General features: G+C 55.1%; 190 protein-coding genes, 5 tRNA genes and 1 other RNA gene (2 of these 196 only partly in view). 118 read left to right on the forward strand and 78 right to left on the reverse strand.

Features of this window, described 5'->3' with window-relative positions:
- The 5 genes from K0I31_RS01120 to K0I31_RS01140 all read left to right on the forward strand — a co-directional run.
- Positions 1 to 238: the end of a type IV pilus secretin PilQ gene (locus tag K0I31_RS01120; RefSeq protein WP_220080752.1), read on the forward strand. Its footprint begins 1,814 nt before the window's first position; only the last 238 of its 2,052 coding nucleotides appear in the window; its start codon lies beyond the left edge, outside the window; its stop codon occupies positions 236 to 238.
- A 215-nt stretch (positions 239 to 453) separates the two neighbouring features.
- A complete protein-coding gene (gene aroK, locus K0I31_RS01125; RefSeq protein ID WP_144203903.1) occupies positions 454 to 969 on the forward strand; it encodes a shikimate kinase AroK in 516 nt (171 codons plus the stop codon).
- 15 nt (positions 970 to 984) lie between these two features.
- On the forward strand, positions 985 to 2,061 hold the full coding sequence (aroB, locus tag K0I31_RS01130; protein ID WP_220079617.1) for a 3-dehydroquinate synthase: 1,077 nt from the start codon (positions 985 to 987) through the stop codon (positions 2,059 to 2,061).
- Between the two features lie 16 nt (positions 2,062 to 2,077).
- Entirely contained in the window at positions 2,078 to 3,577 is a 1,500-nt protein-coding gene (locus K0I31_RS01135; RefSeq protein WP_220079618.1) for an AAA family ATPase, read from the forward strand.
- A gap of 52 nt (positions 3,578 to 3,629) precedes the next feature.
- Entirely contained in the window at positions 3,630 to 4,469 is an 840-nt protein-coding gene (locus tag K0I31_RS01140; protein WP_220079619.1) for a Dam family site-specific DNA-(adenine-N6)-methyltransferase, read from the forward strand.
- 85 nt (positions 4,470 to 4,554) lie between these two features.
- On the opposite strand, the gene K0I31_RS01145 is transcribed toward K0I31_RS01140, so the two are convergent.
- A complete protein-coding gene (locus K0I31_RS01145) occupies positions 4,555 to 4,728 on the reverse strand; it encodes a DUF2970 domain-containing protein (RefSeq protein WP_011864024.1) in 174 nt (57 codons plus the stop codon).
- Between the two features lie 8 nt (positions 4,729 to 4,736).
- Complete coding sequence (locus K0I31_RS01150; protein ID WP_220079620.1) at positions 4,737 to 5,081, reverse strand: hypothetical protein; 345 nt, start codon at positions 5,079 to 5,081, stop codon at positions 4,737 to 4,739.
- 211 nt (positions 5,082 to 5,292) lie between these two features.
- Between K0I31_RS01150 and rpe the strand changes: the two genes are divergently transcribed.
- The 3 genes from rpe to trpS are packed head-to-tail and all read left to right on the forward strand — an operon-like array spanning position 5,293 to position 7,669.
- Positions 5,293 to 5,967 (forward strand): ribulose-phosphate 3-epimerase, encoded by a 675-nt coding sequence (gene rpe / locus K0I31_RS01155; RefSeq protein WP_220043911.1) that lies wholly within the window; start codon positions 5,293 to 5,295, stop codon positions 5,965 to 5,967.
- A 2-nt stretch (positions 5,968 to 5,969) separates the two neighbouring features.
- Complete coding sequence (locus K0I31_RS01160) at positions 5,970 to 6,665, forward strand: phosphoglycolate phosphatase (RefSeq protein WP_220079621.1); 696 nt, start codon at positions 5,970 to 5,972, stop codon at positions 6,663 to 6,665.
- A gap of 5 nt (positions 6,666 to 6,670) precedes the next feature.
- A complete protein-coding gene (gene trpS / locus K0I31_RS01165; RefSeq protein WP_011864028.1) occupies positions 6,671 to 7,669 on the forward strand; it encodes a tryptophan--tRNA ligase in 999 nt (332 codons plus the stop codon).
- Positions 7,670 to 7,733: 64 nt separating this feature from the next.
- Here the strand turns inward: trpS and K0I31_RS01170 are convergent, their stop codons facing one another.
- Complete coding sequence (locus K0I31_RS01170; RefSeq protein ID WP_220079622.1) at positions 7,734 to 8,609, reverse strand: LysR substrate-binding domain-containing protein; 876 nt, start codon at positions 8,607 to 8,609, stop codon at positions 7,734 to 7,736.
- 125 nt (positions 8,610 to 8,734) lie between these two features.
- On the opposite strand from K0I31_RS01170, the gene K0I31_RS01175 reads away from it, so the two are divergent.
- Positions 8,735 to 9,604 (forward strand): DMT family transporter, encoded by an 870-nt coding sequence (locus K0I31_RS01175; protein WP_220079623.1) that lies wholly within the window; start codon positions 8,735 to 8,737, stop codon positions 9,602 to 9,604.
- A 21-nt stretch (positions 9,605 to 9,625) separates the two neighbouring features.
- Here K0I31_RS01175 and dolP read toward each other — a convergent pair whose 3' ends face one another.
- The 4 genes from dolP to K0I31_RS01195 all read right to left on the reverse strand — a co-directional run bounded on the left by dolP (position 9,626) and on the right by K0I31_RS01195 (position 13,092).
- The gene (gene dolP / locus K0I31_RS01180) at positions 9,626 to 10,195 is read right to left on the reverse strand and encodes a division/outer membrane stress-associated lipid-binding lipoprotein (RefSeq protein ID WP_011864031.1); all 570 of its coding nucleotides are present in this window, start codon (positions 10,193 to 10,195) and stop codon (positions 9,626 to 9,628) included.
- A complete protein-coding gene (locus K0I31_RS01185; RefSeq protein WP_011864032.1) occupies positions 10,192 to 10,785 on the reverse strand; it encodes a phosphoheptose isomerase in 594 nt (197 codons plus the stop codon). Before K0I31_RS01185 ends, dolP begins: the two co-directional genes overlap by 4 nt.
- A 79-nt stretch (positions 10,786 to 10,864) precedes the next feature.
- Positions 10,865 to 11,209 (reverse strand): YraN family protein, encoded by a 345-nt coding sequence (locus K0I31_RS01190; RefSeq protein WP_220043916.1) that lies wholly within the window; start codon positions 11,207 to 11,209, stop codon positions 10,865 to 10,867.
- On the reverse strand, positions 11,206 to 13,092 hold the full coding sequence (locus K0I31_RS01195) for a penicillin-binding protein activator (RefSeq protein WP_220079624.1): 1,887 nt from the start codon (positions 13,090 to 13,092) through the stop codon (positions 11,206 to 11,208). The genes K0I31_RS01190 and K0I31_RS01195 overlap by 4 nt, the downstream gene beginning before the upstream one ends.
- Positions 13,093 to 13,180: 88 nt before the next feature.
- On the opposite strand from K0I31_RS01195, the gene rsmI reads away from it, so the two are divergent.
- Both rsmI and rnpB read left to right on the forward strand, forming a co-directional pair.
- Positions 13,181 to 14,023, forward strand: coding sequence for a 16S rRNA (cytidine(1402)-2'-O)-methyltransferase (gene rsmI, locus K0I31_RS01200; RefSeq protein WP_011864035.1), 843 nt, complete (start codon positions 13,181 to 13,183; stop codon positions 14,021 to 14,023).
- A 61-nt stretch (positions 14,024 to 14,084) separates the two neighbouring features.
- An RNA gene (gene rnpB, locus K0I31_RS01205) (RNase P RNA component class A) lies at positions 14,085 to 14,444 on the forward strand.
- An 80-nt stretch (positions 14,445 to 14,524) separates the two neighbouring features.
- Here rnpB and K0I31_RS01210 read toward each other — a convergent pair.
- The 3 genes from K0I31_RS01210 to K0I31_RS01220 form a co-directional block, all read right to left on the reverse strand.
- Positions 14,525 to 15,334: a substrate-binding periplasmic protein gene (locus K0I31_RS01210; RefSeq protein WP_220079625.1), complete on the reverse strand. Its 810-nt coding sequence runs from the start codon at positions 15,332 to 15,334 to the stop codon at positions 14,525 to 14,527.
- Positions 15,335 to 15,403: 69 nt separating this feature from the next.
- A complete protein-coding gene (locus tag K0I31_RS01215; RefSeq protein ID WP_220079626.1) occupies positions 15,404 to 17,113 on the reverse strand; it encodes a ShlB/FhaC/HecB family hemolysin secretion/activation protein in 1,710 nt (569 codons plus the stop codon).
- Between the two features lie 183 nt (positions 17,114 to 17,296).
- A complete protein-coding gene (locus tag K0I31_RS01220; RefSeq protein WP_041406264.1) occupies positions 17,297 to 18,517 on the reverse strand; it encodes a threonine/serine exporter family protein in 1,221 nt (406 codons plus the stop codon).
- A gap of 243 nt (positions 18,518 to 18,760) precedes the next feature.
- Here K0I31_RS01220 and K0I31_RS01225 point away from each other — a divergent pair, with 243 nt between their 5' ends.
- From K0I31_RS01225 to K0I31_RS01235, 3 genes are all read left to right on the forward strand, one after another.
- The gene (locus K0I31_RS01225; RefSeq protein WP_011864039.1) at positions 18,761 to 19,156 is read left to right on the forward strand and encodes an MAPEG family protein; all 396 of its coding nucleotides are present in this window, start codon (positions 18,761 to 18,763) and stop codon (positions 19,154 to 19,156) included.
- Between the two features lie 140 nt (positions 19,157 to 19,296).
- Positions 19,297 to 21,624, forward strand: coding sequence for a YgiQ family radical SAM protein (locus K0I31_RS01230; RefSeq protein WP_220079627.1), 2,328 nt, complete (start codon positions 19,297 to 19,299; stop codon positions 21,622 to 21,624).
- Between the two features lie 75 nt (positions 21,625 to 21,699).
- Positions 21,700 to 22,059 (forward strand): YkvA family protein, encoded by a 360-nt coding sequence (locus K0I31_RS01235; protein ID WP_220043922.1) that lies wholly within the window; start codon positions 21,700 to 21,702, stop codon positions 22,057 to 22,059.
- Between the two features lie 37 nt (positions 22,060 to 22,096).
- On the opposite strand, the gene K0I31_RS01240 is transcribed toward K0I31_RS01235, so the two are convergent.
- The gene (locus K0I31_RS01240) at positions 22,097 to 23,047 is read right to left on the reverse strand and encodes a cysteine hydrolase family protein (protein ID WP_220079628.1); all 951 of its coding nucleotides are present in this window, start codon (positions 23,045 to 23,047) and stop codon (positions 22,097 to 22,099) included.
- Positions 23,048 to 23,173: 126 nt separating this feature from the next.
- On the opposite strand from K0I31_RS01240, the gene K0I31_RS01245 reads away from it, so the two are divergent.
- The gene (locus K0I31_RS01245) at positions 23,174 to 24,082 is read left to right on the forward strand and encodes a LysR family transcriptional regulator (RefSeq protein WP_258406548.1); all 909 of its coding nucleotides are present in this window, start codon (positions 23,174 to 23,176) and stop codon (positions 24,080 to 24,082) included.
- A 10-nt stretch (positions 24,083 to 24,092) separates the two neighbouring features.
- Here K0I31_RS01245 and K0I31_RS01250 read toward each other — a convergent pair whose 3' ends face one another.
- The 7 genes from K0I31_RS01250 to K0I31_RS01280 all read right to left on the reverse strand — a co-directional run bounded on the left by K0I31_RS01250 (position 24,093) and on the right by K0I31_RS01280 (position 32,878).
- The gene (locus K0I31_RS01250) at positions 24,093 to 25,991 is read right to left on the reverse strand and encodes a methyl-accepting chemotaxis protein (RefSeq protein WP_220079630.1); all 1,899 of its coding nucleotides are present in this window, start codon (positions 25,989 to 25,991) and stop codon (positions 24,093 to 24,095) included.
- Between the two features lie 75 nt (positions 25,992 to 26,066).
- Entirely contained in the window at positions 26,067 to 27,155 is a 1,089-nt protein-coding gene (locus K0I31_RS01255) for a porin (RefSeq protein ID WP_220079631.1), read from the reverse strand.
- Positions 27,156 to 27,294: 139 nt separating this feature from the next.
- Complete coding sequence (locus K0I31_RS01260) at positions 27,295 to 28,275, reverse strand: formate dehydrogenase subunit gamma (RefSeq protein WP_220079632.1); 981 nt, start codon at positions 28,273 to 28,275, stop codon at positions 27,295 to 27,297.
- Between the two features lie 64 nt (positions 28,276 to 28,339).
- Positions 28,340 to 28,954, reverse strand: coding sequence for a TorD/DmsD family molecular chaperone (locus tag K0I31_RS01265; RefSeq protein ID WP_220079633.1), 615 nt, complete (start codon positions 28,952 to 28,954; stop codon positions 28,340 to 28,342).
- Positions 28,954 to 29,499, reverse strand: coding sequence for a 4Fe-4S dicluster domain-containing protein (locus tag K0I31_RS01270; RefSeq protein WP_011864048.1), 546 nt, complete (start codon positions 29,497 to 29,499; stop codon positions 28,954 to 28,956). Before K0I31_RS01270 ends, K0I31_RS01265 begins: the two co-directional genes overlap by 1 nt.
- A 10-nt stretch (positions 29,500 to 29,509) precedes the next feature.
- Positions 29,510 to 31,723: a molybdopterin-dependent oxidoreductase gene (locus K0I31_RS01275; RefSeq protein WP_220079634.1), complete on the reverse strand. Its 2,214-nt coding sequence runs from the start codon at positions 31,721 to 31,723 to the stop codon at positions 29,510 to 29,512.
- A gap of 189 nt (positions 31,724 to 31,912) precedes the next feature.
- Positions 31,913 to 32,878, reverse strand: a complete 966-nt coding sequence (locus tag K0I31_RS01280) for a LysR family transcriptional regulator (RefSeq protein WP_220079635.1) — start codon at positions 32,876 to 32,878, stop codon at positions 31,913 to 31,915.
- A gap of 548 nt (positions 32,879 to 33,426) precedes the next feature.
- Between K0I31_RS01280 and K0I31_RS01285 the strand changes: the two genes are divergently transcribed.
- The 8 genes from K0I31_RS01285 (at position 33,427) to K0I31_RS01320 (ending at position 41,783) form a co-directional block, all read left to right on the forward strand.
- Entirely contained in the window at positions 33,427 to 34,122 is a 696-nt protein-coding gene (locus K0I31_RS01285) for a 4Fe-4S dicluster domain-containing protein (protein ID WP_011864051.1), read from the forward strand.
- Between the two features lie 9 nt (positions 34,123 to 34,131).
- Positions 34,132 to 37,170, forward strand: coding sequence for a molybdopterin-dependent oxidoreductase (locus K0I31_RS01290; RefSeq protein ID WP_220079636.1), 3,039 nt, complete (start codon positions 34,132 to 34,134; stop codon positions 37,168 to 37,170).
- Between the two features lie 249 nt (positions 37,171 to 37,419).
- Positions 37,420 to 37,941 (forward strand): hypothetical protein, encoded by a 522-nt coding sequence (locus K0I31_RS01295; protein ID WP_434086914.1) that lies wholly within the window; start codon positions 37,420 to 37,422, stop codon positions 37,939 to 37,941.
- 610 nt (positions 37,942 to 38,551) lie between these two features.
- Positions 38,552 to 38,878: a hypothetical protein gene (locus K0I31_RS01300; protein WP_258406549.1), complete on the forward strand. Its 327-nt coding sequence runs from the start codon at positions 38,552 to 38,554 to the stop codon at positions 38,876 to 38,878.
- Positions 38,879 to 38,922: 44 nt separating this feature from the next.
- Positions 38,923 to 39,480: a ribosomal protein S5-alanine N-acetyltransferase gene (gene rimJ / locus K0I31_RS01305; RefSeq protein ID WP_220079639.1), complete on the forward strand. Its 558-nt coding sequence runs from the start codon at positions 38,923 to 38,925 to the stop codon at positions 39,478 to 39,480.
- Positions 39,481 to 40,025: 545 nt separating this feature from the next.
- Positions 40,026 to 40,325, forward strand: coding sequence for a hypothetical protein (locus K0I31_RS01310; RefSeq protein ID WP_220079640.1), 300 nt, complete (start codon positions 40,026 to 40,028; stop codon positions 40,323 to 40,325).
- A gap of 471 nt (positions 40,326 to 40,796) precedes the next feature.
- A complete protein-coding gene (locus K0I31_RS01315) occupies positions 40,797 to 41,219 on the forward strand; it encodes a hypothetical protein (protein ID WP_220079641.1) in 423 nt (140 codons plus the stop codon).
- Between the two features lie 114 nt (positions 41,220 to 41,333).
- Positions 41,334 to 41,783 carry a DUF4265 domain-containing protein gene (locus K0I31_RS01320; RefSeq protein ID WP_220079642.1) on the forward strand — a complete coding sequence of 150 codons (450 nt, stop codon included), beginning with the start codon at positions 41,334 to 41,336 and terminating at the stop codon, positions 41,781 to 41,783.
- 528 nt (positions 41,784 to 42,311) lie between these two features.
- Here K0I31_RS01320 and K0I31_RS01325 read toward each other — a convergent pair.
- The 4 genes from K0I31_RS01325 to K0I31_RS01340 form a co-directional block, all read right to left on the reverse strand.
- A complete protein-coding gene (locus K0I31_RS01325; RefSeq protein WP_011864062.1) occupies positions 42,312 to 42,890 on the reverse strand; it encodes a lipid-binding SYLF domain-containing protein in 579 nt (192 codons plus the stop codon).
- A gap of 135 nt (positions 42,891 to 43,025) precedes the next feature.
- On the reverse strand, positions 43,026 to 45,104 hold the full coding sequence (locus tag K0I31_RS01330; RefSeq protein WP_220079643.1) for a S9 family peptidase: 2,079 nt from the start codon (positions 45,102 to 45,104) through the stop codon (positions 43,026 to 43,028).
- A 101-nt stretch (positions 45,105 to 45,205) separates the two neighbouring features.
- The gene (locus tag K0I31_RS01335; RefSeq protein ID WP_220079644.1) at positions 45,206 to 46,093 is read right to left on the reverse strand and encodes a hypothetical protein; all 888 of its coding nucleotides are present in this window, start codon (positions 46,091 to 46,093) and stop codon (positions 45,206 to 45,208) included.
- 171 nt (positions 46,094 to 46,264) lie between these two features.
- Positions 46,265 to 46,666, reverse strand: coding sequence for a nitrous oxide-stimulated promoter family protein (locus tag K0I31_RS01340; RefSeq protein WP_011864065.1), 402 nt, complete (start codon positions 46,664 to 46,666; stop codon positions 46,265 to 46,267).
- Positions 46,667 to 46,988: 322 nt separating this feature from the next.
- Here K0I31_RS01340 and K0I31_RS01345 point away from each other — a divergent pair, with 322 nt between their 5' ends.
- The 7 genes from K0I31_RS01345 (at position 46,989) to K0I31_RS01375 (ending at position 52,480) form a co-directional block, all read left to right on the forward strand.
- Positions 46,989 to 47,801 carry a hypothetical protein gene (locus tag K0I31_RS01345; protein ID WP_220079645.1) on the forward strand — a complete coding sequence of 271 codons (813 nt, stop codon included), beginning with the start codon at positions 46,989 to 46,991 and terminating at the stop codon, positions 47,799 to 47,801.
- A 230-nt stretch (positions 47,802 to 48,031) separates the two neighbouring features.
- Positions 48,032 to 48,343 (forward strand): hypothetical protein, encoded by a 312-nt coding sequence (locus K0I31_RS01350; RefSeq protein WP_220079646.1) that lies wholly within the window; start codon positions 48,032 to 48,034, stop codon positions 48,341 to 48,343.
- Positions 48,344 to 48,360: 17 nt separating this feature from the next.
- Positions 48,361 to 49,815 (forward strand): protein adenylyltransferase SelO, encoded by a 1,455-nt coding sequence (locus K0I31_RS01355; protein WP_220079647.1) that lies wholly within the window; start codon positions 48,361 to 48,363, stop codon positions 49,813 to 49,815.
- A 70-nt stretch (positions 49,816 to 49,885) separates the two neighbouring features.
- Positions 49,886 to 50,191: a DUF3630 family protein gene (locus K0I31_RS01360; RefSeq protein WP_144203871.1), complete on the forward strand. Its 306-nt coding sequence runs from the start codon at positions 49,886 to 49,888 to the stop codon at positions 50,189 to 50,191.
- Positions 50,188 to 51,189, forward strand: coding sequence for a serine/threonine protein kinase (locus tag K0I31_RS01365; protein ID WP_286670328.1), 1,002 nt, complete (start codon positions 50,188 to 50,190; stop codon positions 51,187 to 51,189). Before K0I31_RS01360 ends, K0I31_RS01365 begins: the two co-directional genes overlap by 4 nt.
- A 129-nt stretch (positions 51,190 to 51,318) precedes the next feature.
- Positions 51,319 to 51,930 carry a thiol:disulfide interchange protein DsbA/DsbL gene (locus K0I31_RS01370; protein ID WP_011864071.1) on the forward strand — a complete coding sequence of 204 codons (612 nt, stop codon included), beginning with the start codon at positions 51,319 to 51,321 and terminating at the stop codon, positions 51,928 to 51,930.
- Positions 51,931 to 52,267: 337 nt separating this feature from the next.
- Complete coding sequence (locus K0I31_RS01375; RefSeq protein WP_011864072.1) at positions 52,268 to 52,480, forward strand: DUF1107 domain-containing protein; 213 nt, start codon at positions 52,268 to 52,270, stop codon at positions 52,478 to 52,480.
- Between the two features lie 82 nt (positions 52,481 to 52,562).
- Here the strand turns inward: K0I31_RS01375 and K0I31_RS01380 are convergent, their stop codons facing one another.
- Entirely contained in the window at positions 52,563 to 52,769 is a 207-nt protein-coding gene (locus tag K0I31_RS01380) for a cell division protein ZapB (protein WP_011864073.1), read from the reverse strand.
- A gap of 186 nt (positions 52,770 to 52,955) precedes the next feature.
- Positions 52,956 to 53,237, reverse strand: coding sequence for a Rho-binding antiterminator (locus tag K0I31_RS01385; RefSeq protein WP_220079648.1), 282 nt, complete (start codon positions 53,235 to 53,237; stop codon positions 52,956 to 52,958).
- Between the two features lie 96 nt (positions 53,238 to 53,333).
- On the opposite strand from K0I31_RS01385, the gene K0I31_RS01390 reads away from it, so the two are divergent.
- Complete coding sequence (locus K0I31_RS01390; protein WP_220079649.1) at positions 53,334 to 54,221, forward strand: DUF1223 domain-containing protein; 888 nt, start codon at positions 53,334 to 53,336, stop codon at positions 54,219 to 54,221.
- Between the two features lie 67 nt (positions 54,222 to 54,288).
- Here the strand turns inward: K0I31_RS01390 and K0I31_RS01395 are convergent, their stop codons facing one another.
- Complete coding sequence (locus K0I31_RS01395; RefSeq protein WP_041406277.1) at positions 54,289 to 54,879, reverse strand: outer membrane beta-barrel protein; 591 nt, start codon at positions 54,877 to 54,879, stop codon at positions 54,289 to 54,291.
- A 185-nt stretch (positions 54,880 to 55,064) separates the two neighbouring features.
- Here K0I31_RS01395 and K0I31_RS01400 point away from each other — a divergent pair, with 185 nt between their 5' ends.
- Both K0I31_RS01400 and K0I31_RS01405 read left to right on the forward strand, forming a co-directional pair.
- Complete coding sequence (locus K0I31_RS01400) at positions 55,065 to 56,408, forward strand: esterase/lipase family protein (RefSeq protein WP_220079650.1); 1,344 nt, start codon at positions 55,065 to 55,067, stop codon at positions 56,406 to 56,408.
- Between the two features lie 172 nt (positions 56,409 to 56,580).
- A complete protein-coding gene (locus K0I31_RS01405) occupies positions 56,581 to 57,672 on the forward strand; it encodes a branched-chain amino acid aminotransferase (RefSeq protein WP_220079651.1) in 1,092 nt (363 codons plus the stop codon).
- A 43-nt stretch (positions 57,673 to 57,715) separates the two neighbouring features.
- On the opposite strand, the gene K0I31_RS01410 is transcribed toward K0I31_RS01405, so the two are convergent.
- The 5 genes from K0I31_RS01410 to K0I31_RS01430 all read right to left on the reverse strand — a co-directional run bounded on the left by K0I31_RS01410 (position 57,716) and on the right by K0I31_RS01430 (position 62,739).
- Positions 57,716 to 58,120, reverse strand: coding sequence for a hypothetical protein (locus tag K0I31_RS01410; protein ID WP_220079652.1), 405 nt, complete (start codon positions 58,118 to 58,120; stop codon positions 57,716 to 57,718).
- A gap of 231 nt (positions 58,121 to 58,351) precedes the next feature.
- Positions 58,352 to 59,041, reverse strand: a complete 690-nt coding sequence (locus K0I31_RS01415) for a GntR family transcriptional regulator (protein ID WP_434086906.1) — start codon at positions 59,039 to 59,041, stop codon at positions 58,352 to 58,354.
- A 205-nt stretch (positions 59,042 to 59,246) separates the two neighbouring features.
- A complete protein-coding gene (yihG, locus tag K0I31_RS01420) occupies positions 59,247 to 60,194 on the reverse strand; it encodes a 1-acylglycerol-3-phosphate O-acyltransferase, YihG family (protein WP_220079654.1) in 948 nt (315 codons plus the stop codon).
- Between the two features lie 24 nt (positions 60,195 to 60,218).
- Positions 60,219 to 61,103: a 1-acylglycerol-3-phosphate O-acyltransferase, YihG family gene (gene yihG / locus K0I31_RS01425; protein WP_220072833.1), complete on the reverse strand. Its 885-nt coding sequence runs from the start codon at positions 61,101 to 61,103 to the stop codon at positions 60,219 to 60,221.
- A 115-nt stretch (positions 61,104 to 61,218) separates the two neighbouring features.
- The gene (locus K0I31_RS01430) at positions 61,219 to 62,739 is read right to left on the reverse strand and encodes a YifB family Mg chelatase-like AAA ATPase (RefSeq protein WP_220079655.1); all 1,521 of its coding nucleotides are present in this window, start codon (positions 62,737 to 62,739) and stop codon (positions 61,219 to 61,221) included.
- Between the two features lie 329 nt (positions 62,740 to 63,068).
- On the opposite strand from K0I31_RS01430, the gene paeA reads away from it, so the two are divergent.
- Positions 63,069 to 64,394, forward strand: a complete 1,326-nt coding sequence (gene paeA / locus K0I31_RS01435) for a polyamine export protein PaeA (RefSeq protein WP_011864090.1) — start codon at positions 63,069 to 63,071, stop codon at positions 64,392 to 64,394.
- A 28-nt stretch (positions 64,395 to 64,422) separates the two neighbouring features.
- Here the strand turns inward: paeA and K0I31_RS01440 are convergent, their stop codons facing one another.
- The 3 genes from K0I31_RS01440 to ilvY all read right to left on the reverse strand — a co-directional run bounded on the left by K0I31_RS01440 (position 64,423) and on the right by ilvY (position 67,235).
- On the reverse strand, positions 64,423 to 65,256 hold the full coding sequence (locus tag K0I31_RS01440; protein ID WP_150100002.1) for a GGDEF domain-containing protein: 834 nt from the start codon (positions 65,254 to 65,256) through the stop codon (positions 64,423 to 64,425).
- A 217-nt stretch (positions 65,257 to 65,473) separates the two neighbouring features.
- Positions 65,474 to 66,265 carry a substrate-binding periplasmic protein gene (locus K0I31_RS01445; protein ID WP_258406150.1) on the reverse strand — a complete coding sequence of 264 codons (792 nt, stop codon included), beginning with the start codon at positions 66,263 to 66,265 and terminating at the stop codon, positions 65,474 to 65,476.
- 85 nt (positions 66,266 to 66,350) lie between these two features.
- Positions 66,351 to 67,235 carry an HTH-type transcriptional activator IlvY gene (gene ilvY, locus K0I31_RS01450; protein ID WP_011864093.1) on the reverse strand — a complete coding sequence of 295 codons (885 nt, stop codon included), beginning with the start codon at positions 67,233 to 67,235 and terminating at the stop codon, positions 66,351 to 66,353.
- A 192-nt stretch (positions 67,236 to 67,427) separates the two neighbouring features.
- Between ilvY and ilvC the strand changes: the two genes are divergently transcribed.
- The 7 genes from ilvC (at position 67,428) to K0I31_RS01485 (ending at position 77,358) form a co-directional block, all read left to right on the forward strand.
- Positions 67,428 to 68,909, forward strand: a complete 1,482-nt coding sequence (gene ilvC, locus K0I31_RS01455; RefSeq protein ID WP_220079656.1) for a ketol-acid reductoisomerase — start codon at positions 67,428 to 67,430, stop codon at positions 68,907 to 68,909.
- A 508-nt stretch (positions 68,910 to 69,417) separates the two neighbouring features.
- Complete coding sequence (gene ilvG / locus K0I31_RS01460; RefSeq protein WP_220079657.1) at positions 69,418 to 71,091, forward strand: acetolactate synthase 2 catalytic subunit; 1,674 nt, start codon at positions 69,418 to 69,420, stop codon at positions 71,089 to 71,091.
- The gene (gene ilvM, locus K0I31_RS01465) at positions 71,088 to 71,357 is read left to right on the forward strand and encodes an acetolactate synthase 2 small subunit (protein ID WP_144203851.1); all 270 of its coding nucleotides are present in this window, start codon (positions 71,088 to 71,090) and stop codon (positions 71,355 to 71,357) included. Before ilvG ends, ilvM begins: the two co-directional genes overlap by 4 nt.
- A gap of 26 nt (positions 71,358 to 71,383) precedes the next feature.
- Complete coding sequence (locus K0I31_RS01470; RefSeq protein ID WP_220079658.1) at positions 71,384 to 72,307, forward strand: branched-chain amino acid transaminase; 924 nt, start codon at positions 71,384 to 71,386, stop codon at positions 72,305 to 72,307.
- Between the two features lie 112 nt (positions 72,308 to 72,419).
- Positions 72,420 to 74,270, forward strand: a complete 1,851-nt coding sequence (gene ilvD, locus K0I31_RS01475; protein WP_220079659.1) for a dihydroxy-acid dehydratase — start codon at positions 72,420 to 72,422, stop codon at positions 74,268 to 74,270.
- A gap of 1 nt (position 74,271) precedes the next feature.
- A complete protein-coding gene (ilvA, locus tag K0I31_RS01480; protein ID WP_220079660.1) occupies positions 74,272 to 75,822 on the forward strand; it encodes a threonine ammonia-lyase, biosynthetic in 1,551 nt (516 codons plus the stop codon).
- Positions 75,823 to 76,215: 393 nt separating this feature from the next.
- The gene (locus K0I31_RS01485) at positions 76,216 to 77,358 is read left to right on the forward strand and encodes a pyridoxal-phosphate-dependent aminotransferase family protein (RefSeq protein ID WP_220079661.1); all 1,143 of its coding nucleotides are present in this window, start codon (positions 76,216 to 76,218) and stop codon (positions 77,356 to 77,358) included.
- An 80-nt stretch (positions 77,359 to 77,438) separates the two neighbouring features.
- Here the strand turns inward: K0I31_RS01485 and K0I31_RS01490 are convergent, their stop codons facing one another.
- Positions 77,439 to 77,864 carry a hypothetical protein gene (locus tag K0I31_RS01490; protein WP_220079662.1) on the reverse strand — a complete coding sequence of 142 codons (426 nt, stop codon included), beginning with the start codon at positions 77,862 to 77,864 and terminating at the stop codon, positions 77,439 to 77,441.
- Between the two features lie 378 nt (positions 77,865 to 78,242).
- On the opposite strand from K0I31_RS01490, the gene K0I31_RS01495 reads away from it, so the two are divergent.
- Positions 78,243 to 78,713 carry an Hsp20/alpha crystallin family protein gene (locus K0I31_RS01495; RefSeq protein WP_011864102.1) on the forward strand — a complete coding sequence of 157 codons (471 nt, stop codon included), beginning with the start codon at positions 78,243 to 78,245 and terminating at the stop codon, positions 78,711 to 78,713.
- A gap of 89 nt (positions 78,714 to 78,802) precedes the next feature.
- Here the strand turns inward: K0I31_RS01495 and K0I31_RS01500 are convergent, their stop codons facing one another.
- Both K0I31_RS01500 and K0I31_RS01505 read right to left on the reverse strand, forming a co-directional pair.
- Positions 78,803 to 80,710, reverse strand: coding sequence for a hypothetical protein (locus K0I31_RS01500; RefSeq protein ID WP_220079663.1), 1,908 nt, complete (start codon positions 80,708 to 80,710; stop codon positions 78,803 to 78,805).
- A gap of 125 nt (positions 80,711 to 80,835) precedes the next feature.
- Positions 80,836 to 81,972, reverse strand: a complete 1,137-nt coding sequence (locus K0I31_RS01505; RefSeq protein ID WP_258406550.1) for an MBL fold metallo-hydrolase — start codon at positions 81,970 to 81,972, stop codon at positions 80,836 to 80,838.
- Between the two features lie 116 nt (positions 81,973 to 82,088).
- Here K0I31_RS01505 and K0I31_RS01510 point away from each other — a divergent pair, with 116 nt between their 5' ends.
- A complete protein-coding gene (locus K0I31_RS01510) occupies positions 82,089 to 82,697 on the forward strand; it encodes a TetR/AcrR family transcriptional regulator (RefSeq protein ID WP_220079664.1) in 609 nt (202 codons plus the stop codon).
- Positions 82,698 to 82,827: 130 nt separating this feature from the next.
- On the opposite strand, the gene K0I31_RS01515 is transcribed toward K0I31_RS01510, so the two are convergent.
- The 5 genes from K0I31_RS01515 to ubiK all read right to left on the reverse strand — a co-directional run bounded on the left by K0I31_RS01515 (position 82,828) and on the right by ubiK (position 87,787).
- Positions 82,828 to 84,186 carry a sodium-dependent transporter gene (locus K0I31_RS01515; RefSeq protein ID WP_220079665.1) on the reverse strand — a complete coding sequence of 453 codons (1,359 nt, stop codon included), beginning with the start codon at positions 84,184 to 84,186 and terminating at the stop codon, positions 82,828 to 82,830.
- A 238-nt stretch (positions 84,187 to 84,424) separates the two neighbouring features.
- Positions 84,425 to 84,925 (reverse strand): Lrp/AsnC family transcriptional regulator, encoded by a 501-nt coding sequence (locus K0I31_RS01520; RefSeq protein WP_011864107.1) that lies wholly within the window; start codon positions 84,923 to 84,925, stop codon positions 84,425 to 84,427.
- A 106-nt stretch (positions 84,926 to 85,031) separates the two neighbouring features.
- Positions 85,032 to 85,799: a phosphatase PAP2 family protein gene (locus K0I31_RS01525; RefSeq protein WP_220079666.1), complete on the reverse strand. Its 768-nt coding sequence runs from the start codon at positions 85,797 to 85,799 to the stop codon at positions 85,032 to 85,034.
- A gap of 152 nt (positions 85,800 to 85,951) precedes the next feature.
- Positions 85,952 to 87,304, reverse strand: a complete 1,353-nt coding sequence (creD, locus tag K0I31_RS01530) for a cell envelope integrity protein CreD (RefSeq protein ID WP_220079667.1) — start codon at positions 87,302 to 87,304, stop codon at positions 85,952 to 85,954.
- 222 nt (positions 87,305 to 87,526) lie between these two features.
- The gene (gene ubiK, locus K0I31_RS01535; protein WP_011864110.1) at positions 87,527 to 87,787 is read right to left on the reverse strand and encodes a ubiquinone biosynthesis accessory factor UbiK; all 261 of its coding nucleotides are present in this window, start codon (positions 87,785 to 87,787) and stop codon (positions 87,527 to 87,529) included.
- A 240-nt stretch (positions 87,788 to 88,027) separates the two neighbouring features.
- Between ubiK and rep the strand changes: the two genes are divergently transcribed.
- Complete coding sequence (gene rep, locus K0I31_RS01540) at positions 88,028 to 90,040, forward strand: DNA helicase Rep (protein WP_220079668.1); 2,013 nt, start codon at positions 88,028 to 88,030, stop codon at positions 90,038 to 90,040.
- 29 nt (positions 90,041 to 90,069) lie between these two features.
- Here the strand turns inward: rep and K0I31_RS01545 are convergent, their stop codons facing one another.
- Positions 90,070 to 92,718 (reverse strand): sensor domain-containing diguanylate cyclase, encoded by a 2,649-nt coding sequence (locus K0I31_RS01545; protein ID WP_220079669.1) that lies wholly within the window; start codon positions 92,716 to 92,718, stop codon positions 90,070 to 90,072.
- A gap of 218 nt (positions 92,719 to 92,936) precedes the next feature.
- On the opposite strand from K0I31_RS01545, the gene K0I31_RS01550 reads away from it, so the two are divergent.
- From K0I31_RS01550 to K0I31_RS01565, 4 genes are all read left to right on the forward strand, one after another.
- Positions 92,937 to 93,013 (forward strand) — tRNA-Arg (locus tag K0I31_RS01550).
- Positions 93,014 to 93,056: 43 nt separating this feature from the next.
- Positions 93,057 to 93,132, forward strand: a tRNA-His gene (locus tag K0I31_RS01555).
- Positions 93,133 to 93,216: 84 nt separating this feature from the next.
- Positions 93,217 to 93,293, forward strand: a tRNA-Pro gene (locus K0I31_RS01560).
- 51 nt (positions 93,294 to 93,344) lie between these two features.
- Positions 93,345 to 93,421 (forward strand) — tRNA-Pro (locus K0I31_RS01565).
- Between the two features lie 132 nt (positions 93,422 to 93,553).
- Here K0I31_RS01565 and K0I31_RS01570 read toward each other — a convergent pair.
- From K0I31_RS01570 to hemC, 12 genes are all read right to left on the reverse strand, one after another.
- Positions 93,554 to 95,476 carry a bifunctional diguanylate cyclase/phosphodiesterase gene (locus K0I31_RS01570; RefSeq protein WP_011864113.1) on the reverse strand — a complete coding sequence of 641 codons (1,923 nt, stop codon included), beginning with the start codon at positions 95,474 to 95,476 and terminating at the stop codon, positions 93,554 to 93,556.
- A gap of 8 nt (positions 95,477 to 95,484) precedes the next feature.
- Positions 95,485 to 96,192, reverse strand: a complete 708-nt coding sequence (locus K0I31_RS01575; protein WP_011864114.1) for a transglutaminase-like cysteine peptidase — start codon at positions 96,190 to 96,192, stop codon at positions 95,485 to 95,487.
- 16 nt (positions 96,193 to 96,208) lie between these two features.
- Positions 96,209 to 96,814, reverse strand: coding sequence for an OmpA family protein (locus K0I31_RS01580; protein ID WP_220043971.1), 606 nt, complete (start codon positions 96,812 to 96,814; stop codon positions 96,209 to 96,211).
- The gene (locus tag K0I31_RS01585) at positions 96,814 to 98,226 is read right to left on the reverse strand and encodes a TolC family outer membrane protein (protein ID WP_011864116.1); all 1,413 of its coding nucleotides are present in this window, start codon (positions 98,224 to 98,226) and stop codon (positions 96,814 to 96,816) included. Before K0I31_RS01585 ends, K0I31_RS01580 begins: the two co-directional genes overlap by 1 nt.
- A 31-nt stretch (positions 98,227 to 98,257) precedes the next feature.
- Positions 98,258 to 99,640, reverse strand: coding sequence for an HlyD family type I secretion periplasmic adaptor subunit (locus K0I31_RS01590; protein WP_011864117.1), 1,383 nt, complete (start codon positions 99,638 to 99,640; stop codon positions 98,258 to 98,260).
- Positions 99,633 to 101,813, reverse strand: coding sequence for a type I secretion system permease/ATPase (locus K0I31_RS01595; RefSeq protein ID WP_220072853.1), 2,181 nt, complete (start codon positions 101,811 to 101,813; stop codon positions 99,633 to 99,635). Before K0I31_RS01595 ends, K0I31_RS01590 begins: the two co-directional genes overlap by 8 nt.
- Positions 101,814 to 101,947: 134 nt before the next feature.
- Entirely contained in the window at positions 101,948 to 115,117 is a 13,170-nt protein-coding gene (locus K0I31_RS01600) for a VCBS domain-containing protein (RefSeq protein WP_350354873.1), read from the reverse strand.
- A 240-nt stretch (positions 115,118 to 115,357) separates the two neighbouring features.
- The gene (locus K0I31_RS01605; protein ID WP_220079671.1) at positions 115,358 to 125,413 is read right to left on the reverse strand and encodes a retention module-containing protein; all 10,056 of its coding nucleotides are present in this window, start codon (positions 125,411 to 125,413) and stop codon (positions 115,358 to 115,360) included.
- Positions 125,414 to 125,703: 290 nt separating this feature from the next.
- Positions 125,704 to 126,870 (reverse strand): heme biosynthesis HemY N-terminal domain-containing protein, encoded by a 1,167-nt coding sequence (locus tag K0I31_RS01610; RefSeq protein ID WP_220079672.1) that lies wholly within the window; start codon positions 126,868 to 126,870, stop codon positions 125,704 to 125,706.
- Positions 126,867 to 128,009: a uroporphyrinogen-III C-methyltransferase gene (locus K0I31_RS01615; RefSeq protein WP_220079673.1), complete on the reverse strand. Its 1,143-nt coding sequence runs from the start codon at positions 128,007 to 128,009 to the stop codon at positions 126,867 to 126,869. The genes K0I31_RS01610 and K0I31_RS01615 overlap by 4 nt, the downstream gene beginning before the upstream one ends.
- Before the next feature lie 55 nt (positions 128,010 to 128,064).
- On the reverse strand, positions 128,065 to 128,796 hold the full coding sequence (locus K0I31_RS01620) for a uroporphyrinogen-III synthase (protein WP_220079674.1): 732 nt from the start codon (positions 128,794 to 128,796) through the stop codon (positions 128,065 to 128,067).
- Between the two features lie 2 nt (positions 128,797 to 128,798).
- Positions 128,799 to 129,728 carry a hydroxymethylbilane synthase gene (gene hemC / locus K0I31_RS01625; RefSeq protein WP_144200113.1) on the reverse strand — a complete coding sequence of 310 codons (930 nt, stop codon included), beginning with the start codon at positions 129,726 to 129,728 and terminating at the stop codon, positions 128,799 to 128,801.
- 209 nt (positions 129,729 to 129,937) lie between these two features.
- On the opposite strand from hemC, the gene K0I31_RS01630 reads away from it, so the two are divergent.
- The gene (locus K0I31_RS01630) at positions 129,938 to 132,358 is read left to right on the forward strand and encodes a class I adenylate cyclase (RefSeq protein WP_220079675.1); all 2,421 of its coding nucleotides are present in this window, start codon (positions 129,938 to 129,940) and stop codon (positions 132,356 to 132,358) included.
- A 7-nt stretch (positions 132,359 to 132,365) separates the two neighbouring features.
- Here K0I31_RS01630 and cyaY read toward each other — a convergent pair whose 3' ends face one another.
- Positions 132,366 to 132,698, reverse strand: coding sequence for an iron donor protein CyaY (gene cyaY / locus K0I31_RS01635; protein WP_041406290.1), 333 nt, complete (start codon positions 132,696 to 132,698; stop codon positions 132,366 to 132,368).
- A gap of 531 nt (positions 132,699 to 133,229) precedes the next feature.
- Here cyaY and lptM point away from each other — a divergent pair.
- The 7 genes from lptM (at position 133,230) to K0I31_RS01670 (ending at position 138,452) form a co-directional block, all read left to right on the forward strand.
- Positions 133,230 to 133,397 (forward strand): LPS translocon maturation chaperone LptM, encoded by a 168-nt coding sequence (lptM, locus tag K0I31_RS01640; RefSeq protein ID WP_220043984.1) that lies wholly within the window; start codon positions 133,230 to 133,232, stop codon positions 133,395 to 133,397.
- A 5-nt stretch (positions 133,398 to 133,402) separates the two neighbouring features.
- A complete protein-coding gene (gene lysA, locus K0I31_RS01645; protein ID WP_220079676.1) occupies positions 133,403 to 134,647 on the forward strand; it encodes a diaminopimelate decarboxylase in 1,245 nt (414 codons plus the stop codon).
- A gap of 37 nt (positions 134,648 to 134,684) precedes the next feature.
- Positions 134,685 to 135,524, forward strand: coding sequence for a diaminopimelate epimerase (dapF, locus tag K0I31_RS01650; RefSeq protein WP_220079677.1), 840 nt, complete (start codon positions 134,685 to 134,687; stop codon positions 135,522 to 135,524).
- Positions 135,521 to 136,159 (forward strand): DUF484 family protein, encoded by a 639-nt coding sequence (locus tag K0I31_RS01655; protein WP_041406294.1) that lies wholly within the window; start codon positions 135,521 to 135,523, stop codon positions 136,157 to 136,159. The genes dapF and K0I31_RS01655 overlap by 4 nt, the downstream gene beginning before the upstream one ends.
- Before the next feature lie 7 nt (positions 136,160 to 136,166).
- Complete coding sequence (gene xerC / locus K0I31_RS01660) at positions 136,167 to 137,060, forward strand: tyrosine recombinase XerC (RefSeq protein ID WP_220079678.1); 894 nt, start codon at positions 136,167 to 136,169, stop codon at positions 137,058 to 137,060.
- A complete protein-coding gene (locus K0I31_RS01665) occupies positions 137,053 to 137,775 on the forward strand; it encodes an HAD-IA family hydrolase (protein WP_258406624.1) in 723 nt (240 codons plus the stop codon). The genes xerC and K0I31_RS01665 overlap by 8 nt, the downstream gene beginning before the upstream one ends.
- A gap of 101 nt (positions 137,776 to 137,876) precedes the next feature.
- Positions 137,877 to 138,452 carry a HupE/UreJ family protein gene (locus K0I31_RS01670; RefSeq protein WP_220072863.1) on the forward strand — a complete coding sequence of 192 codons (576 nt, stop codon included), beginning with the start codon at positions 137,877 to 137,879 and terminating at the stop codon, positions 138,450 to 138,452.
- Positions 138,453 to 138,579: 127 nt separating this feature from the next.
- On the opposite strand, the gene ric is transcribed toward K0I31_RS01670, so the two are convergent.
- From ric to prmA, 4 genes are all read right to left on the reverse strand, one after another.
- The gene (ric, locus tag K0I31_RS01675; RefSeq protein ID WP_220079679.1) at positions 138,580 to 139,296 is read right to left on the reverse strand and encodes an iron-sulfur cluster repair di-iron protein; all 717 of its coding nucleotides are present in this window, start codon (positions 139,294 to 139,296) and stop codon (positions 138,580 to 138,582) included.
- Between the two features lie 262 nt (positions 139,297 to 139,558).
- Positions 139,559 to 139,864, reverse strand: a complete 306-nt coding sequence (fis, locus tag K0I31_RS01680; RefSeq protein WP_011864135.1) for a DNA-binding transcriptional regulator Fis — start codon at positions 139,862 to 139,864, stop codon at positions 139,559 to 139,561.
- A gap of 17 nt (positions 139,865 to 139,881) precedes the next feature.
- Positions 139,882 to 140,850, reverse strand: a complete 969-nt coding sequence (dusB, locus tag K0I31_RS01685; RefSeq protein ID WP_144200097.1) for a tRNA dihydrouridine synthase DusB — start codon at positions 140,848 to 140,850, stop codon at positions 139,882 to 139,884.
- 151 nt (positions 140,851 to 141,001) lie between these two features.
- Entirely contained in the window at positions 141,002 to 141,883 is an 882-nt protein-coding gene (gene prmA / locus K0I31_RS01690) for a 50S ribosomal protein L11 methyltransferase (protein ID WP_220079680.1), read from the reverse strand.
- A gap of 357 nt (positions 141,884 to 142,240) precedes the next feature.
- On the opposite strand from prmA, the gene K0I31_RS01695 reads away from it, so the two are divergent.
- The 5 genes from K0I31_RS01695 (at position 142,241) to K0I31_RS01715 (ending at position 147,674) form a co-directional block, all read left to right on the forward strand.
- The gene (locus K0I31_RS01695; RefSeq protein WP_220043991.1) at positions 142,241 to 142,963 is read left to right on the forward strand and encodes a fumarate reductase cytochrome b subunit; all 723 of its coding nucleotides are present in this window, start codon (positions 142,241 to 142,243) and stop codon (positions 142,961 to 142,963) included.
- A gap of 153 nt (positions 142,964 to 143,116) precedes the next feature.
- Positions 143,117 to 143,788: a fumarate reductase cytochrome b subunit gene (locus K0I31_RS01700; RefSeq protein ID WP_144200093.1), complete on the forward strand. Its 672-nt coding sequence runs from the start codon at positions 143,117 to 143,119 to the stop codon at positions 143,786 to 143,788.
- Between the two features lie 46 nt (positions 143,789 to 143,834).
- The gene (locus K0I31_RS01705; RefSeq protein ID WP_220079681.1) at positions 143,835 to 145,841 is read left to right on the forward strand and encodes a fumarate reductase flavoprotein subunit; all 2,007 of its coding nucleotides are present in this window, start codon (positions 143,835 to 143,837) and stop codon (positions 145,839 to 145,841) included.
- Positions 145,838 to 146,569 (forward strand): fumarate reductase iron-sulfur subunit, encoded by a 732-nt coding sequence (locus tag K0I31_RS01710; protein ID WP_144200089.1) that lies wholly within the window; start codon positions 145,838 to 145,840, stop codon positions 146,567 to 146,569. The genes K0I31_RS01705 and K0I31_RS01710 overlap by 4 nt, the downstream gene beginning before the upstream one ends.
- Before the next feature lie 181 nt (positions 146,570 to 146,750).
- The gene (locus K0I31_RS01715; protein ID WP_220079682.1) at positions 146,751 to 147,674 is read left to right on the forward strand and encodes a LysR family transcriptional regulator; all 924 of its coding nucleotides are present in this window, start codon (positions 146,751 to 146,753) and stop codon (positions 147,672 to 147,674) included.
- Between the two features lie 63 nt (positions 147,675 to 147,737).
- Here the strand turns inward: K0I31_RS01715 and rho are convergent, their stop codons facing one another.
- Both rho and trxA read right to left on the reverse strand, forming a co-directional pair.
- Positions 147,738 to 149,003: a transcription termination factor Rho gene (rho, locus tag K0I31_RS01720; RefSeq protein WP_011864143.1), complete on the reverse strand. Its 1,266-nt coding sequence runs from the start codon at positions 149,001 to 149,003 to the stop codon at positions 147,738 to 147,740.
- A gap of 230 nt (positions 149,004 to 149,233) precedes the next feature.
- Positions 149,234 to 149,560, reverse strand: coding sequence for a thioredoxin TrxA (trxA, locus tag K0I31_RS01725; RefSeq protein WP_011864144.1), 327 nt, complete (start codon positions 149,558 to 149,560; stop codon positions 149,234 to 149,236).
- 171 nt (positions 149,561 to 149,731) lie between these two features.
- Here trxA and rhlB point away from each other — a divergent pair, with 171 nt between their 5' ends.
- From rhlB to K0I31_RS01740, 3 genes are all read left to right on the forward strand, one after another.
- Positions 149,732 to 151,039, forward strand: coding sequence for an ATP-dependent RNA helicase RhlB (gene rhlB / locus K0I31_RS01730; RefSeq protein WP_220043993.1), 1,308 nt, complete (start codon positions 149,732 to 149,734; stop codon positions 151,037 to 151,039).
- Complete coding sequence (locus tag K0I31_RS01735; RefSeq protein WP_220079683.1) at positions 151,039 to 151,971, forward strand: Ppx/GppA phosphatase family protein; 933 nt, start codon at positions 151,039 to 151,041, stop codon at positions 151,969 to 151,971. Before rhlB ends, K0I31_RS01735 begins: the two co-directional genes overlap by 1 nt.
- A 328-nt stretch (positions 151,972 to 152,299) precedes the next feature.
- Complete coding sequence (locus K0I31_RS01740) at positions 152,300 to 155,233, forward strand: TonB-dependent receptor (RefSeq protein WP_258406551.1); 2,934 nt, start codon at positions 152,300 to 152,302, stop codon at positions 155,231 to 155,233.
- 54 nt (positions 155,234 to 155,287) lie between these two features.
- Here K0I31_RS01740 and K0I31_RS01745 read toward each other — a convergent pair whose 3' ends face one another.
- Together K0I31_RS01745 and K0I31_RS01750 are read right to left on the reverse strand one after the other, a co-directional pair.
- Positions 155,288 to 155,824 carry a thioredoxin family protein gene (locus K0I31_RS01745; RefSeq protein ID WP_220079685.1) on the reverse strand — a complete coding sequence of 179 codons (537 nt, stop codon included), beginning with the start codon at positions 155,822 to 155,824 and terminating at the stop codon, positions 155,288 to 155,290.
- 229 nt (positions 155,825 to 156,053) lie between these two features.
- Entirely contained in the window at positions 156,054 to 156,632 is a 579-nt protein-coding gene (locus K0I31_RS01750) for a nucleoside triphosphate pyrophosphohydrolase family protein (RefSeq protein WP_220079686.1), read from the reverse strand.
- A 417-nt stretch (positions 156,633 to 157,049) separates the two neighbouring features.
- Here K0I31_RS01750 and nhaC point away from each other — a divergent pair, with 417 nt between their 5' ends.
- Positions 157,050 to 158,570 carry a Na+/H+ antiporter NhaC gene (gene nhaC, locus K0I31_RS01755; RefSeq protein ID WP_220079687.1) on the forward strand — a complete coding sequence of 507 codons (1,521 nt, stop codon included), beginning with the start codon at positions 157,050 to 157,052 and terminating at the stop codon, positions 158,568 to 158,570.
- A 125-nt stretch (positions 158,571 to 158,695) separates the two neighbouring features.
- Here nhaC and K0I31_RS01760 read toward each other — a convergent pair whose 3' ends face one another.
- From K0I31_RS01760 to K0I31_RS01770, 3 genes are read right to left on the reverse strand one after another with little or no spacing between them, the layout of a single operon-like run.
- Complete coding sequence (locus K0I31_RS01760; protein ID WP_220079688.1) at positions 158,696 to 159,316, reverse strand: TlpA family protein disulfide reductase; 621 nt, start codon at positions 159,314 to 159,316, stop codon at positions 158,696 to 158,698.
- Positions 159,313 to 159,765, reverse strand: a complete 453-nt coding sequence (locus tag K0I31_RS01765; RefSeq protein WP_258406552.1) for a cytochrome c-type biogenesis protein — start codon at positions 159,763 to 159,765, stop codon at positions 159,313 to 159,315. The genes K0I31_RS01760 and K0I31_RS01765 overlap by 4 nt, the downstream gene beginning before the upstream one ends.
- The gene (locus tag K0I31_RS01770; protein WP_258406553.1) at positions 159,765 to 161,720 is read right to left on the reverse strand and encodes a heme lyase CcmF/NrfE family subunit; all 1,956 of its coding nucleotides are present in this window, start codon (positions 161,718 to 161,720) and stop codon (positions 159,765 to 159,767) included. The genes K0I31_RS01765 and K0I31_RS01770 overlap by 1 nt, the downstream gene beginning before the upstream one ends.
- Positions 161,721 to 162,193: 473 nt before the next feature.
- On the opposite strand from K0I31_RS01770, the gene K0I31_RS01775 reads away from it, so the two are divergent.
- The 11 genes from K0I31_RS01775 to K0I31_RS01825 all read left to right on the forward strand — a co-directional run bounded on the left by K0I31_RS01775 (position 162,194) and on the right by K0I31_RS01825 (position 173,190).
- Positions 162,194 to 164,233: a cytochrome c3 family protein gene (locus K0I31_RS01775; protein ID WP_220080757.1), complete on the forward strand. Its 2,040-nt coding sequence runs from the start codon at positions 162,194 to 162,196 to the stop codon at positions 164,231 to 164,233.
- Positions 164,234 to 164,314: 81 nt separating this feature from the next.
- Positions 164,315 to 164,740 (forward strand): rhodanese-like domain-containing protein, encoded by a 426-nt coding sequence (locus tag K0I31_RS01780; RefSeq protein WP_011864155.1) that lies wholly within the window; start codon positions 164,315 to 164,317, stop codon positions 164,738 to 164,740.
- A gap of 68 nt (positions 164,741 to 164,808) precedes the next feature.
- Positions 164,809 to 165,594, forward strand: coding sequence for an FKBP-type peptidyl-prolyl cis-trans isomerase (locus K0I31_RS01785; RefSeq protein WP_258406554.1), 786 nt, complete (start codon positions 164,809 to 164,811; stop codon positions 165,592 to 165,594).
- A 28-nt stretch (positions 165,595 to 165,622) separates the two neighbouring features.
- Positions 165,623 to 166,315, forward strand: coding sequence for a tetratricopeptide repeat protein (locus K0I31_RS01790; protein WP_220079691.1), 693 nt, complete (start codon positions 165,623 to 165,625; stop codon positions 166,313 to 166,315).
- A 60-nt stretch (positions 166,316 to 166,375) separates the two neighbouring features.
- Positions 166,376 to 167,080 carry a 4Fe-4S dicluster domain-containing protein gene (locus tag K0I31_RS01795; protein WP_220079692.1) on the forward strand — a complete coding sequence of 235 codons (705 nt, stop codon included), beginning with the start codon at positions 166,376 to 166,378 and terminating at the stop codon, positions 167,078 to 167,080.
- A gap of 2 nt (positions 167,081 to 167,082) precedes the next feature.
- Entirely contained in the window at positions 167,083 to 168,030 is a 948-nt protein-coding gene (gene nrfD, locus K0I31_RS01800) for an NrfD/PsrC family molybdoenzyme membrane anchor subunit (protein WP_220079693.1), read from the forward strand.
- A 55-nt stretch (positions 168,031 to 168,085) separates the two neighbouring features.
- Positions 168,086 to 168,574 (forward strand): nitrous oxide reductase accessory protein NosL, encoded by a 489-nt coding sequence (locus K0I31_RS01805; protein ID WP_220079694.1) that lies wholly within the window; start codon positions 168,086 to 168,088, stop codon positions 168,572 to 168,574.
- 112 nt (positions 168,575 to 168,686) lie between these two features.
- Complete coding sequence (gene nosD, locus K0I31_RS01810) at positions 168,687 to 169,955, forward strand: nitrous oxide reductase family maturation protein NosD (RefSeq protein WP_258406555.1); 1,269 nt, start codon at positions 168,687 to 168,689, stop codon at positions 169,953 to 169,955.
- Positions 169,952 to 170,881, forward strand: coding sequence for an ABC transporter ATP-binding protein (locus K0I31_RS01815; RefSeq protein WP_220079695.1), 930 nt, complete (start codon positions 169,952 to 169,954; stop codon positions 170,879 to 170,881). Before nosD ends, K0I31_RS01815 begins: the two co-directional genes overlap by 4 nt.
- On the forward strand, positions 170,878 to 171,729 hold the full coding sequence (locus K0I31_RS01820) for an ABC transporter permease (protein ID WP_220079696.1): 852 nt from the start codon (positions 170,878 to 170,880) through the stop codon (positions 171,727 to 171,729). The genes K0I31_RS01815 and K0I31_RS01820 overlap by 4 nt, the downstream gene beginning before the upstream one ends.
- Before the next feature lie 180 nt (positions 171,730 to 171,909).
- Positions 171,910 to 173,190: a winged helix-turn-helix domain-containing protein gene (locus K0I31_RS01825; RefSeq protein ID WP_220079697.1), complete on the forward strand. Its 1,281-nt coding sequence runs from the start codon at positions 171,910 to 171,912 to the stop codon at positions 173,188 to 173,190.
- 69 nt (positions 173,191 to 173,259) lie between these two features.
- Here K0I31_RS01825 and fre read toward each other — a convergent pair whose 3' ends face one another.
- Both fre and ubiD read right to left on the reverse strand, forming a co-directional pair.
- The gene (gene fre / locus K0I31_RS01830; RefSeq protein ID WP_220079698.1) at positions 173,260 to 173,958 is read right to left on the reverse strand and encodes an NAD(P)H-flavin reductase; all 699 of its coding nucleotides are present in this window, start codon (positions 173,956 to 173,958) and stop codon (positions 173,260 to 173,262) included.
- 134 nt (positions 173,959 to 174,092) lie between these two features.
- Positions 174,093 to 175,574, reverse strand: coding sequence for a 4-hydroxy-3-polyprenylbenzoate decarboxylase (gene ubiD / locus K0I31_RS01835; protein ID WP_220079699.1), 1,482 nt, complete (start codon positions 175,572 to 175,574; stop codon positions 174,093 to 174,095).
- A 167-nt stretch (positions 175,575 to 175,741) separates the two neighbouring features.
- Between ubiD and K0I31_RS01840 the strand changes: the two genes are divergently transcribed.
- Complete coding sequence (locus K0I31_RS01840) at positions 175,742 to 176,218, forward strand: hypothetical protein (RefSeq protein WP_220079700.1); 477 nt, start codon at positions 175,742 to 175,744, stop codon at positions 176,216 to 176,218.
- A gap of 28 nt (positions 176,219 to 176,246) precedes the next feature.
- On the opposite strand, the gene lepB is transcribed toward K0I31_RS01840, so the two are convergent.
- On the reverse strand, positions 176,247 to 176,957 hold the full coding sequence (lepB, locus tag K0I31_RS01845; protein ID WP_220079701.1) for a signal peptidase I: 711 nt from the start codon (positions 176,955 to 176,957) through the stop codon (positions 176,247 to 176,249).
- Positions 176,958 to 177,119: 162 nt separating this feature from the next.
- On the opposite strand from lepB, the gene yjjG reads away from it, so the two are divergent.
- The gene (gene yjjG / locus K0I31_RS01850; protein ID WP_011864169.1) at positions 177,120 to 177,797 is read left to right on the forward strand and encodes a pyrimidine 5'-nucleotidase; all 678 of its coding nucleotides are present in this window, start codon (positions 177,120 to 177,122) and stop codon (positions 177,795 to 177,797) included.
- A gap of 11 nt (positions 177,798 to 177,808) precedes the next feature.
- Here the strand turns inward: yjjG and K0I31_RS01855 are convergent, their stop codons facing one another.
- Positions 177,809 to 178,300, reverse strand: a complete 492-nt coding sequence (locus K0I31_RS01855) for a type IV pilin protein (RefSeq protein WP_220079702.1) — start codon at positions 178,298 to 178,300, stop codon at positions 177,809 to 177,811.
- A gap of 189 nt (positions 178,301 to 178,489) precedes the next feature.
- Between K0I31_RS01855 and K0I31_RS01860 the strand changes: the two genes are divergently transcribed.
- From K0I31_RS01860 to cyoE, 7 genes are all read left to right on the forward strand, one after another.
- A tRNA-Ser gene (locus K0I31_RS01860) sits at positions 178,490 to 178,580 on the forward strand.
- 752 nt (positions 178,581 to 179,332) lie between these two features.
- The gene (locus K0I31_RS01865) at positions 179,333 to 179,731 is read left to right on the forward strand and encodes a hypothetical protein (protein ID WP_041406303.1); all 399 of its coding nucleotides are present in this window, start codon (positions 179,333 to 179,335) and stop codon (positions 179,729 to 179,731) included.
- 140 nt (positions 179,732 to 179,871) lie between these two features.
- On the forward strand, positions 179,872 to 180,822 hold the full coding sequence (gene cyoA / locus K0I31_RS01870) for a ubiquinol oxidase subunit II (RefSeq protein WP_220079703.1): 951 nt from the start codon (positions 179,872 to 179,874) through the stop codon (positions 180,820 to 180,822).
- Positions 180,822 to 182,810, forward strand: a complete 1,989-nt coding sequence (gene cyoB, locus K0I31_RS01875; protein WP_220044016.1) for a cytochrome o ubiquinol oxidase subunit I — start codon at positions 180,822 to 180,824, stop codon at positions 182,808 to 182,810. The genes cyoA and cyoB overlap by 1 nt, the downstream gene beginning before the upstream one ends.
- Complete coding sequence (cyoC, locus tag K0I31_RS01880) at positions 182,807 to 183,433, forward strand: cytochrome o ubiquinol oxidase subunit III (protein ID WP_220079704.1); 627 nt, start codon at positions 182,807 to 182,809, stop codon at positions 183,431 to 183,433. The genes cyoB and cyoC overlap by 4 nt, the downstream gene beginning before the upstream one ends.
- Positions 183,430 to 183,756, forward strand: a complete 327-nt coding sequence (gene cyoD / locus K0I31_RS01885) for a cytochrome o ubiquinol oxidase subunit IV (RefSeq protein WP_011864175.1) — start codon at positions 183,430 to 183,432, stop codon at positions 183,754 to 183,756. Before cyoC ends, cyoD begins: the two co-directional genes overlap by 4 nt.
- Positions 183,757 to 183,766: 10 nt before the next feature.
- The gene (gene cyoE, locus K0I31_RS01890) at positions 183,767 to 184,693 is read left to right on the forward strand and encodes a heme o synthase (protein WP_220079705.1); all 927 of its coding nucleotides are present in this window, start codon (positions 183,767 to 183,769) and stop codon (positions 184,691 to 184,693) included.
- Positions 184,694 to 184,817: 124 nt separating this feature from the next.
- Here cyoE and K0I31_RS01895 read toward each other — a convergent pair whose 3' ends face one another.
- The 5 genes from K0I31_RS01895 to hslV all read right to left on the reverse strand — a co-directional run bounded on the left by K0I31_RS01895 (position 184,818) and on the right by hslV (position 188,605).
- Positions 184,818 to 185,684: an AraC family transcriptional regulator gene (locus tag K0I31_RS01895; RefSeq protein WP_220079706.1), complete on the reverse strand. Its 867-nt coding sequence runs from the start codon at positions 185,682 to 185,684 to the stop codon at positions 184,818 to 184,820.
- A 95-nt stretch (positions 185,685 to 185,779) separates the two neighbouring features.
- A complete protein-coding gene (locus tag K0I31_RS01900) occupies positions 185,780 to 186,214 on the reverse strand; it encodes a DUF3859 domain-containing protein (protein WP_011864178.1) in 435 nt (144 codons plus the stop codon).
- A 13-nt stretch (positions 186,215 to 186,227) separates the two neighbouring features.
- Positions 186,228 to 186,623, reverse strand: a complete 396-nt coding sequence (locus K0I31_RS01905) for a gamma-butyrobetaine hydroxylase family protein (RefSeq protein ID WP_220079707.1) — start codon at positions 186,621 to 186,623, stop codon at positions 186,228 to 186,230.
- Positions 186,624 to 186,699: 76 nt separating this feature from the next.
- Positions 186,700 to 188,025, reverse strand: a complete 1,326-nt coding sequence (hslU, locus tag K0I31_RS01910) for an ATP-dependent protease ATPase subunit HslU (protein ID WP_011864180.1) — start codon at positions 188,023 to 188,025, stop codon at positions 186,700 to 186,702.
- 55 nt (positions 188,026 to 188,080) lie between these two features.
- On the reverse strand, positions 188,081 to 188,605 hold the full coding sequence (hslV, locus tag K0I31_RS01915) for an ATP-dependent protease subunit HslV (RefSeq protein ID WP_011864181.1): 525 nt from the start codon (positions 188,603 to 188,605) through the stop codon (positions 188,081 to 188,083).
- A 594-nt stretch (positions 188,606 to 189,199) separates the two neighbouring features.
- On the opposite strand from hslV, the gene K0I31_RS01920 reads away from it, so the two are divergent.
- On the forward strand, positions 189,200 to 190,894 hold the full coding sequence (locus tag K0I31_RS01920; RefSeq protein WP_220079708.1) for a beta strand repeat-containing protein: 1,695 nt from the start codon (positions 189,200 to 189,202) through the stop codon (positions 190,892 to 190,894).
- A gap of 95 nt (positions 190,895 to 190,989) precedes the next feature.
- On the opposite strand, the gene K0I31_RS01925 is transcribed toward K0I31_RS01920, so the two are convergent.
- The 3 genes from K0I31_RS01925 to priA all read right to left on the reverse strand — a co-directional run bounded on the left by K0I31_RS01925 (position 190,990) and on the right by priA (position 195,646).
- Positions 190,990 to 191,568, reverse strand: coding sequence for an SPOR domain-containing protein (locus tag K0I31_RS01925; RefSeq protein ID WP_220072891.1), 579 nt, complete (start codon positions 191,566 to 191,568; stop codon positions 190,990 to 190,992).
- A gap of 14 nt (positions 191,569 to 191,582) precedes the next feature.
- A complete protein-coding gene (gene argS, locus K0I31_RS01930) occupies positions 191,583 to 193,328 on the reverse strand; it encodes an arginine--tRNA ligase (protein WP_220079709.1) in 1,746 nt (581 codons plus the stop codon).
- A 122-nt stretch (positions 193,329 to 193,450) separates the two neighbouring features.
- The gene (priA, locus tag K0I31_RS01935) at positions 193,451 to 195,646 is read right to left on the reverse strand and encodes a primosomal protein N' (protein ID WP_220079710.1); all 2,196 of its coding nucleotides are present in this window, start codon (positions 195,644 to 195,646) and stop codon (positions 193,451 to 193,453) included.
- 265 nt (positions 195,647 to 195,911) lie between these two features.
- Here priA and K0I31_RS01940 point away from each other — a divergent pair, with 265 nt between their 5' ends.
- From K0I31_RS01940 to K0I31_RS02095, 32 genes are all read left to right on the forward strand, one after another.
- On the forward strand, positions 195,912 to 196,688 hold the full coding sequence (locus tag K0I31_RS01940) for a FimV/HubP family polar landmark protein (protein ID WP_220079711.1): 777 nt from the start codon (positions 195,912 to 195,914) through the stop codon (positions 196,686 to 196,688).
- 180 nt (positions 196,689 to 196,868) lie between these two features.
- Positions 196,869 to 197,081, forward strand: a complete 213-nt coding sequence (gene rpmE, locus K0I31_RS01945; protein WP_011864187.1) for a 50S ribosomal protein L31 — start codon at positions 196,869 to 196,871, stop codon at positions 197,079 to 197,081.
- A 214-nt stretch (positions 197,082 to 197,295) separates the two neighbouring features.
- Positions 197,296 to 198,066, forward strand: coding sequence for a thermonuclease family protein (locus K0I31_RS01950; RefSeq protein ID WP_220079712.1), 771 nt, complete (start codon positions 197,296 to 197,298; stop codon positions 198,064 to 198,066).
- A 179-nt stretch (positions 198,067 to 198,245) separates the two neighbouring features.
- Positions 198,246 to 199,493: a malic enzyme-like NAD(P)-binding protein gene (locus K0I31_RS01955; RefSeq protein WP_144200046.1), complete on the forward strand. Its 1,248-nt coding sequence runs from the start codon at positions 198,246 to 198,248 to the stop codon at positions 199,491 to 199,493.
- Positions 199,494 to 199,667: 174 nt separating this feature from the next.
- Positions 199,668 to 201,578, forward strand: a complete 1,911-nt coding sequence (gene csrD / locus K0I31_RS01960) for an RNase E specificity factor CsrD (RefSeq protein ID WP_011864190.1) — start codon at positions 199,668 to 199,670, stop codon at positions 201,576 to 201,578.
- 236 nt (positions 201,579 to 201,814) lie between these two features.
- The gene (locus K0I31_RS01965) at positions 201,815 to 202,693 is read left to right on the forward strand and encodes an MSHA biogenesis protein MshI (RefSeq protein ID WP_220044026.1); all 879 of its coding nucleotides are present in this window, start codon (positions 201,815 to 201,817) and stop codon (positions 202,691 to 202,693) included.
- Positions 202,694 to 203,299, forward strand: coding sequence for a PilN domain-containing protein (locus K0I31_RS01970; protein WP_220079713.1), 606 nt, complete (start codon positions 202,694 to 202,696; stop codon positions 203,297 to 203,299). It abuts the gene before it with no gap.
- A complete protein-coding gene (locus K0I31_RS01975) occupies positions 203,296 to 203,952 on the forward strand; it encodes an MSHA biogenesis protein MshJ (protein WP_220079714.1) in 657 nt (218 codons plus the stop codon). The genes K0I31_RS01970 and K0I31_RS01975 overlap by 4 nt, the downstream gene beginning before the upstream one ends.
- Complete coding sequence (locus K0I31_RS01980) at positions 203,933 to 204,259, forward strand: MSHA biogenesis protein MshK (RefSeq protein ID WP_434086907.1); 327 nt, start codon at positions 203,933 to 203,935, stop codon at positions 204,257 to 204,259. The genes K0I31_RS01975 and K0I31_RS01980 overlap by 20 nt, the downstream gene beginning before the upstream one ends.
- Complete coding sequence (gene mshL, locus K0I31_RS01985; protein ID WP_220079716.1) at positions 204,260 to 205,942, forward strand: pilus (MSHA type) biogenesis protein MshL; 1,683 nt, start codon at positions 204,260 to 204,262, stop codon at positions 205,940 to 205,942.
- A 4-nt stretch (positions 205,943 to 205,946) separates the two neighbouring features.
- Positions 205,947 to 206,852: an ExeA family protein gene (locus K0I31_RS01990; protein WP_220079717.1), complete on the forward strand. Its 906-nt coding sequence runs from the start codon at positions 205,947 to 205,949 to the stop codon at positions 206,850 to 206,852.
- Positions 206,849 to 208,009 (forward strand): tetratricopeptide repeat protein, encoded by a 1,161-nt coding sequence (locus tag K0I31_RS01995; protein ID WP_220079718.1) that lies wholly within the window; start codon positions 206,849 to 206,851, stop codon positions 208,007 to 208,009. Before K0I31_RS01990 ends, K0I31_RS01995 begins: the two co-directional genes overlap by 4 nt.
- Complete coding sequence (locus K0I31_RS02000) at positions 208,006 to 209,766, forward strand: GspE/PulE family protein (RefSeq protein WP_220079719.1); 1,761 nt, start codon at positions 208,006 to 208,008, stop codon at positions 209,764 to 209,766. Before K0I31_RS01995 ends, K0I31_RS02000 begins: the two co-directional genes overlap by 4 nt.
- Before the next feature lie 2 nt (positions 209,767 to 209,768).
- Positions 209,769 to 210,986 carry a type II secretion system F family protein gene (locus K0I31_RS02005; RefSeq protein WP_220079720.1) on the forward strand — a complete coding sequence of 406 codons (1,218 nt, stop codon included), beginning with the start codon at positions 209,769 to 209,771 and terminating at the stop codon, positions 210,984 to 210,986.
- 32 nt (positions 210,987 to 211,018) lie between these two features.
- Positions 211,019 to 211,510 carry a hypothetical protein gene (locus K0I31_RS02010; protein ID WP_011864200.1) on the forward strand — a complete coding sequence of 164 codons (492 nt, stop codon included), beginning with the start codon at positions 211,019 to 211,021 and terminating at the stop codon, positions 211,508 to 211,510.
- Between the two features lie 94 nt (positions 211,511 to 211,604).
- Positions 211,605 to 212,219, forward strand: coding sequence for a type IV pilin protein (locus tag K0I31_RS02015; RefSeq protein ID WP_144200151.1), 615 nt, complete (start codon positions 211,605 to 211,607; stop codon positions 212,217 to 212,219).
- Positions 212,220 to 212,303: 84 nt separating this feature from the next.
- Positions 212,304 to 212,813 (forward strand): type II secretion system protein, encoded by a 510-nt coding sequence (locus tag K0I31_RS02020; protein ID WP_011864202.1) that lies wholly within the window; start codon positions 212,304 to 212,306, stop codon positions 212,811 to 212,813.
- Between the two features lie 14 nt (positions 212,814 to 212,827).
- Positions 212,828 to 213,319 carry a type II secretion system protein gene (locus K0I31_RS02025; protein ID WP_220079721.1) on the forward strand — a complete coding sequence of 164 codons (492 nt, stop codon included), beginning with the start codon at positions 212,828 to 212,830 and terminating at the stop codon, positions 213,317 to 213,319.
- 146 nt (positions 213,320 to 213,465) lie between these two features.
- On the forward strand, positions 213,466 to 213,915 hold the full coding sequence (locus K0I31_RS02030; RefSeq protein WP_220079722.1) for a type II secretion system protein: 450 nt from the start codon (positions 213,466 to 213,468) through the stop codon (positions 213,913 to 213,915).
- On the forward strand, positions 213,905 to 214,456 hold the full coding sequence (locus K0I31_RS02035; RefSeq protein WP_220079723.1) for a type II secretion system protein: 552 nt from the start codon (positions 213,905 to 213,907) through the stop codon (positions 214,454 to 214,456). Before K0I31_RS02030 ends, K0I31_RS02035 begins: the two co-directional genes overlap by 11 nt.
- Entirely contained in the window at positions 214,456 to 215,253 is a 798-nt protein-coding gene (locus K0I31_RS02040; RefSeq protein ID WP_220079724.1) for a PilW family protein, read from the forward strand. Before K0I31_RS02035 ends, K0I31_RS02040 begins: the two co-directional genes overlap by 1 nt.
- Positions 215,243 to 215,680 carry an MSHA biogenesis protein MshP gene (locus K0I31_RS02045; RefSeq protein ID WP_220079725.1) on the forward strand — a complete coding sequence of 146 codons (438 nt, stop codon included), beginning with the start codon at positions 215,243 to 215,245 and terminating at the stop codon, positions 215,678 to 215,680. Before K0I31_RS02040 ends, K0I31_RS02045 begins: the two co-directional genes overlap by 11 nt.
- Positions 215,631 to 218,375, forward strand: a complete 2,745-nt coding sequence (locus K0I31_RS02050; protein ID WP_491573762.1) for a DUF8470 domain-containing protein — start codon at positions 215,631 to 215,633, stop codon at positions 218,373 to 218,375. The genes K0I31_RS02045 and K0I31_RS02050 overlap by 50 nt, the downstream gene beginning before the upstream one ends.
- Before the next feature lie 165 nt (positions 218,376 to 218,540).
- A complete protein-coding gene (locus K0I31_RS02055; protein WP_011864209.1) occupies positions 218,541 to 219,590 on the forward strand; it encodes a rod shape-determining protein in 1,050 nt (349 codons plus the stop codon).
- A gap of 134 nt (positions 219,591 to 219,724) precedes the next feature.
- A complete protein-coding gene (gene mreC, locus K0I31_RS02060; RefSeq protein ID WP_144200002.1) occupies positions 219,725 to 220,606 on the forward strand; it encodes a rod shape-determining protein MreC in 882 nt (293 codons plus the stop codon).
- Positions 220,603 to 221,091, forward strand: coding sequence for a rod shape-determining protein MreD (mreD, locus tag K0I31_RS02065; RefSeq protein WP_011864211.1), 489 nt, complete (start codon positions 220,603 to 220,605; stop codon positions 221,089 to 221,091). The genes mreC and mreD overlap by 4 nt, the downstream gene beginning before the upstream one ends.
- 2 nt (positions 221,092 to 221,093) lie before the next feature.
- Positions 221,094 to 221,681, forward strand: a complete 588-nt coding sequence (locus K0I31_RS02070) for a Maf family protein (protein WP_286670330.1) — start codon at positions 221,094 to 221,096, stop codon at positions 221,679 to 221,681.
- A 97-nt stretch (positions 221,682 to 221,778) separates the two neighbouring features.
- Positions 221,779 to 223,281: a ribonuclease G gene (gene rng, locus K0I31_RS02075; RefSeq protein WP_011864213.1), complete on the forward strand. Its 1,503-nt coding sequence runs from the start codon at positions 221,779 to 221,781 to the stop codon at positions 223,279 to 223,281.
- Positions 223,281 to 227,603: a YhdP family protein gene (locus tag K0I31_RS02080; RefSeq protein ID WP_220079728.1), complete on the forward strand. Its 4,323-nt coding sequence runs from the start codon at positions 223,281 to 223,283 to the stop codon at positions 227,601 to 227,603. Before rng ends, K0I31_RS02080 begins: the two co-directional genes overlap by 1 nt.
- On the forward strand, positions 227,527 to 228,360 hold the full coding sequence (locus K0I31_RS02085; protein ID WP_220079729.1) for a carbon-nitrogen hydrolase family protein: 834 nt from the start codon (positions 227,527 to 227,529) through the stop codon (positions 228,358 to 228,360). Before K0I31_RS02080 ends, K0I31_RS02085 begins: the two co-directional genes overlap by 77 nt.
- A gap of 38 nt (positions 228,361 to 228,398) precedes the next feature.
- Positions 228,399 to 229,847, forward strand: coding sequence for a metalloprotease TldD (tldD, locus tag K0I31_RS02090; RefSeq protein ID WP_220079730.1), 1,449 nt, complete (start codon positions 228,399 to 228,401; stop codon positions 229,845 to 229,847).
- Between the two features lie 202 nt (positions 229,848 to 230,049).
- Positions 230,050 to 230,686: the 5' end (the start) of a TolC family protein gene (locus K0I31_RS02095; protein WP_220079731.1), read on the forward strand. Its footprint extends 767 nt past the window's final position; only the first 637 of its 1,404 coding nucleotides appear in the window; it begins with the start codon at positions 230,050 to 230,052; the stop codon falls past the right edge of the window.

Genomic DNA, 230,686 nt, shown 5'->3' on the forward strand with positions numbered 1-230,686 from the left:
CGGTCAGGCGGTTTCTATCGATACTCAGCGTATCGGTACTCAGGTGTTAGTCGATCATGGTGAGACGATTGTGCTCGGTGGCATCTACCAGCAACAATTGATCAATCGTGTCAGTAAGGTACCTGTACTGGGGGATATTCCTTTCTTGGGTTACCTCTTTAGAAACACTACCGACAAGAATGAGCGCCAAGAGCTGTTGATCTTCGTGACACCTAAGATCATCTCCGAGCAACTCTAGTTCTAAGCACCTATCCGATAAAGCCAGCGTATGAACGCTGGCTTTTTTGTGCCTGAGTATAATTTCACAGAATTTACTCACCCTACTTGCCTTTGGGGGGAGATAGCTGAGATAATCCGTGGTCAAGTCTCATTAGAGCAAGGTAACATTTAAGGTCGGCCTGATTTTTTGGCTGGCGTAGGCAAACTTTCCATATAAGATTCAGACGTAAAGCAATGGCTGAAAAACGTAATATTTTCCTAGTAGGTCCTATGGGGGCTGGCAAAAGCACTATAGGCCGTCATCTGGCGCAGATGCTTCATTTAGAGTTCCACGATTCAGATCAAGAGATTGAAAACCGTACCGGTGCTGATATCGCGTGGGTATTTGACGTTGAGGGCGAAGAAGGTTTTCGTCGTCGCGAAACACAAGTTGTTGCCGATTTAACCGAAAAACAAGGCATTGTTTTAGCGACTGGCGGCGGCTCCATTCAGAGTAAAGATATTCGTAACAACTTGTCTGCCCGTGGCATCGTGGTCTATCTGGAAACCACTATCGATAAGCAGGTTGCGCGTACCCAGCGCGACAAGCGTCGTCCACTACTTCAGGTTGACGACCCAAGAGAAGTGTTAGAAAAGCTTGCTGAGATCCGTAATCCACTGTACGAAGAGATTGCCGATGTCATAGTCAAAACTGACGAGCAAAGCGCAAAAGTTGTTGCAAATCAAATTATTGACCAATTAGGCTTCTAAACATTAGGCGGTAGAATGGAACAGATTCAGGTTGAACTTGGCGTACGTAGTTACCCTATCTTTATTGGCCAGAATCTCCTCGAAAATAGCGAACACTTCTCAAGCTATCTTCAAGGCAAAAAAATTCTTATCGTGACTAATGACACAATAGCGCCTCTGTATCTCGCCAAGGTACAGGCGCTATTGGCTTCCTACCAATGTGCCGAACCTGTCATCTTACCCGATGGCGAACAATACAAGACACTGTCGCAGATGGATGCGATTTTTACCTCACTGCTGGCGCAGAACATGGGGCGTGATTCCGTATTGATTGCCCTTGGTGGTGGTGTTATCGGCGACATGACAGGCTTTGCCGCCGCCTGTTATCAACGCGGCGTAGATTTCATTCAGATCCCAACGACCCTGTTATCACAGGTCGACTCCTCCGTGGGGGGCAAGACTGCTGTCAACCATCCCATGGGTAAAAACATGATAGGCGCCTTCTATCAGCCTAAGATGGTGGCGATAGACACAGCATGCCTACATACCTTACCGGCCCGAGAATTTGCCGCTGGCATGGCCGAGGTGATTAAGTATGGCATCATCTGGGATGGCTCATTTTTCAGTTGGTTAGAGCAGAACGTCGAGGCGCTGAAGTCTCTGGACGAGACAGCACTTACCTATGCCATCGCCAAATGCTGTCAAATCAAGGCCGACGTCGTGGCACAAGATGAGACGGAGCAAGGCGTACGCGCCCTGTTGAATCTTGGGCATACCTTTGGCCATGCCATTGAGGCCGAGATGGGCTATGGCGTCTGGCTCCATGGCGAAGCCGTGGCGGCTGGCACAGTACTTGCTGCACAAACTGCATCTAAGATGGGGCTGGTCGATGAGTCAATTGTTTGTCGAATCGAAGCGATATTCGAGGCATTTGACCTACCAACACAGGCTCCAGAGGCGATGAACTTCGAACAGTTCATCAAGCATATGCGGCGTGACAAGAAAGTGCTGAATGGAAAACTCAGACTGGTTCTGCCAAAGGCCATAGGCCAGGCAGAGGTGTATGGCGAGGTTTCCGAGTCCCTTCTGCAAGAGGTCATTAGCCGCGCCTAGTTTGTGTGGTGATTAAGTGACGTTTCAAACCGCTATTCTCTTACCCAGTCAGGAGTCTCTGCTACATAGGCTGCAGCACGTAGTGCTCTATGGTCAGCAGTTGACTGTGTTGACGGGCGACGCCGGTGCCGGCAAGACCACACTCACCACGGCGCTGGTGGACACCTTGGATGATGTCAGTTCTGCCTTGGTGGTGTGTCCTCAGCATGTCGATAGTGCGGAGATCCGCCGTAAGATACTGGTCCAGCTGTTGACCGAGCCGGTTTTCGACGACGAAGTCCCTCTGCCTGAAACCCTGCTGCGCCTCGGTGATACTTTACCCTCACACTGCCATATCGTGCTCGATGATGCCCAATACCTGCCCCTAGAGCTGTGGGCGGAATGTATCGTACTGAGTCAGTTGAGCTTAGCGGGCAGAAAGCTTTCCCTGACAATGACCGCCCCGGCAGACTACTTCAACCAGATCTTGGCCCAGCTGCCCGATACCCAGCGTCCGCTTTTGTTGCCCGTTGCTATTTCGCCATTAACCTTGCCGGAACGTGAGGGGCTGTATTACACCCTGCTGCATCGCAGCGAGGAGACCCCTTTCACGCCGCGGGAGATAGTCAAAGATCAACTTCAGCGTCAGCAGGGGACACCGGCCGAAGTGGTGAATCTGCTCTATCTGGCATTGCATGGCGAGCCAACCACTCCTAATAAAAGGCCATGGCCTGTCTATTTGGCCATAGGAGCCTGCGTGGCGTTTCTGCTCGCAGGTCTCTATTGGTTTTGGACAGAACCAGAAGAGACTATAGCCAAACCTAAGGCGCAGACGGTTGCGGCGGTGCGGGCGGATGCTTTTAATCAAGGCTATGGGCAGATTCTGCTGAGTGGCTATTTTGATCAACGTGGGCGCTTGAGCAAGAGAGCTCAAGAGTCTGCAGATGTCAGGGTCGAAGCCGCAGAAGTAGCTAGGCAGTCAAAGACTCAGCCAGAAGATGAGCTAGAAAGTGAGATAGAAAGTGAGATAGAAGGAGCGTCTTCTCAAGATGAGGCGCTAGCCCATCAGTATGAGCACCAAGCCGAACAAGCGTTTTCATCACAGCAAGATACTCAAGCACAAACGCAGCAGGCACCTCCGAGTCAGGCACCAAGCGATACCACGGCGCTTGATAAGCAAGTGGAAACCTTTGCCGTTGAGCCTGTGAGCGATCCGAATGAATCTCGCAATCTGGGAGCATCGACTGCGTCAATGCCACATCCGAAAGGCTATACGCTGCAGCTGGCGACGGTGAAACGTCTTGAGTCCCTCGATGCCACCATTGCTAAGCTGCCCGATGCTAATCAGGTGCAGATCGCTCGCTATAAAAGCTACTGGGTGCTCCTCTATGGCCAATACACAGACAGGCAGGCGGGTAAGCAGGCAGCGCTCGATTTAGCCCAGACGGCTCAGTTACCGGCACCATGGTTGAGGGCCTGGGTAGATTTATCCGGTTATGAGCTGCAACAAGGGTCTGTGAGCCGTGAAATTCATTAATAAACAGAGTACAATCGACAACTTGTTTTCATTGTGCACTCAATCGATTTAGATGATTAAAAAACAGAGAGCCTTCTTAAAATGGGCCGGCGGAAAATTTAAACTGGTTGATGCGCTCACCCAGCACCTCCCCGAAGGCGACAGATTGGTGGAGCCCTTTGTCGGTGCAGGCTCGGTATTTCTCAATACCCAATACAAGCGTTATCTCTTGTGCGATATCAATCAGGATCTGATCAATCTCTATCAGATAGTGCAATCCACGCCAGAGAAATATATCACCGAGGCGAAGGCGATGTTTGTCGAAGCTAAGAATGATAAAGAAGCCTATTATCAGGTGCGCAGTGAATTCAATCAGACTCAGGATCCCTTCCTGCGCTCTGTCTATTTTCTCTATATGAATCGCCATGGGTTTAACGGTCTGTGTCGTTACAACTCCAAGGGCGGCTTCAATGTGCCTTTCGGGTCATACAAGAAGCCTTATTTTCCCGAAGAGGAGATCAAGGCCTTTGCCGACAAGGCGCAGGTGGCCGAGTTTAAGTGCATAGGTTATGAAGAGGCCTTCTCGCTGACTCAGCCGGGCGATGTGGTCTATTGCGACCCACCTTACGCACCACTGTCAACTACGGCCAGCTTTACCACCTATGTGGGCTCGGGCTTTAGCCTGGATGACCAGGCCTTGCTAGCACGCAAGTCGCGTCATACGGCGATCGACAGAGGCATCCCCGTGCTCATCAGCAACCATGATATTCCCCTGACGCGGGAGCTGTATCATGGCGCCAGATTCGACACCATTCAGGTGCAGCGCAATATCAGCCAAAACGGCAGTAGTCGTAAGAAGGTCGATGAGCTGATGGCGCTGTATGATGACAGCTACCACAGCGAAAACGATTAAGCCCAAGCTAAGGTATTAGTTGAGGCATTAGTTAAGACATTAGCTAAGGTTTAGTTAAGGCGGTTAACTAGGCGGTTAATCGAGGCTAGGCCAGCACAAGTTTCACGATAAAGATGAGTGAAGCGACCAGGGCGATGGCCAATAGAATCCCCATCACTATAAAGGGCACCGGCGAGCGAGACTGAAAGTCGCGAACGCGGTTTTGCTCTGTCTGCACGCCAAAGAAGGCGGCCAGGGTGCTTAGAAAGAGTTGCAGCAAGAGAGGGCCTAGAGGCGCTGTTTGCTGGTGGGGGTCACGTCGTCCATGGGGCTGTCTTGATGACCATGGAGCAGTTCGAGCAGATCGACAAAGTGCAATTGATTAGAGCGGCTTCGACCCGTTAACCAATTACTCCAACTGACATTATCTGCCTGCTGGGCGCAGCGGTTATTTGGGTGACTGGCGGGAAGTGAGGAGTTGTAGCTGGCGTTGCTATCGCACACGCAGGCCAGATTGGCCTCATCTTCACTGAGACTCTGAACGCCAATGGCGGTAAAGCCAATAACAGCGGCGGTGACGGTAAATACCGTTGCCGATTTCATCTTGGCTGAAGCTTTGGCCTTATCTCTCATCTCTACATCCTGTGAACATGGAAACCCCTAATCAGAGCATTATAGCAAAGGCGTTTATATTTTGAACATAATTTTTCGGTGAGGCTATTTGCCGCCAGTGAAATTTACTCAATTCTGAACCAGAACACGTTTAATCCAGCATCGCCTATAGAGGCTAGGCTTGGCTATAAGGTAGAATAGCGTAATTCTTATTCAGATTAGTGAGTTTATCATGCGTCCATTTCTAATTGCTCCCTCTATCTTATCTGCCGACTTTGCCCGTCTCGGGGAAGATGTCGAGGCCGTGCTTAAGGCCGGTGCCGATGTGGTTCACTTCGACGTGATGGATAACCATTATGTGCCTAACCTGACCATAGGCCCTATGGTGTGTAAGGCGCTGCGTGATTATGGCGTGACCGCCGATATCGACGTGCACCTCATGGTGAAGCCTGTGGATCGCATCATTCCCGATTTCGTCGATGCCGGCGCATCTATCATCACCTTCCACCCTGAGGCCTCTGAGCATATCGATCGCACCCTGCAGCTGATCAAGGAATCTGGCTGTAAGGCTGGCCTGGTATTCAACCCGGCGACCTCGCTGCACTATCTGGATCATGTGATGGATAAGCTGGACGTGATTCTACTGATGTCGGTTAACCCTGGTTTCGGTGGCCAATCCTTTATCCCGTCGACACTGGATAAACTGCGTCAGGTGCGTGAGCGTATCGATGCCAGCGGTTTCGACATTCGTCTGGAAGTCGACGGTGGCGTTAAGGTCGACAATATCGCCGAAATCGCGGCGGCGGGTGCCGACATGTTCGTGGCCGGTTCGGCGATTTTCAATAAGCCAGACTACAAGGCGGTGATCGACGAGATGCGCAGCGAGCTGGCTAAGGTCGATGCCTGAGTATGAAAGCCCAATCAATTAAGGCGATCGCCTTCGATCTCGATGGCACGCTTATCGACAGCGTGCCGGATCTTGCCGCCGCCACCCAAGGCATGCTCGCCGAGCTTGCCTTGCCCCTGTGCGACGAGGATCAAGTGCGAAGCTGGGTGGGCAATGGCGCCGCCAAGCTGGTGGAGCGTGCGCTGACCTTCGCCCGCGGTGAGGCGGCAACACAGGCCGATATCGATGCCGCCATGCCGCTGTTTAGCAAGCATTACGAGGCAAACCTGCAGCAGCACAGCCGCCTCTATGATGGTGTTAAGTCTGTACTCGAGCAGCTGGTGTCGCTGGGTTACCAACTGGCGATTGTCACCAATAAGCCCTATCGCTTCACCGTGCCACTGCTGGAGGCCTTTGGCATAGCTCATCTGTTCAATCAGGTGTTGGGGGGCGACTCGCTGGAGAAGATGAAGCCAGATCCTCTGCCACTGACTCATCTCAAACAGGCATGGCAGCTCGAAGATGAGCAGCTTTTGATGGTGGGCGACTCCCGAAACGATATTTTAGCGGCGAAAGCGGCGGGTATTTCCTCGATCGGCTTGACCTACGGGTACAACTACGGTGAAGATATTGGGCTCAGCGGCCCGACGGCCGTTTGTAACACATTTAGCGAAGTATTGGCGCAGATAACAGACAGCCAAATAGTATTGGAGCAATAAATTTTATGACTAAACCTATTGTGCTTAGCGGTGCCCAACCGTCAGGTGAATTGACCATTGGTAACTACATGGGTGCACTACGTCAGTGGGTTGCGATGCAAGATAGTCATGATTGCCTATATTGTGTGGTCGATCTGCATGCCATTACCGTACGTCAAGATCCGCAGAAGCTGCGTGACGCCTGTTTAGATACCTTGGCCTTATACCTAGCCTGTGGTGTCGATCCTAAGAAGAGTACCGTCTTCATTCAGTCGCAGGTACCGCAGCACACTCAGCTGGGTTGGGCGCTGAACTGCTACACCCAGATGGGTGAGCTAAGCCGCATGACACAGTTTAAGGACAAGTCGCAGAAACATGCCAACAATATCAACGTCGGCCTGTTCGGCTATCCGGTATTGATGGCGGCTGATATCCTGCTGTACCAGGCAAATGAGATCCCTGTGGGTCAAGATCAGAAGCAACACCTTGAACTCACTCGTGATATCGCGACTCGTTTCAACAATGCCTATGGCGAGACCTTCACCATTCCCGAGCCTTTCATACCTGAGCTGGGTGCCAAGGTGATGTCGCTGCAGGATCCATTGAAGAAGATGTCTAAGTCTGACGACAACCGCAACAATGTGATCGGTCTGCTGGAAGATCCTAAGGCGGTCATGAAGAAGCTTAAGAAGGCGATGACAGATAGCGACGAGCCGCCAGTAGTGCGTTTCGATGTCGAGAACAAGCCAGGCGTCTCTAACCTGCTGAGCCTGATGTCAGGCGTGACCGGTCAGAGCATTGCGAGTTTGGAAGCTGAGTTCGAAGGTAAGATGTACGGTCATCTTAAAGTGGCGGCCGGTGAAGCGGTTGTCGGCATGCTTGAGCCGCTGCAGGAGCGCTTCAAGGAGTATAGAGCCGATCAGAGCTTCCTCAATCAGGTGATGCACGAAGGTGCCGAGAAGGCTCAGGCCCGCGCCGAGGTGACCCTGAAGAAGGTCTACGAGAAGATAGGTCTACTGCTCTAATCGAGCAAATAAAACAGCCGGCATCAGCCGGCTTTTTTTATGGATAAATATTAAGGAGGACTCGCTAGTGCTGCTGGGTCAGCCAGTGGACGAAGGCGGCGATGGCGGGTTCCTGCAGGCGGCGCTGCTTGCAGAGGAAGTTAAACTCGAAGCCGGTGTCTATGCCGGCAAAGGGCAGGGCCACCAGGCGCTGCTTGGCGATATCATCCAGCACCATGAAGTCTGAGGCCAAGGCCACCCCCTGACCGGCAATCGCTGCCTCGATCGCCATCAACACATGGCTGAAGAGCTGTTGCTGATGCTCCTTGGGGTCTGGTAGCTGGTTATGTTCACACCAACGCTGCCAGTCCAGCCCCAGTGGTCCCTCATCTACGGTGAGCAGTTGCTGGGTGCTGAGCCAGTCGAGATCCAGCTTGTCACCGCTGCTGATAAGCTCCGGGCTGCAGACGGGGATCAGCCGCTCGGCGTGCAGTAGCTGTTGCCAGTAGCCCTTCTGATCTTGCTGGCCCGTGATAAACATGTCGGCGCTGCTGTGGGACAACACAGGATCTTCGGTGATCATATCCAGGCGTACCTGAATGCCTGGGTGTAGGCGGCGAAAGCCGCTGAGCCTGGGGATCAGCCATTTTACCGCGAAGGAGCTGTAGACCGCCAGGCGCAGCGCCTCTGGCTTCTCGCCCAGTAACCTGAGGTTTAGCTCTCCCAGCTCGTTGAAGATCCTGGCCGTCTCCTGAAACAGCTGCTCGCCCTTGTCGGTGAGTTTCAGGCTGCGGCCCTCGCGCCTGAACAGGGGCAGGGCGAAGTGTTCCTCCAGCAGACGAACCTGATGAGACACCGCACTCTGGGTAATGCACAGCTCCTGCGCGGCCCGGGAGAAGTGCTGCAAACGGGCCGCGGCCTCGAACACCTGCAGTGCCCTGAGTGGGGGGATCTTTCTCATCTACTGTCTCCAATACCAGTCTCAATAGATGAATTTAATTCATCTATGATAAGAAATCATCATTTTAGCTACAGTATCTTGCTCGCTATCATGCAGCCAGATGAATCTTGATGATGGAGGCTGTGATGCAGCGCAATCTGATGTTAGGTCTCGGCCTCTTGCTGCTGGGGAATGTGTTTAGCGCCCTCTACGATGTGTCGATCAAGTGGCTGCCAGCGCAGAGCGATGCCACCATGTTCCTGCTGCTGCGTCAGGTGACGGCGATCGTGATGATGCTGCCGCTCTGGTTGTATGCTGGTCGGCCGAGAACCGCCTTCTTGAAGCTCCACATGATTCGGGCCAATAGCGGCGCGGTCGGTGGACTTTTGCTGATCCTCGGCTTGCTTTCCCTGCCTCTGGCGACGGTTAGCTCGCTGTTCTATTCAGCGCCCTTGATGATCATCGTCATGGGTATGCTGTTCCTCAAGGAGCGACTCAGTGGTCAGCAGATACTAGCGACTGTGTTAGGTTTCATCGGCATTCTTATCATACTCAGGCCAAGCGAGATGAACCTGGCAGCCCTGGCAGTATTGGTGTCGGCCATCGTCTTCGCGGCTAATCAGCTGATGCTGAGATGGCTGCCCAGCAGCGAGGCGGCCAGCGTCACGGTCATCTGTTACAACCTCTTGAGCCTGCCGCTAGTGATAGGCTTTGCCGCCTGGAAGGGATTCGCGGGCTTTAGTTGGCCCGTACTGGGTATCGCAGTGCTGAGCAACATTTTCCTACTCGCCTACCAGCTCTTTAGCGTGCTGGCCTATCGTAAGGCCCAGGCGGGCGAGATCGCCGTTGCCGAATACAGCGGTCTGTTGTTCTGTGTGCTGTTTGGCTGGCTCTGGTTCGACGAGTGGTTGGATCCATTAGGCTGGCTGGGCGCTGCCCTGATCGTGTTGCCGACCATACTGTTGCCTGTGCTGACGCAAAGATGGCGTAAGGTGAGGAAAGCCAGGCTCGCCTAGGCGCAGCAAGCGCCCGGCGTGCTAGCTGTTTGGCGTATCGAAGACCTTGATGACCTTGCGTACACCGGCCGTGTTACGGGCGATATCCACCGCCAGATCGGCCTGATCGCGACTCACGACACCGAGGAGGAAGACCTCGCCATTTTCGGTGATCACCTTGATGCGGGTGACATCCAGATCTTTGTCGTTGAGCATACGAGTTTTCACCTTGGTGGTGATCCAGGTGTCGTTGCTGCGGGTGGTAAAGGAGGTCGGGTTACCTATGCGGATCTGATTGTGGATCTTGCCGCCCAGGTTAAGCTTTTGCACTGTGTTGATCGCCTTGTCACGCAGCATTGAGCTTGGCGCCTGGCCTATCATGAGCACGTTGCCATTCATCGCCACACCTGTGATATTGGTTTGGTTCTTAATATCTTCGTGGGCCGCCAGGGCACTGGCGATCTGAAAGTCGGCGTTGGTGTCGTCCAGCTGGGTAGAGAAGCTGCGTTCATCATTGGCCATCATGGCCCCACCCACTGCGCCGACCATCACGGCCCCGGCGCAGCCTTGTAACAGCAAGAGTACGGCTAGGATTGGGAGCAGAGCTCTCATGCCTGATCATCCTGGGGGAAGAGGGTGCGGTCGATGTTGTCGCACAGGCAGTGGATCACTAACAGATGCACTTCCTGAATACGCGCGGTGACGTTTGAAGGTACGCGCACTTCTACGTCGTTTGTGCCCATCAGACCTGCCATGGCGCCGCCATCCTTACCCGTGAGGGCCACGATTGTCATGTCACGGCTTAGCGCCGCTTCCATCGCCTTGATCACGTTACCCGAGTTACCACTGGTCGAGATGGCCAGCAAGATGTCGCCAGGTTGACCCAGTGCCAGGATCTGCTTAGAGAAGATCTCGTCATAGCTGTAGTCGTTACCAATCGCGGTGATGGTCGAGGTGTCGGTTGTCAGGGCTATGGCCGGTAGTGGCGGACGCTCGATCTCGTAGCGGTTTAGCAGCTCGGCAGAGAAATGCTGTGCATCGCCGGCGCTGCCACCGTTACCACAGGCTAAGATCTTGTTGCCGCCAAGCAGACACTGCACCATCATCTCGGCCGCTTTCTCAATAGACTCAGGGAGTGCCTCAGCCGCATCGATCTTGGTCTGGATAGAGTGGGTAAAACTGTCTTTAATACGTTCTAACATGGAATTATCCTTCAAAAATAAAACTGTTTAACAAGCCTTCACTTGCATAGTGGTGGCATAGTGATGGCTGAGTGGAGCACTAAAAGGCGTTGGTGATCCACTGAATGTCATCGCCATCGATGGCCAGGAGATCGAAGCGACACTGCGCATCTATCTGATTGAGCTGCATATAATGGCTTGCCGCTCGATTAAGCCTTGCTATCTTGCCTCGGCTAACTGCCTGTATCGCACCGCCAAACTGTTTCGATTGGCGGTATTTTACCTCAATAAAAATCCATTTGTGACCTTGGCGCATTATGAGGTCAATTTCGCCAAATGGGTAGCGTACGTTTCGTTCGACCAGTTTGAGCCCCTGTTGTTCCAGATAGGCCAGCGCGCGATCTTCCGCCTGCTGGCCCTTGGTGAGGTGCTCGGCACTCGTCATTGGGGTCTCAAATTGCCTCGCTGGTAACGTCCCCAGCTGAGCTGACGGTTAATCGTACCATCGGGCGACACAGAAAGCAGGCCGCTGCGACCCGAGTACTGGTAGCCGGGCAGAGCACGCATCTGCGCCAGTTTGCTCACCAGTTGCAGGGCATCGAAACCCATCACATACAGGCGTTTCTGGCTGTTACCCCAGGTCGGCCAGAGACGGGCGACCTCGGCGGTTTCGGCGTTAGTCTCGATCAACCAGGGAATATCGCTGATGGTCAGGTTATTCAGCTCCTGGGCGGCGGTGCGCGATTGGCTCTCGATACGGCTGCGGCTGGTGGTGTATAGCGGCACCGGCTCGGCAAACACGCTGAAATTCACGTCGATAAAGGGCTTGAGCAGAGGCAGATCTTGGTTGCTGGCGATCATATAGATGGCGTCGATATCGCGGCGGGATCTAAAGTCGGCCTCGATCTTATTGCCCAGCAGCGTCTTGATACGGGCGATACGCTCCTTACTGTCGATCACCCCTAGAGACTTCTGCACAGTGACCTTCATCTCGTCGCCGCGCTTGTAGTAGTGGATCTCGGCCGCTTCATGGGTGAGCTCCTGCCACTTACCGTTAAAGGCCTCGGCCATGCGGCGACCGACTGCGTCGTCGCTGGCGAGCAGCAGTGGCTTCTCTATGCCGTCGTTATAGAGCTTCTGCGCGGCATCTACCGCCTCGTCGGTGGGTGAGAGCGCGTAGAAGAACTGGTCGTTCGATGGCGTGAAGCTGTCCACATGGTTGAGGAACAGCTGGGGCACCTTAGGCTGTATCTGAGCTTGCGCCTGCGGTTGAGCGCCAGGCTGCTGTTGACCATCGGCCTGCTGGCTGGCTTTCGCCTCTGCCTGCATCAGACTCTCCACCTCAGACTGTAACAGCGGGCCTATGATGAAGTCGGCACCGGCGGCAATCGCCTGCTGCTGCGCAAGCTCGGCGCCTTGGGCCGTATCGAAGAAGTTAACCGATACCGAGTCGTCCGGATTGGTCAGGTAGCTGGAGATGATCCCCTGTTTGACCGTGTCGGCGATGGCGGCTCTCGGGCCGGTGAGCGGCAGCAAGACGGCAATCTTCTTCGGCTTGTAAGGCTTGGTATTCAGCGCGCGCTCCAGATCCGTCGGTAGCTTCTTGGCGCCCGGATGGCCTGGGTTGTCCTGCTGCCAGTTACCCAGTTGCTGCACCAATTGCTGAGGGTCTATGGCATAATGCTTGGCGATATAGGCCAGCTGCAGCCAGCCGGCAAAGATGGGGTTGCTGCTATCTTGACTGAATGCCAGCAGTGTCTGCTCGTGCAGGGGCTGCAATATGCCCCAGATCTCGTCGTTGACTTCACTCGCCTCCATGCTCGGCAGGTAATTGGCCAGCAGGGTGAGTTCTTTTGCTTGCTCGATTGGCGATTTGCTCAGCTGAAACAGACGCGCCTTGAGCTGATGGTAGGAGACCATCTGCCAGTTGGCGAGTCGCCACTGGCTGGGGTAATTGAGTTGAGCCAGGGCCTGATCATAGTTGACCGTCTGCTCCAGCACTCTGGCGCTCAGGTATCTGTGTTCGGCCAGGATCTCGGGTTTGTTGACCAGGCTAGGTTTTACGGCCGCTAGCGTCTTGCTGGCATTGCCTGTGTCGCCTTGGTTGATAAAGGCGTGGGCGGCGAGCAGCATCAGACGATTCTTCTGCTCGGCATCGGTGGCCTGCTTGGCATCCGCCAGGTACTCTGCAGGGCTTTGGGTGGCATTCACCAAAGAAACTTGGGTGCTGGTTTCTTTCACTGGGGTTGGCGCCGTGGCACAACCGAATAATACTGTGGCCAACACAGCGGCGGAGATTAATTTAGTTGTATTCAGTCTTTTTAACACAGGACTTCACTCTGGTAAGATGCTGGCTGTAGTTTAACCTTCTCTTACGCCTGACGAAAGTCTTGTGACAATCATTACAGAGGTAGATATGGACCTGTCGGTCGCACTTTACATAGTTCCTACTCCAATCGGTAACCTTGGAGACATCAGCAGCCGCGCCCTTGAGGTATTGAATCAGGTCTCCCTTATCGCCTGTGAGGACACTCGCCATAGCGGTAAATTGCTGAGCCATTTCGGCATAGAGACCCGCAAGACGGCGCTGCATGATCACAACGAACGCGACCGGGCTCAGGGGATCATCCAGAAGCTGGCCAATGGTGAATCTGTGGCGCTGATCTCCGATGCCGGTACGCCGTTGATCTCCGATCCTGGCTATCATCTGGTGTCACAGGTGCGTGAAGCCGGTTTCAAGGTGGTGCCGCTGCCGGGCCCCTGTGCGGCCATCACGGCGCTGAGCGCCTCTGGGCTGCCGTCGGATCGCTTCTCGTTCGAGGGCTTTCTGCCCGCCAAGGAGAAGGGACGTCTCGATAAGCTGACAGAGCTGAAAGAAGATCCCCGCACCCTGATCTTCTACGAGTCGCCACATCGCATCGTTCACAGCCTAACCTCTATCGTGGCGGCGCTTGGGGGCGATCGTCAGGTGGTGATGGCCCGTGAAGTCACCAAGACCTTCGAGACCTTTCTTTCTGGCCCCGCCGCTGAGGTGCTGGCGACAGTGAGTGAGGATCCCAACCAGCAGAAAGGCGAAATCGTGCTCATGTGCCACGGTCATCGCACAGATGAAGATGCCGGCGTGCCTGCCCAGGCGCTGGAGACGCTTAAGCTACTGAGTCAGGAATTGCCGCTGAAGAAGGCATCGGCGCTGGCGGCGCAGATCCATGGGCTGAAGAAGAACGCCCTCTATAAGCTAGGGCTCGAGCTGGATCTCTAGTCGAAAGGCACTACGCTAATATAAGGTGGTGCGCCGCGTCGCATTAGGCTATAATCCGCGCCGAGTTGGCCAGACAGTTGCCGCGCTCAATAGAGCGGGGAGGAAAGTCCGGGCTTCATAGAGCAGGGTACCAGGTAACGCCTGGGCGGTGTGAACCGACGACAAGTGCAGCAGAGAGAAGACCGCCAATCTTCGGATTGGTAAGGGTGAAAGGGTGCGGTAAGAGCGCACCGTGCGGCTGGTAACAGTCCGTAGCAAGGTAAACTCTACCCGAAGCAAGACCAAATAGGGTTCCACTATTCTTAGGAATTAATGCGTGGCTCGCGTTGGAACCGGGTAGGTCGCTTGAGCCTGTGAGCGATTGCAGGCCTAGATGAATAACTGTCCACGACAGGACCCGGCTTATCGGCCAACTCAACACATTAGTAAGGCCCGTTTGTTTATGACAGACGGGCCTTTTCTTTTTTAGAGCCCATTTCCCGTAGCCGCTCTCTCAGAATCTTAATAAGGCATGCTCTTGGGGACAAAATCAGTCTGTGGCAAGCGGATCGGCTGCATCTGATATTTCTGGTAGATCTTATCCAGGCGTCCTTCCTGTAACAGCCTGAGAAACAGGTGGTTAAACTGGCGCACCGTCTCGCTGTCGGTGAAGGCCTTGTTGAAGGCGACACAGTACAGAATTGCCCTTTCGGCGCTGAGATAATGCAGCTGGCTCAAGCCAACCTGTCCGGCGTAGAAACGGCCCACATCCTTGTTGACATAGTAGGCGTCGAACCTGCGTTTCTGCAGCATGCGAACCGGCAAGGCATCGCCCTGGGGATAGATGTCGGTGAGCAGGGGCGGCAGCGACAGGCGTTTAAGTTTCTCTTGTTGGCGCATGAGCGAGGTGTAGGTGTTGGAGGGGCCATAGACGCCAATCACCTTACCCGCCAGCTGACTCAGGTCGGTGATCGGAAAGTCATTTAAGGTGTAGAAGCCGTATTCCGTCTGCACCAGCGGCAGGGAGAACCACATGGACTCGGCCCGCTCCCGGTTCCAGCCGAGAAAGATCCCCTTAGCCTCGCCGCTGGAAAACATGTGCATCGCTCTGCGGTAGGGACGAATCGAGATGTCGCAACGTCCCGGCCACTGCAGGCAGACCGCCTGGGTGAGTTCTACCAAGATACCCTGGGCCCGGCCTCGATTGTCCTCATAACTAAAGGGGGCGAAGTCGTGATAGACGATATTGAGATCGCTTGCCACGGCCCATGAGGAAAGCGGCAGCTGCAAGAGCATGATCAATAACAGTATTCTGAATTTTGGCGAGATCATGATGCGCGTTCTACCTTTATGGCCACGACATCTATCAGTTTAGTCGCTGGGCAGGGATCTGCGCTGGGGCTAAAAATGGGTCTTTACCTGGAAGCGCCATTCCCAGCTGTTTACCTCGGCGCCGCTGGTAAAGGGGAGGGTGAGATCTATGTGGGCCACGTTGCCATAGCTGGAGCGAGAGGAGTAGATGCGGGCACCTATGCCGACGCTGCCGATGGGGCCTGAGGTTTCATTGTCTTGATCCGGGCCGCCGCTGGCCTGGCCGACATCGGTAAAGACCGCCCAGCCGAGTTCGGCCAGTTGATATAGGTTGATGTTGGGGTAGTTTCTAATCTCGGCGCTGAATAACCATTGGTTGTCACCATGCTGGTAGTCGTTGGGGTAGCCGCGCACGCCAGTGTTGTCTCCCATGGCGAAGGGGGCGTCCAAGTAGTTGTTTTTCGAGGTGCTTAGGCGCACCTTGGAGTAGGCGGTCCACTTGGGATTGATCTGATAGAAGTACTCGGCGGTGGCGTTGACCTTAAAGTAGTCGGGCTGGCTGGTGGCGAATACCCCTTCGCCATCCATTCTGAGCAAGATCAGCTGATCGTCGCCCTTATAGCCACGGGAGGAGTACCAGTTGACATGGTAGCCCAGGGGGTTGCTGCCGGCCGTGTCCTGGGTCTCCAGGCCAAGTTTGACATAGTGTTGCCAACCCAGGTTGAAGTCTTCGTTATAGTTGATCAGATAGACGTTGTTGAGCACCTTGTAGTCGTCTTCGATAAACTGATAGGCGACCCAGGGGTAGAGGAAGTCCCTGTCCTGGGGTAGTTCGCTGGTGGGGAACTGTGGGATATTGGCGAAGCTATGCTTGTCCTGGGTTACCCCGACTATGATGCGCGAGCGCCAGTCGTCCACCTTGTTCAGACGCCAGCCATATTGAGCGTTGGCGTACTCTACCTTATGTTCAAACTCGTTCACGTCGAAGCCGTTCTGCCTGATGGTGTCGGTGCGCAGATCATCGATAAAGTGGCCCGAATACATGTCTTTGGTATCCAGACGATAGAAGGGCTTAGTGAAGTCTAAGATGGTCGCCTGGCCGTCGCTGTTGTCGTAAAAGTTGGCGGTGAGGGTCGAGTGCTTCACCAGCCAGTCGGTGGGCACGCGAAAGGCCAGCTGATAGCCGGTGCGATCGGCGGTCGACTTATATTTCAGGCGGGTACGTACCCCAAGCCCCAGCAGGTTATCCTCTTTGATGCCGACGGAAAACTTACTCTCGCCGCCGCTGTGACCGGCGCTGAAGGTGGGTAGCAGCGACCAGTTGTCCCAGGTTTCCACCAATATTGTCTCGCCTTCGCCTGTCTCCTCTGCACCGGCATCTGGATCGCGCTGGGCAAAGTTGATCCTGGCATCGCGAATGTAGGGCTCATATCGCAAGATACGCTGGGCCTCGTCGAGATCCTTCTGCGACACCTTGTCTTTATCGTTGAAGCTGAGCTTGTTGAGTATGGTCGACTCCCGCGTGTTGATATGCAGGTAGTTGGCCCAGCGATGGATAAAGAAGGCGTCGGGATCCGACTCGTCGAAGATGGCGTTGCTGACCACCACTATGTTGTTGATCGACTTCTTCTGATTGAGCTGCGCCTCGTCGGCGGGGCTGCCGTTCGAGTTGAGCTGCTGAGTCGATGCATCTGCGTCTACCGCTTTATCTGATGCGCTTGCTTGCTGCGGCTCGGCCGCGCACAGGCCGCTCGCCAATAGGCAGCCAAACAGCAGAGAGTAGCGCGCACCAGTCAGCATAGCGATCATCCTTATCTTTGCTTTTATCGTTAAGGAGAACTCAGGGGGTTATAAGTTAGACACAATTTAATAACACACCCGCAACGCTAAATAGTCAAGCGGCGAAGATAAAATAAGCTGATGATTTTACTTGCGCAAATCCTGATGCAGGCGTCTAGGCCGCATCAGGACTTGGCTGGTCAATTAGAGGGTACGACGCGGCGGTACGGCGACGTTGGCAAAGATGAGTCCGGCGATGAGCGACATGAAGATCAGGAAGATCTGCGTGCCTATGTGGGACTGGTTGAGCATGGTCTCACCGAGGATAAGAGTGTTGAGGCCGATATAGGTCTTACTGCCGGGCACCAAGATCACTATCCCCTGTAGCAGGGCGATGGAGGCGGGCGACTTCATCCAGCGGGCATAGAGGTTAGAGTAGATCCCCACCGCCAGGGCGCCGAAGAAGATACCGATAGATTCCCCCAGATAGATCCCGGCCAGCATGGCGGAGAAGAAGGCGACGATACCGGCGAATATCCCCCAGGGAGAGTCTTTCAGCCTCGCCTTGAAGATGATCACCAGCGCGGCGGAGAGCAGCGGCACGGCGGACCAGATAGCCCAGCGCGGCAGAGGTTCTGGCTCGAAATAGATCGCCTCGCCAAAGATGGCATTGCCTATCACCATGCCGAAAATGGCGCCGAAATAAAGCTTAAACAGTAACATGGAGGCGTCCATGATACGTGCAGTGCCCGAGATCAGATCCCGCGCCGCCAGCTCGGCCAGCCCCAGTGTCAGTGCCAACCCGGGGATAAAGACTATGATGCCCGAGAGGATCACCACGGGGATATTGATATAAGGGTCGAAGTAGGCGATGCCACAGGCGGCGATGGCGCACAAAATGGCGGCAAGGGGCTCAAGGGTCTCGGCCATACGCTTGGAATGTTCGGCGCGGTAGACAAGGCCATAGACCATGAAGCCGAGCAGCGCCGACCAGAAGACGTCATTCCAGCTGGTGCCCATCAACATGGCAAAGGCACCGGCAGAGGTGCCAAAGGCCAGCAGGGTCAGCAAGGGACCATAGGGATTAGGCTTGTTAGCGATCTCTTCGAGTCGCTCTAGTGCCTCGGTCAGGGTACGCTTGCCAGACAGTACCTCTTCCACCAACTCGTCGGTACGGGCCAGGGAGCCTAGATCCAGCTCGCCAGGCTTAACGCGTGCCATATGGTTGTATTCCTGATCCGTATCGTGTTGCAACACAAAGGTCATGGAGGTTGGCGAGATCAGAAAGTAACCCTCGATACCTAAGACCTTAGAGATCGATTGCAGATGGGCCTCTAGACGGTAGGCAGGGGTACCAAACTTGTGCAGCGCTTTACCTAATTTTATGATAAATCTGCGTTTTTCAAGAAACTCTGCATTATCCAATTGTACAGTCCATGATGGTGAAATCTGGGGGTGGTGCTCAAGCGAGCGCATCTTAACCTATCTTGTACCAAAAAGGTTAATGGCTTGGGAATTTTTTTAAATTCGGGTTAAGTTAGCCAAGGGCAGGATTTCAAGGCACTTTTCGCTGGCCTGTCCAAGCTTTCAGCTAATAGAGCTAAAGGCTGTTATTTGCCAGGGGTGCAGCCTGGCGTGAATTAAATTGGTGTCATTAAGGATAGAGATATGTCGGTAAGCGTTTCGGGATTTTATATTGCTCTCACGGCCATCATGGCGGTGTTTTTTACCTATCGCGTGGTGCGCCTCAGGCGCGGACTCAAGATAGGCCTGGGCTCAGGTGGCAGCGAAGAGCTACGCCTCGCCAACCGGGTACATGCCAACCTTATCGAGAACGCCCCGATGGCGCTGCTATTGTTGCTACTCGCCGAGCTTAACGGCTTGGCACCCGTCTATCTGCATGCGGCAGGCACCGTTTGGCTGGTGGCGCGCATCTTACACGCCATAGGTCTGACCCAGGGACGTGGCGGCTATCACTTCGGCCGTTTCTGGGGCGTGCTGCTCAGCTGGCTGGTGATACTGGCCCTGGCGGTGGTGAATCTGTTTTATTTCATCTTGGCATAGAAAATCGCCATCATTGCTGCTTTTTTGTTCACACTTAAGCAGGTTTCGCTGTTATACTCCGCCTCCTTTTAGTGGTCGTCACGCCGAGCCGCATGGCGACTACACTTACTCTTTGGTTTTAAAGTTAGGCAGTATCATACATGCAGGTCGAATCCACACTCTTTTCCCATCCCAAGTATCTGGGCCGCAATGAGAAACCGGCGCCCTTCTTGCCCATGTCGCGCAAGGAGATGGCCAAGCTGGGCTGGGATAGTTGTGACATCATTATCGTCACGGGTGACGCCTATGTGGATCATCCCAGCTTCGGCATGGCGGTGATTGGCCGCATGCTGGAGGCTCAGGGCTTCAGGGTGGGCATCATCTCTCAGCCAGACTGGTCGAGCAAAGAGGATTTCATGAAGTTGGGTAAGCCCAACCTCTACTTCGGCGTGACCGCGGGTAACATGGATTCGATGATCAACCGTTACACCGCCGAGCGCCGTCTGCGTCATGACGATGCCTATACGGCCGGTAACGTCGGCGGCAAGCGTCCGGATCGCGCCGTGACCGTCTATACCCAGCGCTGTAAAGAAGCCTATAAGCAGGTGCCCGTGGTGATCGGCGGTATTGAGGCCAGCCTGCGCCGTATCGCCCACTATGATTATTGGTCAGATAAGGTGCGCCGCTCGGTGATCTTAGACGCCAAGGCCGATATCTTGGTTTACGGTAACGCCGAGCGCCCGCTGGTGGAGCTGTCCCATCGTCTCGCCGCCGGTGAGAGCGTCGGTGACATCCATGATGTGCGCGGCACCACGGTGATCCGTAAAGAGCCCCTGTATGGCTGGAAGGGGATGGACTCGCGTAAGCTGGATCAGTTGCACAAGATAGACCCTATTCCTAACCCCTATGGCGCCGACGACGTGGGCTGTCAGAATCTCTCTGGCCCAAGCGACGTCAAGGTGTTCGATAACGACGCGCCTAAGCCTATTTCGGTGCAACCGCCACGACCTAAGCCTTGGGAGAAGACCTATGTCTTGCTGCCAAGCTATGAGAAGGTCGCCGGTGACAAGTATCTCTATGCCCACGCCTCGCGCATTTTGCACCAGGAGCAGAACCCGGGCTGTGCCCGCGCCCTGTTCCAGCCCCATGCCGAGCGTGCCATCTGGGTCAATCCACCGGCCTGGCCGCTGAATACCGACGAGATGGACGGGGTGTTCGACTTGGCCTACAAGCGTGTGCCGCATCCCGTTTATGGCAAGGAGAAGATCCCTGCCTATGACATGATCAAGACCTCGATCAACATCATGCGTGGCTGCTTCGGTGGTTGCTCCTTCTGCTCTATTACCGAGCATGAGGGCCGCATCATCCAGAGCCGCTCGCAAGATTCGATCATCAAAGAGATCAAGGACATTCAAGATAAGGTGCCAGGTTTCACCGGGGTGATCTCAGATCTCGGCGGCCCGACCGCCAACATGTATCGCCTGGGCTGTACCTCGGTGAAGGCCGAGAGTACCTGTCGCCGACTCTCCTGTGTGTTCCCCTCAATCTGTGGCCACCTGGATACCAACCATCAGGCGACAATCGATCTCTACCGCGCCGCTCGCGACGTGCCGGGCATCAAAAAGGTGCTTATCGCCTCAGGCGTGCGTTACGACCTGGCCACGGAAGACCCGCGCTATGTGAAGGAGCTGGCCAGTCACCATGTGGGCGGCTATTTGAAGATCGCCCCAGAGCATACCGAAGAAGGCCCACTGAACAAGATGATGAAGCCGGGCATGGGCACCTATGACAAGTTCAAGGAGCTGTTCGACAAGTACTCTGCCGAGGCGGGCAAGAAGCAGTATCTGATCCCTTACTTCATCTCGGCCCACCCGGGCACCACGGATGAGGATATGGTGAATCTGGCGCTCTGGCTCAAGGGCGAGAAGTTTAAGCTGGATCAGGTACAGAACTTCTATCCATCACCCATGGCGAATGCCACGACGATTTATCATACCGAGCTGAACTCGCTGAAAAACGTCAAGCACAGCAGTGAGACTGTTGAGGTACCTAAGGGCGGCCGTCAGCGTAAGCTGCACAAGGCGCTGCTGCGTTATCACGACCCGGCCGGTTGGCCTATGATCCGCGAAGCCCTGATTAAGATGGGTAAGGAACATCTGATCGGCGGCGGGGTGAACTGTCTGGTGTCGGCGGAGACCCGCCAGGAACGTCAGGGCTATCGTGCCAAGACAGCTAACACACCTGCGGGTAAGAAGGCGGTGACCCGTTTCAGCGCCAATCAGTTCGATGAGCGTAAGGGCAACGGTCAAGGTAAGGCTCAAGGTAAGAGCCAAGGCAAGGGCAAGTCTCAGGGACAGGCGGCAGGCAAGGGCGCTTCTGGTAAGGGAAGTGCGGGCAAAGCAAGCGCTGGCAAGGCTGGCTCAAGTGGTAAGCCTGGCAAGCGTCCGGTGAAGAACGCCTGGGGCACCACGCCTAAGCATCAACGCTAAAGCATCGCTGGTCAAAACGATGAAAAAAGGGGAGTATTTAACAACTTCCCTTTTTTTATTGCACAGGAGCTTCCTATGAGTGACTCACATCGCGGCCAAAATGGTGAGGCTGGGGCCGAAGGCTACAGCGACGACGGCTTTTGGCACAAGGTTAAGCAGTTTGCCAAGCAGGCTGGGCACGAGGTGATCGACAATGCCCTGTGCCTCTACTATGCGGCGCAAAGGCCGGACACGCCCAAGTGGGCCAAGACGGTGATCTTCGGCGCCCTGGCTTATTTCATCACGCCGCTGGACGCCATACCGGATCTCACTCCTGTGGTGGGATTCTCCGACGATCTCGGCGCCCTAGCCGCGGCGCTGGCCATGGTCAGCATGTATATCGATGACAGCGTGAAGCGTCAGGCGGCCGAGAAGCGCTCGGCTTGGTTCGACTGACGCCTCGATTGTCAGCTCCACTGACTGTTTAATTGCATTAGCCCGCCAGTCGTTCCCGAATCAGCCAGTCATCTAGTCTGAGTGCCTTGGCGCCGCCAAAGCTCAGGGAGATGAGATTCGCCGCCACTAGCTGCTCGCCGCTCAGATCCTGACTCTCCCAAGAGAGACTCGGGGCGGCAATGGCATCACTTATCACCTCACACTCGAAGCCTGCCTTGACGGCGCTACGACACAGAGTCTGCACACAGGCCTGGGCCATGGCCCCGACAACCACTAGCTTGTCTATGCCTAGCTCAACCAGTGTCTGAGACAGAGCTGTGTCGATGAAGCTGTCCACATGATGTTTGATGATGACAGGCTCATTGCCCTTGGGCGCGACAATGTCGGCGATCTCCACGCCCTGGGTGCCTGCCTGGAAGAAGCTCGCCTCGGGATCCTTGAAGATATGCTGCACATGGATCACCGGCAGTTGATTGCTGCGAAAATGATGAAGCAGCTTGGCCGCGTTGGCCGCCGCGGCCTCACAGTTATCCAGCGCGAAGCGGCCACCCTTAAAATAGTCGTTTTGCAGATCCACCAGCACCAGGGCAGTGCGCTGCTGTGGTGCCGGGGGCTCGCTCAGTTGAGTCAGCACGCTAAAATCATCCTCTTCCAGGTACCACTCCCCGTCGTCGGCCAGGGTCCACAACTCCTTACTGATGAAACCGCTGGCGATGTTCATGCGCCAGTTGGCCGAGAGTATCGCCTGACTGTCGCTGAGCACCTTGATCTCTACATTGCGATAGACCAGCTCACCGGGATTCTGCTGGGCGAAGCCGAGCCAGAACTGGCTGATCGCCTCGATGCCATCGAAACGGCCGAAGGGGGAGACCTGCATCTGCGCCTCGGGCAGGTAGCGGGCGATGCAGTCGGCAAAGGCCTGACGGTTGAAATCGGCAATCCAGGCTTGGCTGGCTTGCATGACGGCTTGACGGATAGATTGACTCATGTTGGCTCCTCGTTAGTTACTCGAATTAGTCGTTGGAACTAGTTGTTAGGACTAGTCGCTTGAATCTGTTGAGGCGCCAGTCTATTGTTATTTTTTATTGCGATATTTAGGTCTTGGTTGATAAGAATGTTCAGAAAAAACGAACAAAAGCGGCTGGCATATCAGATGCTGGTCTTCGATGAGGTAGTCAATCAGGGCTCCTTCACCGCCGCGGCGGAGGCGCTTGGCCATACCAAGTCGGCGGTGAGCCAGTATGTGAGCCAGCTGGAGCAAGATCTCGGTATCAAGCTGCTGACCCGCAGTACCCGCCAGCTGCATCTCACCACTCAAGGGGAGGCGATGGCTCAGCGCAGTCGTCAGCTGTGGCGCCTGCTGACCGAAACCCTGGAGGCGGCCCATGATCAGCAGGCGGTGCCCGGTGGGCGCATGGCGATCACCGCGCCCCTGGCCTTCGAGGCGCCGCTGCTCACCCCCATCATTGCCGAACTCTGCCGCGAGTTTCCGCAGCTGCTGCCAGAGTTGCATTATGACGATGCCCGGCTGGATATCTTGCAGCACAACCTGGACATGGCGATCTCTGTCGGGCCGCAGAAAGACAGCAGCTATCATGCGATTCCTATCGGCCGACTCGACAGCGTCCTGGTGGCCGCCCCCAGCTATATTAACCGCAGTGCCCTCATCACGGCGGAGAGTCTGCGGGGCCATAGCTTAATCGTTCTGCCCTGGCAGCGGCCTCTGGTACTGCAAGGGCAGGGTAGTCTGGTCTTCGAGGCGGCTAAGGAGATCAAGGTCAACACCTCCATCAGTGCCATCAACAGCGCCATTGCAGGTGTCGGCATTGCCCTGGTGCCCTCAATCTTTATCGAGGCTGAGCTGGCTCAGGGCAAGCTACAGCGGGTGCTACCCGAACACAGCGGCCCGTCGCGAGAGGTGTTTGCGATTCACGCCTACCAGCAACAGTTACCCCTGGCGTTGCGTTTAGTAGTGGAGAGGTTGAAAGAGGCCTTCAGGCAGAAGGCCCCGGTGAGTGGTTAGTGCTTGAGACTTAGTCGAGTTTGAACTGTCCCACTATCTGTTCCAGCTGCTGATTGGCGGTGGCCAGGTTAACGGTTTCGTTGCGGCTCGACTCGCCGCTGCGAGCCAGTTCGTTGGCCATGTCGCAGATGGCGCTCATGTTGCGGGTGATCTCGGCCGAGACAGAGCTTTGCTCTTCGGCGGCGGTGGCGATCTGGGTGTTCAGGTCGTTGATCTGATTAACCGAACTGCCGATGGCGTCGAGATCCGTGGCGACCCTCTCAGTGGTGCTGGCGGTTTCCAGACAGGTCTGCTTGGTGACCTCCATCGAGTGGATAGCGCTGTTAGAGGCGTCTCTGAGATTGCTTAGTGTCTCCTCAATTTCCGCCGTGCTGTCCTGGGTGCGCGCGGCTAGGGCCCGCACCTCGTCGGCCACCACGGCAAATCCCCGTCCCTGCTCGCCGGCTCGAGCAGCCTCGATGGCGGCGTTGAGGGCCAGTAGGTTGGTTTGGTCGGCGATGTCACCAATCACCTTGAGCACCTGGGTGATATTGATGGTGTCACGGTCGATCTGGCCTATCTTGTCGGCGGTATGTTCCACCTCCCTAACCAGGCGGTTGACTGTCTCTGTGGCCTGGGCAACTACCTGCTTCGATGCCAGCGCCTGTTCGTTGGTGAGTTGGGTAAAGGAGGCGGTCTCGCTGCCATTTTGGGCGACGTCGTTGGCGGTGGCGCTCATCTCTTCCACTGCGGCGACGATCTGCTCTGTCTCTTTGGTGTGAGCCGACAGGATGTGACGATTGGTCTCTGTCTCCCCATTGAGTCGCTCGACACTGCCTGAGATATGGGCCGAGGCCTGTAGCACCTCGCGCATCATGGCCTGCAGGTTGGCGATAAACTGATTGATCCCCATGGAGATCTGCCCCAGATCGTCCTCGCTATGTATCTCGAGTCGTTTGGTGAGATCGCCGTTGCCCTTAGATAGCTCGGTTACCATAGCCTTGAGCGACAAGATAGGGCGATAGAGGAGGTACAGGACCCCAAGCAAGATGCTGATGGCGCACAGCAACATGATGGCGGAAGAGACGAGGGCGTTGGTGAGAGCCTGGTCGACCACGGCGTAGGCGTTCGACTTGTCCAGGCCGATGAAGAGGAACCACTGCTTGCCATTAACCAGGGGGATGGCTTTAGAGAAGCCCAGCTTATCGACGCCGTCGATGCGATATTCCTGCATCACCTCATCGCTGCCGATGATCTTCTGTTGCACCTGAGGTAGGCCGAAGTCGCTGAAGCGGCTGCCACTGACCAGGGTGGGGGACTCTGACGCCAATACCTTGCCGGTTTGATCTGTGATGAGGGCGACCGCCCCAGGATAATCTATGGCGCTGACAACATCATGAAGATAGGTGAGTTCTATATCACCCAGCACCACGCCGTTACCCAGATTCTTCAGGATGGAGATCACCTTGTGGCCCGTACCGTCGTCTATGTAGATGTCGGTGACGTCCAGCTGAGTTGTGGCCTTACCCTGCTGATACCAGGGGCGGGTTCTGGGATCGTACTTGTCGGGGATCGCCTTGCCGTTGAGCCACTTGTCACCGGTTTCGGTGGAGTAGGCGCTGCCGTCATCGAAGCCGAAATAGATGCGGGCGACCCCGGAGAGATCTGTGGCGAGACGCGCGGTGTTGACATAGTTGTCCTGGTAACTCCCCAAACGATAGTGCTGGGCCAGTTCATCCATGGCCTGGGCCTTGGCGCCAAACCAGGTGGCAACCTTGGCCGACTCGTTACGGGTGACGCCGGTGAGTTTGTCGTTAACCCTGGCGATGGTGGCCTCTTTAATCTGGACGTAGGAGAGCCAGTTCGAGATCAACAGGCAGAGGGCGACTAAGGCGACCATAGAGGCCACGAGTGATTTCTTGAATCCCATCAATTACTAACTCCATGAGGTGTGGAATAGAAGAGGCCAGAGATGGCCTCTTCTGGAGGGAGCCTGGTCGGGAGGTTAGCCTTTCCAGTTTAAGTTGAAGTCATAGCGGAAGCCGACGGTAACGGCGCGATCGTCGTTTAGGTTGTCGTAGTTCTTATCCAGGTACTCAAGGTGTACGCGCACGTTGGCCAGTGGGTTCCATTCCAGGGTGGTGTTGAAGCCGTCATAGTCCATAGAGCTGACATCCTCGATACCGTCTTTAAACTGGAAGTAGCCCAGCTTGATCTTGTACTCGTTGCTCAGTGGATAGGCCAGGGCGGTATCTAAGGTGCTGCCGCTGCGATCGCCATGTTGCACCTGATTATCGAAGTTGTATTGCTTGTCCTGGTAGCTCGCCGCCAGGTAGAGGCCGTTATCGAAGGTATAGGCCACCACACCGCCCAGGGTCTGGTTGTCGCCGTTTACCTGGCCGTTCTCCAAACTGTCTTGAGTGACATAGCCCAGACCCAGATGCAGGGCTCCGACATCGTAACCCACGCCTATGTTGACGAAATCCGCGCCTGTGTCGCCCTTATCGCCGTCAAACTGAGCGCCGGCCATCCAGGTGAAGCCGCCAGTGACCAGCTTGTAGGTCACAAAGTTGTCGACGAAGAATGGACTTTCATGGTCGTAGGCATAGGGGCTGTTGCCGTGGTTGAAAATATCCACGTATTCGGCGATCAGGCTGTATTGGGCCGGACGCTGTTTACCTATGCCCACCTGGCCGTAAGGGGATGCGATGGCCACATAGGCCTGTCTCGCCTTGCCGAAGTTGCCTGAGTTGGCGATATCGACGCTCCATTCCCCCTGGGCGATGGCGCGCCAGCCGTCGGCAAACTCAGTGCTGGCCTTGATGCCGACGCGAGAGAGGGCGTCTCTCACATCCCAGGTTTCATCAGTGCTGTCGTCGAGGTAGCTGAGTGTCGGACGGATAGAGCCGTAGAGGCTGACTTCGCTATTCTTGAACTGTGATGGTGCGGCCTGAGCTTCTAGTTGAGCGATGCGCTGGTTGAGTGCCTCGACCTGTTCACTCAAGGGCTGCTCGGCGGCATAAGCCTGAGTAGAAGCGAGTGCCATTGCGGCGGCGATCATTGAGGTGCGAAAAATAATCTTATGGTTTTTCATGGCTTTCTGCCTTCAATTGGTTTTCTTAGGCATGCGAGTCTCCCTCCTGCCATCAGGTCGATGGAGGATAGGGGCGCCGCAGGCGTTTAAAAAAAGGAAGTTAATAGGCCCATGACATCTGCCATGGGCCGGGTTTCGGTTAAACCTTGCCGGCCTTCTTCAGGTCGGCGAACCAGAGGTTGTGATGCTGTTTGGCCCAGTTTTCGTCACAGTAGCCAGAGGTCATGTTTGACATGCCGCCTTCGGACATCACGGTCGCCATGAAGATATGCACCACAGAGAAGGCGCTGATGATGACGGTTGAGGCAATATGCAATACCAGCATCAGATTGGCCGTGTTCTTGGTGACGCCATAGGTCTCGGGGAACATCATCGCCAGGCCAGAGACCACCATGACACCGCCGAACAGGGCGAATACCCAGAACCACAGCTTCTCACCCGCGTTGGCAAAGCCCGCATCGGGGTGCTGCTTCTTGCCGAAGTTGATGTAGCCGCCCAGTACGGCAAACCATTTCAGGTCATAGCTGGCGGGGAACTGCTTAGGCGCCCACATCAGGACCATCAGCACATAGCCGAGGATGAAGGGGAAGGCCATCAACTCATGTAGGCTACTGGATAGACCCACCAGGGCCGACCAGGAGCCGGCGTTCATGCCAGGCTCGAAGTAGAAGCGGCCGCCGCCTAGTACTAAACCAGTAAGGATCAGCAGGATACAAGGGATGGCACCCAGCCAGTGCACGCTGACGCTCAGACCTGACCAACGCTTGATCAGCTTACCCGAGAAGCCATGGTCCAGTTTAGAGACGCCGTTCACCACCACAAACAGAATAAACAGTGCAATGACGCCAAACAGGCTGGCAAACAGGGCGAAGGCGATGGTGTCGGTCGCGCCCAGGTAGCCCAGCAGCGACTCGTCGGCCTGCTGTGGAATCGACGCCGGCATCAGCAGCTCAGGCTGAGTCGGCAGGCCACGGATCTCAGGAATATCACCAGGGATGGCGTGCTCCTGAATGGTTTGCCACTGCTGCGGCTGCAGGGTGGCGGTCTCTTCGGCCAGTGCATAACTGGATGCAAACAGACCGAGCACAATAAGGCTTAACCATCTTATTGCTTTACTCATTGAAAACTCCTTGCGACATCGCTTGTCGCGTTGGAATCTGCCTGTCGCCAGGCAGACTCGTCGATCATTCGGCGCCGTCTAGGCTGGGCGCCGCTTGAAGTTGTTGATTGATAAACTGCAGTAGCTCCTGAGCAAGCAGCGGCCAGAAAGGTTGTTTCGCATGTTTGGCTATGCCCTCGCAGAAGGGAGTTATCCAGCGCCCGAGATGGGTTTGGAGAAACTCCGCCGCGAGTTCATTGAGCGCCTCGACATGCTCGCTGTTTTCCAGCGTTTGTTGCTCGGCGGCCATGGCGTGCAGGCAATAGAGGAACTCGAGTTCGTTACCAATAAAGTCGGCCGGCTCGTTGAAGCTATCGTCGATGACCAGACCAATTTGTTGATAGAACTCGGCCACCCTGACGGTTTCCTCGGTGAAGATCTGATGATTGCCACTGAGGTAAACCGATTCATAGGGGGCGACTAACAGCTTGTATGGCCCGATACACATGCGATTAAAATCAAACTCCAATTCGGATGCGTCGTCACTGAACTTGCGTGCCTCTATGAGTAGCGGGCTGTCTGGCGACTCCTGCTCCAGGTAGGCGATTAAGCCTGCGAGAGCCTGAGTATCCGAGGGCGCGAACATCATAGATTTGAAGGCATGGTAAGCCATTGCCGTTGGGCCATATTCTGCTGTCATTATGCGCGTTCCTTAATGATCACTAGGTTAGGTTTGGTGATGCAATCGCCATAGCCTATGCCTTGTTTGCTTGCCGATGGACGCTTGAGCACTTCTTGCAGATTGCCGACATCCAGGCACTCTACCGGGCAGCCACTCACACACGCGGGTTTCATGCCGCGATCCAGCAGCTCCACACACATGTTGCACTTGTCTGCCTTGCCGTCGTCCTCGCGGATGCTGACGGCCGCGTAAGGACAGGCGCTGGCACACAGGCCACAACCGGTACACTTCTCACGGTCCAGCACCACGATACCGTCATCGCGCACATGGTAGGCTTTCGCCGGGCAGACCATGAGACAAGCGGGGTTTTCGCAGTGCATGCATGAGTGGGACAACCAGACATCGATAGCGCCATCGTCACGCTTCACTTCATAGCGATCGACTTTACGGAATCTATGGTTCTCGGGCAGTTCATTGTGGATCTGGCAGGCAACGGTACAGGCACCGCAACCGACACAGTTCTCTTGTCTGAACACAAAGCCCACTTTCTTATTTAACGACATCGTTTACTCCTTAGGCTTTGGCAATCGCGACGCGAGTGGAATGATACGCAGAGCATCCACCCATATCGGTCAAGGTGTCGGTGGTGAGGTTGTTGGTACAGCTGTCTTTGCCCTGTGGGTCCATACGACGCCAGTTATTCTTCGGCGCCATAACAGTCCCTCTGACCACCTGGGTAGAGACCTGAGCGATAAAGTGGGCCTCACCACGTTGGTTGCTGAGCCTTACCCTGTCGTTGTTCTGAATGCCCAACTCTTTGGCATCTTCGGCGTTGATCTTGGCGAAGTAGGCCGGGAAGTTCCGAATGTACTTCACGTTGTAGAAAGAGCTGTTGGCACGCTGCGGAATGGCAGGAGACAGCAGACGGAACGGCAGTGTCTTCTCTTCCTGTACCATCTCATCTTCCGGCAGGCCGAAGTCGATCACTGGGTGGTAGCCGGCTTCTTTCATCATCTCTGAGTAGAATTCGATCTTGCCGCTTGGCGTCTTATATTTGCCGTCGCCGAAGTAAGGGCGTTGGTCATAGACGGTGACAAACTTGTCGCGAATGATCTGCTCATAGGTGATGTTGTTGTGTCTGAAGGCGGGCTCTTCCGTGTCGAGGAAGTCACGCAGGATCTGCTCATAGTCCACACGCATCTCAGGGAAGCGGTCTAGCCCCATGCGGGCGCCCAGCTCCTTGAAGAAGATCCAGTTGTCTTTAGACTCGCCGAGTGGCTCGATCACCTTCTCAGAGGTCTGCATGTGATAGCAGTTGTAGTCGGTACCCATGTCTGGGAACTCGAACTGGGTTGCTGCCGGTACGATAATATCGGCCAGCTCGGCGGTATCTGTCATCAGGAAGTCGTGAACCACCAGGAAGAGGTCATCACGCATCGCGCCGCGGCGACAGGCATTCGAGTCCGGAGCAACCGAGACGAAGTTACCGTTGTAGTTGATCACCGCCTTAATCGGTTTGATCGGCTTGCCATAGGCCGTTGGGTTCTCTGGGTCGAGCGCCTTGGCGATCTCCGTCATATTGACGTGGCCAACTGTGTCTGGGTTCGGGTGGATATGATCCGCACGGCCCTTACTGTAGTTGAGGCTGTCATCGGCCTGGGTGTTGTCATAGATGAAGCCGTTACCTATCTTGCCGTACTGGCCGGCAACCGCGTGCATCATGGCGATGGCGCGAGACATACGGGCACCGTTGTAGTTACGCTGCATACCGTAACCCAGACGCAGTACAGACAGCTCTGACTTGCCATAGACGCGGGCGAATTCGAACATCTTGGCCTTAGGCACGCCGGTGACACGCTCGATCTCTTCGTAGCTCATGGTGTTCAGGCGCTCGAGCAGCTGGTCGTAGCCAAGGGTGTTGGCCTTGATGAACTCGAGATCCGCTAGGTCATGCTCTACCAGGTATTTCATGATACCTGTCGCTAGGTGGGTGTCGGTACTCGGTTTTGGCTGCAACCAGATATCGGCCTGAGAGGCGATAGGGGTGCGCACTGGGTTAACCACCAACAGCTTGGCACCTCGGTCACGGGCCTGGTTGATGAACTTGATGCCGTGTACGTTGGTGGCCGTCTCGTTCTGGCCCCAGGAGATGTAGCAGTTGGTGTAGATGTTGTCGTACGGGTCCGGGCCCTGGTAGGTACCTGTCACCGACTTCAAGCCTTCATAGGCGGCGAACACACACACCTTACGGTCGAGCTTGCGGGCACCGACGGCGTTGAAGAAGCGGCTAGGTCCGCCGTATTTACCGATAACCCCTTCGTGGCCCGAGTAGCTGTAGGGCAGGATAGAGTCGGCACCATGCTCTTTGATGATCTGCTGCAGACGGCTGGCTATTTTGTCATAGGCCTCATCCCAGGAGATGCGGCGCCATTTGCCTTCGCCTTTCTTGCCTGCGCGCTCCATCGGGTGCAGGATACGGTCGGCGGCATAGGTGTATTGTACATAGGCATGGCCCTTGACGCAGGGAGAGGTGCCCATCTTCTTCAGTTCTGAAGCGCCTTCCACATAGGTCATGCGACCATTTTGTACCGTGAACTTCAACAGACAGCGGTCGGCGCAGTTACGTTGGCAGGTGTGGTACTTAATTTCTCCTTGGCGTTTCAAGAGTTTGTCGGGCGCGCCGCCTTTTTCGCCTGCACTGGCTATGCCGGGCATAAGACCGGATAGCGAGCCGACGACGGAGCTGGCTCCGACACCTTGCAAGAAGGTGCGTCTGTTCATTTTCATAAGTGTTCCCCATCTTGATGCGTCTTAAGACGCTTTTTACAGACATTGCTCAAATGTTTGTGAGTCCAGGACTCGCTGCATACCTGTTTTGTTATCGTTTTTCGATTTAAAAAGATGGCAAGACCAGCTGCGAAAGGGGTATGCAAGAGTGCCTCTGGTAGCTTGTCGGTCTCGCCATCAAAACCTTTGTCAGCGTTCCGCCGCCCTGCGCCAGGCGCTTTCCAGGCCGCAGATGAGCTTGGACTTCACCCAGTTAAAGGCGGCCGACTGATTCACGTTGCCATACAGGAGGTAATTGCCTATCTCGCGGTTTTCCCGGCGACGAATGCGGCAACGCTTGGCCAGCTCTTCGGGCAGCTTGACCCACTGCACAGCGGGCAACATGTCGACGAACTGGCGGGTAAATTCGTTGCAAACTAAGGTGATGGCGTCAGACTCGCTCAGCAGGCGCATGGCGGTGGCCACGCTGTCGGTATAACCGTCGACCTCCATGCACAGCTCCTCTTCGCGGCAGAGGTTCACCAGCAGCGGGCAACTCAGGTCGTCATAGTTGTCTATCTCTAGGCAGGCATATTGGGTGATGTTGTCTAGGGTGAGTTCCTGCTTGAGGATCGGATGGCCGCTGCGCGCCAGGATGTAAAGATTGTCGGTTGCCGAAAACATCTCGGCGTTGAGGTTCTTACCATTGAAACCTTCATAGACCACCACGAAGTCGACATCGCCATTAGCGAGATCGCTGCTACAGTCATGGGTCAGCACCCTGACATCAAACTTCATGTTGGGCGCCTCGGTGAGGATCTCGTTGCGGATCACCTGTTGTACTGGGTAGATGAACTCATCGTAGGCGTGAATCACATATTGACCGCCCGATTCAGCCGGGGTAAATACCGAGTGCTGCATCTCGAGTTTCTGATAATGGGCCACCAACTCTCTGGCCATAGGGATCAGCTGGTGGGTCTTCTCCGTCGCGACGAAACCGGAACAGCGACGAATAAAGAGCGAGTCTTTAAATATGTCTCTTAAGATCTTTAGGGTGCGGCTCACACCTGAAGGCGTGATTCCCAGTTCATTGGCAGCCTGATGACTCTGCCCGTGTTCATAGACGGCGATGAACACTTTTAATTGATTGTAATTAAGTTGGTCAATCTTATTCATGGTTGTGAACTGGGTAAATATATTGAGTTATTATCATCTATATATATCTACACACGTTCAGTGTTGAAAGTCACACTTTTAATATGGCCATTATTTAAAGTTTGCATTACTTCTCATGTTTTAATATCTGCATTTTGCAAAATGCGATATTTAAAATTTGCAGGCTTTATATATCTTCCAGGCTAACTGGTACGAACGAACAACTTGTAGGCGGGCTATAGGCTAGGCCTTGCTATCTCTAAGGTGTGCCTAAGCTCCTGCTTAGGCGGGATAACTGTTCGATTTGTGAACTTTCGATTTTATTTCATCAAATTTAAATTTATTTTTAATATGAGATGTTCGTCTTTTTATCACTTCTATTATACCCGCTCTCTATAAATAATTTCATCGAATTTATATTTTTATTTGAATCGTGATCTCTATTTAGTTTTCAATTTATAGCTTTATTGTCTGTTGCAAGTTTTATTATTGCGTGTGTATTTTAAATAATAAGAAACCTTCCAGAAGTCATGTTTTTATTTTAGAAAAACATAGTTAAGGATCTCGTTATGTTAGATCGGCGCTCGATATTAAAAATGGCGGCAGGTGGAGCTCTGCTTTCATTGGTGCCCGCCAGCACGCTACAAGCGAAAACCCTTGGAAAACGCTATGCCATGGTGTTTGACGTCAGACGTTGTACCGGCTGTCTCTCTTGTACCGTTTCATGTTCCGTTGAAAATCAAACTGATGCGGGTCGATGTCGTACCCGCGTCAATCAGGCTAGCCTGAGCTTGGGTGAGCGCATCGCTACCCTTGCGGTGCCGAACCAATGTAACCAGTGTGATAATCCTGTCTGCACTCAGGTCTGTCCGGTAGAGGCAACCTACAAGCGTAAGGAAGATGGCATAGTGGTGATCGACCACGAAGAGTGCATCCACTGCCAGCTGTGTGTCGACGCCTGTCCTTATGGCGCGCGCCGCAAAGATGAGAGCCTGGATAACCCGCCCGAGAAGTGCAACTTCTGTATTCATCGCGTCACCCAAGGGCTGTTGCCTGCCTGCGTCGAGACCTGTATCGGCGGCGCCCGTACCTTTGGTGATCTCAACGATCCCGACAGCCAGGTCTCTAAGCTGGTGCGGGACAACAAGGTCTACGCCATGCTGTCCGAGGCCGGCACCTCGCCTAATATCTTCTACATTGGCTTGCCGACATCCACCGATGATCAAGCCATTTTGAATCTCAATTACCTCGATTGGCAGCGCTAGGAGTCAAAGATGGATAGACGTAAGTTTTTAACTCAAGCCGGTCTGGTATCTGCCGCGACCATCACAGGTGCCGCCTGCAGTCGAGTCGATGCCGAGTCTGAGCCTAAGAAGACCCAGGACATTTCACGCTTTGGTCATCCCGTGGCGGCCGAGGGGGGCTTCGATGCCCAGGGTAAATGGCAAAAGACAGAGGGGGTGCGCACCGCCTATTCCCGCTGCTTTAGCTGTTACAACATCTGCGGCCTCAGGGTGCGTGTGGATGAGAAGACAGACAGAGTCTTGAAGGTGGGGGGCAACCCCTATTGTGAGAACAACTCTGGCTCGCCACTGCCGCTGAGCACCGAAGTGAAGCAGAGCTTTATCGCCCTGGCGGGTGAGGCTGGGCTGAAGAATCGCGCCACCACCTGTGCCAAGGGAGCGAGCTGCGTCGACTCGGTTGACGATGAGCGCCGGGTGACTCGGGTGCTCAAACGTGCGGGCAAGCGCGGCGGTGGCGAGTGGGTCACCATCAGCTATGAACAGGCACTTGCCGAGATCATCGAGGGGGGCGATCTCTTTGGCGAAGGTCATGTCGATGGCCTGCGCGCCATTCGCCAGCTGGATCAAGAGGTGAAGCCGGGCCACAGTGAATTTGGCAGTAAAGCGAATCAGCTGTTTGCCACCTTCTGCGCGGAAGACTATTTGCGCGGAAGCTTCTATTCTCGCTTCATGATGCAGTCATGGGGCACGGTTAACCTGGGGACTAAACACGCCTACTGCGGCGCCGCCCAGGCAACGGGTTATAGCCTGGGGATGGCGGCCGGATTCGAAGAGTGGCTCAACGATGTCGACTGGGAAAACGTCGAGTATGGCCTGTTTATGGGCACCAGCCCAGGCTCCTCGGGTGTCAGCCTGAACCGCGTCGGTCGAGGTCTTGCCAACAGCCGTGTGGATCGCGGCTTTAAATATGTGTGTGTCGACCCTCTGCTGCGTACCACGGTCGCCGCCGATACCAATGCCACCTGGCTACCGGTCAAACCCGGTCAGGATGCGGCATTCTCCTTTGGGGTGATCCGCACCATGCTCGAGGAGCAGTGGTTTAACAAGGCGCACCTGGAAAATCCGAGCCAGAAGGCGGCCGAGGCCGCGGGTGAACTTAACTACACCAACTCAGGTCACCTGGTGGTGATGGATCCTAAGCATCCAGAGTATCGCAAGTTTGCCAAGGCAAAAGATTTTGGTCTGGGTGGCGACGAGGCGTTGATCATCAAGGCGGGCACTCAGACCTTAGCGTCGGCGGAGTCAGGCGACAAGGCCGAGCTGTTTGTCAGCAAACGTGTCACCGACAGCCGTGGCCGTAAGGTGACCCTGATGTCGTCTCTCTATCTGCTGCGGGCCGAGGCCCAGCGCACCAGCATGGAGGAGTATGCCAAGCGCAGCGGCATCGCGATCAAAGAGATGCGTCAGGTGGCGAAAGATCTGGCGCACTATGGCCGCAAGGCCTGTGTGGCAGGCAACGGCGGCACCAACTCATCCGACGGTTTCGTGATGGGCTGGATCTGGGCGACGCTTAATACCCTGGCGGGTTCCCACGATGCCAAGGGCGGCGCGATCTATGGCAATGGCCCTATCGGCGGCATGGAAGGGTTGTACGATCTGGCCAACATCGAAGGCGGCGTGTCACTGGACGGTATCGTCAACGCCTGTCGTGATGGCGCCTACGAGGCCTCGACCGAATATCGTCTTAAGGTGGAGCAGGGCAAGAACCCTTATCCCGCCAGTACCCCTTGGCACGAGGTGCTGCCCGCCATGAATGCGGCCGAGCAGTGGACCAGCCATGCCAACGGCGACCCCTACAGCGCTAAGGTGTTGTTCAACTGGCGCAACAACTTCCTCTACAGCGCGGCGTCTATCAGTCAGGAGGTGGTGGCCAGCATCGCCGATCCTAAGCGCTTACCGCTGGTGGTGGGGATCGACTGCCACATGAACGAGACCAACCGCTATGCCGACTACCTGATCCCGGACCGTTCCATGCTTGAAGAGTATGCGGCGGATCGCATGTGGGGCGCCCATAAACTGGGCGTGGTGGCGGCATCGCCTGTGGTGACTCCGAGAACCGAGAAAAATGAGGCGGGTGAGCATATTTGCATGGAGCAGTTGCTGATCGATATCGCCCTCAAACTCGATTTGCCTGGTTTCGGTAAAGATGCCCTGGCCACCGGCGATGGCCGCAAGGTGGACCTGTTAACCTTCGAGGATTGGCACGCCAGATACCTGGCCAACGTGGCGGCGCAGTGTGAACAGCTACCTAAGGTGACCGAGGAAGATCGCCTGTGGGCCGGGCTGGATTATGCCATGAAGCCGCTCAAGCCAAGGCTTACCGCCGACGAGGCCGCCAAGGTCGAGGCCCTGCTGTCACGCGGTGGCTACTACCAAGAGGATGATCGTTATGAAGGCGACTTTATCAAGGGCGCCGGACCTAAGTGCCTGCAGATCTATCATCAGGAGGTGGCGCAGCTGCGTCATGCCTACTCGGGTGAATTCTACCCGGGCACGCCGACCCTGCAGGAACATAAGTTCTGGAACGGCGATACCTGGGAGAGCCATTGGCCCCAGAGCGAGTACCCACTGCTGTTCTCTAGCTACAAGGCGACGGTACGCTCTAACTATGCGGTGGCCTTCAAGCGGATCGGTGAGATCAGTCCCACCAACTTCGTCTATATGCACATAGATACCGCCAAGGCCCAGGGGCTGAAGGATGGCGATAGCGTGCGCATAGTAACCGCCAACGGCAAGCCCTGTGTCGGCACCCTGCAGACGGATATGGGGGTCACCAAGGGGGCTGTCTGTGTCTCCCACGGCTTTGGTCATAGCGAGGGCTTTGGCGGTGATGATCGCATCATCAACGGTGAGAAGTTAGCGGGGATCGCCAGTCGCGCCGGCGGCACGGCGGTGAACCAGATGATCCCGGCGGATCCGACCCGCAACGGCGCCGCCAGTATGCTCAACGATTACTGGACTGGAGCCAACTGTCGTCACGGCATTCCGGTGCGGGTGGAGAAAGCCTAATCCTTGAATCGAATCATTAACCAAGCATAGTTTTAACCATAGCTTTTCTAAACATAGTTATCCTGTAAACCTTTCCCCCGTTGCCTCGGCTTCGGGGGCTTTTTTTATTCAGCTTCAATTTATCTCTTCGTGCTAGTGTGAAGGCTCAATTTGATGGAGCATAAAAACAAGATGACTAAATCCTTATCACTATCTCTTGGCGCCAAATCACTTGGTGTTAGCGCCGCCCTATTGTTAGCCGCCCCTGCAATGGCGACCACGACCGATCAGAGTCAATTTTTCGATGCGATAGCCGCCCATTGCGGCCAGGCCTTTGAGGGCAAGGTGACGACGGGCAACAGCGCCGACTCGGCCTTCTCTGGCAAGCGTCTGGTGATGCATGTGCGCGCGTGCAGCGACAGCGAGCTCAAGGTGCCGTTTCATGTGGGTGAGGATCACTCTCGCACCTGGGTGATCACCAAGACAGACACAGGACTGCGTCTCAAACATGACCACAGACATCAAGATGGTAGCGAAGACAAGGTCACCATGTATGGCGGCGACACCCAAGATGGCGGCAGCGCCGAGCTGCAATCCTTCCCGGTCGATGCCTACTCTATCGACAACTTCAAACAAAATGGACTGACCCAATCGGTCACCAATGTGTGGCACATGGGGATCACCGAAAGCCAGTTTATCTATCGCCTCACCCGGGAGAATCGCGACTTTAAGGTGACGTTTGATCTGACCAAGCCGGTTGCCTTGCCGCCTGCTCCATGGGGCCACGAGTAGCCTTACAATGAAGGCTGGGCATTTTGTTTTGGTGCCTGGCCGAGTTGGTATTTGATAGGGTTTTGAAGGTTTAACCTTCATTGTTCTTCAATGTTATCTAGCGCCTGCCCGGTGGGTGCTGTATATGGATGTGCGAATATTGTGATCACAGGGATGTTGTTACTTGTGAAGGAAAATTGAACCTCATACCTTCACCTTCATCAATTGCCTGCGGCAGGCTTATGTGCAAGCACGCTTTAGGCACGGTGAGTGAAGCAAAGCTTCGAGTTTACGAACGAGAGGCATGGATGCCGAACTGGCAGTTAAACAGGGACGTTGTTGGAGTGGGTCCTTATACGCTTCACGGCGGTACTGACCTACATGGATGTTGGGAATGCCAAAAAATGTATGGAACATTTTTGGCCATGCCGCCGAGAGCCAAAAGCGTGCTTACACCTGTATCTAAACGTCTCTTCGATTTGGCGTTTTGCGCGATGTTAGCGGTTTGTGGGTGTTGTGCTTGCAAAGGGGGGGGAGAGGAGTAAGCTGGTGGGCCATCTGCATGGGGTTGGGTGATAACCCTTATCTCATCTTGCTAAGGATTGCTTCCATTGTTTCGCATAAGGACATCATGAATACGCTGTTTACCTACATCAAGGCTATCCATCATCAAGCGAGTGATGTGGCCATCATAGATAAGCTCACTAAAACAAACCGTTATTGTGATGATGGTGTGAAGGTTGATGAAGAAGAGACGAGTTATCGTTTCGATAATGACGTGGTGATACGCCACCGGGTCGAGCGTGACAATGCGCCGAGCGAGCAGTTGTGCGAAGAGTGCTGGATAAGCTATGAGGTGATCGATAGCGCGCAGTATTCGATAACCCCCTGTAGAAAGACTTTCCACAACGCCTGCCAGGAAAGCTTCTGGCTAAAGATGCAGGCGAGCATCGCCTAACCACACTAGGCTTTAATGTTTCCCTCTTTGAGTAAGACTCTCCCATGACGACAGAATTGACTACCGAGCGCACCCGCATCCGCCTCTTGGAAGGTCACGAAGCTCAGATGCTGCTGCGATACTATCTTGAAAACCGTGAGTATCTGGCCCCCTGGGAGCCTGAACGACGCGACGATTTCTTCACGCTTGCCCATGCCCAATCTGTCGTGGCCGAGAATACCCGCCTGTATAAAGCGGGACTTGCATTCAGATTCGCCATTCTTAACCCAGAGCAGACAGAGATCATAGGGCTGTGCAATATCACCAACCTGGTGATGGGGATTTTCAAGGCGGCAAACCTCGGCTATTCGGTCGCCGAGCGCTACCAGGGACAGGGTTACATGTGCGAGGCGCTGCGGGCGTTACTCGACTTCGTTTTCGACGAGGTTGGACTGAATCGCGTGATGGCCAACTATATGCCGCACAATGTAAGCAGCGCCCGCTTGCTTGAGAGGTTGGGATTTGAGCGTGAAGGTTATGCCAAGTCATATCTCAAGATTTCCGGAGAATGGCAGGATCATGTGTTGACCGCCAAGTTGAATCCCAATCGGGGTAAAGTTTAGGAGGTTTTGTCTCTGCGCTAGCATCCGCTGGAATTCTTGTTGGGGGGATTTCTGAAGGCTGAACCTTCATTGTTATCTATCGCCTGCCCGGCGGGGGATGTGCAAGCACTCTTTTGGCACGCTGTGAATATGTCCCTATACGCTTCACGGCGGCGTCCATGCCGCCGAGAGCCAAAAGCGTGCTTACACCTGTATCTAAACGTCTCTTCGATTTGACTGTGTTTAGTGCGATGAGGGAACAAAAAGCTTGCCATCGACTATTACTCTGTAGCAGTCAATACGATTAGTTTTATATAACTCTAACGTGTGCGTGGTAGTTACACCATTGTCGTAATCTGTAATTTCGATAACCCTACGAAGCTCAGGAGTGCGTTGAACCGATACATCACCCTGTTCGCATTGTGCTGAGGTAGTATTTACTTTACTGTATGATTTACGATAATTTTTTGAGTCTTACTAGTGCGGCTATACATGCTTGGCCTCCTACCAGACAAGGTAGCGTACCTTGCAAGGTCTCGCTAAAAAGTTGTTATGCGTGATCGAGTATGAAGAAGAAATTAAGCGCAAAGGAAAAAGTGCTCTGGAAGAGGATTTCTGAAATCCTATGGAAGAACTGGGACCCTATCGGAGTATATGAAGAAGATAGCAAGTGGGATGATGAATATGACAGCTATGTCCCACACATTTTTCGTTTGGCTATAGATGGCTGCGATCACATAAGAATTGCAGCATCATTAACATCTACAATACGTCAAAATATCGGGTTGTGCGCAAAAGACAATAACAAACACGATATTAATGTGGCGAAGTTAATAGTTGCTGCTAAACAAGAGATATTAGGTTAGTGGAAAAATCGCATAACAAGGGCTGGCAACAGACCTCCGGCAATTGCTACCGGCGTTATGCATCTACAGGGAGGTAGCACATGAAGTGCCCACATTGCTCCGAATCAGTGAGCGTATTCTCAAAAGAAATGAACAAATTTGGTAAATCTAAAGCCTGCCCGAAATGCAGCAATCCTATTCAGCTATATGTAAGTCCTAAATGGGTAGCAATCTTAATTATTCCGGGTATAGCCAGCGCTCTTTTGCTCAAACCACTTTTCATAAATGCCGGTCTAAGCGGTTCTTTGTCTACTGGTCTAATGTGCGGAGTAATGATTCTATTGTGCATGCGGCTTAAGGTGCCAAAGGTTAAAGAAAATGCATAACAAGGCGGTCAAGTTCACTCCGCCACTTCGTGGCTGCGCGGGACGCCAAAAGCTTCGCTTTTCGCGCCCCTTACCTTGGCGTAATACTCCATGGAGTTTTTAGCTTTTGCAATTTGAGCAGATACATTCCCGAATCAACATCGATTCGGCCATTTTCACATTTGGCGTTCCGAAGGAATCACCAAACTCATTTTGTTATAAGATCTTTTGCGCCGGAGAAAGCTCTTATTCGGTAGAACAGTTTGATCCTAGTAGTTTTGACCAACTGAAAGTCATCGTCAATAAATTAAGCCAGCTAAGCCCCGACAAGCCTCGAGCAAGAATAAAAATAAAAGTTAATAGATTTATGTCGGTTCGGCTAAGTTTTAAAAAATATGATGAAGAAAAAGGCTTTAAGGTTAAAGCTTACATACTTGGCTTTCTCTACTTTAGTAGTGCAGGCTTTTTAGGAAGCTACGTGAAAGTTCAGCAGCTTAAGAACTTAATTACCTATCTTAATAAGTGTATCGAGTCAAAAAGTGGCGTATAACAAAAAATTATGTCGCCCGCAGGCAGGCTGGGACACAAACACGCAGGCGGCTTCGACATTCTAGTCTGCCTGTTTGTGTCCCATATTTAAGTGTTAGGCTTCTAGGTGTTAACTGTGAGCAAATTAGTAAAAATTAGAATTGAGTTACCATCTGAAAATGTTCTCAATGCATCTGCCGAAACCCTTTGGGCTGAGCCACTTGGGAAGGGACTGTTTAAACTCCAAAATTCACCATTTGGTGCATATGGCTTTAGCTTTGAAGATGTTGTTATAGCCGATGATAGTGAAATACCTAATGTGTTAGGTGTTCATGAAAACTCGGGGCGTTCTACTTACCGCATATTGTTAAAGGACTGGGCTCTAAACACTGATGAGTTTGCCCAAGCTTGGAAAAAATTAGAAAGTATTGGTTGTACCTATGAGGGCTCAGAATCAAAATTATTGGCTATTGATGTTCCTGCCAATACAGATATTTTCCAAGCTTATAAAATACTTGAGGCAGGTGAAGAAGCCGATTTGTGGGAATTTGAAGAAGCTAAATGTGCTCATAATATCGAAGCCTAACAAAGCCATTATGGAAGGGACGCAAAACGCTTGGCTTGCGCTCCTACGTCACTAAATATAGTCAAGCATTTTCCGCCACATATGGCGGTGTTAGCCGCTATAAACCTTCACTCGATAGCCATTAATTAGAACTAAAAAAACTAACTCGGAAATGTCCAAAAGTGATTTTGCTTTTGACTTTCCTGTCAGGTTCAAAAGCGGCTAAATCGAAGAGACAGATAACTAGGTGTAAACACATTTGTGACCTTCCGAGGCATGGATGCCGAGGTAGAGCTCACATGGAGGTGCTCGTGGCGTGTCACAAATGTGTTTGCACATAAGCCTGCCGCAGGCAATTGATACACCATGCCGCCATGGTTCAAAGCTAACCTTTCCAATACCAAAGTCGGTTTGATGCGCAATAACAAGTCATGGCAATCGCTTGGCGAAGCCGACCGTTATTCAACATGAAATTGACGACCAACCTCAAGGATAATGGGGAAGAATCAAAGAAAGGAGGGAGCCATCTGACTCCCTCACAGATGCCCGTTATTTGGGTTCAAAGGTAAAAGACTGCCCGGCCAGTGCGGCCTCATACATCAGGCCACCTTTGGCGGCGGTGAAGATCGCCATGCCGTTGATGTAGGCGGCGCTGGCGGCCTTGTTGGCACCCGAGTGGCCTGCGCCTGCGGAGTTACCCGTGGTGCCCACCTGGGCATTGGCGCCGACATTGATGGCGACGGCCGAGGCGGTGGCGCCGAATTCGAAGCTGCCGCTGGTAAACTCTTGATAAGCTTTGGCATCTTTGAAGAAGATGATCTCGCTGTAGGCCTGTCCGCCGAGCTGGAAGCCAATGGAGAGTTGGGTCAGGCTGGAGTCGCCGGTATGGGCACCGCCCTTGTAGACACGGCCCTTACCGTAGGCGGCGCCTATGCCTATGCCGCCCTTGCCGACGGTGGGAAAGATGGCGTAGCCATAGGCGGAGTTAAAGAACTTCTGGGTGTCCGGGGCTTTCTTGAAGTTGGCAATCGCCTCGCTGTAGCTGTCGGCGGCGAGCGTCATGGGGGACGTCAATAATCCCAATGCCACACAACAGCTTAGAATTAGGGTAGACAGATACTTATGCATGATGACCTCCATCGATTTGGATGGTTTTAGCATAGTTCGACTGATTAAGAATGAAAACGGCTGTTGATGAAAAAAGCGCCAAAATTGGCGCTTTTTCGATTGATGTCAGCTCGGGTTCAGCTAACAAATAGGCTTTTACTTAGCTTCGTCCATCTGCTTGCCCAGCACATAGTGCTCGAACCACTGCTTGTCCCAGTCCATCTTGGCCTGTCTGTGCTGGTACTTGCTCAGACCATGGCCTTCTCCCGGATACACCACCAACTCGACCGGCACGTTCAGGTAGTGCTTCAGGGCGCGGTAGAGACCCTGGGCATGACCCAGTGGCACGCGCTGATCATTTTCGCCTATGTGGATCAGGGTAGGTGTCTTGATCTTGTCGGCATGGGTCAGCGACGAGCCGTGGGTATAGGCTTCAGGTTTCTCCCAGGGCAGGCCCTGCATGAAGTTGATCACATGGCCAGGGGTGTCCTCCAGCATCCACTGCAGACGCTGGTCGAATACGCCGGCACCCGAGCTGGCTGCCTTGAAGCGGTTGGTGGTGCTGATGAGGGCGTTGGTGAGGTAGCCGCCGTTACTCCAGCCCATTACCGCCATCTTGTCACCGTCGGCTATGCCCTGTTTGATCAGATGATCGACACCTGCCATGATGTCGGCCACCTCGATCTCATGCTCCTGGCCCACCAGGTCCGTGAGGAACTTGTCGCCATAGCCGGTAGAACCGCGGTAGTTAGGCGAGAGTAGCGCCCAGCCGTTGGCGGTAAAGGTGGCGCGGCCGTAGGATCTGTGTTGCAGCGCGTATGGCGTGGCCGAGGTCGGGCCGCCGTGGATCTGCACGATCAGCGGTAGCGGGCCGTCACTCTTCTTGTAGCCTGCGGGCAGATCCAGGATCCCCTCCACCTGGCTGCCGTCCGGCGCCGTCCATTTCACTACCGAGATCTCTGGTAGGATCCAGCTGTCGACCTGAGGGTTGATGTTGGTCAGGCGCTTGTACTTGGCCTTCTTGCTGGCGGCATCGGCGATGAAGAGGTCGCTGAAATGATCCAGGCCGTTGTGGCTGAAGGCCAGTTTCTTGCCATTGTGGGTGAAGCTATAGCTGCCCATCACCAGATCGCCTGCCAGTACGGTACGGGTGTCCCCTTGCCCCTGGTTATCTACCTCGCTACAGAAGAGTTTTACCCTGGCGTGGTCGTAGCCGCGATAGCAGAGCTCGTCGCTGCCTGGTCGCCAATGGATGTCGCCGGAGTTGAAGGTGACATCACCCTCTGTCTTCACCTGAATTAGCTTGGCCTTGTCGTCCTGTGGCTTGGCCACAAACAGCTTGCCCGGGTGGCCGTCGAAGTCGATACGAAACGCCAGGCGTTGGTTGTCTTCATGCCAAGCCAGGCCCAGTAGCCAGCCGTAAGGCGAGGGCGCCTGCTCGCGCCAGGCGCTGTCTTCCAGCACCTTGTTCTGCTGTGACTGGGTGTTGAATACCTCTATGTTTGACCAGCCTTCCAGGTTAACCAGTTCGTTGTCCTGGGTGGTGATACGGGCGATCTGGCTGGCGTCCTGGTTGACGCTGAAGTTCCACACCACCTTGTCATCGTCCAGCACCAGGCTCTGTTGGTAGTGGTCGAGATCTAGCTTGTAGAGAGGGTTGGTGGTGACCTTGCCGTGACCATACTTAGGTGCGCCGTGTTTGGCTCTTACCTTGGCCCAGATATCTTTGTCTGTAGTGCTCTTGTTGGTGAGGAAGTAGAGGCTCTTGCCATCTTGGCTGAGCTGGAACTGTTTTACTCCCTCGGCTTCCTTGGTGACTGGGACGGCCTCTGTGCTGCCCATGTTGATTCTGAACACCTGAGCCTTGCCGTTGTAGGGGGCCTTGTTGTCTTCGCGGTTCTGCTTGACCAGATAGTAGATGGCGCTGCCGTCCGGGCTCCACTGAGGGCTGGATTCGCTCTCGTTGGTGAAGGTGAGGCGGTTGGTCTTGCGTGACTTGGTATCGATAAGCCAGAGATCTTTCTGCGCCTTGTCCAGCTCCTTGTCCCAGCGGGATTCTAGCCAGAGTGCATGTTTGCCATCTGGACTGAGCTGGACATTGCCCATGTTGCCTATGGTGAAAAAGTCATCCGTGGTGATCTGGTGAGTACGCTCGACGGCCAATACGCCGTTGCTCAGTCCCATGGCGCCCGCACAGATCGCCGCCAACGCGGTGAGTTGATATCCCCTTCCCATCTTGATCCCTTCTCTAGTGATTGCTTGAGTAATTCTTGTTAATTGAGGTGGTTAAGCCCGGATACATTAACGCAAAACCGCTTAGGTATAAATTGAGTTAATTATTTTTTGTCGGATTGCAGCAGTTGTTGCAGATAATTGAGTTCTTCGGCGCTCAGCAGCTGACGGCTGCTGTTTGGACGCGCCTGAGCTTGTAGGTCTGGAGAGAGGCGGCCCCTGAGATAGGCGGACATGGTGATCTGCTTGAGGCCATAGAGGGCGAGCAGGTAGAGGCTGAGGAGCAGAAACAGCCGGGTGCTCGCCTGAGCCGCCAGGCTGACCTTATCCCCCAGCAGGTAGGGCAGTATGACTAATCCCATGCGCACCAGCCAGTTGGTCAACATGGCCAGCGTCAGCGCCAGCAGCCATCTGAACTTGATATCCTTGAGACTGTCTTGATGGGCGCGGTGAGCCCGTCCCTTGAAGCGGCGCAGCAGGCGCCAGATGGCGTAGAAATAGAGAACGGTCTGCAGCACCAGCAGCAGGGGTAGCACAGTACCCAGCAGGGTGACATGGTTAAACTGGGTCACTCTGCTGGTCGAGACCAGCTGGCGCATCTCACCGCTTAGCAGCGCGCTGAGGCCTATCACCAGCACCAGGGCGATGGCGGGGATGAAGTGGCGCGACAGGCCGATAGAACCCTTGATGTCGTGCAGGCTGCGATAGCAATAGAGATACAGCATGGGCATCAGCAGGAAATAGGCCGGGATCAGCAGGATAAATAGCTGTTGCAGCGGCAGGGGCGAGTTGTCTCTGTTGAGCAGGCCGGTGAGAAAGTAGAGGGCCAGTAGGCTGAAGATGGCGCCTAGCAGCTTGTGGTTGTCGTTGCGATCACGGTAGAGATACCTGAGGTAGAGTCCCAGGCCGATACAGTGCAAGCCGCCCAGCAAAGAGAGCCACCAGTATCCTTCGAATAACAAGCCGTGAGAGTGCGTATCCATAGTGCTCATTGTTGACGCAAAATGGCCGGCGAGGCAAGCGTGAGGTGGGATTTCGCCTCGAAATGCCATCAAGGGTTAAGGCGCTGATCTCAGCTTGGAAATAACGGGTTAACCCAAGGTGAATTTTGGGCGTTATTGGCGCGGCTAATCGCAGGGGTAACTGCTGGAACCAACCCAGATCTAAGAGGAGGGTTTCTGCTCCTTGGCCAGACGCAGGTGGCGGTTAGATGCCGCCGCGGGCGGCTTGCCCGGCACAGGGCCGCGTTCGGCCCACAGGTGACGTATCGCCATGATGGGGTGGGGCAGCAGCATGCGCGGGCCGGAATAGATCATTATCTCTCTCGCCTTGGCCTTCGGCTCAGGCTTGTAGCAATGCACTGGGCACTTGTTGCAGGTAGGTTTGTCCTGACCGTAGGGGCAGCGGTCCAGCCTGGTGTGGGCATACTCGAGAAACTCGCTGCACTCTGGGCAGTTGGCCACATCGCCCTTGGCCTGGCAGTGGTCTTTGCAATAGATATGTACCATGGCGGCGATCGTCTTAAACTCTCGCAGCAGCTTACCACTTAGGATCTCTTGGCTCATGATATATCCGACTTCTTTACTGGGTTATAGCTAGCCTAGCCCGAGGCGAACGGGAACACAAAAGCAAGCGGCGAAATTATGAAGATGCGCACAAAATGGCACTTTTAGTCGGTGCCGTCCGCCGCTGAAAATCACGGCAGAAAAGGCCATTTTTACCCCCTAAGCATGATTTTCACGGCTGTTTTTGATACCCGAGCGAAAAAGAGGTATAAATATTTGATTTATAGCAAGAGAATCGACTAATAATATCGGTTAATATCTAGACATATTTGCGATATGAAAATGCCTGATACTGGGCGCGATTAATCAACGGTGGATGATAATGAAATATATAGCCATTATTTTGCTGGTAGCGGTGGGCGTTTACCTGTACAAACGAGCGCAGCGACTGGCACAGGAAGAGCAACAAGCAACCCAGAAACCGGTTGAAAAGGTGGTATCAGGCGAGGCCGTGAATGTGCCTAGCCAAGAAGCGGATCAGGAAGCGGAAAAGGTGGTCTCGACCCCAGCCGATGAGGGCGTGACCTTCGAACCAGTCGAGCCCGCTGAGGCAAAGGCTGTTGAGACGGCGGCTGTTGAAGAGACTGTCTTAGAAGTGGCCGAAGAGAAGAAACCGACCGAGGCAGTACTTGAGGTTGAACAAGCTCCCGAGCAGGTTGCTGAAGAGCCAGAGCCAGAGCCAGAGCCAGAGCCAGAGCCAGAGCCAGAGCCAGAGCCAGAGCCAGAGCCCGCCTTCAAGATGCTGGCGGTGACCGATGAATCATGGGCGAACGACAAGCTGAGCGCGTCTTTAGCCCAATATCGCGCCGAACCAGAGGCCGAAGGCAAGCATGTGGCGCTGCTACAGGCAATCGCTGAGTGTTACAAGCAGCGTAAGCAGGAAGAGTACCGCGAATATGGCGCGGCGCTATCACCATACTATCAATCGCTGTTTGCCGCTCTGCCAGCCCCAACCAAGGAGAAGGGCGTCGGTTTCATGCACCTGGCCACCCTGCTTAACGACTGTGGTGACTTCGATGGTGCCATCGCAATCTGTCAGGCGGCCATAGGTTATGGCCTCTCAGACGGTACGGTTACCGGTTTCGAGGGGCGTATCACTCGCATCGAGAAGGCCAAGGCGAAGGCGCAGGCCTGATCTTAGCCCCGGCAGTAATCTACTGCATCTCGGCGAATAGCCGTGTAAACTAGTCAAGCAATACTAAAGAGGCGATCTGAGTGTCGCCTTTTTTATGTCCGGAACATTTATGCCATTTGCCCAAGGATGGAGAGGAGATGGCGTTATGTCCGGAACATTTATGTCTCTGGTCGCAGGGCCATATTGGCCTTGGTTTAGATTGGACAATCTGTGGTGAACAGGAGATCAAAATGCGCAGCATGATGGCTTTCGCGGCGTTACTATTAACTATGACGGCGTGTACCCAGGTGCCACAATGGACCCTCTTCTATTATCCCGACGCGGCGCAGGGGGCATCCGCCGAGGCGCTGGCGAGCCAAGGTGAGCTAGACCAGCACATAAGCGGCTACTATCAGCAGCTGGAGCAGTGCCTGGCAAAGGGCGCCGGTATGGTGAAGCTGAGTCAGACGGGTAGCGGCAGTTATCTGTGCGGTGAACTATGTCAGCGCAATGAGGCGGGTGAGCTTAAGTGCCAACGCCTGGAAACTCTGGCAAGCCAGTGAAGCATAAGGGTTAGCCAATGAAGTTTAAGCAAGATTATTTCGACCAGCTAAGCGGGTTTTATTCCCAGGTGACCCCTCAGGGGCTGCCGCGCCCTCAGTGGCTGGCATGGAGTGAAGATGCCGCCGCGCTAATTGGGCTTAAGCAGCCCGATGATGAGTTGCTGCAGGGGCTGGCAGGCAATCAGGCGATCCCGGGTGCCAGCTATTATGCTCAGGTCTATAGCGGTCATCAGTTTGGTGGCTACTCGCCTCAGCTTGGCGACGGCCGCTCCATCATTCTTGGCGAGGCCGAGGGCCCACAGGGCTACTGGGATGTGGCGCTTAAAGGCGCAGGCATGACTCCCTATTCCCGCCATGGCGACGGCCGCGCCGTATTGCGCAGCGCGGTGCGCGAGTTTCTGGTTTCCGAGGCGCTGCATTATCTCAATATCCCCACGACACGGGCCCTGGCGGTGATCGGCTCTGACTTGCCCGTGTGGCGTGAGACTCAGGAGACGGCGGCCATTACCGTGCGTCTGGCCAAGAGCCATATCCGCTTCGGTCATTTCGAGTTTTTCTGCCACAGCGAGCAGGGCAGCAAGGATAAGCTCAAGCAGCTGATCGACTTTACCCTGAGCCAGCACTATCCCGAGTTGAGCAGTGACCAGGCCGGCTACATCGCCTGGTTTAACCGTGTGGTGGCCGATACCGCCAAGTTGATCGCCCACTGGCAGGCCGTCGGCTTCGCCCATGGGGTGATGAACACAGACAACATGTCGATCCTCGGCGACAGCTTTGATTTCGGCCCCTTCGCCTTCCTCGATACCTTCGAGGAGGACTTTATCTGTAACCATTCGGATCCCAATGGTCGCTATGCCTTCGGTCAGCAGCCGGGCGTCGGCCTGTGGAACCTGCAGCGTCTGGCCCAGGCCTTAGTGCCGATTATCGCCTCGGACGATCTAATCGCCGCCCTCAATACCTACCAGCATCATCTGGTGCAGGCCTATCTGGTCTTGATGCGCGATAAGTTGGGCATCAAGTTGGTTGAGCCGGCAGGCAGCGAGCAAGATGAAGCGGACCTACAGCTGATCGGCGGCTTTACTCAGCTGATGGAGGCTAACCGTTTGGATCACACCAACACCTGGCGCCGCTTTGCGCAGCTGGATCCGAATAGCCAACACTCCTCTCTCAGAGATGACTTTATCGATCTCGCCGGTTTCGATACCTGGTATCAGGCCTATCAAGAGCGTCTGGGGCAGGTGAGTGATGTGGCCGGCTGGCAGGCGGCGCGGGCACAGGTGAACCCTAAATATGTGCTGCGCAACTATCTGGCCCAGGAGGCGATTATCGCCTGTGAAGAGGGCAATACCCAGCCGCTGGCCGATCTGCACCAGCTGCTGACACGCCCCTTCGACGAGCAGCCGGAGAATGAAGCCTACGCCAAGCGTCCACCCGAGTGGGGACAGGGACTTATCATGTCCTGTAGTAGTTAGTCTTATTAGACAAACAATAATGGTTGAGCAGAATTTAGTTTGAAGAGGCAGGGAACACCCTGAGTAAGTTATGAATCAAGAGTTGAAGATCAGCGCCATTAAGGTCGAGCCTCAGGCCAAGAGCCTGTCGATTCTGGCCGATGTGGATTTTGACCGCTTCGATCCTTTTGCCGAGGCGCTCGTTAAGGCGCTGGATTGCCGGGTGATCGAGCGTCACTGGGGCGCGGATAGGCATCAGTGGCTGCTGGAGTTCGAGGGCAGCCTGTTGCAGCTAAATTATGAGTTTTATGGCGATGTCTGCTGGCTGTCGGTGGAGCGAGACGATGAGGTCGAGGTGCTCGTCTATCTGGCCAGCCTATTGGAGTCACAGCTATGACAGAGTCGATGCAAGGGGCGGGGTTTCATTTTCAGGCCTTGACGCCGGATCTCATCCTGGATGCCATAGAGTCTGTGGGTATCTATCCCGAGACAGGGCTGCTGGCGCTGAACAGCTATGAGAACCGCGTCTATCAGTTTCGCTGCGATCTGGGGCGACGCTATGTGGTGAAGTTCTATCGCCCCGAGCGCTGGAGTAACGAGCAGATTCAAGAGGAGCACGACTTCTGCGCCGAGCTGGTGGAGGAGGAGATCCCTGTGGCGGCACCGGTGATCATCGAGGGGCGCTCACTGCAGGAATATCAGGGTTATCGCTTCGCGCTGTTTCCCTCTATGGGTGGGCGCGCCTTCGAGGTGGATAACCTGGAGCAGCTCGAGGAGGTGGGACATTTCATCGGCCGTATTCATCAGATGGCCAAGCGTCGTCCCTTTGTGCATCGTCAGACCCTGACGCCTAAGCTGCTGGGCGATGAGTCTCTGGCGTGGCTCAAGGGCTCAGATCATGTGCCGCCCAGCCTTGAGACCGCCTATTTCACCATAGTGGAGCAGGTGCTGGAGAAGGCGAAAGCCATCTGGCATCAATATCCCACCGAGGCGATTCGCCTGCATGGGGATCTGCATCCCAGTAACATCTTGTGGACCCCGGACGGCCCCGGTTTCGTGGACTTGGATGATGCCAAGATGGGGCCAGCGGTGCAGGATATCTGGATGATGCTCTCGGGCGAGCGCTCGCACCAGACCCTGCAGCTTGAGGTGTTGCTCGAGGCCTATGAGGAGTTTTGCGATTTCGATAATCGCCAGCTGCATCTTATCGAGTCGCTGCGGGCGATGCGCATGCTGCATTACAACGCCTGGTTGAGCCGCCGCTGGCAGGACCCCGCCTTTCCGATGCATTTCCCCTGGTATGGCGAGGAGAAATATTGGGAGCAGCAGATCCTGTCCTTCAAGGAGCAGCTGGCTAAGTTAGATGAGCCGCCGATCACCCTGATCCCTTATTAGTCGGGGCTAATTTGGCTGTAATTTGTAACAGAAAAATGAACTTATCCGCTTGAGGTGGACTCCAAACCACTTTAAGGTATGGTCAATCTTTTTGTCATAGTGGTGCTGAGGCACTGTTAAGGAAGCATAATGAAGAAAGCGTTATTGGTAGCACTGGCACTCTTAGTTGCCCCTATGGCGGCACTGGCCGCCGACTACAAAGAGGGAGTTCATTACACAGTGATCAACGATGGCCCAGCTACGGCTAAGCCTGAGATCGCCGAGTTTTTCTCTTTCTACTGCCCACATTGCTACAACTTTGCCAAGACTCAGGTGCCTAAGATCAAGGCTAACCTGCCAGAAGGCGTGGTGTTTAAGCAGAACCATGTTGAATTTATCGGTCGTGAAATGGGCCCAGAGATGTCTCGTGCCTTCGCCGTAGCGAATCAGCTGAAGGTTGAAGACAAGATGGAACACGCGCTGTTTGCCGCTATCCACGACAAGAAGCAACGTTTCGTTAGCCGCGACGATATCCGTCAGCTGTTCATCGCCAATGGTGTAGATGGCAAAGATTTCGATGCCGCCGCTAACTCTTTCATGGTGAGTGCGCAGATGGCGCAGATGAAGCGTGCAACCGAGAATGCCAAGCTCTCTGGCGTACCTGCCCTGGTCGTTAACGGCAAGTACCGTGTCGAGACTGGTGCGATTAAGTCTTACGACGAGCTGCTACAGATCGCTTACTACCTGACTAGCTTGAAGTAATCGGCAGTCGGTTATCGAAAGGGGCTTAGGCCCCTTTTTTGTTGCCCAGAATAAAAAAAACCGTATTTCCGGTCGCTGTGGAAATACGGTTATTGAGCTAAAAAGCTCTATTTACCCTGAGTAACTGCTCCAATCTACCAGTGTGTCAAAAATTTGGCAAGCGCCAATTTTTATTTCACCTAGTCTATTAGTCTGATAGACAAGGTAAATTTTTAGCACTATGGCGCGCGGGTCAAATTTTGCGAAAAAAATGCTCATAAAATTGAAACTAACATGGTAAAAGACCTGTCGAATCTAAGTATAAAAATAAGAACGCAGAGTCTTGCTTGGAGGTCTCATGAGAGTTTTTCCTGTCTACGCGCCGAAATTGATTGTCAAACATGCCCGCATCTTTGTTTCTGGGGTGATCTGGGTGAAAGACCTGGGACGATTAGAGTTCGAGAAAGGAAAATTTTTGCTGCCGCGTCAGAGCCTGCCTCAGGTAAAACGCGCCATCATGGAATTGAATGAAATGATTGAGCACCAACATAACGAGGCGAAGACGGCTTAGGTCTTCGCGCATCGAACGCGCTTATCAATAGAGCCTCAGGCTCCTTGTATAAGCGCCTCTATTCTGAAGTTAGTCGCTAAGGTTATTCGCTAACTTCGTCGTTCAGCAGACCCACAAGCCCGGTAACTTTCTCGTTCCAAGAGGTGAGATCTTGGCTCAGCTGTTGGTTTTGTTCGTTCAGGGTATGGTTCTTCTGCTTCTCTTCTTCAAGCTCCATTTTCAGTAGCTCAATGGTTTCGAGTGCCGCTTGGATTTTTGTCTCCAGCTTGGACAGTAGTTCAAGGCTCATGGGGAGGTCCTAATAGTTTCTGGATGGTGCTTCGATTCTATCAGTGCGGCTATCTGAGTGAATAGCTAATTCGTGCTAAATGTCTAAAAATCCATCTATATATGGATTAAACATTGTTTATTTCGTCGGCGCGGCGAGCATCCTACCTTAAAGGGCCAGTAGCCGACCCGTCGGCGAGCTCTGCCGTTAATCTTCTCGTGACCTGTCTGCCGGTGCGATCACCACACGATCGAACGCCGCGCCCTGGGTTAAGGGGGTGATGGCCTGAATATTATCCAGGCGGATCGCCTGCTCGCCCGCCTCGTTTCTCACGGTCAGGTACTCGCTCTTATCCGCCTGGGTGGTGAGTGTGATGGCGGTGGCCCTCATCTCCCCGGCCGAGGTCTCGATAAGCAGCTGATAACCCCTGATGCAGGCCAGCTCCAGGTGGTCGTGAACATGACAGTCTATGATGCGATAGGGTTGCATAGGATTTCCTTAAGTTAACGCGTGCGTCCTTGAACGTAAATGGCGCGGCGCCGGGTCTATTGAGTAGACATATATCCTCTTGGAGGAGAAGCCGCCTTGAGTAAAGTCGCCCTCTTGTTCATGTTGAGCCTGTTGGCTCATCCCACTTTTGCGGCTCAGACGCTGACGCAGTTTCATAAGCGCAGTGGTGAGCAGCAACCTCTGGTGGTCGAGCTGTTTACCTCCCAAGGCTGTAGCAGCTGTCCGCCCATGGAGCGATGGCTCTCGGGATTCAAACAAGAGACCGGCCTCTGGCACTATTATTTCCCGCTGGCGTTTCATGTGACCTACTGGAACTACCTCGGCTGGAAAGATCCCTTCGCTAAACGCGCCTTCAGTCAACGCCAGTATGATTACCTCAATCACAAGGGGATTTCCCAGGTCTATACGCCGCAGCTGGTGATCAATGGCCGCGAGTGGCGCCCTGGCGGGCAGGCGCTGCTGCCCGATGAGTCCGATAAGCGAGCGATAGTGGGCAGATTAAGTCTGACCATAACGGGGCAAGAGTTTACGGCCAGCTTCGACAGCCGGTTGCCGAGCAATCAAGGGCTCACCCTGCACCTTGCCCTGCTGGGCAGCGGGCTGACGACTCGGGTGGGTCGGGGAGAGAACAGAGGTAAACATCTAGTGGAAGACTTCGTGGTCTTGAGCCACGGGCGTTATTCGGCGTTAGCTAGCCAGGCCCTAAATGACCAGGTCTTGCTTGATCAGGCATCAGTTGAACAGGGCTCGGCTAAACAGGCTTTGGTTGGACAGGCTTTGGCTGGACAGGCTTTGACTGGAAAGAGTTGGGATAAACAGACCGTCACCTTTAGCGGGCGCATTGAGCCGCTCGTTAAGGCGGATAATGCGCCTAAGCGTTTGGCCTGGGTGGCCTGGATCGAACAAGAGCATATCCCCTTGCAGGCCGTGGGTGATTGGCTGCTGGTCGAGGAAGCTGATTGAGTGGCAGAATTAGCGAACATCACCCAATAAAAAAGCCCCTTGCGGGGCTTTCTCGTAAAGACTCGGTTTAGAAGCGGTAGTCTACAGACAGGTAAACCTGTTGGCTGTCATCCAGTGAGAATGATGCCTTGTCGCCAGCGTCTGACGCGAAGCTTCTCTCATAGTCTTGCTTCAGGTAACGGTAGCCGATCTCTGTGCTCAGGCTGTCGTTGATCTTGTACATGAACCCTGTTTGACCACCCCATACGAAGCGGTTCTTAGATTCCAGTACGTCTGTGTCTGGGCTCACATGGTTCACACCGGCTGTCGCACCGATAAACCAGTTGAACTTGTTGTTTGCATCCAGGCCAACCAGGTAGTCGTAAGACATCAAGAAGCTCTGCTGCTTAGCGAAGTCATCTGAGTTGTAAGAGTAAGTACCGTATACGCGGTTGTTGTCATTGAGGTAAACACCGCCACGTAGCTCATAGATCATGTCGCTATCTGAATCTTTGAAGGTGCCCTTGCTGAAGCCAGGATCGACCGCTTCGGTGATCTCTGCCTTGTAGTTGTTCTCTTGTGAACCGATACCGCCACCGATGAACCAATCTGCGGCCATAGTTGGCGCTGACAATGCTGCGGTGATGACTGCGGCTACTGCTAATGTCTTCTTAGTCATAATATGCTCTCTTTTAAAAGGTGGTGTTGTTTTCGTTGAGGGCATAGTAAGTTAGCCTTGCTGAACCAAAACTGAATGAGATCTGCAAGTTAGTTTCTATTTGTCTTGCCGATAGGTGGATTACTTGTGTGACGAAATGAGCGGACTACTCCTGTGAGTGGGCCGTTTGATAAAGGAGTGAAACCATGAAATTGGTGTTTGTACATGGATGGAGTGTCACCACTACCCAGACCTATGGCGAGTTGCCCCAGGCGCTGCTTAAGCTGGCCCCCGAGGCCTTGGCCCTGGATATTCAGCACATCTATTTAGGGCGCTATATCAGCTTCAACGACGCGGTGACGCTTGAGGATCTCAGCATCGCCTTCGAGGCCGCCCGCCGCGCCGAGCTGGGGGATGAGCCCTTCTCTGTGATAACGCACTCCACAGGTGGCCCCCTGATGCGCCACTGGTTGTGTCGCTACTTTAAGAATGCCGAGTCGGCGCCGCTGCAGCACCTGATCATGCTGGCGCCTGCCAATCATGGCTCGGCATTGGCACAGCTGGGTAAATCCAGGGTGAGCCGGCTCAAAGCCTGGTTCGATGGTGTTGAGCCGGGTCAGCGGGTGCTGGACTGGTTGGAGCTGGGCAGCGACGGACAGCACGAACTCAACCTGAGCTGGCAGCAAAAGGACTGGTTAGGCGCCGGTGTCTATCCCTTCGTGCTCACCGGAGAGGCCATAGACGGTGCGCTTTACGACTATATGAACAGTTACACCGGCGAGGTTGGCTCCGACGGTGTGGTGCGGGTGTGCGCCGCCAACATGAACTTTGTCTACGCCAAGTTGGAGCAGCAAGCTGGGCTTCAGTGCGAGAGTTTCGATGGTGAGTGCACTGAAACTCTGGCGCTAACGGAGCTCACCCAGGCCGTTGAGCCTTGCGTCCTAGGGATTGTGCCTAAGGCGAGTCATAGCAATCGCAAGATGGGGATCATGAACTCAGTGACCCAGCGAAATGCCGCCAATAAGCCCGTGGTTGGCGACATCCTGGACTGCCTGGCGGTTACTGATCGCGAGAACTACCGTCAACTCAGGGAGCAGATGACGGTGGCGTCGGAGGCGAGCCGGAAATCGCCGCGCTTCTGCATGCTGGTAGTGCGGGTGTTCGATAATCTGGGTCACAGGGTGACCGATTTTGACTGCTATCTGCTGGCGGGTGATGAGTATCACGCCTCGAAGTTACCCCGCGCCATGGTGCTGGATAAGCAGCGCAACAGCGTCAACGGTAACGTGATCACCTTCTACCTGGATGCCAACAAGCTCTCCAAGATACGCGCTGGCAAGCTGGGGCTTAAGCTAACCCCAAGGCCCGCAGAGGGTTTTTGCCATTACAAGAGCGCCGAGTTTCGCTGCGAGCCCGAGCAGTTATCCCAGCTTTTTGGCGCCGACCAGACCCTGATGCTGGATATTCAGCTCGAGCGCTATATCGCCCCCAATACCTTTAGTTTTGCTAAGATTGGCGAGAAAGAGAGTTTTAAGGATATCGTGCCCTAGGGCTTCTCGAAAGCGACTCGGGTACCCGGTGACTTGTCTGCTCGACTTGCCTTTTGCTGTCTTAAAATCTGTACTCTGACTAGGATGAAGAATTTCGTGCCAGACCGCTTATGGCTTGACTTTAAAGCAGGGCGTCCATAGTCTGCTAGATCAGTATTCAAGGTGGTATGCAATGCAAATAAATTATAATTTAAAACCTGCGTCTGAACGCCGAACACAGCAGTTTAAGCCCGAGACCAATGTTGGCTTTGGCAATCTTAGAACTGACCATATGTTTTTGATGGATTACCGCGATGGGGAGTGGCGGGATCCTAGGGTAGTCCCTTACGGACCATTCGAGATGGCACCGGGTGCCATGGCACTGCACTATGGTCAGTCCATCTTCGAGGGGGCTAAGGCCTTCATGCATGATGATGGTGAGATCTATACCTTCCGATTAAACAAGAATGCCGAGCGTCTCAACCTGAGTGGCGAGGTGGTCTGTATTCCTCCTGTCCCCGAGGCGATGCAGCTGGCGGGTATCAATGCCCTGATCGATGTCGACAGGCTGTGGTTTCCGATGCAGGATGGGGCCTGTCTCTATATTCGTCCCTTCGTGTTTGCCACCGAAGACAGACTCTCGGTGAGCCCGAGCCAGCAATACACCTTCTGTGTCATGTTGAGCCCGAGTGGCGCCTATTATGCCGATGGCTTCGATAAGGCGATTCGCCTGCTGATCACCGAGCGATTCCACCGCGCGGTATCGGGTGGTACCGGCGCCTCAAAGGCGGCGGGTAACTATGCTGCCTCGCTCAGGGCGGGTAAGGCCGCAGCGGAATATGGTGCGGCCCAGGTATTGTATCTCGATGCCAACAACAAGCAGATCGAAGAGGTGGGTGCTATGAACCACTTCCATGTGCTTAAAGATGGCACCATCATCATACCTAAATTTACCGACACCATTTTGAAGTCGATTACCTCGCAATCCATCATGGAGCTGGGGGAAGCGCTCGGCTGTGAGGTGCGCCAAGAGACGGTCATGCTGGACCAGTTTATTGCCGATATCGAATCTGGCGAGATCGTCGAGGCCGGTGGCTTTGGTACCGCGGCCGTGGTGTCGCCTGTGGGCTCCTATATTTTCGAAGACCATAGAGTATTGACGGTTGGCGATGGTCAGGTGGGCGAGCATACCCGCCGCATCTATCAGGTGCTGACGGATATCCAGAAGGGTAAGCGTCAGGGCCCTGAAGGCTGGATGCAAAAGGTTGAGCGCGTTGCGCTTTAACTCTTGAATCTGATATGAAAAAGGCGCCTACGAGGCGCCTTTTTTAATTGAACATCACGGTGGCGGAGACCCGCACCGGCTGGGCAGACTTATTGTCGACTGTGGCGTTAAATCTCTGCTCGCTAAATCTGGCTAGCAGAGCTTCTTTTTGCTCGGGTGAGATGGATAGATCGTCGAGTTCGAGATCCACTAACTGCCCCGAAGGATTGATGCCAAAGCTGATATTGAGTTTCTGTTTTTGTTCGATCAATCCCTGCCAATTCAGGGTGTTGTTTTGGATAACCCAATACTTGCTTAGCTGCGCTGGAGTGACCTCTAGATAGTCTCTCTCTGGCTGAGCGATGAGATTGCTCTGACAGGCTGAGACAAATAGGGGGAAGGTGATTAGCGCAAGTAAGCGGAAAAGCGATGACGGTTTTTGTCTAGCGATAAAATGGACTGGATTCACAGCGACTACTCTCTGCCAATGCATATCTATGCATTTAGTTTGGTCATTCAGGCAGGCAAGTATATTAACATTTAGTTAAAATTTGTAGTCAAATTTATGACATTTACAATAATTTGGCGTGAAGATTGAGTGACATCTGATTTTAAAGAGAAAAGGCCTTGCCGGAAGGGAGGGGCAAGGCCTTTTCAAGTCGATGCCAACGCGTGTTCGCTGGCATGAACCCGGTTAGCGCTACTCTGCCTGTAGCGCCTTAAGTCGTTTCTCTGTGTTGATTCGCCCCTGTTCGATATGACGGCGCATCAAGAGGCTGGCCAATTCGCCATCGCCAGCGGCAATGGCTTCGACTATGCGTCTGTGTTCGGCGATCGCCCTGGTCGGCCGGCTCTCGCTGGTGCATTGATAACGATACATGCGCAGCAGGTGGTAGAGGTTACCGATCAGCGTTTCCTGCAGGTGGCGACTGCCGCTGGCGCGTATGATGCGGTAGTGGAAATCCACATCACCATCTTGTTGAAAATAGGTGTCGCCCTTGGCCAGTGCCGCTTCCTGGTTATCCATCAGGCGTTGCAGCTGCATCAGTGCCGTCGGCGTAATATGTTTCGCGGCCAGCTCGCAGGCCATGCCTTCCAACACGCTGCGCAGACGGTAGAGGTCGTTGAGTTCATCTATCGACAGCTGTGCGACGCGGGCGCCGACATGGGGAATTCTGACGACGAGGCGGCGACGCTCCAGGGTTAGCAGGGCTTCCCGGGTGGGGCCGCGGCTGATACCGTAGCGTTGGGCAAGCATCTGCTCGTTGATCTTACTGCCGGGGGGCAGCTCTCCCTTGATGATACTGGTCTGGATCGCCTGTAAGGCCTTATCCGCCAGGGTGAGTGCGGGCGTCTCTGTGTCTAATGTGGATAAGGCATCTAACGCCATGGGCTTGCTCATTAAGGGATTGGATGAGTCATGAAATTAGTGCGGCAAGCATAGATTGTCAACAATCTATGGCTAAAACTTAAGTCTAACGCAAGTTTTTAACCGTTATTTCTGTGGGTTACTGAGGCTTGGCAGGTTTGGTTAGTTGATTTTGTTGACAACTTGAGGCATTCGCCGCTTGGGAGGGCGGCGAATGGGGCTAAGGCTAGCGGCTCTCGGCCAGGGAGCGGGTCTCTTCGCTAACCAGCTGATCTGAGTTGTAGCGGGTCAAGATCTGGTGAATTTGCTCATCTTTCTGCTGCCAGACGCCGTTGAGCCAACGCTGGAACTGGGCACGACACTCGGCGTCGTTGAAATATTGCTGATCGTCCACCTCAGGCACCGGCATAGATTCGATGCGCACCACGATACGTTTCACCTTGCCGTGCATCACTTCAGATAGTGTGTTGTCGGCCGAGTCGGGATAGACCAGGGTGACGTTAAGCAGGCTGGTAAACTGTTCGCCCATGGCCGAGATGGTAAAGGCGATACCGCCCGCCTTGGGGCGCAGCAGGTAGCGGTATGGAGAGCGCTGACGTGCTTTCTTCTCTAGGGTGAAGCGACTACCTTCCACATAGTTGATGATAGAGGTAGGGACAGTCTTAAACTTCTCGCAGGAGCGGCGGGTGGTCTCTAAGTCCTTGCCCTTGAGCTTCGGATTCTTACGCAGTTGCTTGGCGCTGGTGCGATTCATGAAAGGCATATCCAGTGCCCAGCAGCCGAGGCCGAGGAAAGGCACATAGAGCAGCTCTTTCTTCAGGAAGAACTTGAGCATGGGGATGTTGTTGCGCAGCACATAGGTGAGGGCTGCGATGTCGAATCCGCTGAGGTGGTTGCTGATCAACAGGTACCAGCCATCTTTCTTCAGTCCTTCCAGGCCTTCGATGTCCCACTCTATCTTGGCGATCAAGAACAATATGCCACCGTTAATGCAGGCCCAGCTCCACATGCAGCGATTCATCAGGTGCGAAAGGCCGGTTCTCAGAGGCGCGATCGGCAACAGCAGCTTAATCAAACCGCCGATGCAGATGATGCTGCTCCAAATGACGGTGTTGATGATCAACAGCGTCAGGCTGAGCACGAATAATAGCGGGCCGGGTAAAAAATTTAGCATCTTTCTAAAACACCTTCTCTGCGGTTATTGCTCAGCCATTTGGGTTAACATGGCATCCTTCTCTTGCCAGATGCGATTGAGCTGTTCCTGGAAACTGATCTTGTAGGCACGATCGTTGAGGTAGTCGCCGCGCATCTCTGGAGCGATATCGCTGACCTTGATGTGTACCCGGATCTGTTTGACCTGCCCCGAGATGAAGTCCCAGAAGCTGGGGGTCTTGTCCGGATAATAGATGGTGACATCGACTAGCTTGTGGATCTGATCGCCCATCGCCGACAGGGCGAAGGCCATGCCGCCCGCCTTAGGCTTGAGCAGATGGTTAAACTCTGAATTTTGCTTCTTGTGTTTCTCGGGTCTAAAGCGGGTGCCCTCGACAAAGTTCATCACACTGACCGGCTTAGTCTTAAACTTGGCGCAGGCCTTACGGGTGATCTCGATATCTTTGCCCCTGAGCTTTGGATTCTTGCGTAGCTGGGCGCTGCTGTAGCGGCGCATGAAGGGGAAGTCCAGCGCCCACCAGGCGAGGCCTAGCACAGGCACGTAGAGCAGCTCCTGCTTCAGGAAGAACTTCAGGAAAGGGATCTTATGATTGAAGATACGCTGCAGGACTAAGATATCGACCCAGGATTGGTGGTTGGCGATCACCATGTACCACTCCTTGGGGGAGAGGTCGCTGTCGCCTTCAACCTGAACATCTACCCGATGGAACAGACGTTCGATTAAGGTGTTAACGCTGATCCAAGCGGTCGCGCAGTGATCCAACAGGTAGCTACACAGGGTACGTAGCGGCGTGATAGGGATAAGTTTTATTATACTTACCAATAAGATAGGTATTACCCAGAAAAGGGTGTTGATGACATAACAGCTAAATGCCAAGCTGCCTCTTATTAGTGATAGCGCCGCGCCCATTAAAGCCCCCATAAAAAATTCGGAGACCTATGTTACTCGCCTGAGCCCATTAGCTCAATCTTATCCTGTTCATCTTGCCGAGATAACCCTGTTTTACCTAAGGGTATAATTGGCCTCAATAAGGCGTTTTCAGACTATTGAGCAGGCGATCCATGGCGCGATAGCCAAGCGCCTGGGCGATGTGGTGGCGAGCGACATCTCTGCTCTGATCAAGATCCGCTATGGTACGGGCGACCCTCTGCAGCCTGTGATAGCTGCGCACCGAGAGCCCGAGCTGGTTGACACTCTGCTCGAGAAACTCGAGATCCTGCTGGCTGAAGCCTGCGGTTTGCGTGAGCAGTTTGCCGCTCAGCTCGGCGTTAAGCACCCCGGCGCGGCTCAGCTGGCGCTCCCTGGCCTGATGCACTCGCTGAGCAACATCTCGGCTGGTTTCACCACGCTGACTGCTGGTGAGTGTGCCTTGGGGAAGACGGGGGACCTCTATGGTGAGATCGAAGCGATCTATGAAGGGCCCCGAAAGTCTGGCGAGATAGCGCTGGATCTGATCCGGGGTGGCCCTGGCGTTGGCACTGTCGCCGCAGGGGCTGGGGTTCATGGCGGCGATCAACTGAAAGCGGCTGGCAAAGGTGAGCTTGGCGGCGGCGCGGGAGATCACCACCTCGCCTGTCTCCATCGGCTCTCGCAGGCAGTCGAGTACCTTGCGGGGAAACTCGGCCACCTCGTCGAGGAAGAGCACACCCCGATGGGCCAGGGAGATCTCGCCCGGCTTGGGATGGCTGCCACCGCCCACCAGAGAGATGGCCGAGCTGGTGTGGTGAGGGCTGCGAAAGGGGCGCCGATAAAAGGCCTGCATGGGAATGCTGAGCCCCGCCACCGAGTGAATGGCGGCAACCTCTAACGCCTCGTCATAGTCCAGTGGCGGCAGCAGCTGCATCATGCGGCTGGCCAGCATCGTCTTACCCGTCCCAGGAGGGCCGAGAAACAACAGGTTATGATTGCCTGCGGCGGCGATCTCCAGGGCGCGTTTGGCCTGGTACTGGCCTATCACATCGCTGAGGCACTTGTGGTCGGTATCAGCCTGAGTATCCAGCCACTGCAGATCTTGGGTCAGGCCGGGCAGCGAAGTCTGACCGTGCAGGTACTGGGCTAAGCCTTGCAGATGGGCGGCGAAGAAGCACTTTCGATAACCGACCAGCTCGGCATCACCTCGATTCTCCAGGGGGAGGACTAAGGTCTTGTCCTGTTTACGGGCATCTATGATCACCGGCAAGATGCCGCTGCAGGGCCTTATCTGCCCGGAGAGGGCCAACTCGCCGATGAACTCATGATCCGCCAAATGGGTATCGGGCACCTGCTTGGAGGCGGCCAGTATGCCGATGGCGATGGGGAGATCGTAACGGCCCCCCTGTTTGGGCAGATCGGCGGGAGCAAGATTGACGGTTATTCTGCGCTGAGGAAATTCAAACCCGGCGTTGATCAGGGCGCTGCGCACCCGCTCCTTGGCTTCCTTGACCGAGGTTTCAGGGAGTCCCACCAGGTTGAAGGCGGGCAAGCCATTGCTGAGATGCACTTCGACCGTGACTTCGGGAGCTGCCACGCCCAGGCTGGCGCGCGTGGTGACGCAGGCGATGGCCATAAACAAATCCTTTTGTTTTTGTTATTAAACCTGAAAGAAAGTGTAGCAGGAATACATTTTTTAGGCGTTTTGTACAAAATTTAGTTGCCTATTGGCCAATTTCTGATAAAAGGTGCTCCATATTCTCTGCCGTCTCTTATTGCGGCACTGTTCCCGCCAATTCGGCATCTTGAGGTGGTATCTCAATCACGTCTTATGAAGGCGTAAGTCACTATAATGGTCGGCGTCTTCACACTGCATACATCATTTAGGGTTAATGTCTCTTAGTCCCCATCCCTGGGGAGCGCTTGGCCGTTGCCGGCCTGTCTGAGCTTTAGGTTAGGTTTAAAATGAGTCTACTAGATAACATGTTGATTATTTTGCTGTTAATCGGCACCAGTTGTTTCTTTTCCATGTCGGAGATCGCCCTGGCGGCGGCACGTAAGATCCGTCTGCGTCAGCTGGCCGACGAGGGAGATCCCCGCGCGGAAAGGGTGTTGCAGCTGCAGGCCCATCCCGGCAGCTTCTTTACCGTGGTGCAGATAGGGCTAAACGCGGTGGCGATCATGGGTGGTATCGTCGGTGAGTCGGCCTTTACCCCTTATATCAGGGCGGGGCTAGAGTCCTGGGTGGCCGATCCTTGGCTCAGCCAGCTCAGCTTTGTGTTGTCATTCATCATAGTGACCAGCCTGTTTATTCTGATCGCCGACCTGATGCCTAAGCGAGCGGCTATGGCGATGCCCGAGCGGGTGGCGCTGGTGCTGGTGGGGCCCATGACCTTCTGTATCCGCCTGTTGACACCCCTGGTTTGGGTGTTCAACGGTCTGGCCAATGCCATCTTTCGTCTGCTGCAGATCCCCACGGCCCGTAACGATCAGGTGACCTCTGACGACATCTATGCGGTGATGGATGCCGGCGCCGAGGCGGGCGTGCTGGATAAGGATGAGCAGCAGATGATCGAAAACGTGTTCGAGATGCAGACGGTTCCTGTCACCGCGGCCATGACGGCGCGGGAGAGCCTGGTTTACTTCCTGCTGCAGGACGATGAGGAGGTGATCAAACGCAAGATAGCCGAAGATCCCCATACCAAGTTTCTGGTGTGCGATGGTCAGCTGGACACCATCAAGGGGGTTGTCGACGCCAAGGAGTTGTTGATTCGGGTGATCAATGGCCAGAGCATCACCCTTAAGGACAGCACCTTGGTACACAACTGTTTGATCATCCCTGATAGCCTGAGCCTGTCGGAGTCGATGGAATATTTTAAGAATCACAGGGCCGATTTTGCCGTGGTGATGAACGAATATGCCCTGGTGGTCGGCATAGTCACCACCAATGATCTACAGAGCGCCGTGATGGGCGCCTGGTCACTCCATGAGAGCGAGGAGCAGATTATCGCCCGGGATAAAGATTCCTGGCTGGTGGATGGTGTGACGCCCATTACCGATGTGATGCGCGCCTTCGGTATCGAGGCCTTCCCCCAGAGTCAGAACTACGAGACCATTGCCGGCTTCATGATGTTCATGCTGCGTAAGATCCCCAAGCGCACCGATTTTGTGAATTTCGGTGGCTACAAGTTTGAGGTGGTGGACATCGATGCCTATAAGGTGGATCAGCTGTTGGTCACGCGCATCCCCGCCGAGGCGACGCCGCCCCTAGTGGCGGCAGTCGAGCAGTAATAAGCCGTGTGACAGCTGCTAGACAATCTCAGGGGCTGAACTGCCCCAGAGGCGCTGGCATGTCGGTCACCTGTGAGAAGGTCTCATAGTCACTGTTATTCTGTTTACTGCGATACATGGCGATGTCGGCATGCTTCATCAGGGTCTTCCTGTCATCGCCATCTTGGGGGTAGAGGGCGATGCCTATGCTGATGCCGACGGCGAGCAGATGGCCCTCGCAGTGGATATCCTCTATCACCGCCTTTTGGATCTGCTTAGCCAGACGCTGCGCCTGGCCAAGCTCGCTCTTGGGCAAGAGCACGGCAAACTCATCGCCGCCCAATCGCACGGGTAGTGCCTGGGGCGGCATGATGCGCTCGATACGGTAGGCGATGATCTCCAGCACCTTGTCACCGGCATCGTGGCCCAGGTTGTCGTTGATCATCTTGAAGTCGTTGAGATCCATCATGATGAAGCCGAAGGGAGAACCATTCTCCTTGATCAGCCGCTCCATGGTTTCATACAGCATGTGGCGGTTGGGCAGATCGGTCAACGAATCGTGATAGGCCTGATAGTGTTTATCTTCCAGCGTGTCTTGCAGCTTGACTATGGTCTTCATGCTCATCTTGACCACCAACCAGACGAAGGCGCCGCCGGCGGAAAACACCAGAGACACCACGGTTTCCAGCGGGCCGGTTTCCCGATTGAGTAGCATCCACAGAAATCCCAGGTAGCCGAAAATAAACATGCCAATCATAAATAGCAGCAGGTGCCAGCCTTGGGTCTGTGGCGGTTTCAGCTGGCAGATCTGATAGGTAGGAATGAGTGATGCGAGCAGTCCCATCAAACCGATCAATACGATAAAAATGGCAAAGGCGGTCATGTCTCCCCCTTTCGGCGCATTGGCGTTGAGTGTGTCATTCCTTGGCATGGACGTGTCGACTTAGTTTTGGAGTAAAGGTCACGTCGGGTTCGCCAACTGCTTGAAAGTCTTGTGGCTGAGATGTCGGTATTAAGTATAGGCTAAGTTGGCTACAAGGTAGGTGGCCGCTCGGCTTATCTCATCGCCCACGCAATAATTTTAGTGCAATAGGTTTGACTCAATAGGTTTGACTCAGTAGCTGCAGGTGATGCTCGAGTAGGGGGCGTAACTTGCCCTGTTTGTTGAGGCTGTCGACCTTGGCATCGAACAGCTGCTTGATGGTCTCTTTGTGGGGCGAGTTCTTCGAGATCAGCATATAGAAGGGTTCGGGCTTGGCGTTGGGGGCTGTGATGCCGGCAAGCCGGGTGTAGAAGTCTTCCATCTTGTTGATGGCCAAGGTGCCGCTGAGTGTCTCCTTGCGGGCGAGGAAGAACTGGCAGCGCTTCTTGGTGAGCATCTCGGGCAGGTGAGCCAGACTGCGGATCTGAAACAGGTGAAAGTCGGGCTTGAGGCCGAAGTTTTCATAGTTGAAGTTCTTGATACCGCACACGCTGCCGTAGTGGTTGAGCTCTTCGAGGCGCTGCACTTCTACCCCCTTGGGAAAGTCTGACTTGAGGTAGTAGTAGCTGGGGGTCAGATAATAGTAGGGGGCGGAGATCAGATAGTCACGGCGACGCTCGCTGTTAAGCGACGCGCTCATGGCCGCATCGACCGTGCCCTGTTTGACCTCCTTGAGGCAACGATTCCAGGGCAGGGCGATCACCTTATGGCTCAGCACGCTCTGACCGAAGGTAAGGTTGAGTATGTCGATGTCGTAGCCAATGCTGCGGGGCTCCACGCTCTGGTTACGGTCGAAATAGTTGAAGGGAGGAAACTCGGTGTTTTCGACGCATATGGTGACAGAGGCCGTGGCCAGGGCGGGAAGGGCCGAGAATAACAAGGCGAAGCCACAGCATAAGCGAGTGGCCAAGCGTCCCCATGACACCATAGCTAACCTCTTGAAAATTCTTCGATGAAATCAGTATAGCAGAGGCCTGCTTTAAGCAAGTTTTTTGCTAGTTGACCGCATTGAGTTCTTTGACGAAGGCGGCGATCACCGGCTCATCTTCACGGCTTTTCTTGCTGCAACAGCCCAGCTCGAAGGGGGGGATGGCGACCGGCGAGCTAAGCTGCTGGATCCTGTCTTTCACCGGGCTGTTTTGAATCACCACCTCGGGGGTGATGCTCACCCCACAGCCCAGCGCCACCATGGAGGCGATAGCCTCCTGCCCCGAGACCTGGGCATAGACATTGGCACTTAGCCCTAACTGCTTGAACCAATTCTCGATTCTTAGTCGTCCCGGGCCATGTTCCGGCAGGATGAAGGGCAGGCGATCCCAGGGAATATAGGGCTCGGTCAGCAGCTCCTGCACCGCGCATTTGAAGGTAGGGGCGATGATCACCAGGGGTACATTGTCTATCTTGATGAAGTGCAAGGATTCGGGCAGGGACTCGGGCTTGGCGGCGATGCTGATGTCGGCGCGGTTCTGCCGCACCATCTCTACCGCGTTGGCGGCGTCCCCCGTGGTGAGGGCGATCTCCACCAGGGGATGTTCGTTACGAAAGCGATCCAGCAGTGCCGGCAGATGACTATAGGCGGCAGTGACCGAACAGTAGATGTTGAGGCGGCCGCGCAGCAGATCTTGTTTGGGATCTAGCCTGTGTTTCAACTTGCTCCAGTTATCCAGAGTCTGCTCGGCAAAGTGGCGATACTCCACTCCGGCATTGGTGAGGGTCACGCTGCGATTGTCGCGCTCGAACAGCTTGGCACCTACCTCTTCCTCCAGGCGCTGCATGGCGCGGCTCAGGGTAGAGGGGCTGACATGCATCTGCTGGGCGGTGCGGGCAAAGTGCAGGCTGTTGCTCAGGTGCAGATAGAGTTTGATGGTACGAATATCCATGGTGACGCCTTACCTTTTCAGCTTGATTCGAGAGTGAAATCGGCCCTTGTTGTATTGCAAAAAGTGCAACGTGATGTTTCGAATATATCATTTTAAGCAATAAAAGACATGAGCTATAGTTGATCTCATTCACAGCTTGGCCAAGGCGGTTGAGCCCATTTTCAACGGTTTCGTTTAAAGGTAGGGAATCTGATGGCTAATTACTTTAACTCTCTGAATTTACGCCAACAATTAGAGCAGCTTGGCCAGTGTCGTTTTATGGACCGCAGCGAATTTAGTCAAGGCTGTGACTATATCAAGGGCTGGAATATCGTCATCCTTGGCTGTGGCGCCCAAGGCCTTAACCAGGGCCTCAACATGCGCGATTCTGGCCTGAATATCTCCTTTGCCCTGCGCGAGCAGGCGATTGCCGAGCAGCGTCCTTCCTACCAGAAAGCTACCGGCAACGGTTTCCGTGTCGGCACCTTCGAAGAGCTGATCCCTGATGCGGATCTGGTGCTTAACCTGACCCCAGATAAGCAACACACGGATGCGGTTAATGCCGTGATGCCACTGATGAAGCAGGGCGCGGTACTCTCTTATTCTCACGGTTTCAACATAGTGGAAGAGGGAATGCAGGTGCGTCCCGACATCACAGTTATCATGGTGGCACCTAAGTGTCCGGGTACCGAGGTGCGCGAAGAGTACAAGCGTGGTTTCGGTGTACCTACCCTGATCGCCGTGCACCCAGAAAACGATCCTAAGGGCGATGGCCTCGAAGTGGCCAAGGCCTATGCCAGCGCTACCGGTGGCGATCGCGCCGGCGTGCTGCACTCCTCTTTCATCGCCGAGGTGAAGTCAGACTTAATGGGCGAGCAGACCATCTTGTGTGGCATGCTGCAAACCGGTGCCATCCTGGGTTATGAGAAGATGGTGGCCGATGGTATCGAGCCTGGCTATGCCGCCAAGCTTATCCAGCAAGGTTGGGAGACCACTACCGAAGCGCTTAAGCATGGTGGTATCACTCACATGATGGATCGCCTCTCAAACCCTGCCAAGATAAAGGCATTCGAGATGGCCGAGGAGCTCAAGGCTATTCTGCAGCCACTGTTTGAGAAGCATATGGACGACATCATCAGCGGTGAGTTCTCTAAGACCATGATGGAAGACTGGGCCAACGACGATGCCAACTTGCTGAAATGGCGCGCCGAGACCAATGAAACTGGCTTCGAGAATGCCCCAGCATGTGATGAGGCGATCGATGAGCAGACCTACTTCGATAAGGGGATCTTCCTGGTCGCCATGATCAAGGCGGGTGTGGAACTGGCCTTCGATACCATGGTGTCAGCCGGTATCGTCGAAGAGTCGGCCTACTATGAGTCGCTGCACGAGACACCGCTGATCGCCAACACCATCGCCCGTAAGCGTCTGTACGAGATGAACGTGGTGATCTCAGATACCGCCGAATATGGCTGTTACCTGTTTAACCACGCAGCCGTACCATTGCTGCGTGACTATGTGAATCAGATGTCTCCCGAGTACCTGGGCGGCGGCCTGAAAGAAAGCGGCAACGGCGTCGACAACCTGCGTCTGATCGAGGTGAACGATGCTATCCGTCACACTGCGGTTGAGTACATAGGCGCCGAGCTTCGCGGTTACATGACCGAGATGAAGCGCATCGTAGAAGAAGCTTAATTATCAATACATTAATCTACGAATTTGTAGTGGTTGGGCCGTGTTTTCTCAGTTTCGAATTGTCGGACTTGGGCCGGCCCAAGAGTCAAACCCAAGAGTCACATGAGTAGGGAAATATCTGGTCTTGATTGGCTTGCTAGCGCTGCCCAAGACGCCTGTGAACAGGCTTTTTACAGATAGTCGCAGGTTTTGGTTGTGTTATTCGTTGGCTTTGTGGTATTGATTAAAAGGTCGGCTAAATTGAGTCGACCGAGATACAGAATTTAAGCAAACAAAGATTAGGAAACTGAAAGACACCATGTTTAACCAAGCTGCCCTCCTCATTATTGAGATTATTACCGTAGTGATTATTAAATCACAGCGGGGGCATCGCATGGCGCGTCGACACACCTAATCAGGTCAAGATTGCAACGAGAACCCCCGCTCCGAAAGGACCGGGGGTTTTTTGTTTTTAGCACTCATGACTTGCTTAACCCAGAAAAACACTTAATTACGCAGGATAGGGCAGATGGAACAAGGGCAGAAGATCAGAGGCGCAGACGCCGTCATCAAGGCATTGGCCGCGCACGGCGTGACCACGGTATTTGGTTATCCAGGTGGCGCCATCATGCCCATCTACGATGCCCTGGTTGGTGCGCCGGTTGAACATCTGCTCAGTCGTCATGAACAAGGTGCAGCCTTCGCCGCCGTGGGTTATGCCAGAGCCAGCGGTAAGACGGGTGTCTGCTTCGCCACCTCGGGCCCAGGGGCGACCAACCTGGTGACCGCCCTGGCCGATGCCCTGCTCGATTCTGTGCCCCTGGTCGCCATCACGGGTCAGGTGTCTACCGCGGTGATCGGTACAGACGCGTTTCAGGAGATCGACGTGCTGGGCATGTCGCTCTCCTGCACCAAACACAGCTTCATGGTGACAGATGTCGAGGAGCTAGTGCCTACACTGTATCGCGCCTTCGAAATCGCCGCCTCTGGCCGCCCCGGCCCTGTGCTGGTGGACATACCCAAAGATATCCAGATCGCCCTGCTGGACTACAAGGCGCCGCTCCAAGCGATACAGCCCGAACCCCAAGTCGACCCTAGCCTGATCGAGTCTGCTAAGAATTTGATCGCCCAGGCCCAGCGCCCCATGCTCTACGTGGGCGGTGGTGTCGGCATGGCGGGCGCGGTCGAGCAGCTGCGGGACTTCATCAAACAGAGCGGCATGCCCTCGGTCGCGACCCTCAAGGGACTCGGCAGTATAGCCCATGACCACCCAGGTTATCTGGGCATGTTGGGCATGCACGGCGGTAAGGCGGCCAACCTGGCGGTGCAGGAGTGCGATCTGCTGCTGGTGGTCGGCGCCCGTTTCGACGACAGGGTCACCGGTCGTCTGGCTAGCTTTGCCGAGCATGCCAAGGTGGTGCACCTGGATATCGATATCGCCGAGCTGGGTAAGCTTAGACGCCCCGATGTGGCCATCGCCGGGGATCTGCGTGAGATCTTGCCTGCGTTGGCGCAGCCGCTGGAGATAGCGCCTTGGCTGGCCGAGGTGGCCAGATTGAAAGCCCTGCATGCCTGGAGCTACGACAGACCCGGTGAACTGATCTTCGCGCCTAAGTTGCTCAACCGTCTGGCGGCTAAATTGCCTGAGGACAGCGTGGTGGCCTGCGACGTCGGCCAGCATCAGATGTGGGTTGCCCAGCATATGTGGTTCAGACGCCCCGAAGATCACCTCTCCAGCGCAGGCCTGGGCACCATGGGGTTTGGTTTGCCGGCGGCGATCGGCGCCAAGGTCGCCAGACCGGACGCCTGTGTGGTGGCGGTCTCAGGCGATGGTTCTTTCATGATGAATGTGCAGGAGCTGACCACCATCAAGCGACGTCAGATCCCGCTCAAGATCCTGCTGATCGATAACCAGAAACTGGGGATGGTGAAGCAGTGGCAACAGCTATTTTTTGAAGAACGTTTCAGCGAGACAGACCTTTCCGACAACCCGGACTTTGTCACCATGGCCTCGGCCTTCGACATCCCGGGTCGCACCATCACCCAGGCGGGTGAGGTGGAGTCGGCGCTCGATGAGATGCTCGATGCAAAGGGGCCTTTCTTATTGCACGTAAGAATCGACGAGGCCCACAACGTTTGGCCTTTGGTGCCGCCCGGCGCCAGTAACCGCGACATGATGGATGAGATGGAGAAGCAGACATGATCTATAACCTAGCCTTAACCTTAGCCCAGCAACCCGAGGTGGTAGAACGTGTCCTGCGAGTCACACGCCACCGTGGATTTAAGGTCACCGAGATGGATATGCACCTGGGTGACAATGGTACCACCCGGCTCGGCATGGTGGTGGAGAGCGAGCGCGCGCTCGAGCTTCTGAGCCATCAGCTGAACAAACTGATCGATGTCACCGAGTGCGAGGTCCTTTCGGCCAAGCCCGCCGCGACAAGATACCCCCAACACGCAAGCGCCTAAGACGCGAAACAGACAGGTGAGAGAAGATGGCCGCAAAAACAGCAGAGTTGATTTGGTTTAATGGAGAGATCATGCCTTGGGGGGATGCCAAGGTACACGTGATGTCGCACGCCTTGCATTACGGCACCTCGGTGTTCGAGGGGATCCGCGTCTACGACACGCCACAGGGACCGGCGGGATTTCGCCTAACCGACCATGTGCAGCGCCTGTATGACTCGGCCAAGATCTATCGCATGCCTGTGCCCTATTGTTTCGATGAGACCATGCAGGCCTGTCGAGACATAGTAAAGAGCAACAAACTCGACGCCGCCTACATTCGTCCCCTGGTGTTTTTCGGCGACGTCGGCATGGGGATCACCCCGCCTAAGGATGCGAAGTGCGATCTCATGGTGGCCGCCTTCCCTTGGGGCGCTTACCTGGGGGAGGGCAGCATGGAACGCGGCGTCGATGTGGCCGTGACCTCCTGGAATCGTCTGGCGCCGAATACCATACCTACCGGTGCCAAGGCGGGTGGTAACTATCTATCTTCCTTACAGATCTCCACCGAGGCCAAGCGTAACGGCTTCGATGAGGGGATCGCCTTGGACGTCAACGGCCTGGTGAGCGAAGGCGCCGGTGCCAACCTGTTTGTAGTGAAGAAGAACAAGCTCTATACCCCGCCAGCCACCGCGGCCATCCTGCTAGGGATCACCCGTGACTCCATCATTACCATGGCGAGAGACCTGGGGTATGAGGTGGTTGAAGAGCCTATGTCGCGTGAGTTTCTCTACCTGGCAGATGAGATCTTTATGACAGGAACCGCCGCCGAGATAGTGCCGGTGCGCAGCGTCGATCGCATCGAGGTGGGCGCCGGTGGCCGCGGCCCAGTGACCCAGGCCTTGCAGGCGAGCTTCTTCGGCCTGTTTAATGGTGAGACCCAGGATAAGTGGGGCTGGTTAGAGCCGCTTTAAGGCGCAAACCACAGCAATTAAGATAAGATTAAAACCTCGACGGTGGATTTGTCGTCGAGGCTCCAATTTAGCTCAGGTGGCTCGGCCGCCAACGCAACAGAAGGAAAGTGTCATGGCAAAACTACGTTCAGCTACCAGTACTCAAGGGCGCAACATGGCCGGAGCTCGCGCCCTCTGGCGGGCGACCGGGGTAAAAGACAGTGATTTTGGTAAGCCGATTGTCGCCATTGCCAACTCCTTTACCCAGTTTGTGCCGGGGCACGTGCACCTCAAGGATATGGGCTCGCTGGTGGCAGGTGCCATCGAAGAGGCGGGCGGTATCGCCAAAGAATTCAATACTATCGCCGTGGATGATGGCATCGCCATGGGCCACGGCGGCATGCTCTACTCCCTGCCATCGCGTGAGCTGATCGCCGATAGCGTCGAGTATATGGTCAATGCCCACTGCGCCGACGCCCTGGTGTGTATCTCCAACTGTGACAAGATCACCCCAGGCATGCTGATGGCGGCGCTCAGACTCAACATCCCCGTGGTGTTTGTCTCCGGCGGCCCCATGGAGGCGGGTAAGACCAAGCTATCGGACAAGCTGATAAAACTGGATCTGGTGGATGCCATGGTGGCCGCGGCTGACGATCGCGTCTCGGACGAAGACAGCGAGAAGATAGAGCGTAGCGCCTGCCCAACTTGTGGCTCCTGCTCGGGCATGTTTACCGCCAACTCGATGAACTGCCTGACCGAGGCCTTAGGCTTGTCGCTGCCGGGCAATGGCTCGTTGCTGGCGACCCACAGCGATCGCCGCGAACTCTTCCTTGAGGCCGGTCGCCGGGTGATGGCGCTGGCCAACCGTTACTACCTCGATGATGACGATTCGGCGCTGCCACGCAATATCGCCAGCTTCAAGGCGTTTGAGAATGCCATGGCACTGGATATCGCCATGGGCGGCTCATCCAATACCGTATTGCACCTTCTGGCCGCGGCCCAAGAGGCCAAGGTGGACTTCACCATGGCCGATATCGACCGCCTGTCCCGCCAGGTGCCGCACCTGTGTAAGGTGGCGCCGTCGACCCCTAAATATCATATGGAAGATGTGCACCGCGCCGGTGGTGTGATGGGCATCTTAGGTGAGCTGGACAGAGCCGGCCTGCTGCATACGGATGTCAGCCATGTGGCGGGTGTGAACCTCAAGGCGGTGCTGGCCCAGTATGACCTGGTCCAGACCCAGGATGAGGCGGTTCAGCAGTTTTATGCCGCCGGCCCTGCCGGCATCCCCACCACTAAGGCCTTCAGCCAGAGCTGTCGTTGGCCGAGCCTGGATGTGGATCGCCAAGAGGGCTGTATCCGCACCCGCGAATTTGCCTTCAGCCAGGAGGGCGGCCTGGCGGTACTGTCCGGCAACATCGCGGCCGATGGCTGTATCGTGAAGACTGCCGGGGTCGATGAGGCTAACCATACCTTCGTCGGCCATGCCCGCGTGTATGAGAGCCAGGACGACGCCGTGGCCGGCATCTTAGGCGGCGAGGTGGTTGCCGGTGATGTGGTAGTGATCCGTTACGAAGGCCCTAAAGGCGGTCCCGGCATGCAGGAGATGCTCTATCCCACCAGTTACCTGAAATCTAAAGGGCTGGGCACCTCTTGTGCCCTGATCACCGATGGGCGCTTCTCAGGTGGTACCTCAGGTTTGTCCATCGGCCATGTATCGCCTGAGGCCGCGGCCGGAGGCACTATCGCATTGGTGGAAACCGGCGATCGTATCGAGATCGATATCCCTGCACGCTCTATCACCCTGGCGGTGAGCGACGAGGTGCTCGAGACTCGTCGCCAAGCCATGCAGGCCCGTGGCAAGCAGGCCTGGAAGCCGGTTAATCGTGAGCGCAGCGTGTCGCTGGCGCTGAAAGCCTATGCCATGCTCGCCACCAGTGCCGATAAGGGCGCGGTGCGCGACGTCAGTAAGCTGGAGGATTAGTATGTTGGCCCTTGCCTCTCAGTCTCAGCTGGATCTCGCTCACTATTATCTGCAGAAGATCTTGCTGTCGTCGGTTTATGATGTCGCCAAGGTGACGCCGCTTTCCAGCCTCAATAAGCTGTCGGCACGCCTCGGCTGTCAGGTATTTCTCAAGCGTGAAGATATGCAGCCGGTACACTCCTTTAAGCTGCGCGGCGCCTACAACCGTATCGCCGAGCTGAGTCAGGAGGAGTGTCAGCGGGGCGTGGTGTGCGCCTCGGCGGGAAACCATGCCCAGGGGGTCGCCATGTCGGCCTCGGCGCGCGGGGTGAGCGCGGTGATCGTCATGCCCCAGACTACGCCGGATATCAAGGTGGATGCGGTGCGTCGCCTCGGTGGCACTGTGGTGCTGCACGGCCAGTCCTTCGACATGGCCAACGAGCATGCCCAGCAGCTCGCCCGCGATGAGGGGCGCATCTATGTGGCGCCATTCGACGATGAGGCGGTGATCGCCGGGCAAGGCACAGTCGCCCAGGAGATGCTGCAACAGCAGCGGGATCTCGAGGTGGTGTTCGTGCCCGTGGGCGGTGGCGGCCTGATCGCCGGGATCGCGGCCTACTATAAGGCGGTGATGCCCCAGGTGAAGATCATAGGCGTCGAGCCAGAAGACTCGGCCTGCCTCAAGGCGGCCCTGGAGGCCGACGAGCGGGTGGTGCTGTCTCAGGTGGGCTTGTTTGCCGACGGTGTGGCGGTGAAGCAGATCGGCGCCGAGCCCTTCAGGTTGGCCCGCGAGTATGTGGATCAGGTGGTGATCGTCACTTCCGATGAGATCTGCGCCGCGGTGAAGGATATCTTCGAGGATACCCGCGCCATTGCCGAACCGGCGGGGGCGCTGTCTCTGGCTGGGCTAAAGAAATATATCGGCGACGAGGGAAAGGGGCAGAAGGTGGCGGCCATTCTCAGCGGCGCCAACGTTAACTTCCATAGCCTGCGTTATGTGTCCGAGCGTTGCGAGCTAGGTGAACAGAAGGAGGCGATTCTGGCGGTGAAGGTGCCGGAGCGTCCGGGGATCTTCTTGCGCTTCTGTGAGCTGCTTGAAAAGCGCGCCATGACAGAGTTTAACTATCGCTTTTCCAGCCGCGAGAAGGCGGTGGTGTTTGCCGGTATTCGCCTGTCTCACGGTCAGGCGGAGCTGGATGAGATAGTGGCGCGGCTCGAGGGCGACGGCTTCGAGGTGCAGGACTTGTCTCACGACGAGACGGCCAAGCTGCACGTGCGCTACATGGTCGGCGGCCTGCCGCCCGAGCCGCTGCAGGAGCGTCTGTTCAGCTTCGAGTTTCCCGAGCATCCCGGCGCCCTGTTTAAGTTTCTCACCACCCTGCGCAGCAAGTGGAACATCAGCCTGTTTCACTACCGCAACCATGGCGCGGCCTACGGGCGGGTGCTGGCCGGTTTCGAGGTGCCCGAGAGCGATAGCGTCGCCTTCCAGCAGTTTCTTACCGAGCTGGGCTTCGTCTATCAAGAAGAGACCCAAAGCCCGGCCTATAAGCTGTTTCTGGATAATCGCGACTAATGTTTTTTGCTGTCGCGAGCAGAGACAAACTTTAACGTTAAAGGGGCGCGATGGCGCCTTTTTTTATGTTATCTTGCAACAGATTCAAAGCAATAAGATGCCAGTTATACCAATCACGGTAAGTAAGTGATCAGAAATAGCACAGGAAAAACGGTCGAGAACAAGGCAGAATTTTTCGATAAGTAGTTATTCTACAATCAAAAATAGTAACGCCGTTATCGGACGTTTTAACAAGCTAGCATGATCAGTTATTTACTACGATTGGTATTATGGCACGAAAGTAACTGTTCATCCGTAGGGTGATGATGGGGCGTAAAGCCTTCGTCATCAAATCAAAACGACAGTTAGCCTTAACCCTAACTTCTCAAGCTAAGGCTTGATAGAGGACATGAGATGTTAGCAGCACCCAAAGTTACCCCTTTTAATCCCCCACGCCGAGTCTTGATGGGCCCGGGCCCGTCGGATGTCTATCCCGAGGTTCTGGCGGCGCAGGCAAGACCGACCATAGGCCACCTGGATCCCCTGTTTGTCGGCATGATGGATGAGCTTAAATCACTGATCCAATATGCGTTTCAGACCGAAAATGCCATGACGTTAGCAGTTTCAGCCCCTGGCAGCGCCGGCATGGAAACCTGTTTCGTTAACCTGGTGGAGCCGGGCGAGAAGGTGATCGTCTGTCGTAACGGCGTATTTGGCGAGCGTATGCGTCAGAATGTTGAGCGCGTCGGTGCCACCGCTGTGGTGGTGGATAACGAATGGGGCACGCCGGTATCACTGAGCGATGTCGAGGCGGCGCTCAAGGCCCATCCCGATGCCAAGTTCCTCGCCTTCGTGCATGCCGAGACCTCAACCGGGGCGCTGTCGGACGCTAAGGGACTGTGTCAGTTGGCCAAGGCCCACGATTGTCTGTCGATCGGCGATGCGGTAACTTCCCTCGGCGGCGTGGAGCTCAGGGTCGACGAGTGGGGCATAGATGCCATCTATTCGGGCAGCCAGAAGTGCCTCTCCTGTGTGCCGGGGCTGTCGCCTGTCTCTTTCTCGCCTGCGGCGGTAGAGAAGCTCAAGGCGCGTAAGACGCCGGTGCAGAGTTGGTTCCTGGATCAGAGCCTGGTCATGGGTTACTGGAGTGGCGATCAGGGGGCGGGCGGTAAGCGCAGCTATCACCATACGGCGCCGGTCAATGCCCTGTATGCCCTGCATGAGTCGCTACGCCTGCTGGCCGAAGAGGGGCTGGAAAATGCCTGGGCCCGCCATCAGTCTATGCACGCATTACTGCGTGACGGACTGGAAAATCTGGGGCTTAAGTTTGTGGTCGAGGAGGGCTCGCGTCTGCCACAGCTCAACGCGGTTTATATTCCCGAGGGAGTTGATGATGGCGCCGTGCGTAAGCAATTGCTCGAAAACTATAACCTGGAGATAGGTGCCGGTCTGGGCGCTTTGGCTGGTAAGGCCTGGCGTATCGGCCTGATGGGCTTCGGCGCGCGGCGCGAGAATGTCGCCCTCTGCCTAAGAGCGTTAGAGGAAGTGCTGCGTTAAACCAACTGCAAATTTAAAAAAGGGGCTTAGGCCCCTTTTTTGTTGTTAGCGCCTCCCTGTTTAGAGGGAAAACCTTTGATTTAGTCTATCGTGGTGCCATAAGCGATGAGTGCCAGGGTGGCCAGAATAGCGACCGAGGAGAAAATGGTGCCCAGTATGGCGAAGATCTTCTTGCGTTGTTTCTGCACCAGGCCGCCAATTCCCAGCCCCAGGGCTACCAAGGCCAGGCCGATGAAGGCAAAGATCAGCATGCCAACGACGATTGCTTCGGGCGATGTCTCATCTATGCCACCGGGTGTGGTGGCCTCCATGACGCCAGCCACTGTGACTATGCCAAAGATTAACAGGGTTGCGATGATACTCAGGGTAAAGGCGGCGATGCCCAGGCCCGAGTGTTTAAACTCTGGCTGGATAGCGGGTTGCGTGGGCACCTGTGGGCTAGCTTGGGCAGGCGCCTGTGTTGTGGGTGTCGGCGCTGGTGCGCTGTCGATGGATGCAGTGTCCATGAACGATTCCTTTCGATAAATAGTGTCATTCAGAGCATACCTAAGTCTCTCCCCGCTGTCTTTAAAAATGTGGCTGACTTCGGCGTGGTTAAAACGGCTATAACCTCATAATAATATTGCCTTTGTTTTGCATTGAACTGAAGGAGTTCTTACATGGAGGTAAGGGCATATTCTGTGCCTGAACACTGCCGAGATAAGTGATTTTTCGCCTCGATTTGATCTGGATTAACCTAGCGCTAGATAGCCCCTTGCGGTCCGTAAAAAGCAGGACTAAGGGACTAAAATTAAAGTAAGGAGCCCGGAGGGCTTGCGCTTTGGGCTGTTCGTAAATCCTCTGAATCTTGCCTTATGGAGATTCAACCAACAAAGGAGTTTGTTATGCGATCTTTCTTCCCCTCAATCTTTCATAAAGATGATCCGCGAACCGCACTGCATTCGCGGCTAGACAATGTATTCGATGATTTTGCTAAAGACTGGCTAACCACTTGGCCTAACACGCGCGCCGAGCTGGGCGTGATGCCTGCCATTGATGTCAAAGAATGTGCCGAATATGTCGAGATCAAGGCTGAATTGCCTGATATGGAAGAGAAGGACATCGACGTCGACATCCGCGGTAATTATCTCACCATCAGCGGTGAGAAGCGTCATGAGCAGGAGAAAGATGAGAAAGGCTATCACCTGAGAGAGCGCTCATTCGGCTCGTTCCAGCGGCAGATCCCTTTAGGCTTCAACATCGACGCCGACCAGATCACTGCCAAGTACAAGAAGGGCGTGCTCGCCATTCATGTGCCAAAACCCGCCGAGTTGCAGCAAGATGCTAAGAAGGTGAAAGTCGACTTTCATGAGTAGCAAGTGAGGTGTGTTAACAGCTATAGCAAGTCAATCGAATGTGAATCAAAGGCGCCCAGTTGGGCGCCTTTTCACTGATTTACGCAGGGTTAATAATATAAGCAGATTGCCGGTGGTAGTTGCGTGTCTTCCGGTGCGATTAATTGGGGGTATAGCTCGGTCATGTCAGCATATAATTTTGTGTATTTTAACCGTAAAAGCGCCATTAACCTGATATGTGCTGGCTGAATTGGCGGTTCGAGTGACATGATAAGCGGTAAATAGGTCATGAGTTGATCCGGATTGAACCTATGATCACTCGTGTCTAACAAGAGATATAAAGGATCCCGTCCAACCACTCTTTCGGGGTAGAGAATGTGCTGTGAGATGAGATAATTAAGCAGTTGAAGATCTTCTTTTGTAATCGCTATGTCGAGCAGGCTCTTACCAGAATAGTCGAGCTCGTCGATATCTATACCCTGGGCAATAACGTCGACCATTCTACTCTTGGTGGCGTCGTATAACAGCGAATAAGAGAGCCTATCCTGGTGCAGGCGACTGGTCTGTAAAGGTACAAAATAAGTGGGGTCGTAACCTAGCAGTTGATAGAAGAAATGGCGATATTCCGCTTCATTAAGCTGCGCCTCTTCTAACACGCTTATGGCTTCAGAGATCTTATTCTCACGAGCGAACCCGTAGACCTTATCTTCCAACTCTCTATCGTGAAGGTAACTTACCCCAAATGTATTTGGTGCAACCTTTGAAGAACAGTCCGCCAGAATAGGATCGATTTCATTGAGGGTTTCTCTGGTGACATTTTTCCCCTCTTCAGTGAGCTTAGCGGTGAAAAAGTTGAGATCTCGAGGTTGCCACTCTTGATCGACTCGAGCCACAATTATCTTGCATTGGTTGCGCTCGGACTCTGAAGCAATAGTTGTTAACTGCTCTGCGAGCTCTTTCTCGAGAGCTTGCATTAAGGCGCTCTGTTTATCGAACCTTAGGCCCTGCTTGGGGAGGATTTGAGCCAAGGCTAAATCGTGAGTTTGCTGTAGAAATGCGATTTGCTGGGCGTCGAAACTGTAAAAGTGTCTTGGGAAGAATCCTTTAACACTCTGTTCTGTGTTTGAGATGAAGTTTGCCGGGCTCCCCTGTGACTGCAGGAGTCTGATGATCTCTATCTGGCGTCCAAAGGCTTCATCATCGCTGAGTTTGTTCATACGGAACCGATAATCGAGGCCTGCAAGGGCATATTCCATCGTCGTGCCCAGATAGGGATCATTCGTCAGTTGGCTACCTTTGTTTAGTAGGGTTGAGACAACTTGATTGCGACCATGAAAGGCTGCGGTATCGATAAGATGTAAGGTTTCATTCTGTGTAATACCGTAGCCGAGTAAAGCGTTGACATCCTCTATTTGATTGAGTGCTTGTAGCAAGAGGGTCTGAGGTAAGCTCTCTTGTTTCAGTAGCCAATTTAGATCATCGATTGAAATCTCTGTGGATTCAAGCAGGGCTAGAGCCTCTTCTTGTTTTAACTCTGTTATGTTTGCGAGTTGTGGCTGCGGAACAGCTTTTTCTACGCGAACGAAACTCGGCAAGTCGGGTATCAGCGCCTTTACCTGCTCGCCTAGGTTGCGATTAACCTGGCTTAGCTGAGAATTATGTTTGAGCTGTTTGGCTCGCCAGCTGCCTACAAAGTTTGCATTGAGATAATGACCCATAGCCAGGGTAATGTCGTCTATGGAGTAGCCTTGCTCGAGTCGTTGATCCCAATCTTGCTCTCCGGCCCATTTTTGCTTGAGATCCTTGGCAGATTGAAGCGTATTACGGCAATCGGCGTAATTTAGCCCATTGAGTGCTTGCGAATGGCTTGCAGTGTCAGGCGCCACATTAGCAGATTTATCGGTAGGGGCATTGGGTGTATCGGCTGCTTGAGTAGGGACGATGATCGAACTGTCACGCGTCTGCCAATAGAGGATAAAGGCCACAAATAGAATGATGGCGACAAAAAATTTTTTCACTATGTTTCAATCCCTAAAACAATTTTGATGGTTAAATTTTTATTGTCGCCATTCTAGCATCTCGAATCGCAGAGGAAAAACCGGTCCTTGATGCCAAGCCAGTGGTGAGCCTCAAGGGCAGAAGATTATTCGTTTAGTGCTAAGTTGAGCTGTTCCTCCCGCCACCAGGCGATGCTTTCGGGCGCGTTGTGAATATCCAGTACCTGTCCCACGATTGGCGTGATGAGCTGTGTGTTTGCATCGGCGGCCAGGGCGGCGATGCGTTCCAGTGGCTCGTACCAGCTGTGAAAGGCCAGATCGAAGGTGCCGTTGTGGATCGGCATCATCTGACGTCCTCCCAGATCCAGGTGGGCCTGCAGGCTCTGCTCCGGCGTCATATGGATGCTGGGCCAGTCTTTGTCATAGGCGCCCGTCTCTATCATGGTGAGGTCGAAGGGGCCGAACCGCTCGCCTATGGCCTTGAAGCCGTCGAAGTAGCCCGAGTCGCCGCTGAAGTACAGCTTGCTCTTGTCAGATTGAATGACATAGCTGGCCCAGAGGGTCTGGTTCTTGTCCCAAAGTCCCCGGCCGGAAAAGTGCTGGGTCGGCGTTGCCGTGATGTTGAGTTCGCCAAGCGTCACGCTCTGCCACCAATCCAGCGGCTGCACCTTATCATTGGCGACGCCCCAGCGAAGTAGATGTTGCTCGACACCCAGAGGGACGATGAAACGCTTCACCTTGTGGTGGAGTCGCTTGATGCTCTCTTCGTCCAGGTGATCGTAATGGTCGTGGCTGATCAACACGCCATCGATCTCGGGAAGCTGCTCGAGGGCGATCGGTGGTTGATGGAAGCGTTTAGGGCCGATAAAGCTAAAGGGCGAGGCCCGGTCGCTAAAAACGGGATCGATCAACCAGGTTTGGCCCGCTATCTTGAGTAAGATGCTCGAGTGGCCCAAGCGGATCACGCTGTCCTGAGTGTCAGGCAGCGCGGCGATGCCATCGTGGGTCAGGGACATCAAAGGGATTGCCTTGGAAGGGCTGGCATCGACTCGCGTCTCGGTCAGGTAACGCATCAGGATGGCGCCCATGCCGCTGTTCTCGGTGAGATTGGCGGCGGTATTTTGAAAGCCGCCATCTGCTCTGTGGTGTGCGGCAGGCTCTCTGCTGGCAAGTTGATCACCTGAGGCCAGGGCTTGCGGCGCCAAAGAGGAGTTGATTAGGTTAGATGTCAGCATGCCGCCTCCGAGTATGATGCCAAGTGAGATGAGATATTTGCGTTTCATTGCAACCACCAAATGTAAACTAGTCGGTGTAGTTTATATAATCTTAGTTTAAAAAGTAAACTAATAAGTGTAAAATAATTGCAATTCGCCAAGGTAAACCTAATAAGTTATTTAAAATGATAGAGAAAAAATTAACTCGCTCGGAGCTGAAACGCGCGGCCATCGTCGAGGCAGCCAGTGTGGAGTTTCAAAATAAGGGATTTAGCCTGGCGAGTATGGATGACATTGCCAAACGTGCCGATGTGTCCAAGCGCACCGTGTATAACCATTTCCCCAGCAAAGAGGCGTTGTTTAGTGCCATCATGCTCGAGATGATGGAGATGCTGTGTGCCTTCGAATCTTTACCCTTCAGCGCCGAGGAGAGCCTGGCTTCACAGTTGACCCAATTGGTGCAGCACGAGATTAAGCTGTTAAGTGCTAGGGGGTTTATAGACACGGCCAGGGTGATTATCGCCGAGGCGATTCACAAGCCGGAGCTAATTCAAGATGCCATGTCGGAGTTTAGTAAGCAGGAATCGCCACTGGCGAACTGGTTCAATCAGGCGATCGCCGCCGGTGCGTTGAAGGCGAAGGATAGCGAGATCCTAGTGGTTCAGTTTACCGCTGTGATCAAGGCCTACTGCTTCTGGCCTCAGTTGATCCAGGGTGAGCCTCTCCCTAGCCAGGCCAAGCTCGATGAGATCACCCAAACTGTGGTCGAGATGATCATCAAGCAATATACCTAGGGCTGGCTCTTCAGCCATTGGTGGTTGCCCAAATAGAAAGCCTAGTCATATCCCAATGACTAGGCTTTTGTGTATCTGAGCTTTAGACCGACCTTTTATGCTCATCTCAGGTCGACTTACTCGCTAAGCCTCAGGCGGTCAGCAGCTGCAATATGATGGCGAGGATCAGCACTGGGCAAACATATTTCACGTACACAGGCCAGATGCGCCAGAAGAGGCCGTCGAGCTTGGCGCCTTCCTGGGCGGCGATCGCCTTGAGCAGGCTGTTTCTATGCCATACCCAGCCGGTGTAAAGGGCGATACCTAAGGCGATAAAGGGCTGGGCACGCTCCGTGGTCAGGGTAATAACTAACCCGAATAGGGCATCGAAATTAAACACCATGATAGTCGCCAGTAGGGCGATGCCACCGCCTACCAGATAGGTGGCGCTGTGACGCTGAATCTCTGTCTTCTCTACCATATAGCTGGTGGGTACCTCGACAATCGAGATGGCCGATGTCAGTCCGGCTATGGTCATCAGGATGAAGAAGACGATGGCGATCAGCTGCCCAGCTAAGCCGCCCAAGCTGTCGAACAGCGCCGGCAGTACGGTGAACACCAAGGTATCGGCATTGAGCAGGCTACCATCGGCGGCGAAGATCTGAACGCCGTTATGCTGGGCCACATACATGGCGGGTATGATCATCAAGGCGGCGAGGAAGGCGACGCTGGTGTCGGTCAGGGTGACGTAGGCAGTCAGCTTGGCTAGGTTTTCCTGCCGATTCAGGTAGGCGCCGTAGACCATCATGGCGCCTGTACCCACGGTGAGTGAGAAGAAGGTCTGGCCCAAGGCGCCGATAAGCACCTGAGGTTCCCAAATGCGGCTGAAATCCGGCACCAGCAGGGCGTTTAGCCCCTGGCTTGCACCGGGTTGAGTCAGAATATAGGCTACGCCCAGTATCAAGATTGCCAACAGCAGCGGCATGAGTCGCTTGGACCAAGCCTCGATCCCCTGCTGTACCCCCTGGCGGATCACTAAGACCACCATGAGGATAAAGATTAGGGTAAAGAGTAGATTACGCTCCAGCGAGAAGCTGGTTAACCAGAGGGCAATCTCTTGCATTCCCGCCAGCCTGGCGATTGGCGCCAGGGTGAAGCTGACAAACCAGCCAGATAGGATGCTGTAGAAGGTGCAGATTAGAGTGGCGGTAATGATGGAGGCGAAACCTATGGTCTTGCCCAGGTTGCGACTCAGCTTGCTGCTGCCCAGCTTGGCCATGGCATCGGCAGGGTTGGTCTGGCCGTGGCGGCCAATCATGAGTTCGGCGACCAGCATGGGGTAGCCCAGCAGGAAGATGAGCACCAGATACACCAAGAGGAAGGCGCCGCCACCATGGGTTGCCGCCTGAGTGGGAAATCCCCAGATGTTACCGACACCGACGGCCGAGCCAGCAGCCGCCATGATAAAGCCTATGCGTGAGCTGAAATGCCCTAAATCTTTTGCGCTCATCTATTCCTTACCTCAGTGTTAAAGAGGGCGCATCATAGTCCTTTATTATAGTCGGTCAAGGGTGGTAAATGGCGTGGATTAAGGTTAAGCCTTTGTTGTTATCGCGTCATGCTGCTATTTTTTGAAAACTAATTTCGCTTTCTGGCTTCATTGGCGAAATTATTGCGATGGCCCCGTTGAGACAGGCGTCGACGCGATAGGATTGCGCGGCTGAAAAAATGAGAATTTGTGTGATTTATCAAGCTTTATCGTCTTGAGTGCCGAGTTCCGGCAGGGGAATGGCGGTGCGGCTCTTGACCTGTTTGAGCACGAAGCTTGAGCGTATGCCAGCGATATGTGGATTGCTGGTGAGCTTCTCCAACAGGAAGTGTTTGAAGGCATCCATGTCTCTGACCAAGACCTTGAGCTGGTAATCGGCGTCGCTACCTGTCAGCAGGGCGCATTCGAGTACCTCGTCATAGCCGTCGATGGCCTGCTCGAACGCATCGAGTATCGCTTGGGTGTGTTTTTCCAGCCGCACCTGCACGTAGGCGGTCAGGGTTAACTGAAAGTAGGGCGCATCGACTAAGGCGGCGTAACCGGCGATGATGCCCGCCTCCTCCATCGCCTTGACTCGGCGCGAGCAGGGCGAGGGCGACAGGCCGACGCTTGCAGCCAGATCTTGGTTGGCCATGCGTCCCTGGGCTTGGAGTAACTTGAGGATCTGAATGTCGGTCTTGTCGAGTTGTAGTCTTGTCATGTCTATCGCCGGGGAAGAGTGAACCCTTGTGGAAGTAAAATCTTATTTCAGTAAAACATTAGCTCAGTAAAACATTATCTCAGTCAAACATTAGCCCAGTTAGGCACTAGCCTTGGCCGATGGCGCGCCATTTTTCGGTGATCAGCAAGGCGAGCAGGGCGATAAGGCCGCCGAGCAAGGATGCTGCCAAGACATCCTGAGGCCAGTGCATGCCCAGTAACATGCGGCTAAACCCCATGGCCAGCGCCCATAAGCATAACAGAGCGGCGAATAAAAACCTTTGCGCCGCCAACAAAAAATAGCTGACGACTAGGGCGAGCGTCACCGCAAACAAAGTGTGACCCGAGGGAAACGAGTAGCCCACCTCATCTTGCCAGTGCTGGGCTATCTTGGGGGAGAGGGATAGCTTGGTCTCCTGTGATAGCTTGATCTTCTTTGATAGCTTGGCAACCTCCTGTGCCATCAATATCCGCCGCGTCGGCTGACTGGCCTGATAAAAACCGCTAAGCGACAGCCCTTGGTTCTCCGCCAAGAATTGCACATTGGGTCTGGGGTGGCCGAAGTAAGGCTTGAGAAAGTGATTTAGCCCCAGGCTGAGTCCCATGGCGAGGCAGACGCTAAACAGTAGAGGCACTAGCTGTTTGCGTGGCAGCAACAGATAACAGACAAGCAGCAGGGCAAGCACGGTGAGCACACCATAGGGCGCCGTGCCCGAGCTGGTTAGGCCGTAGAGCAACTCCGCCTTGAGGGAACTGAGCTCGAGCCAGGGAAACAGGCTTAGTCCGCCTAAGTAGATTGCGGCGGGGATCAGCGTCAGGCCGCTCCAGAGTAGCACCACGGAAAAATAGAGATTGGCGGGAGGATTCGATCTCATAGAATTTCTCTTAAACCATCCAGTTTGAAAAAAGAGTCTTTGAAAAACTAGTCTTTGAAAAAACCGGGCTTTGAAAAATGCGTTTTTTGAAAAGCGCTAGGCTAACCCGCTTAGGCGGCGCTGGCTAGTCTGGCCAGCGCCTGAGGTGTTATTTACTCTTGCTGAGGGGTTAAAGGCGCTTCGATCTGGTGGCGAGTCAGGTACATGAGGATCAGCAGTACCATCATCAGCAGGCCTGAGCCCATCAGCAGCGCATAGTCTTCCAACTTCAGGATGGAGTAGAGCACGCTGTAGAGCGCCAGTAACATGATGGCCATGAAGGCGCCGCGCCTGCGACTGGCGGTCACGCTGGCAATATAGGCCGAGACAGACAGTAGTGGCACAGATGCCGCCAGCAGGTAGGCGTAACCGAAGCTGATATGCTCCGACAGGGAGAGTAACAGCAGATAGAAGAGTGCCATGGCGCTGGCGACCAGCAGATACTGAATCGAGCTTAAGACCTGTTGTTGCCCAAGCTCGAAGATCAGCAGCATGATGCTGGTGAGCATGATAAACAGCAGGCCATATTTGACCGCACGCTCTATCTTGCCGTAGTGGGTTACGGGTTCAAACAGGGTAGCCTGAGCCGCGATCTCCTGCAGATTGACCTCCTGGGTCTTGGTAAAGACCTGAGGATAGTTGCGGGTCAGGTGGCTCACGTCCCATTGGGCGCTGAAGCCCTGGGCGGTGATCTGTCGCTCGGTCGGTAGCAGACCGTGAAAGCTTGGATGCGGCCAGTCTGCCGACAGGGTAACCTCTGTCTGCTGTCCTATGGGCAACACAGAGATCCCTTGAGAGCCCCGTAGGCTGATATCGAAGTTGACCGTGAGTTGCTCACTATCGGGAGTCAGGGCGATCGGCTGATGAAAGCCGCGGTCGAGCCCCCTGAGTTGCTCCAGCCCAGTGCCGGGCATGAGTCGTTGCGGCGCGGCCGCTTGCTGGTCGGCCTTGGCTGTGAAGCGGTTGATCTTGTCGATGGCCTGGTTGGCGGAGATGCCAAACACCAGCCTGGCCTGGTCGGGATGCAGGCTGACTAGGTTGGGTAAGGTGTAGGCTTCGAGGCGAAACTGCGCCGAGCCGGTGACCTGAGACTGATAGACCAGAGAGCGGAAGATGCCGCGGGAGAGAAAGCTATGTTTGAGCGCGACGGCGAGGTTGAGCTGCTCCGGCAGCACAATGAGTTCGCTGTCGTAGGTGTGCCTCGCCTTGGTCATCTTGCCCGTGTCGCTGATGCTCTCCTGCACCACCTCATAGGTGTAGGGGATCACCAGCGCAGGTCCGGCAATGGTCTGCTGCTCGCCCCAAGAGCGGCCTATCTCGTTGACCACGCCGTGGTACAGATGCTGCCTGTCTGAGGTGAGGCTCTCGATGAGGCCTAAGGGGATCATCGCTACCAAGGTAAGAATGGCGATGAAGATCAGTTTCTTGCTCAGTGGGCTGTTGGCCAGGGGTAACCGACTTAACATAAATATCCCTCTCAATGACGGTCTGGGTGTATTGCGCCATTACACCATAAGTCGCGCCAAACAGGCGGGCATAGCGATGACCAATTGTGGCAAAACGGGGGCAATTGCCGATGTTGTAAGAGGTGATAGGCGAGTGATAAGAAGAGAATAAAACAGCCAACAAAAAAGAGCGCCGGGCGCTCTTTTTCATGGATGGAGGTCGCTTACGCGGCTTAGTGCGATTTAAGCCTCGTCTTGCTGTCTGAGTTTGGCTTCCAGGGCATCGACCTGAGCCTGTAGGGCTTCGAGTTTCTCGCGGGTCTTCAACAGCACGTGTTGCTGCACATCGAACTCTTCGCGCGAGACAAGATCTAGCTTCATCAGCTGGTTTTGCAGAACCTGTTTGCTCTTCTCTTCAAACTCACCGGCAAACTGCTTAAGCCCGCTGGGGAGGTTATCGCTTAGCTGCTTAGCTACTTCTTCGATCTTTTTGGGGTTAATCATCTTTTCTGTCCGCCATTGGCCATTTAATGCTATGCCCGAATTGTACCTAAGCCTACTGGGATGACAACTAAAAACCGGTCGCCTGACACCAGGTTGAGGGCAGGCTCACGTCGGTAGCTTATCGGTCGCGTACGTTTAAGCTTAGGTGAGAGCTTGGATATTTTTGTCTGAGCTATGGCGAAGATTCTGGTATGATCCCTGGCCGATCTCACGAATTCTCTAGTTGGTAGCCGTTAGTCAATGAAGCTCAATCCCGGTCAAAATGATGCTGTACACTATGTCTCTGGTCCCTGTCTGGTGCTTGCCGGCGCGGGCAGTGGTAAGACGCGTGTGATCATCAATAAGATTGCCTATCTGGTACAGAAGTGTGGTTATCAGGCGCGCAACATCGCCGCTGTGACCTTTACCAATAAGGCGGCGCGGGAGATGAAGGAGCGTGTGGCCCAGTCGATGGGACGCAAAGAAGCCAGAGGACTGTGGATCTCGACCTTCCACACCCTGGGGCTTGAGATCATCAAGCGTGAATATAAAGTTGTGGGCCTTAAGCCCGGCTTCTCCCTGTTTGACGACCAGGATACCCTGGCGCTGCTGAAAGAGCTGACCGAGAAGGAGTTTGACGGCGATAAAGATCTGCTGCGCATGCTGATGACGGCCATCTCCAACTGGAAGGGGGATCTGATGACGCCGGATGGTGCCATCAAAACCGCCAAAGACGAGCAGTCACAGTTATTTGCCTTGCTCTACCAGCGATATGCTCAGCATATGAAGGCTTATAACGCGCTGGATTTCGACGATCTTATCCTGCTGCCCACCCTGCTGCTGCGGCACAAGCAGGAGGTACGCGAGCGCTGGCAGAAACGCATTCAATACCTGCTGGTGGATGAGTATCAGGATACCAACACCAGCCAGTATGAGTTGGTTAAGTTGCTGGTGGGCGAGCGCGCCCGCTTTACCGTGGTAGGGGACGACGATCAATCTATCTACTCTTGGCGTGGGGCCAAGCCGCAGAACCTGGTGCTTTTGGGGAAGGACTTTCGCAATCTTAAGTTGATTAAACTCGAACAGAACTACCGCTCCAGTCAGCGGATCCTGCGGGCGGCTAACATATTGATCGCCAACAACCCCCACGTCTACGACAAGTCGCTGTTCAGCGAGCTGGCCTATGGTGAGCCGCTGCGGGTGCTGATCGCCGCCAACGAGGAGCAGGAGGCCGAGCGTGTGGTGGCTGAGATGATCCGCCACAAGTTTGTGGGCAAGACCCAGTTTGGCGATTATGCCATCCTCTATCGGGGCAACCATCAGTCGCGCCTGCTGGAGCGTGCGCTGATGACCAACCGCATCCCCTATAAGCTCAGCGGCGGCACCTCTTTCTTCGGCCGCGCCGAGATCAAAGATATTATGGCCTACCTGCGTCTGGTGGTGAACCCCGACGACGATAACGCCTTTCTGCGGGTGGTTAACCTGCCCAAACGCGGCATCGGCCCTGCAACCCTTGAGCGTCTGGGTAACTATGCCAACGAGCAGCATATCTCCATGTTCGAGGCGATATTCCAGAGCGAGTTGAACCACCATTTGCCGCCGGCAGCCATGTCGGCCCTGTATCAGTTTGGCAAGTTTATCGTCGATACCGGCGAGGCGGCCACCCGCGGCGAACCGGTTGAGGCGGTGAAGCAGCTGATCCGCCACATCAACTACGAAGACTATCTGTACGAGACCAGTACCAGTGCCAAGGCCGCCGAGATGCGGATGAAGAACATCTCCGAGCTCTATCGCTGGGTGACCGAGATGTTAGAGGGTGATGAGCTGGACGAAGGGATGACGTTGCCGGAAGTAGTGACCCGTCTGACCCTGAGGGACATGATGGAGCGTAACAGCGAAGACGAGGCCGGGGATCAGGTGCAACTGATGACGCTGCACGCCTCCAAGGGCCTCGAGTTCCCCTATGTCTTCATGGTGGGGGTGGAGGAGCGTATCTTGCCCCACCAGACCAGCATAGATGAAGACAACGTCGAGGAGGAGCGCCGCCTAGCCTATGTGGGGATCACCCGGGCGCAGAGGGAGCTGTGGTTCATGATCTGCCGTGAGCGGCGCCAGTTTGGCGAGGTGATGCGCTGTGAGCCCAGCCGCTTCCTGATGGAGCTGCCCCAGGACGATCTTATCTGGGAAAACCGTAAGCCGCCTCAGTCTGAGCAGCAAAGAGTGCAGTCGGGCCGGGCCAACATCGCCAACATACGGGATATGCTGAAGAAGTAAATTGCTAAGGCGGCGCTCACCTATGGTGATTAGGCGGAGATGCAGCCGCTCGGCCGCTTTTTGGGCTCGGGCAGCTTACTGGGATCGATAGACTCACCCAGGGCTTGGCCCTGACCCTGATCGAAGCCTAGGCTGACCAGCTGCTGCCTATGCAGATCTGTCTTAACCCCTTCCACAAATAGCGTCAGCTCGAGCGCCGAGGCGGTCAGCTGATGCGCCTTAAGCAGGCGTTTCTGCTGCGGATTATTCAGATGACTGATATAGCTAGGGTCTAGCTTCAGGCCGATTAAGGGCAGGAAGCTGAGGCTGCTCAGCGCCGTGTGGGCGCTACCGTAGGCGCACAGGCCTAAGTTGATGGCCTGTTTAGCCAAGAGGTCGAACGCCTGAATATGGCTGTCGCTGTCGGCGACAAAGGCCTTCTCGTTGAAGAATACCCAGATATCGGCAGCTTTATAGTAGCTCTGCTTGATGCGATTCTTCAGCTTGCGCACCGCATGTTTATGTTTGAGGTGCTGACTGGCGAGTTTGATGTGCAGCTGCACCTTGCCATCGACCTGCTGCATCACCTTGTCATAGTCGCTGTTGAGCTGATCGAAGAGATAGAGATCCAGCTCCTTGGTCAGGTTGCAGTGCTCGGCGATATTGCTGAGCTGATCCTGTTTGATCTTGCCCAGCTGTTCATGCTGCCAGTAGAGCCTAGGTTCGAGGGCGAGAACCTCTTGGGTCGCCAATGCCATCACAGGGAAATATTGCAGCGCCAACTCTTGTTTGGCGATCGCCTCTCTGAGCTCTATCTCCAGGGTGATGTCATGGCTTTGCTGATGGCTGGTGTTGTGATCGAAGATGACGAAGCAGCCCTTACCGTTGGACTTGGCCTGATACATGGCGGCGTCGGCGTCCTTCAACAGCGACTCGCTGGTGTCGCCGCTACTGTGGCCGCTGAAGGCGATGCCAATACTGGCGCCCGAGGTGAAGCTCTGATTCGATAGCTGATAGGGCTCGCTCAGCTCGCCTAAGATACGCTCGGCCACCTCGATGGCGTCGCTGCTGGTGTTGATGCTGTCTAGCAGGATCACAAACTCATCGCCGCCGATACGCCCTAAGGTGTCGTTGCTCCTGATGCAGAGATTGAGGCGACGGGCGGTTTCGATCAGGAAGCGGTCGCCCTGCAGATGGCCTAGGGTATCGTTGATCAGCTTAAAGCGGTCGAGGTCGATAAACAGCAGGGCAAACCTGTCTCTGGCGTGGCGCCTGACATGCTTGACCGCCTGGGCCAGGCGCTCCATGAACATGGCTCGATTGGGCAGGCCGGTCAGTGTGTCGTGGCTGGCATCGTGCACCAGCTGCTGCTCGACCTTACGGCGCTGGGCGATCTCCTTCTCGAGATCCTGGTTGAGCATCGCCAGGGCACGGGTGCGTTGGGCAACTTTCTCCTCCAGCTGTTCATAGCTCTGTTTCAGGGACTCCGCCGACAGCTTACGCTCGATCGCCGCGGCGATATGCTGCGAGACGAAGGTGAGCAGATCCAGATCTTTCTCCTGATAGGTCTGCGACGGGGTGAAGCTGTAGATGGTGAGCGCGCCCTTGACTATGCCTTGGATAAACAGGGGCACGCCTATCCACTGATGTATGGTCTCGGCGTAGTTGAGCTGCGGTGCCTTTGCGTAGAGCTGCTGCGCCTTGATCAGCGCCTTGATGTCGCTGCCATCGAGCAGCAAAGGGCGCTTATGCTTGAGAATAAACTCTGTCAGACCATCGGCCAGAGGGCGCCTTTGCGGCGCGCCTACGTTGAGCTGAGAGACATAAAAGGGAAAATGCAGCTCACGGCCATTGTCTTCCAGCAGGGCGATATAACAGTTGTTGGCCGGTAGCAGGTGGCTGATCACCCTGTGTAGCTCGCGGTAGAAGCTCTGGTGGTCTATGGTCGCATTGGATAGCTCGGCTATCTCAAACAGCGACTTCTGCAGGTTTTCCGCCCGTCGCCGCTCGGTGACCTCCTGCTTGAGCTTATCGTAGGCGACGCTCAGCTCTTTGGTTCTGTGCTCAATTGCGGCCTCGAGATTGTGTTGGTACTGCACCCGCTCGATAACGCCCGAGATATGTTGGCTGATGAAGGTCATCAGCTCGACCTCTATCTCGCCATAGGTGATATTGGCATCGTAGCTCTGCACGGCGATCACCCCTATGGTCTGATCGCTGCTGAAAATCGGGACCCCTAGCCACTGGTGGCAGCTGGATCCCCGACTGACGATCTCGCCGCTGGCGAGCAGCTGCTCAAACTTGTCGTCATCACACAGCAGGGGTTGCTGGCTGCGCAGCACATAGCCGGTGAGGCCGCTGTTGAGCGTGGTAGATAACTCTTCGCTGGGGTAAAGCTGGCTTGGGTGCTGGTCCTTCTCATCGACGAAGAAAGGCACGCCTAACTTGTTGGTTTCTCTGTTGAGGATGGCGATGAAGAAGTTGTCTGCGGGGAGCAGGCGATTGAGATTGGTTTGGATACCAGCGTAGAACTCTTCGGCGCGCTCGACCCGAGCGGCAAGATTGGAGATATCCAATAGCGTATTTTGGACGATCTCAGAACGCTTGTACTTCCGAGCCAGGCTCTTTAAGCGAGATATCCTTTTATATAAACGCCCAACTTCACGGGGTGAATGTTGGTCTGTTTTATCCCTAAACATGGTTCCGCCAATCACAAGTAGTTATATTTTTTCGCTAGGATTTGGGGTAATGGTTATTGATAGCATAAAAAAGCAGCACCACCAAGTCATTATTTTGACGTTGTCATCTTAATATCACCTTAAATATGCTAAAACTTGAGCAAACGCGTAAAAAAATACGTGTTTGCTATAGACGCGCAGTAAAATAATCCATACTATATGCGGCGCTAACAAGGCAGGCACCCATAGCTCAGCTGGATAGAGCGCACCCCTCCGGAGGGTGAGGCCGAGGGTTCGAATCCTTCTGGGTGCACCAGTTGGATGAGGGTCAAGTTAGCGTTAAGAAGTCAATATCAGTGGTGATTGTAGCTCAGTTGGTAGAGCCCCGGATTGTGATTCCGGTTGTCGTGGGTTCAAGTCCCATCAGTCACCCCACTTCTTCTTGCAATAGACTTCACGAGTCATTTTTTTCCTTGATATAGTGAAGCGAGGCGGCACCTCGTAAAATATCCCTTGTTTCGGTGATTAGCGCAGTCCGGTAGCGCATCTGGTTTGGGACCAGAGGGTCAGAGGTTCGAATCCTCTATCACCGACCAGTTTCCAAGTGAGTGATACATCAAGCATCGCTGACTGATAAAAAAGATTTTCGGTGATTAGCGCAGTCCGGTAGCGCATCTGGTTTGGGACCAGAGGGTCAGAGGTTCGAATCCTCTATCACCGACCAATCCTAGATAAGCCCCTCGAGTCATCGAGGGGCTTTTTCTTTGCCCGTTTGTTATTTCCTAATGTTTGTCTTTACCGAATAAAACGCGCCATCAAGGTAAAAAAAAGCTGCCCAAGTGGGCAGCTTTGTCGTTTATAGCTCGACGCGGGTGGGCGGGTAGATATAGCCCATGTAGGCGTTGGCCTTGAGCGGCTCGAAGCGTGCTAGTTGCGGCTGCTCCTGAATACCGGTGACGATGATCTGGATATCCAGGCCTCTGGCGACGTTCACCAGGGCGCGGCACAGCTCGCTGTTGTGCTCGTTCTCGTCATAGTAGGCGAAGGACTGATCCAGCTTGACGTAGCTAGGTCTTAGGTTTTGCAGGTAAGACATAGAGCCAAACTGACGACCGAAGTGGTCGATACCGAAGTGAGCGCCATTGTCGCGAATGATGTTGCACAGCGCCTGGCAGGCATCGGGATCGCTATAGACGCCGGCCTCTGGGATGTCGAACACGATTCGTTGGGCGAGCGGCGTATTGCGCAGGAACTTGTTGAGCCACTGATGGAAGGTCGTATCGCTCAGACTGTTGAAGGTCAGATTGATGGCGATAGGCTCATAGTTACGCTCCAGCAGGCCGTTATCGACTATGGTCTCGATCAGGCATCTGTCCAGCATAGAGCCTAGTGAGAGCAGCTCCACATAGGGCATGAACTGGCCCGCGTGGATCTCTTTATCGCCAATGGTGAGCTGACAGTAGAGCTCGCGCTGCACCACCTCATCCTTATTGGTGTGGTAGACAGGCTGCCATTTGAACTGGAACTGCTTGCTGCTGATGGCAGCGCTCAAATGCTCTCGCCACTGCTCACGGGTGTAGAGCTGCTTCTCGTTGCTCTCGAACCAGTGGAACACCTTGTTGTCGGCGATCGCCTTCTGCAATGCATTATCTGTCTGCGCCAGGATGTCCGATACCGTCATGTTGTCGGTGCGCTGGGCGATACCTATGGCAAACTGCTCGTTAGGCTTACAGCCCGCCTTAGAGATCTCCTGGTTCACGGTTCTGATCAGGGTATGCAGATACTTGCTGCTCTGCTCCTGTTCGGCGCTGGTGATCAGGAAGGCAAATTCGTAGGCGGCGATACGGGCGATGACAGACGGGGCGATCTCGTCCAGTTGCTCCTGCATCTTCTCGGACAACAGGCGTATGGTCTCATCACGTACCTGATAACCATACTTGCTGTGTACCTCTTCGAGCCAGTCGAACTTGGCCATCATCAGCGAGCCATTGTTGGGTTCGCTCAACCAGCTGTTGAGGCGGCCCATCATATATTGTCTGTTCGGCAGCTTAGAGACCTGATCTACCAGGTTCTTCTTACGCAGCTCAGTCACCTCTTCGTCCAGTGAGCTGAAGATCTGCTTGAGCTGATGAGACATGCTGTTAAAGGCCTCGACCACGGATTTGAGTTCTGAGGTCTTAGGGATCGCCATGTCAGGGCCAAACTTGCGCTGGGCGATCTCGGCCGCGTGCTCGGCAATCTCATGCAGTGGTCTCAGGATCCAGGTTAGCCCGAAGCGCGCCAGCATGATGGCGAGTAAAAACAGGATAGAGATGACTATGATGGCGTTGGTTAGCGTGCGCCACAGCTCGTTGTAACCAAAGCCTGGGTGGGCGGTGATCTCCAGGTTGGCCAGCTGGATCCAACCCGAGGTAATGGTACTTTCACGTTTAATGGTTTCGAAGAATCCCAGGTCGATAAACCATTGGGGAACGCCCTCGATCTTAACGTCGTTTTCCCACACCTGTTGTTTGCCGTCGACCAGCCAGGTGAGCTTCACCTGTTGGTAATAGCCGCCTTCGAAGATGACGTTGATCAGCGTCTCGGCGCCGACAATGTCACCCGCTTCCAGATCGGGAACCAGCATGATCCCCAGGCTGTGGCTGGTGTTATTGAGATCGGACTCCATCTGCTTGGTTAGAAAGCTTTGGGTCTCGGTAAATTGGACATAAGCCAGGCTGATGACAACGACCAAGAACAGGCCAAAAAGCAGTGAGTATATCTGTCGAAACAGTGTCATTGTTTTCGCTACTCCAATCTTAACTTAGGCATTTTGAGTCGCTCAACACCTAATCTATTTTTGAGATCATTCCATTTTTCAAGGCGTTCCGATGAGCCTGCCAGCACACCGCGACCTTTTTCTTTGTTTAGCCACAACTGACGACCGTTAAAGCTGTATACGGGGATCAGATCTTGTCTCTGGGTGGCTGGTTTAATCTGTCTGTCCAGGTTATCCAATACCAAGGGGATGGAGCCGGGTGTGTCATAGTAGGCCAACACCATGTGGTACTGATTGACCGAGGTGGCCTTAACCATAGTGATCCGCAGCTTGTCATCGGGCACCCCCAGCTGGAGCAGGGTGAAATATTTGGCGATGGAGAAATCTTCGCAATCGCCACCATTTACCCCGATAAACTCCATTGGTGTGGCCCAGTAGTTACTGACACCCCACAACTTGATGTCGTCGACAAACCTAAACAGATTGAAAAAGTTATTTACCTTGGTGATCTTCTCTTGTTCACTCAGGCCCTGCGATTCATCCAGTACCTTAAACCAGGCGGCGACGCGCATACCTGCGCGCTCACCGTATCGGGCTTCCAGGGTGGACTTAATGTAGTTGGCGTCGAGTGTTTGCGTCGGAGAAGCGTATAGGCAAGAAAACCCCAGGGCCGTTGCCACAACGCAAAGTTGGCAGACCCTTTGAAAGCGTTTTTGCCTGCCAATTTTGGCCTTCATCTTCTCCGACTATTTTTTATTTTACTTGTTCATCAACTGTGTAGATGGTCCACTTCATATCGGCCTTGGTATCTTCACCCGTCACCTCTGCGATCACGCGGCGGTTACGTGTGTGTGCCATCTTGGTATGAGTTGGATCTACCGGTCTGTCGTAGCTGTAGCCTATGGCGGTCAGACGATCGCTGGCGATACCGAATCGCTCAGACAACAGCGAGGTCACGGCGTCGGCGCGGTTTTGCGACAGCGTTAGGTTGTGCTCATAGCTACCCGTCTTACTACAGTGACCTTCGATGGTTACCTTAGTGTTTGGGTACTGTCTCATGAAAGTCGCAACCACTTCTACCTGATCATAGTACTGAGGATCTATGTAGTAAGAATCGTTGGCAAACAATATCTTAAGTTCTTGACGCTCATTGATAGGCTTAATCTTACCACAGCCGTAGTTGTCTATGGTGGCACCTAGCACTGTGTCGTTACAGCGTTCACGGGCGACGATGACGCCATCTTTATCTTTGTCGTTAAGATCGAATACCTGATTGGTCGGGGTATCCATGGTTACTATGTCGCGCGAAGCGCAGCCGCCCAGTAAGGCGACACTTAGAATAATCAGTAAGGCTTTCATTATTTTACTCCCCCTTCGTATTCGCGCTCACCCTTCCAAACCTCTGGGCGAGTCACACGAAGCGATTCTAGTAGTCTACCCGTAGCGTTAAGGATGCGATATTCGGAGATGATCTCGTCGTATTCGGCATCTAGGTAATCCTTACGCGCTTCAAACAGTTCGTTTTCGGTATCCAGCAAATCCAATAGGGTGCGCTGTCCCAGGTTGAACTGTTGGCTATAGGCGACTTGCGTATCCTTGGCGGCGATGACGTGATCGCGGATATACAGCTTCTGCGGCTCAAGCATCTCGTAGGCGTTCCAGGCCAGGTTGACCCCTTCGACGACCTGACGGTAAGCACGTTGACGAATCTCTTTCGCCTCGCCAATCTTGTAGGCCGCTTCCTTCTCGCGGGCTAAGTCTTTACCACCGGCGAACAGGTTGTACTTCACTCGTACCATAGCGATAAGGTCATTGTTATGACCACCGACATTTTGTGAGGCGAAGGCTGAGTAGCCATCTTCGCCATCCAGGTTATCGTTCCAGTTACCACCCAGCTCTAGCGACAGCTTAGGATAGTAGTTGGACTGGGCAGATGAACGCTCGTTCTCTGCCGCCGAGATATCACTCGCGGCCGATTTCAGAATAGGATGGTTTTCCTGGGCAACCTTGAGACCGTCGGTGAGGTTGGTTGGCAGCATATCGTCATCGGGTACCGGGACGATCAGGTTTTCCGGCTCTTTCTCGACGATACGGATAAACTGCGCCTTGGCATCGAAGAAGTTATTCTTTGCCGCGATCACGTTGGCGTTGGCACGTGCCAGACGACCTGTGATCTGAGACAGGTCGGCGACTGAGCCCAGGCCTGAATCGGTACGCTGCTTAATCTGATCATAGATGTCTTTGTGACTCTGCAGGTTTTTCTCTGCCAAAGTCAGCACCTGCTCACTACGGATATAGTTAACATAGACCTTGGCCACATCCAGCGCGATATCTTCGGCCGCGGCAAACAGAGCCCATTGGTCGGCGCTGGCTTCGAAGCTGAAGCGATCCACTTCGCTCGAGGTGTAGAAACCGTCGAATAGCATCTGCTTGATGCTAAAACCGACTTCACCACGCATCAATTCGATGACGCCATCCTTGTCAACATCGCCCTGGCCTGCACGGCGTCGGGTAGATGGACTGTTTGTCTGTTCCCAGCCATAGCCACCACTGATATCAACAGTAGGCATGTAACCGGCGATTGCCTGATTGACCTGCTCTTCACGCGCCTTGAAGCGATTAAATGCGATGCGAATATCTGGATTGGTATCCAGCGTATGGGCCACAGCCTGTTCTAGCGTTTGGCTAGAGGCTGCCCCCGGTATCAACATCGCACTAATGGCGAGTGCCATGGCACTGCGCTTTAGTTGATGCATGGTTTGCTTACTCATTTGGTTAACCCCCCTGGTTATTGTTGTGAACTTAACGTTCACGCAGAGCAGTGTCTCTTGCTCTCAAAATTGGATTAAGTATGTACTCCAGAACGGATCTTTGCCCAGTGATGACATCTACCGTGGTTAACATGCCAGGTATGATGGGCATCAGAGTGCCGTCGTCTTTCGTCAAACTTGATAGTTCAGTTCTAACCCTTACAAGATAGAAACTGTTTCCCTCTTCGTCCTGTGTTGTATCGGCACTGATGTGCTCCACAACGCCATTGAGGCCACCGTAACGCGTGAAATCGTAGGCGGTAACTTTAACAACGGCGGGTAAGCCAGGATGTAAAAATGCGATATCTTTCGGAATGATCTTGGTTTCGATCAGCAGCTGATCTTCCGATGGCACTATCTCTATGATGTCGATGCCAGGCTGTACAACACCACCTAAGGTGTTGATATGAACTGTCTTAATGGTGCCATTTACCGGCGACACTATCTCGGCCTTGCTCACCTTATCGCGCGCGCCCACCTGGGCCTCGTTGATGCGCGACAGACGTGTCTGCATCTCGTTGAGCTGGGTGCGGGCCTCGGCGGCGTAGACGAACACGGCCTCGCGGCGCTTCAGGATGGCTTCATCCTGTGATGCCTTGAGCTTAGGCCTGAGTAGCCTGAGTGAACTCAGCTCGCCGCGAATGTCGTTAACGTTACGTTCAAGCTTGAGCAGTTCGACCTCGGGCACAATCCCCTTGTCGGCCAGCGGGCGGGTCAGCTCGAGCTCACGGGTCACCAGCTGGAAGCTGGTTGTCAGGGTGTTGATCTTAGAGGCCAGCTCTTCGGTTTCCTGCTGTTTCTGTTGGATCTGGCGCGCCAGGATCTCCAGCTGGTTGCTCAGGTTGTCCAGTCTGCCCGAGTACTCGTCGCGCTGACGCTCGATTAAGTCGTGTTCACTCTCGGTCAGTTCAGGCGGGAACTGTAGCGGCTGCTTGGCGATCTTCACCTGTTCGCGCCAGTCGGCGGCGACATCTGAGATGGTGATGCTGTTAAGCTCGGCGCGCAGACGAATAACGTTGGCCTGCAGGCTGTAGACCTCCTGCTCCTGCTGAGCGAAGTCTGAGCGGAAACGGGTGTCATCTATGCGAACCAAGGGTTGGCCCTTGGTGACCGTCATGCCTTCGCGGACATAGAGTTCTTTCATGATGCCGCCATCCAGACTCTGAATCACCTGCACCTGAGACGAGGGGATCACCTTACCTGTGCCTGTGGTCACCCGGTCGAGTTCGGCAAAGTAGGCCCACACCAGGAAGCTGAAGGCGAGGGCGGCCAGGGCCCAGATGATCAGCCTGTGACTGGTGGGCGCATCTGTCATCATGGCGCCATAGACGTCATCGACCATCTCGAGGTCTTGAGTAGTTAAGTGCTTACTCACTCTTCGGCCCTCCAGATAACAGCCCCTTGGCGAGCTGGTTGAGTACCTGCTCCTTCGGACCGTCGGCCACCAGATGGCCACGATCTAATACCAGGATGCGGTCCACCAAGTTGAGCAGGTGCATCTTATGGGTGATCAGCAGCAGGGTTCGCTCCTTAGAGACATTTCTCATGGCGCGGATAAATTGCTTCTCGGCGCGCGCATCCAGGCTGGCGGTCGGCTCATCCATCAGGAGTACCGGTGGGTCATTCAAGGTGGCCCGCGCTAGCGCGATAGTTTGGCGTTGACCGCGGGAGAGGGATTGCCCCCCCTCGCCGACCTGTTGATCTAAGCCTTCGGTCTCGATATCGGTAAACTGGTTGACGCCAGAGAGCTGCACCGCACGGATCAGCTGATGCTCGGTGACCTGACGGGTACCGAACAATATGTTGTCGCGAATCGTGCCGTGGAACAGTGTGATGTCCTGTGGCAGGTAACCGAAGTTTCTACGCAGATCCGTCGGGTGGATCTGCGCCGAATCCAGTCCGTCATAGCGTAGGCTACCCTTGGTCGGTTGGTAGAGGCCTACCAATAGCTTGGCCAGGGTACTCTTGCCCGAACCGTTGCGGCCTATGATGGCGATGCGCTCACCCGGGGCGATCGACAGCGACATGGGGTGCAGCACGGGTCGCTCTGAGCCTGGATAATTAAAGCTGACGTGATCGGCGTTGATCTGCCCTTTAAGGCGATGTTTGCTGACCAGATGACCTTTATTTTCAAACTCATCCTCTTGGGTCATGATCTGATCCAGCTGCCTTAGGGCGCTGGCGGTATGGTTGCCTCGGGTCATCAGGCCTGCCAACTGCGCCATGGGTGAGATGGCCCGGCTCGACAGGATAACCGCGGCGATAATGCCACCCATTGAGATGTCGTTATCGGCGACACGATAGACCCCTAAGATCACCACGCAGACCACAGAAAGCTGCACGGTAAAATTGGCCACGTTGGTGACCGAGGTGGAGATCTTCTTTACCTTCAGCTGCCAGTTGGCGGTATGGCCAATCATCTGCTGCCAGCTTTTCTGCACTAAGCCTTCGGCGCCACTAGATTTTATCGATTCGATGGAGGCCAGGGACTCGATAAGATGGCCGTGTTTCAGGCTGGAGAACTTGTTGCTCTCTTCGATAGCCGCCTTAAGCCTGGGTTGCATCAATAGGGTATAGCCGATAATGATACAGCCGCCGATCACAGGAATGATGGCCAGGTCGCCGGCCACGATATAGATGATCAACATGAAAAACAGCGCGAACGGCAGATCGACCAGGGTGGTGATGGTTGCCGAGGTTAAGATCTCGCGTATGCTGTCGAACTCGCCCAGTTGCCGCGCCATGCCGCCTATGCTGGGGGAACGCTTCTCTAGCGGAATGCCGATAGCCTTAGCGAATAGCCGCGATGACACTATGATATCGACCTTCTTGCCGGCGACGTCGATCAGGTAGGCCCTGAGTTGCCGCATGACTAGATCGAAGATGTAGGCGATACCTGCGCCAATGGCGAGCACCCATAGGGACTCGAAGGCGAGGTTAGGCACCACCTTGTCATACACGTTCATGATAAACAGCGGTGATACCAGGGCAAACAGGTTAACCAGCACTGAGGCGATTAGGGCGTCGCGGTAGATAGGCGCCGAATCTTTCAGGGTCTGAATAAGCCAGTGAGTGCGACTGTCGTGTAGATGCAGATCTAAGCCCATGTCGCCACGGTATTGCTGCTTCACGAGGAACAGATAGCCGACATACATGGCTTCGAGCGCTTCTATGCTGAGCTCTTCCTCACCACCGGTTTCAGGTAGCTGAATGACGGCCCTGTCTTTGTCAATGTCGATCTCTCTTAAGAGACAAGCATTCTTATCTTTGAGTAGCAAGATACAAGGCAGGAGAATAGGCGAGATCTGATCCAGTCCCTTACGGGTGAGCTTGGCTGCTAAGCCTGCTCGACCGGCAGCCTGAGGCACAAGTTCTGGTGTCAAAATGCTCCCCGACAGCGGTAGGCCAGCGGCTAATGACTCGCTGGAGCAGGGGCTGCCGAAGTATTCTGTCAATAACACTAAACTGTCTAACAAGGGATCGACAGTCACTCTTTGGGAGGCTGAAACTGTCCATTGTTCAGTTTTGGGAGACGCTGAAGCTTGCACCTTAAAAGCTTATCCTTAAGATTTTATTATAAAATTATCGTAGAACAATTATAGAAGTAATACCAAAACATCACCAAAGTAAAAATGACACCAATTAGCCGAAACTAGTTGGTGTCATTTGTTACTGACCTTGTTTAAGGTACTAGATGCTGGATCTGACCATCATCGTCTTGGGTTGTCGGTACTGCAAAGCTCGAAGCCGCCTGGTTCACGTTGGCATTATCTACGATCAATGCACCGTTCCCCTCTGAGCCCAACAAACCGTTAATGATTTGACCATCGGTTGTGCCAAGATGGCTCAGGTCGACGCCGTCGAGGACGATCGTCTGATCCACATGACCGTCGTTATTAGCATCAATCTCGATGGTGGTTGAACCATTATCAACGGTGAAGTGCAGGTAGTCTTCCAAGTTACCGCCATTCTCTCCCTGGAGCAGATCGCTCAGATCCAGTTTGTCCTGGTTGATATCGAAATCGGTAATGTGGTCGGTACCCGTATCACCTTGCTGCCAAACGAAGGTATCAGCTTCGCCATCGGCCTTACCAGTGCCACCGGTTAGGGTGTCATCGCCCAGGCCGCCGATGAGGATATCTTCGCCGGCGCCGCCGATCAGCATGTCGCTGCCGTGACCGCCAAGCAGCATATCATCGCCGCTACCGCCATGAAGCTCATCATCACCGCCTTGGCCGAAGAGGATATCATTTCCTTGGTTGCCGGCAAGAATGTCGTCGCCGTCATGGTCGCGTGAGGTGTCGAATAGCGCAGGGTTGGCTGCTACGAACTCGTGAACATCTTGGATTGTAACGGTTGAAGCATCTTCACCCAGTTGCAATGCCACATATTTTTGCAGCGCTGCGTAGCCCTGGCCGTCGATGCCGTCAAACTGTACGAGATCGCCAAAGACGATGTCATTACCTTCACCAGCGTTAACAGTGTCATCACCCTGAAGTAGCATCTCCTTAGAACCTAAGATAATGCTCGCCAGGTCACTCACATTGATATTGGTGGCTACGTTACCATCTGAATCATAAGGGGTAAGCTTGTTTAGACTAATACCGCTGCCTATGCCAATAGCTTCCACGTTAGACAGGGTATTTAGCACTTGGAAGGCAGCCAATGCTTCAGACTCTGCCGTGACGTCTGTACCATTACCATTACTGTATCCAGAGGCGATTTTCGCGACATAGTAGTCGCCATTTTCGTCTACTCTTATGCTACCGGTTTGATAATGCTTCCATGAACCATCGTCTCTGTACCAGTAGTTAATGTTACCGTATTCATCGACAATAACCTTGCCATTGTGTTTAAGCTCTTCGCCAGGAACATACTGATCTAATAGATCTCCCAGTGTTCTGTCCCAGTCATTGCCGTAAGTATTATAAACCCACACATCTTCAGGAGCGGCATCAACGTTGTAGTTGTTGGTTTCACCGTCTGTGATGAAGTAGGTGAGGTTTGTGCCTGTGTTCGATGCGGCCGAGCCATGGCTAAACCAATCGATAACCGTCTCAAATGCCGCCTCATAGTTGGTTCTGCCATTGTCACTGCTGATTTCCTTCAATACGCTCTCTAACTTAGAAATAGCATCTGAATCGGCTAGATTAACGGCCACATGTGCCTTAGTGCCGCTATTGAAGTCGACAAGTAATACGTTCACTGTACCGGAAGTCGCACCGCCAACGCTGGCCTTCAGGGTATTGAAGACCTGCAGTAGTTGGTCTTTAGCCGACTCAATTCGGTTCGAGCCCATACTTCCTGACGAATCCAGGATAAACGCAACATTGTAGTTTTCGCCTTGTACTACCTGTATGCCAGTTGTGTCACTGACGATGACATCATTATCTTCGCCACCATTGATCACGTTGTCGCCATCGGTGCCGTTGTCATAGTGGTAGTTTCTCAGCGAAACATCCAGAGTAGTCTGGCTAGACGCGCTATCAGAGTTGCTTTGTTCAACTGAGCTCGCCTTAATGGCCAAGGTGAATTCCAGATCGCCATTGTAGCTATCGTCCGCCTTGATGCTGAGGTTGCCCAGTTGGTTAACTGCGACTGTCCAGCTGCCATCAGCATTTAGTGTGCCGGCGGATAGCGAGACGCCACTTGGAACGCCTTGAATGGTTACGTCTGTCAGTGACTCACTACCATCTCTGTCGACGAGTGCCACGTTTATATCCAGGGCGACTTCGCCTTGGACTACGTCACCAGTACTTGCGCTCAGTATAGGTGCATCGGCGACGGCTACGACATTCAGATCGAGAATAGCCGTGTCACCCGTATTGGTGAGATATTCAATCTGTGGCAGCGTGCCACTCCAATGCAGGTTTGGTTCGAACGTAAAGCGACCATCTGCGTGGATACTCAGTTTGCCTTCAGCAAGGTTAATGGTGCTGCCATCTGCCTGATATGTATTTCCTGATAGCTTAAAGCTAACGATAGATAACTCGTCATCAGGATCGATATCATTGGTGAGCAGGTTACCAGATAGGTCATGATCTTCTGTTCCGCGAACACTATCATTTACCGCTTCTGCATAGTCACTGACAGAGACGGTGATAGTGGAAACAGCCTTCTGTCCCAGAGCATCGACGCCGACAATGTTGATGCCGCTAATCACTAGATTCTCGGTCGACACATTATGTGGGAAAGAGGCCAACAGTTCGGCAGTTACGCTAACGCTTCCCTCTTCACCACTTTCGATACGGTCACCATTGAGAGTAAGACGGATAGCCTCTTTACCCATGAAGGTGCCGATGAGCTGTCCTTCATCGTTAAATGACCAGCTAATCTTCGCATTGACGCCAGAAACATGAATGTTATCCGTATCGCCAAACTGGAATGCCGTAATCGACTCACTGCCAGACTTGAAGCGCAGCGACTGTGAGTCTGACTCGGTGCCATCTTTGTAAAGATCGGCTTCGCTCAGCATAGATACAGCATTTGAAGTCAGCGCCGTTGGAGCCGTAGTCGTGCTGCCTGGTGCATCAAGATCGACATGGATAGAACCTGTTGAGGTATCACCGTCGCTGTCGGTTACATCGACCACAAAGTCGAGATCTACATCCACGGTTGAGCTGACGATGTTTTCCGCCGAAGTACCAGTAAACTGGAAGTTGGAATGATTGTCCAACGAGCTGGTAGAGATCTCGATATAACTGATTTCACCAAGGTTTCCAATTGTCTGCCCGTTGGTTATATCGCCTTCACCAAGCAGATTGCCATCGGCATCATAGGCCTTGAAATGAATATAGGTGGCGCCGTCAAAGCTGACGGAAGCCGAAGCCACATCATTGGCATAGTCAATAATTAGATTTTCACCCTGATCGACGAAGGCATTCGCTACACCGAATCCGTTGGTGTTGCCGTTTACCGTACTGGAGATATTGCCCACAGTCGATGTTAGCGAGAACACCATAGCGTTATTTGGATCTACGTCATTGATGTCGTTGTCGATGATGTAGTTAGTACCGTCGAAGGTGACATACACTGCAGGCGTGTTACCGCCCTTACCGCCACTCATGTTGGCAACGGTAACTGTGCTGAGTTCATCGATGGCATGTTTCAGGTCTAGCTGATAGGTACCGCCATTAGGATCGATAGAGAGAGTAAAGATCACCGATTGTGCGCTATTGCCCGAATCATATGCCGAAGGAGTACCACTGGTATCCGAATAGGCAATGAGCATGCTTGGGTTGGCCGGATCTACATAGTAGAACACGGTTAATCCACCTGCCGTAATGCCTGAGTCAGAGAAGGTGCCTGCCCCCGAAATGTTGCCTGAGAGATCTGCGCTAAAGCCTTGATCTGCGCCGTCTACATTTATCACACCATCATAGATACCTGCGGCGTTATCGCCGGCAAGGTCTAGTGGATTGACCGTGACGCCATCATCGATAACCTTCACTGATACTGTGCCTGTAGCTGTGTCATTGGCGGCATCAGTCGCAACGACTGTAATGCCGTTAATCACAAGTTCATCGACACTGGTTCCATGCGGTAAGTTGTCTAGCAGAGTCACTGAGACGGTAACAGTACCTGTTGCGCCTGCGCTGATGTTACTACCCGATAGGCTAAGTTGAAGTACTGCATTGCCATCGATTTTGCCGATCAGGTTACCCGAGCTATCTAGGCTCCAGCTAATGTTTGCATCAAGGCCGCTGACATTGATATCGCCAATGTTTCCAAAAGCAAAACCTGTTACATCATAAGCACCTGCAGTGAAGCTCAAACCTGCGCTGTCGCTGTCGGTTGCGGTGCCTTGGGTGTTGGCATCATCGACTATAAGGTCAACATTGCTGCCGCCAGAGATTTCATCAGTTCCATGGATAGTAATAGTTACTGTTGTCCACGTAACACCGTCAGCATTATAGACTTTAAATTCTTCCGTTAAGGACTCACCGCTATTTAGATTTTGGATCGCACTCTGGCTGTTGTCGGCGGTGTAGACCCAGTTGCCGTCGGCATCCAGGGTTAGGGTGCCGTACTGACCGTTGAAGGTATCAGCTGTGAACTTATCTTCACCGGCATCGCCACCGGTACCCGCTTCAAGCGTGCCAGAAGTGGTGAGGTTGCCATCGACAGTGACATTGGTGTCTTCGGTGACGCTGCCAGTGTCGGCAACCAGCGTTGGTATATCGTTGGTGCCGGTAATGGTGATAGTGACCACTTGATCCACATAGGCACCAAAGTCATCGGTTACGCGCACGGTGAAGGTGAGCTCTTCGCTCTGACCTTCCGCCAGGGCCTGAGTGGCCGCGGCATTGTTGTTGAGGGTGAAGGTCCATTGACCGTTGGCATCCACACTGAAAGTGCCGAAGTCATTGCTGCTGTCTAGCACGCTCCAGGTTTGGTGATCGCCGCTGTCGACATCAGTGGCACTCAACTGGCCACTGACGGACGGCGTGCCGGCTACTGCGGTGCCATCATCCAGGTTACCCGCTTCCACCACAGTACCACTGAGGGCGCTGCTGTCATTGGTAATGATCGGGCTGTCATTGGTGCCGGTAATTGTGACGGTGACAACTTGATCCACATAGGCACCAAAGTTATCGGTGACGCGCACGGTGAAGGTGAGCTCTTCGCTCTGACCTTCCGCCAGGGCCTGAGTGGCCGCGGCATTGTTGTTGAGGGTGAAGGTCCATTGACCGTTGGCATCCACACTGAAAGTGCCGAAGTCATTGCTGCTGTCTAGCACGCTCCAAGTTTGGTGATCGCCGCTGTCGACATCGGTGGCACTCAACTGGCCACTGACGGACGGCGTGCCGGCCACTGCGGTGCCATCATCCAGGTTACCCGCTTCCACCACAGTACCACTGAGGGCGCTGCTGTCATTGGTGATGACCGGGCTGTCGTTGGTGCCGGTAATGGTGATGGTGATGGTGTGTTCGGTGCCATCGGCACTCAATACCACGAAGGTTTCGACCTTGGTCTCGCCTTCACCCAGGTATTGCACGTCGGCGTTGGCGACGTTGTAAGTCCAGTTGCCGTTGGTATCAATGGTCAGGCTACCCAGGGCGCCTTGGCTTGGGACGCCATTACCCGCCTGGAACACTGATTCGCCGGCATCGGCATCATCAATGGTGAGGGTACCGGTGTCAGTCAGGGTTGGGTTGCTGGCGTCTTCGGTGACGGCGCCGCTGTCATCACCGGCGATCACAGGCACATCGTTGGTGCCGGTAATGGTGATGGTGATGGTGTGTTCGGTGCCATCGGCACTCAATACCACGAAGGTCTCGACCTTGGTCTCGCCTTCACCCAGGTATTGCACGTCGGCGTTGGCGACGTTGTAAGTCCAGTTGCCGTTGGTATCGATGGTCAGGCTACCCAGGGCGCCTTGGCTTGGGACGCCATTACCCGCCTGGAACACTGATTCGCCGGCATCAGCATCATCAATGGTGAGGGTACCGGTGTCAGTCAGGGTTGGGTTGCTGGCGTCTTCGGTGACGGCGCCGCTGTCATCACCGGCGATCACAGGCACATCGTTGGTGCCGGTAATGGTGATGGTGATGGTGTGTTCGGTGCCATCGGCACTCAATACCACGAAGGTCTCGACCTTGGTCTCGCCTTCACCCAGGTATTGCACGTCGGCGTTGGCGACGTTGTAAGTCCAGTTGCCGTTGGTATCGATGGTCAGGCTACCCAGGGCGCCTTGGCTTGGGACGCCATTACCCGCCTGGAACACTGATTCGCCGGCATCAGCATCATCAATGGTGAGGGTACCGGTGTCAGTCAGGGTTGGGTTGCTGGCGTCTTCGGTGACGGCGCCGCTGTCATCACCGGCGATCACAGGCACATCGTTGGTGCCGGTAATGGTGATGGTGATGGTGTGTTCGGTGCCATCGGCACTCAATACCACGAAGGTTTCGACCTTGGTCTCGCCTTCACCCAGGTATTGCACGTCGGCGTTGGCGACGTTGTAAGTCCAGTTGCCGTTGGTATCGATGGTCAGGCTACCCAGGGCGCCTTGGCTTGGGACGCCATTACCCGCCTGGAACACTGATTCGCCGGCATCAGCATCATCAATGGTGAGGGTACCGGTGTCAGTCAGGGTTGGGTTGCTGGCGTCTTCGGTGACGGCGCCGCTGTCATCACCGGCGATCACAGGCACATCGTTGGTGCCGGTAATGGTGATGGTGATGGTGTGTTCGGTGCCATCGGCACTCAATACCACGAAGGTCTCGACCTTGGTCTCGCCTTCACCCAGGTATTGCACGTCGGCGTTGGCGACGTTGTAAGTCCAGTTGCCGTTGGTATCGATGGTCAGGCTACCCAGGGCGCCTTGGCTTGGGACGCCATTACCCGCCTGGAACACTGATTCGCCGGCATCAGCATCATCAATGGTGAGGGTACCGGTGTCAGTCAGGGTTGGGTTGCTGGCGTCTTCGGTGACGGCGCCGCTGTCATCACCGGCGATCACAGGCACATCGTTGGTGCCGGTAATGGTGATGGTGATGGTGTGTTCGGTGCCATCGGCACTCAATACCACGAAGGTCTCGACCTTGGTCTCGCCTTCACCCAGGTATTGCACGTCGGCGTTGGCGACGTTGTAAGTCCAGTTGCCGTTGGTATCGATGGTCAGGCTACCCAGGGCGCCTTGGCTTGGGACGCCATTACCCGCCTGGAACACTGATTCGCCGGCATCAGCATCATCAATGGTGAGGGTACCGGTGTCAGTCAGGGTTGGGTTGCTGGCGTCTTCGGTGACGGCGCCGCTGTCATCACCGGCGATCACAGGCACATCGTTGGTGCCGGTAATGGTGATGGTGATGGTGTGTTCGGTGCCATCGGCACTCAATACCACGAAGGTTTCGACCTTGGTCTCGCCTTCACCCAGGTATTGCACGTCGGCGTTGGCGACGTTGTAAGTCCAGTTGCCGTTGGTATCGATGGTCAGGCTACCCAGGGCGCCTTGGCTTGGGACGCCATTACCCGCCTGGAACACTGATTCGCCGGCATCAGCATCATCAATGGTGAGGGTACCGGTGTCAGTCAGGGTTGGGTTGCTGGCGTCTTCGGTGACGGCGCCGCTGTCATCACCGGCGATCACAGGCACATCGTTGGTGCCGGTAATGGTGATGGTGATGGTGTGTTCGGTGCCATCGGCACTCAATACCACGAAGGTCTCGACCTTGGTCTCGCCTTCACCCAGGTATTGCACGTCGGCGTTGGCGACGTTGTAAGTCCAGTTGCCGTTGGTATCGATGGTCAGGCTACCCAGGGCGCCTTGGCTTGGGACGCCATTACCCGCCTGGAACACTGATTCGCCGGCATCAGCATCATCAATGGTGAGGGTACCGGTGTCAGTCAGGGTTGGGTTGCTGGCGTCTTCGGTGACGGCGCCGCTGTCATCACCGGCGATCACAGGCACATCGTTGGTGCCGGTAATGGTGATGGTGATGGTGTGTTCGGTGCCATCGGCACTCAATACCACGAAGGTCTCGACCTTGGTCTCGCCTTCACCCAGGTATTGCACGTCGGCGTTGGCGACGTTGTAAGTCCAGTTGCCGTTGGTATCGATGGTCAGGCTACCCAGGGCGCCTTGGCTTGGGACGCCATTACCCGCCTGGAACACTGATTCGCCGGCATCAGCATCATCAATGGTGAGGGTACCGGTGTCAGTCAGGGTTGGGTTGCTGGCGTCTTCGGTGACGGCGCCGCTGTCATCACCGGCGATCACAGGCACATCGTTGGTGCCGGTAATGGTGATGGTGATGGTGTGTTCGGTGCCATCGGCACTCAATACCACGAAGGTTTCGACCTTGGTCTCGCCTTCACCCAGGTATTGCACGTCGGCGTTGGCGACGTTGTAAGTCCAGTTGCCGTTGGTATCGATGGTCAGGCTACCCAGGGCGCCTTGGCTTGGGACGCCATTACCCGCCTGGAACACTGATTCGCCGGCATCAGCATCATCAATGGTGAGGGTACCGGTGTCAGTCAGGGTTGGGTTGCTGGCGTCTTCGGTGACGGCGCCGCTGTCATCACCGGCGATCACAGGCACATCGTTGGTGCCGGTAATGGTGATGGTGATGGTGTGTTCGGTGCCATCGGCACTCAATACCACGAAGGTTTCGACCTTGGTCTCGCCTTCACCCAGGTATTGCACGTCGGCGTTGGCGACGTTGTAAGTCCAGTTGCCGTTGGTATCGATGGTCAGGCTACCCAGGGCGCCTTGGCTTGGGACGCCATTACCCGCCTGGAACACTGATTCGCCGGCATCAGCATCATCAATGGTGAGGGTACCGGTGTCAGTCAGGGTTGGGTTGCTGGCGTCTTCGGTGACGGCGCCGCTGTCATCACCGGCGATCACAGGCACATCGTTGGTGCCGGTAATGGTGATGGTGATGGTGTGTTCGGTGCCATCGGCACTCAATACCACGAAGGTCTCGACCTTGGTCTCGCCTTCACCCAGGTATTGCACGTCGGCGTTGGCGACGTTGTAAGTCCAGTTGCCGTTGGTATCGATGGTCAGGCTACCCAGGGCGCCTTGGCTTGGGACGCCATTACCCGCCTGGAACACTGATTCGCCGGCATCAGCATCATCAATGGTGAGGGTACCGGTGTCAGTCAGGGTTGGGTTGCTGGCGTCTTCGGTGACGGCGCCGCTGTCATCACCGGCGATCACAGGCACATCGTTGGTGCCGGTAATGGTGATGGTGATGGTGTGTTCGGTGCCATCGGCACTCAATACCACGAAGGTCTCGACCTTGGTCTCGCCTTCACCCAGGTATTGCACGTCGGCGTTGGCGACGTTGTAAGTCCAGTTGCCGTTGGTATCGATGGTCAGGCTACCCAGGGCGCCTTGGCTTGGGACGCCATTACCCGCCTGGAACACTGATTCGCCGGCATCAGCATCATCAATGGTGAGGGTACCGGTGTCAGTCAGGGTTGGGTTGCTGGCGTCTTCGGTGACGGCGCCGCTGTCATCACCGGCGATCACAGGCACATCGTTGGTGCCGGTAATGGTGATGGTGATGGTGTGTTCGGTGCCATCGGCACTCAATACCACGAAGGTCTCGACCTTGGTCTCGCCTTCACCCAGGTATTGCACGTCGGCGTTGGCGACGTTGTAAGTCCAGTTGCCGTTGGTATCGATGGTCAGGCTACCCAGGGCGCCTTGGCTTGGGACGCCATTACCCGCCTGGAACACTGATTCGCCGGCATCAGCATCATCAATGGTGAGGGTACCGGTGTCAGTCAGGGTTGGGTTGCTGGCGTCTTCGGTGACGGCGCCGCTGTCATCACCGGCGATCACAGGCACATCGTTGGTGCCGGTAATGGTGATGGTGATGGTGTGTTCGGTGCCATCGGCACTCAATACCACGAAGGTTTCGACCTTGGTCTCGCCTTCACCCAGGTATTGCACGTCGGCGTTGGCGACGTTGTAAGTCCAGTTGCCGTTGGTATCGATGGTCAGGCTACCCAGGGCGCCTTGGCTTGGGACGCCATTACCCGCCTGGAACACTGATTCGCCGGCATCAGCATCATCAATGGTGAGGGTACCGGTGTCAGTCAGGGTTGGGTTGCTGGCGTCTTCGGTGACGGCGCCGCTGTCATCACCGGCGATCACAGGCACATCGTTGGTGCCGGTAATGGTGATGGTGATGGTGTGTTCGGTGCCATCGGCACTCAATACCACGAAGGTTTCGACCTTGGTCTCGCCTTCACCCAGGTATTGCACGTCGGCGTTGGCGACGTTGTAAGTCCAGTTGCCGTTGGTATCGATGGTCAGGCTACCCAGGGCGCCTTGGCTTGGGACGCCATTACCCGCCTGGAACACTGATTCGCCGGCATCAGCATCATCAATGGTGAGGGTACCGGTGTCAGTCAGGGTTGGGTTGCTGGCGTCTTCGGTGACGGCGCCGCTGTCATCACCGGCGATCACAGGCACATCGTTGGTGCCGGTAATGGTGATGGTGATGGTGTGTTCGGTGCCATCGGCACTCAATACCACGAAGGTCTCGACCTTGGTCTCGCCTTCACCCAGGTATTGCACGTCGGCGTTGGCGACGTTGTAAGTCCAGTTGCCGTTGGTATCGATGGTCAGGCTACCCAGGGCGCCTTGGCTTGGGACGCCATTACCCGCCTGGAACACTGATTCGCCGGCATCAGCATCATCAATGGTGAGGGTACCGGTGTCAGTCAGGGTTGGGTTGCTGGCGTCTTCGGTGACGGCGCCGCTGTCATCACCGGCGATCACAGGCACATCGTTGGTGCCGGTAATGGTGATGGTGATGGTGTGTTCGGTGCCATCGGCACTCAATACCACGAAGGTCTCGACCTTGGTCTCGCCTTCACCCAGGTATTGCACGTCGGCGTTGGCGACGTTGTAAGTCCAGTTGCCGTTGGTATCGATGGTCAGGCTACCCAGGGCGCCTTGGCTTGGGACGCCATTACCCGCCTGGAACACTGATTCGCCGGCATCAGCATCATCAATGGTGAGGGTACCGGTGTCAGTCAGGGTTGGGTTGCTGGCGTCTTCGGTGACGGCGCCGCTGTCATCACCGGCGATCACAGGCACATCGTTGGTGCCGGTAATGGTGATGGTGATGGTGTGTTCGGTGCCATCGGCACTCAATACCACGAAGGTTTCGACCTTGGTCTCGCCTTCACCCAGGTATTGCACGTCGGCGTTGGCGACGTTGTAAGTCCAGTTGCCGTTGGTATCGATGGTCAGGCTACCCAGGGCGCCTTGGCTTGGGACGCCATTACCCGCCTGGAACACTGATTCGCCGGCATCAGCATCATCAATGGTGAGGGTACCGGTGTCAGTCAGGGTTGGGTTGCTGGCGTCTTCGGTGACGCTACCGAGATCATCTCCGCTCAGTATAGGAGCGTCTCCGTCAGGAGTTACTGTAATAGATAGGGTAGCGCTCTCACCTGTATTGGTGGTGTAGGTGATAACCGGTACGCTGCCGTTCCAGTTGTCGTTAGGCGTAAATGTGTAAGAGCCGTCGGCGTTGATCACCAGGCTGCCGCCTTCCACTTCGACTGTGGTGCCCGCGGTGACGGTTTGACCGTCGACGCTGAAGCTCACGACTGATAGTTCGCTGTCGATATCGCTGTCGTTGTCGTTGTCGAGTACGTTACCGCTTGCCACCGTGTCCTCTGCAACCGTGTTGCTGTCATTGGCCAGTATAGATGGGTCATCTACTGGGGTGACGTTGATGGTCAGGGTCGCGCTCTCACCAGTATTGGTGGTGTAGGTGATAACAGGTACGCTGCCGTTCCAGTTGTCGTTTGGTGTAAAGGTGTAAGAGCCATCGGCGTTGATCACCAGGCTGCCGCCTTCCACTTCGACTGCGGTGCCAGCAGTGACGGTTTGACCGTCGACACTGAAGCTCACGACTGATAGCTCACTGTCGATATCGCTGTCGTTATCTAATACGTTGCCGGTAGCGACGGTGTCCTCTGCAACCGTGTTGCTGTCATTGGCCAGTATAGATGGGTCATCTACTGGGGTGACGTTGATGGTCAGGGTCGCACTCTCACCTGTATTGGTGGTGTAGGTGATAACCGGTACGCTGCCGTTCCAGTTGTCGTTTGGCGTAAAGGTGTAGCTGCCGTCTGCGTTTATCACCAGGCTGCCGCCTTCCACTTCGACTGTGGTGCCCGCGGTGACGGTTTGACCGTCGACGCTGAAGCTCACGACTGATAGCTCACTGTCGATGTCGCTGTCGTTGTCGAGTACGTTACCGCTTGCCACCGTGTCCTCTGCAACAGTGTTGCTGTCGTTGGCCAGCACTGATGGGTCATCTACCGGGGTGACGTTAATGGTTAGCGTCGCACTCTCACCTGTATTGGTGGTGTAGGTGATAACCGGTACGCTGCCGTTCCAGTTGTCGTTTGGCGTAAAGGTGTAGCTGCCGTCTGCGTTTATCACCAGGCTGCCGCCTTCCACTTCGACTGTGGTGCCCGCGGTGACGGTTTGACCGTCGACACTGAAGCTCACGACTGATAGCTCGCTGTCGATATCGCTGTCGTTATCTAATACGTTGCCGCTTGCCACCGTGTCCTCTGCAACCGTGTTGCTGTCGTTGGCCAGCACTGATGGGTCATCTACCGGGGTGACGTTAATGGTCAGAGTCGCACTCTCACCTGTATTGGTGGTGTAGGTGATAACCGGTACGCTGCCGTTCCAGTTGTCGTTTGGTGTAAAGGTGTAAGAGCCATCGGCGTTGATCACCAGGCTGCCGCCTTCCACTTCGACTGCGGTGCCAGCAGTGACGGTTTGACCGTCGACAGTAAAGGTAACGACTGACAATTCGGTATCGAAATCAACATCATTGTCTAAAACGTTGCCAGTTGCCACGCCATCTTCTGCGATGGTATTTGTGTCATTAGCGGTAATGGTAGGGGCGTCATCACTGCTAACGGTAAACGCTTGGACGGTTGGCTGTTCGACAGAAAATCCAGATGTAGCATATCCGGCGCCAGCGAGTGTTTGGGCGCCAGTTCTGCTTACCGATATAAAGCCAGAGTCGCCTTCACTGGCGGCAGTGTTGCCGGCTGCGGTTTCTGGTAATTCAGCTGTTGGATCTTCTCCAGAGGCGATGAGCGCTTGAAGTTGTTCTATTTCATTTAATGCATCAGCTTCAGCGGCCGAAGTTTCATTGAGACTTTGGCTTGTAAATGAGGTGCCATCGGCAAACGCTAGTTCTAAATCAGCTTGTTCAGCAATGAGAATAGTGCTTCCTTCGGGAATCATTTCACCGATAGTTACTTCTTTTTGCTCGGTTTCTGTGACTAAAGAAACCTTTCCTTTCACATCTATTACTTGTCCATTTTTGGTTGTAACTAACGATTTCATACCTGCCCCCGCAGAATTAAATGACACAACTTGATTTTTTATGTTGCAACTGTTAGCGCGTTTTTTCGCCAAGTATCGAATGTTATCAATAGTCTGTACAGTGGTCAATTTTTTGACGCACAAATAATGCTAAAGCTAAGGCATACTCTCAGTTTGTAATGCTTAAGATTGACAAATAAAAAGGCCAAACCACTAATTGTTAGGGCTTGGCCTTACAGGGTGTCGCGATAATGTCAGCTGTTATGGAATTGTATCAATTACCAAGTTTTCGTTACCGAGTAGGTTGTTGATGATCTGAGCATCACTTAAGGTGTTGTTATTGGTTAAGTCAACATTGTTCAATACTATAGTGAGATCCACCACTCCATCATGGTTGGCATCAACAGAGATCTCAGTGTTACCACCACTGAAATTGAACGCTAAGTATTGATCTAAAGCATATACACCACTCTCTTCATCAACCAATATGGCAGACAAATCTAGCTTATCCATACTGATATCGAAGTTGAGCACAGTATCTATGCTGTTGTCATCGGACCCAACATCCCAAACAAAGGTATCTATATCGCTATCTATACCTGCATCTATGGTGTCGCTGCCCGCACCACCAATGAGTATATCGGCGCCTATGCCGCCATCGATAGTGTCGTTTCCTAGGCCTCCTAAGATGATGTCATTACCACTTCCGCCTTCGATCAGATCGTCACCAGAGCCACCGATGAGTTGATCGTCGCCTTCCAATCCGAATATGGAGTCGTTACCTTCTCGACCATAAATTTCGTCATCAAGGTTTGCCCCAGTTAATGAGTCTCCTTCTGTAGTACCGAAAATGAGATTATCTACATTATCAGTTCCTGTGACCGTTACTGCGGTATCAGGGAGCAATTCATGGGTAAAGGTTGCCTGAACAAAGCGTGCCTGATAAGAGCCACCATCATTATCCAAGTAAGTAATGGTCCAAATATCACCTGGATCGACAGGATTGGCACCGAGATAATCGGCCAGGGTGATGCTATTGTCAGATTCCATTAGAATGTTTGTATAAGAGATATGAGCACTCATCAAACCGGAGTTAGCGTCATAAAACCAATCTGTTACGCCATTCGCTGCTGCTATCACAATAAAGGTGATACCGTTAATGGTCAGCCTTACAGATACTTCTTCCTCCCTTTCAATGCCAGTCTGTCCACCAATCTCGCCGTTAGGAATTGGGATGTCGAAAGGTGATTTTTGGAAATCGGTAAATAGATCTAATGCACCGCTGCTTGGATCTAAGTTTATGGCGCTGGCAAATGCACTGCTGACAGTCAGATAAGCGTCTTGGTCATTACCTGACGTCAATGGTGATGAGCCATCACCGATTAGTACGGTATTTCCGCCCAGGCTATTTGCTGGAACCGTATGTATGACAAAGTTGCCATCGACGCTATCGGAACCTGAGTTGACCGTGAAGGTTAGGTTGATATCCAGTTGATCTTCAATACCTGCATTATCTCCTGGGACATACACCAGGCTACCTAGCTCTGAAGCCGAAAGCACGACTGGATTATCGAAGTCATACAGGGTTAATACGCCCGTATCGTCATCGACGTACCAGATCTCACCTATGTCGGCTGTTTCGTCGGGATCAACGAAGGATAGACTTAATCCAGTAATGGTAATGACATCGTTATAGTCCTGATCCGTTGGCACATCGATACCAAGCGGATAACCATCTAGATAAGGTATGGCTATTTCTGCAAGTGAGGCGGGTACCCAGATCTCTTTAGCAAACTCACCCTCAATCGGATCATTATTACCATTAATGGTGATTGTGACCGTTTGGGTATCGTAAGCCCCATGCTTGTCCGTCACAGTGACATCGAAGCTAAGAGTAATGGTTTCATTGGCCGCTAGGAACTGTACAAGTGAGTTGAGAATTGAGTAATCCCAATGATCTTGATAAACGCTAAATCCGTCGATGAGCGCTTGAATTTGATCGGCGCTCAGGACGTCTGTTATATCGCCTCCACTCCACATTAAGCTGTTAGCGACATAACTAGCAGACAGATCGTGGCCTACATATTCTGGTAAATACTCATCGTCTACATCTGTAAAACTTAACGTTCCTGTATCGGTCAACATTGGGTCTGAGTCATCTTCGGTGACCAAGCCACTTGTCTTATCAATCGTAAGCACCGGAATATCGTTGGTACCGGTAACGGTGACCGTGACCAGCTGGGTGCTGTAGGCACCGTGCTCGTCGGTGACGGTGACCAGGAAGGTCTCCTCATGGGTCTCGCCTTGGGCGAGGGCATCGACCAGGGCGTTATCGGCCAGGGTGTAGCTCCACTCCCCGGTGCTGGCGTTGATGCTAAAGGTACCGTAATCGCTGACCTGAGGCACACCGCTCCAGGTCCAGCTGGCGCCGTTATCCACATCTGCTGCGGTTAAGGTGCCGCCGGTGACCAGGCTGCCAGGCTCAGGCACGTTACCACCATCCATGACGCCGGCTTCCAGTACGCTACCGGTGGCGGCTTCAATGTTCGAGGTGATGACCGGAATATCGTTGGTACCGGTAACGGTGACCGTGACCAGCTGGGTGCTGTAGGCACCGTGCTCGTCGGTGACGGTGACCAGGAAGGTCTCCTCATGGGTCTCGCCTTGGGCGAGGGCATCGACCAGGGCGTTATCGGCCAGGGTGTAGCTCCACTCCCCGGTGCTGGCGTTGATGCTAAAGGTACCGTAATCGCTGACCTGAGGCACACCGCTCCAGGTCCAGCTGGCGCCGTTGTCCACATCTGCTGCGGTTAAGGTGCCGCCGGTGACCAGGCTGCCAGGCTCAGGCACGTTACCACCATCCATGACGCCGGCTTCCAGTACGCTACCGGTGGCGGCTTCAATGTTCGAGGTGATGACCGGAATATCGTTGGTACCGGTAACGGTGACCGTGACCAGCTGGGTGCTGTAGGCACCGTGCTCGTCGGTGACGGTGACCAGGAAGGTCTCCTCATGGGTCTCGCCTTGGGCGAGGGCATCGACCAGGGCGTTATCGGCCAGGGTGTAGCTCCACTCCCCGGTGCTGGCGTTGATGCTAAAGGTACCGTAATCGCTGACCTGAGGCACACCGCTCCAGGTCCAGCTAGCGCCGTTATCCACATCTGCTGCGGTTAAGGTGCCGCCGGTGACTAGGCTGCCAGGCTCAGGCACGTTACCACCATCCATGACGCCGGCTTCCAGTACGCTACCGGTGGCGGCTTCAATGTTCGAGGTGATGACCGGAATATCGTTGGTACCGGTAACGGTGACCGTGACCAGCTGGGTGCTGTAGGCACCGTGCTCGTCGGTGACGGTGACCAGGAAGGTCTCCTCATGGGTCTCGCCTTGGGCGAGGGCATCGACCAGGGCGTTATCGGCCAGGGTGTAGCTCCACTCCCCGGTGCTGGCGTTGATGCTAAAGGTACCGTAATCGCTGACCTGAGGCACACCGCTCCAGGTCCAGCTGGCGCCGTTGTCCACATCTGCTGCGGTTAAGGTGCCGCCGGTGACTAGGCTGCCAGGCTCAGGCACGTTACCACCATCCATGACGCCGGCTTCCAGTACGCTACCGGTGGCGGCTTCAATGTTCGAGGTGATGACCGGAATATCGTTGGTACCGGTAACGGTGACCGTGACCAGCTGGGTGCTGTAGGCACCGTGCTCGTCGGTGACGGTGACCAGGAAGGTCTCCTCATGGGTCTCGCCTTGGGCGAGGGCATCGACCAGGGCGTTATCGGCCAGGGTGTAGCTCCACTCCCCGGTGCTGGCGTTGATGCTAAAGGTACCGTAATCGCTGACCTGAGGCACACCGCTCCAGGTCCAGCTGGCGCCGTTGTCCACATCTGCTGCGGTTAAGGTGCCGCCGGTGACTAGGCTGCCAGGCTCAGGCACGTTACCACCATCCATGACGCCGGCTTCCAGTACGCTACCGGTGGCGGCTTCAATGTTCGAGGTGATGACCGGAATATCGTTGGTACCGGTAACGGTGACCGTGACCAGCTGGGTGCTGTAGGCACCGTGCTCGTCGGTGACGGTGACCAGGAAGGTCTCCTCATGGGTCTCGCCTTGGGCGAGGGCATCGACCAGGGCGTTATCGGCCAGGGTGTAGCTCCACTCCCCGGTGCTGGCGTTGATGCTAAAGGTACCGTAATCGCTGACCTGAGGCACACCGCTCCAGGTCCAGCTAGCGCCGTTATCCACATCTGCTGCGGTTAAGGTGCCGCCGGTGACTAGGCTGCCAGGCTCAGGCACGTTACCACCATCCATGACGCCGGCTTCCAGTACGCTACCGGTGGCGGCTTCAATGTTCGAGGTGATGACCGGAATATCGTTGGTACCGGTAACGGTGACCGTGACCAGCTGGGTGCTGTAGGCACCGTGCTCGTCGGTGACGGTGACCAGGAAGGTCTCCTCATGGGTCTCGCCTTGGGCGAGGGCATCGACCAGGGCGTTATCGGCCAGGGTGTAGCTCCACTCCCCGGTGCTGGCGTTGATGCTAAAGGTACCGTAATCGCTGACCTGAGGCACACCGCTCCAGGTCCAGCTGGCGCCGTTGTCCACATCTGCTGCGGTTAAGGTGCCGCCGGTGACTAGGCTGCCAGGCTCAGGCACGTTACCACCATCCATGACGCCCGCTTCCAGTACGCTACCGGTGGCGGCTTCAATGTTCGAGGTGATGACCGGAATATCGTTGGTACCGGTAACGGTGACCGTGACCAGCTGGGTGCTGTAGGCACCGTGCTCGTCGGTGACGGTGACCAGGAAGGTCTCCTCATGGGTCTCGCCTTGGGCGAGGGCATCGACCAGGGCGTTATCGGCCAGGGTGTAGCTCCACTCCCCGGTGCTGGCGTTGATGCTAAAGGTACCGTAATCGCTGACCTGAGGCACACCGCTCCAGGTCCAGCTGGCGCCGTTGTCCACATCTGCTGCGGTTAAGGTGCCGCCGGTGACCAGGCTGCCAGGCTCAGGCACGTTACCACCATCCATGACGCCGGCTTCCAGTACGCTACCGGTGGCGGCTTCAATGTTCGAGGTGATGACCGGAATATCGTTGGTACCGGTAACGGTGACCGTGACCAGCTGGGTGCTGTAGGCACCGTGCTCGTCGGTGACGGTGACCAGGAAGGTCTCCTCATGGGTCTCGCCTTGGGCGAGGGCATCGACCAGGGCGTTATCGGCCAGGGTGTAGCTCCACTCCCCGGTGCTGGCGTTGATGCTAAAGGTACCGTAATCGCTGACCTGAGGCACACCGCTCCAGGTCCAGCTGGCGCCGTTGTCCACATCTGCTGCGGTTAAGGTGCCGCCGGTGACCAGGCTGCCAGGCTCAGGCACGTTACCACCATCCATGACGCCGGCTTCCAGTACGCTACCGGTGGCGGCTTCAATGTTCGAGGTGATGACCGGAATATCGTTGGTACCGGTAACGGTGACCGTGACCAGCTGGGTGCTGTAGGCACCGTGCTCGTCGGTGACGGTGACCAGGAAGGTCTCCTCATGGGTCTCGCCTTGGGCGAGGGCATCGACCAGGGCGTTATCGGCCAGGGTGTAGCTCCACTCCCCGGTGCTGGCGTTGATGCTAAAGGTACCGTAATCGCTGACCTGAGGCACACCGCTCCAGGTCCAGCTAGCGCCGTTATCCACATCTGCTGCGGTTAAGGTGCCGCCGGTGACTAGGCTGCCAGGCTCAGGCACGTTACCACCATCCATGACGCCCGCTTCCAGTACGCTACCGGTGGCGGCTTCAATGTTCGAGGTGATGACCGGAATATCGTTGGTACCGGTAACGGTGACCGTGACCAGCTGGGTGCTGTAGGCACCGTGCTCGTCGGTGACGGTGACCAGGAAGGTCTCCTCATGGGTCTCGCCTTGGGCGAGGGCATCGACCAGGGCGTTATCGGCCAGGGTGTAGCTCCACTCCCCGGTGCTGGCGTTGATGCTAAAGGTACCGTAATCGCTGACCTGAGGCACACCGCTCCAGGTCCAGCTGGCGCCGTTGTCCACATCTGCTGCGGTTAAGGTGCCGCCGGTGACCAGGCTGCCAGGCTCAGGCACGTTACCACCATCCATGACGCCGGCTTCCAGTACGCTACCGGTGGCGGCTTCAATGTTCGAGGTGATGACCGGAATATCGTTGGTACCGGTAACGGTGACCGTGACCAGCTGGGTGCTGTAGGCACCGTGCTCGTCGGTGACGGTGACCAGGAAGGTCTCCTCATGGGTCTCGCCTTGGGCGAGGGCATCGACCAGGGCGTTATCGGCCAGGGTGTAGCTCCACTCCCCGGTGCTGGCGTTGATGCTAAAGGTACCGTAATCGCTGACCTGAGGCACACCGCTCCAGGTCCAGCTGGCGCCGTTGTCCACATCTGCTGCGGTTAAGGTGCCGCCGGTGACTAGGCTGCCAGGCTCAGGCACGTTACCACCATCCATGACGCCCGCTTCCAGTACGCTACCGGTGGCGGCTTCAATGTTCGAGGTGATGACCGGAATATCGTTGGTACCGGTAACGGTGACCGTGACCAGCTGGGTGCTGTAGGCACCGTGCTCGTCGGTGACGGTGACCAGGAAGGTCTCCTCATGGGTCTCGCCTTGGGCGAGGGCATCGACCAGGGCGTTATCGGCCAGGGTGTAGCTCCACTCCCCGGTGCTGGCGTTGATGCTAAAGGTACCGTAATCGCTGACCTGAGGCACACCGCTCCAGGTCCAGCTAGCGCCGTTATCCACATCTGCTGCGGTTAAGGTGCCGCCGGTGACTAGGCTGCCAGGCTCAGGCACGTTACCACCATCCATGACGCCGGCTTCCAGTACGCTACCGGTGGCGGCTTCAATGTTCGAGGTGATGACCGGAATATCGTTGGTACCGGTAACGGTGACCGTGACCAGCTGGGTGCTGTAGGCACCGTGCTCGTCGGTGACGGTGACCAGGAAGGTCTCCTCATGGGTCTCGCCTTGGGCGAGGGCATCGACCAGGGCGTTATCGGCCAGGGTGTAGCTCCACTCCCCGGTGCTGGCGTTGATGCTAAAGGTACCGTAATCGCTGACCTGAGGCACACCGCTCCAGGTCCAGCTGGCGCCGTTGTCCACATCTGCTGCGGTTAAGGTGCCGCCGGTGACTAGGCTGCCAGGCTCAGGCACGTTACCACCATCCATGACGCCGGCTTCCAGTACGCTACCGGTGGCGGCTTCAATGTTCGAGGTGATGACCGGAATATCGTTGGTACCGGTAACGGTGACCGTGACCAGCTGGGTGCTGTAGGCACCGTGCTCGTCGGTGACGGTGACCAGGAAGGTCTCCTCATGGGTCTCGCCTTGGGCGAGGGCATCGACCAGGGCGTTATCGGCCAGGGTGTAGCTCCACTCCCCGGTGCTGGCGTTGATGCTAAAGGTACCGTAATCGCTGACCTGAGGCACACCGCTCCAGGTCCAGCTGGCGCCGTTGTCCACATCTGCTGCGGTTAAGGTGCCGCCGGTGACTAGGCTGCCAGGCTCAGGCACGTTACCACCATCCATGACGCCGGCTTCCAGTACGCTACCGGTGGCGGCTTCAATGTTCGAGGTGATGACCGGAATATCGTTGGTACCGGTAACGGTGACCGTGACCAGCTGGGTGCTGTAGGCACCGTGCTCGTCGGTGACGGTGACCAGGAAGGTCTCCTCATGGGTCTCGCCTTGGGCGAGGGCATCGACCAGGGCGTTATCGGCCAGGGTGTAGCTCCACTCCCCGGTGCTGGCGTTGATGCTAAAGGTACCGTAATCGCTGACCTGAGGCACACCGCTCCAGGTCCAGCTAGCGCCGTTATCCACATCTGCTGCGGTTAAGGTGCCGCCGGTGACTAGGCTGCCAGGCTCAGGCACGTTACCACCATCCATGACGCCGGCTTCCAGTACGCTACCGGTGGCGGCTTCAATGTTCGAGGTGATGACCGGAATATCGTTGGTACCGGTAACGGTGACCGTGACCAGCTGGGTGCTGTAGGCACCGTGCTCGTCGGTGACGGTGACCAGGAAGGTCTCCTCATGGGTCTCGCCTTGGGCGAGGGCATCGACCAGGGCGTTATCGGCCAGGGTGTAGCTCCACTCCCCGGTGCTGGCGTTGATGCTAAAGGTACCGTAATCGCTGACCTGAGGCACACCGCTCCAGGTCCAGCTGGCGCCGTTGTCCACATCTGCTGCGGTTAAGGTGCCGCCGGTGACTAGGCTGCCAGGCTCAGGCACGTTACCACCATCCATGACGCCCGCTTCCAGTACGCTACCGGTGGCGGCTTCAATGTTCGAGGTGATGACCGGAATATCGTTGGTACCGGTAACGGTGACCGTGACCAGCTGGGTGCTGTAGGCACCGTGCTCGTCGGTGACGGTGACCAGGAAGGTCTCCTCATGGGTCTCGCCTTGGGCGAGGGCATCGACCAGGGCGTTATCGGCCAGGGTGTAGCTCCACTCCCCGGTGCTGGCGTTGATGCTAAAGGTACCGTAATCGCTGACCTGAGGCACACCGCTCCAGGTCCAGCTGGCGCCGTTGTCCACATCTGCTGCGGTTAAGGTGCCGCCGGTGACCAGGCTGCCAGGCTCAGGCACGTTACCACCATCCATGACGCCGGCTTCCAGTACGCTACCGGTGGCGGCTTCAATGTTCGAGGTGATGACCGGAATATCGTTGGTACCGGTAACGGTGACCGTGACCAGCTGGGTGCTGTAGGCACCGTGCTCGTCGGTGACGGTGACCAGGAAGGTCTCCTCATGGGTCTCGCCTTGGGCGAGGGAATTGACCAGGGCGTTATCGGCTAGGGTGTAGCTCCACTCCCCGGTGCTGGCGTTGATGCTAAAGGTACCGTAATCGCTGACCTGAGGCACACCGCTCCAGGTCCAGCTGGCGCCGTTGTCCACATCTGCTGCGGTTAAGGTGCCGCCGGTGACCAGGCTGCCAGGCTCAGGCACGTTACCACCATCCATGACGCCGGCTTCCAGTACGCTACCGGTGGCGGCTTCAATGTTCGAGGTGATGATGGGAGTGTCATTAGTACCTGTAATGGTAATGGTTAGCGGGACGAGTACCGAGTCGCCATCGCTATCGGTTAGCAGGTAGTTAAAGGTTTCGGTTATCTGCTGGCCTAGTGCGAGTGATTGTACTGCGCTGGCTCCATTGTTGAGTTGATAGCTATAGCTACCATCGGCAAACAGGGTGAGTACTCCGAACTGACCTTGGATGCTATTGGTTTCACCAAGGCTAATTGAGGTGCCTTGGCTGTTAGTGACAGCGGTAACCTCTGCTGAGTCTGCACCTTGTATGTCGTTGCCGAGTACGTTGCCTGTTGCCACTATAGCCGTATCTTCGGTGACGGCGTTGCTGTCGGCGAACCCTTCTGGCTGATCGTCGATAATATTGACGGTAATGGTACCTGTGGCGATATCGCCTTGATTATCGACCAATTCTATATTGAACAGGAATTGCAGCTGATCGCCAGTGCTGTGATCGGCTGAGCTATTGAAAGCGTAGTCGTAGGTAAATTGACCCGACGCGCTGTCAAAGCCGGTGATGGTGAGGACACCATTGGGCGTGTTGATTACTATGGGGCCAGCAAATTGGCCGCCACTAATGATATTGATACCGTTAATGGTCAGGCTGCTAATACCTGCGTCTGCTGCTGTTTGAATGCTGTTGGCAAAATTGGTGAGTAGTGCAGAAGGTGAACTACCCTGGGCCAGGTTGGCCTCAAATAGCGAGAAGGTCGCAGAGGAGACAGTGGGCGCACTGGGTTGAAGCTCGGGAATGATCACCTCTTCAACCGTGGTGTCTGGCGTCAGTGGGAAACCTGCTGTGTCCCAACCAGCATCGGCGAGGGTTTCATCACCGGTTCTGCCGACGGAGACGAAGTAAGCGTCGCCCTGGTTAGTCGGTGTGCCGGCTCCTGCGGCTGTTTCGGGCAGTCCTTGGGTCGGATCTTCACCGGCCAATATCTGCGCCTGCAGCGCGGCGATTTCGGGATCCAGGGCTACTGGCGTGTCGGTTTGCGGCGCGGCGTCGCTCTGTTGTCCCTGACCGGTGTCCTGGCTCACCGTTGTATCTTGATTAAGCGTGTCTTGCATCAAGTTGGCTTGGGTCGTTGATGAGCCATCTTCATATTCAAGATTAAACTTAGCATTGGGTGAAAATATAAGTTGCTCCCCGGCATGGATCAGGTCGCCTATTTTTACCTCTCTGATATTTCCTTGTTCATCTTTAACCTTGAGTTCGCCTACAAGGTTAACAACTACTGCATCCTGTGTTGTGATTGAAGCACCCATAATCATGTCTCGCTCTACAAAGAGTAAAATCAAGAGCAAAAGAGTTCTGTTTTGCGCTTGCTATTGGTATATCCACGTGGTTTAGCTCTTTAAGTGTGGTTGGCATTGGATAGCTGTCAAATAGCGGTAATTAAGGGAAAAATAGGGTGAAATAGTGTGTTTTTATAAAAATACAACTAATTAATTGTTTTAATGCGGGTTATATGTAAGGAAGCTGGTTGGGGGCATTTTTATAAATAAAAAACCACCAGTAAAGGTGGTTTCTTAGTTGAAAACAGTATAAAAAAGCGTCAAAAAATTGCCGCTTTTCGGTAATTCTGCAGTGCCTGGTTCTGTTCACCCAAGTGTTCGCAGGCCTCGGCAAGCGCCAGCCAGCGCTGTTTGGTGGGGGATTGCTGGCAGACTTTAGCCCACCACTTCTGAGACTCTCTGAACTCCTTGCTTTGATCGTACAGCGCGGCGATACAGGCCTGGTATTCGGTTTGCTCGCCTAGTTTCTTTTCAAGTTCAAAAAGTTGCTTTCTCGCGTCCAGATCCGCTGGGGTCAGCACCTTGGGCAGGGCGTCGAAGATCGCCTGCGTGGGCTGCTGTTTCGCCTGTTTCATCAACAGCTTTATCGCCTCATCTCTGCGCTCGAATTTGGCGAGGCCCAGGGCATATTGTGCAATAAACTCGGTTTGCTTACGTTCTGCGCGGGAAAGCCAGTGCCAGGCTTTTTCTAATGCCTGTTCGTTCTGCCCCGCAGCTTGCTTGAGCAGCTCCAGGTTAACCTCGGCGTTTAGCGTTTGATGCTCTGTTTCGTCTATGATGCCGCGCTTCTTAACGATGGGAAGCAGCAGTTTGAGGGCCGACCAATCTTGCTGGGCGCGATAGAGATCGAGTGCCAAGCCCAATACGGGTGGCTTGCTCTTGCTGGTCGGGTTGAGCTCATCCAGCAGGGCGCGCGCCCGGGTGAGTTCACCCTGTTGTAGCAGATACCTTACTCGTGTCGTGAGTACCGCCTTATAGGCCGCAGGATCTTTGGCCGCCTCGTTGAGGTAATGGTCACGGGCGTCATGATCGTTTCTGTGCTGGGCGGCGCGGGCGGCAGCTAATAGATTCAACGCCGGGATCTCGCCCTTATCGGCGCCACGGGCCATTGCCTTTTCGGCGGTCGACCAATCTTCTTCGGCCAGGGCTAAGGCGCCTGTGAGAGTATGTTTTCTGGCCGCCTTACGACGCCACTTTTCCGGTAGAAGGCGGCTGTTTAGAACCAAGTTTATGCTCCAGACGACCAGCATCTCCAGCAATACCAGCCCCACGTAAAACATGACGGCGGCAAAAATGGCAAATACCAGACTGGTTTCCAGTTCATAGTCGCCAATGGCGATATAGATATAGCCTTTTAGCCAGGAGAGATAGGGGCTGGCGATTAGGCCTATGATGACGATCACCAGGTAGATCAAGGCTCTTATCATAGCGATGTCTCCCGATCCTTAATCAGGCTGCCGTTGGTCACCAGCTGCTGTAGCAGCGGCGTGGCAGCAAATTGCTCTATGGTGGGCGACTGAATTTCCAGGGTGGCCAGCGCATCCAGTGCGGCCAGGGTCTGCTCGGTCTTGTTATCGTCGAGATCGAAATACTGGAAGATCCATTTTCTGGCCAGCGTCACCGACTGACGGTAATTCACCTGATCCTGTCGGAACAGCGCCAGTTGCGCCTGCAGGAGCTTGTTGCGAATGTTTTCAACAAGATACCACTGTTGATCGGGCGCCAGTAGCGGTGCCGGGTCTGTGGTGCGTTTGCGTATGATGACAAACTCTTCGATGAGTGCTTGCCAGGACTTGGCCAGATTACTCTGCCAGTCGTCGATAGATTCGGTGACTTGCAGCGAGTCGTCTTTGGCGTTGATCTTGGACTCGCTACGATTGACCTTGAGTTTCGGCAGACGCTCTATGATGGTGTCCAGGCTGAGTACAGTGCCGGCGACGTCGGTACTCTTGATGGCGGCGACATCGTTCATGTCTCGGGCCAAGGCCTTACGGATCGGCGTCAGCGACGGATCTTTCATGGTTTCGATGCGATCGTCCGCGGCCTCCAGCAGGCTAAGTGCCGTCTGGGGATCTTTCTCTAGCCACAGCTTATTGCCCGCCATTCTGACCAGGTATTTGGCTTCCTCGGCCATCCAATGGTTGGGGTTGCGCTGTGCCAACTTGTTAACCTGATCCTGCACCTCACCCTGCTTGACTTGTAGCTGGGCAAGCTTTTGACCGAATTGATTTTCTGCTGTGCGTTGCTGCTGCTCTAGATGGGTAATGCGGATGCGCGGATCGTCTAGCCCCTGTTGCAGCTGTTTGGCCAGCGCGGCCGTCTTTTCTTTCTGCTGGGTCAGCTCCTGATACAGGTAGAAGCCACCGGTTGCCGTGGCAAACAGGAGTAATAGGATAAATACCAGATTAAAGAGAAATCCCCATGAAACCCCGCCGCCAGACTGAGCGGGCTTGGTCTCCTGGGATGCTGTCGATTTGGCCTGTGGCGTGTCGGTAAAGGTCGCATCGATAGACTCATCGTGCTCTGTGGTGGCGACCGCTTTACTCTCTTGGGTATTTTTGTCCATTTAGGCAGATCCTTGAAGACGAGGGCGACATCGGCGAGCAGCGGTGTAAGAAGGCTTAATCCTGTAAACCTAAGGCTGTGAGTACTGCGTCGCGGTTTGCTGCTTTTGCATTGGTGACCCGTGTGAAACCTGCCGCAATGGCTTGGTCATAGACACGTGCGCTGGGCACTATAATATGACATGCGTGCAGCCAAGCAAATAATTCTTTAGGTACAAGTGTAATTAGATTGGCCAGAATTTCACCACTGGTAATCACTATGGTGTCAATTGCTTGCTCTCGCCATTCATAGGGAATGTGGGAATCTAGCTGAGGGCAGGCGCGGCGATAGACCTCCCAGTAGTCGACTTTGGCGCCTCTATCTGCCAGTTCGCTGGCCAGAGTTTCCCGGCCGCCGACTCCCCGGACTATGGTGATCTGTTGTCCTGTGATGGCTTGTAGCTGAGCTAAAGTAAGCAGGCCTTCGGTTTGCTGGCAAGACTCGGGGGCCTCAAAGGCCACAATGCCTTTGTCCTTAAGGGCGCAATAGGTTGCCTGACCGACCGCAAAATATTGCTTATCCTTAGGCCAAGCCGACGCCAGGGCAATATCGGCATATTCTACCGCATTGGTGCTGATAAAGATGATGATATCAGACTGATAGAAAAGCTTTTTCTTGTGCTCATGGTCAGCGGCATCATTCGCGACCACCGCTAGCAGCGGCGCTATGGTGAAAGGCACGTCACGTTGTGACAGTGCCTCGGCCATAGACTGATTGCGCCCTTCAGGGCGCGTCAGGAGTAGCTTCATTTTTACTTGGCGTATACCGCATCTAAAATGGCTTTGGCGCCTTTAGATAGCAGTTCATCGGCCAGTGCAATACCCAGCTGCTCAGCATCTTGCTTAGCGCCACTGGTTGCGCCGCGAATCACCTGGCTACCGTCTGGGTTACCTACCAGGCCGCGCAGCGACAGGGTGTCGCCATCGATTTCGGCGTAGGCACCGATTGGCACCTGACAGCCACCCTCTAGGCGAGTGTTCATGGCGCGCTCGGCGATCACGCGGTAGCGGGTTTCGATATGTTCTAGCGGTGCCAACAGGGCCTTGACGCGTTCATCGTCGGTGCGGCATTCGATACCCACGGCGCCTTGACCGTTAGCGGGTAGCGAGTCTTCCGCCGAGATGAAGCTGGCGATACGGTCTTCGAGTTTGAGGCGTTTCAGGCCTGCGGCCGCCAGAATGATAGCGTCATAGTTGCCTGCATCTAGCTTGGCCAGGCGAGTGCCCACGTTGCCACGCAGATCGCGGATCTCAAGATCTGGGCGCGCTGCACGGATCTGGCATTGGCGTCTCAGGCTTGAGGTACCGACGATGGCGCCCTGTGGTAACTCTTCGATATTCTTATAGGTATTTGAGACGAAGGCATCGCGTGGATCTTCACGCTCGCAGATCACCTGCAGGCCCAAACCTTCGGGGAAGTCGACCGGCACATCTTTCATCGAGTGCACGGCGATATCTGCCTTGCCTTCTAGCATGGCAACTTCCAACTCTTTAACGAACAAGCCTTTACCACCTACCTTTGCCAATGGCGTGTCCAGGATGACATCTCCCTTGGTGCTCATCGGCAGGAGTTCGACGACTAATCCCTCATGGGCTTTTTCTAGTTCGGCTTTAACAAATTCAGCTTGCCACATTGCCAGTGGACTTTTACGTGTAGCGATACGAATGACGTTTTGAGACATGCTCGATATTCCATCAGAGGCCATAGTTGCGCTAATGCTAACATTGCTAATTGCTAGATGTAAGAAATGGCTGTCGATTCTTTGAAGTTCACCCGCTTACGGTTTGTGCAGCTTGAGGATAAAGTGTGATCTAGCTCTCAAATACTTGCTGTTTCCGCCTAAGCTGTTAGCATGCTATAGGTGAGCTAAATGGACTAGGTTGCTTAAAATTGAAAGAGCAAGAGCATTTTATCGCAACGGCGGAGCGCTTAAACAAAGTGCGTTTAGCGCGTGCGCTTGCCATGTTGACGCCTCTGCAGCGTCATCTTATGCAACTGATCCCTGTGCTGTTTCACTATCATCGTAATGACTTCCCCGGTTACAACGGCCCCATGACGCCAAGCGGCGTGTTCGAATATTTTCCCAGTGACGATGCCCTCGAGGCCTGCCGTACCCTGGGGCTCAGCGAGCCCCAAGTGATCCATCAGCAGCAGAGCGCCCTGTATGGCGTCTATACCATGGGCAGTACCGCCAGTTTTGGGCAAAATCCTAAGAGTGATATCGACGTCTGGTTGGTGTATGACCCAACCCTGGCCGACGATGAAATCGCTTCCTTACAGGATAAGTCGCAGCTACTGACGGCCTGGTTTGGGAAGCACGATCTCGAAGTGAACATCTATCTGGTTCATCCAAAACAGTTTATTTCCAGCAGTAGTGACGGCGTGGTTCAGACCGCCAGCCTGGGGTGCGAAAACAGCGGCAGCGTGCAACACTGGTTGCTGCTGGAAGAATTTTACCGCAGCCAGATCTGTCTCGGCGGTAAGCGGGTCGCCTGGTGGCCAGGGGCCGAGGCGATCGAGAGCCATCTCTTTCTGGGGGACGTGAGTAACCTGCCCGCCAGCGAGTATTTCGGCGCCTCCCTGTGGCAGCTCTATAAAGGGTTGGACAAGCCCCACAAGGCCCTGCTCAAGGTAATGCTGCTGGAGGCCTATGCCAGCGATAATCCCAATAGCAATCTGGTGACCACTCAGGTATGGCAACGCACCCTGGCGGGGGATTTTTCGGCCTTCAACGATGCCTATTTTCTCCTGTATCAGTCGATAGAACACTATCTGGAATACAAGAACGATAAACGGCGCCTCGAGATTGTCCGTCGCTGTTTCTATTTGAAGTGTGGTATTAGGCTGACGGTGGCGGAGCACCCTAAAGATTGGCGTTACTATAAGTTGCAATCCTTGGTGACACGCTGGGGGTGGTCCGATAACCTACTGCGCACCTTAGATCAATGCGCCAGCTGGCACTGTGGCCAATTGCAGTGGTTCAACGAACAGCTCAATGAGTTGATGCTGGGCTGCTATCAGACCCTCCTACAATTTGCCTCGGCCAACAAGCTGAGCGACAGCCTGAAGATCTCCGAGTTGGGGCTGTTGACCCGCAAGCTACACACCTACTTTAGTGAAGATGACAAGCAGATCATCAGCCTCAACCGGCTCTGGACCCGCTCGGTAGCCGAGGCGCACCTGACGGTGATCTACAGCCATAATACTAAGGAGTATTACCTCTACCGCTGCACCCCAGAATCGAAAAATTTCATGGGGAATCGTGCGGTATTTCACTCCCATAGCAAGGCTAAGTTATTGATTTGGGCCAGCCTGAATGGCGTATCCACCGCCCAGACTCAGTGGTACGCCTATCGCGAAGGCAAAGGCCAGGATAAAGCGCTCACCAAGGCGGCCAAGCGTCTGCCCACTATCATGGCGGAGCGTCGCTGGCGGGCATCTAAGCTGGATCTGTGCCAGCCGTGGCATTTTCGTCAGCTGCTGTTTCTCATCAATTTCAATCGTGATGAGACCCAGCTGTGGCGGGGGCAGGAGATCATCTTCGACTACATGAACGCCAACATCTTCTCCATGGGGCGTCATCACAGGAATATGGTGCAGTCGCTGGATGTTATCTGCCAAAACAGCTGGGGAGAGTGGCACTGTCACCATTTCGAGGGTAACGAAGCCATCTTAGACGCCCTGGTTTATATCACGCCAGGCATGCAGCGGGCACCCCAGCAGGTGAAGGTGGATGTGGTAAGCTGCTCAAGCCGCCTCAGTACCCAGATAGAGCGCAGCATCAGCCAGCTGGTTCACCGAGCGAATCGCATGTGTACTAAGGCGAAAACCTCGTCGACCATGGTGCATCCCTTGCAGGTGGGCGGGATAAAATATGGCCTGTTCTTCAACTCCAAGGGCATGGTGTATCAGGACTTGAGTGAGTCCACGGCCTTCTATCAACGCCTCTCCAAGCAGCGAATGCTCGAGCTGCCGCGGCCGGATCTCGGCAACGAGCCTTTCAGCAAGATCCCTGAGGTGATCCAGGATTTTGCCGCCATCGGCGCGATTCAATACTTCTTGCGCCCGGGCAAGGAGGGGATAGATGTGTTTGTGCTGGATGAAAAAAATGAGCTGAATCATTATGTTCAGCCGGGAAACAACCTAGAGGAGCTGGTGAGTCAGGTGAGTCATCATCATGCCTTTGCGGATTCCTACCTGGATAACGAACGCTTTAATCTGCCGCAGTTTTTCCGTTTGGTCAGAGTCGATGGCCGCCTGCAGGCGCAGCCCTTTGGGGTCAACGTCGACGAGGCAGCCATCGAATTTTAACGCCGGCTTACAGGCTCAGCGCTATGCCGCCCTGACGCAGGATAGAGGCGAGCACGAAGGGCATAAATTCGCCCGCATCGCTGCGCTCATCCAGCCATTTACCCTCGACGTAAGAGAAGTGGTATCCACCAAACTGTGTCGCTACCCAGATCTGATGCAGGGGTTCTTGCTTATTGATGACTATCTTAGATTTGTCCTGGAACTCGAGTTGCAAAACATTGCCTGAGGCATCGATGTCGATATCGGCATCTTGTTCATCGATTGCGTTCTCTATGGCATCTTCAAGTGCGGTAAACATTTCGTCGGCGAGTTGGTGATACTCTGAATCTGTCATTGCCATCTGGGCATCCTTCAGTGGAGTGGGTTGTTGCAGAGCCCACATAGTAATACCAAATTTACCAAATATCTAACTTTGGCCGGGCCCTTGTGAGGTGAAGTTTGTCGCCAGCCGCCTGCATCTCTCTCTGCTTTGTAGAAACTAAGGAGGTCGCCTCGGCTTGCCAATGAATAAAAATATTCACATTCGGGGTTTTTAGTCTGGGTTAAGCTTGACGTTTTGGCCCTATCTCTGCAAACATCAGACAGACTCGATATTGGTTGTGCGCGGGCGAGTCAGGCGAAGGGCAAGGGCCCTGTTTGAAGGCGATAAAGCGATATTTTGCCGAGCAGGGAATTCGTTTGTCAGGTCGATGCCTGAGTTATGAAAAGTGGATTTTTATGGGGTTTAGCGGGGATTTATCCTGTTTGGGGTAAAAATCATCTTTTTCTCCCCCGCGAGCCGAGATAGTGCGTACAATCATGAGAAACATGATGAAAAAGGTACGGAGCCCTTTGGCTACCGTGTGTGATCCCCTCGAAACTGGAATGTCTGATGTTGAATAAGATGAAACCGATTTTACTTATGGTGTTGGCGAGCGCAGTGCTGAGCGGCTGCGGGCAGAAGGGGCCTCTGTATAAATCGCCAGCACAAGAAGACAATCAGAAGCCGCAGGTGGAACAGCCCACACCAGCAACCGAGCAGAATAACAATAAGGATTAAGCCCAGTGGATCACTTTCTCTATCAACAAGATGAACTCTATGCCGAGCAATGTACCGTTGCTTCGCTCGCAGAAACCTATGGCACGCCACTCTATGTCTATTCGCGCGCGACCCTAGAGCGTCACTGGCATGCCTTCGACAATGCGGTCGCCGACCATCCCCATATGATCTGCTACGCGGTAAAGGCCAACTCTAACCTGGCAGTGCTGAATGTGTTAGCGCGTCTGGGCAGTGGCTTCGATATCGTCTCCGGAGGCGAGTTGGCAAGAGTATTAGAAGCCGGTGGTGAGGCGAGTAAGGTGGTCTTCTCTGGCGTCGGCAAGACAGTTGCCGAGATGGAGATGGCCCTGGAGGCGGGGATTTACTGCTTCAATGTCGAGTCGGCCGCCGAGCTCGAGCAGCTTAACCTGGTCGCACTGAGGCTGGGCAAAGTCGCGCCAGTGTCACTGAGGGTGAACCCAGATGTAGATGCCGGCACACACCCTTATATCTCGACCGGCTTGAAAGAGAACAAGTTTGGTATCGCCATGGAAGAGGCCGAGGCAATCTTCCTGCGGGCAAATGAGTTGCCGGGCCTAGCGGTGAAGGGCGCAGATTGCCATATCGGCTCGCAGCTCACCGAGTTACAGCCTTTCCTTGATGCCATGGATCGCATGTTGGCCCTCATCGACCGTCTGGCCGAGCAGGGGGTGAAGATTGCGCACCTGGATGTGGGCGGCGGTCTGGGGGTCACCTATGATGGCGAGCAGCCGCCTGAGCCGAGTGCCTACGCCAGTGCCCTGCTTGGTAAACTCGCGGGACGCGACCTCAAGCTCATCTTCGAGCCGGGCCGTGCCATTGCCGCCAATGCCGGTATCTTCGTGACTCAGGTGCTCTACCTGAAAGAGAACGCCGAGAAGAATTTCGCCCTGGTCGACGGCGCCATGAACGACCTTATTCGTCCTTCGCTGTACAGCGCCTGGCAGAAGATCATCCCTGTGGTTCCACGCTCTGGTGAGACTCGCCAATATGACGTGGTGGGCCCAGTGTGTGAGACGGGGGACTTCTTAGGCAAAGACAGGGCGCTCAACATCGAGGCCAATGATCTGTTGGCGGTGCGCTCGTCGGGCGCCTATGGCTTTACCATGGCATCAAATTATAACTCTCGTCCCCGCGCCGCCGAGGTGATGGTGGATGGCGATCGTCATTATTTGGTGAGAGAGCGAGAAAAAGTCGCGCAATTGTGGCAAGGTGAACAACTCCTCCCTTAAGCAGGGCAGGCCGGTTACTTTTTGAAGGAAAACACATTTGATCCATTTCACCAAGATGCACGGTTTAGGCAATGACTTTATGGTGGTCGATGGCGTGACGCAGAACGTCTATTTCTCGCCCGAGCAGATAAAGCGCTTAGCGGATCGCAACTTCGGCATCGGTTTCGATCAGCTCCTGTTGGTGGAGCCGCCCTATGATCCTGATCTGGATTTTCACTATCGCATCTTTAATGCCGATGGCAGCGAAGTCGAGCAGTGTGGCAATGGCGCCCGCTGTTTCGCGCGCTTCGTAAAGAGCAAGGGATTGATCAACAAGCAGAAAATAAAGGTCAGTACCTCTTCTGGCAAGATGACCTTGCGCCTTGAGCGTGACGGCAGCATCACGGTCAACATGGGGATCCCTGTGCTGGAGCCGAGCCGCATCCCCTTCAATGCCAAGAAGGCGGAGAAGACCTACTTGCTGCAGGCCGATATGCCTGAGGGCATGCAGACCTTCCTCTGCGGTGCCGTGTCTATGGGTAATCCCCACTGCGTGCTCGAGGTCGACGACGTAGCCAACGCCGATGTCGAGCGGATAGGTTCACTGCTGACCAAGCATGAACGCTTCCCCAAGGGGGTGAACGTAGGTTTCATGCAGGTGGTCGATGCAAACCATATTAAACTTAGAGTGTATGAGCGCGGCGCGGCCGAAACCTTGGCCTGTGGCAGCGGCGCCTGTGCGGCCGTGGCCGTGGGCCAACTGCAAGGCAAGCTTGCCAGACGCGTGCGGGTCGATCTTCCCGGTGGTAGCTTAACCATTAACTGGGAAGGCGAGGGTAAGCCCCTATGGATGACGGGGCCTGCTGAACATGTATACGATGGACAGATACAGCAATGAATGATGCGATGAACAAAAAAGCCGAGTTGCCCTTCGATGAAGTCTTAATTCGCGAGTACCTGCTCGACAATCCCGACTTCTTCGCCCGCTATCCCGAGCTGTTGTTGGCGATGCGGATCCCCCATGAGCAGCGCGGCGCAGTATCCTTGGTGGAGCGTCGTCAGGAGATGCTCAGATCCAGGGTGACTCAGCTAGAGGAGGAGATCACCTCCTTGCTGGCCATGGCTTCGCGTAACGAACAGATCTATATGTTCAATACCGCCTTGTCGCTCAAGCTGTTGCAGGCCGAAGATCTCGGCGACTTGCGGCAGATACTGTCGAGCGAGTTGCAGAAGCAATTTCAGTTTACCCATGTTCGTTTGATCACTGTCCATGATATCGACAGTGAACTGTCGAACATCTGGAGCGAACGCCTGAAGCAGGGCTACTACTTCGGCCGTCTTACCCAGAATGAATCTAAGCGCCTGTTTGGCTGCGAGGTGGGCTCAGTGGCGCTGTCCCGCCTGTCACAGCAGTGTGGCCAGGTGATCTTTGCCATCGCCAGCCAAGACCCTATGCATTTCCATCCTGAAATGGATAACCTCTTGCTGGATCAGCTCAAACAGTTACTCGACCACCTGCTGCCTAAGTTGTGAGGCCGTGATGTCTGACGACTGGGTGCAGGAATTTGTCTCATATCTGGTCAGTGAGCGGCAGCTCTCTCCCCATACGGTCAGAAACTATCGCTTCGAGCTCGAGCGGGTCGGCGAACTCCTCCCTGAGAATTTTATCTGGGCAGAGGTCAGCGACGAACAGCTGCAAGCCGTACTCAATAAGCTGCACCGCAAGGGGCTGGGGCCTCGCTCCATCGCCCTGACGCTGTCGGCCCTCAAGCAGTTTTGTCATTATCTGCTGCAAGAGGGCTATATCAAAAAAGATCCCTGCCTGAACCTCAGCGCCCCGAAACAGCAAAAGCCCCTGCCCAAGAATATGGATCTCGATTCCGTGACCCACCTTCTGTCTATCGAGGGAGACGACCCGCTGGCGTTGCGGGATAAGGCTATCATGGAGCTGTTCTACTCTTCGGGCCTGCGTCTGGCTGAGTTGGCGGCCCTGGATACCCGAGATATCGCCAGCGGCGAGCATCAGGTCAAGGTCATGGGTAAGGGCAGCAAGGAGCGTATAGTGCCCGTTGGCCGAATGGCACTGAGTGCCATCGACGACTGGCTCAAGGTGCGCTCGCTTTTGCCCTGTGAAGACGACGCCCTGTTTGTCACCGCCAAGGGCAAACGCCTCGCCCACAGGAGCATACAGGCCAGGCTAAACAAGTGGGGTCAGCAGCAGGGGTTAAATGCCCGGGTGCATCCCCATAAGCTGCGCCACTCCTTCGCAACCCATATGCTGGAATCCAGCGCGGATCTCAGGGCAGTGCAGGAACTGCTGGGGCATGCCAACCTGTCCACCACTCAGGTCTACACCAGCCTGGACTTTCAACATCTAGCCAAGGTCTACGACGGCGCCCATCCCAGGGCGAAGAAACGAGGTGGTAATGGTTAGTGTGGCGATAGGTCTGCGACCCTTTAAGGCGATCAGTTTCGATCTGGACGATACCCTGTATGATAACCGGCCCATCATCATGGCCGCCGAGCAGCGCCTACTAAGCTATCTGGCACAAAGGCATCCACTGACCCAAGCTTGGGGCCTGGATGATTGGCAGGCATTGAAGCGCAGTCTGATAAGACAATCCCCAAGCCTGGCCCACGACACCTCGGCGGCGCGCCTGGTGACCCTGGAGCAGGGGCTGATAACCTTAGGTTACGCTAAGACGCAGGCCGGCGAGGCGGCACAGCAGGCCCTGGCCTACTTTGTCGAGCAGCGTTCCGACTTTAGCGTCGCGCCCGAGGTGATGGCCAAGCTCGCTCGTCTGGCGCGGCGCTATCCTTTGGTTGGCATCACCAATGGCAATGTCGATGCCCAGCGGATTGGGCTGGGTGAGGTGCTGGAGTTCGTCCTGCATCCCGGCAATGGTACTCGCATGAAGCCCTATCCCGATATGTTCTATCAGGCTTGTCAAAGGCTGGATATCGGCTGTCAGCAGCTCTTGCACCTGGGCGATAGCTTTAAGGCCGATGTTCAGGGGGCTCGCCGCGCGGGTTGCCAGGCTGCCTGGTTGAATCCGGCGGTTGGAAGGAAGCCTCAGCTAATTTCTGAGGGGCAACTACCCCATATTACCTGCACTGATCTTGACGATCTGCTGGCCCTTATCGACTAGGCTTGTCGGTCACTTATTTGTACTTTTCGGCTAACCATCACAGTCAGTTAACCTTAATTCCTCTATTGTCGGTGCTCATATTTCAAGGATAGAGAGGATTTATGCGTACAAGGTTACTTCCCCTTTTGCTGCTGGCGTGGACGACGCCCGTATTCGCCCATGGGATCACCCATGGTGCGGGCTTCATGACCGGCTTTAATCATCCGGTGCTCGGTTTCGATCACCTGCTGGCCATGCTGAGTGTGGGCCTGTTGAGTACTCAGTTAGGTGGGCGGGCGATCTGGACGGTACCGCTGGCCTTCATGGCCTTCATGTTGGTCGGGGGCATCCTTGGCCTCTATGGCGTGGCATTGCCCTGGGTTGAGCTGGGGATCGCCCTGTCTGTGTTACTGCTTGGTCTGGCTATCGCCTTGGGTAGGCACATTCCGTTGCTGCTCGCCATGGGATTTGTGGGACTGTTTGCCATCTTTCACGGCCACGCCCACGGCGCCGAGATGCCGGCCTTAGCCAGCCCGGTGCTCTATGCGCTTGGCTTCCTCACGGGAACCGCGGTGATCCATCTGCTCGGGGTGGCGCTTGGCATCATAATGCAGCAGCTGAGCCGTAAGCTGCCGCTGCTGCGTCTCAGTGGCGGTGTGATCGCCTTGGTCGGTGGTTATCTGATTGTCGGCGTCTAGCTCATCGACTGGATAGGGGCGCCGATTGCTGCGCCCCTTCTCTTGCTAAGTGATAGATAACTAAGCTTTAAATAGCTAATTGTTGAATGGCTATGTTTTAAATAGCTATGTTTTAAATCGCTATGTTTTAAATCGCCAGGGTCTTAGGGAAGAGGATGTTGTTCTCGATGTGTATGTGCTGCTGCAGATCGGCGACAAACTCCTTCAGGGTGGCATAGCAGATGCGCCAGGTGGTGCAGGCGTGGGGCGGCGGCGTGAAGTCGTTGGTGAGGGCTCTCAGGCGCTCGACAATCTCGCTGGCCTCATCGTGCTCATGCTCCATGGCGTTGATGGGGTTGCCTATGTGACCGAAACAGCCACTCACCTGCTCGCCTGCTGCCATGGCGCGGATGGCAGGGAAGAGGATCTGCTCCTCCTTCATCAGGTGGGGCATGAGATCTTCTATCAGGGCACGCACCCAGCCGGCAAAGGGTTTTATCTCGTCATAATGCTCGCCGTGGGCGCGCACCATCTTCTGGCTATATTCGATAAGCAGTGGCGCCTTCTCACGCACATAGTCGTGGTGTGTCGCCTCGATATAGTCGATCAGTTGACCTAAGGGTAACTGATTCAGGCTATCCTCTTGCATCCCTTCGGCCTTCACGGCCTGGAGCGCCGCCTCTACCTCCACCAGGGCGATGCCTGCCCGATCACAGGCCTTTGCCAGGGTGCGCTTGCCGCCGCAGCAGAAATCGATACCAAATTGGCTGAAGACGTGGGCACGTCGAAAGTCGCCGGCCACTAGGCTGCCAACCGTCTCTTCGGCAAATTCTGAGGCCAACGGGGACTGTGTAGATAAAGACATGGTGACTCCAATTTAAAAGCTGTATTTTATAAGTGTGTTTAAATGGTAGAGAGGTTGATGGGTAAATTCAACGTAAACTTGAGTGTTTTACTCGGGATTATTGGTTTAGTTGAGGCAGATCATGATTTACACGTTAAGCCGTGGGCCTAAGATGAGGGATTGATTGCAGAGTTGTGTGGCTGAGAGGGGAATGAAGCGGCTTAAAGCAAAACGGGCCCACCATCGCTGGCGAGCCCGTTCAATACAGCTGACTAAGAAAGTCTTAGTTCATGCCATACTTCTTTAATTTCTTACGCAGAGTACCACGGTTGATGCCTAGCATGTTGGCCGCGCGAGTCTGGTTACCACGAGTGTGTTGCATGATGATATCTAGTAGAGGTGCTTCAACTTCACATAACACCATTTCATAAACTTCTTCGGCTTCCTGGCCGTCCATTTGAGCGAAAAAGTTAGTTACTGCGCGCTTCACTGCGTCACGAAGTAACTGAGGCTTGATAGTGCCGTTAGCGGTTTCGATTTTGCCTACGGTAAGCTGATGAGCTTCTGGTTGAGTTGTCTGATCAAACATTCGTATTCTGCTCTTTATTAATTCTTTACTAATTCATCAAAATAACGCTCCAACATGGAACGTTGTTCTTCAACAGTTTCCAGCCGATTGAAGTCGGCTCTGAAAGATCTCTGCGCTTCTTGGTCCAGATACCATCCAACATGCTTTCTGGCGATACGTAACCCTTTGTATTCGCCATATAATGCATATAAATTCTTGAGGTGTTCCAGCATCACTTGACGCTTTTCGTCCACTTCAATGGGCGCTAGCTTATTACCTGTTTCCAAGTAATGTTGGATCTCTCTGAATAGCCAAGGCCGTCCTTGAGCGCCTCTTCCTATCATCACGGCATCTGCGCCCGTATAGTCCAGCACGTAGCGTGCCTTCTCCGGGGTACAGATATCGCCATTTGCGACAACTGGAATAGAGACATTCTGTTTAATCGCACGAATCGTGTCGTACTCGGCGTCGCCTTTGTACATGCATTGTCGCGTACGGCCATGGACCGCGAGCGAGGCAATGCCACAATCTTGCGCAATTTGGGCTATGTGAACCCCATTTCGGTGTTCGGGTGCCCATCCGGTGCGAATCTTCAGGGTGACAGGTACATCCACAGCGGCAACGACAGCCTGTAAAATCGCTTTTACCAGCTCTGGTTGCTGCAGTAGTGCCGAACCTGCCAACTTCTTATTCACTTTTTTTGCAGGACACCCCATGTTGATATCGATGATCTGTGCGCCCTGTTGTACGTTGACAAGGGCGGCATGGGCCATCATATCGGGGTCGGCACCTGCAATTTGTACTGAGCGAATCCCATCTTCACCAGCGTGTGCCATGCGCTGTCGGCTCTTGTCCGTGTCCCAGACCTCGGGATTGGACGAAAGCATCTCAGATACAGCCAGGGCGGCGCCGTAGCGTAAACAGAGATTTCGGAAGGGTTGGTCGGTGACTCCTGCCATAGGAGCCACGATCAGCTGATTCTTCAGTTGATAGGGTCCAATCTGCATTAATCATCACACCTTGCGCTTCAAAGGGGCGCTATAGTACGCCTTTTTCAAGCCTGTGAAAAGGTCAATAAATGACCTGAGAGCAACTTTTTTGCTTGACTTTTGCGAGGTGAGAAGTCTGTGGCGGCCTTGCGGCCGCTGGCTTTTACCCCTATTTGCGTCTGCCTGTCAAGCGGCTCCAATCCTCTTTGTGAACTGGTGCGTCCATGTCAAACCACTGGGCATAATGCTGGCTGATCTCGTGGGCCTGTTCCTTTAATAGGCCTGAGAGTGCCAGCAGGCCACCGGGCTGAACTTTCTCGGCGATCAGCGGCGCCAGTTCGCGCAGCGGTCCGGCAAGAATGTTGGCCACCAGAACCTCTGCCTTAAGATCGGCAGGCTGGTCTTCTGGCAGATAGAGGTCGAGCTTATCGGCCACCTGGTTGCGCTCGGCGTTAGCCTTAGAGGCATCGATCGCCTGATAGTCGATGTCGATACCTGTGACCTTGGCGGCGCCCAGCTTGAGCGCGGCGACCGCGAGAATGCCTGAGCCGCAGCCAAAATCGATTGCTTCTTTACCTTGTAAGTCCAGGCCATCTAACCACTCCAGGCACAGGGCGGTAGTAGGGTGGGTGCCGGTGCCAAAGGCCAGGCCTGGATCCAGCATGACGTTGACCGCTTCAGGGTCGGGCACTTCGCGCCAGCTTGGGCAGATCCATAGGCGACGACCAAATTGGATAGGGTGGAAGTTGTCCATCCACTCTCTTTCCCAGTCCTTGTCTTCGACCTGCTCTATCTTATGGCTAAAGTCGGCGCCTAAATAAGGTTGCAGCTTAAGCATCTCCACCACGGGCGCCAGATCATAGTCGGCCTCGAACAGGGCGGTGATCACTGTGTGGCTCCACAGCGGGGTCTCACCCAGGTTAGGCTCGTAGATTGGGGTGTCTTTACCATCTTCATAGGTGATCGACAGGGAACCCAGCTCCATCAGCATATCGCTGAGCTGCTCGGCGTGTTGGTTATCTGTGTCTATCTTTAACTGGATCCAGGCCATGGGATCTTCTCTCTAAGGTCAATATAAGGTCAATAATGGCCCTATTGTAAACCAAGCCTAAGGCAAAGGCCGAGGAATCTGTGCCGAAACTGAGATTTGGGGGATTTAGCATCTAAATTCAATCGGTTATTTTGACTTGTTTGTGGTTGGTTGTATTGTTTGAAATAAGTGTTTAAATTACTGATTACTATTGGTTAATTGGTTTTACCTTTGTTTCGTTGTGGGCGGATTGTTTGTGATCGACGTCAAATGTTCCACCTTGGCAGGGTGAGGTGTCTCACGCTTTTCAGCTGTCCGTATAGGCAGCTAAAAACTTGTTGGTATGGTGTAGATCCCGACACTAGGCGCAGAAAGATCATGAAGGTTAACAGCTTGCAGTACCAACACACACATTACGCTGCTTTGGGCAGTCCCTGGTCCGCCAAGGCTGACAGAATACAGAGTGCCACCGGCATCTTATTGGGATGTTTTTTGCTGGCGCATCTGCACTTCGAGTCGAGCATTCTCTTCGGAAAAGAGACCTTCTATCACGTGGTGCAGTTCCTCGAAGGTGGCATGTTTAGTGATGATGGTCACGGCATGCCGATAGTGACCAAGGTGTTTTCTATCTTCATCATGCTGGTTGTGATGCTGCATGCGGCGGTGGCGCTGCGTCGCTTCCCGGCCCAGCTGGGGCAATGGCGCGCGCTGCGTAATCACATGCAGGGGATCAAGCATAAAGACAGCCATGCCTGGTTCTGGCAGTTGGTGACAGGCTTCATCCTGTTCTTCCTGGCACCGGTGCACATCTTTACCATGATAACCAACCCGGAGATCGGCCCCCATCTGTCGGCCGAGCGCGTCTATCACGCCAATGCTTGGTTGCTCTACGCTCTGTTGCTGCCCGCCGTGGTGGTGCACGCCATGATAGGACTCTACCGCGTCGCGGTGAAGTGGGGGCTTATCCGTCACCGTAAGGGGCTGAGAAAGGCGATCAAGGTGTTGATCATCTATCTGATGACCCTGGGCATCTTGAGCCTCATCTCTTACATCATGATAGGCCGATCACTCGTCTTGCCAATTACGCCATTTGTGCCATAACTGTGTAGGCGCGGGGTAGATTAGCAAATTATAAAATATCGGATTGTGTTTTGATCTATCTCACGGTTTCAGTTGGGTTTGTGAGCGACATTAAGGCTAGCTGTTTTTAAATCTGTTTGTCTCGCACTTTTCCCACTTTTCACAGGAGTGCCTATGTCGCTGGCGAAGAAAAATAATAATGTAAGCGGTTGGCTCGATATGAGCCAGAGTGTTTCTGGCGTCATCTTAGCCTTGTTCCTCTGGACACACCTGGTGTTGGTCTCCTCCATCCTGTTGGGGGCCGATGCCATGACATTTGTGGCACGTACCATGGAGCTGAGCTTCCTCAGCGCCGATGGCCATGGTTATCCCTGGGTGGTGTCGGGCATCGCCATCATAGTGGCGCTACTGGCGTTGATCCATGTGTTGGTTGCCGTGCATAAGATGCCGCTGAACCTGCAACAGCAGCGGGCACTGCGCCAGCAGATGAGCGTGATCCACCATGACGACACTAAGCTGTGGGTGTGGCAGGCGATCACCGGCGTGGGGATCTTCCTGTTGCTGCCCGTGCATCTTTGGTTGATCGGCAGCGCGCCGGAAACCATAGGCCCTGTGGGCAGCGCAGACCGTATCTGGAACCAAGGGGTCTGGATGGTCTATCTGCCCTTGCTCTTGTGCGTCGAGTTACATGCCGCCATCGGCATCTATCGCGTGGCCATCAAGTGGGGCGCCAAGCGCGCCATCGACGCCCGCGCCCGAATTAAAAAAATAAAAACCATAGTGAGTGTGGTGTTTGTGGTGATAGGTCTGGCCTCTCTGCTCGCCTTCCTGCCCTACGCCAGCTAACCCATTAGACGCTAATTTGATCTCTTATCCCTCGTAAGGAGCAAGTGTGAAACTGATATATACCGATTCTTTAGTCGTGGGCGCCGGACTGGCGGGACTAAGGGTCGCCATCGCCTCGAAGGAACGCGGCCTGGATACCCTGGTGCTGTCACTGATCCCCGCCAAGCGTTCCCATTCGGCAGCTGCCCAGGGCGGCATGCAGGCCAGTCTGGGCAATACCGTCAAAGGCATGGGAGACGATGAAGACGTACATTTCCAAGATACGGTAAAGGGATCGGACTGGGGCTGTGATCAGGAAGTGGCGCGCATGTTTGCTCACTGCGCCCCCAAGGCGGTGCGTGAACTGGCGAACTGGGGCGTGCCCTGGACGCGGGTCACCAAGGGGCCACGTCAGGTGGTGGTAAACGCCGAGAAGGTCACCATCGAAGAGGCCGAGGAGGCCCATGGCCTGATCAACGCCCGCGACTTCGGTGGTACCAAGAAGTGGCGCACCTGCTATACCGCAGACGGCACCGGCCACTCACTGCTCTATGCCGTAGATAACAAGGCGATCTCCCTGGATATTCCGGTACACGAAAGGGTCGAGGCGTTGGCGCTTATTCACGATGGCAAGCGTTGCCATGGGGTGGTGGCCAGATGCCTGATCACGGGTGAGCTGCGCGCCTATGTGGCCAAGTCCACCACGATCGCAACCGGCGGCTATGGCCGTATCTATGAGGTCTCCACCAATGCGATCATCTGCGAGGGGATAGGCCAGGCGTTGGCGCTGGAAACCGGCGTGGCGACCCTAGGTAACATGGAGGCGGTGCAGTTCCACCCGACGGCCATCGTGCCTGTGGGGATTCTGACTACCGAAGGTTGCCGCGGTGATGGCGGCCTGCTCAGAGACAAAGATGGCCATCGTTTCATGCCCGATTATGAGCCGGAGAAGAAAGAGCTGGCCTCGCGGGACGTAGTGTCGCGCCGCATGACAGAACATATGCGCAAGGGTAAGGGGGTCGACAGCCCCTACGGGCCGCACCTCTGGCTCGACATCACCCTGCTTGGCCGCAAGCATGTGGAGACCAACCTGCGTGAGGTGAAGGAGATCTGCGAGAACTTCCTCGGCATAGATCCCGCCGAAGATTGGATCCCAGTGCGTCCGACCCAGCACTACTCCATGGGCGGTATACGTACCGATGCCAAGGGGCAGAGTCCCCAGCTAAAAGGGCTGTTCAGTGTGGGTGAGGCGGCCTGTTGGGACATGCATGGCTTTAACCGCCTGGGGGGCAACTCGCTGGCGGAAACCGTGGTGGGTGGCATGATAATCGGCAAGTATGTGGCCGACTTCTGTGAAGAGAACACCCTGGAAATCGACACCTCGCTGGCCGAACGCTTCGTGGCTCAGGTGCGAGATGAGATAGATGGCTTGGTCGAGGGGCAGGGCAGTGAGTCTGCCTATGAGCTTAAGCGCGAGATGCAGCGCATCATGATGGACTATGTGGGCATCTTCCGTAATGGCCCTGAGCTGACCAAGGCGGTCGAGGAGTTAGAGGCTCTGCTGATCCGCTCGCGTAATTTGGGCCTTAAGTGCAAGAAGCGCCATGCCAATCCAGAGCTGGTAGAGGCGTTGAGAGTCAAGCGCATGCTCAAGGTAGCATTAACGGTTGCCTGCGGCGCTGAGGCGCGCACCGAGAGCCGCGGTGCCCACGCCCGTGAAGATTATCCGCAGCGTAACGATAAAGAGTGGCTCAACCGCACGCTCTCCTCCTGGCCGAGCAGTGACGCCACCCGTCCTCAGTTGGACTACGAACAGCTCGACGTGATGAAGATGGAGCTGCCACCTGGCTATCGTGGTTATGGCATCAATAACGCCATCGCCCATCCGGACACAGAGAAGCGAGAGAAACAGATAGTCGAGATCTTGAGTAACCTGGGCGAAGATGCCGATCGCCATGAGCGTCAGCACGCGCTGATGCCGTTCGAGGTGCCGGAATCCCTTAGAGAGAAGAATGAGCGTTTGCATGATAAGCCGCTCGGAAACAGTCAGCAGCTTGGAGAAGAAAGCAAATGAGTCAGGGTCGTACACTAACCTTTAATATCTTCCGTTATGATCCTCAGATGCCGGACGATAAGCCCAAGATGGTCAAGTATCAGCTGGAAGAGGCACCGGGCATGACGGTGTTTATCGCGCTGAACATGCTGCGTGAGCAGCAGGATCCGTCACTGCAGTTTGATTTCGTCTGTCGCGCCGGGATCTGCGGTAGCTGCGCCATGGTGATCAACGGTTATCCCACCTTGGCCTGTCGCACCCTGACCAGTAAGTATCCTAAAGGGGAGATCACCCTGATGCCGCTGCCGGGTTTCGAGCTGATCGGTGACCTGTCGGTCAACACAGGTAAGTTTATGCGTGAGCTGGCAGAGCGTCTCAAGTTGTGGCTGCATCCGAGAAACGACGAGGCGGACATTCACCGCATCGAGGCGCCCATGGATCCCGAGGAGGCCGCCAAGCTCTATGAGCTGGAGCGCTGCGTCGAATGTGGTGTGTGTGTCTCGGCCTGTGCCACCAAGCAGATGCGCGACACCTTCGTCGGCGCCGTGGGCATGATGAAGATCGCTCGTTTCGAGCTCGACAGTCGCGATGCCCGCAGCGTGGAAGACTTCTATCACGTGATAGGTAATCAGGATGGGGTATTCGGTTGCATGACCCTGCTGGGCTGTCAGGACAACTGTCCTAAAGATCTGCCGCATATGCAGCAGATCGCCTATCTCAGACGTAAGATGGCAACCGCTTTGGTATAAGCCCTAAGCTGTTTGTGCACACCTTTGAAAGCCTGCCTGAGCAGGCTTTTTTATTGGCACTCAATCCACCACTTGGCTTACTTTTATCAAAAATATTTTGATAAAAGTAAGGTTTTTAGTCAGTCTATGCTTAATAGAATTCCACTCAAAGAGAGTGCCGAACGCGGCGGGGAAACAGGCGATGCAGGTCAATGATCTATTGTTATTTGTAAGGGTCGCCGACTGCGGCAGCCTGAGCGGCGCGGCGGTCGAGCTGGAGATCTCCGCGGCGGTGGCCAGCGCCAGCCTGAAGCGGCTGGAGAAGGAGCTGGATACCGTGCTCTTCATTCGCAGCACCCGCAGCCTGAGGCTGACTGACGCCGGCGAGCGTTACCTCAGCTATTGTCGTCGGGCGCTGGAGGACCTGCGTCTCGGTGAGCAGGCGCTGGCCTGCGCCAAGTCGCAGATTGCCGGCAAACTGAGTGTAGCCCTGCCATCCGATGCCGGGCGCAACTATATTCTGCCCTGGCTGGATCATCTGATGGACGAATATCCCAGGTTACAGCTGAGGCTGCATCTCGCCGACAGCCTGACCAACTTCTATCACGACAAGATAGATGTGGCCCTGCGTAGCGGCACCCCCAAGGATTCTAGCCTAGTGGCCTTTAAGATCTGCTCGGCACAGCGCATCCTGTGTGCCTCGCCTGAGTATATTGCTGTCCATGGCCGCCCCGAGACCCTAAGCGATCTGGAGAAGCATAACTGCTTGTTTTTCATGTTAGATGAGAAGACCCACGACCAATGGTGTTTCTATCGTGACGGTCAGAGTCACAGGGTGAGGGTGTCGGGCAATCGCACCTGTAACGACGCCGAAGTCGCCCGCAAGTGGGCGTTGGCGGGCAAGGGGATCGTCTACAAGTCATCCCTAGATCTGGCTGACGACCTGGCCTGCGGCGCCCTGGTGCCGCTGCTGACCCAGTACAGCGGCGAGAGCGCCGACCTCTATCTTGTGTGTCCCGGGAGGCAACATGTGACACCTCTGGTGCTGACCCTCAGGGAGCATCTGCGCCAGCGCTGCCAGCAGCGCGCCAAGCGCCTTGCCCCGGCTTTTACTCAGCAGGCATAAAAAAAGCCGCATCTTTGCGGCTTTTTTATCGATAACATTTTAAGACTAATATTAGGACTTTTATTAAGACTTGGCGCGTTTCATCGCGGTGAAGAACTCTTCGTTGGTCTTGGTCATGGCCAGCTTGTCGATGAGGAACTCCATACCGCTGACTTCGTCCATCGGATTGAGGATCTTACGTAGGATCCACATCTTCTGTAGCTCGTCCGGTGTGGTCAGCTTCTCTTCGCGACGGGTACCCGAGCGGTTGAAGTCGATAGCTGGGAAGACACGCTTCTCGGCGGCCTTACGAGACAGGTGTAGTTCCTGGTTACCCGTACCCTTAAATTCTTCGTAGATCACTTCATCCATCTTAGAACCGGTATCGACCAGCGCAGTGGCGATAATGGTCAGGCTGCCGCCATGTTCGATGTTACGTGCTGCGCCGAAGAAGCGCTTAGGACGGTGCAATGCGTTGGCGTCCACACCACCGGTAAGAACCTTACCAGATGAAGGGATCACTGTGTTGTAGGCGCGTGCCAGACGGGTGATAGAGTCGAGCAGGATCACTACGTCTTTCTTGTGTTCTACCAAACGCTTAGCCTTCTCGATAACCATCTCGGCTACCTGTACGTGACGGCTGGCTGGTTCGTCGAAGGTAGAGGCGACCACTTCACCTTTTACCAGGCGTTGCATCTCGGTTACTTCTTCTGGACGCTCGTCGATCAGCAGCACCATGAGCACAACTTCTGGGTTGTTGTAGGTGATGCTCTGGGCAATGTTTTGCAGCAGCAGGGTCTTACCAGCCTTTGGCGGCGCCACGATCAGGCCACGTTGGCCCTTACCGATTGGCGAGCAGAGGTCGAGAATACGGGCGGTAATATCTTCGGTTGAACCGTTACCACGTTCCATTCGGATACGTTCTTCTGCATGAAGTGGGGTTAAGTTTTCGAAGAGGATCTTGCTGCGGGAGTTTTCGGGTTTGTCGAAGTTGACTTCACTGACTTTCAGTAGCGCGAAATAACGTTCGCCTTCTTTCGGGGGACGGATTTTACCAAAAATGGTATCACCGGTGCGCATGTTGAAGCGGCGAATTTGACTCGGTGAAACATAGATATCGTCTGGACCTGCCAGGTAAGAACCGTCTGCGCTACGAAGGAAACCAAAACCATCTTGCAGGATTTCTAGTACCCCGCCACCGAAAATATCTTCACCGCTTTTGGCGTGGGCTTTAAGGATTGCGAAAATAATGTCCTGTTTGCGGGCTCGGGCCATGTTCTCGATTTTCATATCCTGAGCCAGAATGACTAGGTCTGAAATCGACTTCTCTTTTAATTCTGATAAATTCATCGTGGTGGGTCTTGTATATTGCGAGACAAAGCTATTTTGGGACTAATAGCATAAAGTTGTTTGGATATTAATCGAAATAGCGAGGTGTGGTTAATGAGAAAGTTTCTGGTTATTAAAGTAGCACTATAGGAGCAGGGCGTCTAGAAATTTAGCGACCCTCGACACAATTACTTGACCAAGCTGTGTCGAGAATCACTTTCTATGACAAAAATGTCATAGGGATCGAAGCATTATAGTTGTGCGTCGATGAACTCTTTAAGTTGAGTCTTAGAAAGGGCGCCTACTTTAGTGTCGGCTAGCTCACCATTCTTGAATAGAAGCAGTGTTGGAATGCCACGTACGCCGTACTTCGCCGGAGAGGCGTTGTTTTGGTCTACGTTTAGCTTAGCGATAGTTACCTTACCGGCATATTCGTCTGCAACGTCATCCAGGATTGGGGCGATCATTTTACAAGGGCCGCACCATTCTGCCCAGAAATCAACGAGGACTGGCAGGTCTGATTTTAAAACGTCGTTTTCAAAGCTGTCGTCGCTTAGGGTAATAATTTTATCGCTCATGATGTTCTCCAGTTAGGGTGCCATTGCTGGTTTGTTAATGGCTTAACCTGTATATTGGGTCTGAAATTCGCTTTTCAAGAGTTATTCGCGGCTTTCAACGGTCTTTTTTTATTAGCCGTTATTTCAAACGATCGAGTTCCTTATTGCAACCCTAACTGGTATGCTTGCGCTATGAGCGAAACACATTTAACTAATCAAAAGTTTGCCGACTTTTCTCTTCATCCAGAGATACAACAGGCACTAGTCGAAAGCGGCTTTGAATATTGCACGCCTATCCAGGCATTATCATTACCGATTTTACTCGAACATAAAGATATCGCAGGCCAAGCGCAGACGGGTACAGGTAAAACCCTGGCTTTTCTGGTCGCCACCTTCAATCATCTGCTAACCACCCCCATCCCCGACGGACGTCAACTCAATCAGCCCAGAGCCATAGTGATGGCACCGACCCGCGAACTGGCTATTCAGATCGCCAAGGACGGGGAGCTGCTGGCGAAACATACCGGCCTTAAGGTGGGTATTGTCTACGGCGGAGAGAGCTACGAAGTGCAGCGCAAGGTGTTGGATAAGGGCGTCGATATCCTGATCGGTACCACTGGTCGCATCATAGATTATGTGCGTCAGGGGGTGATCAACCTCAGCGCCATTCAGGCGGTGGTGTTGGACGAAGCCGACCGCATGTTCGATCTCGGTTTCATCAAAGATATCCGCTTCCTCTTCAGACGTATGCCAGACGCCAACGAGCGTTTGAACATGCTCTTCTCGGCAACTCTGTCGATGAAGGTGCAGGAGCTGGCCTACGATCACATGAATGATCCCGAGAAGGTCGAGATCGCGCCAAGCGAGAAGACGTCTAAGAACATCACCGAAGAGATCTTCTATCCGTCGATGGAAGATAAGATGCGTCTGCTGCTAACCCTGATCGAAGAAGATTGGCCAGAGAAGGCGATCGTGTTCTCTAACACTAAGCACAGCTGTGAAAACCTCTGGGCTCACCTGGAGGGTGACGGTCACCGTGTTGGTTTGCTTACCGGTGATGTACCGCAGAAGAAGCGTATCCGCATTCTTGAGCAGTTCACCGAGGGTCAGCTGGATATCCTGGTCGCTACAGACGTTGCGGCGCGCGGTCTGCATATCTCAGACGTGTCCCACGTCTATAACTATGATCTGCCCGATGACTGTGAAGACTATGTACACCGTATCGGTCGTACCGGTCGTGCGGGTCAGAAAGGGGTCTCTGTCAGTTTCGCTTGTGAAGAGTACGCCCTGAACCTGCCGGCTATCGAGCACTATATTCAACATAGTATTCCTGTGACTAACTACGACAGCGAAGCGCTGCTCGATGATATTCCGCCACCAGTGCGCATTCATCGTAAGCATTCGCCACGTCCTACAGGCCGTTCCGGTGGTGGTAAGCCACAGGGTGGTCGTCCGGGTGCACGTCCAAGACGCCACGATAGGACCCGTAGACACAGTTAATGAAGCACTCTGGCGTCAGTCCCTTGTATGCGGCCATTACCTTAGGCTCGAATAGTTTCAATATGCTGGTGGCGCAAACCCGCGCCGGCAAGCCGACCGTAGTGGCCAAGTATAAGCGCAAGGTACGCCTTGCCGAGGGGATAGGCGCAGATGGTGTGCTCTGCCCCGAGGTGTTCGACCGTGGCCTGGATTGTCTGCAGATGTTTTCGCAGATGCTGGACCGTGAAGGGGTGAGTCGTGACAATATCGCTGTCATCGCTACGGCGACCCTGCGCAGTATCAGCAACGCAGACGCCTTCTGCGAGGCAGCATTACCTATCCTGGGGCAACCCATAGAGATCATCTCCGGACTGCGTGAGGCGGAGCTTATCTATCAGGGCATGGTCGCCACCACTCAAGGTGAGGGGCGACGCCTGGTGATCGATATCGGCGGCGCCAGCACCGAGTTCATCATAGGCGATGGCAATAAGGTGCTGCTTAAGACCAGCCTTCCCATGGGCTGTGTCACCTTCAAGGATAAGTTCTTCAACAGCTTCCCATTTCAACAACTGGATTTCGATGCGGCCCAGAGCCAGGTCGAGACCGCCCTGGGTGACTATCGCAGGCAGCTGACCGATTATGGCTGGCACTGTGTGGTTGGCGCCTCGGGTACGGTACAGTCCGTGGTGGAGCTACTCAACGATCGCGGCGTCTCCGCGACCATTACCCCGGCAGTGCTAGCCGATCTCAGGGGCGAGGTGTTGGCACAGACAGATGTGAGCCTGCGAGACATTCGCGGCCTGCATAGCGAGCGCGCGCCCACCTTCGCCGCTGGCTTAGCCATACTATCTGCCCTGTTTAATCTGCTCGACATTCAGTCCCTCAATCTCTCCGGCGGCGCCCTGAGAGAAGGCGTGCTGCATCAACTTGCCCAGCGAGTCTTGGCCGCCTAATTCTGCCTTTTATCGGCGATAGCCAACATTTAGATGACACCCTTCAATTTCGTAATCTCTCCCTTCTCGATAAGCAATATTTAAATATTTTCAGATGCTTATCTAATTTCTCTAGCCATTTTCTTCTCAGCATCTCTACATGAAGATCTTTTGTATATTGAAGATTGTATAAAATATGTCTTTTGTGTTATGTTTTTGTTGCGTTCAGGGGCCGTACCCATAAAACACCACATTCATCGCCCTGAATGTCAGCAAAATAATAAAGAGAAGGGAGATAAAACTTATGTCAGGAAGTAACGCTACTAGGCGTTTTGTCCCGAGGAAGACCTTGGCGGCAATCGCAGTCGGCTCGGCGCTCATGCTGTCTGCGCCCGCCGCGATGGCGGCCGATGGTCTGGGCACAATTAAAGGGCACATTACGAGTTCTGTCGGCGCAGATGTTAATAACGCCAAGGTGATCATTCGCCACGAGAGCAAGGGTATAGTCAAAGAGACCACCACAGGTGCCAACGGCAGCTTTTCACTGAAGGGCCTGCCCATAGGTAACTACACCATCACTATCGTCAAGGATGGTTTCTACCAGGTGCAAGAGCAGCATGTGGCCGTGACTGTGGGTAATGCCTTGACCTTCGATGTGGCGCTGGACGCCCAGAACAACGAAGTTGAGCGTATCGCGGTGACAGGCGCCCGTATCAGCCGAGTCGATACCTCCAGCACCACTAACTCTCAGGTGATCTCTATCGAAGAGCTTAATCAGCTGCCGGTAGAGTTGGACTCCACCTCAATCGCACTGCTGAGCCCTGGTGCGGTCGCCGGCGATAACGGTTTCGGCGGTGTTGCCATCGCCGGTTCTTCGGTGGCCGAGAACGGCTACTATCTAAATGGCCTGAACATTACCGATCTGCGTAAGGGGATGGGCGATATCGATTTGCCTTGGGAAGCGATCTCGCAGACAGAGGTACAGACTGGCGGCGTGTCGGCGGAATATGGTCGTTTCATCGGTGGTGTGGTCAACCTGGTGTCCAAGTCGGGTGACAACGAGTGGAAGTTCGGCGCCAAGGCCGAAGTCGCCCCGGATGCCCTGGCCGAACCTGTGCCGCGCATGAAAGATGACGGCAGCATAGAAACCGTATCCGATGCCTATTGGCAAGAAACCGAATATAACCTCTGGGCGTCTGGCGCCCTGATCGAAGACAAGCTCTTCTTCTACGGCCTGTGGAACCCCTATGGCGAGGAGTCGACCGCCTATGGGGAGACTACGCTGCGCGATAAAGAGTGGGATACCAACCGTTGGTTTACTAAGGTGGACTGGTTTATCCATGAGGATCACTCTGTCGGCGTGATGGCCTTCAGCAACGAAGGGGATTATGCCAGCACCCAGTATCGTCGCAATGACGACGGTAGTCGTGGCGACGCCATCGGCCTTACCGAAAGCACCTACGGCGGCATCGGCTGGAACGCCCAGTACACGGGTTATCTGACCGACGACATTACCCTGTCGGCCATGTATGGTGAGATCACTCAGTCGACCAAGGATAACTCGGGCACCCTAGATCAGTCCACCTATGAAGATTACCGCTCAGGCAGCTATCAGCGTCTGGGTGACTGGGTCGGCTATGGTTCGTCTGAGACAGAAGATAAGCGTATCACCTATCGTATCGATCTGGACTGGGTGATTGGCGACCACACGCTGCGCGCCGGTTATGATTATGAGCGTCTCGAGATCGCCGACTTCTATACTCCGCACGGTGATGGCTGGTATGAGTATTACACCGCCGGTGCCGACAACGCCTACGGCCTGGCCGAAGGCACAGAATATGCGGATTTGCGTATCTGGGGTAAGGCGAGTGAGACTGAAAACGTGCACACAGCCCTGTATGTGTCCGACACCTGGATGGTGACAGATACGGTAACTGTGAACGCCGGCGTGCGTTATAGCGAATTCAGTAACACCACCGGTTCTGGCGACAAGTATGTTGACCTCGACGGTCAGTTTGCGCCGCGTCTGGGCGTGACCTGGGATGTGATTGGCGATGGCTCGAGCAAGGTTTACGCCTCTTATGGCCGTTACTTCCAGCCGGTATCGCCAAACACCAACCTGCGTATGGCCTCTGCCGCCTACGATTCGCATATCGTCAGCCATCTTAATGGCGTGAACGCCGACGGCTCGCCTATTCTGGGCGATGAGATCTCTCGCCGCGTGGTGGCCGACGGCACTGTGCCCGATGCCGACCAGCTGTTTAACAACAAGGCTGGGTCTATGTACTCGGATGAGTTTGCCCTGGGCTTCCAACAGCAGCTTAACGATGACTGGGCCGTGGGCATTCGCGGTGTCTATCGCGACCTGAAGCAATCGATTGAAGACGTCTCCTTCAACTACGGGATGAACCAGTGGATCAAGGAAAACTATGATTCCTCCTGGTATGCCGGTAATGGCGAGACCAGCGCCGAAGATTACTTCGTCGGTGGCTGGTTCCCGACGCTGACCAACCCAGGCATAGGCACAGAGATCAACTATGATGTCGACGGCGATGGCGTGAAAGAAACGGTTAACGTGACCGCAGATCAGATGGGCTTCCCTAAGGCGACTCGTACCTATAAGGCTGTTGAGCTGAGCTTTAGCGGTAACGTGACCGAAGACTTTACCCTCAACGGTTCCTATACCTGGTCTAAGAGTGAAGGTAACACAGAAGGTTTGGTGCGTTCGGACAACGAGCAGGCCGATCCGGGTTGGACCACCTCGTTCGACTATCCTGAGTTGATGGATAACGGCGAGGGCTACCTGCCTAACGACAGACGCCACAACTTCAAGCTCTATGGTGTGTATCACATCACGGATGACTTGAGCGTCGGTTTCAACTCTTACCTGCAATCGGGTCGTCCGATCAATGCCTTCGGCTTACATCCGGCGGATCAGGGCTACTGTGTGAAGGCTATCGCCATCGATGGTACCTGTTACGGTCGTGATTGGTACGGCGCTTCCTCTTTCTACGCCAATGGCGAGGCGGCACCGCGTGGCAGCATGGGACGTACAGACTGGGTCTACAACATAGATCTTAACCTGTCTTACACCATGGATTTCGACACGGCGGGACGCCTGAATTTCAAGTTGAACGTGTACAACCTGTTTAACTTCGACGGTATCACGGGGGTGGATGAGCAGTATGAGCTAGACAGTGGCGATAAGAACATCCGCTACGGCTATGCCGACAGCTTCCAGACGCCAAGATATGTACGTGCGTCGGTACGCTACGACTTTTAATCTTTAGTCAGATCAAAAAAGGCCGCAATTGCGGCCTTTTTTATTGGTGCGGGTTTAGTCGAGGATCTTCGCCAGATCCACCTCGAGAGAGGTTTCTGGGCGTTCGACGATACGACCTATCTCCTTGCCATCCTGCTTCACGATGAAGGTTGGGATGCGGGTAAAGTCATACTTGGCCGCCAGGCCTTCTGGGTCGAGTTTCTTACGATCCACCCCTATGTAGGTCACCTTAATGTTCGGGTTGTTGGCCGCTTCCATGATACGGATGAAGCGCGGCGTCTCACGGTGACAATCTGGGCACCAGGTACCTATGATGACGACAATCTCGGTCGGTGTCTGCAGCTTCTTGATTGGCTCGATGGCGGCCTCATCGACCTGGTAGCTCTTATAGCCCTGGGTGAAATCATCAAGCTCTGTGACTAAGGTTTGGGCTTGTACTTCGCCGGTCAGTATCACTTCCTGTTTCTCCTCACTGCAAGTGGCGATAAAGCCTTCCTGCTTTTCATCGAATGCACAGCCATTATTTGCCAGTGCCTGAGTGCTAAAGAACAGCGCTGTGGTGGCAAGTAATGCTTTTATATTATTGGTCATAAATAGTACCTCAGGCCCGTAGACAAAAACCAGAATTGAGAATTCATTTCATTCTGATGCTATTCAATCATCTAAGTTGCACCGAGAGTAGCGCGAATGCGGCGAGCTGTTAACTGGATCACGCCATGACGCTTCGCTTGGCGCAGGGCTTCACACATTTGTCGCTAAATTGCAGAAATTTTCTGCGCTCGGCAACAAGGTGTTAACCCTGCGAGCCACCTACAGTAAGTTAGGCGGCGACCAGCTTGGCCAGATCGGCCGGACGATAGTAGACAGACTTGAGCACCTTGCCCTGGCGTACCACCTTGCCGGCCATCTCCACATCCTTGGCGCACTTGGCGATGATGAAGTCGCCCTTGCGGCTGCCGACGATCTCCACGCCCTGCTTGGCATAGTGGGCTATGGTCTCTTCCAGCTCCTGCTCGTTACGGCAGACCTTGCTCATGTTGCTCGAATGCACCTCGTCCCAGCAACGGACGAAGTCGATGTCGCGGTTCTTGGCGACATGCAGCAGCAGATCGATCACATAGCTGATCTCCAGGCGATCATTCATCTGTGTGGCGCCGAGATGCACCAGGCGGCCCATGAGTACATAGACAGAATCGACGATGGCATCGGCCTGTTCGACACGGTTATCGGCCTCGGCCAGCTCGGTCAACTCCTCGATGGCGAGCGAGGTGTGCAGAGTATCGGCCTGCTCATCCAGGCTGGATTCATCTTCGATAGGCAGATCGAAGGTGGAGCGGAACTGGTGGATGTCGCGGTAGAGGTGGTCGTAAAGGGGCTGATCGAGTGCGGTCAGTTTCATCTGTGTGCCTTATGGGTCTTGAATGTCTATATGCGTGGCGGCAATTTTAATTTAACCGGTCGCTAATTGAAAGTTAGCTCCCTTATACGGGCTGGGTTAGAGGCGCAGGACCGCGAGAATAGTGGATTGCGCGTTATCTGGGTGACTTTTTTCCCAAGAGGAAAGCCAGGGATATATGTGGATATCCTGCATAATCAGTCTCTGAAAGCCGCTATTGGTGAATTTGTACGCTTTATGGGACATAAGCCCTATGGCCCCATGGCGTCGATATGCCCGCCCGGTCTGGACTGGATTGTTAAAAATGTGTAACTATGTTTGACCCGTCTGGCGATGAAACGGCCCGTTCATAGTTCAAATGGCTGGTTTGATCGCCGGGGAGAAGAATAGGAAACCCCATAATTATAATAAGGATTACCCATGACCTCTCATCAGCAGTCGCCAGAACAGCCTGGCAGAGATTCGAGTCCCGCGTCCGCTAAACGCCACAAGCAGCCGACGCTACTAGATGCCCTGATCCCCATTATCGCCCTGGTCTGTATGTTAACGGCCTCTGTGTATCTCTTCTCGTCCGACAGCTCTTATGGCGCCAACCAGATCGCCTTGATCATGGCGGCCTGTATTACTCTGGTTATCGGGGTGAAAAACGGCTATAGCTGGAAGGAGATGGAGGCGGGTATCGTCAAGAGTGTCTCCCTGGCCACAGGTGCTCTGTTGATCCTGTTTTCGGTCGGCTCCCTGATCGGCACCTGGATCCTGGCCGGAACCGTACCCACTATGATCTTCTATGGTATGAAGATCTTAAACCCAGATTATTTCTACGCCGCCTCCTGCCTACTGTGCGCCGTGGTGGCCCTGAGTATCGGTAGCTCCTGGACGGTCGCCGGCACCTTAGGTATAGCCCTAATAGGTGTCGCCGGTGCCATGGGGCTGAGCGTCGAGATCACCGCTGGCGCCATCATCAGCGGCGCCTACTTTGGTGACAAGATGTCGCCCATGTCCGACACCACTAACCTGGCGCCCGCGGTCGCCGGCAGCGAGCTGTTTGGCCATATTCGCCACATGGTGTGGACCACGACTCCGAGCATATTACTTGCTCTGATAGGCTTCCTGTTTATCGGCCTTAACAGCGATAGCAGCGGCGTGTCGACGGATCTGGCTGCGACCATGGCACGCATCGAGACCCAGTATCATCCCGGCCTGCATCTGCTACTGCCCCTGCTGGTGGTGTTAGTGCTGGCCTACAAGAAGTTACCCGCCTTCCCGACCGTGATTCTGGGTACCCTGGCCGGCGCCATCTGCGCGGCACTGTTTCAGTTCGATGGGGTGATCAAGTTCGTCAACGACGACAGCCTGCCGACTATGGTCGCCCTGGTGAAGGGGATCTGGGTTGCCATGTTCGATGGCTATACCGCCAACACCGGTGATAAGACGCTCGACAGCCTACTTAGTCGCGGCGGCATGAGCAGCATGGTCAATACCGTTTGGTTGATCCTCTGCGCCATGGCCTTCGGCGGCGTGATGGAAAAGACAGGTCTGCTACAGCGTCTGCTGCAAGGGGTGCTGCGTCTGGTGAAATCCAGCGGCAGCCTGATCATCACCACCCTGGCGAGCTGCATCGGCGCCAACTTGATCACGGGCGATCAGTTTATTGCCATCTTGCTGCCGGGTCGTATGCTCAAGGTCGAGTATGAGAAGCATGGTCTGGCGCCGGTTAACCTGAGCCGCGCCCTGGAAGATTCGGCCACCATCACCAGCCCATTAGTGCCCTGGAACACCTGTGGCGCCTACATGGCCAGCACCTTAGGCGTGGCGACCATCGCCTATCTGCCTTTCGCCTTCTTTAACCTCATCTGTCCTTTCGTCAGTGCGGCTTATGCCTACTATGACTTTAAGATTGAGCGGCTCGATGAGAGTGAAGGTGTGGAGGCCATGGCTTAGGTTTTTCGCCTGAGCCGCTTGGCTTGGCGTTGGAAGCGTAAAAAAATCCGCCCGGCGAAATCACTGGCGCAGTGCCGGGCGGGAGCAATAAAGTGATGGTGGGTGGCGCCTAAGGGCGCCTTTGCTTAATGAAGCTTTGGTGCTATGTTCGGCTTGGCATATTTGGCGGCGAGTTGTTCCAGATAGGGCTGTACCGCCTTATCGCCCCAGTCTAGATAACCTCTTAGAAATCCAATTAAATTACCTTCGCCGTCGAAGGCGTAGGTGGCCGGTACTATGTTGGCCGGCAGCATCTTTTCCACCTGCCGCTGAGGATCGATCAGCGTGGGGTATCCCGCCAACTTGTGGCGAGCGAGAAAGGCACCCACCTCGTCATGGGCCTCGTCAATGGACAGGGGCAAGACCACAAGATCTTTGTCGAGATTGTCCCGTCTTATTTTGTCCATCATGGGGATCTCCTTGATGCAGGGGGCGCACCAGGTGGCCCAAAGATTGATTAAGACCAGCTTGCCCCGGTAGTCGCTCAGCCTGACCTGGTCACCACTCAGACTCTCGAAGGTGGCCTCATCGACCTTCCGGGCGCTGGTCATCTCCACGAAGCGCGACATGATCATCGGCTTAGGCAGGTTCTCTCCCGTGTCATACACCTTGGCGCTCGGCATCACGGCCAGGGCGTTGCCCGTCGGTGTCATTAAAGTTAGCGCGGACAGTGCTAGGCTTAGCAGGGCAAGTCGTGGTTTTCTCATGATCTATCTTCCTGAGAGGTATTAAAGGATGCGGCGCCAGCTGTCTGCCTGAGATACCAGAATATCGTTAGAGCCAGCAGGCCAAGTGGCGCGAAAAACAGCAGGGCGGTACCGGCACTTAGGCTGGGCATATAGCGGATCCGCTCGCCGTAGCGGGCCACTATGAAGTCGACTATCTCATCGCTCGTCTTGCCCTGCTCCAACTGCAGATAGATCTCTGCCTTGAGCTCGTTGGCTATTGGGCTCTGGGAGTCCTGCAGGCTCTGATTGGTGGACATGGGGCAGCGCAGGCCAGAGGCGATCGCTATCGCCTGATGCTTAAGTTGAGCGGGCGTGCGCCACTGTGGGTTCCCATGAGTTTCTGCTAGCGCCTGGGCTTGGGATACAGTCGATCCAAGGAGAATTGCAAGGGCGACCAGCAGTATCAAGATCCATTTTCCTTTCATCATCAGGCTCCCTTTACTGCCAGTTGTGGCGAGGGCGCCCGAGACAGTTGTTGTACCTTGCGCGGCAGCAGCAGGCTCAACCCTGCAAATATCATGATGAGGCCGCCTATCCAGATCCAGCCTATCAGGGGTTTGTAGCTGATACGGATCAGAAACTCCTCCTCGCTCAGCCTATTGCCCATGGAGATATAGAGATCGGCAAACAGGCTGCGATGGATCCCGGCGGCGGAGATCTGCATGGCGTTGCTGTTAAAGGTCTGGCGCTGGGGATAGAGGTAGGCCAGATGCTGCTCGCGTCTGTCTCTCACCTCTATCTTAGCTTGGAGCGCACTGTAGCTGGTATGGGAAACGGTTTCGGTCGCCCGGTAGATAAAGGTATAGCCCGCCACCTCCTTGCCTTGACCCGGCCCCATCCTGAGTAGCTCCTCCTGTTGAAAATAGCTGGAGCAGGTGGCCCCCAATATGCTCAGGGCCACACCCAGGTGAGCAAAGCACATGGCGTAGCAGCGCCTGTTATCCCCCGCGCCTGTGAACGTCGCAAGCCGCTTATGCAAGTAGAGCCCGGTACAGCTGAGCAGCCAGAGGCAGGAAAAGCTGCCAAGCAGGAAGTGGGCGGCAAACTCTTTCAGCAGCAGAGTATTAAGAGTGAGGCTGATAAACAGGCAGATAGCTGCCAGCGCCGTTAGCTGTCTTAGTATGCCAGGGTTTGATACTTGCCAGCGCATCAGGGGCGCGGCGCCCATGACCAGACAGATAAGCCAGGTCAGCGGGATGAAGAGGCTATTAAAGTAGGGGGCGCCGACCGAGATGCTCTGACCGCTTGCTACTTCATATAGCAGCGGATAGCAGCTGCCCAGTAAGATGGAGATGGCGGCGACCAGCAATAAGAGGTTGCCCAGCTGCATCAGACTTTCCCGGCTCAGCATATTGCCATCTATCTGTCTGTGCAGCCTGGGGAGGCGGTGAAGCAGCAGGGTAAAGCCGCAGATAGAGACTAGGGCAAACAGGGTCAACATGGCGCCACCGCGCAGGGGATCGGCGGCGAAGGCGTGCACCGACTGCACCACACCTGAGCGCACCAGGAAGGTGCCCAGCAGGCAGAGGCTGAAGCCCAAGATCGCCAGAAACAGGCTAGTGCCATGAAACCTGTCTCGACGCTCGCCCAAGATTAATGAGTGCATCAGCGCCGTGGCAACCAGCCAGGGAATAAAGGAGGCATTTTCCACCGGGTCCCAGAACCACCATCCGCCCCAGCCTAGCTCGTTGTAAGCCCACCAGGAGCCGAAGGCGTTGCCGCCTGTTAACATGGCCCAGGCCAGTATTGCCCAGGGGCGCATCTGTCTGCAGTGGTGCTTCAAGGGCTGACTGTCATCCAGTAGGGCGGCGACGGCCGCGGCGAAACAGACTGCGAGCCCGACATAGCCGATAAAGAGTAGCGGCGGATGCAGAATCAAGCCTATGTCCTGCAGTATGGGATTGAGGTCTCGCCCTTCCACCGGGATGCCGGGTAGGAGCCTGGCGAAGGGATTCGATCCTATGAGCAAGAAGGCGATTAGGCCGGCCTGAATGGCGCCCAGCACGGCGTGGAGGTAGTGAAAAAATGGGCCTTTGTGGTTGGGATTGAGGCTGAGCACGCAGCTCCAGATCCCCATGGCGGCGATCCAGAACAGCATGGAGCCTTCGTGACCCCCCCAGACTGCAGCTACCTTATAGAGGCTGGCCAGCTGGGTGTTGGAGTTGTTGGCCACATAGGCCACGGAAAAATCGTTGCTGAGAAACAGATAGGCTAGGATAAACAGGCTTGTCATCTGCGCCAGACTATTAAGGCGAACAAAGAGGGGCTGGTAAGGCTTAAGCCTGAGTTTGACCCCGCAGGCAGGCATGACAGGGCTCATGGCCGTGAGTAAACACAGGGTCAAGGAGATAATAAGAAGTAGTAAGCCAATTTCCGCTGCCATGGTCTCGCCTTCAGCCAAGGGGACCAAGCTATTCATCTATTCGCTGGTGATGGATAAGCCTGGTCTGTCTCTGTTTTGGCCTCACCTTAGGCGAACTCCCAAGCGGATTCTGTGAGCTAAAGCAGGGTCCGTTTTACCCGTTTTCCCGCTCAATATTTTTCATAACTCAAAAAGCCACTTGAGCTTTTTTGAGATCTAAAAATGTCGCTTTTAAAACTAAAAAATCACACGTGAATACGTCTTAAGCCTCTGTTTAAATTGGTTTTATATCTGTTCACGACTCACGAAAAATTCCGTGTGCGCCAGCTCAACTTTTTTCTTCTTTGTCTGTGAAAAATACTGAAATTGCTCAGTTGTATAAGTCGTTCGGTTAACGATTAGGTTTATTCCAATTAATTCCCGCCAGCGAAAAGGATGAGCTGATTTGGAATTAAACATAAACAGATAAAACTAAAAATATTTAGGAGTGAATGATGAGACGATGGAAACACAAGGTAGCCTTAAGTGCGCTATTTTGTTTCGGTGCCATTGCCAATGTGAATGCCGCTGGTGGTAAATACAACAGCGTGCCCGAGATGGGCAAGACCGCCAAAGAGGCGATAGCAAACTATCAGGGCACGGAACAGGTTAATGGTGTTAAAACCCTGCAAGACTATATTGTTCAAGAAGCCGAGCTGTTTGATTTCCTGTTTGAAAACCACCCTATGTTCAAATATCAGGAAGCGGGCAATCTGGTCGGCGACTATCACATCAGTGACCGGGGGGAGGAGTATCTGGACACCGGCCACAGCCCCGAATACAGCAAGAAGGCGGGCAAACCCAGAGCGGTACAGTACCGTCTTGGTGCCAAGTCGATTCTGGATTATCCCAACAACTTCGTCGGCCCGGAAAAGTGCGCCGAGTGTCACGCGACTCAATATGAGAAGTGGAGCCGTTCACGCCATGCCAAGACGATTCGATTCCCCGGGGATCACCCCGAGGTGGATAACGATCTCAACAAGACGATGTACGGCACTAAGGACACCTCTATTCTACCCGACGGCATCACGCCGGATGTGATCTATGCGACCGTGGGTACGCCCAGAACCAAGTATGGCTTCATCGATGCCTGGCTGGTGCGTGGTTCATACCATATCGAGGGTGGTTTGCTGAAGGATAGCACGGGCAAGATGGTGGCTGGTGCTAACCAGTTCTCACGTGGCTGGGCCGAGTGGCTGACTCCCGAGATGGCCAAGAAGATCAATGCGGTGATCCCTGAGTTCCCAACGACCCTGGAAGCCTATGGTGGGTCAGGCTCTCATCAGTGGGGCATGAGCTCCTATGGCGCCAAGTATCGTAAAGAGATGCTGTTCCAACCCGCCAGCTCCTACTGTGAGGTATGCCATACCTTCAAGTTCGACTTTAAGACCAAGCAGGAGTACTTCGACGCCCTGGGTGATCCGAAGAAGCTGCAGGAACACACCATCAGTAAAGGGATCGCCTGTGAAGAGTGTCACGGCGCTGGCGGCCACTTAGATGGTGGTACCGGCGGCATGCAGTCTAACTGCGAACGCTGTCACCAACGCTTCCAGTACGACCCTGCTATGGCCGAAACCCCTGCTGCTCAGGAGAAGCCTGAGCTGGCCTTCGGCGTGAAGATGAAGTCGCTCTGTCCTTCTTGTGGTACCGAGGGCTCGCAGATGTATGGCTCGGCGCACTACGAGAAAGGGATGCGTTGTACCACCTGTCACGATCCTCACGAGGTTACAGACGGTACCTGGATGTCAGGCATCACTAAGCCTAAGTTGAAGACAGACTGTAAGGACTGCCACGAGGCGCAGACTGTGATTGCCAGCAACACAGACACCCACGCTAACCAGACCTGTCAGAGTTGTCACATGCCTAACATGGGTAGCTGTGAAAACTTCAAGGCGATGCAGTTCCCCGATCAGGCCGGCTTCGATGCGGTGCGTAAGTCGCACATGTGGAAGATCGATGTCGACCCTGAGCGTAAGACACTCAATCCGCCAGAAGGTCAGCCAAGGATCCAGGGACCTAAGGGTGCCAAGGGCTGGACCGTGGCCAAGAACGAAGAGGGTCGTACCTATCTGGATCTCATGTGGTCTTGTGCCCGCACCTCTATCTCAGATCACGACGTAGTGGAAAACAAAGGTTGTCATAGCCAGTTCCAGTCTGAACTCGAGACAGGCCTGCACTACAAGGATCAGCTGGAGATCTACGGTGAAGTGATGAAGTGGCAGAAGCCTATTAAAGAGGTCTTCGGTCAGGTTGAGCAGGCGCTGGTGCGTATCGATCAGCTGCTCGAGGTCACTAAGTTGTCTACCGAAGACAAGACTCAGGTGCTGATGCTGGCCGAGAAGGCCCAGGCCACAGTGGATCTGATCAAGCAAGATGGCTCTTGGGGTGTCCATGGCTTCCGTTACAGCCAGAAACGTCTCGATGCAGCCCTCACCTATGTGACTCAGGCGCAGAAGATCTTAGATGGCAGCGGCTATTCGGCCAAGGCCCACTAAGTCTCTGACACCTAGAGGCATCTAGGTCAATCACTAACCACCCGACGCCTTTCCGGCGCCGGGTATTAGAGGAGAGAGAAGATGAAATCCAAACTAGGGCTATCACTGGCACTGCTGCTGGGACTAACCCCGCTGTGCAGCCTGGCGGGCGGCGGCGCCGAGATGGCACCGGCGCACAGATACGAGCATAGCCTGCATACCATCAGCCTGGCCGAGGCCGAGGCCCTGCTGGCTCAGAAAGATGTCTACTTCTTCGACGTCAACACCTTAGAGCTGTGGGCCGAGGGCTATATCCCTGGGGCCGTCTACTTCAATGTCGATAACTGGAAAACCCTGCTGCCTGAGGATAAGGCGGCGCGCATGGTGTTTTACTGTGCCAATCGCCTCTGCAATGCCAGCGAGATAGCGGCCCATCAGGTAATGAAGCTGGGCTACACCAATGTGATGCAGATGCACGATGGCATCTATGGCTGGCGCCTGTCGGGTAGAAGTATTGAAAAACCATAACAAACAAAGTCTTGCCTGATCTTTTGAACAATAGGCATTTTGAGCAATAGATGATTGAGAGTGTGAATATGAAAGCGAATCTACTGAAATCTTGTCGTGTCACCACCTTAGCCCTGGCCTGCACCTGGTCATTCTTTGCCGCGGCAAGCGAGTCGCCCCAGGAGGTCGAAGATGCCTCCTATGCATTGGGTGCCTCTGTCGGTCATTACATCTCGGGCAAGATCTATAACCAGGTCGACCTAGGCGCCCAGGTCAAGGTCGATACCGTGATCCAGGGTGTGCTCGACGCCCTCAAGGGGGAGGGCAAGATGTCCAACGAAGAGATACTGACTCATCTCAACGCCCGCGCCGAGTGGCTCAACAACGCCAAGGCCGCCAAGCTTGAAGCCTTAGCCAGCAAGCATCAGGCCGAGGGCCAGGCCTACCTAGCGGCCAACCAGGCCAAACCTGGGGTTAAGGTGACTGAGTCAGGTCTGCAATATGAGGTGATCAAGCAGGGCGACGGTCCTAAGCCAGTCGAGTCCGACGTGGTCACTGTGCACTACGTGGGTAAGCTGCTGGACGGCACCGAATTTGATAACTCTTATGAGCGCGACGAGCCCAACCGTTTCGCCCTGCTGTCGGTGATCGACGGCTGGAAAGAGGGGATCGCCTTGATGAATGTGGGCTCGACATATCGCCTGACCATTCCTGCCGAGCTGGCCTATGGCAAGGAGGTGGTGGGCGTGATCCCGCCTGGCTCGACCCTGATCTTCGATGTCGAGCTGCTCAAGATGGAGGCACCCGGAGAGAATGCCCACGGCATGGGCCTTAGCGGTATGGGCATGGGCGGCATGATGGGCATGGGCCACTAGTTTAGGTTATCGGCAGTAGGTGCTTGTTATGAATAGTTTAGTGTTCGCCATGGCGGTAACCTTGGTCTGTTTTATTGCGCCCATCTGGCGCCACTATTTCATCCAAGAGGCAAACGCCCTGGCTGGCGATGCGACCATCCCTGCTAGGAAGCAGACCCTGACACCTATTGTGGTGACAGGCATGCTACTGCTGATACCGCTTACCCTCTATGGCCTGCTGGGCCGCTTCAACGACTGGCATACCGGCCAGATCGACGAGAACATCGATTATTTGATCGCCGCCGACATCAACAAGAATGCGCGCATCTTGGATGACACACCCTTAGACAGGCTGGCCTTGCTGAACCTGGCCAATGCCTACGCCGAAGGGGGACGCTACGGCGAGGCGGTAGATACCTTAGACAAATTACTGGCAATAGCGCCCGACGCCGAGCTGTATGGCATGAAGGCGACGGCGCTCTATTACCGTGATAACCGCGCCATGAGCCTGGAGGTCTCGCTTGCGATATCTCAGGCTCTGGCGCTCAACCCCGAGGAAGTGCAGTCACTGCTGCTGATGGCGACCCACGCTTATCTGAACAAGGATTTTCAGCAAGCGATCGTCCATTGGCGGCAGTTACTGGGCAGCGATAACCCCAACATAAACCGAGCATCGATTAACAGTGCGATTGTCAACGCTGAGCAGAAGATGGCTAACCGTACCGTGACTGCATCTGAGTAAAAGTCACCTAAATGAAAGATTCAATGAGGTCGGCATGCGTGCCGACGGATGGAGGATGCTGTGAGTGAAAATATAGAGAGACGGAGGTTCCTGAAATGCTTAGGAGCCGGCTCTTTGATGTTGGCGCCCTTGGGGTGCAGCGTTAAGGAGCAGACAGCGCAAGATGCTGCGCCGCACTATGTGATGGTGTTCGATCAAAACAAATGTGTGGGGTGTGGCGGCTGTAAGGAGGCCTGTAACAAGGCCAATAATCTGCCCGAGGGACGTTCGCGGGTGATACTGGAGCAGCAGTCATCTGCCGTTGCCGGGCAGGCTTGTCCGCACTGCGGCAAGACTGACTGTGACTGTCAGCGTAAGTATGTGCGGGTCTCCTGTCAGCAATGTCAGAACGCCCCCTGTGTGTCTGTGTGTCCCACAGGCGCGGCCCATAGGGATCCTAAGACGGGCATAGTCACCATGGACGCCAGCAAATGCGCCGGCTGCAAATACTGTATCGCCGCCTGTCCTTACAACGCCCGCTATATCAACAGCGAGAGCGATGTGGCCGACAACTGCGACTTCTGTCTGCAGAGCAAGTTGGCCAAGGGAGAGCTACCGGCCTGTGTGCAGGAGTGTCGCTACGACGCCCTGATCTTTGGTGACGCCAACGACCCCAACTCCTATGTGAGTCGCCTGCTGGCGGTGAAGGATTCGGTGCGGGTCAAGGCCCATCTGGGCACGGAGCCGAGCCTGCGTTACATACCTATCGTTAAGTTGGGGGTATAGAGATGGACGGAACACTCGAATTTACCATAGGTCTTTCGGAAGGGGTCGCCTGGCCCTGGCCCATCGCCGTTTACCTGTTCTTCGCCGGTATCTCGGGCGGTGCGCTGTCGGTCGCCCTGTTTATCCGCTTCTATAAGCAGCAGAGCGCCAATACCCCCTTCCTCAAGGCATCGGCGCTGATCGCCTTCGTCACCATCGCCCTGGGCATGCTCTGTCTGGTGCTGGACCTGACCAATCCGCTGTTCTTCTGGCGCATCTTGGTCTACTACAACCTCAACTCAGTGATGTCGGTCGGGGTGATCGCCCTGTCAGCCTATATTCCGCTGGTGGCCTTGATCGCCCTGTTTGCGCTTGAGGAGGAGATACGTCGCCAGCCTATGCTGGCGCCGCTGCTACCCTTGATCGACAAGCTCAGACCCTGGCGTCGTAGCTGCGAGGCCCTGGTGCTGGTGCTGGCGCTGGCGGTATGTGCCTACACGGGCTTCTTGATCTCGGCGCTCATCCGCTTCCCCATCATCAACACCTCAGTGTTGCCGGCCCTGTTCGTGGCCTCTGGCCTGTCGGCCGGCGCGGCGGCGGCCAAGATGCTGGCGGTGGGGCTGTTTAAGGAAGACAGACACAGCAGTGACATGCAGATTCTGCATGGCGCCGAGTGGCCCATCATGTTTGCCGAAGCCCTATTCCTCTTCATGATCATCATGTCGCTGGTGACAGGTAACGCCGGTGCCCAGAGCGCCTTCGAGGCCTTCCATACCGGCAGTTGGTCCATGGTGTTCTGGCTGGGTGTCGTGGGTGTGGGTTTTGGCGGCCCCTTGCTGCTGAACTTCGCCACCGGCGAGCGCTTTAGTCATTCCTCTCAGGCCTTCTACCTCTCTGGCCTGTGCGCCGTGAGCGGCATGATGTGCCTGCGGATGTTTATCCTCTATGCCGGTCAGAACTTTGCCATCTGACCATCTTGCTCAGCCCCTGGGTGACAGGGGCTGATTACCAGCTATAGGAGTCATAATGAGAGCCTTTATCTTCATCTTTATCAGCGCCTTGTTTATCTCGGGTTGTGGCGCCGCCGAGAGCGATACCCATAACCACGACGGCTTAGTGATAGGAAACCACGAGCGCTGCCATATGTGCGGCATGATGGTGAAGCAATACCCAGGTCCTAAGGGCAGCCTGGATCTTAAGGGTAACGAGATGCAGCCCAAGTTCTGCTCTACCCGGGATATGTTTATGTTTGCCCTGCAACCCGAGAATCGCCGTCAGGTCGAGGCCCTCTGGGTGCACGACATAGCAGCGACCGATTGGCAGCATCCGGAGGATGAGCATTTTATCGATGCCACCAAAGCCTGGTATGTCTATGGCTCAAACCGCAAGGCGGTGATGGGCGTCGCCGTAGCGCCTTTCTCTACCCTGGCTGCGGCCGAGGCCTTCGCCCAGCAGTATGGCGGTGCGGTATTCGAATATGACGAGATCACCCTTGAGCTGCTGTCGGCAAAATAGGCGAAGCCTGTCATTCAGGCCGTCGCTTCGTCTGTTACTCAGGTTATCGCACAACCTTTGGCGACGACAAGGGCAGTGCCTGGCGCTGGTCTTGAGTCTAGGCCTCTGCTTAGTGCCTCATTTGGCCCTAGGGGCCGATCAGTCTCAGATCATAGAGGTAGGCGATAGCGAGTCGCTGCGCACGGCGCTGGCATCTGCACCAAATGACGCCGAGATACGACTGCTGCCTGGGCGATATCTTGGGCGATTCGAGGTCAATCAGCCGCTGATGCTGCGAGGTGAATCCGGCGCCGTCTTGGATGCCCAAGGTGCAGGCTCGGCGCTAGTAATAGCCGCATCCGGCGTGACCCTTACTCGGTTGACGATACGCAACTGGGGGCGGGATCTCTATGAGAAAGATGCCGCCATTCGCCTGCTGCCTGGTGCCAACGGGGTAACCATTGTTGCCAATGAGCTCAGTGGCCCGGGCTTTGGTATCTATGCCAGCGAGGTGAGTGACCTTAAGCTAAAGGAGAATCAGATTGAGGGGGAGGACGAGGCCTTCTTGTTGGATCGCGGCGATGGCATTCATCTGCTTAAGGTGAACTATCCCCATGTCAGTGGTAATCGCATCAAAACGGTGCGCGATGGCATCTACCTGGAGTCTGGCGTCGGTAGCCGTGTCTATGGCAATCATCTCTCTGAGCTGCAGTACGGCCTGCACTATATGTATACCAAGCAGGATGAGGCCATGGATAACCTGGCCTGCCGGGTCAGTGGTGGCTATGCCCTGATGAACTCAGAGGGAATACGCTTGGTGTTTAATCGCGTGCGCGAGGCCAAAGAGTTTGGCGTGCTGCTTAACCTTACCCATGACGCCGAGATCCAGGCTAATCAGATCGAGGCCACCCAGATGCCCAATAGTGTCGCCGGGGATCTCTTTAGCGAGGGCAAGGGGCTGTTTGTCTATGGCGCCAAACGCAATCAGATCAGCGGTAACTATATCGCTGGGAATCAGATAGGCATCGCCATGGCGCTCGGCGGCGAGGACAACCTTGTCTATCAAAACCAGTTTCTGGCCAATGCCACCCAGGTGCGTTATGTGGGAGAGACGCGAGTGGAGTGGAGTCTTCAGGGGCGGGGAAATTATTGGAGCGATTATCGGGGGTGGGATCTCGATGGCGATGGTATCGGCGATGGTCAACATCTGCCCAATGACAGTTTAGATCGCCTGTTTTGGCTGTACCCGGAGGCGAAGTTCTTGATGGAGAGTCCCTTAGTGAAATTATTGAAGTGGCTGGATAACCAGCTGCAAGGCGAACATTCGGTCGGCGTGGTCGACAGTCACCCCGTGATGGCGCCGCCACCTCATCTTGGCCCCGCCGCCTGGGAGGCATTATGAGTCAGATGGCGGTGAGCTTTAAGCAGGTGAGTCACTATTTCGATGAGCTGCGCGCCTTGAACGATCTCAGCTTCTCCCTGCCCGGGGGCAAGTTGATGGCGCTGCTGGGTCATAACGGCGCAGGTAAGTCGACCCTGATCAAGATGATCTTAGGCTTGCTGCATCCCAGCCAGGGGGAGGTGAGTGTGCTGGGGCTGACCCAGAGTCAGGCATCGAAGGTCGCCTCGACCGACATCGGTTACCTGCCGGAGAACATCAGTTTCTACGATAAGTTGACCGGCCATGAGGTGCTGAGTTACTTCGCTGCGCTTAAAGGGGTCTCAGCCCGGGCGGTCACCCCTCTGCTGGAAGAGTTTGGCCTGGGTTATGCCCAGCACAAGGCGGTGAAGGGCTACTCCAAGGGGATGAAACAGCGCCTTGGGTTTGCCCAGGCAATACTAGCGCAGCCCAGACTGCTCTTGCTGGATGAGCCGACCGTGGGGCTGGATCCCCAGGCGTCTCAGTTTATCTATCACAAGCTTAAGCAGCTGACCGCCCAGGGCTGCACGGCCATTGTCTGTACCCACGAGTTACAGCTGGTGGAACCGCAGCTGGACTTGGGCTTAGTGCTGGGACGGGGTCGGAGGCTCGCCTTCGGCACCCTGGATGAGCTGGTGCTAAGTTGCGACCTGGGTGTGCGTATGGCCCATCCGGCTCTGGCTCGCCTGGTCGAGATCCATCCCCTATTACAATCTTTTTATCGAGACGGTGACCTGATTTGCCCCGTCTCACAACGCGAGGTGTTGATGAAGTACCTGACCCTAGAATGCCAGCTGTTTGATGTGAAGGTGACACTTCCTGATCTGGCCCAGGTGTACCATGCCAAGATGGCGCAGATGCAGGTGATGAGCGAGCTGGGGCTCAGCCTTACCTCGGGAGAGCTATGATGTCGACCACAGTAAAACGGCCAAGTCTCCAGCTTATTCGGGTGATCGCCACCAAGGAGATGAAGGATAGCGTGCGTAATCGCTGGGTCATGGTGGTGTTTGCCATCTTCTGGCTGCTGGCCCTTTGTATGACCTTTGCCGGTAGTGCCGTGAGCGGCACACTGTCGCTGCCGAGCCTGAGCAGTGTGGTGGCCTCCTTGACCACCATCTCGGTATTTATCATTCCGCTGGCGGCCATCTTGCTTAGTTACGATGCCTTCGTGGGTGAGGAGGAGGCGGGCACCCTGCAGCTGTTGCTCACCTATCCCGTGAGCAAGTCGCAGATCCTCGTCGGCAAGTTACTGGCCCATGGCGGGGTGATCTTTACCGCCATCGCCAGTAGCTATGCTAGCAGCGCCGCCATGCTGATCCTCTTTGGCCGAGGTGAGCCTTGGGGCGAGATTCTATCGTCATTCGCGCTGCTGATCGCCAGCAGCTGCCTGCTGGCGGTGATCTTCATCCTCATTAGCTATCTAGTCAGCCTGAAGTCGGCGGAGAAGGCCAGGGCCGTCGGCAGTCTGTTAGCCCTCTGGTTCGCCCTGGTGCTTATCTATGATCTGCTGCTGTTGCTGTTCCTAGTGGCGGATCTTGGCTATGCCAGTCAATGGTTGGTGAACCTGCTTATTCTATTGAATCCGACCGATCTCTACCGCGCCATCAATATGCTCGGTGCGAGTGCCCCGCTGGGCAGTTTAGGCCTGCTGGCCCAGTATGAGTGGAGCCTGCCGCTGCTGCTAAGTGCCGGCGTTGCCTGGCTCTTGTCGCTGCTCTATTGGACGCGACGCGTGTTTATTCACAAGCTGGTATAGCCCTTGGCATTTTCTAGAGAGCCGGGATTTGGGCGCTAGTTCACACTCTGAGTCGCGGCCTGAAATCCTGGCCTGGGATTTGAGTGAGTAGTCACGGTAATTTTTGGCGAATGTTAATAAAATGCCAAAGATAACAATAAGATATTTCTAATTAACGGTTAGGAATTATTGAGGTGTCAGGTGTTAAAAATTACGCCATATCTTGAGTTCGATGATGAGGCGCACCAACTACACGATCGTACCTGTGGCGCCACGATAGGGCTGAGCTTTTCCGAGTCGGCGGTGTTGGCTCACCTGCTTTCGCAGCCCGATGCCATCTGCGACAAGGAGGCCTTGATTGCAGTGGGTTGGCCCGATCGTGTGGTGGCGGCAACCTCGCTGACTCAATGCATCAGCACCCTGCGCAAGAAGCTGGAACCCTTTCCCGAGATACAGTTAAAGACCATAGCAAGGCGTGGTTATCAGCTCCATGTCTCGCCTAAATCCCATGTGACCATGTTGGCGGTAAGCGATGCGGGCTCGATCAAAGATGCGCTCATCGATGTCTCCCTTATGGTCAAGGTTAGTGGCATTCTGATCCTGCTGGGGATAGTGGCGACCCTCTGGTATCAGAGTGATTATCACCAGGTGATGAAGCATGCGGCCAGATGGGCCTCGGATCATGAGATCAATCTTAATATCGGAGGTACCACGCGGCCCGTGACGTTGATAAACCCCAAGGGGGTCGATAGCCTGCACCCTTCCATGTGGCAGAAGCATATCGCACCTGAGAGCAACAGCATCCAAGGGTTTAATAATTTTGGCGGCTTTGCCTTTACCGATGGGAACCACTATTCAATGGCGCTTTGCGATCTGGATGAGCGCGGCGAGTGTCGCCGGGACAAGATAGTCAACCTGACGGCGATCGATCTTACCCCGGCGGGGCTTAACATGGTGGAATTTGTCGAGCTGAGTAAGCGGATGGAGGAGCGGATTCGCTATAACCGTATCCTTATCCCGCCCGGTGAGGCTGGCGGTGACCTGGTGGAACACCACTACAATGGTGATGTCTATTTTCCCGTGGCCGACGAGTTGTTGGTGCGCGCCGACATAGGGATCTCTCTGGTATATGAGCAGCCCCTCGGCGGCAAGTTTTACTCCCGCGCCTGTATCACGGATCAGGACTGTCTGACCACGCCGATTAAGTATCAGATCCGCGGCGAGTTCGAGCAGTATCGCCAGAAGCTGGGGCAACTGGATGTGGACGTGTTTCATGTGAAGGTGAGGCAGAAAGATCTCATCATGCCCGATGTGGTGAGCGCCTCGGCGATGCATTTCTATCGCGAGATCCGCAAGCACAACATTCGCGATGAGGAGCTGTTTTACATGCGGGTGCATGCCGACAACGGCACGGCGGTGTGGGTGGTGCCTCTGCTGGGCAGCCTGGTGGCCTGGACCAAATATGAGAAGGTGGCGCTTTAGCCGAATCGCAATAGGGTTTGAATCAAGTTAGCCCCGGCCTCACGGACCAGGGCTAAGCGCAGATGAGATTTACTTGATGAAGGCGAAGGCGTCGCCGTAGAGGTGTTCCTCTTCGACGCCTATCTCGCGGAAGACTTCGCGGGCGGCGCCGACCATGTCGAAACGACCGGCGATATAGATGTCGTAGCCGTTGAGGCTGACATAGTCTTGCTTGATCTGGGCCAACAGGTTGGCCGTCTTACCCTGCCAATCTGGCGTCGACTCTTCTACCACAGGCACGAAATGTAGCCAGGGGTGATCCTGGTGCCACTGGCGCGCCAGCGACTCATAGTACATGGCGTCTTGATTACGACAGCCCCAGTAGAGGGTGGTTTCGACCTTCTGATCCAGGGCGATCGCCTGCTCGACGATACTCTTGATGTAGGAGAAGCCTGTGCCGCCGGCGATCAGCAGTCGTGGTCTGTGGCTGTCGCTGCGCAGGAAGGCTTCGCCGCCCGGCGCCTCAATGTCGATATATTCGCTCTGCTGCAGGCGCTCGACCACCTGCATGGGGTAGCTCTCGCTGACGGCCGCGCCAATGTGCAGCTCGATCTGCTCGCTATCCGGCGCCGAGGCGATAGAGAAGGGACGTTTATCTTTTTCACCCATTACGACGCAAAGGTACTGACCAGCCTGAAATTCGAAGCTGGTTTCTGGGGTTAATGCTACCTGATAGACGGCATCATTAAAGGCGGTAACATGTTCAACTTTACAGCGTATGGTGTTCATTCGTTTTCCTTTCAGACCCTCTCTGTGGAGGTTTAGCACCTCTGAATACCCGATTAAATTGTTCAGGTATTCAAAGGGTTAACTTCTTTGATTTATTTTTAAAATTCAGGCGATTAGTTTACGCCTGATATTGATTATAGTGTCGGGGCATCGTCTATGCCCAGGTCATCCCAGATCGCATCGATTCTCTGTTTGACCGCTTCGTCCATGACGATAGGGGTGCCCCACTCGCGGTTGGTTTCCCCTTCCCACTTGTTGGTGGCATCCATACCCATCTTGGAGCCGAGTCCGGCCACAGGAGAGGCAAAATCCAGGTAGTCGATAGGGGTGTTGTCTATCATGACGGTATCGCGTTTTGGATCCATCCGGGTGGTGATTGCCCAGATAACATCGTTCCAGTCGCGGCAGTTCACATCCTCATCCACTATGATGATGAACTTGGTGTACATAAACTGGCGCAGGAAGGACCAGGCGCCCATCATCACCCGCTTGGCGTGCCCTGGATATTGCTTGCGGATAGAGATCACCGCCATGCGATAGGAGCAGCCTTCGGGCGGCAGATAGAAGTCGACGATCTCAGGGTATTGCTTACGCAAGATAGGCACGAACACCTCGTTCAGTGCCACCCCAAGCATGGCGGGCTCATCGGGTGGCCTGCCGGTATAGGTGCTGTGGTAGATGGCGTCGCGTCTATGGCTGACATGGGTCACGGTGAACACGGGGAACTCGTCGGTTTCGTTGTAGTAACCTGTGTGATCCCCGTAGGGGCCCTCTTCGGCCATCTCGCCCGGTTCGATATAACCTTCGAGGATGATCTCGCTGGTGGCGGGCACCTCGAGATCGCAGCTCAGCGCCTTACATACTTCGGTGCGCTCGCCCCGCAGCAGGCCGGCAAAGGCGTACTCGCTCATGGCGTCGGGCACAGGCGTCACCGCGCCTAAGATGGTCACTGGGTCGGCGCCCAGCGCCACCACAACCGGGTAACGTTCGCCCGGATGCTGCTCTTTAAAGTCTTTGAAGTCCAGCGCGCCGCCGCGATGATCCAGCCAGCGCATGATCAGCTTGTTTTTGCCCAGTAGTTGCTGGCGATAGATACCTAAGTTTTGTCGCTTCTGTCTAGGGCCCTTGGTGATGGTCAGTCCCCAGGTCACCAGCGGAGCCACGTCGCCAGGCCAGCAGTGCTGAATAGGCAGCTTGGTGAGATCCACCTCATCGCCGCTGACCACCACCTCCTGGCAGGGGGCGTTGCGTACCGTCTTGGGTGGCATGTTCAGCGCCTGCTTGAACATAGGGATCTTGGAGATGGCATCTTTAAAGCCGCGTGGCGGCTCAGGTTCCTTGAGGAAGGCCAGCAGCTCGCCCACATCGCGCAGGGCGAGGGGATCTTCCTTGCCCAGGGCCATGGCAACGCGTTTGGGGGTGCCAAACAAGTTGGCCAGCACAGGCATTGTCTTGCCGACAGGATTTTCAAACAGCAGCGCCGGGCCCTTGGCTCTCAGCACACGATCGGCGATCTCCGTCATCTCCAGATGGGGATCGACAGGGTGGGTGATACGCTTAAGTTCGCCATTGGCTTCGAGGTGATCGATAAAACTGCGTAAATCCTTAAAACTCATTTGGAAATACTCGCGTTGAGAAAAATGTGATATGGCGCGCACTATACCATTTATGGGCGCTATTCCCAAATAGCTTGCGTCGGCTTTGCGACCCCGGGATGGCAAGATTTTCAGGGGGTATAATTAAGGGTAAGATGCGGTAAACCCCTTGAGAGTGAGGTGGCAAGATGAAGCCCGATTTGAAATCTTTATTGCTCCTGGCTGGCGTGCTTTGGCTCGGGGCCTTGCCGCCCGTGTCTAACTCTGCCTGGGCGCTCAAGATAGACGATGAATTCGAGGTAGATCCTGACTTTGGCGTGGACCCAGATTGGGAGTATCGCCCCGACTGGGACAGGGACTTCTATGATCCCTGGCGCTGGCGTATCGGGATAGGCACAGGTTTTCCCTACTGGCGCCATGGCAGCTATGGCTATTGGCGTGATGGCTGGCGTTACCCCTACCGTTACCAGCCGCGCAAATACCGCAAGCCTAAACCGCTCGCACCGCCGCAGCAAGTCACCACGAGTTTTGCTCAGAGCGATGCCATTAAGAGCCTACCCGCAAACGCCAGGGTGAGGGTGAAAGAGGGCAGGACGGTATATGAATGGCAAGGGGTGGAGTATATCTACGACTGGAATAGCGACAGCTACATCAAGCTTAAGTAGCTGTCACCCTGCTGCTTCTATTTATCTATTAGATGGGCAGTAGCCAGCGCTCGCTTCTAAACCAATAGTAGTGCTCGGGATCGTTGGAGAAGGCGACCCTGTGGGCCTTGCCGGTGATCTCTTCGCGTGGAATGAAGCCGATGACGCGTGAGTCGGCGCTGGCGTCGCGATTATCCCCAAGCGCCAGGTAGTGCCCTTCGGGGACAATTACCGGGCCGAAATTGGCCAGCCTCGAGGGCTGGTCATTCACCCTGATGGCGTGGGGCTTGCCGGGCAGGGTCTCTTGCCAAACGCTAAAGGCTCTTTGTCCATCGCTAAGGGCTTCTTTCCCTTGGCTAAAGGCTTTTTCGGTATTCTCTGTAAGTGCCAGTGGCTCGGCGCGATAGTTGAGGGCCACGCCGTTAAGATAGAGGCGGTTGTTGCGCATCGCCAGAGTGTCGCCGGGCAGGCCTATGATGCGTTTGACCAGCTTCTTGTCGGCCTTGGCCGAGTCGAAGGTGATGATGTCGCCACGCTCCGGGTCGGCCAGCTTCATCAGGCTGATATGGGTGAAGGGCAGGCGCAGATCGTAGGCCATCTTGTTCACCAGTATGCGGTCGCCCTGCACTATGGTGGGCAGCATGGAGCCGCTGGGCACATGGTTCCAGTCGGCCACCGCGCTACGAAAGACCAGCATCAGGCCAATAAACAGAATGAACTGGCAGTGGTGTTTCACTTGTCGCATCACTTTTTTTAGCATACCAACTCCTTGGAAAGTAAAGTGTCTTAGCATCAGACGCCGCATCGCCCAAGTGGTTCCTGCTGTGTTATCCCAGAAGCGTAAGCAAATATTTTTGCTCTGCCGAGCTCGGCATTGATATAGTGCTGCCTGTTGTCCTAAGGCCATACCCATGGAGAGAGAATGAAGTACCAGTGGATATTATTTGACGCCGATGAAACCCTGTTTCATTTCGACGCCTTTAAAGGATTACAGTTGATGTTTTCGCGCTTCGGTGTGGATTTCACCCTAGCCGATTTCGAAGAGTATCAAACGGTTAATCTGCCTTTGTGGGTGGATTATCAAGACGGTAAGATCAGCGCCCGTCACCTGCAGGTGACCCGTTTCGAGCGTTGGGCCGAGAAGCTTTCTGTCACCGCCGAGCACCTTAATTCGGCGTTTCTCACGGCCATGGCCGATATCTGTACCCTGCTGCCTGGCGCCGCCGAGCTGGTGGATGCTCTCTATGGTAAGGTGAAGATGGGGATCATCACCAATGGCTTTACCGACCTGCAGACGGTGCGTCTGGAGCGTACCGGCTTGCTGCATGCCTTCTCGCCCGTGGTGATCTCGGAAGAGGTGGGGGTCGCTAAACCCGACGTGGCGATCTTCGAACACGCCCTGTCGCAGATGGCGCATCCGCCCAGAGAGCATGTGTTGATGGTGGGAGATAATCCCCATTCGGATATTCAAGGCGGGCTTAACGCCGGCTTCGATACCTGTTGGCTCAACCGCGCCAGTCAGCCCGTCCCCGAGGGGATCACGCCCCACTATCAGGTGGCATCACTCACCGAGCTGCAACACCTGCTGCTCAAGGGCTAATGCCAATAGGGTTAGCAGCCCGAATCCACAATCTCGAAACTTGGGCCCTGGGTAGTACTCAGGGCCTGTGTGTATTTGAGGTAGCAGTTCTGGCTACTGGACTTCTTGCTTGGGTGCATGAAGCGGATAAAGGGCTCGGCCTTGTTATTATGAAAGTACCAGTCGGCCGGGTCGTCGGCGTTGAACACAGCATCGGCAAAGGTGGCCTCGAGCAAGAGAGCCCAGGCGTGGGCTGAGTCGGCAGCTGGGTAGCCATAGGCGAGCTCTACCTGATCGCCGTTGAGGCTTATGTTTGTACTGGCCTGTGTCTGCAGGTTTTCCAGACTCGCCTTGGTAAACACCAGGGGCAGGGTGCCGCTCATCTCACTCTTGAGTCCCTGCAGGGCGGCGATGCGGGCATCGGACTGGATATTGATGAAACGTGGCAGGGCAATGGTGGCCAGAATGCCGAGTATGATGACAGTGATGACAAGTTCAATCAGGGTAAATCCGTTACGTTTCATCTTGCTACCTGGGGTTGGCTTTGTGCCTATAGTACACCTTGAGCAGGCATTTGATCCCTAAATTAGGTATGAAAAGGTTGTTTTTAACGCATTTGTCATCGAAAAATGCCTTAATGGATTATTTGTTGCTCAGTTAGTGAAATTTAGGCTTTACATTTAAAGTCCATTTCCTTACTATTCTCGGCGTTCGGAGAGATGGCAGAGTGGTCGAATGCACCGGTCTTGAAAACCGGCACGGGTTTATAGCCCGTCTAGGGTTCAAATCCCTATCTCTCCGCCACATTAAGAAAAAGGGCTTCCAGAAATGGAAGCCCTTTTTCGTTCTAGCGCTAGCTAAGTTCTATCTAAGCGACTAAGCAAACAAAAGCATTTTGAACCCAGGGTTCCTAATATTTAGATCTGGCTATCCCTCTGCCACATTAGCAAAGCCCGCTTTATAGCGGGCTTTGTGCTATCTAGCATATAGCATTTGAGTCATAGCCGGGTTCCTAACGCTAATGCCTTTCAACAGAGTGTCCGACTATCTCTCCGCAATATATAGGAAAAAAGGCATCCAGAAATGGAAGCCCTTTTTCGTTTTGGCTTCCTATCTATTCCATTTTGCTAGCCCATCGTCATCTGTGCCTAGGGGTTAACCCTAGCTCTCCTTTCCTTGCTTTAATTCCGTCTAACCCAACCTCAGTTGCATATACCCTGCATAATTATTCGTCAACGTGAATAGGCAAGTGGCTGTCAATCGGGGAAAATCGGGCCGGTTTTACTGGGAGTTTGCGAGTAGATGAGTAGGTGCTAATAGGCTCATGGCTCACAAAAATGCTGGCTTTTGTGATCGGTTTTGGTGTTTTTAAGGTTTAAAAATTGTTAAATGTGGCGTTTTTATCGCTAATTTGAATAAATTTTAAACATCGGGCTGGATTCCCGCTTTCTTTTACCGAGCGCTTTTTGCTATGCTCCCGCGGCATAAAAATACAGTGTAAATGATTCGCATTTTTTCAATTGCTGTCGATCGCATTCCAATTTTGGACTGATCTATTGAAACCTACTCCTAGTCATTTTCTGGCCGACGCACAGCGTGACCTCGCCCGGCTGGCAATTAGTCATCAGAAACAGTTGGCCTATCTGTTAAGCCTGCTGTTGCTCTGCTATTGCCTCTCGGTAGTGATCTCCAGCTATTTAGATAGCCGTGAGCTGATGCAGCTGTTGTCAGACTGGCTGCTTTGGGAGTCCTTCGATCTCTCCATGATGGGGCCTGTGTTCATCAGCCCGCTATTCATCTATCCATATCTCTGTCTCTGTTTCATCGCTTATCAGCTGTTTTGCCTCCTGGCTTCCCAAGGGCCAGGCTACCCACTGCTGACATGCGATCTTAAGAGCGTCGAACATGACGCTCACGGCTGTCGCGCCCCTCCAAGCCTAACACTCTGTTTATAAAATACTTTAAGTATCCTTAGCCGCTTAATTTTCGCAGCTTGAGCCCTATTTTGCGCTCTATGCTTGCCCCTTGCTGGCCCGGATACCCTTGCCAAGCCCATTTGGCAATCTCATAAACTAGGGTTAGAGGAATATTCCTTGTGTTAATTCGAAACTTTGCCAAAGCAAGTTGTGCCATGGCGGCGCTGATGTTGGCAGGCTGTGAAGGTGGCGTACTCGATCCAAAGGGACAGGTGGGGATCGATGAGAAGCAGTTGATCGTGATTGCCACCTTGTTGATGTTGATCGTGGTGATCCCTGTGATCGTCATGACCTTGTACTTCGCCTGGAAGTATCGCGACGGTCGCGATCATGAAATCTATGCACCTAAGTGGGCGCACTCTAAGACGATCGAATTGGTGGTCTGGTGCGTGCCTATCGTCATTGTCGGCATTCTGGGTGTGATCACCTGGCATTCGACCCATAAGCTGGACCCTTATCAACCGCTGGACCATGAGGCCGAGCCGATCACCGTCGAGGTGGTGTCACTCAACTGGAAGTGGTTGTTTATCTATCCTGAGCAGGGGATCGCCTCGGTCAACGAGCTGGCGTTTCCTGCCAATGTGCCGGTGAACTTTAAGATAAGTTCCGATACGGCCATGAACTCCTTCTTCATTCCCCAACTGGGTAGTCAGATCTACTCCATGGCGGGCATGACCACTAAGCTGCATCTGATCGCCAACGAGCCTGGTACCTACAAGGGGATCTCGGCCAACTACAGTGGTGCGGGCTTTACCGGCATGAAGTTCAACGCCATCGCCACACCAACCCGCGGCGATTTCAACGCCTGGGTTGCCAAGGTGAAGCGCGAAGGCGCGGCGCTCGGCCCAGAGAGTTATCGCGAACTGGCGAAAGAGAGCAGTAATAATCCCGTGAGCTACTACGCCTCGGTCAGTGACGGCCTGTTTGAGCAGATCGTTATGCAGTACATGCATCACCACCAGATGCCTGCCCATGAGGGCATGGCGATGCCGGCCGCCACTTTACACGGGCAGTCACACGAGCAGGTGCATGCATCTGAGTCATCTAACACGACGGGAGGCGAACACTAATGTCGTCTTTTCTTGGAAAATTAACACTGGATGCGGTTCCCTTCCACGAACCCATTATCATGGTGACCCTAGCTGCGGTCGCCGTGATAGGCCTTGTTATCGCGGCCTTGATCACCAAGCATAAGAAATGGGGCCCTCTGTGGCGCGACTGGCTGACCTCGGTCGACCATAAACGCCTGGGGATCATGTATATCTTGCTGGCCTTCGTCATGCTGATCCGTGGTTTCTCCGATGCCATCATGATGCGCACTCAACAGGCCATGGCCACCAATGGCGCCGCCGGCTACCTGCCGCCCGAGCACTATGACCAGATCTTCACCGCCCATGGCGTCATCATGATCATCTTCATGGCGATGCCTTTCATGATAGGCCTGATGAACCTGGTGTTGCCGCTGCAGATAGGCGCGCGCGACGTTGCCTTTCCGTTTCTGAATAACCTCAGCTTCTGGTTGACCGCCTCCGGCGCCGTGCTGATCAACATCTCTCTGGGGGTGGGTGAGTTTGCCAAGACAGGTTGGGTAGCCTATCCGCCGCTGTCTGAGCTGGCCTACAGTCCAGGGGTTGGTGTCGATTACTATATCTGGGCGCTACAGATCTCCGGCATAGGGACCACCCTCACCGGGGTCAACTTCCTGGTGACTGTGCTTAAGATGCGCGCGCCGGGCATGAAGTTGATGCAGATGCCGATCTTCACCTGGACCTGCACCTGGGCCAACATACTGATCGTCGCCTCATTCCCGATCCTGACGGCCGTGCTGGCCATGCTGACCCTGGACAGATACATGGATTTCCACTTCTTCACCAACGAAGGCGGTGGTAATGCCATGATGTATATCAACCTGTTCTGGGCCTGGGGACACCCAGAGGTGTATATCCTGATTCTGCCAGCTTTCGGTATCTTCTCCGAGGTGATCTCAACCTTTACCGCCAAGCGTCTGTTTGGTTACAAGTCTATGGTATGGGCCAGCGGCGCCATCTCGATTCTGGGCTTCATCGTCTGGTTGCATCACTTCTTTACCATGGGCTCGAGTGCCAACGTCAACGCCTTCTTCGGGGTGATGACCATGGTGATTGCCGTGCCGACCGGGGTGAAGCTGTTTAACTGGCTGTTTACCATCTACCGTGGACGCCTGAAGCTGACGGTGCCCGTGCTCTGGACCCTGGGCTTCATGGTGACCTTCACCATAGGCGGCATGACAGGCGTGTTGCTGGCGGTGCCTGGCGCCGACTATGTGCTACACAACAGCCTGTTTTTGATTGCGCATTTCCATAACACCATCATAGGCGGCGCCGTGTTTGGCTACCTGGCGGGCTTTGCCTTCTGGTTCCCTAAGGCGACCGGTTTCCACCTCAACGAACGTCTGGGTAAGGCGGCATTCTGGTGCTGGCAGGTGGGCTTCTATGTCGCCTTCATGCCGCTGTATGTGCTGGGCTTCCTCGGCATGACACGTCGTCTCAATCAGACAGATAACCCGGACTGGAACTTCTGGATCTATCTGGCGGCGGTTGGTGCCTGCATCATCTTCGTCGGCATAGTGCTGCAGTTCGTTCAGCTGTACGTGAGTATCCGCGATCGTGAGCAGAACCGCGACACCACCGGCGACCCTTGGAATGGTCACACCCTGGAGTGGTCGACCGCTTCGCCACCTCAGTTCTATAACTTTGCCCGTCTGCCTCAGGTCGTCGATATCGACGCCTTCACCCATGCCAAGGAGCAGGGCCAGGCCTATCAGATGCAGGAGAGCTACCAGCCGATCCACATGCCGAAGAATACCGGCCATGGAGTCTGGATGGCCCTTGGGATCACCGCCGCCGGCTTTGCCGCCATCTGGCACATCCTCTGGCTAGCCATCGCAGGTTTCCTGGGCGCCTTCATCGTCTTCCTGATGCGAGCGTACGACACAGACACCGATTACTACGTGCAGGGCGATGAGGTTAAGCGTATCGAAACCGCGCACCTGAACAACCTATCTAAGGGGCAGATATGAGTATTGCTATCCCAGCTGACCTGAGTGTTACCCAGGTCGAGACCCTACATGAGGAGCATCATGATACCGGCGAGAACACCTTGCTGGGCTTCTGGATCTACCTGATGACCGACTGCATCCTGTTTGCCTCGGCCTTCGCCACCTATGCTGTGCTCTACATGAATACAGACGGCGGCGTGTCGGGCAAGGATATCTTCGAGCTGGACTTCGTCCTGATTGAAACCGCGGCGCTGCTGCTCAGTAGTATCACCTATGGTCTGGCGTTGATCTTTGCCAAGCGTCATCACAAGGGGGCGACCCTGGCTTGGTTGGCGGTGACCTTCGCCTTAGGTTGTGTGTTCATCGGCATGGAGGTGAACGAGTTTCATCACCTGATCCTCGAGGGCAACGGCCCGCAGCGTAGTGCCTTCCTCTCCGCCTTCTTTGCCCTAGTGGGCATGCATGGTCTGCACGTGAGTGCTGGCCTGGTGTGGATGGCGATCATGATGCTTGAGGTGGTTAAGCGCGGCACGGGCGGACGCCCCCTGACTCGCCTGAACTGCCTCAGCCTGTTCTGGCATTTCCTGGATATCGTCTGGATCTGCGTGTTCACCGTGGTTTATCTGATGGGGGTCTTATTATGAGCCAAGCCACTACCCATGGTCAGGACGATCTGGCCGCCAGCATCAAGTCCTATCTTACCGGCTTCCTGCTCTCTGTGGTGTTGACCGGCATTCCCTTCTGGGCGGTGATGACCCACAGCCTGGAGACCTCGACCACCCTGGCCATAGTGCTGGTGTTGGCCGTGGTGCAGATTCTGGTGCATCTTAAGTATTTCTTGCACCTGGATTTTTCCAAGGAAGGCAAGGTGAATACCCTGTCGTTTATGTTTACCGCCCTGGTGATTGTCATGGTGGTTGGCCTGTCGGTGTGGATCATCTACGCCGCCAACGACCTCATGATGTAGGAGAGGCAGCATGATTAGGCATTCGACCTCAACTCAGGTGGCCGCGCCCTTGGGGGCTTATCTTCAGGTGACCAAACCCGGGATTATCATGGGAAACCTCATCGCCGTGGTGGGCGGGTTTCTCCTGGCCGCCAGGGGGGAGGTCGATGCCGTCTTGATGCTGGCGACGCTGGTGGGGCTCTCTCTGGTGGTGGCCTCAGGCTGCGCCATCAACAACTATATCGACCGGGATATCGACGCCAAGATGCAGCGCACCTGCCGTAGGGCGACGGTGACCGGCGCGATCCCACTTAAGCAGGTGCTTGGCTTAGGCATTGCCCTGGGCGCACTCGGCTTTGGCCTGCTGGCCTGGTTTACCAACCTAGCGGCCTTGCTGTTTGCCGTCTTCGGCTACTTGGTTTACGTGGGGCTCTACAGCCTCTATATGAAGCGTAACTCCGTCTATGGCACCCTGGTTGGTAGCCTCTCGGGCGCCGTGCCGCCCGTAGTGGGTTACTGCGCCGTGACCGGCAGGATAGATGGCGCGGCGTTGATCCTGCTGGCCATGTTCAGCCTGTGGCAGATGCCGCACTCCTATGCCATCGCCATCTTTCGCTTTAAGGACTATGAGGCGGCCAATATTCCTGTGCTGCCCGTGGCCCAAGGCGTAGAGAAGGCCAAGCTGCATATCGTCTTCTACATTGCCCTGTTCGCCTTGGTATCGACCCTGCTACCCCTGGCGGGTTATACCGGGGTGGGCTTTATGGCGGTGAGTTGCGTGACCAGCTTCTGGTGGCTACTGATGGCGCTGAAAGGCTATCGCAGCGATGTGAACCTGCTGCGTTGGTCGCGCCAGGTGTTCGGTTTCTCGATACTGACCATAGCCATCCTGAGCCTCACCATGGCGCTGGACTTTCAGGTGGCCGGCCAGGCGCCGCTGCTGGCCATGTTGGGCTAGAAGTTGCGCTAGTAGTTGTGCTATCTGTAGCGTTAGTAGCGCTTTAAGAAGAAAGCAAAAGGCGACCCATCTGGGTCGCCTTTTTTATTGCCTGGCATCTTGTATGGTTCTGTTTCACCGACAGCTATTTCAGTGAAAAATAGATGTCGGTTACCAGCTCATGCTCCGCCACTTCGGGGAAGAAGTTGTGGTACTCGAAGTAGAGAGGAAAGTCCCTCAGCTCCTCGCCGCTCTGGGGCAGCCAGTCGCGGTAGAACTGATAGATCTTATCGTCCATCTGATCGTGCGGCCCCTGGTGGCGGATCACGGCGCAGCGATCGCCGGGGATCGTCTTAGTGATCACCCCAAAGTCGTTGGCCTTGACCTCAGATGCTACCGAGCCGCAGATGTCGAAGCGAAACGCCTCGGGCGCTACCGTGTTGGGGTCGTTAAAAGGCACGCCCAGGGTCAGGCTGCTGGCCACAGGGGATTCGCCGCTCTGTTTACGCCAGTTGATAAATTGTTGAATCGAGTCGTTCAGTGCGGCCGGGCTGCCTTGGTGTTCCAGCACGGCGACCTTGATGTCGTCTCTTTGTGTGAGTTTGATCTGCACAGTTTCTCTCCTTGTATAGTTCACCTTGGCATATTGTTGACTCCATTGCTCCCACTTAGGGGTTAACCTGAACTGGGTCGGGGTCTGGGCAAATACCTGCTTAAAGGCTCGCGAGAAGGATTCGCCGTTCTCAAACCCGGCATCGAGGGCGATGTCGGTGATCTTGAGTTCGGGATGAAACACCAATCGGTATGAGGCCCGCTTCAGCCTGAGCAGGCTGATGTATTTACCTAAGGTTATGCCGGTATACACCTGAAACTGGCGATGAAAATGATACTTGGAGAAGTGCGCCTTCTGGCTCAGTTGTTCCAGCGTCAGGGGCTGGTCCAGATGTTTCGCGATATAGTCACAAACCGTCTGGATTCGTTGACTATAGGCTTGGTGCGCTGCTCGGTTCATATGCATCCCTTTTCAAGTGAGCGGCCATTGTGCGACGAGAGGGCTTGCTTTGCCTGACTCATATTGCTCAATGGCGATTGGCCGAGCAGTTGTGCTTAAAAGCCCCTGCGTTTCCAGAAGTTGGCCACCTGACTCTCCTCATCGTTAAGATGCACATGAAAGGTCTTCTCGGCAACCACCTTGTCACCCAGGGAGAGTGTCATGCGCCACCTGCCCACCTTGTCATGTTCGGGGGCCCAGATGGTGTCACCCAGATAGAACTTCCAGTCGTTGGACTCGACAAACAGCTCACCCTCGAAGGGCGGGCGAACATTGCCCTGCTGGTCTGGAATATGGGGATGATAGATGCAGTAGCTAAGCCTTTGATTCTTGGCCTTGCGGATACGGGCGATGAAGCCAAATTCTATGTCTATCTCTGCCGGCACATGGACCGTGGCCTTGAGAAACTTGGGCAGATCCGGGCTCTCTTCATCCCAACGGCTGAAGAGTCCGGCTTGCAGTATGGTGACATCGGCTTTGAGCTTAGACAAAGGAGGCAAGGCGTTAGGTGTGATACTTCACGGCCATGTCGATCAGCGGCTCACGGCTGGCCTTGGCGGCGCGTAGTCTGGCCAGATAGTTCTCCCACAGCTCTACCTGATTGGTAGCCAGATCATAGAGCACCTTCCAGGAGTAGAGGCCTGTGTCGTGGCCGTCGTCGAACACCAGCTTGACCGCATAGTTGCCTACAGGGGTGATGGCGTTGATATTGACGTTCTTCTTGTGGGTGACCAGCACGGGATTGCCGTGACCATGGACCTCGGCCGAGGGGGAGTAGACCCTTAGGAGTTCGCAGCTCAAGGTATATTGCTGACCGTTGTCGAAACTTATCTCCAGCTGGCGCGACTTGCGTTTGAGTTTGAGCCCTGTGACCTTGGGCGTATCGCTTTGGGGGGTCATATGCTTCGCCTATTCATGGGAGGGTATCCCTGGTTAAAAAAGAGGGCCCGCAGGGGAACTGACGGGCCCTTTAAGTTTACAGGATGAAGCGGCTGAGATCTTCGTCCTGCACCAAGTTCTCCAGGTGAGCGTTGACATAGTCGGCATCGATCACTGTCGTGCTGCCTGACTTGTCCGAGGCCTCGAAGGAGAGGTCTTCCATCAGACGCTCCATCACTGTGTGCAGGCGGCGGGCACCGATATTTTCGGTGCGCTCGTTCACCTGCCAGGCAGCTTGAGCGATGCGCTCGATACCCGACTCGCTAAACTCTACCTTAACGCCTTCGGTGGCCATCAATGCCACATACTGCTCGGTGAGCGAGGCATGGGGCTCGGTGAGGATGCGCTTAAAGTCGTTGGCAGACAAGGCTTCCAGCTCGACGCGGATCGGCAGACGACCCTGTAGCTCGGGGATGAGATCAGATGGCTTAGACATCTGGAAAGCGCCCGAGGCGATAAACAGGATATGGTCTGTCTTGACCATGCCGTGCTTGGTGTTCACCGTGCAGCCTTCTACCAGAGGCAGCAGGTCGCGCTGAACCCCTTCGCGAGAGACGTCTGGGCCCGAGGTGTCGCCACGCTTACAGATCTTGTCGATCTCATCTAGGAAGACGATGCCGTGCTGCTCGACCAGTTCGATCGCCTGCTCTTTAAGATCGTCAGGGTTCACCAGCTTGGCGGCTTCCTCTTCGATCAACAGCTTATAGGCTTCCTTGATGGTCATCTTGCGACGCTTGCTGGCGCCAGGGCCCATGTTTTGGAACATGCTCTGGAGCTGGCTGGTCATCTCTTCCATGCCGGGTGGCGACATGATCTCTATGCCTACCTGAGGCGCGGCGATATCGATCTCGATCTCTTTGTCGTCCAGCTGGCCTTCGCGTAGCTTCTTGCGGAACACCTGACGGGTGCCGGTGTCATCTTTCTTCTCGGTGTCCCAGTCTTCCTTGGGTTTAGGTAGCAGGGCATCGAGAATGCGTTCTTCGGCCGCTTCTTCGGCTCTGAACTTACACTTGGCCATCTGCTCTTCGCGGGTCAGCTTGACGGCGGCGTCGGTGAGGTCACGGATGATCTGCTCGACCTCCTTACCCACGTAACCGACTTCGGTAAACTTAGTGGCTTCGACCTTGATGAAAGGCGCCTTGGCCAGCTTGGCCAGACGGCGGGCGATCTCTGTCTTACCTACACCCGTGGGGCCTATCATCAGAATGTTTTTTGGGGTGACTTCTTGGCGCAGCGCAGCATCTAGCTGCATACGACGCCAGCGGTTACGCAGGGCGATAGCGACCGAACGCTTGGCGTTTTGCTGGCCTATGATGTGGCTGTCCAGCTCGTGAACAATCTCGCGTGGAGTCATCTCAGACATAAGTATCCCTTAATGCTTGGGTGCATACGTTTGGTAACAGTGAGCGGGCTCAGTGTTAGTAATTCAGTTCTTCTATCGTCTTGAATTGGTTGGTGAATACACAGATGTCACCGGCAATGGTCAAAGACTTTTCGGCGATCTCCTTGGCGCTGAGATCGGTATTTTCCAGCAGTGCCGTGGCCGCGGCCTGGGCAAAGTTGCCGCCTGAGCCTATGGCGATCAGGTCGTTTTCTGGCTGCACCACATCGCCGTTACCTGTGATGATCAGGCTGCACTCGGTATCGGCTACCGCCAAGAGTGCCTCGAGCTTGCGCAGCACCCTGTCTGAGCGCCAATCTTTGGCCATCTCGACCGCGGCGCGCATCAGATGGCCCTGGTGCATCTCTAACTTAGATTCGAAGCGTTCGAATAGGGTAAAAGCATCGGCGGTGCCGCCGGCAAAGCCCGCGAGGACCTTGTTGTGATACAGGCGTCGAACCTTTCTGGCGTTTCCTTTCATCACTGTATTTCCCAGTGATACCTGGCCGTCTCCGGCAATGACAACCTGATTGTTGCGACGTACTGAAACGATTGTGGTCACGGTATTTCCTCTTCTCAAGCCGACGAGTAGGAAACTCATCGGTGGACAATAGCTTAGATATGGGGGTGGCATTTTGTTTTTCAAGGGAGATCAACCATAGGTTTACCCACGCCAGAGGAGAAAAGCCGAGTTTTGTGCCTCTGCGACCTAAAAGCCGTTTATTTTTATCGCCTTACTCATTCAAGTATGACGTCGGGGCTAATACTAAAGAGGGGGCCTGTCTGGGCAAAACTAGCCGCTTGGTGGTGGGCTTTCATACCTTAGCCGGATGAAGGGGGAGAGGCTTGCCCGCATACTTTTGCCTGCCAGCACAGGCTGGCGCTTGTTTCTAAGCCGCTTGTTTCAAACATGGGGATGAAAGGAAAACGGTTCGCGGTGTAGGGGTCGACAGGCCGGAGGTTGCACGGTGACGCTTGTCGGGATCTTCGCAGGATGCGCCAACATCGAGTGATGGGCGAAGAAGATTCGGCATCTGGTAATCGCAGTTTCATGTTACTGCTGAGACTTGCACAGGATTGCACCACCTAGGTGGTGTGCACAGGGGTTGCCTCAGGCGAGCGCCCCGACAGATAAATTTAGTAAAGGATATTACTCATGACAAAGCTACTTCCACTGGCCGCCGCCATTGCGATGACAATAGGTACCGCCCACGCTGCCGACAGCACGGCGACCACTTCACAAAATGGTTCGGGTAACATTGCCTCGACGGTGCAGACTGGTACTAATCATACAGCGACCATCAACACCGCCCTGGGTTTCGACAGCTCGGCGACTATCGACCAAGCCGGTGACGCGCAAACGGCCACCATCAACCAGATCGGCGGCGTCGCGAACTCTAGCGCCATGGTGACTCAGTCTGTGTCGTCAAATAACGCTACCGTTAACCAGGAGCACATGGACAACACCCATGCGACGGTTACCCAGGCCGGTGAGAGCAACAACGCCGATGTGAACCAGCTGCATGTTAACGACTCACAGGCGATCGTTGTGCAACAGGGTAACACCAACAACGCCAACATCAGACAGTATGGTTTCGGCATCCATAACCCAGCCGGTTCAACCATATTGCAGACTGGCAACAACAACAGCGCTAATACAGATCAAGATACCTCTACCGACGCCCTGTCGACCGTAGTACAGACCGGCGCCGAGAACATTGCCAACGTTAACCAGATGAACAACGCCGAACGTTCGGTTGTTGCGATTAATCAGATCACTAATAGCTCTGTGGCAACGGCGACTCAGGATGGCTCTGCCGACTCGAGCATCACCATCAACCAGATCAACGGCTCTATCGGCACCGCCGATGTGACCCAAAGCAACGGCAGCGAAAACCTGGCGAGCGTGACTCAGGATGATAACAGCCTGAATGCCACTGCGAGCGTGTCGCAAACTGGCAGCTTCAACCAGGTGAATACACTGCAACAGCATGCCATCAACACCAGCCTGAGTGTGATGCAAAACGGTGAGTCTAACATCGCCTCAGTTAATCAAGAGCATGTGAACGACAGCGTCGCGACCGTGAATGTGACCGGTGACACCAACACCACCACAGTGCGTCAGTATGGCTTCGGTTACCATGAGCCAGCGTCGGCGACCGTAACGACTGTGGGTAACTTCAACAACGTGAACATCAACCAGGATACTTCATTCATGGCTGAGGCCAGCGTAAACCAGGTGGGTAACGGTAACATCGCCCTGGTGAGCCAGCTTAACGAGTCTGATAATTCCAAGGTGTTCATCGACCAGATCGATGCCAGCGAAAACGGTAATGTTGTCGTGGCGCAGGATCAGGCTGCCGACTCTACGGCGACTGTGATGCAGTCAGGTGTTAATGGTTCGGCGGTATTTGTGGCCCAGGGCCCAGGTAGCCAGCTAAATGCCAACGTGAATCAAACTGCTAGCGTGGGCGGTATCGTAAACATCAATCAAGATGGCCTAGATCAAGGCGCCATGGTGAGCCAGAGCGGCACAGATAACATGGCCGACATCGACCAGACTGCCTCGCTGAACCGCGTGACTGTTGCTCAGATGGGCGATTTCGGTGCCGCCGATATCGATCAGACTGGCAACAACAACGAAGGTTGGGTTAACCAGACCGGCGGCGAATACAATGACGCCGTGTTGCTGCAACAGGGCGATGACAACTACGCCATGATCGAGCAATCTGGCCTGGGTCTTGATGGCGCACACAACCTGGCGACCATCAACCAGCTGGGCATGAATGATAGCGCTTCTATCATGCAGGCCGGTGGTTTCGGTAACACGGCGACCATCACCCAGAACTAAGCGATTAACGCAGACAACAAAAAGCCAGCATCAAGCTGGCTTTTTTATTAACTCAAAGAAAAAACGGGCCAGGGCCCGCTTTTTGGTCGATAAGATTAACCGCCTTCCCAGAACCAGATCTGACAGCCGTTGAGGCCACCACGTTGTAGTATGTGGCGATGTTTCTCGGCAAGGCGTTTACGCTCGTAAGGGCCAAGCACCACCTTATACCAGGTGCCGTTGCTGCCGCTGACCTTACGTACCTGCGCCTCCAGGCCTTGGAAGGCGATCACCGCCTTCATCTCATTGGCCTGAGACTCCTGTCTGAAGGAGCCACATTGCATCTGGTAGGGGCGGGTCGGCGCGGTGTTTTCCGGAATATCCACCTCGACCTGCTTATTCTCCAGCTCCTCCTGGTAGGTCCACTCCTCCTTGGGCTTAGGCGGCAGCGCATTGGGGTCCTTCTTGACTACCTTAGGCTTCACCGCTTGCACCTCGGGTTGAGTCTCTACCTTGTCGGCGCTGTCGTTGATACTCCAGAGGAAGTAGCCGAAACCGCCCACTAACCCCAGTGTCACCAGAGAGAGCACGAAGGGGAAGCGTCTCGGCGCTGGTGCCGGCTGACGTCGGCCACCCGTGCTCTTCTTACGTCCTTTCGAGGCTGGTCTTCTGTTGGCGTAATCGCGATTGCTCATCCTGGCGCCCTATACTACATGCGTTCTAAGGTTTCGATACCCAGTAGATCCAGACCCTGCTTAAGCGTCTTAGCGGTCAGCTGTGCCAGCAATAGACGGCTCTTCTTCTCATCTTCTGAGTCGGCCGCCAGCACTGGGCAGGCCTCGTAGAAGCTTGAGAAGGCGCCCGCCAGTTCAAACAGGTAGCCACACAGGGCGTGAGGCTGACCCTTGGCCACCATGCGACCTAACACCTCGGCAAACTGGGCCAGCTTGTTGCCAAGCTCCTTCTCCTTGTCGTGTTCCAGCTTGATGCTGGCACCGGTTAGGTCGATGTCGGCCGCACGCTTGAAGATGCCCGCCACACGCGTGTAGGCGTAAAGCAGGTAAGGCGCCGTGTTGCCCTCGAAGCTTAGCATCTGCTCGAAGCTGAAGATGTAGTCGCTGGCGCGGTTTTTCGACAGGTCGGCATATTTCACCGAGGCGATACCCACCACCTTGGCGATCTTGGCTAGCTCCTCTTCATCCATATCTGGATTCTTGCTGCGAACCAGTTCCAGTGCACGGGTCTCGGCCTCGCTCAGCAGGTCAACCAGCTTGACCACGCCACCAGAGCGGGTCTTGAATGGGCGACCATCTTCTCCGTTCATGGTGCCAAAGCCCATGTGTTCCAGACTCATCTCTGGACGGACGAAGTTAGCGGTGCGGGCCAGACTGAATACCTGCTGGAAGTGCAGCGCCTGACGCAGGTCGACGAAGTACAGGGCGCGGTCGGCCTTGAGTACGTTTGAGCGGTAGCGCATCGCCGCCAGATCGCTGGTGGCATACAGGAAGCCGCCGTCGGCCTTCTGGATGATCACAGGCAGTGGCTCACCCTCTTTGGTTTGGAACTCATCCTGGAAGACCACCTTGGCGCCGTTACTTTCAGACAATAGGCCCTGGGCATCCAGATCCCGTACCACCTGCTCCAGGTCATCGTTGTAGGCGCTCTCGCCGCGCACGTCGGCGCGGGTCAGGCTCACGCCCAGACGCTCATAAACCTCGTGACAGTGACTTAGGGAGATATCGTTGAATTCACGCCATAGCTTGTTGCAGTACTCGTCGCCCGATTGCAGTTCAACCACGAGCTGGCGAGCGCGGGTAGCAAACTCTTCCGACTCGTCGAAACGTACCTTGGCGGCGCGGTAGAAGCTTTCGAGATCTGCCAGTTCAACCTGGGCTTGCTCGCCTTGCTGGGCGCGCAGCTCTTCCATGTAGGCCAGCAGCATGCCGAACTGGGTGCCCCAGTCGCCGACATGGTTCTGACGGATCACCTTGTGACCCTGGAACTCCAGCGCGCGTACCACGGCGTCACCGATAATGGTTGAACGTAGGTGACCTACGTGCATCTCTTTGGCCAGGTTTGGCGAAGAGTAGTCGACCACCACTGTCTGCGGCGTTGGCAGGACCACACCCAAGTGATCGTCGCTCAGGGCGGCCATCAGCTGGTTGGTCAGGGCGTTCTCATCGATAAAGAAGTTGATGAAACCTGGGCCGGCGATCTCAACTTTAGCCACCTGGCTGTCTTGTGGCAGGCTATCGATTATCAGCTGTGCGACCTCACGAGGATTCTTGCGAGCCACCTTGGTCAGCATCATGGCTAGGTTGGTGGCAAAATCACCGTGGGTTTTGTCTTTGGTTCGGTCTACCTGAATACGAGCCTCAAAATCCGCAGGGATGATCGCCTGCTGTTTTAGGGTTTGAATGGCTTGTTCGAGCAAAGATTGAATATGTGATTTCATTGGCGTTTAATCGACAGTTGCTAAATAAAAAGATTCAGGGATAACCGCGTATTTTAGCCGCTTGTGGTGGCCAATTGCTATCCTCTGGCGGGATTTTTATGAGCTATTTTTGCATTTTTTGATCACAGGAGATCCTGCGGGTCGCGATCTAGGCTCCAGCGGCATCGCTTGGCCAGGGGCAGGGCTTCGATCTGTGGCAATGCCTGCTCGAAGGCCTGCTGCAACAGGCCGCGGGTCTTGGTCTGGAACATCAGCTGACGGCGGAACTTACCGGCTTTTCTGTCCATGGGCGCGGGCATGGGGCCTATGATCTCACACTGCTCGTCTTGCGGCAGTAATTGGGCAACCTGGGCGAGGAAGGCGTCGGCATCTTCGGCCTTGTGGGCCTCGGCACGCAACAGCAACATGTGCCAGGCAGGCGGCAACAGGGCCTGTTTACGCTCCTCCAGCTGGCCGCGGGCGAACTCGCCATAACCCTTGTGCATCAACTCTCTCAGTATGGGGTTGTCACATTGGTGGGTCTGCAGCAGCACAGTGCCCGGCTTGCGCGCCCGTCCGGCGCGGCCCGATACCTGGGTATAGAGCTGGCCGAAACGCTCGGGGGCACGAAAGTCGGCGCTGAACAGGGCGCCATCCACATCTAACAGGCCCACCAGGGTGACGTCGGGGAAATGGTGGCCCTTGGCGAGCATCTGGGTGCCCACCAAGATCTTATATTCTCCCTTATGGATGGCGTTAAGGTGGGTTTCGAGCGCCCCCTTGCGGCTGGTGGTGTCGCGGTCGATCCGCACCACAGGGTAGTTGGGAAACTCCTTGGCCAGGGCGTCAGCCAACTGCTCGGTTCCCACCCCTTGGCCCATCAACATGGTGCTGCCGCACTGATGACACTGCTTGGGGATGGCATACTGATTGCCGCAGTGGTGGCAGCGGATCTCGCCGAGGGATTGATGCACAGTGAAGAAGGCGTCGCAGCGGTCGCACTCGTGCAGGTGGCCGCATTCGTGACACAGCAGCGCCGGGGCGAAGCCGCGGCGGTTGAGAAACAGCAGCACCTGATTGCCCGCATCCAAATGGATACGCATCTCGTTGAGCAGGCCGTGGGAGAGGCCATTCTTCAGCGGCTGATTGCGGATGTCGATGATCCCCTGGCGCACCTTCTCGGCGGCGCCGGCGCGGCTGCCCAGACTTAGGTGTTGGTAGCGCCCGGAGAGGGCATTCTGTAGCGTCTCCAGGGAGGGGGTGGCGCTGCCAAGTAGCACGGGGACTGATTCGAGATGGCCACGCATCACGGCTAAGTCCCGGGCGTGGTAGCCGATCCCCTCTTGCTGTTTGAAGCTGGCGTCGTGCTCCTCATCTAATATGATGATGCCGGGATAGCGCATGGGGGTGAACAGCGCCGAGCGGGTGCCGATTATGATGGCGGCCTCGCCGCTTCTGGCTAGGCGCCAGGCGCTCAGGCGTTGATTGTCGGTGAGCCCAGAGTGGATCACCGCCACCTGCACCTTGAAGCGACGCTTGAAGCGGCTGATGGTCTGGGGTGTCAGGCCAATCTCGGGCACCAGGATCAGTGCCTGTTTGCCCTGTTTAAGCACAGTTTCCAGCAGTGCCAGATAGACCTCTGTCTTGCCCGAGCCCGTGATCCCCTCGAGTAGGGTGCAGTGGTAGCCCTGTTGTTGGTTGAGGGTGGCGACGGCGATGGCCTGTTCGGGATTGAGCTGATGGGGTGTCTCATCGAGTTCGAGCCCGTCACGCCAGCTGAGATTTGATTCGATACGCCGCTCGATACACTCTATCCAGCCCCGTTCAACAAGAGCCTTTAGCGCCGTCTTGCTCAGCTCCAGGGCATTGAGTTCATCCTGGCTGAGCTCTGTTTCTAACAGGGCAAGCAGCAGCTTGCGCTGGGCGGGTGCACGCTTTAGCAGATCGATATCCGCTTCCTGTCCGGCAGCGGTCACGCGCCAGCTCTGCAGCTGCTGGGCCTCTACCTCGGCACCCTTACGCAGGGCGACGGGTAGGGCCTGAGACAACATCTGCCCCAGGCTGCAAAAATAGTAGCGGGCAGCCCATTGGGTCAGCTTATAGAGCGAGGGGGGTAATACTGCTTCGTGGTCGAGGAAGGCAATAACCGATTTGATCTGGTTCGGCGCCAGATCGCAGCTCTGGCTGAGGCCTGTCACTAGGCCGATCAGCTGCTGCCTGCCAAAGGGTACCCTGACCCTGACACCTACCTGAGCCTTGTCGAGATCGGCCTCTTTGACGCGATAGCTAAAGGCCTGGCGCATGGGGACGGGGAGGGCGACTTCGACAAACAGAGACATAGATTCGGCTGGTAGCAATAATAGTAGAGCAAGTGTAACCAGACAGTCTGACGAGGGCTACCAGAATCTGTCACAAGTCGGTGGAAAGCTTAGGCTATTCAGATCTAAGACTTGTGACAAAATTGTTGAAACATCAATGAGCTTGTTGCTTAATAGCTAGGTGAGACTCGGGGTTGTCGGCTGACCGGATGGCGGATGCGTGTGACCCTGAGGTGAGCGTCTGAGAGTCGAATCGATCCACCCAAACAGGGATAAGAAGGTTGCGATGAAGAGAGTGCAATATCTGGTCATGCTGTGTCTAGTGCTGCTGGGACAAGCCGGGTTAATGAGCCTGCCCGCCTGGGCTAAGCTTACCCATGTCAGTATCAATCAAAGGCTGTCAGATCTGGGGCAGCGCCCGACGCTCAGGGTCAATATCGTCGCCCAATCGGTCAACCTGGATAAGGTGCAGTTTATCGTCGAGCAGCGCTCCGGCAGCGAGCGATTGATGGTCAAGCCGATGAACACCTATATGTTGCTGCTCAGTGGCGTCGAAGAGGTGGAAGATGGCGAGGCGCAGCTGGTGGTCAAGGAGTATCTGGTCAACAACTGGCAGGAGGTGAAGCGCATGCCGCTGTTTGATGCCGCCACGGCTTATCAGCCGAGCAAGTCGGTTAAGCCAAAGCCAGTCAAATCAAATACGCCGGTTAAAACAGCTAAGACCGACAAGCTGCCGTCGCAATCCCTTGCAGTGGCTCAGCAGTCACTGGCAAGTTTACCGCCTGTCGATGCCGGCGATCGGGTGCAGCAGGGGTGTCAGCTGGATTATGCCCCGCCTCAGACTTTGTGGCGTCTCGGCAGCAGCTACGCCAAGCAGTGGCAGCTGAGCACCTACGGCGCCATGCTGGCCATCTTCGAGGCGAACCCCAATGCCTTTAATGGCGGCAAGATCAATGGCCTGCGTGCAGATGTGACCCTTAAGTGTCCATCGACGGCCCTCAAGCAGAGATACCAGAGCGCCGATGCGGCACGAGCGGCCTTCGAGGCGCTGGCGGCAGAATAAGCATGGCGGCCGATCGCCGCTGGAAGGAAAATCAGATAATGCAGGAGAATAGTTGCAGGCTATGCTTGTAACTATTGATGGTATCCTGTACTATCTCGCGCCTAAATATTCTATTAACTGCATGTGGTGTCCGACTTCGGGTTGGAAGTGCGACATGGCCTTAAACTTGAGGTAATCCCAATGAAACCAGGCATTCATCCTGAATATGCTGAAATCACTGCAACTTGTACTTGTGGTAACGTTATCAAAGTAAACTCAACTGCAGGTAAGCCACTGCACTTGGACGTATGTGGTGCATGTCACCCATTCTACACTGGTACTCAGAAAGTTATGGATACCGGTGGACGTATCGACAAGTTCAACAAGCGTTTCGGTATGCTTGGCAAGAAGTAATACTTCTGCAAAGAACTCTGAAAAAGGCGCCTATATGGCGCCTTTTTTGTTGCCCGTTTTTGCTGGTCAGTGCCTTTGGGCTCAGCCTGCCACTTATCCCGTCACCGAGTTTGCAAGTGGGCCAGCTTGAACAGAGTTGGCGATCAGCCTAACATGCTTGTAAGGTTATGATATTACTGATGACTGAGCGTTTAATTTAGGGAAGTGATTCATTATGGACAAGATTCTGGCCCTCTCTCTTTCTCTCTGCTCCTTTCTGGCGACCGCCGCTGGCAGCCTGTGTGCGCCAACCCATTATGATGAGACTGTCACCTTCGCCTCGGTGATCGATGGCGATACCTTGATGCTGGAAGATGGTCGTCAGCTCAGGCTGATCGGCATCGACTCGCCCGAGATAGACAGGCACTACCCTGAGCTGTCTGAACCCTTCGCCAATCGGGCGCGCAATTTTCTCGCCTCGCGTCTGCTGCCCGGGCAGAAACTCAAACTGGCCTTCGACCGTAAACGTCTGGATCCCCAAGGGAAAACCTTAGCCTATGCCTATACCGCGGAGGGAGAGCACCTGCAGGAGATGATGCTGAGTCAGGGCTATGCCAAGGCGAGGGTCTATCAAAACGATTATTTCTGGCAGTGTTTGGCCAATATCGAGCTTCAGGCCCGCCAGGAGCGACGTGGATTATGGAGCCATAAAAGCTATCAGGCCAAGTCGCCGGATGAGCTAAATCGTGACGATCGCAATCGCTGGCGAGAGGTCAGAGGAGTGGTGACGGGTTTTGAAAGAAAAGGTCAGCAATTGTGGCTGATTATCGATGAAATCTTTTATGTGGGTATACCTAGAGAAGAATCTGGTAAATTTAGCAACATTTTAACCCTAAACCTGCTTGAAAGTCCGGTAATTGTGCGTGGTGAGTTGTATTATTCCTACAAAAAATGGCAGATGATTGCCCATCATCCTTCGCAGATAAGTTTGCAAAATAAGCCTTAGACCGTTTGGCTTCATAATAAACTGAAATTTTCTAATATCTTGTTTAAAAATCGCCTAATTTCGAGTATCTTAGCGCTCTAATGACCTGCGTCGATTCTTGCCAAATCTGGGGGAGCGAGGCGGGGCAAATAAGACCTTACTCTGAATACACTTGTCGCATTTTTTGCAGGATTACTAAAATGGCCGATTTCCGTCAGCAAGCCCTTGACTACCATGAGTTCCCCGTACCAGGCAAAACCGCCGTTAGCCTGACCAAGCCCGCAGAGACCAGCATGGATCTGGCGCTGGCCTATAGTCCGGGTGTGGCCGAGCCGGTGCGTGAAATTGCTGCCAATCCTGACGACGCATACCGTTACACCGCCAAGGGCAACACGGTTGCTGTGATCTCTAACGGTACCGCCATCTTAGGTCTGGGTAACCTGGGCCCACTGGCCTCTAAGCCTGTGATGGAAGGTAAGGCGCTGCTGTTCAAACATTTCGCCAATATCGATGCCACAGACATCGAGGTGAAGCACCGCACCGCCGAAGAGTTTATCAACACGGTCGAGGCGATTGCCGATACCTTCGGTGGCATCAACCTGGAAGATATCAAGGCGCCCGAGTGTTTCGAGATCGAGAAGGCGCTTATCGAGCGTTGTAACGTTCCTGTATTCCACGACGATCAGCACGGCACGGCCATCGTGACTGCAGCCGGCATGATCAACGCCCTGGAGATTCAGGGTAAGAAGCTGGAAGAGGCTGTCTTTGTCTGTATGGGCGCAGGTGCGGCGGCTATCGCCTGTATGACCATGCTGGTGAAGTGTGGCGTGCAGCGTGAGAATGTCTACATGCTGGACCGTAAGGGCGTTATCCACACTCGTCGTGAAGATATCAACGAATACAAGGCGCTGTTTGCCAACAACACAGACAAGCGCACCCTGCAGGATGTGATCAAGGGCGCCGACGCCTTCCTGGGTCTGTCTGGCCCAGACGTGCTGAGTGCTGAAGACGTTGCCCTGATGGCCGAGAAGCCGGTGATCTTCGCCTGTTCAAACCCAGATCCAGAGATCAAGCCTGAGCTGGCCCACGATGTGCGCAAAGATCTGATCATGGGTACCGGCCGCAGCGATTACCCTAACCAGGTAAATAACGTGCTCTGCTTCCCCTTCATCTTCCGTGGTGCCCTGGATGTACGCGCCGCCAAGATCAACGACGAGATGAAGATTGCCGCGGTACATGCCATCGCTGCCCTGGCGAAAGAGCCTGTGCCTGCCGAGGTATTGGCTGCTTATCCAGACGTGACCGAGCTGAAGTTTGGCCCAGATTACGTGATCCCTAAGCCGATGGATCCACGCCTGCTGTCAAACGTGGCCAAGGCCGTTGCCCAGGCGGCTATCGATTCGGGTGTTGCGGCCTTGCCAACACTGCCTGAGCACTACATGGCCTAATCGGCGATGGTGATGATAAGAAAAGGGCCTCAGGGCCCTTTTTTATTGTGCCTTTACGGCTTTATTTGTATGGTAAGTGGTGTTGCTCAGCCTAGGTGATAAAGCCTTTCGGGATCCTAGATGATAAAGCGGTCTCAGACGTAAAAAATAATAATAATCCTGCAGGAAGCGGAAATGAAATTGACACAACTCCTCACCAAGAAGTTAACCGGCTTTTGGCTGCTTTCCCTCGCTGCGGTCGCCTTCATCTTTCTGCTAACCGCCCTGGTCAGTTTCATTCAGCTCACCTATAAGTTTCAACAGCAACAGATGACAGAGCTGGAGGAGATGCTGCTGCAGCATCAGGTGAGGCACGAGCTGCAGCATCTGGATATCTGGCTGCCGCAGATCCTAGCCGCCTACGACGCACAAAAATTTACCCTGATCCGGGGTGATGAGACGCTGTACCGCTTCGACCGGGGTAATCATGATCAGAGTGTGGTCAACTACGACAGGGTACTCAACGAGACCTTAGACCTGCATTTTCATATCAGCCTGCCTCAGCCCTTCTTGCTGCATAACATCAGCTGGCACGGCGGTCTGGTGTTCCTGGTTGGATGCATAGCGGTAGGCCTGCTGGTGCGCCGCGGCTACCTCTGGCTGGCGTTGCAGCTGCAGGGTATAGAAGATCTGGCTAAGCGCAGTCATCTGATCCTCTCGGGAGATTATGACAAGGCGCTGGCCGAGACGGGCCATGGCCGTCCAAGGCTTATCAACCGCGCCTTGACCCAGATGTTGCTTGAGCTCGATGATGCCCAGAAGCAGCGCGCCAGGTTCGACCAGTTTATTCGCTCTAACACCTTCCTCGACCCCGAGTCGGGTATCGGCAATCGCCTGTTCCTCAAGAATCGCCTGGACGCCCTGAGCAACAAGGATGGCATGATGGCCCCCGGGGTACTGCTACTGCTGGAGATGGAAGATCTGGATCTCTTACAGCAGGAGGCTGACGAGTTCAGCATTCAGGAGCTGCTCACCCAGACCATAGGCGGCATCAGTCACCTGCTGGACAGCCAGGCTAATAGCATCTTCTCCCGTCGCTCCTACAATCAGTTTGCCATAGTCGTGCCGCAGATCTCCCTGGCCGATGCCGAGAAGCTGGCCGCCAGGCTGCTCAAGGTCTGCCTGAGTCAGCCACTGGAAGGGGTGAACAATCGCGATGACTTCTTTCATATTGGCGTCGCCTACTTCAAAGTGGGCGAGAGCAAGGAGCAGCTGATCGAAGAGGCCGAGATGGCGCTGCGGGCGGCCCAGTTTCAAGGCAACAGCGGCTGGTTCATGTATGACAAGGGCGCGGTGGACGAGGAGTTTGCCAGAGGCTCGGTGCGCTGGCGCAGCTTTCTCGAGTATGCCCTGGTCAACAAGCGCGTGGTGCCCTTCACCCAGGCGATACTCGATAGCGATGGCAAGGAGCATCACAGCGAGGTCTCCTGCCGTCTGCGCGACAGCAGCGACAATCTGGTGCGCGCCACCCTGTTCTTGCCCATGGCGATCAAGTGCGGCCTGATCCCCCAGATCGAGCGTCAGGTGATCGAGGCCGTGTTGTTCGATCTGTTACCCAAGTCACCCAAGGACCAGCGGAAATACAGTATTAATCTCTCTCTGGATACACTGACCAGCCGCGCCTTTATCCGTTGGCTACAGACGACCCTGCTGGAGTATCGTCACCTGACGCCGCGGCTGATCTTCGAGATCAACGAAGATATCCTGGTGAATAACCTGGCGAAACTGAAGGCGCCGCTGGATATGATCGCCAAGATGGGCGCCAGCCTGTGTGTCGACCGGGTAGGGCAGCAGGTGGTGAGTACCCAGTATCTTCAATCTTGCCGTGTGGATCTGATTAAGTTGCACAGATCTATTGTGCGGCAGATACATTTACGCCAAGAGAATCAATTGTTTGTCAGAAGCCTTATCGGTGGACTCTATCGCACCGAGGTGCAGGTCTTTGCCGAAGGGGTCGAGTCGCTGGAGGAGTGGCAGACGTTGAAGATTTTAGGGGTGAGTGCAGGACAGGGCAGTTTCTTTAGCGACCCCCTAGAGGCCGCGTGATTTTGTTATCTCCCTGTTGGGCCTGATAAGGGCTTGTTAGGGCAGGGTTACTGTTCTATGTTTATCTGAGTGTATCTGATTGATGTTAGATTTTTTCTATAAAATTAGGCGATTAGTCGCTACAATAACGCTATTATTTTGACGCTTTCCTCGAGGCAATATCCATCCGGCATTTGAGGTAGAGCGATTTGGGACACTCATGGCGCGTGAGTATCAAATTGGTGGATATGCCTTAAATGGAAAATAGTCTTTTGAGTAAATTTGCCTTCTGGCAAACCAAGCACGATAGAGTCGATTTAGGCGTATATCTCAACGCCGCCGCAGTGACCTTCTTTAAGCGCGACAGCGACACTTCATTTTCACTGCCCCTGTCGGGCGATGACTGGTCTGGCGTATTTGAGGCGCTGACCGACAAAATCCCCGCCCCTCATCTGCAACTCGTGCTCAGCGAGGACTTCTACCAGCTGCTGGTGGTCGACAAGCCCATGGTGCAGCCAGAAGAGATGCATCAAGCGCTCGTCTGGTCCATCAAGGATATGGTGTCAGAGCCCGTCGAGTCCCTGCATCTGGATTATTTTGAGTCACCAGAGTCCACCAACAACAAGGTGACTGTGGTCGCGGTTAATAAGGCCATGCTGCAGGCGCTGGTTAAGGCAGCGGATAAGCACCAGGTGACCATTGCCGGGATCAGCATCGAAGAGATGGCCATCAGCAACTATGGCGCCGAAGATAAGCTGGCGCACATGGTGCTTTGTCACAAGCCGGGGAGCGAGCTGCTGCTGACCGTGGTGAAACAGGGGCAGCTCTATATGCAGCGCCGTATCCGCGGATTCAGTCAGTTAGATAGAGTCTCCAGCGAAGATCTGCAGCTAAACGTCGCCGATAACCTCAGCCTGGAGCTGCAGCGTTCGATGGACTATTTCGAGAGCCAGCTGCGCCAGGCGCCGGTAGCCTCTATCGCCCTGCTGATGGGCGGCGAGCGTCAGATGCTGGCTCAGCTATTGAGTCGAAACTTCGATCAGGCCGTCGAGGTGATCGCCTGTGATCAGGTGCAGGATAAGTTAGCCCAATGGGCATTGGCCGAGCTTGAACGTCAAACGGAGGAGCCTGCCTAGATGAATTCAAAACTGCGGGTCAATCTCTTTACTGCCAGCCTGTTACCGCCCAGGTTGCGCCTCTCCTTTACGCGCCTGCTACAACTTGGCTTCGGCCTCTTTGTCTTGCTGCTGGTCGCCAACCTACTGGCCTATCTGCATCTGGGAAGCCTGGAGGCCGACAAGCATCAGCTACTCAGCGACAAGGCCGCCTTCGACCAACAGAAGGCGCAGCTCGAGCAGGCCATCGCCAAGCGCAGCGCCTCTCAGGCACTGGTGCAGCAGGTGGATCTCCTATCGCAGCAGGTGGAACTCAAGCGTCTGCTGCTCGGCGAACTCTCCCATGTGGAGACCCTCACCAGCAAGGGCTATTCTCCCCTGCTGACCGGCCTTGCGCGGGTGACCGACGATCAGCTCTGGCTGAGCCGCATCCAGGTGCAGGAAGATCAGTTTGTCTTCGAGGGCTTTAGCGCCTCGCCGAATGCTGTCCCCCTCTGGCTGGCACGCCTGCAAGGGGTCGAGCCGCTCAAGGGCCAGGCTTTTAGCACGCTCACCATGAACCGGGGCGACAAGCAGCCGCTGGGATTTGTGCTGCGCAGCAAGCGTGATGAGGAGCAGGCGAAATGAAACAGCAGATAGCCCGTTGGGGCGAAGCCTTCGATCAGCTGAGTCAGCGCGAGCGGGTGATGATCGCCGTGGCGGTCGTGGTGGTGATCGGCATGTTGCTCTATCTGCCGCTCGAGTCTCTGCTGACCCAGAGCAGCCGAGTGCAGAGTAATATCAAGGCCTTAACCGCCGAGAACAGAATCTCAGAGCAACAGATTGCCCTGTATCAGCAGACCCTGGCGACCGACCCCGATCAGGAATATCGTCAGCGTCTGGCGGGGCTACAACAACAAGCCAAGGATCTCGACCAGCAGCTGTCGTTTCAGATGGTCGATATGGTACCCGCGGACAAGATGCCGGCCATGCTCGGCGAGTTGCTGGGTCGGGTGAAAGGGATACGCCTGCAAAGTTTCGAGTCTCTGGCGCCTAAGCCACTGTTGGCATTAGGGGATGAGAACAAGCTCAATCTCTATAGCCACGGCATCAAGCTGGCGTTCGAGGGAGATTACTTTGCCACCCTCAAGTTTATCGAGGCGGTTGAGGCGATGCCCAATAAGCTCTATTGGCGCCAACTGGATTATGTGGTGGGCGATTATCCTAAGGCCGAGGTGACGTTAGAGGTCTACACACTCAGTATTAACAAGGACTTTATCAGTGTTGCGAATCAAGATTAGTGTTTGCCTGCTGGCGCTGTTTTGCCTTGGGCTGACTCAGGCCTCGGCGCAGACCCTGAGGGATCCGACCCGTCCAGGTGCTGGGGCAATAGGCTCGGCGCAGCATCAAGGTGGACAGAAGCTGGTGCTCAACAGCCTGATGATCACCGACAATTCGGCGACGGCCATTATCAATAACAAGACATTCACCAAGGGTGACAGGGTACAAGGTGTGAGGATCACTCGCATCACGGCACAGGGAGTCTGGCTCGCCGATGGCCGCCAGCTCAAGCTCTACCCAGAAGTAACTGCGACAAAGGGACAATAAATGACTGCGATGAAAACCATAACACCTCTGCTCGTGCTGATGTTAGCCGCCTGTCAGACAACGGGTCGTCCCCAGCCTGTCGAGTCGAAATCGGCGATCGATACATCGATTGCTGCGGCGCAGAACAAGCCACAAACGCCACCACTGGCGGCCGTGATGCCAGATTCGGTGCAGCGTGAGCTGCAGTCATCAACCCTGCTCGGCTCCTTGACCCCAAGCCAGCCGAGCGAGCGACGCTTCGATGTGTCGGCCAAGGATGTCGATGCCAAGGTCTTCTTCCCTAGCCTGGTACAGGGCACGCCCCTGAGCGTGGCCGTGCACCCTAATGTGACAGGTACAGTCTCCCTGTCCCTCAAGGGGGTGACCCTGAGCGAGGCGCTGCAGGTGGTCGAAGATATCTATGGTTACGAGGTGAGCCGAGAAGGACGTATCCTGCGTGTATTCCCTGCTGGCATGCGCACCGAGACCTTCCCGCTCAACTATCTCTACATGGAGCGTCAGGGCCTGTCGCTGACCTCGGTGAACTCTGGGCGGATCTCGGATAACAATAACAACCGTAATAACAACGGCAACAACAGCAATAATTACAACAACAATAACTCGAACAACAACGGTGGCGACAGCAATAGCAACAATAGCAACGAGACCACCAACGGCACCTTTATCCGCTCCAAGACCAAGACAGACTTCTGGGGTGAGCTGAAAGAGACGCTGGAATCTATCATAGGCAACACGGGTGACGGCCGTCAGGTGGTGGTCAGCCCGCAGGCGGGCCTGGTGACTATCAGGGCCTATCCCAACGAGCTGCGTCAGGTGAAGACCTTCCTTAAGACCGCAGAGAGTCATCTGCAGCGTCAGGTGATCCTCGAGGCCAAGGTGCTCGAGGTGACCCTGTCTGACGGTTATCAGCAGGGGATCCATTGGGAAAGCGTGCTGGGCCAAAGCGGCAACAACAGCGTCGAGTTTGGTACCTCGCAGGCGCCCGATGGTCTGGGGGATGTGATCACTTCGGCCATTGGTGGCATCACCTCCTTACAGATCAAGGGCAAAGACTTCAGCACCATGATTAACCTGCTCGATACCCAGGGTGATGTGGATGTGCTGTCCAGCCCAAGGGTGACGGCCTCGAACAACCAGAAGGCGGTGATCAAGGTTGGTCGAGATGAGTATTTCGTGACAGATGTGTCTTCGACCACGGTAGCGGGCACCACGCCGGTCACCACACCCGAAGTGGAGCTGACGCCGTTTTTCTCTGGCATCGCGCTAGACGTGACGCCGCAGATCGACGAGGAGGGCAATGTGCTGCTGCACATCCACCCATCGGTTATCGATATCAAGGAGCAGAACAAGTCGATCAAGGTATCAGACAGCACACTCGAGCTGCCGCTGGCCCAGAGCGAGATCCGCGAGTCGGACACTGTGATCAAGGCCAATACCGGCGATGTGGTGGTGATCGGCGGCCTGATGAAGAGCGAAAATATCGAGCTGGTCTCTAAGGTGCCGCTGCTGGGGGATATTCCGTTTCTGGGCGAAGCCTTTACCAACCGTTCCAACTCGCTACGCAAGACTGAGCTGGTGATCCTGCTCAAGCCGACCGTGGTGGGCGCCGAGACCTGGCAGACCGAGCTGCAACGCTCTAAGGCACTGCTGGATCGCTGGTACCCAGAAGAGAAACAGGAGTAGGCGCTTGTATCTGCAGCACTTTCATTTGGCGCAGGCTCCGTTTTCGCTGACGCCAAATACCGGCTTCTTTTTCGGCTTGGCGCCCCATGTCGAGGCGCTGCAAGTGCTGCAAACTGCCCTGCAGACGGGGGAAGGTTTTATCAAGGTCACCGGCGAGGTCGGGACGGGTAAAACCTTGATCTGTCGTAAACTGCTCAACGATATTCCCGAGCGTTTTCACTGCGCCTATCTGCCCAATCCTTATCTGAGTCCCAGCGAGCTGCGTTGGGCGCTGGCGCTGGAGCTGGGGCTAAAATACAGTGCCGATCTGGATCAGCAGCGTCTCACCAGCCTTATTCAACAGCAGCTGATCGCGCTGAGCGCCCATGGACATTCCATCGTCCTGGTGCTGGATGAGGCTCAGACCCTGCCGGACGAGAGCCTGGAGGCACTGAGGCTGTTCACCAATCTGGAGACAGAGAGTCGCAAGCTGCTGCAGGTTGTCTTGTTTGGCCAGCCTGAGCTGGATACCCGGCTGCAACAGGCGCAGTTTCGTCAGCTCAGACAGCGAATCACCTTCAGTTATCAACTGCGGCCCATGACCGCCAACGAGACCCGAGCCTACCAGGCCCACAGACTCGAGGTGGCGGGTTATCGCGGCGAGGGGCTATTTGGCGCCCGAGAGAGTAAGCGCATCGCCCGTGCAGCAAGAGGAATTCCGAGACTCATCAATATCTTGTCCCATAAGGCGCTGTTGCTGGCCTATGGCGAAGGCGCAGACAAGGTGAGCCTGCGCCACGTGAAGGGGGCGATTATCGACACTCAGGATGCCGACAAGGGGCTGTTGCCCAGGTGGTGGCTGGGCACGGCTGGTGCCGTGTCGCTGTTCGCCGGCGCGCTATGGTTTTGGCTCACCCGGGGGCTGGCATGAGCGTCATCAATACCATGCTAAAAGATCTGGATAAGCGCCAGCAGTCCCATGGGCTGGATGAGCTGCCCGTGCCGCCACTGCAATATCGTCAGGCGCCCCAGTCGCTTCTGCCCTGGTTGCTGCTCGCACTGCTTGCTCTGCTGCTGTTGGCCATGGGCTATCTGGCGTGGGATCGCTACGCGGCTCTTGAGCGCACCAACCTGGCACTGCAACAGGATAATCAGATTCTGGCCCAGGAGATCGCCAGCGGCGACCTCAAACAGCCGAGCGTAGAGAAAATCGCTTCGAATGAAACGGCACTGGCAGCAGATGAAGCGCCTGCAGAGGAATCAAGGGCTGAGGCTTCACTGGCAGCAGATGCTCAGGTTGCAGTCAAAATCGAGTCTACTACCGACGCTAGTGCTGAACTCATGGCTACACCCCAAAAAGCCTCCGTTGCTGAGCCTAAGGGCGAGAGCAAGCCTGCTGCTGAGAGTAAGCCTGTTCCTAAGCCTCAGAGGGTTCGGGTCGAGCAGGCATCAGACGCCAAGACAGCCAAAGCGACCGGCTCCATGGCGGTGACCGAGGTGAAGCTGTCACCCGAGGCGCTGGCCGAGAAACGCTTCAGTCAGGGCAAGTCGGCCCAGGAGGGCGGGCAGCTCTCCCAGGCGGTGGATGATTTTAGCGAGGCGATAAGACTCGATCCCGCCTTGCACGGCGCACGTCAATATCTGGCGGCCCTCTATTACGGTCAGGGACAGTTGGGCGAGGCTAAGACAGTGCTGCAACAGGGGCTCGCCCGCTATCCTCAGGAATTTGATTACGCCCTCATGCTGGCCAAAGTGTTGGAGGCACAGGGGGATAGCCAGGGGGCCTTGGCGGCGCTTCGCACGATCCCAGATGATCACCTGCTCGCCAAGCAGAAGTGGGTGCTGCAGAGTCATCTTGCCCAGCAGGCATCGCAATTTGCCTTGGCCGAAGAGAGTTATCGCCGTCTGGCCAGGGTCGAACCCACGCAGGCCAAGTGGTGGATGGGGCTGGCCTACGCCTTAGATTCCCAGCAAAAATACACCAGCGCCAAGCAGGCCTACGCTCAGGCCCTAGGCTTATCTGGCTTGTCGCAGCAGGCCAGCGATTTTATTCAGCAGCGACTGGCCCAGTTAGGAGATATCGAGTGAAACCCAAGTTAAAGATGCGCCTCGGCGACTTATTGGTACAGGAAGCGATCATCAGCGAGGCGCAGCTGGGCCAGGCCCTGGCCGAGCAGAGAAATACCGGCAAGAAGCTGGGTCGCACCCTGATCGATCTCTCCTGCATAACAGAAGAGCAGCTGCTTAAGTTTCTGTCGCAGCAGCTCAATATTCCCTTTTTGGATATCAGCCGCCGGGCTATTCCGCCTCAAGTCGTGAATCTTCTACCCGAGGTGCAGGCCCGTCGTTATCGCGCCCTGGCGGTGGAAGATAATGGCGACCATGTGCTGGTGGCCATGAGCGACCCTGCCGATCTACAGGCGATGGACAATATTGAGGTCTTGCTGGCGCCCAAGGCAATTAAGATCGCCGTGGTCACAGAGACCCAGCTGCTGGAGGCTTTCGACAACCTGTATCGCCGCACCGGGGAGATCGCCCAGATCGCCGGTAAGCTGGAGGAGGAATATGCCGCCGACGATCAGTTCGATCTCGCCAGCCTGACCGATGCCGACAGCGATAACGAGACAACTGTGGTTAAGCTGCTGCAGTCGATCTTCGAAGATGCGGTGCAGATGCGCGCCTCAGATATTCATATCGAGCCCGGTGACAAGGTGCTGAGGATCCGCCAGCGTATCGACGGCCAGCTGCAAGAGAACACCCTGCAAGAGGTGAACATCGCCTCGGCGCTGGTGCTGCGCCTCAAGTTGATGGCGGGCTTGGATATCTCAGAGAAGCGTCTGCCCCAGGATGGCCGTTTCCACATGGAGATCAAGGGGCATAAGATAGACGTGCGTATGTCGACCATGCCTATCTATCACGGCGAGTCAGTGGTGATGCGTCTGCTGGATCAGTCTGCGGGCTTGCTGACTTTAGATGAGACCGGCATGCCGGCCGAGATGCTGGCGCGGGTGCGCAGACAGATCAAACGTCCCCACGGCATGCTGCTGGTGACCGGGCCTACGGGTAGCGGTAAAACCACGACGCTTTATGGCGTGCTGAGTGAGCTTAACACCGCCGATCGCAAGATCATCACGGTGGAAGATCCGGTGGAGTATCAGCTGCCGCGTATCAATCAGGTACAAGTTAACCATAAGATAGGCTTAGATTTTTCCAACGTACTGCGAACCACCTTGCGTCAGGACCCCGATATCATCATGGTGGGTGAGATGCGTGACCAGGAAACCGTCGAAATTGGCCTCAGGGGCGCGCTGACAGGTCACTTTGTGCTGTCGACACTGCATACCAACGATGCGGTCACCTCAGCCCTGCGTCTGCTGGACATGGGCGCCGCCAGCTATCTGGTGGCCAGTGCGCTTAGGGTGATCATCGCTCAGCGTCTGGTGCGCCGGGTCTGTCACAAGTGTGCCCAGCCCTATGATCCTAGCGCCGCCGATCATGCCTGGCTTAGCAGCATCAGCGGTCGCGACTTCAGCCAGGCCAAGTTTCGTATCGGCACCGGCTGTCAGAGTTGCAACGGTAGCGGCTATCGCGGCCGTATCGGTGTATTCGAGATCCTGGAGCTGGATGAGAAGATGATCGATGCGATGCGAAGCGGCAATCCCCAGGCGTTTGCCCTAGCCGCCTACCAGAGCCCGAACTTTACTCCGCTGGCCGAGTCGGCGCTCAACTACCTTGCTGAGGGCATGACCACTATGGAAGAGGTGGCGAAGCTTATCGAAGATGCCAGCGATGCCCAGGTGCCCATCTCGCAGGAGATGATCCATCAACATGAGATTGAGGGCTAACTATGCCTGTCTATCAGTACAAGGGGCGTGATGCACAGGGCAATGCGGTCAGCGGGCGGCTCGATGCGACCACCCAAAGCGCCGCCGCCGATCAGCTGCTGTCTCGCGCCGTGATCCCCCTTGAGCTGGTGGAGGCCAAAGTTGCGCGCGAGTTTCACCTGGGCAGCCTGTTCAAGAGTAAGGTTGGCCTGGATGAGCTGCAAATCTTTACCCGGCAAATGTATTCGCTCACCCGCTCGGGCATCCCTATTTTGCGGGCCATCGTCGGCCTGTCGGAGAGTTCTCACTCCAAACGCATGAAGGATGCCCTCAACGATATTTCAGAGCAGCTGATATCCGGTCGTCCGCTTTCATCGGCGATGAACCATCACCCGGATGTGTTCGATGCCCTGTTTGTCTCCATGATCCATGTGGGGGAGAACACGGGTAAGCTGGAGGATGCCTTTATTCAGCTATCTGGCTATATCGAACGCGAGCAGGAGACCCGCAGGCGCATCAAGGCGGCGATGCGTTATCCCATCTTCGTCTTGATGGCGGTGGCCCTGGCCATGGTAGTGCTCAATATCATGGTGATCCCTAAGTTTGCCGATCTGTTCGCCCGTTTTGGCGCGGATCTGCCCTGGGCTACCAAGTTGCTGATCGGCACTTCTAACTTCTTCGTCAACTATTGGTACCTGTTGCTCATCGCCTTGGTGGGGTGCTTCGTGGGGATCCGCTATTGGCACAATACAGAGAAGGGCGAACAGCAATGGGACAGATGGAAACTTAAGATCCCTGCGGTGGGCAGCATCATAGAACGCTCGACCCTGTCGCGGTATTGCCGCAGTTTCTCCATGATGCTGAGCGCTGGCGTGCCCATGACACAGGCCCTGAGCCTGGTAGCCGATGCCGTGGATAATGCCTATATGCATGACCGCATAGTGGCCATGCGCCGGGGCATCGAGTCCGGCGAGTCTATGCTGCGGGTGTCGAACCAGAGTCAGCTCTTTACCCCGCTGGTGCTGCAGATGGTGGCCGTAGGTGAAGAGACGGGCCAGATAGATCAACTGCTTAACGACGCCGCCGACTTTTACGAGGGGGAGGTCGATTACGACCTCAAGAACCTGACCGCCAAGCTGGAACCTATCTTGATCGGCATAGTCGCGGTGATCGTTCTCATTCTGGCGCTGGGCATCTACCTGCCGATGTGGGACATGCTCAATGTGGTCAAGGGGGGATAACCCATGGCAGCCTTGAGCCGGGAGCTGTGCTGATGGAAAACCAGACACGGGTCGACAGCGAGCTGATGCAGGCCTACGGCAAGATGATTGCCATAGTGGTGCTCTTGCTCATCTTGGGCGTACTGGGTTACGGTTATTTTGCCAAGGTGGATCAGGTCTCTTCTCAGGGGCTGAAGCTGGAGCACAGCCGCCTGCTGAATGTGCTGGCCATGGTGCGCTCTCAATGGTTGGTGCAGGGGCGCCCCGCCGAGATGCATCTCGACTGGTCCACGGCCATGGAACTCAGGGACGGCGAGCAACCCCTGATCAAGATGAGTGATCAGGGTTGGCCAACCTTGGCGCAAATCACCGAGGAGAACTGCAAGACCCTCTGGTGGCAGCTGTTAGGTGGTCGGGATGATTTAGCCAAAATTGTTACACAAGCGGACCAGGCTGGAGAGGTTTGTAGTTATATTGCTAATAACGGTGATCGATTGAGTTATCAACTCACTAGTGGACGCGTTATTTTTTTGACAGATCGCTGAATTTAGCGACTTCTAAGGTTTTATAATTTGCTGTAACTGCTAGAATTATCAGGATTATCTAAGGGAGTTTTTTATGAAAATGCGAGCCCAAAACATGCCAACCAAACAGAGCGGTTTCTCTCTGATCGAGCTGGTGATCGTGATTGTGATCCTGGGAATTCTGGCGGCCACTGCCATTCCCCGTTTTTTGAATGTGACCGACGATGCAGAAGATGCTAGCGTAGATGGCGTAGCCGGTGGTCTAGCCACGGCGGTGAGCTTCGTGCGCTCCCAATGGGAGGTGGATGGTCGTAATAATGCCAATGTGGTACTGGATGGTACGCAGATCTCCCTGGATACTCGTTTCGGCTTCCCAACGGGCTTGACTTCGGGCAGTGGTATCGTGAGCGCGACCGGTATGACAGATGCCGCCTGTCAGGAGGTATTCCAGAATATTCTTCAGGGCGCACCGCGTAACGTGCTCTTTAATCAGGATGCCCGTAATCAGCGCTTTACCGCGCGCGTACTGGATGGCGCCGGTGGTAATGGGGTAGCGATCGATGGCACTCAGGTGACCAACTTAGATCTTTGTGTCTACCACCAGGTGACCTCGCTGGCATTAAACCCAACCACGGGCGTGCCTACACCTACACCGGATCTGGCTACCGCCAACGCTAAAGGTATCCTCTACAACCCAGGTACCGGTCAGGTGTTGAGTTTTACCAATTAATCTTGCGCCCTGCCCTCGGCGAGGCCGACAGAATTTTATTGAAAAGTTGAAAGTTAGCAGAAGCGAAAATAACAAGGGAACGACATGAAGAAGCAAAACGGCTTTACACTGATCGAGTTAGTGGTTGTGATCATCATCTTAGGGATTCTGGCCGTGACCGCAGCGCCTAAGTTTATTAACTTACAGAGCGATGCGCGTGCATCGACGGTAGAAGGGGTGAAAGCGGCACTTCAAGGCGCTAATTCACTCGTTTATTCTAAGGCGGCGATTGCCGGCAAAGAGAAGGATCAAGGAGCGTCTATTACAATCGCTACCGGTGTAGCCGTCACAACAGATTATGGATACTTGGACAGTGCAACCGATACGGCAACAGTAAAGACAAACTTAGAGAAAGCCATGGATATGACTTTTGAAGCCTTGAGCGCTGCTGATAGTGTTACAGCCCAAGATTGGGGCGTACTCTATTCTAGTGAGACTAAGTTTATCATAGTGCCTAAGGGCAAGAAGTCGACAGATGCATGTCGCATAGACTATACGACGGCTGGGAATGCAAGCACACCTGCGGTTGTCACCGCTGTTACTACAGATTGTTAATTGGGGCGCTGTAAATGAACAAACAGAAAGGTTTTACACTAATCGAGTTAGTGGTCGTAATTATCATTTTAGGGATTCTGGCGGTGACCGCGGCGCCAAAGTTTATCAACCTACAGAGTGATGCTCGTAAATCGACGGTTGAAGGTATGAAGGGGGCACTACAGGGTGCCAATACCTTGCTTTACTCCAAGGCCGCAATCCAGGGTAAAGAAAAAGATGCTAATTCGAATGACGCAAATAACGTTGATACGACTGGAGACGGTACTGCTGATACCAAGGCAGTATATGGTTACGTGAAGGCGGATGCTACAGAGTTAGCGAAAGTACTTGAAGTGGATAGTGCTGATTGGACGATAGCTGCACCATCAGCTGGTGTGAGCACTGCTGATATCATCATTCATCCTGCAGATTTTACTCCGGCGGCAGATAAGAAGTGTTTCCTTGAGTACACGGATGCTACATCCAGCAGCTTACCTGTTTATAAAACCGTTTTAGATAACTGTTAATGGTTTAGTACTATCTAAAGGCCTGCAATGCAGGCCTTTTTTGTCTGTGGCGAGAGACTAATTACTGAAATCGATGGCAATATTTGCCATACTCTGTAGGTTATTAGAAAGTTTAACGCTATCAGCGTGTTGCGGCTGGGGTGTCGATGAATAAACAACAAGGTTTTACCCTTGTGGAGCTGGTCACTACCATCATCTTGATTGCCATTTTATCTGTGGTGGTCTTGCCGCGCTTCTTTACCGCCTCAAGCTACAGCGCCTATACCTTGAGAGACGAACTGATTGGCGAGCTCAGACGAGTCCAGCTGATGGCGCTGAATAACCTGGATCGCTGCTACAAGGTGAGTGTGACGGCGACAAGTTATCGCGCCGACATCTATGGCGCCGACTGCAGTAGTATGTCGGTCAGCGGCAATGCCCAGTCGCTACCCCGCCAGACCAGCCTGAGTTTAGGTGGCTTGAACAGCTTCACCTTGATCTTCGACCGTGATGGCAGGGTGACGGGCAGCTGCGCTACGGGCTGCACCATCAAGGTCACCGCCGATGAAACCTTAGACCTCACCATAGAGAGCCAGGGGTATATTCATGGACGCTAGCAGAGCTATCTTACCAAGGCGCGCCTCAGGCTTTACCCTGATCGAGTTGGTTGTGGGCATTATAGTGCTTGGCATCGCCCTGGTTATGCTCACCAGCATGCTGTTTCCCCAGGCGGATCGCGCCGCCGAAACCCTGCACAGGGTGCGCTCAGCCGAGCTGGCGCATTCCCTGCTCAATGAGATCTGGGGCAAGCGTTACGATCAGAACAGCAATCCCAATGGCGGCGTGCCCGCCTGTGGCGCAGCGGCCAGGCCAGACCTTGGATTGCCAGTAGGGCTGCCCTGTACCGATGAGGCCAACTTTGGCGCGGGCGGCCTGGCTCGCAACGCCTATAGGGATGTGGATGACTATCATGGCCTGACCCAGGCCAGCAAGATGCTCAACTCGGATCGCACCTATGCTCAGGAATATATTAACTACCAACTATCGGTCAGCGTCACCTATCCCGGCAGCGACAAGAACAGCAAGCTGGTGGCGATCAATGTGACCACACCCAGTGGCGAGGTGATCACCTATAATGCGCTGCGGAGTAACTACTAATGCGGCTGCAAACTAACAAGGGCTTCACCCTGGTCGAGATGGTGACCGTCATCATCATACTCGGCATCCTGGTGGTCGGGGTGAGTAGCTTCGTGATCTTGGGCACCCGCATCTTCGTCGAATCCAGCTCAGTGGATCAGGTGCTGAGCCAGAGCCGTTTCGTGATTGAGCGTATGACGCGGGAGCTGCGTAATGCCCTGCCAAACAGCATCAGGGTGGCCAGTTCAAGCGATGCCCAGTGCATCGAGTTTATGCCTATTAGCGCCAGCGCCAGCTATATCAGCCTGCCGATAGCGCCAGACAGCGCGGCAGACAGCGGCAGCGTGATGCTCCCGGCCCAGGGAATTAACCTAGCCCACAAGATGGTGATCTATCCGCTTTCACCTGCTCAGCTCTACCAAGACAGTCCGTCGACCACACAGGGGCGTATCTTCGATGTTAACCAGCTGAGTGGCAATCAGATCGAGTTTAACAATGCGCTGCGCTTCGATGAGGCATCGCCTCAGAAGCGCTACTTCATGGTCAATGGCGCCGTGAGTTACTGCTTCTTAAGCAGTGGCGATATCAGGCGTTACGACGGCTACGGGGTTCAGACCACGCAGCCGACACCGGCGCAGATGGGGACGGGGGCCTTGATGGGCCAGCATGTGGTCAATAACCTCGGCAGCGAGGCGCCGATTCATTACACGCCGGGTACACTGGTTAACAATGCCGTGGTGCAGCTATCGCCCCGTTTCGAGGTGAATGGCCAGACCTTTCAATATCAACATCAGGTGCAGGTGATCAATGTTCCCTAATCGAGTCAGGCAGCGAGGCAGCGCCCTAGTGATAGGCATCTTCATCATAACCGTGATGTTTCTGATGGCGGCGGCGCTCGTCAATATCGTCAGCGATGCCGACGAGGGGGTAAACCTGGAGGTGTTGGCGACCCGCGCCTTCGCCGCGGCGAACAGCGGCGCCGATGCCGCCCTGGCGCAGCTGTTTCCCCTAAGCGGTGCTGTGGTCGGTTGTTCTAGCGTCTCTGCTAGTTGGACACCGCCGGATGTGGTGGGCTTTCATGGCTGTAGCGTGGTGTTGAGCTGCAATCAGACCACAGTAGCGACTGGGAGTGAGAGTGTGACCCAATATCTTATCGGCAGTGAGGCGACCTGCGCCGTGGGCAACTGCGACGGCGATGCCTGTCTGCGCGTCAATCGTAAGGTGGAGGTCGAGGCCCGTGAATAGACTCCTGATAACCTTGCTCGCTGGCTTGTTTTACCTAATCTTCTCCACAGGTGTTTTCGCCGTGCCTCAGTGTGATGCGATCTTTACTGACCCGCCAACCGGAAACCATAACCCCGGCCTGGTGCCGCCCGATGATATTGGGCCTAGACTCGGCAACCTCACTTGTACTAAGTGGGGATGTTCTGGGCACAGTTCACGGTTCGCTCCCGGGGATTACGACTTTGCTACTGGTGATTTTCAAAATAAATCCTATATGAGCACCACGGGGAAAACGGCTCGCCTCTACTTCGATAACCTGTCGATGAATAATGCCAGCATCAATGCATCTGGCAATGCCGAAAACCTGATCATCTATGTCAGGGGCGATCTCTCTGTCGCCGGGCAGAACTATATCAACGGCATCCTCTATGTTGCCGGCACTGTGACTTTTACCGGCAATGCTTGGATAGATGGCGCCATCGCATCAGGGGGGAGTCTGAGATTTGGCGGCAATGGTGGAGCGGATGTTGACCTGGGAGCTGTGGATGATGCCGACTTCGGCGGCATGTGTGACAAGGGCGGTGTGAGTGTCGACCATTACCGGCTCGAATTTACCTCGGATGCGCTGAGCTGTGCCGCCAAAGACATACTGCTGCGGGCCTGTGTCAACGCCGACTGCTCGACCCAGGCGAGTGTCTCCTCGAGCGTCGAGCTGACCAAGAACGGCCTGAAATATGCCGATGTCGGCTTTACTGGCTCGGCTCAAACCCAGGTGTGGCACCCAGACGGCGGCAGCGTGCGCCTGGGACTCGACACTACGGCACCATCCGCGCCCTATCGCTGTTATATCGACGGTGCTCTGGTGGCTAATGCCCAGTGCCTGCTCGACTTTGCCGATACGGGATTCTATTTCGATGTGCCGGACAGCACCGCCTGTAAGACGGGTAACAGCTTTAACCTGTTTGCTGTGACCAAGGATACTCAGACGCAGCAGTGTAAGCCCCTGTTTGCCAATCAGACCAAGACGATTAGCTTCGGCTTCGATTATCTGCGCCCGGCCGTGGTCAACAACCCGGCTAAGCTTACCCTGAATAGCCTGTTATCGCCGAGTGACTCGATAGCGATCGATGGTGGCGGCACTCAGACAATGCAGGTGCATTTTAACGCTGAAGGAGTTGCCAGTCTGTCGGCCAACTACCCAGAGGCGGGCGTGGTGACGCTTAGCGCCGAACATAACCACACTGTTTCGCGTCCTGCCGGAGGCTCAGAGACGCTAGTGCTCACCCATAGCGATAGCTTTACCTCGGCGCCTGCTGGTTTTCATTTTGCCAATGTCAGTGCCAATGGGCGCTGTGATGCCAGTGATCCCTATGACGCTGACTGTAAGGTGCTGGCCGCAGCGGGTGGACCCTTTAGCATGCAGGTGACTGCGGCCTGTTGGCAGAGCGATGATGATAAGGATTTCGGTAACAACAAGGCATTGCAGAATTTCGAGCATGGCGGCCTGTCCGTGGTGTCACAGGTGGTGCAGCCCGATACCGGGGTAAACGGCGTGTTAGGCCGTGATAGTCTGGCGTTCTCACTGTCATCAGGCGCCAGTGCCCAGATCATCAATGATCAAAGCTGGAGCGAGGTGGGCACCATGCAGGTGGCGCTTGGCGCGGACGTTAGTTACGAGGGAGTAACCATTCCCGCCAGCCAGTCCAGCAGCGAGGTATTTGGCCGTTTCACGCCAGCCTTCCTAAGCATTACAGGCAACGACCCTGAGGCAGCCCAGAGCTGCGGCGCATTCACCTATCTGGATCAGCCCTTCGGCTTTAAAACGGGCGCCGAGCCAAACATTCAGGTGGCGGGGTTAAATGCCCAAGATAAGGTGACCAGCAATTACCAGATCGGCGATTGGTGGCGTTACAAACACAGGGATGAGGCAGATCGCAATCAGTGGTCGGAGCGCAGCTATCAAGACAGCACAGGGCTAGCTGTGATTGGCGACAGTCAGGAGCCGGCACTCTCAGGCCAGGTCAATTATCGGGCCTCACCCAATGTCGCTGAGTTGATCGGCGCCCAGCCGAGTTACCGACGCACCCAGACGCCACTGGAACCCTTCGATGCCAAGTTTGATCTGGTTTTGTCGGCGTTGGATGTCAGCGATGAAGATGGCATCTGTTATCGCGACAGCGCAACGGCCGCTTGCCGCGGATTTACCTTCAGCGATATCGGCGACGGTAAGGCCTTCGAGCTGCGCTATGGCCGTCTGGTGCTGGAAAACGGCTATGGCCCTCAGTCGGAGAGCCTGCGGCTGCCACTACGCAGCGAATATGTTTCAAGCGTGACTGCTGGCGTGCCTACCTGGACATTAAATGGCGATGATAATTGCTCGATTTTTAATACCCAGACCTCCTTAGATGCAGGCGAGACGGCAACCTCTGGCCTGTATCGCATCCTACCTTCGGGCTTCCCCGATCTGCAGGCCTATAGCGATAGTGGATTGTCGCTGCGCAGTGGCGCTCTGGTGAATGGCGTGGGCAATCTATATTTTGCCATCCCCAATCAGGCGGGCGAGGTGCCCCTCAAGCTGCATGTTGAACCTTGGCTCAAGGGCTATTGGAACTATCCGGGGAACGCTGCTGATACCTTGTTTGACCCGAGGGCTAATGCCTATTTTGGCACCTATCGCGGACACGATAAGATCATCTATTGGCGGGAAGTGAAATAGCCGATCTACCAATTGCTGAGCGAGTGTTCACTTAGGCTGACACAAGCCCCAATGATGAACAGATATTTATCTAAGGATCAGCATAATATCCTTGTGGAATGCGGGGGGCATTGATAAAGTTACCTGATTTTTATTTTTCCGACTCCACTGAGACAGGCTGGTTACATGTTCAAGAAGCTGCGTGGCATTTTTTCTAACGATCTTTCGATCGATTTGGGTACGGCTAACACCTTAATTTACGTTCGCGAAGAGGGCATAGTGTTAAATGAGCCTTCGGTTGTTGCAATTCGGGGCGAACGCGGCAGCGGCGGCCAAAAATCGGTTGCCGCCGTGGGAACGGAAGCTAAGCAGATGCTGGGTCGTACGCCGGGCAACATTCAAGCCATTCGTCCAATGAAAGACGGTGTGATCGCCGACTTCTACGTGACCGAGAAGATGCTGCAGCACTTCATCAAACAGGTACACAACAACAGCGTATTCCGCCCAAGCCCGCGCGTCTTGGTGTGTGTGCCAGTGGGAGCCACTCAGGTTGAGCGTCGTGCGATTCGTGAATCGGCCATGGGCGCAGGTGCTCGCGAAGTCTATCTGATCGAAGAGCCAATGGCGGCCGCTATCGGTGCCGGCCTGCCTGTGTCGGAAGCAACAGGTTCTATGGTGGTGGATATCGGTGGTGGTACTACCGAGGTGGCCATCATCTCACTCAACGGCGTGGTTTATTCTTCTTCTGTGCGTATCGGTGGCGACAAGTTTGACGATGCCATCATCAACTATGTGCGTCGTAACTATGGCAGCCTGATCGGTGAGGCCACGGCCGAGCGAATCAAGCACACCATAGGCACCGCCTATCCGGGCGACGAAGTGCTGGAGATCGAAGTGCGCGGTCGCAACCTGGCCGAAGGGGTACCACGTAGCTTTACCCTGAACAGCAACGAGATCTTAGAGGCGCTGCAAGAGCCACTCTCTGGCATCGTCAGCGCCGTGATGGTGGCGCTGGAGCAGTCTCCGCCAGAACTGGCTTCAGATATCTCTGAGCGTGGCATGGTACTGACTGGCGGTGGCGCGCTGCTGCGTGACCTCGACCGTCTGTTGATGCAAGAGACCGGTATCCCTGTGATGGTGGCCGACGATCCGCTGACCTGTGTGGCCCGTGGTGGTGGTAAGGCATTAGAGATGATCGACATGCATGGCGGCGATCTCTTCTCTGACGAAAACTAATTCGGCTCAAGAAAATAGGCAGCAAGACTCTGGTTACACCCTTGGCGAGGCATAGTAAATGATGGCTCGCCGCCCAGACACCACAAGGTGAATGGGTAAAAAGTGGGTACCGGGTTCGCTGCCTTAAGTGTTTTATGAAACCTATTTTTGCCCGCGGTATTTCGAATCAATTCAGGCTCACATTGGCAATCGTTTTGTCGGTGATCTTACTGGTGGCCAACGATAGGCTGGAGCCGGTGCGCCAATCTATCTCCTCTGTGCTCAGCCCACTGCAATACGTGGCTAACATTCCCGGCGCCATCCTGGATTGGTCTGCCGAGAGTATCGCTACCCGCAACATGTTGGCCAAGCAGAACAAGCAGCTGCTGCGGCAGCAACTCCTGATGAGTGAGCGTCTGCAGCGCTTCGAGCACCTGAGACAGGAAAACGATCGTCTGCGCGCGCTGCTGGGCTCTCCGGTACACATGGACTCCAAGAAGATGGTGGCCGAGGTGATGGAGGTGGCCAGCGATCCCTTTCGTCACTATGTGGTGCTAAACCATGGTGCCCGCAGCGGCGTCTTCGTCGGTCAGCCCGTGGTGGACGCCCATGGCGTCGTCGGCCAGGTGGTGGAGATCAGCGAGCTGACCAGCCGGGTGCTGTTGATTTCAGACGTGACTCATGCCATCCCGGTGCGGGTGACCCGTAACGATGTGCGACTGGTGGCCCAGGGGATTGGCGAGCTCGACGAGCTCGAGCTGCGCCACGTGGCCAAAAGTACAGACCTTAGGGTTGGCGATCTCCTGGTCTCCTCGGGTCTGGGTAAACGCTTTCCCGAAGGTTACCCCGTGGCGCGTATCATGACGGTCGAGCGCGACGATGGCCAGAGCTATGCCACGGTCACGGCCCAGCCTTTGGCGGCACTGGACCGTATCCGTTACCTGCTGTTGATCTGGCCTGATGGCAATCAGAGTGAGCAAGCCGAGCCGGTCGAAGCCGGCGCCGATGCCCAGCCGCAAGCGGAGGAGACGCCATGAGCATGCATATTCCCCACGGTCGTTGGGTGGTCTGGTTAAGCTTCCTGCTGGCCATGTTATTTCAGATCATGCCGCTGCCAGGCCTGGTCGAGGGCTGGCGCCCCGACTGGCTGCTGCTGGTGATGATCTACTGGGCGATGGCGCTGCCGCACCGCTACAACATACTCTCGGCCTGGGTGCTGGGCGTCTTGTTGGATATCCTGCTGGGGGCCCACCTCGGCATACGCGCGCTCTCCATGTCGCTGGTGATCTATGTGGTGGTACTGCACTTCCAACGGCTGCGTAACTTCCCCATGTGGCAACAGGCACTGATGGTGGCCAGCCTAGTGTGCCTGCACCATCTGCTGGTGTTCTGGGTACAGTTTGTGGTGAACGTGGCCAGTTTCGATGTCAGCCTGTTCCTACCGGCCCTGTCGAGCCTGATCATCTGGCCTTGGGTATTTTGGATGCTGAGACGCATTCGCCGTATTTATAAAGTGAGATAATGATGCAACTGGTATTAGCCTCTTCCTCTCCCCGTCGTCGCGAGCTACTGGCTCAAGTGGGTCTTGGCGACTCAGAATTTGCTTTCGAGGCGCTATCCGCCGACATAGACGAGAGCCATAGGGCAGGGGAAAGCGCCGATGAGTTCGTGGTGCGTCTGGCGATCGAGAAGGCGCAAGCTGGTCTGGCGCTCTGGGGACAGGCGGGCGCCGTGGTGCTGGGCTCTGATACTATAGTGGTATTGGAAGGCGAGATCCTAGGTAAGCCTAAGGATGAGCAGGACGCCAGGCAGATGCTAAGCGCGCTGTCGGGCAAGCGCCATAGCGTGATGACGGCGGTGGCGGTTACCGACGGTGAGCGGACCCTGTCTCGATTAGTTGAAACTAAAGTGCAATTTTGCGGCCTAACAGAACAGGCTATCTTGGCCTATATCGCCACCGGCGAGCCCATGGATAAGGCCGGCGCCTATGGCATTCAGGGCTTAGGCGGCTGCTTCGTCGAGGCCATCGACGGTAGTTATTCGGCGGTAGTAGGACTGCCGCTGGTGGAAACCCGGGCCCTGCTGGCCGAGATGAAGTTGTTAGCCGTTTAGCGTTTTACCCAATAGATTGAGCCATTTAGGTCTAAGTTGTTCTAAAATTAACGGTCCTTAGGCCGTTAATGCATTAATCATATTTGAGTGAGTAAACATGAGTCACATAGTCAAAAACAGAGTACAGAAGAAGATAGGTTCTGAGTTATTGATCAATGTGACGCCTACCGAGGCGCGGGTGGCGCTGGTGGAATATGGCATCTTGCAAGAGGTGCATATCGAGCGCCGCATGAAGCGTGGCCTGGTGGGCAACATCTACAAGGGTAAGGTCAGCCGGGTATTGCCTGGCATGCAGGCCGCCTTTGTGGATATCGGCTTGGACAAGGCCGCCTTCCTCCATGCCTCTGATATCGTGCCCCATACCGAGTGTGTGGCCGACGTCGAGAAGGGCAACTTCGTGGTGCGTGACATCGCCGAGCTGGTGCGCCAAGGTCAGGACATCATGGTGCAGGTGGTCAAAGATCCCCTGGGCACCAAGGGTGCGCGCCTCACCACAGATATCACCTTGCCCTCGCGCTATCTGGTCTTCATGCCGGGCTCCAGCCATGTGGGTGTATCTCAGCGCATCGAGTCTGAAGAGGTACGTGCCCGTCTCAAGGGACTGACCGAGCCCTTTGTGGATGAAGATGGCGGCTTCATCATCCGTACCGCCGCCGAGAATGCGGGTGAGCAGGAGCTGATCCAGGATGCGGCCTTCCTGCGCCGGGTCTGGGCCAAGGTGTGCGAGCGTCGCAAGCGTCCGGGCGTCTCTCTGCTCTACCAAGATCTCGCCCTGCCAGTGCGTATCGTGCGTGACTTCGTCGGTACCGAGCTGGATCAGATCCAGGTGGATTCCGGCCAGACCTATGAGGAGCTGCTGCAGTTTACCCAGGAGTTTATGCCCGAGATCGCCGACAAGATAGAACACTATTCCGGCCGGGTGCCCATCTTCGATCTCTATGATGTGGAGAACGAGGTGCAGCGCGCCCTAGGGCGCAAGGTGGAGCTCAAGTCAGGCGGTTATCTGATCATAGATCAGACCGAGGCCATGACGACTGTGGATATCAACACAGGCGCCTTCGTTGGCCATCGCAACCTGGAAGAGACCATATTCAACACCAACCTGGAGGCGACCCACGCCATCGCTCGCCAATTGCGCCTGCGTAATCTGGGGGGGATCATCATTATCGATTTCATCGACATGTTGAACGAAGACCATAAGAAGCGTGTGCTCAGCACTTTAGAGGCAGCGCTTGCCAACGACAGGGTGAAGACCAATGTCAGCGGCTTCTCGGGTCTTGGACTGGTGGAGATGACCCGTAAGCGGACCCGCGAGAGCCTGGAGCATGTGCTGTGCGGCGAGTGCCCGGCCTGTTTCGGCACAGGTAGCCTGAAGACGGTCGAGACGGTTTCTTACGAGATCTTCCGCGAGATCATCCGCCTCAATCGCGGCTATGATGCCGACGAGTTCCTGGTTTACTGTGCCCCGACTGTCTACAACAGCCTCACCGGCGAGGAGAGCCATCTGGTGGCTGAACTCGGCGCCTATATCGGCAAGCATGTTCGCCTGCAAAACGAGCCCATGTATGCGCAAAACAAATTCGATGTGGTGATAATGTAGTGTCACGCCCATTCTGTCCCCGCACCTTCGGCCGTCTATGCTGGCAGATGATCGCCATCATAGTGGTGCTTTTTGCCTTGAGCGTCAGCCTGTTCAGAGGCCTGCTACCTAAGCTGGATCAGGTCCGTCAGGAGCTGGTGAGCTATATCTATGAGCAGTATCAGGTCAAGGTCGAGGTCAGCGAACTCACCGCCGAGTGGCAGGCGTTTGGCCCTGCGGTGACCATCAAGAATCTGGTCTTGCCGGTGCAGGAAAACCTGCCGGTCACCTTCATCATAGACAATGTCCACCTCAAACTGGATTTCTGGGACAGCCTGGTCTCGGCGTCGCCCCAGATAGAGAATGTGATCTTCGAAGGGGTCAAGATCGCCCTGGATCTCGACCGTATCAGTCAAGCCGGTAACGGTCAGCAGAGCAGCGATGTGCCAGTGGCAGAGCAGAATACCGATTGGCTCTATGCCCTGATGCTGGAGCAGTTCGATCGCTTCGCCATCACAGATGTGACCATGCAGCTGATTAGCAGCTCTCACAAATACCGACCTATCCATATCAGGGATCTGCGCTGGCGCAATCTGGTGGGTCGCCACAGAGCCGAGGGCGCGCTGTTCCTCGACGAGCAGGCCTCTGAGGTCGAGCGTCTCTCCCTCTCCGTTGATATTCGTGGCGATGGCCATAGCCCAGAGTCCTTGACCGGTCAGCTCTATCTTGCGGCCAACTCGCTGGATCTCGGTGAGTGGGCGTCGCGCCAGGAAAATCCTTATGCGTCGGGCAAGAAGCTGCCGCTCGAGGGAGTGGTGAACCTGCAGGCCTGGGCAGAGTTTTCTAACCGCGCCTTTACCGCGGCGACGGTCGCCTTCGAGCCGAGCTGGCTACAGTGGCAACTCAAGGGTGAGCAGCAAAAATTTGAAATTAAGGCTGGCCAGCTTAACTGGCAGCCACAGGTCTCGGGCTGGCAACTGACCAGCTCAGACCTGGCCTTCGTCACCAATGGTCAGGCCTGGCCCGCGCTGCATATCGGCGCGCGCAAGCGTGACGATCGGCTGATGGCCAGTATCAATCAACTGGATGCCGAGGTCTTGTTGCCTCTGTTGCCCCTGGTGCCCGGCATGGATCTCGATGGCCTCTACCTGTGGCAGTCGATGGATCCCAAGGGCAGCATAGAGCAGCTCAAGCTGGGTTACGGCGCGCAGCAGGGCTTTGCCCTGTCGGCGCAGCTCAAGCAGTTTGCCTGGCAAGGCAGCGGCGCCATCCCAGGGGCAGAGCCGATTGACCTTATGCTCGGCATGCAGGGGAGCGACCTTTATCTGTCTGCGCCCGAGCAGCAGTATCACTTGGATTTTAACGGTGGTTTCGAGGAAGCATTGTCCCTTGCGGGTGACGCCTTCACGGTGAAATATGCCCTGGGCGAGGCGGCGCTGATCGCCCCTAAGCTGCATTTCTATAATGCCGACCTGGATCTCGATGCGGCCATGAAGCTGGGCTTTGCCGGTGAGGCCAGCCTTAACCTGCTGGCCGATGTGCAGGTGAAGAACGCCGCCAGGGCTAAGTACTATTTCCCTAAGCATGCCATGTCCGAATCTCTGGTCGATTACCTCAGCGGCGCCATCAAGGCGGGGCAGAGCCAGGACGCCAAGGTGGTGTGGAACGGTCCACTGAAGCATTTCCCCTATGACGACAACAGCGGTGTGTTCCAGGCCGGTTTTTCTTTGAATCAGGCCCGCTACAGGTTCCAGCCCGATTGGCCTGAGGTGACCGACCTGAGCCTAAATGTGCTGTTTGAGAACGCGGCTATGGATATCTGGGTGAACAAGGGGATGTTGATGCAGGTGCCGGCCGACGGCGCCCATGTGGCCATCCCGCGCATGAGCCATCAGACGCTGCTGACGGTGAAGGCGGATCTGCGCACTCAGGGCGAGGCGGCCAAACAGGTGCTACAACGCTCACCCCTGGCCGATACGGTAGGGGCCACGCTAGAGGTGGTGCAGGTGCAGGGTGAGGTATCGGGCAAGCTGGATCTCAGCATCCCCCTCTATCATGGTGGCAAAGAGGCGATACTGGGTCAGGTGAAGTTTGACAATACCCCTGTCTATATCAGCGAGCCGGGGGTACAGCTAGATGGCGTGACCGGCGAGGTCTACTTTGCCAACGAGGTGGTCACTGGTGAGAAGATACAGGCGCGTCTGTTCGAGCAACCCGTGAGTTTCACCTTCGACACAGGCAAGACCAACAAGCATTATGGCCTGAATCTGGATATGCAGGGGCAGTGGGCGCTGGCCTCGCTACCGGCGATGTTAGACAACCCCCTCAAGGATTACTACAGCGGCGAGCTGGATTGGCAGGGCGCCATGACGCTGATCTTCGATGAGCTGGGGTATCGTATACAGGCGCAGGTGAAGAGCGACATGCAGGGCGTCGAGCTGAGCCTGCCGGGCAAGTTTGCCAAGACGGCCGAGAGCCCGCGAGCCCTCTCATTCGAGCTGATCGGCGACAACAAGCAGGCCTCGCTAGGGGCCAAGCTTGGGGATCAGATGGAGTTCTGGGGTGGCTTCGACGAGGAGTCAGGCGACCATCTGGCGCACTTCGACCTGCTGCTGGGACGCCTGTTTAAGCCGGGTGACCAACTCAAGCGTCAGGCTGGTCATCTGCAGCTGGATATGCCTGCCACCGAATTTGCCCCCTGGCTGCCAATCATCAAGGGATTCATGGGCGACGCCGCGCTGGAATCCTCACTGGACCTGGCCATGCGGGAAGCCTTAGCGGAGCAGGCGCCGGAGACCCCGCTGGTGCAGGCAGATACCGAGCCTAAGAAGAGTAGCTTCTTCCCACCGCTGATCGCGGTCGATGGTCAGGTACGCCAGTTGAACCTCTATGGGCAGCCGCTGACTGAGCTGAATCTGGAGGCGCGTCCCACAGAACATGGCTGGCGCTTCGAGGGCAACGCCAACGAATTTAGCGGCCGGGTGGACTTCTATCCAGACTGGTCGACCCAGGGCTTAAAGCTGGTGGCGAGCCGTTTCAACTTTGCGCCTGAGAGCAAGGAGGGCGAAGCGTCTGAAGTTGCCAGCGATGAGGTGCTCAGCATACTGCCGCCGCTGGCGGTGGATGTGGATCAGTTCAGTGTCTATGGCAAGCCGCTGGGTCACCTGGTGTTGCAGGCAACGCCCAAGAATGGTGATTATCAGATCCAGACCATCGCCATCACCACCCCAGGGATCACCCTCAAGGGTAAGGGCGCCTGGTCCAACAGTGACGGGCAGAACCTGACCGAGTTTCAGGTGGATCTCAAGGCCAAGCAGTTCGATGAGGTCTCGGAGCGTCTGGGCATAGACCCAGGCCTCAAGGAGGCGCCGCTGGATCTGCAGGCCGAGCTGTCATGGCAGGGGGCGCCCTATGCCTTCTCGCTGGAGACCCTCAACGGTCAGATCAGTTACAAGCTGGGCAAGGGCCACCTGTCTGAGGTGAGTGACAAGGGCGCGCGTATCTTCTCTTTGTTCAGCCTGGATTCCTTGCTGCGTAAGCTGTCGCTGGACTTCTCCGATGTCTTCGGCAAGGGACTCTACTTTAACGCCTTTACCGGCACCCTTAAGCTGGATAACGGCGTGGTGAAGACCACGGACTCCGAGATGGATGCGGTGGCCGGTAACATGAGGGTGCGGGGTTATACCGACCTCACTACCGAGAGCCTCAACTACGACATACGCTTCGTGCCGCAACTGGCCTCAAGCGTGCCCACTGTGGTGCTACTCAGTACCGGCGGCTGGACACTTGGCCTGGGCGCCTTCGCCCTGACCAAAGTATTGGAGCCGGTGATTGAGGTGATCTCCGAGATCCGCTTCAGGCTGACGGGCACCATGTCTGAGCCTAAGCTGGAGGAGCTGGAGCGTAAGAGCAAGGAGATAGAGATCCCCGAGTCTGTCCTGCCGCGTCAACAAGCGCCTGGCGCAGAAGCTAAGCCCGAAAATAAACAGTCCGAGAGCGAACTGCCAGAAAGCAAACAGCCTGCGCAACTAAAACAAGAGCAGCAGCAAGAACAGAATCCAGCGCAGCCTGGGGCAGACGCTCTGCCAGCAGCGGCGATGGGTGAGCAGGTGATGCCATCTGGCGTTGAGATCCCTAAGCCAGCGGTCGTCGCCATGCCCGAGTTTAAGGAGACGCCCACCGGACAGCAGGCACCAGTGGAGCAACAAACCGAGACGCCGCAACAGCAAGAATCACAGGAAAAGCCAGTGAACAAGGAGTCAAGCGATGCAGGTCAGCCTATTACAATGTCAGAGTGGTCGCGACGTCGAGGAGAACCTCAGCTTTATTCGCGAGCAGCTTGATGCCCTAGCCGGTGGTGAGCGCCCCCATCTGGTGGTGCTGCCAGAGTGTTGTCTGCTGTTTGGTGGCCATGAGCGTCAGCAGTTGGCCTACGCCGGGGACGATGCCGGCAGCGAACTCAAGCAGACCCTGGCCGCGCTGGCGAAACAATATGGTATCTATCTGGTGGCGGGCACCATTCCTATCCTGGCCGATGAGGGGCGGGTGTTTAGCCGCAGCTATTTGTTTGACGATAGCGGCGAGACCCTAGGCCACTACGACAAGCTGCACTTGTTCGACGTGGATGTGGACGACGGCACTAAGTCCTACCGGGAGAGTGACACCTTTTGCCCCGGTGAGGAGGTAACCGTCGTCGATACGCCTTTCGGTAAGGTCGGGATGGCGATATGCTATGACCTTAGGTTTGCCGATCTATTTCGCGCCATGCGCCTGCAGGGGGCGGAGATCATCGTCTTGCCGGCGGCCTTTACCAGGGTGACCGGGCGGACGCACTGGCTGCCCCTGCTGCAGGCGAGGGCAATTGAGACCCAATGTTTCCTGTTGGCAGCAGCCCAGTGGGGCGAGCACAACCAGGGTAAACGTGAGACCTGGGGACACTCCTGCGTCATCTCCCCCTGGGGAGAAGTACAGGCGATTAAGCCAGAAGGCTGTGGCTGGTTGTCGGCAGAGATAGACCTTAAGGCTATAGAGGGGATACGTCGCAACATCCCTGTGGTCGAGCACAATCGTTTCGAGCCACCCAAATTAAAGAGATTATAAAATCGCGTCTTCATGCAGGCGCCATAGAGAGAAAATTAATGCCATTTTTAACCCAAGTAGAACAGAGCCTCTTGCAAGACGGATTGTCGCTGGATCAGTTGCAAGGCTATATCAATAGCATTCATCAGCATCAGGTGGACTTTTCCGATCTCTATTTTCAGGGCAGTCGCCACGAGTCTTGGGTGTTAGAAGATGGCATAGTCAAAGAGGGCAGCTTCCATATCGAGCGTGGTGTGGGCGTGCGTGCCATCAGCGGCGAGAAGACGGGTTTCGCCTATGCCGACGAGATCACCCCTGCGGCGCTGAGCGCGGCGGTCGAGGCGGCACGCGGCATCTCTGCGGCGGGCAATAGCGGCCGTGTCCATGCCTGGAAGCAGCAGAAGGTGACGCCTCTGTATCAGAGCGCCGACCCTATCGCCGCCATGGAAGAGGTGAAGAAGATTGAGCTGCTCAAGCAGGCCGACGCCTATGTGCGCAGCCTGGACCCGCGCATCATACAGGTGGTGATCAGCCTGTCGGGCGTGCACGAAGAGATCTTAGTCGCGGCCAGCGACGGTACCCTGGCGGCAGATATTCGCCCCTTGGTACGTTTTAACTGTAGCGTGGTGCTGGAGCAGGAAGGCAAGCGTGAGCGCGGCGCCAGCGGTGGCGGTGGACGCCATGATTATCAAGTGTTTTTCGAGTCGGGCGACGATGGTCTGCCTAGCTGTTTCGCCTTCGCCCGCGAAGCCGTGCGTCAGGCCTCGGTCAATCTGACCGCCATAGATGCGCCGGCCGGTGAGATGCCTGTGGTACTGGGCGCGGGTTGGCCCGGCGTACTGTTGCATGAGGCCGTGGGTCATGGCCTGGAAGGCGACTTCAATCGTAAGGGTAGCAGCGCCTTTAGCGGCCTGGTGGGCCAACAGGTGGCTTCTAGCCTAGTGACTGTAGTGGACGATGGCACCCTGGAGAATCGACGCGGCTCGCTCAGCATAGACGATGAAGGGGTTCCGACCCAGAAGACTGTGCTTATTCAGGACGGCATCCTCAAGGGCTATATGCAAGACAAGCTCAACGGCCGTCTGATGGGCCAGGCCTCAACCGGTAACGGTCGCCGCGAGTCTTATGCCCATCTGCCGATGCCGCGTATGACCAACACCTATATGGAAGCCGGCGACAGCTCGCCTGAAGATATCATCAAGTCGGTGGACAAGGGGATCTATGCGCCTAACTTCGGTGGCGGTCAGGTCGATATCACCTCTGGCAAGTTTGTGTTCTCGGCGTCTGAAGCCTATCTCATCGAGAGGGGTGAGATCACCCAGGCGATCAAGGGCGCGACCCTGATAGGTAATGGTCCCGAGGCCATGGGGCAGATCTCCATGGTGGGGAACGATCTGGCGCTCGACAAGGGTGTCGGTGTCTGTGGCAAAGATGGTCAAAGTGTGCCCGTGGGTGTGGGCCAGCCTAGTCTGAAACTCGACCGCTTGACGGTAGGCGGCACGGCGTAATTCAGCCGTGGGCCTCGCCTCTGGCTGAGCCGCTAGAGGCAAGTACCGCCCTGCCGGAGTGGTTGCAGGGTGGTGCAAGAGAGTATTTAGGGAAGGCTGTCGACAGCTTGTGAAGCGGCTTGCCAACAAGGCTTGCTTCTCAACGCCCCCATAGGGTGTTAACATTTGCCAAGGAAATAGAGTTTTAGCTCTAGAGGTGTCGATGAGATATTCACGTATTGTTTGGCTGTCGCTGTTAGCTCTGGCGGGTAATGCCGCCCAGGCAAAGGAGCTCGCCTTTAGCGATGCCTGGCAGCAGCTGTTGCAGGTCAGCGACAAGTTGCAGGCCAGCCAGCAGGAGGTTAACCGTGCCCAGGCCGAAAAGGCCGCCGGCGAGGACCTCAACCTGCCTTCGTTGTCGATCAACGGCAGCTACACACGTTTAGAGAAACCCCTGGAGCTGGACCTGAGGGATCTCAACCCCTTAGCCAGTCTCGATCCCGCCACCTTGCCGCCGGCACTCGGTGGCGCCCTGGGCGCCATTCCGGGATCGCTGTTTGTCACCCCTTTTACCGAGCAGGACGTCTTCCGCTCAAGCCTGCAGGCGATGTGGCCCATCTATACCGGTGGCCGTATCAGCGCCGCCCAGGGGATCCATGAGGCTCAGGTGGCCGAGAAGGAGCAGCAGCATCAGCTGTCCACCCGGGATCTCTTCGTCCAGCTGGTGGACAGATACTATGGCGTGGCGGTGAGCCATGCCCTGATGGCGACCCGTGGTCAGCTGATGGATGCTCTGACTGAGCACGCCGAGCATGCGGTCAAGCTTGAGCAGCAGGGACAGATCGCCAAGGTGGAGCGTC

It is taken from the genome of Shewanella spartinae, from assembly GCF_019457555.1.
Classification (GTDB): domain Bacteria; phylum Pseudomonadota; class Gammaproteobacteria; order Enterobacterales; family Shewanellaceae; genus Shewanella; species Shewanella loihica.

Excerpts from the sequence above, each read along its gene's own strand:
- aroK (WP_144203903.1), top strand. The coding sequence starts at position 454 with ATGGCTGAAAAACGTAATATTTTCCTAGTAGGTCCTATGGGGGCTGGC.
- aroB (WP_220079617.1), top strand. The coding sequence starts at position 985 with ATGGAACAGATTCAGGTTGAACTTGGCGTACGTAGTTACCCTATCTTT.
- K0I31_RS01140 (WP_220079619.1), top strand. The coding sequence starts at position 3,630 with ATGATTAAAAAACAGAGAGCCTTCTTAAAATGGGCCGGCGGAAAATTT.
- K0I31_RS01150 (WP_220079620.1), bottom strand. The coding sequence starts at position 5,081 with ATGAGAGATAAGGCCAAAGCTTCAGCCAAGATGAAATCGGCAACGGTA.
- rpe (WP_220043911.1), top strand. The coding sequence starts at position 5,293 with ATGCGTCCATTTCTAATTGCTCCCTCTATCTTATCTGCCGACTTTGCC.
- K0I31_RS01160 (WP_220079621.1), top strand. The coding sequence starts at position 5,970 with ATGAAAGCCCAATCAATTAAGGCGATCGCCTTCGATCTCGATGGCACG.
- trpS (WP_011864028.1), top strand. The coding sequence starts at position 6,671 with ATGACTAAACCTATTGTGCTTAGCGGTGCCCAACCGTCAGGTGAATTG.
- K0I31_RS01170 (WP_220079622.1), bottom strand. The coding sequence starts at position 8,609 with ATGAGAAAGATCCCCCCACTCAGGGCACTGCAGGTGTTCGAGGCCGCG.
- K0I31_RS01175 (WP_220079623.1), top strand. The coding sequence starts at position 8,735 with ATGCAGCGCAATCTGATGTTAGGTCTCGGCCTCTTGCTGCTGGGGAAT.
- dolP (WP_011864031.1), bottom strand. The coding sequence starts at position 10,195 with ATGAGAGCTCTGCTCCCAATCCTAGCCGTACTCTTGCTGTTACAAGGC.
- K0I31_RS01185 (WP_011864032.1), bottom strand. The coding sequence starts at position 10,785 with ATGTTAGAACGTATTAAAGACAGTTTTACCCACTCTATCCAGACCAAG.
- K0I31_RS01190 (WP_220043916.1), bottom strand. The coding sequence starts at position 11,209 with ATGACGAGTGCCGAGCACCTCACCAAGGGCCAGCAGGCGGAAGATCGC.
- rsmI (WP_011864035.1), top strand. The coding sequence starts at position 13,181 with ATGGACCTGTCGGTCGCACTTTACATAGTTCCTACTCCAATCGGTAAC.
- K0I31_RS01210 (WP_220079625.1), bottom strand. The coding sequence starts at position 15,334 with ATGATCTCGCCAAAATTCAGAATACTGTTATTGATCATGCTCTTGCAG.
- K0I31_RS01215 (WP_220079626.1), bottom strand. The coding sequence starts at position 17,113 with ATGCTGACTGGTGCGCGCTACTCTCTGCTGTTTGGCTGCCTATTGGCG.
- K0I31_RS01225 (WP_011864039.1), top strand. The coding sequence starts at position 18,761 with ATGTCGGTAAGCGTTTCGGGATTTTATATTGCTCTCACGGCCATCATG.
- K0I31_RS01230 (WP_220079627.1), top strand. The coding sequence starts at position 19,297 with ATGCAGGTCGAATCCACACTCTTTTCCCATCCCAAGTATCTGGGCCGC.
- K0I31_RS01235 (WP_220043922.1), top strand. The coding sequence starts at position 21,700 with ATGAGTGACTCACATCGCGGCCAAAATGGTGAGGCTGGGGCCGAAGGC.
- K0I31_RS01240 (WP_220079628.1), bottom strand. The coding sequence starts at position 23,047 with ATGAGTCAATCTATCCGTCAAGCCGTCATGCAAGCCAGCCAAGCCTGG.
- K0I31_RS01245 (WP_258406548.1), top strand. The coding sequence starts at position 23,174 with ATGTTCAGAAAAAACGAACAAAAGCGGCTGGCATATCAGATGCTGGTC.
- K0I31_RS01250 (WP_220079630.1), bottom strand. The coding sequence starts at position 25,991 with ATGGGATTCAAGAAATCACTCGTGGCCTCTATGGTCGCCTTAGTCGCC.
- K0I31_RS01255 (WP_220079631.1), bottom strand. The coding sequence starts at position 27,155 with ATGAAAAACCATAAGATTATTTTTCGCACCTCAATGATCGCCGCCGCA.
- K0I31_RS01260 (WP_220079632.1), bottom strand. The coding sequence starts at position 28,275 with ATGAGTAAAGCAATAAGATGGTTAAGCCTTATTGTGCTCGGTCTGTTT.
- K0I31_RS01265 (WP_220079633.1), bottom strand. The coding sequence starts at position 28,954 with ATGACAGCAGAATATGGCCCAACGGCAATGGCTTACCATGCCTTCAAA.
- K0I31_RS01270 (WP_011864048.1), bottom strand. The coding sequence starts at position 29,499 with ATGTCGTTAAATAAGAAAGTGGGCTTTGTGTTCAGACAAGAGAACTGT.
- K0I31_RS01275 (WP_220079634.1), bottom strand. The coding sequence starts at position 31,723 with ATGAAAATGAACAGACGCACCTTCTTGCAAGGTGTCGGAGCCAGCTCC.
- K0I31_RS01280 (WP_220079635.1), bottom strand. The coding sequence starts at position 32,878 with ATGAATAAGATTGACCAACTTAATTACAATCAATTAAAAGTGTTCATC.
- K0I31_RS01285 (WP_011864051.1), top strand. The coding sequence starts at position 33,427 with ATGTTAGATCGGCGCTCGATATTAAAAATGGCGGCAGGTGGAGCTCTG.
- K0I31_RS01290 (WP_220079636.1), top strand. The coding sequence starts at position 34,132 with ATGGATAGACGTAAGTTTTTAACTCAAGCCGGTCTGGTATCTGCCGCG.
- K0I31_RS01295 (WP_434086914.1), top strand. The coding sequence starts at position 37,420 with ATGGCGACCACGACCGATCAGAGTCAATTTTTCGATGCGATAGCCGCC.
- K0I31_RS01300 (WP_258406549.1), top strand. The coding sequence starts at position 38,552 with ATGAATACGCTGTTTACCTACATCAAGGCTATCCATCATCAAGCGAGT.
- rimJ (WP_220079639.1), top strand. The coding sequence starts at position 38,923 with ATGACGACAGAATTGACTACCGAGCGCACCCGCATCCGCCTCTTGGAA.
- K0I31_RS01310 (WP_220079640.1), top strand. The coding sequence starts at position 40,026 with ATGAAGAAGAAATTAAGCGCAAAGGAAAAAGTGCTCTGGAAGAGGATT.
- K0I31_RS01325 (WP_011864062.1), bottom strand. The coding sequence starts at position 42,890 with ATGCATAAGTATCTGTCTACCCTAATTCTAAGCTGTTGTGTGGCATTG.
- K0I31_RS01330 (WP_220079643.1), bottom strand. The coding sequence starts at position 45,104 with ATGGGAAGGGGATATCAACTCACCGCGTTGGCGGCGATCTGTGCGGGC.
- K0I31_RS01335 (WP_220079644.1), bottom strand. The coding sequence starts at position 46,093 with ATGAGCACTATGGATACGCACTCTCACGGCTTGTTATTCGAAGGATAC.
- K0I31_RS01340 (WP_011864065.1), bottom strand. The coding sequence starts at position 46,666 with ATGAGCCAAGAGATCCTAAGTGGTAAGCTGCTGCGAGAGTTTAAGACG.
- K0I31_RS01345 (WP_220079645.1), top strand. The coding sequence starts at position 46,989 with ATGAAATATATAGCCATTATTTTGCTGGTAGCGGTGGGCGTTTACCTG.
- K0I31_RS01350 (WP_220079646.1), top strand. The coding sequence starts at position 48,032 with ATGCGCAGCATGATGGCTTTCGCGGCGTTACTATTAACTATGACGGCG.
- K0I31_RS01355 (WP_220079647.1), top strand. The coding sequence starts at position 48,361 with ATGAAGTTTAAGCAAGATTATTTCGACCAGCTAAGCGGGTTTTATTCC.
- K0I31_RS01360 (WP_144203871.1), top strand. The coding sequence starts at position 49,886 with ATGAATCAAGAGTTGAAGATCAGCGCCATTAAGGTCGAGCCTCAGGCC.
- K0I31_RS01365 (WP_286670328.1), top strand. The coding sequence starts at position 50,188 with ATGACAGAGTCGATGCAAGGGGCGGGGTTTCATTTTCAGGCCTTGACG.
- K0I31_RS01370 (WP_011864071.1), top strand. The coding sequence starts at position 51,319 with ATGAAGAAAGCGTTATTGGTAGCACTGGCACTCTTAGTTGCCCCTATG.
- K0I31_RS01375 (WP_011864072.1), top strand. The coding sequence starts at position 52,268 with ATGAGAGTTTTTCCTGTCTACGCGCCGAAATTGATTGTCAAACATGCC.
- K0I31_RS01380 (WP_011864073.1), bottom strand. The coding sequence starts at position 52,769 with ATGAGCCTTGAACTACTGTCCAAGCTGGAGACAAAAATCCAAGCGGCA.
- K0I31_RS01385 (WP_220079648.1), bottom strand. The coding sequence starts at position 53,237 with ATGCAACCCTATCGCATCATAGACTGTCATGTTCACGACCACCTGGAG.
- K0I31_RS01395 (WP_041406277.1), bottom strand. The coding sequence starts at position 54,879 with ATGACTAAGAAGACATTAGCAGTAGCCGCAGTCATCACCGCAGCATTG.
- K0I31_RS01400 (WP_220079650.1), top strand. The coding sequence starts at position 55,065 with ATGAAATTGGTGTTTGTACATGGATGGAGTGTCACCACTACCCAGACC.
- K0I31_RS01405 (WP_220079651.1), top strand. The coding sequence starts at position 56,581 with ATGCAAATAAATTATAATTTAAAACCTGCGTCTGAACGCCGAACACAG.
- K0I31_RS01415 (WP_434086906.1), bottom strand. The coding sequence starts at position 59,041 with ATGGCGTTAGATGCCTTATCCACATTAGACACAGAGACGCCCGCACTC.
- yihG (WP_220079654.1), bottom strand. The coding sequence starts at position 60,194 with ATGCTAAATTTTTTACCCGGCCCGCTATTATTCGTGCTCAGCCTGACG.
- yihG (WP_220072833.1), bottom strand. The coding sequence starts at position 61,103 with ATGGGCGCGGCGCTATCACTAATAAGAGGCAGCTTGGCATTTAGCTGT.
- K0I31_RS01430 (WP_220079655.1), bottom strand. The coding sequence starts at position 62,739 with ATGGCCATCGCCTGCGTCACCACGCGCGCCAGCCTGGGCGTGGCAGCT.
- paeA (WP_011864090.1), top strand. The coding sequence starts at position 63,069 with ATGAGTCTACTAGATAACATGTTGATTATTTTGCTGTTAATCGGCACC.
- K0I31_RS01440 (WP_150100002.1), bottom strand. The coding sequence starts at position 65,256 with ATGACCGCCTTTGCCATTTTTATCGTATTGATCGGTTTGATGGGACTG.
- ilvY (WP_011864093.1), bottom strand. The coding sequence starts at position 67,235 with ATGGATATTCGTACCATCAAACTCTATCTGCACCTGAGCAACAGCCTG.
- ilvC (WP_220079656.1), top strand. The coding sequence starts at position 67,428 with ATGGCTAATTACTTTAACTCTCTGAATTTACGCCAACAATTAGAGCAG.
- ilvG (WP_220079657.1), top strand. The coding sequence starts at position 69,418 with ATGGAACAAGGGCAGAAGATCAGAGGCGCAGACGCCGTCATCAAGGCA.
- ilvM (WP_144203851.1), top strand. The coding sequence starts at position 71,088 with ATGATCTATAACCTAGCCTTAACCTTAGCCCAGCAACCCGAGGTGGTA.
- K0I31_RS01470 (WP_220079658.1), top strand. The coding sequence starts at position 71,384 with ATGGCCGCAAAAACAGCAGAGTTGATTTGGTTTAATGGAGAGATCATG.
- ilvD (WP_220079659.1), top strand. The coding sequence starts at position 72,420 with ATGGCAAAACTACGTTCAGCTACCAGTACTCAAGGGCGCAACATGGCC.
- ilvA (WP_220079660.1), top strand. The coding sequence starts at position 74,272 with ATGTTGGCCCTTGCCTCTCAGTCTCAGCTGGATCTCGCTCACTATTAT.
- K0I31_RS01485 (WP_220079661.1), top strand. The coding sequence starts at position 76,216 with ATGTTAGCAGCACCCAAAGTTACCCCTTTTAATCCCCCACGCCGAGTC.
- K0I31_RS01490 (WP_220079662.1), bottom strand. The coding sequence starts at position 77,864 with ATGGACACTGCATCCATCGACAGCGCACCAGCGCCGACACCCACAACA.
- K0I31_RS01495 (WP_011864102.1), top strand. The coding sequence starts at position 78,243 with ATGCGATCTTTCTTCCCCTCAATCTTTCATAAAGATGATCCGCGAACC.
- K0I31_RS01505 (WP_258406550.1), bottom strand. The coding sequence starts at position 81,972 with ATGAAACGCAAATATCTCATCTCACTTGGCATCATACTCGGAGGCGGC.
- K0I31_RS01510 (WP_220079664.1), top strand. The coding sequence starts at position 82,089 with ATGATAGAGAAAAAATTAACTCGCTCGGAGCTGAAACGCGCGGCCATC.
- K0I31_RS01515 (WP_220079665.1), bottom strand. The coding sequence starts at position 84,186 with ATGAGCGCAAAAGATTTAGGGCATTTCAGCTCACGCATAGGCTTTATC.
- K0I31_RS01520 (WP_011864107.1), bottom strand. The coding sequence starts at position 84,925 with ATGACAAGACTACAACTCGACAAGACCGACATTCAGATCCTCAAGTTA.
- K0I31_RS01525 (WP_220079666.1), bottom strand. The coding sequence starts at position 85,799 with ATGAGATCGAATCCTCCCGCCAATCTCTATTTTTCCGTGGTGCTACTC.
- creD (WP_220079667.1), bottom strand. The coding sequence starts at position 87,304 with ATGTTAAGTCGGTTACCCCTGGCCAACAGCCCACTGAGCAAGAAACTG.
- ubiK (WP_011864110.1), bottom strand. The coding sequence starts at position 87,787 with ATGATTAACCCCAAAAAGATCGAAGAAGTAGCTAAGCAGCTAAGCGAT.
- rep (WP_220079668.1), top strand. The coding sequence starts at position 88,028 with ATGAAGCTCAATCCCGGTCAAAATGATGCTGTACACTATGTCTCTGGT.
- K0I31_RS01545 (WP_220079669.1), bottom strand. The coding sequence starts at position 92,718 with ATGTTTAGGGATAAAACAGACCAACATTCACCCCGTGAAGTTGGGCGT.
- K0I31_RS01570 (WP_011864113.1), bottom strand. The coding sequence starts at position 95,476 with ATGACACTGTTTCGACAGATATACTCACTGCTTTTTGGCCTGTTCTTG.
- K0I31_RS01575 (WP_011864114.1), bottom strand. The coding sequence starts at position 96,192 with ATGAAGGCCAAAATTGGCAGGCAAAAACGCTTTCAAAGGGTCTGCCAA.
- K0I31_RS01580 (WP_220043971.1), bottom strand. The coding sequence starts at position 96,814 with ATGAAAGCCTTACTGATTATTCTAAGTGTCGCCTTACTGGGCGGCTGC.
- K0I31_RS01585 (WP_011864116.1), bottom strand. The coding sequence starts at position 98,226 with ATGAGTAAGCAAACCATGCATCAACTAAAGCGCAGTGCCATGGCACTC.
- K0I31_RS01600 (WP_350354873.1), bottom strand. The coding sequence starts at position 115,117 with ATGAAATCGTTAGTTACAACCAAAAATGGACAAGTAATAGATGTGAAA.
- K0I31_RS01605 (WP_220079671.1), bottom strand. The coding sequence starts at position 125,413 with ATGGGTGCTTCAATCACAACACAGGATGCAGTAGTTGTTAACCTTGTA.
- K0I31_RS01610 (WP_220079672.1), bottom strand. The coding sequence starts at position 126,870 with ATGATAAGAGCCTTGATCTACCTGGTGATCGTCATCATAGGCCTAATC.
- K0I31_RS01615 (WP_220079673.1), bottom strand. The coding sequence starts at position 128,009 with ATGGACAAAAATACCCAAGAGAGTAAAGCGGTCGCCACCACAGAGCAC.
- K0I31_RS01620 (WP_220079674.1), bottom strand. The coding sequence starts at position 128,796 with ATGAAGCTACTCCTGACGCGCCCTGAAGGGCGCAATCAGTCTATGGCC.
- hemC (WP_144200113.1), bottom strand. The coding sequence starts at position 129,728 with ATGTCTCAAAACGTCATTCGTATCGCTACACGTAAAAGTCCACTGGCA.
- cyaY (WP_041406290.1), bottom strand. The coding sequence starts at position 132,698 with ATGGCAATGACAGATTCAGAGTATCACCAACTCGCCGACGAAATGTTT.
- lptM (WP_220043984.1), top strand. The coding sequence starts at position 133,230 with ATGTTGAATAAGATGAAACCGATTTTACTTATGGTGTTGGCGAGCGCA.
- K0I31_RS01655 (WP_041406294.1), top strand. The coding sequence starts at position 135,521 with ATGAATGATGCGATGAACAAAAAAGCCGAGTTGCCCTTCGATGAAGTC.
- xerC (WP_220079678.1), top strand. The coding sequence starts at position 136,167 with ATGTCTGACGACTGGGTGCAGGAATTTGTCTCATATCTGGTCAGTGAG.
- K0I31_RS01665 (WP_258406624.1), top strand. The coding sequence starts at position 137,053 with ATGGTTAGTGTGGCGATAGGTCTGCGACCCTTTAAGGCGATCAGTTTC.
- K0I31_RS01670 (WP_220072863.1), top strand. The coding sequence starts at position 137,877 with ATGCGTACAAGGTTACTTCCCCTTTTGCTGCTGGCGTGGACGACGCCC.
- ric (WP_220079679.1), bottom strand. The coding sequence starts at position 139,296 with ATGTCTTTATCTACACAGTCCCCGTTGGCCTCAGAATTTGCCGAAGAG.
- fis (WP_011864135.1), bottom strand. The coding sequence starts at position 139,864 with ATGTTTGATCAGACAACTCAACCAGAAGCTCATCAGCTTACCGTAGGC.
- dusB (WP_144200097.1), bottom strand. The coding sequence starts at position 140,850 with ATGCAGATTGGACCCTATCAACTGAAGAATCAGCTGATCGTGGCTCCT.
- prmA (WP_220079680.1), bottom strand. The coding sequence starts at position 141,883 with ATGGCCTGGATCCAGTTAAAGATAGACACAGATAACCAACACGCCGAG.
- K0I31_RS01695 (WP_220043991.1), top strand. The coding sequence starts at position 142,241 with ATGAAGGTTAACAGCTTGCAGTACCAACACACACATTACGCTGCTTTG.
- K0I31_RS01700 (WP_144200093.1), top strand. The coding sequence starts at position 143,117 with ATGTCGCTGGCGAAGAAAAATAATAATGTAAGCGGTTGGCTCGATATG.
- K0I31_RS01710 (WP_144200089.1), top strand. The coding sequence starts at position 145,838 with ATGAGTCAGGGTCGTACACTAACCTTTAATATCTTCCGTTATGATCCT.
- K0I31_RS01715 (WP_220079682.1), top strand. The coding sequence starts at position 146,751 with ATGCAGGTCAATGATCTATTGTTATTTGTAAGGGTCGCCGACTGCGGC.
- rho (WP_011864143.1), bottom strand. The coding sequence starts at position 149,003 with ATGAATTTATCAGAATTAAAAGAGAAGTCGATTTCAGACCTAGTCATT.
- trxA (WP_011864144.1), bottom strand. The coding sequence starts at position 149,560 with ATGAGCGATAAAATTATTACCCTAAGCGACGACAGCTTTGAAAACGAC.
- rhlB (WP_220043993.1), top strand. The coding sequence starts at position 149,732 with ATGAGCGAAACACATTTAACTAATCAAAAGTTTGCCGACTTTTCTCTT.
- K0I31_RS01735 (WP_220079683.1), top strand. The coding sequence starts at position 151,039 with ATGAAGCACTCTGGCGTCAGTCCCTTGTATGCGGCCATTACCTTAGGC.
- K0I31_RS01745 (WP_220079685.1), bottom strand. The coding sequence starts at position 155,824 with ATGACCAATAATATAAAAGCATTACTTGCCACCACAGCGCTGTTCTTT.
- K0I31_RS01750 (WP_220079686.1), bottom strand. The coding sequence starts at position 156,632 with ATGAAACTGACCGCACTCGATCAGCCCCTTTACGACCACCTCTACCGC.
- nhaC (WP_220079687.1), top strand. The coding sequence starts at position 157,050 with ATGACCTCTCATCAGCAGTCGCCAGAACAGCCTGGCAGAGATTCGAGT.
- K0I31_RS01760 (WP_220079688.1), bottom strand. The coding sequence starts at position 159,316 with ATGAGAAAACCACGACTTGCCCTGCTAAGCCTAGCACTGTCCGCGCTA.
- K0I31_RS01765 (WP_258406552.1), bottom strand. The coding sequence starts at position 159,765 with ATGATGAAAGGAAAATGGATCTTGATACTGCTGGTCGCCCTTGCAATT.
- K0I31_RS01770 (WP_258406553.1), bottom strand. The coding sequence starts at position 161,720 with ATGGCAGCGGAAATTGGCTTACTACTTCTTATTATCTCCTTGACCCTG.
- K0I31_RS01775 (WP_220080757.1), top strand. The coding sequence starts at position 162,194 with ATGAGACGATGGAAACACAAGGTAGCCTTAAGTGCGCTATTTTGTTTC.
- K0I31_RS01780 (WP_011864155.1), top strand. The coding sequence starts at position 164,315 with ATGAAATCCAAACTAGGGCTATCACTGGCACTGCTGCTGGGACTAACC.
- K0I31_RS01785 (WP_258406554.1), top strand. The coding sequence starts at position 164,809 with ATGAAAGCGAATCTACTGAAATCTTGTCGTGTCACCACCTTAGCCCTG.
- K0I31_RS01790 (WP_220079691.1), top strand. The coding sequence starts at position 165,623 with ATGAATAGTTTAGTGTTCGCCATGGCGGTAACCTTGGTCTGTTTTATT.
- nrfD (WP_220079693.1), top strand. The coding sequence starts at position 167,083 with ATGGACGGAACACTCGAATTTACCATAGGTCTTTCGGAAGGGGTCGCC.
- K0I31_RS01805 (WP_220079694.1), top strand. The coding sequence starts at position 168,086 with ATGAGAGCCTTTATCTTCATCTTTATCAGCGCCTTGTTTATCTCGGGT.
- K0I31_RS01815 (WP_220079695.1), top strand. The coding sequence starts at position 169,952 with ATGAGTCAGATGGCGGTGAGCTTTAAGCAGGTGAGTCACTATTTCGAT.
- K0I31_RS01820 (WP_220079696.1), top strand. The coding sequence starts at position 170,878 with ATGATGTCGACCACAGTAAAACGGCCAAGTCTCCAGCTTATTCGGGTG.
- fre (WP_220079698.1), bottom strand. The coding sequence starts at position 173,958 with ATGAACACCATACGCTGTAAAGTTGAACATGTTACCGCCTTTAATGAT.
- ubiD (WP_220079699.1), bottom strand. The coding sequence starts at position 175,574 with ATGAGTTTTAAGGATTTACGCAGTTTTATCGATCACCTCGAAGCCAAT.
- K0I31_RS01840 (WP_220079700.1), top strand. The coding sequence starts at position 175,742 with ATGAAGCCCGATTTGAAATCTTTATTGCTCCTGGCTGGCGTGCTTTGG.
- lepB (WP_220079701.1), bottom strand. The coding sequence starts at position 176,957 with ATGCTAAAAAAAGTGATGCGACAAGTGAAACACCACTGCCAGTTCATT.
- yjjG (WP_011864169.1), top strand. The coding sequence starts at position 177,120 with ATGAAGTACCAGTGGATATTATTTGACGCCGATGAAACCCTGTTTCAT.
- K0I31_RS01855 (WP_220079702.1), bottom strand. The coding sequence starts at position 178,300 with ATGAAACGTAACGGATTTACCCTGATTGAACTTGTCATCACTGTCATC.
- cyoB (WP_220044016.1), top strand. The coding sequence starts at position 180,822 with ATGTCGTCTTTTCTTGGAAAATTAACACTGGATGCGGTTCCCTTCCAC.
- cyoC (WP_220079704.1), top strand. The coding sequence starts at position 182,807 with ATGAGTATTGCTATCCCAGCTGACCTGAGTGTTACCCAGGTCGAGACC.
- cyoD (WP_011864175.1), top strand. The coding sequence starts at position 183,430 with ATGAGCCAAGCCACTACCCATGGTCAGGACGATCTGGCCGCCAGCATC.
- cyoE (WP_220079705.1), top strand. The coding sequence starts at position 183,767 with ATGATTAGGCATTCGACCTCAACTCAGGTGGCCGCGCCCTTGGGGGCT.
- K0I31_RS01895 (WP_220079706.1), bottom strand. The coding sequence starts at position 185,684 with ATGAACCGAGCAGCGCACCAAGCCTATAGTCAACGAATCCAGACGGTT.
- K0I31_RS01905 (WP_220079707.1), bottom strand. The coding sequence starts at position 186,623 with ATGACCCCCCAAAGCGATACGCCCAAGGTCACAGGGCTCAAACTCAAA.
- hslU (WP_011864180.1), bottom strand. The coding sequence starts at position 188,025 with ATGTCTGAGATGACTCCACGCGAGATTGTTCACGAGCTGGACAGCCAC.
- K0I31_RS01920 (WP_220079708.1), top strand. The coding sequence starts at position 189,200 with ATGACAAAGCTACTTCCACTGGCCGCCGCCATTGCGATGACAATAGGT.
- K0I31_RS01925 (WP_220072891.1), bottom strand. The coding sequence starts at position 191,568 with ATGAGCAATCGCGATTACGCCAACAGAAGACCAGCCTCGAAAGGACGT.
- argS (WP_220079709.1), bottom strand. The coding sequence starts at position 193,328 with ATGAAATCACATATTCAATCTTTGCTCGAACAAGCCATTCAAACCCTA.
- priA (WP_220079710.1), bottom strand. The coding sequence starts at position 195,646 with ATGTCTCTGTTTGTCGAAGTCGCCCTCCCCGTCCCCATGCGCCAGGCC.
- K0I31_RS01940 (WP_220079711.1), top strand. The coding sequence starts at position 195,912 with ATGAAGAGAGTGCAATATCTGGTCATGCTGTGTCTAGTGCTGCTGGGA.
- rpmE (WP_011864187.1), top strand. The coding sequence starts at position 196,869 with ATGAAACCAGGCATTCATCCTGAATATGCTGAAATCACTGCAACTTGT.
- K0I31_RS01950 (WP_220079712.1), top strand. The coding sequence starts at position 197,296 with ATGGACAAGATTCTGGCCCTCTCTCTTTCTCTCTGCTCCTTTCTGGCG.
- K0I31_RS01955 (WP_144200046.1), top strand. The coding sequence starts at position 198,246 with ATGGCCGATTTCCGTCAGCAAGCCCTTGACTACCATGAGTTCCCCGTA.
- csrD (WP_011864190.1), top strand. The coding sequence starts at position 199,668 with ATGAAATTGACACAACTCCTCACCAAGAAGTTAACCGGCTTTTGGCTG.
- K0I31_RS01965 (WP_220044026.1), top strand. The coding sequence starts at position 201,815 with ATGGAAAATAGTCTTTTGAGTAAATTTGCCTTCTGGCAAACCAAGCAC.
- K0I31_RS01970 (WP_220079713.1), top strand. The coding sequence starts at position 202,694 with ATGAATTCAAAACTGCGGGTCAATCTCTTTACTGCCAGCCTGTTACCG.
- K0I31_RS01975 (WP_220079714.1), top strand. The coding sequence starts at position 203,296 with ATGAAACAGCAGATAGCCCGTTGGGGCGAAGCCTTCGATCAGCTGAGT.
- mshL (WP_220079716.1), top strand. The coding sequence starts at position 204,260 with ATGACTGCGATGAAAACCATAACACCTCTGCTCGTGCTGATGTTAGCC.
- K0I31_RS01995 (WP_220079718.1), top strand. The coding sequence starts at position 206,849 with ATGAGCGTCATCAATACCATGCTAAAAGATCTGGATAAGCGCCAGCAG.
- K0I31_RS02005 (WP_220079720.1), top strand. The coding sequence starts at position 209,769 with ATGCCTGTCTATCAGTACAAGGGGCGTGATGCACAGGGCAATGCGGTC.
- K0I31_RS02010 (WP_011864200.1), top strand. The coding sequence starts at position 211,019 with ATGGAAAACCAGACACGGGTCGACAGCGAGCTGATGCAGGCCTACGGC.
- K0I31_RS02015 (WP_144200151.1), top strand. The coding sequence starts at position 211,605 with ATGCCAACCAAACAGAGCGGTTTCTCTCTGATCGAGCTGGTGATCGTG.
- K0I31_RS02020 (WP_011864202.1), top strand. The coding sequence starts at position 212,304 with ATGAAGAAGCAAAACGGCTTTACACTGATCGAGTTAGTGGTTGTGATC.
- K0I31_RS02025 (WP_220079721.1), top strand. The coding sequence starts at position 212,828 with ATGAACAAACAGAAAGGTTTTACACTAATCGAGTTAGTGGTCGTAATT.
- K0I31_RS02030 (WP_220079722.1), top strand. The coding sequence starts at position 213,466 with ATGAATAAACAACAAGGTTTTACCCTTGTGGAGCTGGTCACTACCATC.
- K0I31_RS02035 (WP_220079723.1), top strand. The coding sequence starts at position 213,905 with ATGGACGCTAGCAGAGCTATCTTACCAAGGCGCGCCTCAGGCTTTACC.
- K0I31_RS02040 (WP_220079724.1), top strand. The coding sequence starts at position 214,456 with ATGCGGCTGCAAACTAACAAGGGCTTCACCCTGGTCGAGATGGTGACC.
- K0I31_RS02045 (WP_220079725.1), top strand. The coding sequence starts at position 215,243 with ATGTTCCCTAATCGAGTCAGGCAGCGAGGCAGCGCCCTAGTGATAGGC.
- K0I31_RS02050 (WP_491573762.1), top strand. The coding sequence starts at position 215,631 with ATGCCTGTCTGCGCGTCAATCGTAAGGTGGAGGTCGAGGCCCGTGAAT.
- K0I31_RS02055 (WP_011864209.1), top strand. The coding sequence starts at position 218,541 with ATGTTCAAGAAGCTGCGTGGCATTTTTTCTAACGATCTTTCGATCGAT.
- mreC (WP_144200002.1), top strand. The coding sequence starts at position 219,725 with ATGAAACCTATTTTTGCCCGCGGTATTTCGAATCAATTCAGGCTCACA.
- mreD (WP_011864211.1), top strand. The coding sequence starts at position 220,603 with ATGAGCATGCATATTCCCCACGGTCGTTGGGTGGTCTGGTTAAGCTTC.
- K0I31_RS02070 (WP_286670330.1), top strand. The coding sequence starts at position 221,094 with ATGCAACTGGTATTAGCCTCTTCCTCTCCCCGTCGTCGCGAGCTACTG.
- rng (WP_011864213.1), top strand. The coding sequence starts at position 221,779 with ATGAGTCACATAGTCAAAAACAGAGTACAGAAGAAGATAGGTTCTGAG.
- K0I31_RS02085 (WP_220079729.1), top strand. The coding sequence starts at position 227,527 with ATGCAGGTCAGCCTATTACAATGTCAGAGTGGTCGCGACGTCGAGGAG.
- tldD (WP_220079730.1), top strand. The coding sequence starts at position 228,399 with ATGCCATTTTTAACCCAAGTAGAACAGAGCCTCTTGCAAGACGGATTG.